The organism is uncultured Mesonia sp. (assembly GCA_947499595.1).
GTDB lineage: Bacteria > Bacteroidota > Bacteroidia > Flavobacteriales > Flavobacteriaceae > Mesonia > Mesonia sediminis.
On sequence record CANMOY010000002.1, the window covers coordinates 115,344 to 346,029 of the forward strand.

General features: G+C 35.6%; 214 protein-coding genes, 4 tRNA genes and 1 pseudogene (2 of these 219 only partly in view). 79 read left to right on the plus strand and 140 right to left on the minus strand.

Annotated features, from left to right (window positions below; genetic code table 11):
* The 3 genes in view from ACH2AZ_RS02715 to ACH2AZ_RS02725 are tightly spaced (each overlapping or abutting the next) and all read right to left on the minus strand, a layout consistent with a single transcriptional unit that may run on beyond the window.
* A protein-coding gene (locus tag ACH2AZ_RS02715; RefSeq protein WP_394906533.1) for a hypothetical protein crosses the window boundary here: on the minus strand, window positions 1-584 show its 5' portion. Its footprint begins 121 nt before the window's first position; the window shows 584 of its 705 coding nt (coding positions 1-584); its start codon is at window positions 582-584; the stop codon falls past the left edge of the window.
* The gene (locus ACH2AZ_RS02720) at window positions 581-1,186 is read right to left on the minus strand and encodes a hypothetical protein (protein ID WP_394906534.1); all 606 of its coding nucleotides are present in this window, start codon (window positions 1,184-1,186) and stop codon (window positions 581-583) included. The genes ACH2AZ_RS02715 and ACH2AZ_RS02720 overlap by 4 nt, the downstream gene beginning before the upstream one ends.
* Window positions 1,186-1,527 (minus strand): PadR family transcriptional regulator, encoded by a 342-nt coding sequence (locus ACH2AZ_RS02725; RefSeq protein WP_147861794.1) that lies wholly within the window; start codon window positions 1,525-1,527, stop codon window positions 1,186-1,188. The genes ACH2AZ_RS02720 and ACH2AZ_RS02725 overlap by 1 nt, the downstream gene beginning before the upstream one ends.
* A 130-nt stretch (window positions 1,528-1,657) precedes the next feature.
* Between ACH2AZ_RS02725 and ACH2AZ_RS02730 the strand changes: the two genes are divergently transcribed.
* Window positions 1,658-2,710: a 2Fe-2S iron-sulfur cluster-binding protein gene (locus ACH2AZ_RS02730; RefSeq protein ID WP_394906535.1), complete on the plus strand. Its 1,053-nt coding sequence runs from the start codon at window positions 1,658-1,660 to the stop codon at window positions 2,708-2,710.
* A gap of 85 nt (window positions 2,711-2,795) precedes the next feature.
* On the opposite strand, the gene ACH2AZ_RS02735 is transcribed toward ACH2AZ_RS02730, so the two are convergent.
* The 7 genes from ACH2AZ_RS02735 to ACH2AZ_RS02765 form a co-directional block, all read right to left on the minus strand.
* Window positions 2,796-3,020 carry a PLDc N-terminal domain-containing protein gene (locus tag ACH2AZ_RS02735; RefSeq protein ID WP_394906536.1) on the minus strand — a complete coding sequence of 75 codons (225 nt, stop codon included), beginning with the start codon at window positions 3,018-3,020 and terminating at the stop codon, window positions 2,796-2,798.
* Between the two features lie 29 nt (window positions 3,021-3,049).
* Complete coding sequence (locus tag ACH2AZ_RS02740) at window positions 3,050-3,226, minus strand: hypothetical protein (RefSeq protein ID WP_394906537.1); 177 nt, start codon at window positions 3,224-3,226, stop codon at window positions 3,050-3,052.
* A complete protein-coding gene (locus tag ACH2AZ_RS02745) occupies window positions 3,226-4,269 on the minus strand; it encodes a glycosyltransferase family 9 protein (protein ID WP_394906538.1) in 1,044 nt (347 codons plus the stop codon). Before ACH2AZ_RS02745 ends, ACH2AZ_RS02740 begins: the two co-directional genes overlap by 1 nt.
* A 48-nt stretch (window positions 4,270-4,317) precedes the next feature.
* Entirely contained in the window at window positions 4,318-4,926 is a 609-nt protein-coding gene (locus ACH2AZ_RS02750; RefSeq protein WP_394906539.1) for a DUF4254 domain-containing protein, read from the minus strand.
* A 100-nt stretch (window positions 4,927-5,026) separates the two neighbouring features.
* Window positions 5,027-6,019: a DNA adenine methylase gene (locus tag ACH2AZ_RS02755; RefSeq protein ID WP_394906540.1), complete on the minus strand. Its 993-nt coding sequence runs from the start codon at window positions 6,017-6,019 to the stop codon at window positions 5,027-5,029.
* Between the two features lie 561 nt (window positions 6,020-6,580).
* Window positions 6,581-7,216, minus strand: a complete 636-nt coding sequence (locus ACH2AZ_RS02760) for a hypothetical protein (protein ID WP_394906541.1) — start codon at window positions 7,214-7,216, stop codon at window positions 6,581-6,583.
* Window positions 7,213-8,133: a DUF6427 family protein gene (locus ACH2AZ_RS02765; RefSeq protein ID WP_394906542.1), complete on the minus strand. Its 921-nt coding sequence runs from the start codon at window positions 8,131-8,133 to the stop codon at window positions 7,213-7,215. The genes ACH2AZ_RS02760 and ACH2AZ_RS02765 overlap by 4 nt, the downstream gene beginning before the upstream one ends.
* Before the next feature lie 46 nt (window positions 8,134-8,179).
* Between ACH2AZ_RS02765 and ACH2AZ_RS02770 the strand changes: the two genes are divergently transcribed.
* Window positions 8,180-8,425 (plus strand): uracil phosphoribosyltransferase, encoded by a 246-nt coding sequence (locus tag ACH2AZ_RS02770; RefSeq protein ID WP_379047329.1) that lies wholly within the window; start codon window positions 8,180-8,182, stop codon window positions 8,423-8,425.
* Here ACH2AZ_RS02770 and purD read toward each other — a convergent pair.
* Entirely contained in the window at window positions 8,422-9,693 is a 1,272-nt protein-coding gene (purD, locus tag ACH2AZ_RS02775) for a phosphoribosylamine--glycine ligase (RefSeq protein ID WP_394906543.1), read from the minus strand. The genes ACH2AZ_RS02770 and purD overlap by 4 nt on opposite strands.
* A 79-nt stretch (window positions 9,694-9,772) precedes the next feature.
* Here purD and ACH2AZ_RS02780 point away from each other — a divergent pair, with 79 nt between their 5' ends.
* The gene (locus ACH2AZ_RS02780; RefSeq protein WP_394906544.1) at window positions 9,773-11,080 is read left to right on the plus strand and encodes a phenylacetate--CoA ligase family protein; all 1,308 of its coding nucleotides are present in this window, start codon (window positions 9,773-9,775) and stop codon (window positions 11,078-11,080) included.
* Window positions 11,077-12,243, plus strand: coding sequence for a glycosyltransferase family 4 protein (locus tag ACH2AZ_RS02785; RefSeq protein WP_394906545.1), 1,167 nt, complete (start codon window positions 11,077-11,079; stop codon window positions 12,241-12,243). Before ACH2AZ_RS02780 ends, ACH2AZ_RS02785 begins: the two co-directional genes overlap by 4 nt.
* Window positions 12,244-12,249: 6 nt before the next feature.
* Here the strand turns inward: ACH2AZ_RS02785 and ACH2AZ_RS02790 are convergent, their stop codons facing one another.
* Genes ACH2AZ_RS02790 through ACH2AZ_RS02825 form a run of 8 tightly spaced genes read right to left on the minus strand, consistent with a single transcriptional unit; the run spans window position 12,250 to window position 20,526 of the window.
* Entirely contained in the window at window positions 12,250-13,602 is a 1,353-nt protein-coding gene (locus ACH2AZ_RS02790) for an undecaprenyl-phosphate glucose phosphotransferase (protein WP_394906546.1), read from the minus strand.
* Window positions 13,603-13,613: 11 nt separating this feature from the next.
* Window positions 13,614-14,606 (minus strand): UDP-glucuronic acid decarboxylase family protein, encoded by a 993-nt coding sequence (locus tag ACH2AZ_RS02795; RefSeq protein WP_379047314.1) that lies wholly within the window; start codon window positions 14,604-14,606, stop codon window positions 13,614-13,616.
* Window positions 14,607-14,629: 23 nt separating this feature from the next.
* Window positions 14,630-16,045, minus strand: coding sequence for a UDP-glucose 6-dehydrogenase (locus ACH2AZ_RS02800; RefSeq protein ID WP_394906547.1), 1,416 nt, complete (start codon window positions 16,043-16,045; stop codon window positions 14,630-14,632).
* Between the two features lie 3 nt (window positions 16,046-16,048).
* Window positions 16,049-16,804, minus strand: a complete 756-nt coding sequence (locus tag ACH2AZ_RS02805; protein WP_394906548.1) for a WecB/TagA/CpsF family glycosyltransferase — start codon at window positions 16,802-16,804, stop codon at window positions 16,049-16,051.
* A 28-nt stretch (window positions 16,805-16,832) separates the two neighbouring features.
* Window positions 16,833-17,993, minus strand: coding sequence for a hypothetical protein (locus tag ACH2AZ_RS02810; RefSeq protein WP_394906549.1), 1,161 nt, complete (start codon window positions 17,991-17,993; stop codon window positions 16,833-16,835).
* Window positions 17,977-19,248 (minus strand): O-antigen ligase family protein, encoded by a 1,272-nt coding sequence (locus ACH2AZ_RS02815; RefSeq protein ID WP_394906550.1) that lies wholly within the window; start codon window positions 19,246-19,248, stop codon window positions 17,977-17,979. Before ACH2AZ_RS02815 ends, ACH2AZ_RS02810 begins: the two co-directional genes overlap by 17 nt.
* Before the next feature lie 7 nt (window positions 19,249-19,255).
* Complete coding sequence (locus ACH2AZ_RS02820; protein WP_394906551.1) at window positions 19,256-20,101, minus strand: sialate O-acetylesterase; 846 nt, start codon at window positions 20,099-20,101, stop codon at window positions 19,256-19,258.
* Window positions 20,102-20,127: 26 nt separating this feature from the next.
* Window positions 20,128-20,526, minus strand: a complete 399-nt coding sequence (locus ACH2AZ_RS02825; RefSeq protein ID WP_394906552.1) for an acyltransferase — start codon at window positions 20,524-20,526, stop codon at window positions 20,128-20,130.
* A gap of 229 nt (window positions 20,527-20,755) precedes the next feature.
* Here ACH2AZ_RS02825 and ACH2AZ_RS02830 point away from each other — a divergent pair, with 229 nt between their 5' ends.
* Entirely contained in the window at window positions 20,756-21,829 is a 1,074-nt protein-coding gene (locus ACH2AZ_RS02830) for a glycosyltransferase family 4 protein (protein WP_394906553.1), read from the plus strand.
* A 1-nt stretch (window position 21,830) separates the two neighbouring features.
* Here ACH2AZ_RS02830 and ACH2AZ_RS02835 read toward each other — a convergent pair whose 3' ends face one another.
* The 12 genes from ACH2AZ_RS02835 to ACH2AZ_RS02890 all read right to left on the minus strand — a co-directional run bounded on the left by ACH2AZ_RS02835 (window position 21,831) and on the right by ACH2AZ_RS02890 (window position 35,454).
* Complete coding sequence (locus ACH2AZ_RS02835) at window positions 21,831-23,051, minus strand: oligosaccharide repeat unit polymerase (RefSeq protein ID WP_394906554.1); 1,221 nt, start codon at window positions 23,049-23,051, stop codon at window positions 21,831-21,833.
* Between the two features lie 6 nt (window positions 23,052-23,057).
* The gene (locus ACH2AZ_RS02840; RefSeq protein WP_394906555.1) at window positions 23,058-24,785 is read right to left on the minus strand and encodes an asparagine synthase-related protein; all 1,728 of its coding nucleotides are present in this window, start codon (window positions 24,783-24,785) and stop codon (window positions 23,058-23,060) included.
* Window positions 24,786-24,794: 9 nt separating this feature from the next.
* Window positions 24,795-26,096, minus strand: a complete 1,302-nt coding sequence (locus tag ACH2AZ_RS02845; protein ID WP_394906556.1) for a flippase — start codon at window positions 26,094-26,096, stop codon at window positions 24,795-24,797.
* A gap of 118 nt (window positions 26,097-26,214) precedes the next feature.
* The gene (cysQ, locus tag ACH2AZ_RS02850) at window positions 26,215-26,973 is read right to left on the minus strand and encodes a 3'(2'),5'-bisphosphate nucleotidase CysQ (protein ID WP_394906557.1); all 759 of its coding nucleotides are present in this window, start codon (window positions 26,971-26,973) and stop codon (window positions 26,215-26,217) included.
* 204 nt (window positions 26,974-27,177) lie between these two features.
* Window positions 27,178-28,023: a dTDP-4-dehydrorhamnose reductase gene (gene rfbD, locus ACH2AZ_RS02855; protein ID WP_394906558.1), complete on the minus strand. Its 846-nt coding sequence runs from the start codon at window positions 28,021-28,023 to the stop codon at window positions 27,178-27,180.
* Window positions 28,020-28,568, minus strand: a complete 549-nt coding sequence (gene rfbC, locus ACH2AZ_RS02860) for a dTDP-4-dehydrorhamnose 3,5-epimerase (RefSeq protein WP_394906559.1) — start codon at window positions 28,566-28,568, stop codon at window positions 28,020-28,022. Before rfbC ends, rfbD begins: the two co-directional genes overlap by 4 nt.
* Window positions 28,569-29,417, minus strand: coding sequence for a glucose-1-phosphate thymidylyltransferase RfbA (rfbA, locus tag ACH2AZ_RS02865; protein ID WP_394906560.1), 849 nt, complete (start codon window positions 29,415-29,417; stop codon window positions 28,569-28,571).
* Entirely contained in the window at window positions 29,414-30,427 is a 1,014-nt protein-coding gene (gene rfbB, locus ACH2AZ_RS02870; RefSeq protein ID WP_394906561.1) for a dTDP-glucose 4,6-dehydratase, read from the minus strand. Before rfbB ends, rfbA begins: the two co-directional genes overlap by 4 nt.
* Entirely contained in the window at window positions 30,424-31,404 is a 981-nt protein-coding gene (locus ACH2AZ_RS02875; protein WP_394906562.1) for a hypothetical protein, read from the minus strand. The genes rfbB and ACH2AZ_RS02875 overlap by 4 nt, the downstream gene beginning before the upstream one ends.
* The gene (locus ACH2AZ_RS02880) at window positions 31,404-33,077 is read right to left on the minus strand and encodes a DUF6909 family protein (protein WP_394906767.1); all 1,674 of its coding nucleotides are present in this window, start codon (window positions 33,075-33,077) and stop codon (window positions 31,404-31,406) included. The genes ACH2AZ_RS02875 and ACH2AZ_RS02880 overlap by 1 nt, the downstream gene beginning before the upstream one ends.
* The gene (locus tag ACH2AZ_RS02885) at window positions 33,070-34,581 is read right to left on the minus strand and encodes a GH3 auxin-responsive promoter family protein (RefSeq protein WP_394906563.1); all 1,512 of its coding nucleotides are present in this window, start codon (window positions 34,579-34,581) and stop codon (window positions 33,070-33,072) included. Before ACH2AZ_RS02885 ends, ACH2AZ_RS02880 begins: the two co-directional genes overlap by 8 nt.
* Before the next feature lie 9 nt (window positions 34,582-34,590).
* Window positions 34,591-35,454, minus strand: coding sequence for a M23 family metallopeptidase (locus tag ACH2AZ_RS02890; RefSeq protein ID WP_394906564.1), 864 nt, complete (start codon window positions 35,452-35,454; stop codon window positions 34,591-34,593).
* Window positions 35,455-35,576: 122 nt separating this feature from the next.
* On the opposite strand from ACH2AZ_RS02890, the gene tatA reads away from it, so the two are divergent.
* Window positions 35,577-35,765, plus strand: coding sequence for a twin-arginine translocase TatA/TatE family subunit (tatA, locus tag ACH2AZ_RS02895; RefSeq protein ID WP_147861823.1), 189 nt, complete (start codon window positions 35,577-35,579; stop codon window positions 35,763-35,765).
* 62 nt (window positions 35,766-35,827) lie between these two features.
* On the opposite strand, the gene ACH2AZ_RS02900 is transcribed toward tatA, so the two are convergent.
* Genes ACH2AZ_RS02900 through ACH2AZ_RS02910 form a run of 3 tightly spaced genes read right to left on the minus strand, consistent with a single transcriptional unit; the run spans window position 35,828 to window position 39,529 of the window.
* Window positions 35,828-36,808, minus strand: a complete 981-nt coding sequence (locus tag ACH2AZ_RS02900; RefSeq protein ID WP_394906565.1) for a DUF4837 family protein — start codon at window positions 36,806-36,808, stop codon at window positions 35,828-35,830.
* A gap of 13 nt (window positions 36,809-36,821) precedes the next feature.
* A complete protein-coding gene (locus ACH2AZ_RS02905; RefSeq protein ID WP_394906566.1) occupies window positions 36,822-38,327 on the minus strand; it encodes a LysM peptidoglycan-binding domain-containing protein in 1,506 nt (501 codons plus the stop codon).
* A gap of 14 nt (window positions 38,328-38,341) precedes the next feature.
* Window positions 38,342-39,529 (minus strand): phosphoglycerate kinase, encoded by a 1,188-nt coding sequence (locus tag ACH2AZ_RS02910; protein WP_394906567.1) that lies wholly within the window; start codon window positions 39,527-39,529, stop codon window positions 38,342-38,344.
* A gap of 86 nt (window positions 39,530-39,615) precedes the next feature.
* Here ACH2AZ_RS02910 and ACH2AZ_RS02915 point away from each other — a divergent pair, with 86 nt between their 5' ends.
* Window positions 39,616-40,809, plus strand: coding sequence for an ATP-binding protein (locus ACH2AZ_RS02915; protein ID WP_394906568.1), 1,194 nt, complete (start codon window positions 39,616-39,618; stop codon window positions 40,807-40,809).
* Window positions 40,810-40,842: 33 nt separating this feature from the next.
* Here ACH2AZ_RS02915 and ACH2AZ_RS02920 read toward each other — a convergent pair whose 3' ends face one another.
* From ACH2AZ_RS02920 to ACH2AZ_RS02945, 6 genes are all read right to left on the minus strand, one after another.
* A complete protein-coding gene (locus tag ACH2AZ_RS02920) occupies window positions 40,843-41,349 on the minus strand; it encodes an OmpH family outer membrane protein (protein WP_394906569.1) in 507 nt (168 codons plus the stop codon).
* Between the two features lie 220 nt (window positions 41,350-41,569).
* On the minus strand, window positions 41,570-42,415 hold the full coding sequence (locus ACH2AZ_RS02925) for a class I SAM-dependent methyltransferase (protein ID WP_394906570.1): 846 nt from the start codon (window positions 42,413-42,415) through the stop codon (window positions 41,570-41,572).
* Window positions 42,416-42,419: 4 nt separating this feature from the next.
* On the minus strand, window positions 42,420-42,962 hold the full coding sequence (locus tag ACH2AZ_RS02930) for a hypothetical protein (protein WP_394906571.1): 543 nt from the start codon (window positions 42,960-42,962) through the stop codon (window positions 42,420-42,422).
* Window positions 42,963-42,999: 37 nt separating this feature from the next.
* Window positions 43,000-44,871 carry a tRNA uridine-5-carboxymethylaminomethyl(34) synthesis enzyme MnmG gene (mnmG, locus tag ACH2AZ_RS02935; protein ID WP_394906572.1) on the minus strand — a complete coding sequence of 624 codons (1,872 nt, stop codon included), beginning with the start codon at window positions 44,869-44,871 and terminating at the stop codon, window positions 43,000-43,002.
* A gap of 11 nt (window positions 44,872-44,882) precedes the next feature.
* A complete protein-coding gene (gene ybeY, locus ACH2AZ_RS02940; protein WP_394906573.1) occupies window positions 44,883-45,302 on the minus strand; it encodes an rRNA maturation RNase YbeY in 420 nt (139 codons plus the stop codon).
* Window positions 45,289-48,717: a hypothetical protein gene (locus ACH2AZ_RS02945; RefSeq protein ID WP_394906574.1), complete on the minus strand. Its 3,429-nt coding sequence runs from the start codon at window positions 48,715-48,717 to the stop codon at window positions 45,289-45,291. Before ACH2AZ_RS02945 ends, ybeY begins: the two co-directional genes overlap by 14 nt.
* Before the next feature lie 129 nt (window positions 48,718-48,846).
* Here ACH2AZ_RS02945 and gltX point away from each other — a divergent pair, with 129 nt between their 5' ends.
* Window positions 48,847-50,370: a glutamate--tRNA ligase gene (gltX, locus tag ACH2AZ_RS02950; RefSeq protein WP_394906575.1), complete on the plus strand. Its 1,524-nt coding sequence runs from the start codon at window positions 48,847-48,849 to the stop codon at window positions 50,368-50,370.
* Between the two features lie 64 nt (window positions 50,371-50,434).
* Here the strand turns inward: gltX and ACH2AZ_RS02955 are convergent, their stop codons facing one another.
* Window positions 50,435-51,106 (minus strand): hypothetical protein, encoded by a 672-nt coding sequence (locus tag ACH2AZ_RS02955; RefSeq protein WP_394906576.1) that lies wholly within the window; start codon window positions 51,104-51,106, stop codon window positions 50,435-50,437.
* Between the two features lie 55 nt (window positions 51,107-51,161).
* Here ACH2AZ_RS02955 and ACH2AZ_RS02960 point away from each other — a divergent pair, with 55 nt between their 5' ends.
* Window positions 51,162-52,127, plus strand: a complete 966-nt coding sequence (locus ACH2AZ_RS02960) for an SPFH domain-containing protein (protein WP_394906577.1) — start codon at window positions 51,162-51,164, stop codon at window positions 52,125-52,127.
* Between the two features lie 63 nt (window positions 52,128-52,190).
* On the opposite strand, the gene ACH2AZ_RS02965 is transcribed toward ACH2AZ_RS02960, so the two are convergent.
* The 4 genes from ACH2AZ_RS02965 to ACH2AZ_RS02980 form a co-directional block, all read right to left on the minus strand.
* Complete coding sequence (locus ACH2AZ_RS02965; RefSeq protein ID WP_147861836.1) at window positions 52,191-52,397, minus strand: DUF6327 family protein; 207 nt, start codon at window positions 52,395-52,397, stop codon at window positions 52,191-52,193.
* Window positions 52,394-52,813 carry a phage holin family protein gene (locus ACH2AZ_RS02970; protein ID WP_394906578.1) on the minus strand — a complete coding sequence of 140 codons (420 nt, stop codon included), beginning with the start codon at window positions 52,811-52,813 and terminating at the stop codon, window positions 52,394-52,396. The genes ACH2AZ_RS02965 and ACH2AZ_RS02970 overlap by 4 nt, the downstream gene beginning before the upstream one ends.
* Window positions 52,814-52,815: 2 nt before the next feature.
* Window positions 52,816-53,169 carry a YtxH domain-containing protein gene (locus ACH2AZ_RS02975; protein WP_394906579.1) on the minus strand — a complete coding sequence of 118 codons (354 nt, stop codon included), beginning with the start codon at window positions 53,167-53,169 and terminating at the stop codon, window positions 52,816-52,818.
* 100 nt (window positions 53,170-53,269) lie between these two features.
* Window positions 53,270-54,949, minus strand: a complete 1,680-nt coding sequence (locus tag ACH2AZ_RS02980; RefSeq protein ID WP_394906580.1) for a glutamine--tRNA ligase/YqeY domain fusion protein — start codon at window positions 54,947-54,949, stop codon at window positions 53,270-53,272.
* A gap of 569 nt (window positions 54,950-55,518) precedes the next feature.
* Here ACH2AZ_RS02980 and folB point away from each other — a divergent pair.
* Window positions 55,519-55,875 (plus strand): dihydroneopterin aldolase, encoded by a 357-nt coding sequence (gene folB / locus ACH2AZ_RS02985; RefSeq protein WP_394906581.1) that lies wholly within the window; start codon window positions 55,519-55,521, stop codon window positions 55,873-55,875.
* Between the two features lie 47 nt (window positions 55,876-55,922).
* Window positions 55,923-55,993 (plus strand) — tRNA-Cys (locus tag ACH2AZ_RS02990).
* 46 nt (window positions 55,994-56,039) lie between these two features.
* On the opposite strand, the gene ACH2AZ_RS02995 is transcribed toward ACH2AZ_RS02990, so the two are convergent.
* From ACH2AZ_RS02995 to rnr, 3 genes are read right to left on the minus strand one after another with little or no spacing between them, the layout of a single operon-like run.
* Window positions 56,040-56,723, minus strand: a complete 684-nt coding sequence (locus ACH2AZ_RS02995) for a LysE family translocator (protein ID WP_394906582.1) — start codon at window positions 56,721-56,723, stop codon at window positions 56,040-56,042.
* Between the two features lie 40 nt (window positions 56,724-56,763).
* Entirely contained in the window at window positions 56,764-57,444 is a 681-nt protein-coding gene (locus tag ACH2AZ_RS03000) for a head GIN domain-containing protein (protein WP_394906583.1), read from the minus strand.
* Between the two features lie 10 nt (window positions 57,445-57,454).
* Window positions 57,455-59,647 (minus strand): ribonuclease R, encoded by a 2,193-nt coding sequence (gene rnr, locus ACH2AZ_RS03005; RefSeq protein ID WP_394906584.1) that lies wholly within the window; start codon window positions 59,645-59,647, stop codon window positions 57,455-57,457.
* Between the two features lie 882 nt (window positions 59,648-60,529).
* Between rnr and rpiB the strand changes: the two genes are divergently transcribed.
* From rpiB to ACH2AZ_RS03025, 4 genes are all read left to right on the plus strand, one after another.
* Window positions 60,530-60,961 (plus strand): ribose 5-phosphate isomerase B, encoded by a 432-nt coding sequence (gene rpiB / locus ACH2AZ_RS03010; protein ID WP_394906585.1) that lies wholly within the window; start codon window positions 60,530-60,532, stop codon window positions 60,959-60,961.
* Between the two features lies 1 nt (window position 60,962).
* Window positions 60,963-61,868 carry a cation diffusion facilitator family transporter gene (locus ACH2AZ_RS03015; RefSeq protein WP_394906586.1) on the plus strand — a complete coding sequence of 302 codons (906 nt, stop codon included), beginning with the start codon at window positions 60,963-60,965 and terminating at the stop codon, window positions 61,866-61,868.
* A gap of 2 nt (window positions 61,869-61,870) precedes the next feature.
* Window positions 61,871-62,320, plus strand: a complete 450-nt coding sequence (locus ACH2AZ_RS03020; protein ID WP_394906587.1) for a GNAT family N-acetyltransferase — start codon at window positions 61,871-61,873, stop codon at window positions 62,318-62,320.
* 106 nt (window positions 62,321-62,426) lie between these two features.
* Window positions 62,427-63,971 (plus strand): SulP family inorganic anion transporter, encoded by a 1,545-nt coding sequence (locus tag ACH2AZ_RS03025; RefSeq protein WP_394906588.1) that lies wholly within the window; start codon window positions 62,427-62,429, stop codon window positions 63,969-63,971.
* Window positions 63,972-63,974: 3 nt separating this feature from the next.
* On the opposite strand, the gene ACH2AZ_RS03030 is transcribed toward ACH2AZ_RS03025, so the two are convergent.
* From ACH2AZ_RS03030 to dinB, 4 genes are all read right to left on the minus strand, one after another.
* Window positions 63,975-64,820, minus strand: coding sequence for a DUF1853 family protein (locus ACH2AZ_RS03030; protein WP_394906589.1), 846 nt, complete (start codon window positions 64,818-64,820; stop codon window positions 63,975-63,977).
* 9 nt (window positions 64,821-64,829) lie between these two features.
* Window positions 64,830-66,440: a S41 family peptidase gene (locus ACH2AZ_RS03035; RefSeq protein ID WP_394906590.1), complete on the minus strand. Its 1,611-nt coding sequence runs from the start codon at window positions 66,438-66,440 to the stop codon at window positions 64,830-64,832.
* 101 nt (window positions 66,441-66,541) lie between these two features.
* The gene (rnpA, locus tag ACH2AZ_RS03040) at window positions 66,542-66,904 is read right to left on the minus strand and encodes a ribonuclease P protein component (protein ID WP_394906591.1); all 363 of its coding nucleotides are present in this window, start codon (window positions 66,902-66,904) and stop codon (window positions 66,542-66,544) included.
* Between the two features lie 34 nt (window positions 66,905-66,938).
* The gene (gene dinB / locus ACH2AZ_RS03045) at window positions 66,939-68,036 is read right to left on the minus strand and encodes a DNA polymerase IV (RefSeq protein ID WP_394906592.1); all 1,098 of its coding nucleotides are present in this window, start codon (window positions 68,034-68,036) and stop codon (window positions 66,939-66,941) included.
* 94 nt (window positions 68,037-68,130) lie between these two features.
* Here dinB and ACH2AZ_RS03050 point away from each other — a divergent pair, with 94 nt between their 5' ends.
* Entirely contained in the window at window positions 68,131-68,598 is a 468-nt protein-coding gene (locus ACH2AZ_RS03050; protein ID WP_394906593.1) for a CYTH domain-containing protein, read from the plus strand.
* A gap of 55 nt (window positions 68,599-68,653) precedes the next feature.
* On the opposite strand, the gene ACH2AZ_RS03055 is transcribed toward ACH2AZ_RS03050, so the two are convergent.
* From ACH2AZ_RS03055 to pdxA, 12 genes are all read right to left on the minus strand, one after another.
* Window positions 68,654-70,054, minus strand: coding sequence for an efflux transporter outer membrane subunit (locus ACH2AZ_RS03055; RefSeq protein WP_394906594.1), 1,401 nt, complete (start codon window positions 70,052-70,054; stop codon window positions 68,654-68,656).
* The gene (locus ACH2AZ_RS03060; protein ID WP_394906595.1) at window positions 70,054-73,212 is read right to left on the minus strand and encodes an efflux RND transporter permease subunit; all 3,159 of its coding nucleotides are present in this window, start codon (window positions 73,210-73,212) and stop codon (window positions 70,054-70,056) included. Before ACH2AZ_RS03060 ends, ACH2AZ_RS03055 begins: the two co-directional genes overlap by 1 nt.
* Window positions 73,213-73,230: 18 nt before the next feature.
* Window positions 73,231-74,349, minus strand: a complete 1,119-nt coding sequence (locus ACH2AZ_RS03065) for an efflux RND transporter periplasmic adaptor subunit (protein ID WP_394906596.1) — start codon at window positions 74,347-74,349, stop codon at window positions 73,231-73,233.
* 18 nt (window positions 74,350-74,367) lie between these two features.
* Window positions 74,368-74,838: a GbsR/MarR family transcriptional regulator gene (locus ACH2AZ_RS03070; RefSeq protein WP_394906597.1), complete on the minus strand. Its 471-nt coding sequence runs from the start codon at window positions 74,836-74,838 to the stop codon at window positions 74,368-74,370.
* 84 nt (window positions 74,839-74,922) lie between these two features.
* On the minus strand, window positions 74,923-77,343 hold the full coding sequence (gene pbpC, locus ACH2AZ_RS03075; protein ID WP_394906598.1) for a penicillin-binding protein 1C: 2,421 nt from the start codon (window positions 77,341-77,343) through the stop codon (window positions 74,923-74,925).
* Window positions 77,288-82,831: an MG2 domain-containing protein gene (locus ACH2AZ_RS03080; RefSeq protein ID WP_394906599.1), complete on the minus strand. Its 5,544-nt coding sequence runs from the start codon at window positions 82,829-82,831 to the stop codon at window positions 77,288-77,290. The genes pbpC and ACH2AZ_RS03080 overlap by 56 nt, the downstream gene beginning before the upstream one ends.
* Before the next feature lie 266 nt (window positions 82,832-83,097).
* A complete protein-coding gene (accC, locus tag ACH2AZ_RS03085; RefSeq protein WP_379047153.1) occupies window positions 83,098-84,453 on the minus strand; it encodes an acetyl-CoA carboxylase biotin carboxylase subunit in 1,356 nt (451 codons plus the stop codon).
* A 47-nt stretch (window positions 84,454-84,500) separates the two neighbouring features.
* Window positions 84,501-85,007 (minus strand): acetyl-CoA carboxylase biotin carboxyl carrier protein, encoded by a 507-nt coding sequence (gene accB, locus ACH2AZ_RS03090; RefSeq protein WP_394906600.1) that lies wholly within the window; start codon window positions 85,005-85,007, stop codon window positions 84,501-84,503.
* Between the two features lie 27 nt (window positions 85,008-85,034).
* Complete coding sequence (locus ACH2AZ_RS03095) at window positions 85,035-86,030, minus strand: beta-ketoacyl-ACP synthase III (protein WP_379047147.1); 996 nt, start codon at window positions 86,028-86,030, stop codon at window positions 85,035-85,037.
* 224 nt (window positions 86,031-86,254) lie between these two features.
* Window positions 86,255-86,452, minus strand: coding sequence for a 50S ribosomal protein L32 (rpmF, locus tag ACH2AZ_RS03100; RefSeq protein WP_147861861.1), 198 nt, complete (start codon window positions 86,450-86,452; stop codon window positions 86,255-86,257).
* Between the two features lie 7 nt (window positions 86,453-86,459).
* On the minus strand, window positions 86,460-86,999 hold the full coding sequence (locus ACH2AZ_RS03105) for a YceD family protein (RefSeq protein WP_379047144.1): 540 nt from the start codon (window positions 86,997-86,999) through the stop codon (window positions 86,460-86,462).
* 71 nt (window positions 87,000-87,070) lie between these two features.
* Window positions 87,071-88,114, minus strand: coding sequence for a 4-hydroxythreonine-4-phosphate dehydrogenase PdxA (gene pdxA / locus ACH2AZ_RS03110; RefSeq protein WP_394906601.1), 1,044 nt, complete (start codon window positions 88,112-88,114; stop codon window positions 87,071-87,073).
* Window positions 88,115-88,213: 99 nt separating this feature from the next.
* Between pdxA and ACH2AZ_RS03115 the strand changes: the two genes are divergently transcribed.
* Window positions 88,214-88,804: a riboflavin synthase gene (locus tag ACH2AZ_RS03115; RefSeq protein ID WP_394906602.1), complete on the plus strand. Its 591-nt coding sequence runs from the start codon at window positions 88,214-88,216 to the stop codon at window positions 88,802-88,804.
* On the opposite strand, the gene ACH2AZ_RS03120 is transcribed toward ACH2AZ_RS03115, so the two are convergent.
* The 3 genes from ACH2AZ_RS03120 to mce all read right to left on the minus strand — a co-directional run bounded on the left by ACH2AZ_RS03120 (window position 88,801) and on the right by mce (window position 89,698).
* Entirely contained in the window at window positions 88,801-89,046 is a 246-nt protein-coding gene (locus tag ACH2AZ_RS03120; RefSeq protein ID WP_379047135.1) for a hypothetical protein, read from the minus strand. The two genes, ACH2AZ_RS03115 and ACH2AZ_RS03120, sit on opposite strands and share 4 nt — an antisense overlap.
* A gap of 120 nt (window positions 89,047-89,166) precedes the next feature.
* Window positions 89,167-89,240: transfer RNA gene (locus tag ACH2AZ_RS03125), tRNA-Ile, on the minus strand.
* A 53-nt stretch (window positions 89,241-89,293) separates the two neighbouring features.
* Window positions 89,294-89,698, minus strand: a complete 405-nt coding sequence (gene mce, locus ACH2AZ_RS03130) for a methylmalonyl-CoA epimerase (RefSeq protein WP_394906768.1) — start codon at window positions 89,696-89,698, stop codon at window positions 89,294-89,296.
* A 62-nt stretch (window positions 89,699-89,760) separates the two neighbouring features.
* Here mce and rbfA point away from each other — a divergent pair, with 62 nt between their 5' ends.
* Window positions 89,761-90,156 carry a 30S ribosome-binding factor RbfA gene (rbfA, locus tag ACH2AZ_RS03135; RefSeq protein WP_147861866.1) on the plus strand — a complete coding sequence of 132 codons (396 nt, stop codon included), beginning with the start codon at window positions 89,761-89,763 and terminating at the stop codon, window positions 90,154-90,156.
* On the plus strand, window positions 90,157-91,356 hold the full coding sequence (locus ACH2AZ_RS03140; RefSeq protein WP_394906603.1) for an ABC transporter permease: 1,200 nt from the start codon (window positions 90,157-90,159) through the stop codon (window positions 91,354-91,356).
* Here the strand turns inward: ACH2AZ_RS03140 and dusB are convergent.
* The 5 genes from dusB to ACH2AZ_RS03165 all read right to left on the minus strand — a co-directional run bounded on the left by dusB (window position 91,346) and on the right by ACH2AZ_RS03165 (window position 99,507).
* A complete protein-coding gene (gene dusB, locus ACH2AZ_RS03145) occupies window positions 91,346-92,341 on the minus strand; it encodes a tRNA dihydrouridine synthase DusB (RefSeq protein ID WP_394906604.1) in 996 nt (331 codons plus the stop codon). The genes ACH2AZ_RS03140 and dusB overlap by 11 nt on opposite strands.
* Window positions 92,342-93,133: 792 nt before the next feature.
* Entirely contained in the window at window positions 93,134-95,788 is a 2,655-nt protein-coding gene (locus ACH2AZ_RS03150) for a TonB-dependent receptor (RefSeq protein ID WP_394906605.1), read from the minus strand.
* Entirely contained in the window at window positions 95,776-96,543 is a 768-nt protein-coding gene (locus ACH2AZ_RS03155) for a GLPGLI family protein (RefSeq protein ID WP_394906606.1), read from the minus strand. Before ACH2AZ_RS03155 ends, ACH2AZ_RS03150 begins: the two co-directional genes overlap by 13 nt.
* 56 nt (window positions 96,544-96,599) lie before the next feature.
* Entirely contained in the window at window positions 96,600-96,854 is a 255-nt protein-coding gene (locus ACH2AZ_RS03160) for a hypothetical protein (RefSeq protein WP_394906607.1), read from the minus strand.
* A gap of 244 nt (window positions 96,855-97,098) precedes the next feature.
* Window positions 97,099-99,507, minus strand: coding sequence for a TonB-dependent receptor domain-containing protein (locus ACH2AZ_RS03165; RefSeq protein WP_394906608.1), 2,409 nt, complete (start codon window positions 99,505-99,507; stop codon window positions 97,099-97,101).
* 143 nt (window positions 99,508-99,650) lie between these two features.
* Between ACH2AZ_RS03165 and lepA the strand changes: the two genes are divergently transcribed.
* On the plus strand, window positions 99,651-101,447 hold the full coding sequence (lepA, locus tag ACH2AZ_RS03170) for a translation elongation factor 4 (protein ID WP_147861873.1): 1,797 nt from the start codon (window positions 99,651-99,653) through the stop codon (window positions 101,445-101,447).
* Between the two features lie 49 nt (window positions 101,448-101,496).
* On the opposite strand, the gene ACH2AZ_RS03175 is transcribed toward lepA, so the two are convergent.
* Entirely contained in the window at window positions 101,497-101,766 is a 270-nt protein-coding gene (locus tag ACH2AZ_RS03175; RefSeq protein ID WP_394906609.1) for a hypothetical protein, read from the minus strand.
* A 288-nt stretch (window positions 101,767-102,054) separates the two neighbouring features.
* On the opposite strand from ACH2AZ_RS03175, the gene ACH2AZ_RS03180 reads away from it, so the two are divergent.
* The gene (locus tag ACH2AZ_RS03180) at window positions 102,055-102,813 is read left to right on the plus strand and encodes a YebC/PmpR family DNA-binding transcriptional regulator (RefSeq protein WP_394906610.1); all 759 of its coding nucleotides are present in this window, start codon (window positions 102,055-102,057) and stop codon (window positions 102,811-102,813) included.
* A 1-nt stretch (window position 102,814) separates the two neighbouring features.
* Here ACH2AZ_RS03180 and ACH2AZ_RS03185 read toward each other — a convergent pair whose 3' ends face one another.
* Window positions 102,815-104,701, minus strand: coding sequence for a cation:proton antiporter (locus ACH2AZ_RS03185; protein ID WP_394906611.1), 1,887 nt, complete (start codon window positions 104,699-104,701; stop codon window positions 102,815-102,817).
* Window positions 104,702-104,844: 143 nt separating this feature from the next.
* On the opposite strand from ACH2AZ_RS03185, the gene ACH2AZ_RS03190 reads away from it, so the two are divergent.
* From ACH2AZ_RS03190 to ACH2AZ_RS03200, 3 genes are all read left to right on the plus strand, one after another.
* Window positions 104,845-105,708: an MBL fold metallo-hydrolase gene (locus tag ACH2AZ_RS03190; protein WP_394906612.1), complete on the plus strand. Its 864-nt coding sequence runs from the start codon at window positions 104,845-104,847 to the stop codon at window positions 105,706-105,708.
* A 7-nt stretch (window positions 105,709-105,715) separates the two neighbouring features.
* The gene (locus ACH2AZ_RS03195) at window positions 105,716-107,395 is read left to right on the plus strand and encodes a S8 family peptidase (RefSeq protein WP_394906613.1); all 1,680 of its coding nucleotides are present in this window, start codon (window positions 105,716-105,718) and stop codon (window positions 107,393-107,395) included.
* 90 nt (window positions 107,396-107,485) lie between these two features.
* Window positions 107,486-109,372: a M1 family metallopeptidase gene (locus ACH2AZ_RS03200; protein WP_394906614.1), complete on the plus strand. Its 1,887-nt coding sequence runs from the start codon at window positions 107,486-107,488 to the stop codon at window positions 109,370-109,372.
* 62 nt (window positions 109,373-109,434) lie between these two features.
* Here the strand turns inward: ACH2AZ_RS03200 and ACH2AZ_RS03205 are convergent, their stop codons facing one another.
* The 6 genes from ACH2AZ_RS03205 to ACH2AZ_RS03230 all read right to left on the minus strand — a co-directional run bounded on the left by ACH2AZ_RS03205 (window position 109,435) and on the right by ACH2AZ_RS03230 (window position 114,333).
* Window positions 109,435-109,923: a hypothetical protein gene (locus tag ACH2AZ_RS03205; RefSeq protein WP_379047087.1), complete on the minus strand. Its 489-nt coding sequence runs from the start codon at window positions 109,921-109,923 to the stop codon at window positions 109,435-109,437.
* A gap of 132 nt (window positions 109,924-110,055) precedes the next feature.
* Window positions 110,056-111,486: a pyruvate kinase gene (pyk, locus tag ACH2AZ_RS03210; protein ID WP_394906615.1), complete on the minus strand. Its 1,431-nt coding sequence runs from the start codon at window positions 111,484-111,486 to the stop codon at window positions 110,056-110,058.
* Entirely contained in the window at window positions 111,486-111,971 is a 486-nt protein-coding gene (locus tag ACH2AZ_RS03215) for an IPExxxVDY family protein (protein WP_394906616.1), read from the minus strand. Before ACH2AZ_RS03215 ends, pyk begins: the two co-directional genes overlap by 1 nt.
* 113 nt (window positions 111,972-112,084) lie before the next feature.
* Complete coding sequence (gene rnc, locus ACH2AZ_RS03220) at window positions 112,085-112,816, minus strand: ribonuclease III (RefSeq protein WP_394906617.1); 732 nt, start codon at window positions 112,814-112,816, stop codon at window positions 112,085-112,087.
* Between the two features lie 14 nt (window positions 112,817-112,830).
* Window positions 112,831-114,084, minus strand: coding sequence for a beta-ketoacyl-ACP synthase II (fabF, locus tag ACH2AZ_RS03225; protein WP_394906618.1), 1,254 nt, complete (start codon window positions 114,082-114,084; stop codon window positions 112,831-112,833).
* A gap of 12 nt (window positions 114,085-114,096) precedes the next feature.
* On the minus strand, window positions 114,097-114,333 hold the full coding sequence (locus ACH2AZ_RS03230) for an acyl carrier protein (protein ID WP_147861885.1): 237 nt from the start codon (window positions 114,331-114,333) through the stop codon (window positions 114,097-114,099).
* 151 nt (window positions 114,334-114,484) lie between these two features.
* Between ACH2AZ_RS03230 and ACH2AZ_RS03235 the strand changes: the two genes are divergently transcribed.
* Together ACH2AZ_RS03235 and ACH2AZ_RS03240 are read left to right on the plus strand one after the other, a co-directional pair.
* Window positions 114,485-115,072, plus strand: coding sequence for a phosphoribosylglycinamide formyltransferase (locus ACH2AZ_RS03235; protein WP_379047072.1), 588 nt, complete (start codon window positions 114,485-114,487; stop codon window positions 115,070-115,072).
* A complete protein-coding gene (locus ACH2AZ_RS03240) occupies window positions 115,072-115,710 on the plus strand; it encodes a viroplasmin family protein (RefSeq protein WP_394906619.1) in 639 nt (212 codons plus the stop codon). The genes ACH2AZ_RS03235 and ACH2AZ_RS03240 overlap by 1 nt, the downstream gene beginning before the upstream one ends.
* A gap of 221 nt (window positions 115,711-115,931) precedes the next feature.
* On the opposite strand, the gene ACH2AZ_RS03245 is transcribed toward ACH2AZ_RS03240, so the two are convergent.
* From ACH2AZ_RS03245 to ACH2AZ_RS03255, 3 genes are all read right to left on the minus strand, one after another.
* Window positions 115,932-116,135: a hypothetical protein gene (locus tag ACH2AZ_RS03245; RefSeq protein WP_394906620.1), complete on the minus strand. Its 204-nt coding sequence runs from the start codon at window positions 116,133-116,135 to the stop codon at window positions 115,932-115,934.
* A gap of 294 nt (window positions 116,136-116,429) precedes the next feature.
* On the minus strand, window positions 116,430-117,263 hold the full coding sequence (locus ACH2AZ_RS03250) for a CPBP family intramembrane glutamic endopeptidase (RefSeq protein ID WP_379047063.1): 834 nt from the start codon (window positions 117,261-117,263) through the stop codon (window positions 116,430-116,432).
* Window positions 117,264-117,410: 147 nt separating this feature from the next.
* Window positions 117,411-118,106, minus strand: a complete 696-nt coding sequence (locus ACH2AZ_RS03255) for a hypothetical protein (protein ID WP_394906621.1) — start codon at window positions 118,104-118,106, stop codon at window positions 117,411-117,413.
* Between the two features lie 1,031 nt (window positions 118,107-119,137).
* Between ACH2AZ_RS03255 and ACH2AZ_RS03260 the strand changes: the two genes are divergently transcribed.
* Complete coding sequence (locus ACH2AZ_RS03260) at window positions 119,138-120,061, plus strand: PfkB family carbohydrate kinase (RefSeq protein WP_379047057.1); 924 nt, start codon at window positions 119,138-119,140, stop codon at window positions 120,059-120,061.
* Between the two features lie 55 nt (window positions 120,062-120,116).
* Entirely contained in the window at window positions 120,117-122,015 is a 1,899-nt protein-coding gene (locus ACH2AZ_RS03265; protein WP_394906622.1) for an amidophosphoribosyltransferase, read from the plus strand.
* 290 nt (window positions 122,016-122,305) lie between these two features.
* Here ACH2AZ_RS03265 and ACH2AZ_RS03270 read toward each other — a convergent pair whose 3' ends face one another.
* A complete protein-coding gene (locus ACH2AZ_RS03270) occupies window positions 122,306-122,914 on the minus strand; it encodes a superoxide dismutase (protein WP_394906623.1) in 609 nt (202 codons plus the stop codon).
* Between the two features lie 165 nt (window positions 122,915-123,079).
* Between ACH2AZ_RS03270 and ACH2AZ_RS03275 the strand changes: the two genes are divergently transcribed.
* The 5 genes from ACH2AZ_RS03275 (at window position 123,080) to ACH2AZ_RS03295 (ending at window position 131,848) form a co-directional block, all read left to right on the plus strand.
* Complete coding sequence (locus tag ACH2AZ_RS03275) at window positions 123,080-126,226, plus strand: UvrD-helicase domain-containing protein (RefSeq protein WP_394906624.1); 3,147 nt, start codon at window positions 123,080-123,082, stop codon at window positions 126,224-126,226.
* Between the two features lie 18 nt (window positions 126,227-126,244).
* Entirely contained in the window at window positions 126,245-127,441 is a 1,197-nt protein-coding gene (kbl, locus tag ACH2AZ_RS03280; RefSeq protein ID WP_394906625.1) for a glycine C-acetyltransferase, read from the plus strand.
* A 115-nt stretch (window positions 127,442-127,556) separates the two neighbouring features.
* Window positions 127,557-128,933, plus strand: coding sequence for an OmpA family protein (locus ACH2AZ_RS03285; RefSeq protein WP_394906626.1), 1,377 nt, complete (start codon window positions 127,557-127,559; stop codon window positions 128,931-128,933).
* 62 nt (window positions 128,934-128,995) lie between these two features.
* Window positions 128,996-131,677 (plus strand): PD-(D/E)XK nuclease family protein, encoded by a 2,682-nt coding sequence (locus tag ACH2AZ_RS03290; RefSeq protein WP_394906627.1) that lies wholly within the window; start codon window positions 128,996-128,998, stop codon window positions 131,675-131,677.
* 97 nt (window positions 131,678-131,774) lie between these two features.
* A tRNA-Ala gene (locus ACH2AZ_RS03295) sits at window positions 131,775-131,848 on the plus strand.
* Window positions 131,849-132,017: 169 nt separating this feature from the next.
* Here the strand turns inward: ACH2AZ_RS03295 and ACH2AZ_RS03300 are convergent.
* The 14 genes from ACH2AZ_RS03300 to ACH2AZ_RS03365 form a co-directional block, all read right to left on the minus strand.
* A complete protein-coding gene (locus tag ACH2AZ_RS03300; protein WP_394906628.1) occupies window positions 132,018-133,244 on the minus strand; it encodes a murein hydrolase activator EnvC family protein in 1,227 nt (408 codons plus the stop codon).
* Window positions 133,241-134,014: a DUF4292 domain-containing protein gene (locus tag ACH2AZ_RS03305; protein ID WP_394906629.1), complete on the minus strand. Its 774-nt coding sequence runs from the start codon at window positions 134,012-134,014 to the stop codon at window positions 133,241-133,243. Before ACH2AZ_RS03305 ends, ACH2AZ_RS03300 begins: the two co-directional genes overlap by 4 nt.
* A 4-nt stretch (window positions 134,015-134,018) precedes the next feature.
* Window positions 134,019-135,374 (minus strand): tetratricopeptide repeat protein, encoded by a 1,356-nt coding sequence (locus tag ACH2AZ_RS03310; protein ID WP_394906630.1) that lies wholly within the window; start codon window positions 135,372-135,374, stop codon window positions 134,019-134,021.
* A 1-nt stretch (window position 135,375) separates the two neighbouring features.
* Entirely contained in the window at window positions 135,376-136,389 is a 1,014-nt protein-coding gene (locus ACH2AZ_RS03315; protein WP_394906631.1) for a sugar phosphate nucleotidyltransferase, read from the minus strand.
* Window positions 136,390-136,414: 25 nt separating this feature from the next.
* Window positions 136,415-136,846, minus strand: a complete 432-nt coding sequence (gene dut / locus ACH2AZ_RS03320) for a dUTP diphosphatase (RefSeq protein WP_394906632.1) — start codon at window positions 136,844-136,846, stop codon at window positions 136,415-136,417.
* Window positions 136,847-136,854: 8 nt separating this feature from the next.
* Entirely contained in the window at window positions 136,855-138,279 is a 1,425-nt protein-coding gene (locus ACH2AZ_RS03325; RefSeq protein WP_394906633.1) for a lipopolysaccharide biosynthesis protein, read from the minus strand.
* A 155-nt stretch (window positions 138,280-138,434) separates the two neighbouring features.
* Window positions 138,435-139,301, minus strand: coding sequence for an ATP synthase F1 subunit gamma (gene atpG / locus ACH2AZ_RS03330; RefSeq protein WP_394906634.1), 867 nt, complete (start codon window positions 139,299-139,301; stop codon window positions 138,435-138,437).
* 61 nt (window positions 139,302-139,362) lie between these two features.
* On the minus strand, window positions 139,363-140,943 hold the full coding sequence (atpA, locus tag ACH2AZ_RS03335) for a F0F1 ATP synthase subunit alpha (protein ID WP_394906635.1): 1,581 nt from the start codon (window positions 140,941-140,943) through the stop codon (window positions 139,363-139,365).
* Between the two features lie 47 nt (window positions 140,944-140,990).
* Window positions 140,991-141,536 carry an ATP synthase F1 subunit delta gene (gene atpH / locus ACH2AZ_RS03340; RefSeq protein ID WP_394906636.1) on the minus strand — a complete coding sequence of 182 codons (546 nt, stop codon included), beginning with the start codon at window positions 141,534-141,536 and terminating at the stop codon, window positions 140,991-140,993.
* An 8-nt stretch (window positions 141,537-141,544) separates the two neighbouring features.
* Window positions 141,545-142,039, minus strand: coding sequence for a F0F1 ATP synthase subunit B (locus tag ACH2AZ_RS03345; protein WP_394906637.1), 495 nt, complete (start codon window positions 142,037-142,039; stop codon window positions 141,545-141,547).
* A 91-nt stretch (window positions 142,040-142,130) separates the two neighbouring features.
* The gene (gene atpE / locus ACH2AZ_RS03350; RefSeq protein WP_147861906.1) at window positions 142,131-142,352 is read right to left on the minus strand and encodes an ATP synthase F0 subunit C; all 222 of its coding nucleotides are present in this window, start codon (window positions 142,350-142,352) and stop codon (window positions 142,131-142,133) included.
* Window positions 142,353-142,393: 41 nt separating this feature from the next.
* Window positions 142,394-143,476: a F0F1 ATP synthase subunit A gene (atpB, locus tag ACH2AZ_RS03355; RefSeq protein ID WP_394906769.1), complete on the minus strand. Its 1,083-nt coding sequence runs from the start codon at window positions 143,474-143,476 to the stop codon at window positions 142,394-142,396.
* 186 nt (window positions 143,477-143,662) lie between these two features.
* Entirely contained in the window at window positions 143,663-145,363 is a 1,701-nt protein-coding gene (gene recJ, locus ACH2AZ_RS03360) for a single-stranded-DNA-specific exonuclease RecJ (RefSeq protein WP_394906638.1), read from the minus strand.
* A gap of 24 nt (window positions 145,364-145,387) precedes the next feature.
* On the minus strand, window positions 145,388-145,954 hold the full coding sequence (locus tag ACH2AZ_RS03365) for a uracil-DNA glycosylase family protein (protein WP_394906639.1): 567 nt from the start codon (window positions 145,952-145,954) through the stop codon (window positions 145,388-145,390).
* A gap of 43 nt (window positions 145,955-145,997) precedes the next feature.
* Here ACH2AZ_RS03365 and ACH2AZ_RS03370 point away from each other — a divergent pair, with 43 nt between their 5' ends.
* Entirely contained in the window at window positions 145,998-146,411 is a 414-nt protein-coding gene (locus tag ACH2AZ_RS03370) for a hypothetical protein (RefSeq protein WP_394906640.1), read from the plus strand.
* Here the strand turns inward: ACH2AZ_RS03370 and rsmI are convergent.
* Window positions 146,408-147,082, minus strand: coding sequence for a 16S rRNA (cytidine(1402)-2'-O)-methyltransferase (rsmI, locus tag ACH2AZ_RS03375; protein ID WP_394906641.1), 675 nt, complete (start codon window positions 147,080-147,082; stop codon window positions 146,408-146,410). The genes ACH2AZ_RS03370 and rsmI overlap by 4 nt on opposite strands.
* Window positions 147,082-147,945 (minus strand): hypothetical protein, encoded by an 864-nt coding sequence (locus tag ACH2AZ_RS03380; protein ID WP_394906642.1) that lies wholly within the window; start codon window positions 147,943-147,945, stop codon window positions 147,082-147,084. Before ACH2AZ_RS03380 ends, rsmI begins: the two co-directional genes overlap by 1 nt.
* Window positions 147,946-148,048: 103 nt before the next feature.
* Between ACH2AZ_RS03380 and ACH2AZ_RS03385 the strand changes: the two genes are divergently transcribed.
* From ACH2AZ_RS03385 to ACH2AZ_RS03420, 8 genes are all read left to right on the plus strand, one after another.
* Window positions 148,049-148,693 carry a thymidine kinase gene (locus tag ACH2AZ_RS03385; RefSeq protein ID WP_394906643.1) on the plus strand — a complete coding sequence of 215 codons (645 nt, stop codon included), beginning with the start codon at window positions 148,049-148,051 and terminating at the stop codon, window positions 148,691-148,693.
* Between the two features lie 7 nt (window positions 148,694-148,700).
* The gene (alr, locus tag ACH2AZ_RS03390) at window positions 148,701-149,801 is read left to right on the plus strand and encodes an alanine racemase (RefSeq protein WP_394906644.1); all 1,101 of its coding nucleotides are present in this window, start codon (window positions 148,701-148,703) and stop codon (window positions 149,799-149,801) included.
* Window positions 149,802-149,847: 46 nt separating this feature from the next.
* Window positions 149,848-150,267, plus strand: a complete 420-nt coding sequence (mscL, locus tag ACH2AZ_RS03395; protein WP_147861914.1) for a large conductance mechanosensitive channel protein MscL — start codon at window positions 149,848-149,850, stop codon at window positions 150,265-150,267.
* Window positions 150,268-150,398: 131 nt separating this feature from the next.
* Window positions 150,399-151,388 carry an aspartate-semialdehyde dehydrogenase gene (locus ACH2AZ_RS03400; protein WP_394906645.1) on the plus strand — a complete coding sequence of 330 codons (990 nt, stop codon included), beginning with the start codon at window positions 150,399-150,401 and terminating at the stop codon, window positions 151,386-151,388.
* Between the two features lie 107 nt (window positions 151,389-151,495).
* Window positions 151,496-151,813: a hypothetical protein gene (locus ACH2AZ_RS03405; protein WP_394906646.1), complete on the plus strand. Its 318-nt coding sequence runs from the start codon at window positions 151,496-151,498 to the stop codon at window positions 151,811-151,813.
* A 135-nt stretch (window positions 151,814-151,948) separates the two neighbouring features.
* Window positions 151,949-154,351 (plus strand): TonB-dependent receptor, encoded by a 2,403-nt coding sequence (locus ACH2AZ_RS03410; protein WP_394906647.1) that lies wholly within the window; start codon window positions 151,949-151,951, stop codon window positions 154,349-154,351.
* Window positions 154,352-154,368: 17 nt separating this feature from the next.
* The gene (locus ACH2AZ_RS03415; protein WP_394906648.1) at window positions 154,369-154,935 is read left to right on the plus strand and encodes a hypothetical protein; all 567 of its coding nucleotides are present in this window, start codon (window positions 154,369-154,371) and stop codon (window positions 154,933-154,935) included.
* 64 nt (window positions 154,936-154,999) lie between these two features.
* Window positions 155,000-157,147: a prolyl oligopeptidase family protein gene (locus ACH2AZ_RS03420; RefSeq protein WP_394906649.1), complete on the plus strand. Its 2,148-nt coding sequence runs from the start codon at window positions 155,000-155,002 to the stop codon at window positions 157,145-157,147.
* 80 nt (window positions 157,148-157,227) lie between these two features.
* On the opposite strand, the gene ACH2AZ_RS03425 is transcribed toward ACH2AZ_RS03420, so the two are convergent.
* Entirely contained in the window at window positions 157,228-157,647 is a 420-nt protein-coding gene (locus ACH2AZ_RS03425) for a CBS domain-containing protein (protein WP_379046971.1), read from the minus strand.
* 104 nt (window positions 157,648-157,751) lie between these two features.
* Here ACH2AZ_RS03425 and ACH2AZ_RS03430 point away from each other — a divergent pair, with 104 nt between their 5' ends.
* Complete coding sequence (locus ACH2AZ_RS03430) at window positions 157,752-158,726, plus strand: ABC transporter ATP-binding protein (RefSeq protein WP_394906650.1); 975 nt, start codon at window positions 157,752-157,754, stop codon at window positions 158,724-158,726.
* Here the strand turns inward: ACH2AZ_RS03430 and ACH2AZ_RS03435 are convergent.
* Together ACH2AZ_RS03435 and ACH2AZ_RS03440 are read right to left on the minus strand one after the other, a co-directional pair.
* Window positions 158,718-159,167 carry a hypothetical protein gene (locus ACH2AZ_RS03435; protein WP_394906651.1) on the minus strand — a complete coding sequence of 150 codons (450 nt, stop codon included), beginning with the start codon at window positions 159,165-159,167 and terminating at the stop codon, window positions 158,718-158,720. The two genes, ACH2AZ_RS03430 and ACH2AZ_RS03435, sit on opposite strands and share 9 nt — an antisense overlap.
* 13 nt (window positions 159,168-159,180) lie before the next feature.
* Complete coding sequence (locus tag ACH2AZ_RS03440) at window positions 159,181-159,633, minus strand: 6-pyruvoyl trahydropterin synthase family protein (RefSeq protein WP_394906652.1); 453 nt, start codon at window positions 159,631-159,633, stop codon at window positions 159,181-159,183.
* A gap of 204 nt (window positions 159,634-159,837) precedes the next feature.
* Here ACH2AZ_RS03440 and ACH2AZ_RS03445 point away from each other — a divergent pair, with 204 nt between their 5' ends.
* A complete protein-coding gene (locus tag ACH2AZ_RS03445; protein WP_394906770.1) occupies window positions 159,838-160,482 on the plus strand; it encodes a 2OG-Fe(II) oxygenase in 645 nt (214 codons plus the stop codon).
* Window positions 160,483-161,029: 547 nt separating this feature from the next.
* Here ACH2AZ_RS03445 and ACH2AZ_RS03450 read toward each other — a convergent pair.
* The 6 genes from ACH2AZ_RS03450 to ACH2AZ_RS03475 all read right to left on the minus strand — a co-directional run bounded on the left by ACH2AZ_RS03450 (window position 161,030) and on the right by ACH2AZ_RS03475 (window position 166,951).
* Window positions 161,030-161,200 (minus strand): hypothetical protein, encoded by a 171-nt coding sequence (locus ACH2AZ_RS03450; protein ID WP_379046962.1) that lies wholly within the window; start codon window positions 161,198-161,200, stop codon window positions 161,030-161,032.
* A 73-nt stretch (window positions 161,201-161,273) separates the two neighbouring features.
* Window positions 161,274-162,737: a magnesium chelatase gene (locus ACH2AZ_RS03455; protein ID WP_394906653.1), complete on the minus strand. Its 1,464-nt coding sequence runs from the start codon at window positions 162,735-162,737 to the stop codon at window positions 161,274-161,276.
* A 179-nt stretch (window positions 162,738-162,916) separates the two neighbouring features.
* On the minus strand, window positions 162,917-164,035 hold the full coding sequence (locus ACH2AZ_RS03460) for a VWA domain-containing protein (RefSeq protein WP_394906654.1): 1,119 nt from the start codon (window positions 164,033-164,035) through the stop codon (window positions 162,917-162,919).
* A 78-nt stretch (window positions 164,036-164,113) separates the two neighbouring features.
* The gene (locus ACH2AZ_RS03465; protein WP_394906655.1) at window positions 164,114-165,442 is read right to left on the minus strand and encodes an MATE family efflux transporter; all 1,329 of its coding nucleotides are present in this window, start codon (window positions 165,440-165,442) and stop codon (window positions 164,114-164,116) included.
* Window positions 165,443-165,461: 19 nt separating this feature from the next.
* Complete coding sequence (locus ACH2AZ_RS03470) at window positions 165,462-165,974, minus strand: acyl-CoA thioesterase (protein ID WP_147861927.1); 513 nt, start codon at window positions 165,972-165,974, stop codon at window positions 165,462-165,464.
* Window positions 165,975-166,018: 44 nt separating this feature from the next.
* Window positions 166,019-166,951, minus strand: a complete 933-nt coding sequence (locus ACH2AZ_RS03475) for an SPOR domain-containing protein (protein WP_379046949.1) — start codon at window positions 166,949-166,951, stop codon at window positions 166,019-166,021.
* Between the two features lie 100 nt (window positions 166,952-167,051).
* Here ACH2AZ_RS03475 and dprA point away from each other — a divergent pair, with 100 nt between their 5' ends.
* Window positions 167,052-168,146 (plus strand): DNA-processing protein DprA, encoded by a 1,095-nt coding sequence (dprA, locus tag ACH2AZ_RS03480; protein WP_394906656.1) that lies wholly within the window; start codon window positions 167,052-167,054, stop codon window positions 168,144-168,146.
* Between the two features lie 30 nt (window positions 168,147-168,176).
* Here dprA and trpS read toward each other — a convergent pair whose 3' ends face one another.
* Window positions 168,177-169,148: a tryptophan--tRNA ligase gene (gene trpS, locus ACH2AZ_RS03485; protein ID WP_394906657.1), complete on the minus strand. Its 972-nt coding sequence runs from the start codon at window positions 169,146-169,148 to the stop codon at window positions 168,177-168,179.
* Window positions 169,149-169,215: 67 nt separating this feature from the next.
* Between trpS and ACH2AZ_RS03490 the strand changes: the two genes are divergently transcribed.
* On the plus strand, window positions 169,216-169,956 hold the full coding sequence (locus ACH2AZ_RS03490; RefSeq protein ID WP_394906658.1) for a lysophospholipid acyltransferase family protein: 741 nt from the start codon (window positions 169,216-169,218) through the stop codon (window positions 169,954-169,956).
* On the opposite strand, the gene ACH2AZ_RS03495 is transcribed toward ACH2AZ_RS03490, so the two are convergent.
* The 4 genes from ACH2AZ_RS03495 to recA form a co-directional block, all read right to left on the minus strand.
* Window positions 169,953-171,416, minus strand: a complete 1,464-nt coding sequence (locus ACH2AZ_RS03495; protein WP_394906659.1) for a hypothetical protein — start codon at window positions 171,414-171,416, stop codon at window positions 169,953-169,955. The genes ACH2AZ_RS03490 and ACH2AZ_RS03495 overlap by 4 nt on opposite strands.
* Window positions 171,416-171,958, minus strand: coding sequence for an RNA polymerase sigma factor (locus tag ACH2AZ_RS03500; RefSeq protein ID WP_394906660.1), 543 nt, complete (start codon window positions 171,956-171,958; stop codon window positions 171,416-171,418). Before ACH2AZ_RS03500 ends, ACH2AZ_RS03495 begins: the two co-directional genes overlap by 1 nt.
* Window positions 171,958-172,383 (minus strand): hypothetical protein, encoded by a 426-nt coding sequence (locus ACH2AZ_RS03505; protein WP_379046932.1) that lies wholly within the window; start codon window positions 172,381-172,383, stop codon window positions 171,958-171,960. Before ACH2AZ_RS03505 ends, ACH2AZ_RS03500 begins: the two co-directional genes overlap by 1 nt.
* Before the next feature lie 154 nt (window positions 172,384-172,537).
* A complete protein-coding gene (recA, locus tag ACH2AZ_RS03510) occupies window positions 172,538-173,551 on the minus strand; it encodes a recombinase RecA (RefSeq protein ID WP_147861935.1) in 1,014 nt (337 codons plus the stop codon).
* A 366-nt stretch (window positions 173,552-173,917) separates the two neighbouring features.
* On the opposite strand from recA, the gene ACH2AZ_RS03515 reads away from it, so the two are divergent.
* The 7 genes from ACH2AZ_RS03515 to ACH2AZ_RS03545 all read left to right on the plus strand — a co-directional run bounded on the left by ACH2AZ_RS03515 (window position 173,918) and on the right by ACH2AZ_RS03545 (window position 181,591).
* Window positions 173,918-174,949: a rhodanese-related sulfurtransferase gene (locus ACH2AZ_RS03515; protein WP_394906661.1), complete on the plus strand. Its 1,032-nt coding sequence runs from the start codon at window positions 173,918-173,920 to the stop codon at window positions 174,947-174,949.
* A gap of 252 nt (window positions 174,950-175,201) precedes the next feature.
* A complete protein-coding gene (locus ACH2AZ_RS03520) occupies window positions 175,202-176,398 on the plus strand; it encodes a stage 0 sporulation family protein (RefSeq protein ID WP_394906662.1) in 1,197 nt (398 codons plus the stop codon).
* On the plus strand, window positions 176,391-176,882 hold the full coding sequence (locus ACH2AZ_RS03525) for a gliding motility lipoprotein GldH (RefSeq protein WP_394906663.1): 492 nt from the start codon (window positions 176,391-176,393) through the stop codon (window positions 176,880-176,882). Before ACH2AZ_RS03520 ends, ACH2AZ_RS03525 begins: the two co-directional genes overlap by 8 nt.
* Before the next feature lie 13 nt (window positions 176,883-176,895).
* Entirely contained in the window at window positions 176,896-179,223 is a 2,328-nt protein-coding gene (locus tag ACH2AZ_RS03530; RefSeq protein ID WP_394906664.1) for a penicillin-binding protein 1A, read from the plus strand.
* A gap of 141 nt (window positions 179,224-179,364) precedes the next feature.
* Window positions 179,365-180,063: a CoA transferase subunit A gene (locus ACH2AZ_RS03535; protein WP_394906665.1), complete on the plus strand. Its 699-nt coding sequence runs from the start codon at window positions 179,365-179,367 to the stop codon at window positions 180,061-180,063.
* Window positions 180,064-180,111: 48 nt separating this feature from the next.
* Complete coding sequence (locus ACH2AZ_RS03540) at window positions 180,112-180,765, plus strand: CoA transferase subunit B (protein WP_394906666.1); 654 nt, start codon at window positions 180,112-180,114, stop codon at window positions 180,763-180,765.
* 328 nt (window positions 180,766-181,093) lie between these two features.
* Complete coding sequence (locus ACH2AZ_RS03545) at window positions 181,094-181,591, plus strand: glutathione peroxidase (RefSeq protein ID WP_394906667.1); 498 nt, start codon at window positions 181,094-181,096, stop codon at window positions 181,589-181,591.
* A 57-nt stretch (window positions 181,592-181,648) separates the two neighbouring features.
* Here the strand turns inward: ACH2AZ_RS03545 and ACH2AZ_RS03550 are convergent, their stop codons facing one another.
* The 15 genes from ACH2AZ_RS03550 to hemA all read right to left on the minus strand — a co-directional run bounded on the left by ACH2AZ_RS03550 (window position 181,649) and on the right by hemA (window position 196,214).
* Window positions 181,649-183,646 carry a TonB-dependent receptor gene (locus ACH2AZ_RS03550; protein WP_394906668.1) on the minus strand — a complete coding sequence of 666 codons (1,998 nt, stop codon included), beginning with the start codon at window positions 183,644-183,646 and terminating at the stop codon, window positions 181,649-181,651.
* A gap of 57 nt (window positions 183,647-183,703) precedes the next feature.
* Window positions 183,704-184,543, minus strand: a complete 840-nt coding sequence (locus ACH2AZ_RS03555) for a FixH family protein (RefSeq protein ID WP_394906669.1) — start codon at window positions 184,541-184,543, stop codon at window positions 183,704-183,706.
* Window positions 184,544-184,625: 82 nt separating this feature from the next.
* Window positions 184,626-184,925 (minus strand): hypothetical protein, encoded by a 300-nt coding sequence (locus ACH2AZ_RS03560; protein ID WP_379046907.1) that lies wholly within the window; start codon window positions 184,923-184,925, stop codon window positions 184,626-184,628.
* Between the two features lie 212 nt (window positions 184,926-185,137).
* Complete coding sequence (locus ACH2AZ_RS03565) at window positions 185,138-186,826, minus strand: ABC transporter ATP-binding protein (protein ID WP_394906670.1); 1,689 nt, start codon at window positions 186,824-186,826, stop codon at window positions 185,138-185,140.
* 60 nt (window positions 186,827-186,886) lie between these two features.
* A complete protein-coding gene (locus tag ACH2AZ_RS03570) occupies window positions 186,887-187,597 on the minus strand; it encodes a 3'-5' exonuclease (protein ID WP_394906671.1) in 711 nt (236 codons plus the stop codon).
* A gap of 77 nt (window positions 187,598-187,674) precedes the next feature.
* On the minus strand, window positions 187,675-188,775 hold the full coding sequence (locus ACH2AZ_RS03575) for a CNNM domain-containing protein (protein WP_394906672.1): 1,101 nt from the start codon (window positions 188,773-188,775) through the stop codon (window positions 187,675-187,677).
* 100 nt (window positions 188,776-188,875) lie between these two features.
* Entirely contained in the window at window positions 188,876-189,319 is a 444-nt protein-coding gene (locus ACH2AZ_RS03580) for a hypothetical protein (RefSeq protein WP_394906673.1), read from the minus strand.
* A gap of 104 nt (window positions 189,320-189,423) precedes the next feature.
* A complete protein-coding gene (locus ACH2AZ_RS03585; protein ID WP_394906674.1) occupies window positions 189,424-189,774 on the minus strand; it encodes a hypothetical protein in 351 nt (116 codons plus the stop codon).
* 31 nt (window positions 189,775-189,805) lie between these two features.
* Window positions 189,806-190,795: a porphobilinogen synthase gene (gene hemB, locus ACH2AZ_RS03590; RefSeq protein WP_394906675.1), complete on the minus strand. Its 990-nt coding sequence runs from the start codon at window positions 190,793-190,795 to the stop codon at window positions 189,806-189,808.
* A 23-nt stretch (window positions 190,796-190,818) separates the two neighbouring features.
* Window positions 190,819-191,721 (minus strand): oxygen-dependent coproporphyrinogen oxidase, encoded by a 903-nt coding sequence (gene hemF, locus ACH2AZ_RS03595; RefSeq protein WP_394906676.1) that lies wholly within the window; start codon window positions 191,719-191,721, stop codon window positions 190,819-190,821.
* A gap of 2 nt (window positions 191,722-191,723) precedes the next feature.
* On the minus strand, window positions 191,724-192,146 hold the full coding sequence (locus ACH2AZ_RS03600) for a DUF6973 domain-containing protein (protein ID WP_394906677.1): 423 nt from the start codon (window positions 192,144-192,146) through the stop codon (window positions 191,724-191,726).
* A gap of 71 nt (window positions 192,147-192,217) precedes the next feature.
* Window positions 192,218-193,243 (minus strand): uroporphyrinogen decarboxylase, encoded by a 1,026-nt coding sequence (gene hemE / locus ACH2AZ_RS03605; protein ID WP_394906678.1) that lies wholly within the window; start codon window positions 193,241-193,243, stop codon window positions 192,218-192,220.
* A 91-nt stretch (window positions 193,244-193,334) separates the two neighbouring features.
* A complete protein-coding gene (locus tag ACH2AZ_RS03610) occupies window positions 193,335-194,024 on the minus strand; it encodes a uroporphyrinogen-III synthase (RefSeq protein ID WP_394906679.1) in 690 nt (229 codons plus the stop codon).
* 6 nt (window positions 194,025-194,030) lie between these two features.
* Window positions 194,031-194,948: a hydroxymethylbilane synthase gene (hemC, locus tag ACH2AZ_RS03615; protein ID WP_394906680.1), complete on the minus strand. Its 918-nt coding sequence runs from the start codon at window positions 194,946-194,948 to the stop codon at window positions 194,031-194,033.
* Between the two features lie 9 nt (window positions 194,949-194,957).
* On the minus strand, window positions 194,958-196,214 hold the full coding sequence (gene hemA, locus ACH2AZ_RS03620; protein WP_379046871.1) for a glutamyl-tRNA reductase: 1,257 nt from the start codon (window positions 196,212-196,214) through the stop codon (window positions 194,958-194,960).
* A gap of 199 nt (window positions 196,215-196,413) precedes the next feature.
* Here hemA and ACH2AZ_RS03625 point away from each other — a divergent pair, with 199 nt between their 5' ends.
* The 6 genes from ACH2AZ_RS03625 (at window position 196,414) to ACH2AZ_RS03650 (ending at window position 202,605) form a co-directional block, all read left to right on the plus strand.
* Entirely contained in the window at window positions 196,414-197,316 is a 903-nt protein-coding gene (locus ACH2AZ_RS03625; protein ID WP_394906681.1) for a helix-turn-helix domain-containing protein, read from the plus strand.
* An 80-nt stretch (window positions 197,317-197,396) separates the two neighbouring features.
* A complete protein-coding gene (gene hemH, locus ACH2AZ_RS03630) occupies window positions 197,397-198,416 on the plus strand; it encodes a ferrochelatase (protein ID WP_394906682.1) in 1,020 nt (339 codons plus the stop codon).
* Window positions 198,417-198,425: 9 nt separating this feature from the next.
* Complete coding sequence (locus ACH2AZ_RS03635; protein WP_394906683.1) at window positions 198,426-199,772, plus strand: MATE family efflux transporter; 1,347 nt, start codon at window positions 198,426-198,428, stop codon at window positions 199,770-199,772.
* A gap of 50 nt (window positions 199,773-199,822) precedes the next feature.
* On the plus strand, window positions 199,823-200,362 hold the full coding sequence (locus ACH2AZ_RS03640; RefSeq protein WP_394906684.1) for a CopD family protein: 540 nt from the start codon (window positions 199,823-199,825) through the stop codon (window positions 200,360-200,362).
* A 3-nt stretch (window positions 200,363-200,365) separates the two neighbouring features.
* Window positions 200,366-201,817 (plus strand): sensor histidine kinase, encoded by a 1,452-nt coding sequence (locus tag ACH2AZ_RS03645; protein WP_394906685.1) that lies wholly within the window; start codon window positions 200,366-200,368, stop codon window positions 201,815-201,817.
* A gap of 5 nt (window positions 201,818-201,822) precedes the next feature.
* Window positions 201,823-202,605 carry an enoyl-CoA hydratase/isomerase family protein gene (locus ACH2AZ_RS03650; RefSeq protein WP_394906686.1) on the plus strand — a complete coding sequence of 261 codons (783 nt, stop codon included), beginning with the start codon at window positions 201,823-201,825 and terminating at the stop codon, window positions 202,603-202,605.
* 72 nt (window positions 202,606-202,677) lie between these two features.
* Here the strand turns inward: ACH2AZ_RS03650 and ACH2AZ_RS03655 are convergent, their stop codons facing one another.
* From ACH2AZ_RS03655 to ACH2AZ_RS03670, 4 genes are all read right to left on the minus strand, one after another.
* Window positions 202,678-203,331 carry an HD domain-containing protein gene (locus ACH2AZ_RS03655; protein WP_394906687.1) on the minus strand — a complete coding sequence of 218 codons (654 nt, stop codon included), beginning with the start codon at window positions 203,329-203,331 and terminating at the stop codon, window positions 202,678-202,680.
* A 7-nt stretch (window positions 203,332-203,338) separates the two neighbouring features.
* Window positions 203,339-204,331, minus strand: a complete 993-nt coding sequence (locus tag ACH2AZ_RS03660; protein ID WP_394906688.1) for an acyl-ACP desaturase — start codon at window positions 204,329-204,331, stop codon at window positions 203,339-203,341.
* Between the two features lie 13 nt (window positions 204,332-204,344).
* The gene (locus ACH2AZ_RS03665; RefSeq protein WP_394906689.1) at window positions 204,345-205,079 is read right to left on the minus strand and encodes a lysophospholipid acyltransferase family protein; all 735 of its coding nucleotides are present in this window, start codon (window positions 205,077-205,079) and stop codon (window positions 204,345-204,347) included.
* 139 nt (window positions 205,080-205,218) lie between these two features.
* Window positions 205,219-205,629 carry a BrxA/BrxB family bacilliredoxin gene (locus ACH2AZ_RS03670; RefSeq protein ID WP_147861964.1) on the minus strand — a complete coding sequence of 137 codons (411 nt, stop codon included), beginning with the start codon at window positions 205,627-205,629 and terminating at the stop codon, window positions 205,219-205,221.
* 118 nt (window positions 205,630-205,747) lie between these two features.
* Here ACH2AZ_RS03670 and ACH2AZ_RS03675 point away from each other — a divergent pair, with 118 nt between their 5' ends.
* The gene (locus ACH2AZ_RS03675) at window positions 205,748-206,509 is read left to right on the plus strand and encodes a TerB family tellurite resistance protein (RefSeq protein ID WP_394906690.1); all 762 of its coding nucleotides are present in this window, start codon (window positions 205,748-205,750) and stop codon (window positions 206,507-206,509) included.
* Between the two features lie 2 nt (window positions 206,510-206,511).
* On the opposite strand, the gene ACH2AZ_RS03680 is transcribed toward ACH2AZ_RS03675, so the two are convergent.
* Complete coding sequence (locus ACH2AZ_RS03680) at window positions 206,512-206,982, minus strand: thioredoxin family protein (RefSeq protein WP_394906691.1); 471 nt, start codon at window positions 206,980-206,982, stop codon at window positions 206,512-206,514.
* Between the two features lie 87 nt (window positions 206,983-207,069).
* On the minus strand, window positions 207,070-209,421 hold the full coding sequence (locus tag ACH2AZ_RS03685; RefSeq protein WP_394906692.1) for a TonB-dependent receptor domain-containing protein: 2,352 nt from the start codon (window positions 209,419-209,421) through the stop codon (window positions 207,070-207,072).
* Window positions 209,422-209,582: 161 nt separating this feature from the next.
* Here ACH2AZ_RS03685 and ACH2AZ_RS03690 point away from each other — a divergent pair, with 161 nt between their 5' ends.
* From ACH2AZ_RS03690 to ACH2AZ_RS03715, 6 genes are read left to right on the plus strand one after another with little or no spacing between them, the layout of a single operon-like run.
* The gene (locus tag ACH2AZ_RS03690) at window positions 209,583-210,266 is read left to right on the plus strand and encodes a metal-dependent transcriptional regulator (RefSeq protein WP_394906693.1); all 684 of its coding nucleotides are present in this window, start codon (window positions 209,583-209,585) and stop codon (window positions 210,264-210,266) included.
* Window positions 210,263-211,183, plus strand: a complete 921-nt coding sequence (locus tag ACH2AZ_RS03695) for a metal ABC transporter solute-binding protein, Zn/Mn family (protein WP_394906694.1) — start codon at window positions 210,263-210,265, stop codon at window positions 211,181-211,183. Before ACH2AZ_RS03690 ends, ACH2AZ_RS03695 begins: the two co-directional genes overlap by 4 nt.
* Before the next feature lie 6 nt (window positions 211,184-211,189).
* Window positions 211,190-211,930, plus strand: coding sequence for a metal ABC transporter ATP-binding protein (locus tag ACH2AZ_RS03700; RefSeq protein ID WP_394906695.1), 741 nt, complete (start codon window positions 211,190-211,192; stop codon window positions 211,928-211,930).
* Between the two features lie 10 nt (window positions 211,931-211,940).
* Window positions 211,941-213,071 carry a metal ABC transporter permease gene (locus ACH2AZ_RS03705; RefSeq protein ID WP_379046823.1) on the plus strand — a complete coding sequence of 377 codons (1,131 nt, stop codon included), beginning with the start codon at window positions 211,941-211,943 and terminating at the stop codon, window positions 213,069-213,071.
* A complete protein-coding gene (locus ACH2AZ_RS03710; RefSeq protein WP_394906696.1) occupies window positions 213,068-214,228 on the plus strand; it encodes a metal ABC transporter permease in 1,161 nt (386 codons plus the stop codon). The genes ACH2AZ_RS03705 and ACH2AZ_RS03710 overlap by 4 nt, the downstream gene beginning before the upstream one ends.
* Before the next feature lie 14 nt (window positions 214,229-214,242).
* Complete coding sequence (locus tag ACH2AZ_RS03715; protein WP_394906697.1) at window positions 214,243-214,677, plus strand: hypothetical protein; 435 nt, start codon at window positions 214,243-214,245, stop codon at window positions 214,675-214,677.
* A 77-nt stretch (window positions 214,678-214,754) separates the two neighbouring features.
* Here ACH2AZ_RS03715 and ACH2AZ_RS03720 read toward each other — a convergent pair whose 3' ends face one another.
* The 4 genes from ACH2AZ_RS03720 to ACH2AZ_RS03735 all read right to left on the minus strand — a co-directional run bounded on the left by ACH2AZ_RS03720 (window position 214,755) and on the right by ACH2AZ_RS03735 (window position 217,994).
* Complete coding sequence (locus ACH2AZ_RS03720) at window positions 214,755-214,898, minus strand: hypothetical protein (protein ID WP_394906698.1); 144 nt, start codon at window positions 214,896-214,898, stop codon at window positions 214,755-214,757.
* Window positions 214,899-214,904: 6 nt separating this feature from the next.
* A complete protein-coding gene (gene feoB / locus ACH2AZ_RS03725; RefSeq protein WP_394906699.1) occupies window positions 214,905-217,004 on the minus strand; it encodes a ferrous iron transport protein B in 2,100 nt (699 codons plus the stop codon).
* A 5-nt stretch (window positions 217,005-217,009) separates the two neighbouring features.
* Complete coding sequence (locus ACH2AZ_RS03730) at window positions 217,010-217,234, minus strand: ferrous iron transport protein A (protein ID WP_370450889.1); 225 nt, start codon at window positions 217,232-217,234, stop codon at window positions 217,010-217,012.
* Window positions 217,235-217,310: 76 nt separating this feature from the next.
* A complete protein-coding gene (locus tag ACH2AZ_RS03735; protein WP_394906700.1) occupies window positions 217,311-217,994 on the minus strand; it encodes an SCO family protein in 684 nt (227 codons plus the stop codon).
* A 334-nt stretch (window positions 217,995-218,328) separates the two neighbouring features.
* Between ACH2AZ_RS03735 and rseP the strand changes: the two genes are divergently transcribed.
* Window positions 218,329-219,648 (plus strand): RIP metalloprotease RseP, encoded by a 1,320-nt coding sequence (gene rseP, locus ACH2AZ_RS03740; protein ID WP_394906701.1) that lies wholly within the window; start codon window positions 218,329-218,331, stop codon window positions 219,646-219,648.
* 84 nt (window positions 219,649-219,732) lie between these two features.
* Window positions 219,733-219,806: transfer RNA gene (locus ACH2AZ_RS03745), tRNA-Asn, on the plus strand.
* 104 nt (window positions 219,807-219,910) lie between these two features.
* On the opposite strand, the pseudogene ACH2AZ_RS03750 reads toward ACH2AZ_RS03745, so the two are convergent.
* Window positions 219,911-220,024 (minus strand): annotated as a pseudogene (locus ACH2AZ_RS03750) (transposase); the annotation flags it as partial.
* A gap of 786 nt (window positions 220,025-220,810) precedes the next feature.
* Here ACH2AZ_RS03750 and ACH2AZ_RS03755 point away from each other — a divergent pair.
* The 11 genes from ACH2AZ_RS03755 to ACH2AZ_RS03805 form a co-directional block, all read left to right on the plus strand.
* Window positions 220,811-221,398, plus strand: a complete 588-nt coding sequence (locus tag ACH2AZ_RS03755) for a restriction endonuclease subunit S (protein WP_394906702.1) — start codon at window positions 220,811-220,813, stop codon at window positions 221,396-221,398.
* A 1-nt stretch (window position 221,399) separates the two neighbouring features.
* Window positions 221,400-222,914 (plus strand): type I restriction-modification system subunit M, encoded by a 1,515-nt coding sequence (locus tag ACH2AZ_RS03760; RefSeq protein ID WP_394906703.1) that lies wholly within the window; start codon window positions 221,400-221,402, stop codon window positions 222,912-222,914.
* A gap of 2 nt (window positions 222,915-222,916) precedes the next feature.
* Window positions 222,917-223,927 (plus strand): virulence RhuM family protein, encoded by a 1,011-nt coding sequence (locus ACH2AZ_RS03765; protein ID WP_394906704.1) that lies wholly within the window; start codon window positions 222,917-222,919, stop codon window positions 223,925-223,927.
* Between the two features lie 148 nt (window positions 223,928-224,075).
* Complete coding sequence (locus ACH2AZ_RS03770; RefSeq protein ID WP_394906705.1) at window positions 224,076-224,402, plus strand: hypothetical protein; 327 nt, start codon at window positions 224,076-224,078, stop codon at window positions 224,400-224,402.
* Window positions 224,403-224,437: 35 nt separating this feature from the next.
* Window positions 224,438-225,712, plus strand: a complete 1,275-nt coding sequence (locus ACH2AZ_RS03775) for a phospholipase D family protein (protein WP_394906706.1) — start codon at window positions 224,438-224,440, stop codon at window positions 225,710-225,712.
* Window positions 225,712-226,908 (plus strand): restriction endonuclease subunit S, encoded by a 1,197-nt coding sequence (locus ACH2AZ_RS03780; protein ID WP_394906707.1) that lies wholly within the window; start codon window positions 225,712-225,714, stop codon window positions 226,906-226,908. Before ACH2AZ_RS03775 ends, ACH2AZ_RS03780 begins: the two co-directional genes overlap by 1 nt.
* Before the next feature lie 4 nt (window positions 226,909-226,912).
* Window positions 226,913-227,449, plus strand: a complete 537-nt coding sequence (locus tag ACH2AZ_RS03785; protein WP_394906708.1) for a TIR domain-containing protein — start codon at window positions 226,913-226,915, stop codon at window positions 227,447-227,449.
* Window positions 227,450-227,451: 2 nt separating this feature from the next.
* Window positions 227,452-228,000 carry a toll/interleukin-1 receptor domain-containing protein gene (locus ACH2AZ_RS03790; protein WP_394906709.1) on the plus strand — a complete coding sequence of 183 codons (549 nt, stop codon included), beginning with the start codon at window positions 227,452-227,454 and terminating at the stop codon, window positions 227,998-228,000.
* 10 nt (window positions 228,001-228,010) lie between these two features.
* Complete coding sequence (locus ACH2AZ_RS03795; RefSeq protein ID WP_394906710.1) at window positions 228,011-228,796, plus strand: TIR domain-containing protein; 786 nt, start codon at window positions 228,011-228,013, stop codon at window positions 228,794-228,796.
* Entirely contained in the window at window positions 228,793-229,968 is a 1,176-nt protein-coding gene (locus tag ACH2AZ_RS03800; RefSeq protein ID WP_394906711.1) for a toll/interleukin-1 receptor domain-containing protein, read from the plus strand. The genes ACH2AZ_RS03795 and ACH2AZ_RS03800 overlap by 4 nt, the downstream gene beginning before the upstream one ends.
* A 2-nt stretch (window positions 229,969-229,970) precedes the next feature.
* Window positions 229,971-230,686: the 5' portion of a hypothetical protein gene (locus ACH2AZ_RS03805; RefSeq protein ID WP_394906712.1), read on the plus strand. 244 nt of this gene lie beyond the right edge of the window; only the first 716 of its 960 coding nucleotides appear in the window; the start codon lies at window positions 229,971-229,973; its stop codon lies off the right edge, out of view.

Genomic DNA, 230,686 nt, shown 5'->3' on the forward strand with positions numbered 1-230,686 from the left:
AATTGGGTCATCCATAGGCCAGAGAAAAAATTATAAGCCCCTATAATTCCAAATAACAAACTATGCAACCAACTGAATGCGCTTACACGATGGGTTAAAAGCACTTGTAAGCAAGCTGATTTATCTTGTTGCTTAACCAGTTTTTTATGTTGAAAGATTTTATTTTGATTGTATAAAAACCCCAAAAAAGTAAACAATAGTACTATAGGCACTAGCATTAATAACAATATATAATCTAACCAGTGTATAAAAATAAAAGCAAAACCACTCAGCATAATGTTAAGCAGTAGTACGACCTTAATTTGCATAAATTTTAAAAAACCTTGTTGCTGTAGTTTATTGAATTTTTGGGTATAATGATTCTGGGTTTCCTGCACAATTTCGGCAAAACCCATCACCCCAAATTTCTTAAACTCTATATCTAAAGCCTGCTCAAAATCTAAGTCAGGGTTTGCTGCCCATTGCGTTTCTATGCCATTGGCCAAATGATCAACGAGCTCGGTTTGCACATCGTAATAATCGACAAAATGTGTTCGGGTAAACGCATAAAGCTGTTCGATATGTGTGGCACTTAGCTTTTTCATGATACGCTTTCTATAAATTTCATACGTTGCGTTTGTTGGTAGTAGAGATATAATCCTGAAACATTAAACCAAATATAAAAACCCAATAAGTAAAGGTTCCAATTGCTGGCATTAGGGTTGAAAAATTGAAGCGAAAAATAATCAAAAGCGAAGATAAGCATCATTAACTTATACTGATACAATGTTTTTTTACCGATGTTTTTTCTACCCCAGACCATCCAAAAAACAGAAAATATAGCCAACAGTAATATCGGGAGAATCAGATACTGTTTAATGGTGTAATGTATCCCAAAATAACTAAATGCATAAACTACTGCGCTCACGAAAATGACCCTTACGTTAAATGCCTTTTTTAATAACTGGCTTAAGATTAACCAAAATGCACGGGTTTCAGATTTTTCGTAACGCTTAAGCAAATCAGTTTTATGTTTGATCATGTAATTTTTAAAGTGGTTATAAAAATCGAATGAATCGCTTTCTTCTTCCGCTTCAAGCGCACTGGAAATATGATCTACAAACTCTGCACGCACATCATCATAAAGCATCCCAGAATTCCTGAGATAGCGGTCTATAAATTGTATTTGCTCTAAATTTAAAGGCATTAAGAACTCAATTTGGTTTTGGGCAATAGTAAAGCCTGCATGGTTGATAAGTATCGTTCTAATTCGGCTAATTTGCCAATACTTTCTTGAGTTCCTTTTTCGGTGAGTTTATAGTATTTTCGCAAACGATTATCCACCTTTTTCACCTCTATATCAAGTAAACCATCTGCTTCCAACTTATGCAAAGCCGGGTAAAGCGCTCCTTCTTTAATTTGCAATTCATCTTGTGTAAGTTGTTTTACTTTTTGAGTAATTTCATACCCATACATCTTGCCTTCATCGGCTAAGAGCTTTAAAATGATGGTTGACAAACTGCCTTTATATAGCTTAGAGTTACTCATAAAACCAATTAACTTGAATTACAAAAATATAAAATTATTACATACCTAAGTTACTTAGGTATAAAATTTTGATTGCTTTAGGTTTATTAAGCCAATGTATATTGTATTTTTACGGAAAAAATAGAATACCGTGAAAAACTTTCATTCGCTACCTGTAAAAGAAATCATTAGAGAAACACCCCGAGCCGTGAGTCTTGTTTTTGAGATTCCTGAAGCCTTAAAAAATGTTTTTTACTTTGAATCGGGGCAATACATCACCATAAAAAAAGAGTTTGATGGACAAGAAATAAGAAGGTCCTACTCTATTGCCTCTGTGCCCGGGAGAGATTATATTAAGGTGAGTGTTAAAGAAGTAGCCGGCGGTTTATTTTCTACCTATGCCAACAGAGAACTTCAAGAAGGTGATGTGTTAGATGTTTTTCCGCCAGAAGGTAAATTTGTATACCACCCTCCTACCGATGATAAACCAAACGAGTATGCTGCTTTTGTCGCTGGAAGCGGAATTACTCCCGTTATTTCTATTTTAAAGAGTGTACTTAAAAAAGAAGCTCACAGTAAGTTTGTGTTGGTTTACGGGAATAAAACCCCGCAAGAAACCATCTATTTTAAAGAGTTATTGGCCATTCAGCAAGAATTCCCCGATCGGGTTTTTATCGAGTTTGTTTACAGTCAAGCCAAAGACAAAGATTCATTTTTTGGCCGAATAGAACGCAGTACCGTAAATTTCGTGCTGAATAACAAATTTAAAAACCACCAGTTTAAAGATATTTATTTGTGCGGTCCCGAGCCCATGATCGATTTGGTCAAAGGCGTATTGCTAGAGCATGAAATTGAAGAAGAAAGCATTCATTTTGAACTCTTTACCTCCAGCCAAACCGGAGAAATTGAAGCCAACTTAGAAGGTAAAACCAAAATAAAGGTTATTGTAGATGATGAGGAGTTTGAGTTTGAAATGGACCAAAAAGAAAGTATTCTCGATGCCGCTTTAGATGAAGATATCGATGCGCCTTATTCTTGCCAAGGTGGAATTTGTAGTAGTTGCATCGCACGAATAAAAGAAGGAAAGGCAGAAATGATGAAAAATCAAATTCTCACCGATGAAGAAATCGAAGAAGGCCTTACCTTAACTTGTCAAGCCCACCCTACCACAGCCAAAATCATTATAGATTTTGATGATGTTTAATAGTGGTAATTAAATCATAAAAAATAGGCTACCTTCTTTTAGGTAGCCTATTTTTTATGATTCAAATTGGTGTTCGGTGTTCATCTTACCGCTTATACGCTTCAAGGGGTTTAGCCTTCTTATTTAAAGCCATATTACCAAAATAAATAAGGCTTCCTAAAACAGGAAACATCAGCGCCACCAAAACCCAAAGTACTTTAGCAATACTATTCTTTTCGTTTTTAAGAATAAAAAATAAACTAACTCCAAGACAGAGTACATAGAAAAGTAAAAAAAGTGAAATTGTTGTTGAAGAAATTATATTCATCATTGTTTATTTTAAAATATCAACATACATTATTAGAGTAAAACACGATAAAATTTCGCAATTACATAGAGAACAAATACTACGCTTATGATGGCCAAGCGTCGTTTTTGATTGGCATCTAATTCTTTATAACGCCAAAGATTAAAGGCGATATAAAGTACAGAAATGCCAAGTATTAGATAGGTTAAAATCGGGTTTGAAAAATCCATTAGTTTAGCTTTACCACTTGTTGCAGTGTTTTAATTAATTGGTTTTGATCAATATCGTGCATGACTTGCTCATAGCCCGGCAATATTTTATTTCCGTAAATAGATGTAGGCAAGAGCGGATACTTTTTTAAGCTAGGGGTAAACTGGAGTTGCTCAGTTTGTCTAAATGGTGCAAATCCTGCGAAAGGATGAGTAGCGCCCCAAAGCGTGATTACTGGCACTTGATAGAGCGCCGCTAAATGACCATTACCACTATCCATCGCAAGCATAGCATCTAAATGCGCTATAATAGCCAACTCCTCGGTAAAAGAATGTTTTCCAGCTAAGTTAATCGTGTTTGGTATTTCTTTTTCCCATTGGTCTAGTTGCTCAATTTCCTTTTTACCTCCTCCAAAAAGCAAAAGGCTAAACCGATTGGTTTTTGCTATTTTAAGCAATAATTCACGCATTAAATGTATAGGGTACATCTTGGCCTCGTGAGCTGCAAAGGGAGCCACACCAATCACCTTTTTATCGCTTTCGCTGAAATATTCTTGTGCAGCAGCAGATAGACTTGGTTTTATTACTTTTAAATCGGTATTTAAGTCGATAGGGAAACCCAAATCAGCAAATACATCGGCATAACGCTGATGCGTTGTTTTTAGGGGCTTAATCTGTTTTTCTTGGTGTTGGGTTAGCTTTTTCTTCTCTGCCCTGCCTTTGTCAATTCTAGCTACTTTTATTCCGTAAGTTTTTAAAAAAAAACCTATAATCTGCGTTCGCAATACTTGGTGTAAATCGGCTACAGCATAAGGCTTAAGCTCTTTTAACTGCTTAGCCAAACGCCTCAAACCTAAAATTCCTTTGTGCTCTTGCTTAACTTTTGCCGCAATAACTTGTGTACGCGGCAACTGATTAAAAATTGGGGCAAAAAAGCTTTTAGTAACCACGCTAAGTCTTACCTCTGGGTACTGCTGCAGCAATCTACCCAAAACCGGCACGCTCATAGCAACATCTCCCATGGCCGACAGCCGCAAAACCAATATGTGCTTTTTATTGCTCAAAATATTTTTTGTGGAACTGATTAAATCCGTGAAAACGGCATTGCAGGCTTACTTTTTACCGCGCAAGACTGGATTTAACTCCTCGTCATTGTACATTTTCATTTGCTTGTATACTTTCATATACTTGTCGCCTTTTTCAATATCAGACAAAAGTTGGTTAATGGCTGTAGACAAATCTACGCGTTGCTCTAAAAGCACATCTAATTTTGCCTTACAAGCCATTTGATGCTCTTGTGAAGCGTCTGTACGATTGGCTTCCTCATTCATATGATAAATTTTTAAGGCTAAAATAGACAAGCGATCTACACCCCAAGCCGGACTCTCGGTATTAATCGTGGCATCTTGTTTAGGGGTTACTTCCTTGTATTTTTCTAAGAAGTAAGAATCGATATACTCTACCATATCGGTACGATCTTGGTTAGAGGCATCTATTTGTCTTTTTAGTTTTAAGGCAGAAACGGGGTCAATTTCCGGATCGCGAATAATGTCTTCATAATGCCACTGTACCGTATCTATCCAACATTTGCGGTATAACAAGTGCGCTAGCAAATCCTCTTTTTCATCATATGGGTTGGCAAATGGTTGATCTACAGTATTTATCTCGTGGTATTTCTCTATAACTTCCTGAAAAATAGCGTTGGCTTTGTCTGAAAACATATTCTAAGTTTTTACTTTAATTAAAAGCGCAAAAATACGCAATATTTAACAAACCTACTGCTATTTTAATGAAAAGCCCCTACCGCCAATTTATCAGGATTTATTTTATCAAAATATGCAGGTATTCTTCTGTTGCGGTAGCTTTATGATTTCTGTTTTGCGTTTTATCGGCTTTAAAGCGTTGGTATTGTTTAGCTACCAAACGATAGGTCCCGTACTTTTGCATAATCTCTTTTACCTGATCGCTGGGCATAAGGCCTTCATTATTATAACTTAAAAAGATGTAGTTGAAGTTGGCTTGTGCTATTAAGGCTTCAAACTCTTCCGCTACCTTTGATTTCTTACAGTAGTTCGATTTGTAGTATTCTCGTAGCCCGGTCTTGCCTTTCGGCTCAAAGCGATCATAGCGAGCAATGGTGTTAAGCAAGTGGTAATTGGCCCCATATTGCCGCGCATTATAAGGCGGATCTAAATACAAAATATCGCCAGAAATTCGCTTAATCAAAACATTGGCATCTTCTTGAAATACCTGATGTTGCCAGGTTGTTTTATCAAAATCTGCTGGTTCTAAAACCAAAGGCTTGGCAGCCGATTTTTTAATTTTTTTGAGAAAAGCACCATACACCGATGCCGTATTGGCTACTTTATCTGCACTTTCTAGCAAACTCGCTAGTAAAAAGAAATAGGTAGAAGCATCTAATTGCGACTCTAATTGCTGAAGTTGCAGCCGCATACCATCTATTTTTTGTGCGTTTGACTGCGTAAAAAACAACCGATTACCCGAACCACTTTCTCCATATTCTTCGGCAATAAATCCATTTACTGGAGTCGCCTGCTGTAAGCTTTCAATTAGTTCACGCTTTCGCGGAATTTCTTGATGGTTGCCAATATAATTTTGCAACAAAACATAGCTGTAATATTCTACATCATTGGCAATAATTTGTTTTACCAAAGGTTTAAAGCTACGTCCTACCCTTCCTGTACCCGCAAACAAATCGCAGAGTATCATATCATCTATTGGACCTTCAACTGTATTTTTGACCTGCTCTACTATCCAAGCAGAGAGTCTATTTTTAGAACCGATGTAATTCACGCATCAAAAATTTAAATGCAAAAATACCCGATCAATTCTAAAACTTGGGTTTAAACCAAAATTTGTTTTGTTTAATCTTAATGCCCAACCTAGTTCAAATTCGGAATCTTATTATATACCTATTGTAGCCGAACTATTTTCTTCAAATAGAATTTTTACCATTTATTGTTTGAGGAAACTGCTTGAATTACCAAATAATGGTATGGTTGCTATTTTGCTGGATATTTAAAGCCAGCAGACAACATATCAACCACTAAGAAAACCCGTACTGAGTCCACAGTGAGTCCACAGTGAGTCTACCATGAGTCCACTAAATAGTGGAGAAAGGTACATTCACCATAGATTCAATATAGAATGAGCCTTGAGCCAGTACGGCTTTAGTATTGGTTTGACTGGGAGTATGTATATTTAAACACTAAAGTAGTAATACAGATGCTTCAGATATTTTTTTGCTAGTAAGAAAACAGCATTACTATGGTAAGGGTTGGCAGGTTACTCGCTGTAAAACTAAATTCGGTAAGCGCTACAATCTACCTATTTGGCTCTACCCTATGGGATAGTTTATTCCGTAACCCAAATAATATCTGACCAAGCTGTATGGTTTTCCAGGTCTACCAATACTAAGTTCTCTTTTGAAAATGTACTTAAGTACTTAAAAACTGCTTTTTTAAGTTTAGGTAAATCAGCTTTGAGTTTCCAGTGTTCACCATCTTGATTATGCACTACTATAAACAATCGGTTGGCAAGATGTTTTCGCTGCTGCTGACTTTGATTTTGGTACAGCCAATAAATTAAATCTGCTTTATGCTTTTGGGCGTAATACAAGGTAGGTTTGTATTTTTTAGGGAAAATACTGGTTTTGTGGTCAAAATCTATTCCGTAAAGGCTAAAATCGACCAATCTGTTTTTGTGATTTAATGCTGGAACTACAAATTCTGATTGGCAAAATAAGCGTTCTACTAGCATTGCACTCCAGAAATTATACCAACGATTAGCGGCGTAGTAAAACAACTCGCGCTTATCCACCTCATAAGCGTCTACACTAAGCTTTATAAGCTCTATAAGCTCCTGCCAAACTGGTGTTTTATAAATAAAATTGGTCATGGCGTCCCACTGGTCATTTTGTTTTCGTAACCACTGGTAGGGGTAATCCCATCGATTTTTTAACTGCTCAGCAACGAAAGCCTCGTCGATCATATAAAGAAATTATAAGCCAAGCCTAATATAGTTAAAAAAAGGAGCACACTTTCACTTTTCCACTTGGTTTTTGTTTGGGTAACCCAAATTGATGCCATTAAAACCAAGGGTAAAAACAAGTAGATAAAATTCTGGATAAGAAATTGCTCTTGGAAAACCGCTATAAATCCACCAAACATCAAAAGCAATAAGACCAATCGATAATATATTTTTTGGCTACTCTGACTCTTCTGTATGGCAGCCAGCAGACCAAAAAATCCTAGCAATAGTAAAAAACCCATCAAACCTAGTGGAAAGATAAAGTTTAAATCATTATTCCAATCAAAATTGATGGTCCATTCCGGCCACAATAGCAATCGGGTATCATCATACCCCAACAAAGAAATGGCCAATACAATTAGCCAGACCGCTAAGCAAGCCAAGATTGGAATAAAATAATGGGTAATTTGATTCGGACTAAAAAACAGAATACTCAAATAAGCAAAAAGTAAATAAACATAAAGCTGTGGATTAAAAGTTGCCGCAATAACTAGAAAAAATGAAAGGTCAAATAGCTTTTTACCAAAATGCTGCACATCTTGCATACCAAATAAAATACGTAAAGCAATCATCCAAAAACCATAAGCTATCAAAGCTTGATGATCGTTAAAGATGGGGTAAAAACAGATTATACCAAGTACAAAAATAAGCACGGCGTAGGTGTTCTTTTGTGCAAATGCTTTGGTTTTCACCACTGCATTCAGGTATAAAAAAGCAACTACCAACCCTAAAAAACCAACTACTGGCAATAAATAGTTCAGCCAGGTTTGGCTACCCTCTACTTCAATTTTTTGAACTGCCAAATATTGCACCAAAAGCAACACCAATAAAACCAGAAAGTTTATAGGTTTAGAATTTTTAAAAAAGCTTGTTAACATGGCTAATTTTAGTACTTTTGTATAAAGTAATACAACAATTTTTACGATGAAAGATTTTTTTCAATTTATAGCTTCTTTATTTGAAGACGTATTGTTTCTTCCTTTTTATGCTTTAGCCGATTTAGAATTAGAAAATTGGTTTTTAGCGAATGGAGTAAACTGGTTATTTATGCTTATAGCCGCCGTGGCCTTTGGTTACTGGATGATGCAATTAAAGAAATTTAACCAAAATGATACCGAAGACCGCAGCGTTAAAGCGCATTCTTTTTTAGGAAAAGACGCTCAATATTAATTGAGGTCTTTCCCTAAATCTTTTCTATAATACATCTTATCAAAGTGTAGTTTTTGTGCACTTTGGTAAGATTTTTTTAGTGCTGCATTAAAGTTCTCTCCAAATGAAGTTAAAGCGATCACGCGGCCACCATTGGTTTGCAGTTCATCTTTGCTCATTTTAGTGCCGGCGTGAAATACAATTGATTCCTTTACCTCATCAATTCCTGTAATTACTTTTCCTTTTTCATAAGCTTCGGGATACCCACCTGAAACCAGCATAACCGTAGCTGCTGTATCTGGGTTCACCTCTAATTCAATATCTTTTAATTCTTGCTTAGCGGCAGCTTGCAGCAACTCAACAAGATCTGTGTTTATTCGGGGGAGTACCACTTCGGTTTCGGGGTCACCCATACGTACATTATATTCAATTACATAAGGCTCATCTCCTACTTTTATTAGTCCTATAAAAATAAAACCTGTATAGGCTATGTTTTCTTTCTTAATACCTTCTACGGTTGGTTTAACAATACGCTCTTCTATTTTTTGCATAAAAGCATCATCGGCAAAAGGAACAGGAGAAATAGCTCCCATGCCCCCGGTATTAAGACCAGTATCTCCTTCTCCAATACGCTTATAATCTTTTGCAGTAGGCAATATTTTATAATCTTTACCATCTGTCAAAACAAACACACTTAACTCTATTCCCGACAGAAATTCTTCGATAACCACGGTTTCACTAGCTTGCCCAAACTTACCACTTAACATATTCTCTAGTTCATCTTGAGCGTCTTGCAAATCGTCTAAAATCAACACTCCCTTACCAGCCGCTAATCCATCTGCTTTTAAAACATAGGGCGCATCTAATTCGGTTAAAAACTGCTTCCCTGCTTCCAGGCTTTCACTTGTAAAGCTTTGGTAAGCTGCGGTGGGTATATTATGCATAGCCATAAACTCTTTGGCTCGTTCTTTACTCCCCTCCAATAGAGCTCCTTTTTTTGACGGCCCCACAAAAAGAATATCGCGCAAAGCCGTATCTTCTTTAAAGAAGTCATAAATACCATTCACCAACGGGTCTTCTGGTCCAACAACGACCAACTGAATGTCTTTACTTAAAACCAAATCTTTAACCGCCTCAAAATCATTTACATTTAAGGCAACATTGGTAGCAATTTCGGCTGTTCCGGCGTTTCCTGGTGCCACGTATAGTTTATCGCATAATTTGCTTTTTGCTATTTGATATGCAAACGCGTGCTCTCTTCCTCCAGAACCAATTATTAAAATATTCATTTTGTTTGTTTTTGTGTGTGGCATCAAAAATAATTGTTTGTAAATTGACGCCCTAATGTTTTTCTAAAAAATAAGTAGTTTGAACTGGTTTGACGCCATATTAAAAGTTAAAGGATTTCCAATTGAGCAGGCTCAAAAACACTTAAATTATATTCAGTCTATACCAGAAGAAAATTACGAATCATTTCTTGAAAAGCAAAAACAAGCTATTTTAAAGTATCATCTACAACATACTCCTTTTTATCAAGAACACACTGCTCAGCACAAAATAAATCAATGGGAAGACATACCTATTTTAACCAAAGCCGATTTACAGCGCCCACTAAAAGAGCGACTTAGTACAGCTTATACCACTAAAAACGTGTATATCAATAAAACCTCAGGATCTAGTGGTCATCCCTTTGTTTTTGCTAAAGATAAATTTTGTCATGCTATGACATGGGCAGTGATTTTTAATCGTTTTGGTTGGTTTGGCCTAGATTTTAATACATCGTTACAAGCCCGTTTTTACGGCATTCCTTTGGAGAAAATGGGATATTATAAAGAACGGATTAAAGACAAGTTCGCCAATCGCTACCGCTTTCCTATTTTCGATTTAAACGATGAAAAGCTTGCTGAATTTCTTGCAAAGTTTTATAGCAAAGCATTTGATTATATTAACGGTTATACCAGCTCTATCGAGCTTTTTGCAAAATACCTAGCAAAAAAAAATATCGTATTAAAAAAGGTTTGTCCCAGTTTAAAAGTGTGCATTGTTACCAGTGAAATGCTTTTTCCCGAAACCAAGCAATTACTGGAGAATCAATTTGGTGTACCCGTAGTGAACGAATATGGTGCTAGCGAACTCGATTTAATAGCTTTTCAAAACCAGGAGACACAATGGGTGTTAAACACCGAAACCCTGTATGTTGAAATTGTAGATGAAAATGGTGCCATTTTACCTCCAGGCCAAGAAGGTCGCATTATCGTAAGTTCATTATTCAATAAGGCCCATCCGTTCATCAGGTACGATTTAGGCGATATTGGTGTGCTTTCACCAAATAGCAATGCTAAAAAAGCTTATTTAGAACGTCTTGTAGGACGAACAAATGATATTGCCCGTTTGCCAAGTGGTAAAGTGGTACCCGGACTCACATTTTATTATGTAACCAAAAGTATAATTGAAGACGATACCAATGTAAAGGAATTTGTTATACAGCAAACCCAGCCCGATACCTTTGAAATTACCTATGCCGCTGTTGCGGATATTTCTATTGAGAAACAAAATCAAATCAAGCAAGCCGTCGAAAAATACTTGGAAAAAGGACTCCGCCTTAATTTAAAACGCGTAAAATTCTTAAAACGAAAAAAAAGCGGCAAATTAAAGCAATTTGAATCTTTGGTATGAAAGCAATAACCCTTATCACCAATTATTTTCCGCCAGAAACTGGTGCGGCTTCCAATCGGATAGCTCAACTGGCTCTCGGGCTTCAGCAAAGGGGCTATTCTGTACGAGTTATTTGTCCGCTTCCTAATTATCCAAAAGGTAGAATCTTTGCAGGTTATAGAGGAAAATTAATGCACACCGAGCATTATGAAGGTATACACGTTACCCGATTGTATATTTTCCCGAGCAATTCCAATCAAAAGTTTAAACGGCTTTTCGCTATGCTTTCTTTTTCATTTAGCTTAGGAGTTTATAGGTTTCTACATTCAGGAAAGTTTGCTCAAAAAATTATTATTCAAAGTCCGCCGCTGATTCTATCGGCATCGGCATTGTTTTTCTTTAACCGGAACAAACGCAAATTGATTTTAAATGTTTCTGATCTCTGGCCTAGTGCAGGTCTAGAATTGGATGCTCTACAAAAAGGCCGAATGTATACATTACTAGAGCGTTTAGAGCGCTATATTTACAAGAAAGCGCACCTGGTTTTAGGGCAATCGAAAGAAATTATTGCGCGAGTGCTTGAGGTAAACCCCAAACAGCAAACCTTTTTATACCGCAATTTACCACAAGCTAGTCGGTTGAATTTTGATAGCGATGAATCAGATGTCGAACAACCCATAAAACTTGTTTACGCAGGATTGCTGGGGATTGCACAAGGGATTGTAAAACTTTGCAAAAATATTGAGCTGGGTAATCACGAATTGCATATTTATGGTGCCGGTGCAGAGCAGCAGGCTTTGCAAGATTATTTAATAAATAGCGACAAACCTATCTTTTATCACGGTGAGGTATCTCGCCAGCTTTTGTTAGAAAAACTTGGCACTTTTGATTTAGCTATTGTACCGCTTACCCGTGCCATTTATGGTTCTACACCTAGCAAAATTTATGAAATGGCCTTAGGCGGTCTACCTATGCTTTATTTTGCAGGTGGCGAAGGAGAGCAAGTAGTGCAGGACTATCAATTGGGATATGTGGTTGAGCCAGGAAACTTTGAAACTTTAAATCGTTTGCTTGTAGATTTAAAAAAAGATGAGCTTAAACAAATGAGTGAAAAAATCCGCGAAAGCGCCGCTCAACATTTTAACCTAGACCTTCAACTGGATGCGCTAGTTCAACTATTATAAGCTTATTTAGTAGGCTTTATCTTCCCCCCGAATAGCGTTATATACCGTTTGAAAAATGATTTTAAGATCTAATAAAAGCGACCAATTTTCTAGATAAAAAATATCATATCGCACACGGTTAATGATATCGTTCTCGGTTTCTACTTCACCTCTAAAACCACTGGTTTGGGCCAAGCCCGTTATTCCTGGCTTTATAAAGTGTCTCACCATAAACTTGTCTATTCGTTCTGCATACATATGCGTATGGCTCACCATGTGAGGACGTGGTCCCACTACAGACATATCGCCTAAAAGCACATTGTAAAACTGAGGCAATTCATCCATACTGGTTTTTCGTAAAAACTTACCCATTTTCGTAATGCGTTTATCACCGCGTTTTACCTGATGTAAATCGGCTTGCGGATTTTCACGCATCGACCTGAATTTATAACAGTTAAACTCTTTATAGTTAAGTCCGTTACGTTTTTGCCTAAAAAACACTGGCCCTTTTGAGCCTAACTTGATAAAAATGGCTAAAATAGGGGTTAACCAAGACAGTAAAAAAACGATTACGAAAAGAGAAAAAACAATATCGAAAATACGTTTTAAAAGCTGGTTAAAGGGTTCTTGTAATGGAATGTCCCGTAATGACAGGATGGGCAAATACCCATAATAATCCATTTTTAATTGACGGGTATAAACGTCTTTATTATCGGGTAAAAATTTTAGCTGTTTTAAATTGTTATCGGCAAAATCTATCAACTCATTGATTTGTTGATTACTTAAAGAGGTTACCGAACAGTAAATCTCATCGATCTTATTGTCGATAATAAATTTTAAACATTCTTCAAACGAGTTGTCTTTTTCTTGAATAGCTAGCAGCCCTTTACAATGGTAGCCATAAGAAGGATTGGATGTAAAGAATTTCTTTAAGGCTTGTGTATGCTTATTTTTACCAAGAATTACAGTGGTTCTATAATTGCCACCTAAAAATTTTCGGTAACGTTTAAGCAAGTAAAAAACCAGTAATTTTACGCTTATGATACTTATATATAAGCAAGCTAGATACTCAAAAATTATCATTCTTGGTCTGGAAAGGTCTTCAAAAAAACCAAAAAAGGAAAAAACAATTAGAGAAAATAAACCAATTTGCACCAATGATTTGGAGAGTATTCGAAAACCCTTTGTAAAACGGTAGACTTCATAAAAACCTGTATTTACAGATAATAGCAGCCACCCCACCGAAACAAAAAGCGTAAAGTTTAAAAAATCAATCGCTTGAAATTTAAAAATCAAGGCAAAGACCAAAATAAGCCCTATATCGATAATATAGGTTAGCGGCCTTAAATAAGGTGAATATCTGCCTTGCTTTTTATGCATTTTCTATGCTTTTATTTACGAATATGTTTAGCAAAATCTTTGTGTTCTTTTTTAGTGAGTTCATCTTGAGACAAGCCTTTAAAGAAATCATAGGTAATCTTCATTCCTTCGGCTCGGTTTACCTGTGGTTCCCAACCTAATATTTTCTTCGCACAGCTTATATCGGGTTGGCGTTGCATGGGATCATCTTGAGGTAATTCTTTATAAATTACCTTTTGTTTAGTGCCTGTGAGTTTTATAATCTCTTCGGCAAAATCTTTAATGCTTATTTCGTGCGGGTTACCAATATTAACCGGATACACATAATCGCTTAGCAACAACCTATAAATTCCTTCTATTTGATCGCTTACATAGCAAAAAGAACGCGTTTGCGAACCATCGCCAAAAACAGTGAGATCTTCTCCTCGTAGGGCTTGACCAATAAAAGCAGGAATTACTCTACCATCGTTGAGTCGCATTCGCGGACCATAGGTATTAAATATTCTTACAATACGCGTTTCTAATCCGTGAAAACGGTGATAAGCCATTGTGATTGACTCTTGAAAACGCTTGGCTTCATCATACACCCCGCGCGGACCAATGGTGCTAACATTACCATAATATGACTCGTTTTGCGGATGTACCAACGGGTCGCCATAAACTTCTGAGGTACTGGCAATTAATATTCTTGCTTTTTTCTCTTTGGCTAAGCCTAATAAATTATGCGTACCCAAAGAACCTACTTTAAGGGTTTGTATGGGAATTTTAAGGTAATCTATGGGGCTAGCCGGACTAGCAAAGTGTAAAATATAATCTAAGTTTCCTGGAACGTGCACAAACTTGGTAACATCGTGATGATAAAACTCAAATTGCTCTAAATGAAACAGGTGTTCTATATTCTTTAGATCGCCAGTAATCAAGTTATCCATTGCTATGACGTGAAAGTCTTCTTGGATAAATTTATCGCATAAATGCGAACCTAAAAATCCAGCTGCACCGGTAATTAATACTCTTTGCTTTGGCATAATTGTTTGCTTAAAAGTCTATTTTATAATTGTTTCGCGCTACTCCCTATCTGGTAGCATACAAAACCAATTTTTTCTAATTCTTCAAGGTTTAAAATTCCTCTACCGTCAAATACAAAAGCAGGTTTTTGCATTTGGTCATAAATTTTTTGCCAATCGTATGTTTTAAATTCGTCCCACTCGGTTAAAATAGCAATAGCATGGGCGTCTTTACAAGCCTCATACGGATTTTGATGAACTGTTAAACCGGCTTGATTAGCGGCACTAGGTCTTGTATTTAAGTAATCTAAATCGGTATACATTTGCTGGGCTTGCACCTTGGGGTCGTACACTGCTATTTGTGCTTGCTCATTAAGAAGCTCATCGGCTACATAGATGGCGGCAGACTCTCTAGTATCGTTGGTATCTTTTTTAAACGCCCAGCCCAAAAAAGCTATCTTTTTACCTGATACCGTATTGAATAATGTACTGATGATATTGTGGGCAAACCTTCTTTTTTGATGATCGTTCATAAGAATTACTTGCTCCCAGTAATCGGCTACTTCGTTTAAGCCGTAGGTTTTTGCAATATAAACCAAGTTTAAAATATCTTTTTGAAAGCAAGACCCGCCAAAACCTACTGAGGCTTTTAAGAATTTTGCACCAATACGAGAATCCATACCAATGGCACGTGCCACTTCATTAACATCGGCTTCGGTCTTTTCGCAAAGCTCAGACATGGCATTGATAGAAGAAACGCGTTGCGCCAAGAATGCATTGGCGGTAAGTTTAGAAAGCTCAGACGACCATACGTTGGTGGTTAAGATGCGCTCTTGAGGCACCCACTGCCCGTAAACGCCAACCAAAGCTTCGATGGCTTCTTTACCCGCATCGGTGGTATTGTCTCCCCCAATGAGCACACGATCTGGGTTTAATAAATCGCTTACAGCGGTACCTTCGGCTAAAAATTCTGGGTTGGATAAAATTTGAAACTTAACCGAGCTACCGTTACCTGTATTATCTAAGATACTTTTTATAGCCGATGCTGTTCTCACCGGTAAGGTTGATTTTTCTACCACAATTTTATCTGATGTAGCTACGCGAGCAATTTGGCGTGCACAAAGCTCGATATACTTTAAATCGGCTGCCATACCTTTACCTTTACCATAAGTTTTGGTAGGGGTATTTACCGAAATAAAAATCATATCCGCGGCAGCGATGGCCTCATCTACCTGAGTAGAAAAAAAGAGGTTTTTGCCTCTAGCTTGGGCTACAATTTCATCTAATCCTGGCTCGTATACCGGCAATTTGCTCAAGTCTTCATCATTCCAAGCGGCTATTCTTTGTTCATTAATATCTACTACGGTAACCTTTATAGCTGGACATTTTTGTGCGATTACGGCCATAGTTGGACCTCCTACATAACCCGCACCTATACAGCAAATATTTTTGATCTTCATATCTTAAGAATTCTTTTTATTAAAGTTAAATTTAGCCTTTACCACCAGGCCAATAAATTTAGAATTGCCAATTAAATAGCGTTTCCACATACGTTTAGGTTCTTGCAAAAACCTGTAAAACCACTCTAAACCGCTTTTTTGCATCCATTTAGGAGCTCTTTTGGTTTTACCGGCCAATACATCAAAACTACCGCCTACCCCCATAATAAAGGGAATTTGTTTTAAAGCCTCACGATGGGTATGCAAAAATATCTCTTTTTTGGGAGAGCTAATGGCAACAAACAGCATTTTTGCTTTAGTGCTAACGATATCTTCTACAATTTGTTTTTCTTGCTCTTGAGAAAAATAGCCATTTCTATATCCCGCAATCACGTTTGCATTGTAGGTTTGTTTAAATTTTTCGCTTAAAGCGGATACCACCTCTTCTTGAGCGCCCAATAAGTAAACACTATAATTCTTTTGGTGTGCCATTTTAACCAAATTATCAAACAAATCTATGCCAGCCACCCGTTCTTTTAACGGCTGGTTTAAAAGTTTTGCTGCCCAGATAACCGCTTGACCATCGGCATTGATGAGATCGGCTTCGTTTACGCTTTTTCGCAGCTGCTCATTCTTTTGCATGGCCACAATTTTCCCTGCATTTACCACCGTGTGATGCAGGGGATTATTATGTGCGATAGCCAACTCTATACGTTGCAAGGTTTCTGCCATGCTTAAGTTGTCTATCTTGGTGTTGAGTATTTGAATGCGTTGGGCCATAGGGTATATGCAAATAAAAGCGTCAAAATTAGGGCTTATCTCCAGTAATCGAAAATTTATCGGGTGTTTTTAAATAAGCTAATTTGATTAACAACAAATATATAGGTACAGAGGCATTATAGAAAAAATTACCTGTTATTAAAGGAACCGCTAAAAGCACCGCAAACCATAATTTATCTTGGTGGGCTAGTTTAAAATTGAAGTAATACCTTAAAAAGAGATACAAATACAAGGGCGCTCCTAGAATACCAAAATACAGCCATAAGTCTATCAATTCTAATTGTGGTCGCAGCAACGGATTAGAAAGTCCGCCAATAAAATAATGAAGGCTTCGCCAGTTTTCTTGAATGTACGGAATGGTTTCTGTAAGTAATAAATCATCTCTATAAGAAAGTACTGCCGTTAACCAGCCCTCTTCTTTGCTGATTTCGGCAAACAGACTATAATTGAATAAAACGTATACTCCAACCAAAAAAAGCAAACTGATAAGACTTAAACTCCCCAAAACCCATTTTTTGCTAATCTTTGCGTTTATCAATAGCACCAAACTGAATAAAAATACGGCCAAGTAAACCGATTTGGTGCCAATTAACAAAGAAGCGATCAAAGTAAACCAAAACAGAGGTTGGTAATAAAAATTCTTTTTATAGTAAAACACAAAGTAAAGCAAAGCGCTTAAATACAGGTAGGTTGAATTTGCCGAAGCCCAAACCAAACCATTGTAGCCCCAGCGCTCGCCTTCATAAGATTTAAACCATTCTAATTGAAAAAGAGCCCCTAGTACTATAAGACTGTTGTTCAGCCATAAAAAGAACTCCCAGAAGCTTGTTATTTTTCGGGTTTTATGTTTATCAAAAGACCTTAAATCTTTAAAATAGAGCAATAAAATCAAGAAAAACAAATAGCGAGCAAAACCAATTATAGCCATTGTAGTGAAAGCTTGAGGTAAAAAATATTGCCCCAAAACAAACCATAGCACCAGTAAAAATATACCCAAAAGTTGTTGGGTACGGGTAAATAATAAACTCGTAAACATAAAAGCAAAAGCCAATAACTTGACCAGCTTCTGAAGATAAAACTCAGCCTCGATAATATGATAATACAATTTGTTTAGTGCCTCAATTCCTAAAAAAAGTAAGAGGAACCAAAAAAAGACTTGGCTTTTATCTGGGTTAAGCCACTTTTTCATGCGTTTCTTTTTTATCGGCTTTAGCCAAAAATTCTGCATAGAAGAGTGTCCCGAAAAGGGCGACAAAATTAATACCCATATTTCTATCTAAAATATTTTCGACCATAAAGCACCAAAATAGTATGGTGAGAAAGCATAAAAATAAAAGGTTTTGGTGTTTAAAAGCAGATACACCGTTTTTAAAGAAATATAAAAGCAATAAAAGCACACTAAAAATTCCAAAACGCAATACATAGCCTATGTATTGATTGTGAGCGTTGTAACCTCGCTCTAAAGAATTACTCATATTGTATTGGGTGTATTGCTCTATTAAAACTTCATTTTCTGTACCCCCACCATATCCCAAAATTGGTTTATCTTGTATAAGCTCTAGGGCGACCTTCCATCTAGAAAAACGAGAATCTACCTTGTAAGTGTTATCCGTATTGTAGGTGCCAATATTATCTTGAAGTTCCCAGAAAGTTCCGTCAACTGTTTTATGATAGATGTAGGTTTTTTGCAGTAAGCTAAAGCTAAAAGCTAACAAAATAACAGCTGCTGTAATAAGCGCAGCAAAGGTTTTAAAAGAAAGATTATGAATAAGATACAAAAGAATTAGCAGGGCATATACACCATAAATAATACGCGAAGCCAAAAAAACTATACACAAACTAAAAACCAAAAAGCCTAAAAATTTGAGTAAGCGCGGTATTTTGATTTTAGAAAAAAGTAAGATACTTAGGGCCATAGCCATATACATACCCATATAAATAGGATGCATATCAGGAAGAGGTTTGGTAAAATTGAAGTTGGTAAATGTATGGTTGAGCAACCAGTGTAAAGGGTAATCTGACTGACTGTAATGATATATATTAATCGCTATTAAAGCTAAAGCTGATATAAATGCACCGGCAAGTAAACCATAAGCCGCAAAATTTCGGAATAATTTTGGGGGTATATCTTTTCTAAACAAAAACAATGGCGTTAGGCCTAAGAATATATATTTGCTTATTTCCTGAAAAGCTTCTTGTTTTAACGGACTATAAGTTACTCCCCATAAAAGCGGTATAAAAAATACCATAGGAGAAAACAAGAAGAAATAGATCAACTTGCCCTTTAACTGAAAGCCATGCAATACAAACGACAATAAGGTGGTGACCACCAAACCAATTAAACCAATATTACTTATAGAGGTTTTAATAGGTAGAAAAAATGTGGCTACGACGATACAGATTAATGTTAAGTCTTTTAATATTTTATTTTTGTCTTGCTTCATTATTATTTTAGTCTTCGAGAGCGGTGTAAAAGTAAGCTAATTTTTTACCGATATCATTTAAAGCTTCTTGGTTGTAATGCACCATATCTTTTAACCAGCCCCTTTCTGGAAAAAATTCGGTTTCATTATAACCAATATAGACGTGTTCCATTTCTAACGCAACTTCTCTCTGTGCTTCTCTTACTTTTTTATATCCTTCATCTTTGGCATTATTCCCATTAAATCTACCCGTTTCTATAAATACAAAGGGTATCTCTCCAAATTGATTGTGGTATCTATTAATTAACTCAATTAAAGCTTTCTTATAATATTTTTTAGTAATGCTATTTTGGTAGACAGCTTGAGCATCATTCTCTCCCTGACACCAAAAAATAGCATGAATATTACTCTGCTTTAACACCTGTAAAGCTTTTTGAGTTTTATAAATGCTAGAAGAAAATAATTTACCACTTTCACTCCAATTGCCCCAATTGTTCACCTCTGCTTCAACGGTTAAAGAAGAACCACCTTTTGCCGCTTGAACAACACATACTTTTTGATTGCTTATTTCATTATACGTATAGGCTAGGGCTGGAATAAAACTTCCTGTTTGAGCCGCTTGAAAATTAAGGTGATATTGGCCTACAGGATCTTTCAGTATTTTGATGGTATCTTTTACCGAATCATATTCATATACCTCTTTATTAGGTTGAAAAATAGAGATATCTTTATCTCCGACACCAGCTGCGTTACTTTGCCCTGCGACAAGAAATATCTTCTGATTTTCATCGTAGAATGGTTTATCATTATTACTAGAACAAGCTGTAAATAAACAAATTGCAAAAAGAAAAATTATACAAAAGTGGCTTTTCATGAAAAATAATTTTCTAGTTTAAAAGTTTATTGTTTTCTCGTTTTAATCAATTTTGCTGGTACACCACCTACCACCGTAAAAGCTTTCACATCTTTGGTTACTACCGCTCCTGCACCTACTATGGCGCCCTCTCCAACCTCAACACCAGGCATAATAACTACATTTCGGCCTAACCAAGCTCCCTTTCTTATAGTTGGTGGTTGAGGCTTGGTATCTCCTTGATTTACAATACTTATATCGATTCTTTGGTGTTGATGTGAAGTACTTAGTATAGCCACATGTGGAGCAATTAAGACCTCATCTTCAATAATCGCTTGCTGTATGAAAACATGTTCGTTAATTCTGCAATTCACCCCTATTCGAGTACCTAAGGTGTTTGAAAGATAAACATTGGGCTCTAATTTAGTTCTGCTATCGTATGGCATAAGCTTTAGTATTTTGGCAACGTAAGCTACCCTAATTTTATTACACAAGCCTATCAACCTAGAATGAGGTAAATGCTGTATAAAAGCGTAATAAAAAAATAGCTTTAATTTATGAAGCATACGTAAATAATAGTAAACTTAATTGTTTAAATAAACTTAGATTGTAAATTAGCATTTTGCACAAAATTACTAATATAGTTTAGTTTAAAATATCAAAATACAGCCTTATATGAAAATCTTTTTAATTTCAAATATGTATCCTTCCTCTAAGGATCCATTATTTGGTGTCTTTGTGAAAAATTTTAAAGATGAATTAGAAAAAAATAGTGTTATATTTCAACCTATTTCTCTTATTCAGGGCTTGACGAGAAACCCTATTAAGAAAGTTCTCAATTATGGTATTCACTATTTTAATATTCTTATCGGGATCTTTAAAAAGTTTGATTTGGTATATGTACACTATGTGAGTCACCATATTCCAATTCTTTTTTTCCTTTTACCTTTTAAAAGAAAACCCTGGGTATTGAACGTTCACGGAACGGATATAATAGATTTACAAAAGAATGAATATCTTAATTTTTTTGCTAAAAAAGTTTTAAAAAAAATCGATTTACTTGTTGTACCTACCAACTATTTTAAAACAAAAGTTCTTCAAGGCTACCCTTTTTTAAAAGAGCAAGATGTTTTTGTATCGCCTTCTGGCGGAATTGATTCTACTAAATTTTTCATTAAAGATAAAGATGAAAAAAAATCCAAATTGCATTTAGGTTTTGTTTCTCGTTTTATTGAAGAAAAAGGCTGGAAAACATTTCTAGATGCTCTTTTAAAACTTAAAGAAAAACGAATTCCTTTTGTAGCTTCCATAGCTGGGAAAGGTCCTGATGAGGGAAAAATTCTAAATACCATAAAGCAGAATGGTTTAGAAGAAGATGTGCAATTTTTGGGACTAATACCACAAGAGAAATTAGTTGACATCTATAATAAAATAGATTTATATATATTCCCGACCTATCGAGAAGCAGAAAGTTTAGGTCTAACAGGTTTAGAGGCTATGGCGTGTGGCACACCTGTCATCGCTTGTAATATTGCTGGACCTGCTACATATGTTGAATCACATAAAAATGGATTTTTATTTGAACCAAAAAATTCAGAAGCTTTAACTGATTATATCCTACAATATCATCTTCTTCAACCCGAACAAAAAAATAAATTTAAGTTGGAAGCATTTAACACTTCAAAAAACTTTAGAAAAGATATTGTAGCTCAAAAGCTTTTAAAGCGCTTAAAAGCTTTATTTGATTAAATTATTCTGGTATTTTATAGTTAATATTATATACTATAAATTTCAAAAAGAAAAGTGAAGCAATAATCAAAAAGAAAGGAACATCTACATAACCTGTATGAATACATTTCAATAAAGCAACTGCTACGATTCCGTAAAGAGTGATTATAAAGGGATTTTTTCGCTTAATAATTAACTTTCTTAAAGTTTCCATTAATAATGCAGCTAATAAAAACCCAATTCCAACAAAAATATAACCTCCATCTACAAATAATGCACCTTGTAATGTAGGTGTTATACTCCAGGGTACTCCATCTGGTCTTTTTCTAGCGCCAGTAATATCTCCTATAATATTTCTCGCTGCCCACTGGGTTCCTGGTAACAGGGTTAATACATTTGCAGCAGCCAAACCTAAGTACATGGGATCTCCTTCTTTTTCCTCAATCAAAATTTTAACAACTTGTTGATCATACCTAAAAAGAGCCATGGTGGGAGCTATTGGGGTTAGATAACTATGTTTATCTAATACATCTTTATTTATATTTTTGTAATATTGACCGACATCATATTTTCTACTCACTCTAAAGGTAGCAATAGATGACATTAATGCTAAAAAAAGGAATACTGCGAGAAAAATTTTAAAAGAAAATATTCTCTTAAAGCTATTTTGATAATCATTTCTAACGGTGTAAAAAACTATAAAAAAACCTCCCAATAAACTTACTAAAGGAGATCTAAATCCTAATGATAAAAATAGAATTGCTTGAAAACCTAAAAAAAGAAAATATCTTTTTTTTAATTTTTTATTTTCTAATAGAATACTAGCATAATAAGCAAGGGTAATTACAATGGATAGATAAACGAATAACCCAGTAATAACAGTCGGATTAAAACGAGCATCTTCAGAAAAAATTATGATTTGACCATTTCGGATATTAGTAATGATGATAGAAAAGACAGTGATAATATTAATGATAATAAATAAAAACTTTATGATTTTATGTTTACCAAAATTTAAGTCTTTTTCTGAAATTTTAAATTTTAGAACTCTAAAAAATATAGCTGATAAAACAAAGGACACTAAACCTATTAAAAATAAATATGTTACCTTAACTTCATCTAAATCATCGTTATAAAGGGGTAAATTAATAATCCCTACTAAATTGATAAATAAAAAAACAGCCAAGAAAACCCGAACAATTGGGAATGGTGATATGGAGATTTTATTGTTTTTGAGAATCATTATCTTTTATTTATGGAAATGTAATTTTATAGCTAGTAAAACAGTAATTACAGCAAACTTATTACGATATTCAAAAATATCATCATTATAAATCTCATTTAAATCTGCTTTAAGCTCCTTGTTATCAATAATTACAATATTCTCTTCAAAGATGCGGTTAAATTGTTTTAGAAGATTAGGGTTAGTTTTAAACCAATTGGTAATAGGGTTCATACTATCGTAATTAAGCCCAAAATATTTTTTCCCTCCATTCACATATTTCTTAATTAACCTACCGTAATTAATGTTAAAATCTGAATTAGGTTTTAATCCTATTTTTTCCCATTTATAATCAAGCGTTTTAGGATGCTTTGCCTTTAACCAATCAAAATAAATCTTTTGATTAAATTTAAATTTGTTGGGAATACTGGAGCAGTAATCTAATAACTGAGTATTGTAGAATGGTGAAGCTTGATCTATAAAGTTATTAAAGACCTTATCCCCCATTAAAGTACCGTGTACCTGTCGTTGCTCAAAGGTATATACTTCGTAGTCAGATTGGTCATAATAGGTCGTTAGATCATCTAAAAAGTCCATTTTCTCAAGCATTGTCTTGTTCTTCACAAAACCTGTTAATCCGATAGAAGCTTTATTTGTTTTAAAATCATAATTAGGCTTTAAAAAAGAGCCGAATAAAACATCTCCTATCTGTCCTGAATGAATCAATCCAAAATTACGTCTTTCTATTTTACTCAACGCATTGTAAATAATTGCGTTCGCGGTAAAGTGGGTTAAACCATCGGTAGCTTTTACGTAATTATCTAGTACGTTTTCAACTAAAAAATCTCCTTTATGAATATTAAATTGTAAATGAGAATAAAAGTTTTTTTCGGCGATATGATTGGCGTATTTAACGTCGCTGGAGTTGGGATTCCCGTAGGTATATGTATTGATTTTATTAAACCCAAGTTCTTGAGCAATCATAGCATTAATCCTAGAGTCCATTCCTCCACTCAATAAACTTAAATGTTGTTGGTAATTATTACTTCTATCTTTTTGCCATTCTTCTTCAATGGCATTTACCATAAACTTCTCTATAGATTCTATTACATCATTTAAAGATTGAGGGGTTTCTTTTTTTGAGATTTTGTAATATTGCTGGGTCTTTATCGAACTTTCAGAAATATTGAAAGTTAAAGTGGAGCCATAATTTAATTTTTTTATCTCTTTAACTAAGGTAAAGTCATTGAACATTTGTCCGTAAAGAGCTAAAGAATATATTCCATCATAATCGTAACTAATTGAAATGTGGTTCTCACGAAGCAATTTAGATAATACGTGCATTTCAGAAGAGAAAGCAAAACCTAATTCTTTATCGTAAAAATAAAATAGGCTCTTTGTAGATAAAGGATCATTGAACATGATTAATTTTTCTTCTTTTTTTGAAAAAATAAATCCAGAAAAAGTTCCTTTTAATAACGAGATAAAATCGCTTCCCTTCTCTACATAGGCTTTAATTATTTTTTGTGGAGTATTAATCGTAGAATAATTGATTCCTTCAAAACAAATGATATAGTTATCATCTTCAAATAGAAAACGATCATCTTTAAATTTATCTAATACAGATCTACCAAAACAAAAATCATTGCTAACAATTTCTTCCTGAATAGAGTTTTCAAATTTACTGTTGTAAAAATTGTTATATATTTTTCTTTGCTGATTTTTCTTTAATAAAACCCCGTAAATCCCTGCCATAGATTAAAATTATAAGTAAGTTCTAATGTTTTCTTTACGCTTAAGGTATACCGTTCCGGCAATATTCCAGAAAGATAGACTTATTGCGGTTGCTGCTGCTGCCCCTTCAATGCCGTATAACGGAATTAAAGCAAAATTTAATATTAGATTTAGGCCTAAGGCAATGAGCGCTATATTTTGGTATTGCTTTTGTCTGCCAATCATTTGCATTATAATGCCTACCGAGCCTGTGGTACTATTTAATAAATGAATACTACATAATATAATTAGTACATATTTTCCTACTAGAAACTCTTCGCCAAATATGCCTAAAAAAAACTGATTAAAGATCAGCAAAACAGCTACTATCCCAGCAGTAGCTACAAAATTGATTCGGGTAGAAAATTTCACTAAACTCTTAAATTTTTCGTGTGCCTGTTCGGCAAAGGCATTCGCTATTTTTGGTGCTAGGCTAGAGTTGATGGCTTCAATAGAAAAATTGGTAACCAGCGCCAATTTTAATGCTGCATTGTAAATACCAATATTTTCATCGGTTTCATAAATACCTAATATAAAAGTATCTAACCAACCCAAAAATACCATAATGGTTGAGGAGAGTAACATAGGGAAAGATTCCCGTAAAAAACGCCATGAGTTGGTTCCCGATTTTAATGTTAATTGCTTTAACTCCTTACTTACTACATAAAATGCAATGAGTGACAATAGCACTAGTGCCCAAAAATGAATTTGAATAAGCATAACGGGAGCTACGGTACTAAAAAGATAAACCACAGCTAAAAGTAGAATAGTAAGTAAAAAACGGCCTGTATTATTGAAAAATGCAAACCAGTTATTTAATCCTTTGGCTCGCAAAGCTCCTGCACAAAGCATGGTGATGGTCCAAAAAGGGATTCCTAAAACACTCCAAAAATAATAGGGTGCTAATTGGTCCTTTTTAAAAATATGCAAAATAAAAAAGTCTTGTGCCCACAGAAGCAACCCCATAAGTACCAAGCTTACTAAAAAAGACTTGCTTACCACGCGGTAAAATAATCCAGGGTCTTCTTTCCAGTTTTCTGGCTTGGCATAAAAGCGCAAAAAATTAACGTCAATACCCAACCTGCCTATAATACTAGCAAACATAAAAACACTAAAGCTCAAGCTTATGAGTCCGTTTATTTTAGCTCCAAAAACATTGGTAATATAGAGCGTAAAAAGATAACCGGCTATGATACCCACGCCTCTAAATATCAAAAAATAGAAACCTTTCTTAAGTACATCTTTTTGATCGGGATTGGTGTTTTTAAGCTTTTTGATGAGTTGCTTTTTCAAAATACTATTGTAGATGTTTTTACCCAGCAAATGTACTTAAAGTTAGCCAAATGTAGGACCAACTAGTTTTTTATATTCGGTATTAACGGTTTTGGAAAATAGTTTTAATGGAGCTTTTTTATCGCTCTACCAAAAAATTAGGGTTGCACAAATTTTCTTTGTTATAGCGTAGGGGTTGTTTATCTTCTAAACTTATCACCTCTAGATCTAAACCTCTTAAAATTGCATGTGCAGCCGCGGTATCCCACTCCATTGTTGGTGAAAACCTCGGATAAATATCAGCTTTACTTTCGGCAATCAACATAAACTTTAAAGAACTTCCCATACTCAGGATTTCGACATCTTTATATTCAGCTATAAAATCTTTAGTCTCTTGGTTGGTATGCGAACGTGAAGCCACAATTTTAATAGTTCCGCTCTCATTGGTAATCAATTCCAATTCGGTTTCGGGGTCTGTGTTTTCAGATTTATAGGCTCCTATATGCTCCCCACCAAAGTACAATTGGTCTGATACTGGTGCATATACCACGCCCAGCACAGGTTTCTGCCGATGTATGAGTGCAATATTGACTGTAAATTCACCGTTTTTTTTGATGAATTCTTTGGTACCGTCTAACGGATCTACCATCCAGAAATATTCCCAATTTTTTCTGGTTTCATAAGGAATTTCGGCACCTTCTTCAGACAAAATAGGAAAATCAGTTGTTTCTAACGCCGTTACAATTGCTTTATGCGCTCTTTGGTCTGCCAAGGTTATCGGACTTAAATCTTCTTTTTCTTGGATCTGAAAATCTTTTCCGTTGTAAACTTCTAATATCTGTATCCCGGCATCTCGCGCCGCATCGATCATTAAGGGGAGGTATTCTTTTAATTCCATTTTAAAATTGTAAGTAAGGGTTAATCCATAAACAAAAGACTTTTGCACACCTTTTTACTTATGTTTTGTCTAAAATAGCAGAAAAAGACCTTCTCTAGCGTTACATTCTTGTTAATACCTAGCCAAGAAAACCTTAAGGTAGAGCGCAAAAATTAGTTTAAGGTAAGAATACACTTTTATTTTTAGTGAATTCTACTTGCAATTTTAATCCTCGTTATTTATTAAATTTGTAAGACTCGCTTCCCATTGAGGTATTGTTAAATCAAAAGTTTTAATGATTTTACCTTTATCTAAACAACTATTTACTGGTCTTTTTGCTTTTGTTTTATAGGCATTTGAAGCTTGCACTATTATCTTTTTATCTTGCCTATCTACAATAGCTTTTGCAAAATCATACCAAGTGGCCTCGCCCAAGTTACTGTAATGATAAATACCATAGTTTTTCTTTTGCGATAGGATTATTTGAAGGACCGCTGCCGCCAAATCATTAGCATTGGTAGGATTTCCTTTTTGCTGAGTGGTAATTTTTAGGCTTTCGCCTGATGCTGCTTTTTGTGAAATGGTTTTAAAAAAATTATGTCCAAATTGTGAGTACAACCAAGAGGTTCTCACAATATAATATTCTTTTAATATTTCTTGAATGTACTGCTCTCCCTTTAATTTAGAAGCGCCATAAACGTTTATTGGATATACCTGATCTTCTTCGGTGTAAGCCGATTTTTTTTCACCGTCAAAAACATAATCTGTAGAAATATGAATCAGTTTAGTTTGGTGCTTTTGGCAGGCTTCGGCCAAGTGCTTTACCCCTTCTGCATTGATTAAAAAGGCTTTATTTTGATCGGTTTCTGCTTGCTCAACATTGGTATAAGCCGCTGCGTTTATGCAGTAATCAAAGTTGTGCTTTTCAAAATAGCTTTGAATCGCTTCCGCGGAAGCGATATTCAATTCATTTGAGTCGGTAAAACAAAAATTTAGAGCCGTATATTTTTTGGCTGCAACCTGAAGACATTGCCCCAATTGCCCAGCTGACCCGGTAACTAAAATTTTCATAACCAGTTGGCTTTTTTAAGTGTAGGTAATATTTGATCTTTAGAAGAAAGTAAAAGCTTTTCTGCAGGTAATTGCCAATTTATATTTAAAGTGGGGTCATTATAAATAATACCGGCTTCTGATGCTTTATGGTAGTAGGCATCACATTTATAGGCAAAAATAGCTTGCTTAGATAAGGTTACAAATCCGTGGCCAAATCCTTTAGGGATGAATAACTGATAATTGTTTTTGTGGTTGAGCTTTACTTGATAGGATTTTCCAAAGCTTGGCGAGTCTTTTCTTAGGTCTACTGCCACATCGAGTACTTCGCCTTGAATAACCCGTACGAGTTTTGCTTGACTATGGTCTCCTGTTTGCAAATGAATTCCGCGTAAAGCGCCATATTTAGAAATAGATTGATTGTCTTGTACAAAATTGACGTTTAAGCCAGTGGTTTGCTCAAAAACCTGTTGATTAAAGGTTTCAAAAAAACTACCACGTTCATCTTCAAAAACACGGGGTTTTAAAAGAAAGCATCCGTCTAAATTGGTTTTTTCTATCTGCATTTATTGTAAATTTTTGCTGTAACCGCTTTTTGTTAAAGGCTGGAGTAACTTTTTATATTGCGATTGGGTGATATATCCCATATTATAGGCCGCTTCTTCTAGTGCTCCCACTTTTAATCCTTGTCGTTCTTCTATTGCCTCTACAAAATTAGAAGCCTGCATGAGTGACTTAAAGGTGCCGGTGTCTAACCAGGCGGTGCCTTTGTCTAAAATACCCACTTGTAATTTACCCTTTTTAAGGTAGGCGTTGTTTACATCGGTAATTTCTAATTCGCCACGTGCGCTGGGTTGAATAGATTTGGCGATTTGCACTACTTCGTTATCGTAAAAATAAATTCCTGGTACGGCATATTTAGACTTGGGTTGACTGGGTTTTTCCTCTATAGAAATCACTTTGCCATTTTCATCAAACTCTACCACTCCATAGCGTTCAGGGTCATGTACATGGTAGGCATATACCACCCCACCATCTGGATTGTTATTTTGTTTGAGTAAATTTTCTAGTCCAGAGCCATAAAAAATATTGTCCCCTAGTATTAAAGCTACTTTATCTTTACCTATAAACTCTTCACCAATGATAAAAGCTTCTGCCAAGCCATTGGGTTGCTCTTGTACTTTGTACTCAAATCGGCAGCCCAACTGTTTGCCATCGCCTAAAAGCTTTTTAAACAAAGGCAAATCGTGTGGTGTACTTATAATCAAGATTTCTCGGATACCCGCTAACATCAAAGTAGAAAGCGGATAATAAATCATGGGTTTATCGTACACCGGCAACAATTGCTTGCTTACGGCAAGGGTTAAGGGGTGCAAACGCGTTCCTGAACCTCCGGCTAGAATAATTCCTTTCATTGTAAATATTTTTTTAAGTACCAGTTTATGGTTTTCTCTATTCCTGTTTCAAAATTTTCTTGGGCTTGCCAACCTAGTTCTTTTTCTATTTTTTGAGCATCTATGGCATATCTAAAATCGTGTCCAGGTCTGTCTTTAACAAAGGTGATAAGTTCTAGATAGGAATCTTTAGCGACCCGTGGGTGCTGCTGATCTAGGATTTTACAGATGTATTGAGCGATATATAAATTTTGTCGTTCATTTTTACCACCAATGTTATAGGTTTCGCCTAATTTTCCGCTTTCTAAGGCTTTCTGAATCCCTTTACAGTGATCTTCTACATATAACCAATCTCTGATATTGGTTCCTTGACCATAAATAGGAATCGGCTCTCCTTTTAAAGCTTTACGAATTATAGTTGGAATTAATTTTTCATCGTGTTGATAAGGGCCATAATTATTGGAGCAATTGGTGGTTACCACAGGCATACCATAGGTATGAAAGTAACTTCTTACCAACATATCTGAAGCTGCTTTTGAAGCGCTGTAAGGGCTGTTGGGTGCGTAAGGCGTCTCTTCTGTAAATAAACCTTCTTCTCCCAAAGTGCCGTAAACCTCATCGGTAGAAACGTGCAAAAATCGGGCTTTTGCAAAAGTAGTTTTATGCTCGAAGGGAGCAGTCATCCATAATTTATAAGCAGCTTGTAAGAGGTTAAAGGTTCCGTTTACATTGGTTTCTACAAATACAGCAGGATTGGCAATTGAATTATCTACGTGAGATTCGGCGGCAAAGTGAACCACTTCTTGAAATTGATATTCCTCAAAAAGATTATTCACCAATTGCGCATCGCAAATATCACCTTTAACGAATTGATAATTGGGATGATTTGGCTGTTCAATATTATCTAAATTGGCCGCATAGGTGAGCTTATCTAAATTTACAACCCGAATTTCTTTCTTGGCTCTAAGAATATAATTGATATAATTAGACCCAATAAACCCAGCTCCTCCTGTTACTAATATTGTTTTCATGATTTAGGTTTCAAAGATTTAGCTTGCGCAATAATTTTGAAGAAAAGATAGCCTAAAAACAAGATTACCAGCAAAATTATAGGGGTAAGCAGCATTTTGTTTTTTTGTAAGATTGACTTCTGCTTTAATGGTTGAGGCAAGCTCAAATCAATAATTCTTAAAAACTCTTCTTGTTGTATTTTCTCTTTAATTAAGTTTTGAGTTTCTAATTGTAGCTCCGTTCGCTGCGAAATAAGTCCGTTAAAGTCAAAATTCGCGCCATTTACTACTATCTTGGCATCGTTAGACGCTTCTTTAGATTTAGCGTAATTGGCTATTAAACGATCTAGAGAAGCGATAAACTCTTTATTGGCTTGCACTTGATCGGCTAAAAAGCTAGACTTTTCTTGGTATAACTTTTTGAAGTAAGCATTATCTTTTAGCTGATTTATTATTTTCTCTAAAAGCAAACTACCTTCTTTATCTGCCGGATGTTTTAAGATTACTTTATGCACACGTATTTTATTCTGCAAAAGTTCTTTTTTCTGTTCCTCTTCTAGTAATTTAGATTCCTCTATATAATCTAAATAATTTTCTTCTTCGTTAGATAGCAATTGGGTAAGGTACACCGGTTTAACTTCAAGAGATAGGCCTTTTAATTCTTCATCTCCTAGAAGCGCTGCCCATTTGGTATTGCCTTTTTGTAATAAAAAATTAACCTCATCAATTTTATTATACAAATAATCGGTTCCTTCTTCATTAACGCTAAGTGTAGCTTGAGTTTGGTGGTATTCTTGACTAGAGGTTTTCCAAAAGTACCCCAAAACGATACCAATAACGACCACTGCCAGTATAAGCAGGGCGTTACTTAGTAAAAAGCGAACCAAAAGCAAAAAACGATGATAAATGTTTTTAAAAGCATTTTTTATTAAGCGAAATAAATCAAAAATATCTATTTCCTCATTTTGCTTTTGGCTGTCTAAATTATCTTTATTCATTATTTAAAAATTTGTTCAATAATTTTCTCGGTGATTAAATAAGTAGGCTTAACTCCAGTAGTGCCTAATCCGCCAGAAGCTAAAGTACTTCCTGTTTCTAAGGGGTTATCGCTGGCATAATAAGCATACCGCACTTTTACCTCTTCACTAATATTACCCCTCAACTTAGAAGCGGCTTGAATGGCTTTTTGGTAATGTGCTCCTTCCATTTCTAGTCCTACCACATTCCAAGTAGAATCATAAAAGAACTTTAAGATATCTTTATTCTGTAAAGAAGTACCTAGAACGGTGATCATAGCTCCATCTACTATAGCAATATCATTTCCTTCTAAATCGGAGCGGGTTAGCTCATTTTGAAATGGATAGTTATCGGCTGTGCCCTCAAATAAATGAGCTTTAGGAATCATTATATCGCCTTTACCCCCTTCAAGTATACCAGCCTTACCCATAATGGATATAGATTTCACAGGCATATATTGCAAAGAATCTTCCTTTTTAAAGGGCTTTAAAAGCTCATCCATAGTTTCATAAGCCTGTTCACCAAAGGCGTAATCCATAACGATAATCACTGGTGCATGGTCTTTATTTGCCGATATTTTACTGTTGATGTCTTGTATTTTTGCCGTATCAAAAATCTGAACATCAATATTGGTTCCGCTTTCATCGGGTAAAAATAGCATGCCATTTTCCAAGGCGGTTTGCTCTACTTTTGCTCGAAGGGCTTTATTTTTGGTATCACTAAGCTCTTCATACACTTTAAACATCCTTTTCTCTTTGCAAGCATCGGCTAAAGCTACAGGAGCATATAAGGTATTCATAACGCTATGCATATTTGCACTTATTATATGCAAGTCTCTGTGGTATAGATTATGTTCAATCAGACAAGTTTTAATGCGATTGGCCCAAATTTCACCGTGGATGTGATGTCCTAAACGCTCGCGTAAAACCGGACTAAAAGTTACTATACGCTTGTTATTGTTTACTGCCTCATCTATGGCTAGTTTACCTAAGAAGTAAATAATTTGAAAAAAGCGGTTAGGGTGAGATGCGGTACTAAATAATGGATGAACCCGGCGAACCTCATCAAAAGTACGTCCTAAAATATTGGCGGTATGACTTAAGGCTACTTCGATTTCTGTTTGGTCTAAATCTGATTTTTTGATGGCGGCTTCTAGCTTTTTCCAATCGCGATTTACACTCCCGTCTTCATTGATAACCACCCGTTTCATAATCTTATGCGACTCGATAAATAAGAAAGTAAGGTGCGTAAGAATATCATAAATTTCAGACCTCCCGCGAGTTACCTCTATATTCATTTGCTCTTCGTCTATGCGGTAACAATTTCTTCTTCGCTTAGGTGGAACAATAGGTTTGAAATGAGAATTGGCATAACCTTCATCGCTGGTAAGGTTTATAAAACGGCACTCCTCTATACCAACTGGCAAACGATCCATCACATACATAAGTCCGTTTAACTCTACCTTTTCTGAAGCTATAGTACCATAAATCTCAGGTCTAAGAGTTAGCAATGCCTCTCGTAGCGTTTCTCCCGAGACCCCCATAGGTTTATAAAAACCTCGGTTAAACAAATGCCGCATGGTAATATATAGCCTTTCAATTGCATTAGAGCTTTCTTGAGCTCTAGACCTTCCTTGCGATTTGATTTTATTCATCATTTGATTCTACTAGTTTTAATTCATATAATTTATCTGCCAATTGACGATCATTGGTAAGTCTGGGGAGTTTATTTTGTCCTCCTAATTTACCTATGGCTTTCATATACCTTTGAAATCCGTTCTCGACTATTGGGCTAATGACCAATGTTTTCAAAATCTTACCTTGAATTAAATCTTGGTAATAGCTGTTTTGATTTTGCAATGCCTCATCAATGCTTTGCGCAAAGGTAGTCAAATTATCAGGTTGTTTGTTAAACTCAATAAACCATTCGTGATAGGGTAAGCCCGTTTCCGGATTTGTTTGCGGCGCCACACTAAACTCGCTTACCTCCACTCTATGCTTTGCTACCGCTTGCTGCAGTGCCTCTTCAACCTCTTTGGCAATTACGTGTTCACCAAAAGCCGAAGTAAAGTGTTTAATTCTTCCTGAAACCAAAACGCGGTAGGGTTTTAAACTGGTAAAAATCACTGTATCGCCCAGATTATATGCCCATAATCCAGCATTGGTCGATATTATCATAACATAATTAACGCCTAAAGCAACATCTGCAATACCAATACGCTCGGGATTTTCTTCAAAAAAAGAATCGGCGTCAATAAACTCATAGTAAATTCCCGCGTCTAAACGCAATAACATCCCTTTTTCTTTTTGACTGTCTTGGTAGGCAAAAAAACCTTCTGATGCAGGGAAAAGTTCTATGCTGTTTATAGGTTTACCAATAAGCGACTCAAATTTGGGTCGGTAGGGTTCAAAATTTACGCCACCATAAATCAGTAAATTAAAATTAGGGAAAATCTCAGTTATGGTTTTACCAGTACGTTCTTGCAAGCGTTCAAAGTACATTTGTAACCAAGACGGTATTCCGCTAAAGACGCGCATATCTGCGCTAATGGTTTCATTGATGATAGCTTCTACTTTGGTTTCCCAATCTTCAATACAATTTACCTCCCAACTGGGCATTCGGTTTTTTTGCAGGTAGCGGGGTACAAAATGAGCAACTATACCCGATAGTCTACCTACTTTTATACCGTTTTCTTCATGGAGCACCGGGCTACCTTGTAGAAAGATCATTTTACCATTTACAAAATCGCTGTTGCCAGTTTCATTGATGTAGCTTAATATAGCATTACGCGCTCCCTTGATGTGACTGGGCATAGATTCTTTAGTAATGGGAATATATTTTGCACCACTGGTGGTACCCGATGTTTTAGCAAAATAAATGGGCCTGCCTGGCCATAGGATATCCTGCTCACCTTGTTTTACGCGTTCTATGTAAGGTTTTAAGGCTTCGTAGTCTTTTACGGGAACCAAATTGGAAAAATCTTGCTGATTTTTAATTTTTGAAAACTGATGATCTTGACCAAATTGAGTATGCTGAGCTTGTTTAATCAATTGATTAAACACTTTTTCTTGAGCTTTCACCGGATTGTTGGCCCAGCTATCAATCTGTGCCTTCACCACTTTAGCAAATATTTTAGCTGCAAATGATTTAATGGACATAGCTTAGGTTTAAAATTCTATAAATTCTTGTGGATTTACCGGGTAACCGTTACTCCAAAGTTCAAAATGCAAGTGGGGTCCTGTGGTTAATTCACCTGTATTACCCACCTTAGCAATGACCTCTCCTGCCACCACCATTTCGCCTTGTGCCTTGGTTAAAGATTTATTGTGTTTATAAACCGATAACAGACCGTGGTTATGTTCTAAAATAATCACATAACCAGTAGCAGCACTCCATTCTGCAAAAATCACCGTACCGTCTGCAATGCTCTTTACAGGCGTATTCTCTTGAGCTACCACATCAACTGCATAATGTTTTGTTTGCGGATTAAAGCTTTCTGAAATTTCACCTTTGAGCGGTGAAAACAATGAAAATTCTACTTTAGAATCCAATTGTTTTTGAATATTAAAGCGTTCCTCTTCGGCCACCTCTTTACGCAATAGCGAGTCGGTTTCTGAGGCATTGAAATTTACTGTATCTGCAACAATTTGATTGACGGTGTCTAAATTTTCTTCTTCAAAATCTAACGGACTCGCCTCTCCCGCCAACACACGCCGAATGCTTTCTAAATACCTGTTTTTTTGATCGAGTGCAATTTGTAATGAATCGGTTTTGTATGCCAGGCTTGTTGCTTGTTTACGCAATTTTGTACTGGCATAACCGGGTATGTATTCCCGCAAGGGTGTAAAAGCGATTAAAACCGTAGTAAAGGCTATGATTAAAATAGTAGAAATACCAACGCCTACAAAGATGTTTAACCTGTTTAATCGCAGAGCAAATTGCTCTTCAAAGGTATCTTCGTTGAGAACAACTAGCCGGTACTTATAAAGTAATTTTTTTTTTATTCTTTTACTCTTCTTGGGTTTACTCATAGGGCGCCAATTTACTATACAAATATAAAATATTATTACAGGTTTATCTTGAATAAATCAAGCTATCGATTTTGAATTCAATTTTAATTCGTATTTTTGTATTATCTTAAAAAATTAAAGTTATGTTGGCAAACCATTTTTTAGCCATAGGTACACCGCAAATCATCTTAATTGTCGTGGTTGTATTATTGATATTCGGCGGTAAGAAAATACCCGAATTAATGAAAGGATTGGGCAGTGGTATAAAAGAATTCAAAGATGCTTCAAAAGAAGAGAATTCAAAAACTGACACTCAGCAAACAGAAAAGTAAAGTTTATTTTACTTAAAACTTATATTAAATGCGCATTCTTTGCTAGAATGCGCATTTTTAGTTTAATTTATTTTTGCCGATCTTAAAATTGCTTCTAGTTCAAAAACATGATCCCGCTTATTGGTTGAGGGCCTAAATACAAAACCTTCTAAAATAACATAGCGTTTGTTTTTTTCATCTCTTACCGCAAAATTGATAAATGGGCCAGCCATAAAAGCATTTTTTACTTCCCAAACCCCTCTACTTTCGTAGGCAAACTTACCGTCTATTTGTGTATCGAATAAATACGGAGCATAGGCATCTTCGGTAACAAGATAACTTCCTTCTCTGGGGCCTGGTATATGTTTCTTACCTATACTATCACGCATTTTAATAATATTGCCTACTATATTGGTATCTTTTTCGATAGTATGAAAAGGAACCTCGTAAAGCAAAATCTCCATAGTGCCTTTTGGAATGTCTTTACGGATCCAGAAAAAATTGTCTTCCTGTTTAGCATAACGATAGGCCGTAGGGAAATTTAAGGAAACCCCTAACTTTTCACGAATCACTTGGTCTGGTTTTAAAGATTTAGCAATTCGGTTTTGCTGTTCCTTTAGCTCGGTTTTTTTAAACGAAGAAACAATAGCATCTTTGTTATTATCTAACAATTCAATTAACTCCTCTTGTGTAGGCGCATAAACAAATACTCCAGTTTGTGGCCTAGCAAAAGTATCTTGCACTATTTCTAAATACGCTTGTGCCGATTTACCTATTTTTAAAAAAGTACGGTTACTACGTACAAAGCCATCAAAAGCGCTTGGCGGTATTTGATTCATGGTAAAAAGAGGCTCTTGGTGGGTTAAGCCATCTACAGTTGCTGCCAAAACAGAGCGTATTTCCTCTCCTATTTTGCCTTCCCATAGCGCGTGATCTATTACTACCGATACATTATTAATGCGACCATTTGAATCGGGTAAATTAGCTTTAGCATCTTTGGGTTGCTCCTCACAACCTAAAACTAAAAAACTAGCTAACAATAGCCCGAAAATCTTATTTATCATAATCTACAAGAGTTTAGCCATTTGAAATTTTTAATTTCATTCCTGGTTTTAAACGACTACCGCTAATATCGTTCCATTTTTGAATTTCTTGTACGCTAACTCCAGGAAACTTACGCGATATACTCCATAAAGAATCTCCTTGTCTTACAATATAATGTTTGGTTGTGTTTGATTTTGAACGACTTGCATAAGAACTTTTAGGGAAAATACTTAAGTATTGCCCTATGCGTAAATTATTGCTGCGTAAATTATTCCATTGTTTAATTTGACTAACACGCACCCCATATCGAGCTGCTATTTTACCCAAAAAATCTCCACTTCTTACTCTATACCGAACGGGTTCAAGAAGTTCTTCTTTTGTGGGCATATTCGCTTCTTTGTGTTTTTGCGCTACATATTTATAAATTAGATCTTCATTTGCCACAAACAAACCAGCCTCTTTTCTAGGTAATCTTAAATGGTATTGCTTACCCTCTATTTGCGGTATAACCCCTAATTTAAAACTTGGATTTAAAAATTCAAGCAAATCTTGATCAACTCCAGTTATATCTTCAATCATCTCAAAGTTAAGCGCTTGTTTAACTTGAATAGTATCGGTTTCAAAATAAGTGATTTGTGGTTTAGCAGAATTAAATCCGTGCTCAGACGCATATTCAAACAAGTACATGGTAGCGATAAAAGAAGGCACATAGCCAGCTGTTTCTCTAGGGAGATAGTTGCGTAATTTCCAATAGTCGGTTTGACCGCCACTTCTTCTTATTGCCTTAGCAACATTTCCTGGGCCCGAATTATAAGCTGCAAGAGCTAAATCCCAATCATTAAACATACCGTATAAGGTAGATAAGTATTGAGCTGCAGCCTCTGTTGAGCGTTCTGGACTCATTCTAGCATCTACGTAACTCGTCACTTCTAAACCGTGCATTTTACCTGTTGGGTACATAAATTGCCATAATCCTGTTGCGCCCACTCGAGATTTTGCACGCGGATTTAATGCCGATTCTACAATAGCCAAGTATTTCATCTCAAGCGGTATATTGTACTGATCTAATTTCTCTTCAAATAAAGGAAAATAGTAATGACTTAAACTCATTAAGCGTTGCACACTTTCTTTACGCCATTTTAAATAGTAATTAATTACTTTTTCTAATGAGGTATTATAACTTATTTTAAATGGAGTTTTGGCATTTAACCGATCAAGACGTGCAATTAAAGTATCCCGATTTATTTGCCTAGGCACATTTTCTAATGATTCGCCTTCTTGAATGGCTTGATTCATTTCTGCATACAAGTCTGAGTTCATTAATTCCTGTTGCCAGATCGAATCGACTTGCTTGAGCTCTTTATAATCTTTTAAATAAGTTAAAACAGCTTTTTCAAGCATGTTGTGCAACTCTTTTGCACTGGCTTCTTTGCTTAAACTATCTGTTACCGGTTGATCGGCTATGTTTGCACTATCTTGAGCTACACCAAAGAAGCTCACACTACAAAAACAGAATAATGCAATAAGTTTAAATTTCATGTGATAGGTTTAAATTAATCTTTGTTTATGGCTGCTATTCCTGGCAATTCTTTGCCTTCTAACATTTCGAGCATTGCACCACCTCCAGTGGAAACATAGCTAACTTGGTCGGCTAAACCAAATTGTTTCACGGCGGCTACGCTATCTCCTCCTCCTACTAACGAGAAAGCTCCTTCTTTTGTTGCTTTTGCAATTGCGTTTCCTAAATTTAAAGTTCCTTTAGCGAAAGAAGACATTTCAAAAACCCCTACAGGTCCATTCCATAAAATAATCTGGCTTTGTTGAATTATTTGCTCAAAAAGCTTGCTGGTCTCTGGCCCTACGTCTAACCCCATCCAATTTTCAGGTATATTATCAATCGCACTCAGTTTAATTTTTGCATCATCTTTAAAAGCATCGGCTATGACCGCATCTACCGGTAAATGTACTTGTACTTTTTTAGCTTTAGCTTCTTCTAAAATCTGTAAGGCTAAAGCTAATTTATCATCTTCTACTAAAGAACTACCTACCTCACCACCTAATGCTTTTATAAAAGTGAAGGTCATTCCCCCACCAATTATTAAATGATCTATTTTATCTAAAATATGACTGATTACAGTTATTTTTGAAGACACTTTTGCTCCGCCTAATATAGCAGTCACCGGTTTTTCTTTGGCTTGAAAAACCTTATTGATACTCTCAATTTCTTTGGCTAGAAGATATCCGAAGCATTTATGCTCAAAAAATTGAGCCACTACCGTTGTTGATGCGTGTGCACGGTGAGCCGTACCAAAAGCATCATTCACATAAATATCTCCCAAACTAGCTAATGCTTTTGCGAACTCAGAATCACCTTGTTTTTCTTCTTTATGATAGCGTAAGTTCTCGAGTAATAATACTTCACCGGCTTTAAGCTGATTTGCAGCTTCTTCGGCTTTACTGCCTACACAATTTTCTACAAACTTAACTTCAACTCCCAAAATTTCAGATAATGTTGGTACAATATGCTTTAAAGAATATTTTTGTTCTTGGTTTTCGGGTCTACCTAGGTGAGACATTAGAATGGCAGCTCCTCCTTGGTTGAGTATTTTATCTATACTTGGTTTTGCTGCTAATATTCGAGTGGTATCGGTAACCTCAAAATCCTCGTTTAAGGGTACATTAAAATCAACTCTAATAAGTGCCTTTTTATCTTTAAAGTTAAACTGATCTATAGTCTTCATCGCATTCTATTTTAGCATTAATTTAAGTTCGTAAAAATATAAAAACAGCCCAAAGTCTTAACACTTGTGGCAATTTTTAAATCGGGATGAAATTACAAAAATTTATGTACTTTCGCTTTATGGATTTTTCTTCTATAATCGGCTTAGATCATATTAAAAATCACTTGCAAAAAACCGCAAGTAAGCATGTTATTCCCCACGCTCAACTCTTTGTGGGTTCAACAGGATTTGGTACCCTACCAATGGCTTTAGCTTATGCACAGTACATTTTAAGCGAATGTGGTCCCGAGAAGAACAAATCACAAGCCAAACAATATGTAAATGATTTATCGCACCCCGATTTACATTTTGTTTTTCCTTCTGTTTTAAGAAAAGCCAATAAAAAGCAATCTAGCAAGGATTACCAAAGCGAATGGAAAAATTTCATACAGGAAAATCTTTATGCAGACGAATATGCGTGGAACCAATACCTTGATGAGGAGAAAAAGCAAGGGATTATCAACGTTAGGGATGCCGAAAATATCTTAAAAGACGCGTCGTTAAAATCTTTTTCTGGCGGATATAAAGTCTTTATTATTTGGGGAGCAGACAAAATGAATAACGATTGTGCGAACAAGCTATTAAAATTGGTAGAAGAGCCGCCTTCAAAAACCGTATTGCTTTTACTTACTGCTCACGAAGACCGAATTATATCAACCATCAAATCTAGGTGTCAAGTTTTGCATTTTCCTCCTTTAGGAGAAGCGGTTTTAAGTGAGGCTTTAATTGAAAAGCAAATCGAGCCCAATTTAGCATTGCAAATTGCACAACAAGCCGAGGGTGATTTTCAAAAGGCATTAAAATTAATCAACCAATCTGAAACCGAAGAACTATTTGAAAAATGGTTTATCACCTGGGTACGTGCTGCCTTTAGAGCTAAAGGTAATAAAACGGCTATAAAAGATCTCATTAATTGGAGTACAGAGGTCGCTCAAACCGGTCGAGAAACCCAAAAGCAATTTTTATTATATTGTTTAAACTTTTTTAGACAAGCCTTATTGCTTAATTATTCGGCAAACGATTTGGTACATCTTCAACCCAAAACTGCTGGTTTTAAATTAAAAAATTTCGCCCCTTTTATTCACGGGGGTAACATAATACCTATTCAAATAGAAATAGAAAAAGCGCTTTACCATATTGAGCGTAATGGAAATGATAAATTAATTTTGACCGATTTATCCATTCAACTTACGCGACTAATTCACAAGAAAGAACAAGAACTAAAAAAGGCTGCCGATTAGGCAACCTTTTTATAAAATTATGCAATAATAGGTTTATTTTACTGACTCATTCAGGGCCTTTAAAACTTCTTGCGTAATATCTTTACCCTCTTTGGCATACATAATATTTGCCGATTCATTAGACCCGAAGATATAGGTATAATTATTTTTCTCTCCGTAGGTAGCTACAAAGTCTTTTACCTTGGTGATGAGAGAATCAATTACTTCATCGCTTTCTTGTCTTAAAGCTTGGCTTTGCATTTGCTGACTCTGTTGCAATTGCTGTTGTTTTTGCATCAAAGCCGCCTCTTGTTCTTGTCTAGCTTGCGCGGATAGTGATTGCATTTTGTTTTGATAAGATTCAACTTCTTGTCTAAAAGCCATCGCGGTAGAATCTAGCGTACGTTTTAGTTTTTCAGATTTTTTATTGAAACGTTTTTCGGTTTCTTTCATCTGTGAAAAATCTTGAATTAGCACAGTGTTATCTACATAAGCTGTTTTTTCTTGATTACAAGATACCAGTGCGAAAACCCCAATGACAGCAAAAACTATTTTCTTCATATTTAATTTTATTTTTAGCAAATGTAATAAGTATTTACTTGTCATAATAAAAAAATTGAACAATAATAAAATCTTATTTATAAACTTTCTCCTATAATATATCTCTATAAAAATAAGCTTAATTTAAAGCGATTTAAGCGGATTAAATTCAAAATATAAGGTAGTAGATGTATTTAACAAAAAGTACTCTTAAATTAGCTTATATAGGTTAATTATAAATTTATATACTTTCGAAGATATATACCAGACTTGAATAGGCGTTAGTTCGTTTTGCCTGATAATTACTTTTAGTAGCTACCCAAAATGCTTTAAAAGGATTCTTGGTCGTTCTATTTTTTTCAGAAAGCCAACTTACATAATAAGCGTCAAATTTCAAAGGATGAGTTTTTACCAACTTTAGATCAAATTGTTTTAGAAGGGAAATTAATCCCTCTGGCGAGAAATGCCACAAGTGTCTTGGTACGTCATAAGCCGCCCAAAAAGATTGGTAGTATTGGGCATCATAACTGGTATAATTAGGTACAGCAATTATCAGTTTTCCATCTTGACGTAACAAATTTTTCATCTGCTCAATTTGAGCGGGTAATTTTGGTAAATGCTCCAATACGTGCCATAAACTTATTACGTCAAATTGCCCTTTTACTGCCGACAAATCTTTCTGTAACTTTATGCCTTTATCTTTTGACAAGACTCTTGCTTTATGATTCGGTTCTACCCCATTGGTATCCCAACCACGAGTACTCATAAATTGTAAAAAAGATCCTGTACCTGCGCCAATATCTAATATCCGGTTTCCCGATAGATTTAGATTTTCAATCCACTTAGCTTTCTTTTTGAGCATATGACGTTTTACCATCTGGTAAATTTTATCAAAAACACTAAAAGATGCATCGGTGTGAGAAATATAGTCTTCGCTACTATAATAGTTGGGTAATTTATCTAAAGCAGGTTGGGGTTGGGTAACTAAGATATTCTCGGTGGAATTAGCATACAATTCAAATGTTTCATTAGAAACGGTAAAATCTTTGGTTTCAAAAATTTTTCTTTGAGGCTCTAACAAGTTCATAATTTTATCGGCTTAATTTTTTCCGCAATCGATCTAAATTTTTGATTGCTATTTCTTTAGTTAGATCCTCTTGACCTAAAACATCATTCCCATTGGCATCCATCAAATAAATGCTCATATAATAATGGGTATTGTTTGCTCGAGCCCGTTTTCTTCTTCTGTCTACTTGCCTTTGATAATCTTGTTCTTTTTCCCATGTATCTCTATTATCATCATACAATAATTTATCTACCACTGGATTTAATAAATTAACCCTGGCATCATAGTCTGTTGTATAATGTAAGTATACGTTTATCGATTGATCTGGAACAATCCTGTTAGTTGTAAAATAATTTAAATTATCGGTTGCACTTTTTCCGAAATGATTGGCAATTTGCTGTCTTTGATTTTGAAGATTGCTATTGGTTTCAAAAACGTATCCGGTTAAATTAAAAACGCTTTTCTCTGGAGATTCTAACTCATAAAATTCTATTTCCCGAGCTTTTTTTAGATTAAAACAAGCACTTAAATTTAGCGATAAAAACAGTAAAATTATTAGTCTTTTCATAACATTGCCTTAATTGTTCCACGTGAAACAATAGAGTTTATCTTCCCATATAAACCAATAAAACCGAAATATCTGCGGGACTAACGCCACTCACCCTAGAAGCTTGAGAAACCGTTGTAGGTTTGATCTCCGATAGTTTCTGCCTTGCCTCCATCGACATGGATTGCAACTTAAAGTAATCAAAATTTTCTGGAATTTTTAAGTTTTCTAGCCGATTCAATTTATCTGCATTGTTTTTTTCTTTCTCGATGTAACCCGAATATTTAACCTGTATCTCTACTTGCTCTAAAATTTCGTCATCAAGTTGGTGCGCCTCTATGTAATCTTCAACTACTTTTACCGAACGCATAGTCTCTAAAGTCATTTTAGGTCTTGCGAAGATTTTAAACATCTTACCGGCTTGCTTCACAGGTGCAGAATTGTGCGCTTCTAAAATAGGATTCATCTCTTTTGGTGCAACGCTAGTATCTTTAAAAAACTGAACCATTTTATCAGCTTCTTCCTGCTTGTAATTCATCCGCTTTAAGCGAGCTTCACTAGCCAATCCTATGTCAAAACTTTTTTGAGTAAGCCTAAAATCGGCATTATCTTGACGTAGAAGCGTTCTATATTCGGCTCTACTGGTGAACATTCTATAAGGCTCTTCTGTACCTTTAGTTATTAAATCATCTATTAAAACACCAATATAAGCTTCATCTCTCTTTAAAATAAACTCTTCTCTTTCTTGGATTTTAAGCGCTGCATTAATTCCTGCCATTAATCCTTGACTCGCAGCTTCTTCATAACCTGTAGTACCATTTATTTGCCCAGCGAAATACAGGTGATCAACCAACTTGGTTTCCAGAGTATGCTTTAGTTGTGTTGGCGGAAAATAATCATATTCAATTGCGTATCCGGGTCTGAAAAATTTTACGTTTTCAAATCCTTTTACTGATTTAAGTGCGTTGTATTGTACCTCTTCTGGCAAGGAAGTAGAGAAGCCATTTACATAATATTCAACAGTTTTCCAGCCCTCTGGTTCTACAAAAAGTTGGTGCCGATCCTTATCTGCAAAACGGTTTATTTTATCCTCGATACTTGGACAATAACGTGGACCGACACTTTCAATACGTCCGTTAAACATAGGCGAACGATCAAAACCTTCGCGTAGCAGATCGTGAACCAAATTAGAAGTATAAGTCATATGACAACTACGCTGGTTTTTTAAAGGTTGTGTTACATCTAAATAAGAGAATTTAGCCGGATTCTCATCACCAGGTTGTTCAACCATTTTAGAAAAATCTAAAGAACGTCCATCCACTCTCGGAGGTGTACCGGTTTTCATTCTACCGGCTTCGAACCCCAATTCAATTAAGTCTGAAGTAATGCCAGTAGCAGCTCTTTCTCCTGCTCTTCCTCCCCCAAAGTTTTTTTCCCCGATATGAATAAGACCGTTTAGGAAAGTTCCGTTGGTTAAGATAACCGATTTGGCTTTTATTTTTAATCCTAATCCTGTTTTAACTCCTTTTAATTTATCTTTTTCTAACCAAATCCCTTCTACCATATCTTGATAAAAATCTAGATTTGGTGTTTGTTCTAGCATAAGCCGCCAATCTTCTGCAAAACGCATTCTATCACTTTGCACTCGGGGACTCCACATCGCTGGACCCTTGCTTTTATTAAGCATTTTAAATTGTATTGCACTGGTATCACTTACAATACCACTATAACCCCCCATTGCATCAATTTCACGTACAATTTGACCTTTAGCTATACCCCCCATTGCCGGATTACACGACATTTGAGCGATATTTTGTAAATTCATGGTAATTAAAAGTGTTTTACATCCCATGTTAGCCGATGCCGCAGCAGCTTCGCTACCTGCATGACCTCCACCTACAACAATAACATCATATTCTTTATCAAACATTCTTAACGCTTTTAATGTTCCACGTGGAACATATCAATTTTTTCATTCTCTTTTTCACGCATTATTCTCTTTTCAGCATCGGTCGCATCACCGTATCCGCATAAATGCAAAATCCCATGTGCCATAACCCGTTTAAGTTCATTTTCAAAACTAACCCCAAATTTTTCGGCATTCTCTTTTACTTGATCGGTAGAAATGTATATATCTGAAAACAACTCCCTACCTACCCTATAATCAAAAGTAATGATATCGGTATAGGTATCATGATTAAGATAGTCCTGATTAATTTTAAGCAAAAAATCATCATCGCAAAAAACATAATTAATTTCGCCTAGACGATGCTTTTCAGATAAGATAATTTGGTTAATCCAGCGTTCATATTTCTGTGGAAAAGGAAGCTGAAAATCGTTTTCGTTATTAAAATGAATCATTGGTATTCTTAAAATAATTACGTACTTTTTCTTCGTATTTTGGTTGCAAAGGTAAGCTTTGTCGATTTAAAATATCATCCATTTGGAAATATTCTTTAGCCTTTAAGGGAAGCCTATCTAGCTCATTCCTAAACTCCTTTTCATTAGTTGTTGCGGTACGTCTATTTTCTTGTTCCTGTTCTAACAAAGCTCCTTTAATTTGTATTAATTGATGTTGAATATCGCGCATTCTCCTTCCCGTCTCTTCGGTATAGCCTTGGGTTAAAATCTTCTTCTCAACTTCTTGCATTTTCCTTAGTAATCGATTCGCCTCTTTATCCATATTAAAGGACTCTAAAACATCTTCTAATTGAAAACGCAGTGCTTGTTGTTGTTTGTAAATTTCGAATATCTCTTTACTCATTTTTTCCGAATCGCCCAATATTCCAGACTTTCCGTCTTTTCCCTGCTCAGAATTAGAGTGTCCAGACTCGCCCTGTGCGCCTGCTCCTTCTTGTTCACCTTTTTGACCCTCTTGTCCTTTCTGCCCCTGCTTACCTTCTTGTTTTGAACCAGGTTTGTTTCCTTCCTTTTTACCCAGTTCTCCCTGTTTTTTAATAATAGTTTCTAATTGAAATTCTCCGTCTTGACCCTTGCCTTGTCCAGGTTTCGGTTTACCTTGACCCGATTTACCCTGACCCATCATTTGCATAGCTGATTGCATTTGATCTAAGCTTTGCGCAAGCATATTAGCCAAATCATTTGCCCCTTTAAAAACATACTGCATATTAGAGCTAGCATAGTTCACCTCATTTTCGGCTAAACGAGATAAAGCTTTATCTACCTTAGAATTTATACTCGTTATAACTTCATCTATTTTAGGTGAAATCATGGGGTTTCTGCTTGCCAATGCAAATAAACTATCGTCTATATGTTTAAAATTTTCCTTTAGCTTTTGTTGAGTTCTAATGCCTTTTAATAAAGCGTTTTGCACTTTAAATTCTTCTGATTGCTGTATTAGATCCTCTTGACTAAAGCTAAACCGTAATAAATTATGCAATAGCCTTTCTAACATTGCCGCATCTTCTTGCATTTGTTCTTGCTCCCCACTCTGCATCATTTGTTGCATTTTCTGGCTCATTTGCTGCATTTTTTGAGCCGCCTGACGTTGCTTCTTTTCGGCTTTACTCTGATTACTATTCTGTTGGGATTGCTCTTGATTTTCTGTATTCTCCTTCTGCTCTTCTAAAATATTCTCTGCCTGTTCTTGATCTTTTTTAATAGATCGTTCTAACACTTCAGAACGTTCTAATTTTAATGGCTTAATCAAGGCATCATTCTCTTTATGCAATTGATCAATGTTTTTCTGCCATTCTTCAAATTCATCATTTAACTCCTTTTGTTCCTCGGCCGTATTCTCCTCTTTTTTATAGCTTAATTCATTTTGTTTATCGGCTAATTCCTTCAAATCGGCAGCTAATTGTTCGGCTTTTTGCTCCACGTAAAACCGCTTGGTTAATTCCAATAACTCCGCTAGCTTTTTTTGTTGAGTCAGGTTGTTTTGACCCAATTTTTCCATCTTTTCATCTAAACGGTCTTTACGGATTTTATCTTGGTATTTTTCTAATTCTTTCAATAAATTATCATCCTTCTCACGGTCTTTATTCACTTCGTTTAAGCGCTCTTTTAAGGCTTCTTTTAGCAAGGAATTTTTTTCATTTTTATTCAATTCTTTTTCAAGTGATTTAGCAAACTTCTCCATCATTTCATTTTGTTGTTTTTCCCTTTCCGCTAAATTCTTTAATCTTTGCTTATCTTGATAGCTTAACTGAGCTTTTTCTCTTTGATCATCTTTTAGATTATTCAAATTAACTTGCTGTTTTTGCATTTCGTCTAAAGACTCACTCATTCCCGATATGGCTTGCTTTTGTTCGGTTAATGACTGTTCTTCCTTCTCTTTCTCAGATTGTACCCTATAGTTATAGACTTCACTCCTTGCTCTTTTAAAACCGTTTACTTCATCGTTATCTTTAACTTCAAAATAAAATTGATAAGCCTTTCCAGGTGCTAAGTCCAGTCCTTTTGGGAAGTCATAATAGAACTCGGCAAAGTTCTCTCCGCTAAAGGCAATAGAAATAGCTTTTTTCTTTTCTCTTTGATTTAAAGGATAAATAACCAACGCCAAATGGGCCAAACCATGATCATCTTGTATACTGCCTTTAAAATACCAATTATCAGTTTCTAAACTGTCTATTTGCCGTTGCATCTTAATCCGCGGAAGCTCATCTTTGACAACCTCAATCTTATAATTCATTCTTTCATATGAATCTATATAGGCATTACTGGTATATACTTCGTAGGATAAGTGCTCTTTAATATTATTCTTGTTAAAATAAAAAAGTCCCGCATCCTTAGTCATTGCTATTAAAGTGTCATTGGTGTTAAGACTAACAGCATCTGTATTCTCAGTGTTTAGCAACCATTTTACATTAGTACCTTCTGGTATTTTAGCATTACCCGTTCCCTTAACCGTTTTGTCCGATCTATTTAAATATGCAGGGTATTGCAATTGCATTTTAAAATCGATTAACTTGGGTACGGGACGTACCAGCAAGTCATAAGTATTTGAATAAAAACCATTGGCACCGAGTTTAAACGATAAATTCTCGGTAAGATTATCAAAATAAAATGTAAAGGTATTTTGATCTATTTTCTTAAGTAATTGTTTACGATCCTTGGTCAATAAGTGAACCGATTCTGGTAAAAGTTTACCATGCACTTTAACCTCTAGAGTAAAACTCTGCTTTTCAAAATGTTGTAACTGATTTTTATCTATGCTAAATTCAAAAGGTGCTGGTGGCGTAAATTCTTGGTTATACTGCACTACCCTGGCATAGCTTTGATTGAATGAATCTAGAGAATCTGTAACATAGATTATTGTAAAAATAAGGGCGGGCAAAATAGCCCACTTAGCGTAACTTAAACTACTTTTAAAACTAATAGCCTGTTGAAAGGGTATTGGCTTGAGTTCAATTGCTTTTTGCTCTATACTAGCAATCAATAACTTAGAGTCCTCTTTGCTTAATTTATTTTGTAACTGCAAAAGATTGAGCAGTTTATCATCTACTTCGGTAAAGTGTTTTCCTATTAATCGAGAAGCCTCTTCGTAGCTAATTCCTTGACGAATCCTAAAGAGTTGAAGTAAAGGAATACCTACTAATTTAAACAATAAAATAGCCTCTACACCTATAAAAATCCAAAATAAAAACTTCCGAACAAAAGGATTTAACCAAAGTGTATATTCTAAAAAAACAACACCCAAAAAATAAAGGATTCCAATACTAAAGAACAATAAAATTCCCTTTATCAATTCATTGGTATAATACCGCCTAATAAATTGAGTAAGTTTCTTTTCAATTACACTGAAGTGCTCCATTGTTACCTATACTTATAACTTATAAAAATATATTTTTTTCATGACATGCACTAGGCTTTTAACGCACAAGTATGCTCGAGCATTTCTTAAAATCAATATAGGTTGTATCTTTGCCAAAAAATAAAAGCTATGTCAAACCACGTAAGAGTAAGATTTGCACCCAGCCCAACAGGCCCTTTACATATTGGCGGCGTGCGAACGGCACTATATAACTATTTATTTGCTAAAAAACACCAAGGTGAATTCATATTACGCATAGAAGATACCGATCAAAATAGATTTGTACCTGGCGCAGAAGACTATATTATTGAGGCATTGAATTGGCTCAACATTCCTTATGACGAAGGGCCTAATAAAGAAAAAAATGTTGGTCCCTACCGACAAAGCGAACGCAAATCGATGTACAAGGAATATGCCGAGATTTTAATACAACAAAATAGGGCGTATTATGCTTTTGATACTGCCGAAGAATTAACAGAAGCGAGAGCTATAGCCGAGTCAAAAAAAGAAACCTTCATTTATAATTGGAGCAATAGACAATCGCTCAAAAATTCGCTTTCTATGCCAGCCGACGAAGTTCAGCAAAAATTAGAAGCGGGCGATCCTTATGTAATTCGATTTAAAACACCAGAGAATGAAACCTTACAGCTAACCGATGAAATTCGCGGAGAGATACAAGTAAATACAAAAGTATTAGACGATAAAGTACTTTTTAAAAGTGATGGCATGCCCACCTACCATCTCGCAAATATTGTAGATGATTATTTAATGCAAATTACCCATGTAATTCGTGGCGAAGAATGGTTACCGTCTTTAGCGCTTCACGTTTTATTATACCGATCTTTTGGTTGGAAAGCTCCTAAATTTGCTCATTTACCTTTAATTTTAAAACCTACAGGTAAGGGGAAATTGAGTAAACGCGATGGAGACAAAATGGGATTCCCCGTATTTCCGTTACGTTGGAAAGACCCTAAAACCGGTGAATATTTTAATGGCTATCGTGAAGATGGGTATTTACCAGAAGCGGTAATCAATATGCTGGCCTTTTTAGGTTGGAATGAAGGTGAAGGTTCTGAAAAAGAATTATACCAATTAGAAGAATTGGTTGAAGCCTTTAGTTTATCTCACGTATCTAAGTCTGGTGCCAAATTTGATCCGGATAAAGCCAAATGGTTTCAGCATCATTACTTACAAACACAAACTACTGAAAAATTAACTGAAGATTTTCAAAGAATACTCTTGCAAAAGGGAATTGAAGCCGATTTATCAGCGATTGAAAATGTAGTCAATGAAATAAAAGAACGCGCTACTTTTGTTCAAGATTTTTGGGACTTAAGTCATTATTATTTTCAGGCTCCAGCCGAATTTAACGCAAAAGCTTCTAAAAAGGCTTGGAAACAAGATACACCAGTTTTGATGCAAGAGCTTATTGAGTTATTAAGAAGTACAGAGGCAGAAAAACAAGAAGAATTGCAGACTGAAATAAAGGCATTTATTACGAATAAAGGTATTGGCTTTGGAAAGATTATGCAACCTTTACGCTTAAGCCTAGTGGGAGATATGATGGGTCCAGATGTATTCCATATTTTGGCTTTTATAGGGAAAAAAGAAGCCATTAATCGCATTCAATTTGCTATTCAACAACTAAAATAAATTCCTCCTACTCTATTCTAATAGCTCTTTTAAAAGACTGAATCAAGTTTTTTAAAGGAGCTATTTAATTAAGGAAAAATACTAAGCCTGCAGTAATAGTACTAGCGTTGGCTTTAAATTCCTTATCGGGGTTTTGTTGGTCTTTGCTTGGAGCCATAAAGTTAGAGAGACCATATTGGTAATTGAGAAACACTTGTATATTTTTTAATCCCATCATAATTCCGCCTTGAGCGATAAAATTAAAACGGTTTACTTCTTTAAATTCTGTAATACTTAAGCTGGGTTGAGCAACCAATTGATGATTTTTGTAACGGTTGTCATAATCTAATTTTGAGTTAAACTGTACTGCTGGACCTGCAAAAATACTTAAGTGGTTGGGTATCAAACTGTAGTTAAAAGAAAAATGTATTTGACCTGCTAAAAATTCATTTTTAACGTTTTCTTTTCTTCCTAAAAGATCAATAGCTTCTACAGAAAAATATTGTTTGAAAATATCAATTCCATAAAGAAATCCTGCATGTTTACTTAGATCAGTTTTAAAAATAAGTCCTACATTAAAGCCGAGCTCGTCTTGGGTTTCAAATTGATTTCCCTGTAAACCAAAGTAATTTAAACCAATTTTAAGTCCTAATTTATCGGTAGATTGGGAGATTGAATCTATTGGTTTTTCTATGTTTTCTTGACTATAAAACACTGCTGAAGAAAACAAGAAAAAGGCAAATAAAAATTTTTTCATAGGTCAAAGTAAAGGAAAATAAACTTATATTTAACTAAATTAAAAAATTATTACAATGGGAACATTTTTACTGGGCTTTTTATTCTTTTTCGGATTAATAATTCTTATTTCCGGAATATTCACCGTAAAACAACAAAGCGCTGCAATTGTTGAGCGTTTTGGTAAATTTTTGAGCGTAAGAAACTCTGGTTTACAAATTAAAATACCTTTAATTGATCGAATTGCAGGAAGAATTAATCTAAAAATACAGCAGCTAGATGTAATTGTAGAAACCAAAACGAAAGATGATGTTTTTGTATTATTAAAAATATCGGTACAATTTCAAGTTATACGCGATAGAGTTTATGATGCCTTCTATAAGTTAGAAAATCCGCAAAATCAAATCACTTCTTATGTTTTTGATGTAGTGCGTGCAGAGGTACCAAAGATGAAGTTAGACGATGTTTTTGAAAGAAAAGATGATATTGCCATTGCTGTAAAAGGTGAATTAAATGATGCTATGGTAGAATATGGTTATGATATCATTAAAACCTTAGTAACCGATATTGATCCTGATGTTAAAGTAAAAGAAGCTATGAACCGTATTAACGCTTCTGAACGCGAAAAGGTAGCAGCTGAGTATGAAGCTGAAGCAGATCGAATTAAAATTGTTGCTAAGGCACGCGCAGAGGCCGAAAGTAAACGTTTACAAGGTCAAGGTATAGCCGATCAAAGAAGAGAGATAGCACGTGGATTAGAGGAGTCTGTAGACGTACTAAATAACGTAGGAATAAATTCGCAAGAAGCTTCGGCTTTGATTGTGGTTACTCAACATTATGACACCTTACAATCAATAGGTGGTGAAACCAATACCAACTTGATTTTATTACCTAATTCACCACAAGCAGGAAGCGATATGCTAAATAATATGATTGCTTCTTTTGTAGCCTCGAACCAAATTGGTGAAAAAATGAAGGAACAGAATAAAGCCAAAGGGATTACCAATAAAAAACGAGATAATAATCAAGCCAACGAAAATTAAATCTCAAAAAAAAAACCGATTGAAAATTTTCAATCGGTTTTTTTTTTACTTTAAAGTCTCAGCCTATCTACCTAAAAGTTTACTAGCCGCCTTTATGATAAAAGCTCTTTTAACTACCGCAGAGAATAAAGAAGTAACCAAGGATACGGGTGAAAGATCTTCTTTAATTTCGTTGACACTGAGCTTAACTTTTTCTTTATCAATTTGTGTCTGTAATTTTAAAATTTTAAGATCTTCGTCTATTTGATTATAATCAGTATAAATTCTCATAGCTCTTTTTCGTTAGTTTGACTCAATTCCTTTTCTAATGCCTGATCAACAGTTTGTTTTAAATTATCGTCATTAAAAAACTCTTTAGATAATTTTTTTAGAATCAATTTATCAAAGAAATTTTTTCCTATGGTTAGAAAATAAAGTACCACTAGGGCATAAAAAGCCGCAACAATAAAATAACCAAGACTAAGAGCACCAATACTTTCTCCAATAAGTATAGCCATAGCCACAGAGAAAAAAGATAAAAAAAGCAGTCCAATACCACCTACCACCAGCAATTTAACCAGCATAGCAGATGTTCTACTCATTTTTTTGAAAATATCTAATTTATAGTAAGCAATCTGGCTCTCTATATAATTCTTAATATTTTCGTTGAGTTCATTAATATGATCAGATAAATGGTTTACCCCCATAATTAGGCGTTAGCTTTTTTACCTCCTGCTTCTTTTTGAAGTTGAGCATTTTTTTTGCGCAATTCTTCTAATTTAGCTTCCATAGCAACCAAAATATCGTCGGCTTTATAACTAGCAGAAGACAATGTTTCTTCTAGGCGGGTTTCAAAATTAGTTTTAGCTTTTTGAGCAGATTCACTTAAATTCTTTGAGGTTTCTTCTAATTGCTTGTCTAGTTTTGCCTTAGCTTTTTTGGCCTCTTTATTAATTTTTTTACGGGTGTTTACACCTTTATCGGGCGCGTAAAGTAAACCTAAGCCTGCTCCTATCGCTGCTCCTGTAATTAATGCTAAAATGGTATTTCCTGTATTTGCCATGATGATTAGATTTAAAATTTATAATTGCTCAAATTTAACAGAAAACCCATCATTTATGTGTTAATGATGGGTTAATAGTTTAAAATTTATTATAAATTATTTATTTATCAATCTTAGCCCAAGAGTCTCGTAAACCTACCGTTTTATTAAAAATCAATTGGTTTTCTGAACTATCTTGATCAACACAAAAATAACCTATACGTTGAAATTGATAATGCTCCAGCTCTTTTGCTTTTTGAAGCGCCGGCTCCACATATCCCGTAATCTTTTCTAAAGATTTAGGATTTATAAATTCTAAAAAGTCTTTTTCTTTATGAGCATCTGGAGTCGCATCGGTAAAAAGTCTATCATACAAACGAATTTCGGCCGGTACTGCATGTTTTATAGAAACCCAGTGCAAGGTACCTTTAACCTTTCGTTTTGATTCTGGAGTACCGCTACCGCTTCTACTTTTTGGATCATACGTACAATGCACCTCTACAATTTCTCCATTCTCGTCTTTAATTGCTTCGTTGGCCTGAATGATGTAAGCACTTTTTAAACGCACTTCTTTACCCAATTTTAACCTAAAGAATTTACGGTTAGCTTCTTCTCTAAAATCTTCTTTTTCGATGTAAATTTCACGAGAAAAAGGTATAGTACGTGTTCCTGCCTGTTCATCTTCTGGGTTATTCTCTGTTTCTAACCATTCTTCTTTCGCTTCATCATAGTTAGTAATAACTAATTTTAAAGGATCTAAAACACCCATTACACGGGTTGCGGTTTTGTTAAGATCTTCTCGAGCGCAAAATTCTAAATGACTCATATCAATTACATTTTCGCGTTTACCTACTCCAATAGTTTCGGAAAATTTTCGAATAGAGTTAGGTGTGTATCCGCGACGACGCAAACCAGAAATAGTAGGCATACGAGGATCATCCCAGGCCGTAACAATACCCTTTTCTACCAATTGGGCTAATTTACGCTTACTTACTACCGTATGACTTAAGTTTCTACGAGCAAATTCTCTTTGCTTTGGAACAAAATCATTGGTTGTACTGATTTGTTGTAAGAACCAATTGTATAATTCTCTGTGCGGAAGAAACTCAAGCGTACAAAAAGAATGCGAAATTTCTTCTATAAAATCGCTTTCACCGTGTGCCCAATCGTACATCGGATAAATCTTCCAAGCATCTCCAGTACGGTGGTGTGGTTTATGTAGTGTTCTATACATAACAGGATCGCGCATAAGCATATTAGGACTAGCCATATCTATTTTGGCGCGTAATACGTGCTCGCCCTCTTTGGTTTCACCATTTTTCATGGCTTCAAAAAGCTCTAAATTCTCTTCTACACTACGCTCTCTGTATGGACTAGAAGTACCCGCTTGGGTTGGGGTTCCTTTTTGTTGCGCCATAGCTTCAGATGTTTGACTATCTACATAAGCTTTACCGGTCTTAATAAGCATTACCGCCCAATCATACAATTGCTGAAAATAGTCTGAGGCATAGCATTCTTTTTCCCATTTAAAACCTAACCACTCTACATCTTTTCTAATGGCATCTACATAAGCGCTTTCTTCTTTAATGGGATTGGTATCATCAAAACGTAGATTTACGGGCGCATTGTAACGTAAACCTAATCCAAAATTTAGATTGATGGATGAGGCATGACCTATGTGAAGATAACCATTTGGCTCAGGTGGAAAACGAAATTTTAACTCCTCCTTTTTATATCCGTTTTGAAGATCTTCTTCTATGATTTGCTCTATGAAATTCAATGATTTTTTTTCTTCTGTCATAATCTTTAAAATGATAAGTAGCAAAGTTATCAAAAATTAAAATGTACTAGATTGTTCTCATGAAAGTATTTTAAAAATTTAGTCTCAAATACTTTCACTTGTTTTAGAGAGATTATATTTTGGAACTAAATTACCTATAGATTACCTATTAGTAGTTAATAGTTTAATTAAACCCTCAAGGATATTGAGGTAAGCTATTCGATTGTTTTAGATCTTTTGTAATAGGCTATTGGATATAGTATTAGTATAAGCATTACAATTGTAAATATTATCCAATCAATGATAAAGAAATTACTTTATTCTTCATCTTTTATAAAAACATATAATCCATTTAAATTAAATGGTGTTATAATTAAATAAAATATAAATGTGAATTTATTAAAAAGTAATTTATCTAACACCTCATTAATTTTCATAAAATGGCTTCTAATTTATTATCCAAAATAATTTAAAATACAAATATTCTAAAAAAAACATCATCCTAGCTGGAAGAACATTCTTTAAAAGAATAAATTCATTTAAAATTAAGTTGAAAAAATAAATGCTTGTATCTTCGTAAAAAAAATATTGTGGGGATTATAAAATTAAATAACATTCGCGTTTACGCACATCACGGGTGTTTAACAGAAGAAGGTAAAATAGGGAGCGATTATAGAGTAGATTTAAAAGTGAAAGCAGATTTAGCTCCATCCGCTTTAAGCGATGAACTTAGCGATACCGTAGATTATGTTCATTTAAACAAAATTGTAAAAGAAGAAATGGCCATTCGTTCTAAATTATTAGAACACGTGGCTCAACGTATTTTAGACCGTATATTTACTGATTTAAAACAAGTTACTAAAGCAGAAGTAAGTGTAGCTAAAGTAAATCCGCCACTCGATGGTGATGTAGCATCGGTAAGTATCACTTTAAAGGCTAAACGATAATTTGTTTTTATAGATTTTTTTTCATTACATTTGCACTGCAATGATAAGGTGCCGTGGCCGAGTGGCTAGGCAGTGGTCTGCAACACCATCTACAGCGGTTCGAATCCGCTCGGCACCTCAAATAAAGCAACAATTTAAATTGTTGCTTTTTTATTTTCATTTAATTATTCTTGCGGTAAAGTATATTCAACATCCTTTTCTAAGCTATTGAGCTCTTCGGGGAAAATACCTCTGCCCACCAGAACCAGCCCAAAAACGATAATGAGTAAACTTATTATTTTTTTAATAGAAATAATTCTTTTTGGGGTTAATTTATGATTCAGTCTTTTGGCTAATAGAATCTTTAACAAATCCACCACAAAATAACTCAATAATACACTGGCAAAGAAAACCAATAATTTATCGGGTTGCATATCTAATTGGGGACCAAAAATTATGATTAATCCCAGCCAAAATCCCAACACGCCAATATTCACAAAGTTGAGTAGAAATCCTTTTGCAAAAAGCCCAGCAATATCACTTTTTTTTAATTGGCGTACCTCATTATCATTATGTGTATTTACTGCTTTTTTGCCTTTTATATAAGTAATTAATCCATAGGTAATAAGAATACCTCCGCCAAAAATAAAAAGAGCAGGATCATCTTTAATACTGTTTAAAAGCTTACTGGTACTAAAGTAGGCAATGCATAAAAAGACAATATCGGCTACAATTACGCCTATATCAAAAGATATAGCCGCTTTAAATCCTTTTAGGGCTGCTGTTTCGAGTAAAACAAAAAAAACGGGACCCAATAAAAAAGCTAAAAAAAAGCCTAAGGGTATCGCTTTTAAAATAATATCTATCATACTTGCAAGCATCTATCTTATACAAAGGTAAGCAACTGATTTATTTTAAGGAGATGCTTCCGCCAAAGCTTGCCTTTTTATTCAGGCTTTTGGGTTTACCATAAATTAAGATATTACCCCCAGTACTGGCTTTTGCATCACAAGCTTCTGTGGCATGCACGTGCGCCAATCCCCCGGCATTAATTTCTACAGTAGTTTTTTTGCTTATTAAACCCTGGCCATCATACTCTCCACCTGTTCTTACTTTAACCATCTGGTCTTCTGCTAAACCCTTGGCAGTTAAAATTCCGCCGGTTACCGCTTTCAACCTTAAGGTTTTTACATCAACATCTACTACTTTGATTTCACTACCTTCTTGTACTTTTAGATGCAGTTCTGACTGATTTATTTTCTCTGTATAGATATAAGCACCTTCATTAGCATCTAAAGTAACAGGATTTTTAGCATAAACCTCTATTTGAATATCTTCATCTTCCCAAAGATTTTTTAAGGTCGATCTAATTTTTAGAACTCCTTCTTCTACAAATATTGAAATATCATCTGGACTTCCAGTTTTTATTTCAACTCGATTGGTTTCTGCTATTTTTACTTGTACGTGAATTTTACTAAAGACCTTTATCTCCTTGAATTCATCTACTTCAAAATTTCTTTGTGCATTTAAAATTTGTGGTTGCAAAATTGCCAACCATAAAATACTAAATATTCCTATTACATTTTTCATACTTATAAAATTAAGATTCGGCATGACCTAATAAGTGAAAATCAAGATGCCTTTTAATTACATCGGCTTCTTTAACTTTTACCAACACATCATCTCCTAATTGATACACCTTTTTAGAATTTCTTCCGACTACAGCAAAATTTTCTGGGTCATAATCGTAGTGGTCATCATTTAAATCGCGTAAACGTACCATACCCTCACATTTATTTTCTTGTACTTCAATATAAATTCCCCACTCGGTTACACCAGAAATAACGCCTAAAAAGGTTTCGTCTTGATGATTCTTCATAAATTTTACTTGCATATACTTGATCGAGTCGCGTTCTGCTTGTGTGGCAAAATTCTCCATGTCGCTACAATGATTGCATCGATCTTCATAAACTTCATCGTCTGGACTTGATTTCTGATCTAAATAATGCTGCAATAAACGATGCGCCATAATATCTGGGTAACGTCTAATAGGGGAGGTAAAGTGACTATATGCGTCAAAAGCTAAGCCGTAGTGACCGATGTTTTTTGTACTATAATAAGCCTTACTCATACTTCGAATGGTAAGCGTATCAACCAGATTTTGTTCTTTTTTACCTTGTACTTCTTCTAGCAATCCGTTTAAGGAATTTGAAATAGCTTTAGGACTACTCAAATTAAGTTTGTAACCAAATTTAGCGACTAAAGTCTCTAAAGAAGTTAATTTTTCATCGTTAGGTTCATCGTGACAGCGGTATATAAAAGTTTTCTTTGGTTCTTGTTTAGCGATAAATTCGGCTACTTTTTTATTTGCCAACAACATGAATTCTTCGATTAATTTATTGGCGTCTTTGGCAGTTTTGAAAAATACACCTAAAGGTTCATTATCTTCATCTAAATTGAATTTAACTTCAACTTTATCAAATGAAATCGCCCCCGATTGCATACGTTTTTTACGTAAAATTTTAGCTAATTTGTCTAGACTCAATATCGCTTCAACGACCTTGGAATCGGCTTCATAGCTTTCGCCTTCAATTGCAATCTCTGCCGGTATCTTACCCTGCTTGGTTTCAATAATATGCTGCGCCTCTTCATAAGCAAAACGGGCGTCGCTATAGGTGACGGTTCTCCCAAACCATTGATTTATAACTTTGGATTGTGCATTGAGTTCAAAAATAGCCGAAAAAGTAAATTTTTCTTCGTGAGGTCGCAAAGAACAAGCTTTATTTGATAAAATTTCTGGTAACATAGGAATTACACGGTCAACTAAATAAATAGAAGTAGCCCTTTCGTATGCTTCATCATCTAAAGGGGTATTGGGTTGTACATAATGCGAAACATCGGCAATATGAATCCCTATTTCTACATTTCCATTATCAAGAGTTCTAAAACTCAAAGCATCATCAAAGTCTTTGGCATCTTTAGGATCTATAGTAAAGGTTAGCACCTCACGTAAATCTCTTCTTTTATTAATTTCTTGCTGGGTGATACTTGTATCTAGCTGTTGCGCAAATGTTTCTACTTCTTCTGGAAATTCGGCCGCAATATCATTGGTTGCCAGAATTCCTTTCATTTCTGTTTCGTGTTCTCCTGGTTTACCCAAAACTTCTATGATTTTCCCTAGTGGTGAATCTCCTTTCTTCTTCCATTCTTGAAGTTCAACCAAAACCAACATTCCATTTTCTGCTTTATCCAGTTGATCTTTCCCTATAAAAATATCGGTATACATTTTCGTATCATTCACCACAACAAAACCAAAATTCTCTTGTTTGGCCAAGGTTCCTACAAATTTTGTTTTATTGCGTTTAACAATTTCAACCACTTCACCTTCGCTTCTTCTATTTCTTCTTTTGTTATAGATATAAATTTTTACCAAATCTCCATCTAAAGCTTTGTTAAGCTGATTATTGGGCACAAAAACATCATTGTCTTCATTTTCGAGCACAATATAAGCATCACCCTTTGAAGTCATGTCAACTACGCCTTGGTAATAATTATGCTGTAAATTGATTTGAAATTTTCCTCGATCAACAGCTAAAATATCTTTTTTACCAGCCAATTGATTGAGTTTCTTTATTATTTGATTTCGGCCTGAAGCATCGTTAACCTTTAATTTGGCAGCTATTTGTTTGTAGTTAAAGCTTTTTTCTTGATGCTCACGCAATATGCTTAAAATCTTTTGAGATAGATTATTTATTTTATTTTGAGAGGATTTTTTCTTTTTTCTTTTTGTCATAGTATCTATTTACTTGGATAAAAGTAAAGTATATAAACGAATGCTAAGAGTATTTTATATAAACTTTTGTATTTAAAATATAAAAAATAGCACAACTTTACTACTTTACATAAAGCTAACCATTAAATAACATTACAATAATGTTAAATAAATGCAAAAATATTGTATTTTTGAGGTATACATTACTAACAATCCATTTTTGATGTCTAAAAGTAAAAAATATCTTTTCTTATTTATTCTCATTTTTATTTTGGGATATCTAAGTATTTTCTTTTCGATTAATGCCATTTTCTAAATAGGTAGTTTTAGTCTATCTATTTTTTTAAGTTTAATTCGGGTTCTTTTTCGCTTTAGCCAACTTATCAACATTCTATAGTATTATTATTTTCTTCTTATTTAAATTAAAAAAAAAATGATGATTATTATTGTTTGTGAATAGCGGTATAATTTTACATATCATTTTTTTGATTTATCATTAAACACAAAACTTAAACTAAATTTCTTGCATTTGTTAATAGTAAAATATTGATTTATATAGTTTTCGATTCACTTATTAACAACTGTTAATAAGTGAATTCACAATAGAATGTTTATTAAAGATTTTGAAAAAACATGTTGATAAGTGTGAGATTACAGCATAAAACTTTTTTTAAAAAATAAATAACTTTACTTGACTTTGATAATTAAACGTTCATATTGAAATAAAAATGGAATAACCAAAAATAAGTTTTAAGAAAATATTAGCACTTATCAACAAAATGAGTGAATTATTAATTGCTTTAAGCTGAAGTGTTTATCATTTTTAATTAACACACCTGTAAATAGTCATTCTGGCTGAAAAACTTCATACCTTTGTCTCTATCAACAACACAAAATTTTATTATGACCATCGCAATTGGAAACGATCATGCCGGTACGGCATACAAAAAAGCCATTATTAATCATCTAGAGAATAAAGGAGTAAAAGTAATTAATCATGGTACAGACCACGAAGAGAGTGTAGATTACCCAGATTTTATTCACCCTGTTGCTCAATCGGTAAGTGAGCAAAAGGTAGATTTAGGAATAATTATTTGCGGAAGCGGTAATGGTGCTGCTATGACCGCTAATAAACATGCAGACGTGAGATGCGCTTTATGTTGGACCAAAGAGATAGTAGCACTAGCACGAGCACATAACGATGCAAATATATTAAGTATTCCTGCTCGTTTTACCAGTCTACCGCAAGCAATTGAAATGGTAGACACTTATTTAAGTACTCAATTTGAAGGGGGAAGACATCAAAACCGGGTAAATAAAATCGCTTGCCAATAATATGAGTCACCACCACGATCATAAACATCCTGTACTTTCAGGTAAGAATTTAAAAATATCTATTTTTTTAAATATACTCATAACCATTTCACAGGTTATAGGAGGCCTTATTAGCGGTAGCCTCGCTTTATTATCTGATGCTTTACATAATTTTACAGACGTGGTGAGTCTTATTATAAGTTTTTGGGCCAACAAAATGGCTTCAAAAAGTGCCTCTTTTAGTAAAACATTCGGGTATAAAAGGGCAGAAATTATTGCAGCATTTGTTAATGCCGCAAGCCTTATGGTTATTTCTGTCCTTTTAATAAAAGAATCCATAGATCGATTTATAAATCCACAAAGCATAGATTCTACTATAGTAATCGTGTTGGCCGCAGTGGCCATTTTAGGTAATGGGTTTAGTGTTTTACTGATGAAAAAAGACAGTAAAGCAAATATGAATATGAAATCGGCATATCTTCATTTATTAACCGATATGTTAGCTTCCGTAGCGGTATTATTAGGAGGTTTATTAATGCGTTTTTACGGATTTTATTGGATAGATAGTTTGCTTACTGCCGGTATTGCTGTTTACTTAATTGTAATGGGTTATGATTTATTAAAATCCTCTTTTAATATTTTGATGCTCTTTACTCCAGAATCTATTCGAACAGAAGAATTAGTAAAAACAGCTTGTAGTTTTCCCGAAATAAAAAATATGCATCACGTGCATATTTGGTCACTCAATGAAACCGAAATTCATCTCGAAGCTCATCTTGATTTTCATCACGATATTTCGCTTTCAAGTTTTAATGAAATATTAGAAGAACTAAAAGTATTACTGAACCAAAAATACGGTATTAATCATTTTAATCTTCAACCAGAATTTAATAAGAAGGATACCAAAGAAATAATTGTACAAGACTAAATATGCCTATTACTTTTTATCAAAAAACTTTCAGTCAACTTTCTTTAAATCAGCTGTATGCGCTTGCAAAACTTCGAGCTGATGTTTTTGTTCTCGAACAAAATTGTTTGTATCCAGATCTAGATAATAAAGATCAACGGGCTTTGCATATACTAGGTTATAAAGATAATGAATTGGTAGCTTACGCTCGTTGTTTTAAACCCGGACTTTATTTTACTGAAGCTAGTATTGGCAGGGTTTTGGTTGCAAAAAATCAACGTAAAAAAGCTTTTGGCCAACAACTTATGCACCAAGCCATAAAGGCAATAGCATCACACTACTCTACCTCTTCAATTCGAATCTCAGCACAGCTTTATTTGTTAGAATTTTATACCTCCTTAGGATTTGTAAAAACAGGAGACTCTTACTTAGAAGATGGGATACCGCATATCAATATGCTTTACTATAAATAGCTTAAGCTATATAGACCCATAAAGTCATCTATTTTTTTTACTTTTGCAAACTATTTTAAAAAACGAGCTTTCAGGTTGATTTTCAAGTGATAAAGCCCATTACCTTATGAAAAAAGTACTCAATTTATTTGACTTTAAGCAAAAAGTAAATTATAGAACAGAAATATTAGCCGGTTTAACCGTAGCTATGACAATGATTCCAGAATCGCTGTCTTTCGCCATTTTAGCAGATTTCCCTCCGCTAGTGGGTTTATATGCGGCTTTTATAATGGGATTAATTACCGCCATTTTTGGAGGTAGACCAGGTATGGTTTCTGGCGGTGCTGGGGCTACCGTAGTGGTATTAATCGCATTAATGCAATCGCATGGTTTAGAATATGTTTTTGGAGCGGTAGCTATTGCAGGAATTATACAAATTTTGGTAGGGCTTTTTAAACTAGGTAAATTCATTCGATTGGTTCCACAACCCGTTATGTTTGGATTTGTAAATGGTTTAGCGGTAATTATTTTTATGTCGCAGCTAGAGCAATTCAAAATTAAAATGAATGGAGAATATACTTGGCTCACAGGAACACCATTTTTAATTATGGCGGGTCTTACCGCACTAACCATAGGTATTATCCTAATTTTACCAAAAATAACAAAAGCTGTTCCTGCTTCTTTAGTAGCTATTTTGGTTGTTTTTATCTTGGTACTAGTCTTCAATATAGATACTAAACAGGTTGTAGATATTGCCTCAGTAAGCGGTAGTTTGCCTCCATTTCATATTCCTGACATTCCATTTACCTTAGAAACGCTTAAGATAATTTTGCCCTATGGTTTAATAATGGCGGCAGTAGGTTTAACCGAAGGACTTCTTACTTTAAACCTTGTAGATGAAATTACCAATACCAAAGGAAATAGCAATAGGGAGTGCTTAGCGCAGGGTGCTGCCAATATTACCAACGGTTTTTTCTTTGGAATGGGAGGTTGCCCTATGATTGCGCAAACTCTAGTAAATCTATCTTCTGGTTCTAGAGCAAGATTATCGGGTATTGTGGCGGCCTTAACCATATTAGTAATAATATTAGTTGGAGCTCCTGTAATAGAATTAATTCCAATGGCGGCTTTAACTGGCGTTATGATTATGGTAGCTTTTGGTACTTTTGAATGGGCAAGTTTTAAGGCACTTTCAAAAATGCCTAAACACGATATATTTGTTATGCTCGTGGTAACTTTTATAACCATTATTTTGCATAATTTAGCCTTAGCTGTACTTATTGGTGTTATTATATCAGCCTTAGTGTTTGCCTGGGAAAGCGCTAAACGAATACGTGCTCGAAAATATGTAGATGAAAAGGGAGTGAAACATTATGAATTGTACGGACCTTTATTTTTTGGTTCGACCACGGCTTTTACGAGTAAATTTGATGTAGAAAATGATCCCGATGAAGTGATTATTGATTTCGCCGAAAGTAGAATTGCAGATATGAGTGCGATCGATGCCGTAAACAAACTAACCGAACGCTATTTAAAACAAGGTAAAAAAATACACCTCAAGCATTTAAGTCCAGACTGTAGAAGACTTTTACATAATGCAGAGAAAATTATACAGGTGAATATTATTGAAGACCCCTCTTATACCGTAATGGGGAGTAGCGAAGTAAGCTAATTTCTAGCCGATAGGCCACCAAACTACAAAAATAAGCTCGATTTGATCGAGCTTATTTTTTACCCATAAGTAAGATGATTTCTTATTTTGAGCAAGAAATTCAACTTCTTCTAATTGTTTGTTGTAATCTACCCAATTCACATCTAAATGAGGAGATATACTCCAGTCTTTTTTAAAGGGAGAATAATACAATTTATCTCTAAAATACGTATCACTTTTGAAGCTATTTAAATCTACGTAAGTACCCGAAATACAGTTAGGATTTAAATATGGTAAAATGGACTTATTATATCCTTTTGGTAAGAAAAGATGCGCTTTAAAGTGAGCATATTGATTCTTAATTTGATTGGGGTTAATCCCCAATTTTTTTAAAAAATACTGAACGCTATGATTTTGTAAAAGCGGAAGCTGATGGTTTTTTAAGTGATCTAATTTCCGTAATAAGGAATCTTTTCGGTTAGCTCCCACCCAAGCTTCAAGCGGATTTTGAATACGGGTATCAAGTAAATAAAATTTATAAACTAGCTCCACGTGCAAAAAATCACCAGTACTTAAATCTTTCAGTAAAAAATCAATCTCGCCTAAGGTTATTTTATCCTCTATTATTTGTAGGTTGCTACCCAACATATCATAGCGGTTAGATAGATTTATTTCAGCCTCAAAAAAGGCTTCAGCGCGCTTACCTAAAACTAATTTATCGGGAAGTGCTGCTAATTCTTCAGCTTGTATAAGGTTTTCTTTAGTGGGAAGTTTAAAAAAATCTATTCCGTAAAAGGAATCTGGTAAAATTAAATGATGAGCTTTTTGATAACCCAAGAATTGTAATTGATTTTTATACCTCTCGCGCATATTTATAAATTAAGCTTTATTTAAAATATCGGCGTAAGCTTTAGTATCATTTAAAATGCGTTTGGCTTCTAAAATTTCGGAATTGTGTTTTGAAAAATATTCATAGGCTCCTTTTTCATAAAAATAATTCGATAATAACTGCTTATTTATCCAGTATAGTATCTCTTCTTTTTGTCTTTCAATAGCTTCGGCTTTTGTGTTTTTAAGCTGAAGTTCTAAATTGCTTAGTGCTTCATTCAGTTTTGTAGCCATTCCTTCTTTTTCGGCTTGTTCTTTAAGCTTTTTTAAATCTTTTTCAGTGTTGGTCTCATAATTAAATTCGACCTTTTTAAGATATTGGTTAAATGCTTTAAAAATAGTAGAGTTTTTAGGATAAGAATTCATATTTACCCCTTTGTTATTAAGGTAATATTGAGTGCTAAAATCAAATATCAAATCTTGGTCTAGTAGCGCCTGGGTGATAGGACTTACTAAAGAAGAAGCTAAACTTACGTCTGGTGTTATACCTCCTGCATCATAAACTATTCTTCCTGCTTTGGTTTTAAATGCCTTGTGCTTCTTATTTTCTTTAGCCTGGCCGTTTTTGCTATAATCTAAGGCTTGAATACATCTTCCGCTAGGGGTGTAATACCGTGAAATGGTTATTTTAACCTGAGAACCATAGCTTAAATTTTTAGGGCGTTGTACCAATCCTTTACCAAAACTTTTGCCTCCAATAATCACTGCCCGATCTAAATCTTGTAAACTACCTGCAACAATTTCGCTCGCAGAGGCACTTTTTGCATTGATAAGTATGGCTAAGGGTATTTGTGTATCTAAAGCTTCATTTTTAGTTTTATAACTCTGATTGTATTTATCAATATTAGACTGGGTATAGGTAATCAAAGTGTTTTTTGGTACAAATAAATTAGCAACATTTACCGCTTCACTTAACAATCCGCCTGGGTTGTTTCGTAAATCTAAAATCAATCTTTTTGCGCCTTGATCTATTAAATCTTTTGCCGCCATTCCTACTTCAAAAGAAGCAGTTCTCGTAAATTCTTTAAGTACAATATACCCGTTCGCTTCTTTATCTAAAATATAAAAAGGTACCGCCTTTTCTTTTCGAGCAGACCTTTTTATTTGAGCCTCATAAATTTTGCCTTGGCGTTTATACGCAATATTCACACTGGTATTAGCCGCCCCATTGAGTAAGTTGATAGCATTATCTGCATACTCACTTATTGCAATATCATTTATTCGTACTAATTCATCGCCGGGTTGTAATCCAGCTTGATCTGCTGGGGCATCTTGGGTTAAGGCTACAACAATTAATTTGTTCTTGTTACTTTTTATACGTGCCCCAATACTGGCCACCTCACCCGATTGATTGATACGTGCTTGTTCAACCTCTTGTTGATTATAATACTGGGTGTAAGGATCTAATTCACGCAACATAGCTGTTAAAGCTGTATCCATTAATTCTGCAGGATTGGTTTCATCTACATAATTCATGGTTATTTCTTTAAAAACAGAAGTAAAAAGTTCTATTTGCTTGGCTATAGCAAAAAAATCATTTTTAAATCCCGATGTAAGTATAAAAATACCTACCAGCGTTATTCCTATTATTCCTTTTTTCATGAATATTTTGCTTTAAAAAGTTGATTGCAGGAGCAAACCTGTCGGGTAAATATAAGCAAATAAAATTCAAGTATAGATTAGATTTTTAGTAGCGCTTAAAGCTAAACTTTTTTATTAAATTCGATTAGAAGCTGCTGCATTGCTTTTGAAATAGTGGTAGAAGTCTGCTTTCTATTACCTAAAAAAATAAACAAGATATGATAGTTTTTATGCAGCTTAATCTGATCTTTTTGTAACCGGTAAGCTTCGCGTATTTGCCTTTTGATACGATTTCTGTCTACAGCAAGTTTAAAGTTGCGCTTAGGAACGCTAACCATTATTTTTGGAGCATCTTGATCTTTTTTTAAAGCAGGCTTATATACCATTCTGAGCGGAAATTTTTTCTGCGTTTCTCCATTTTCAAACAGAGCTTTTATAGCTGTCTTACTTTTTAAACGTTGATCTTTTCCTAAGGTTTTTTTCATACTGTAAATATAACAAGTAAATAAGCTGCCTCGATTAAAATTCAAATTTAAGTTGTTTACCCATAATTGTTGTTGGTTCTTGCTTTACGGATGCATGTCCGGGCTTTTTTAAATTAGTTATTGATATTCCTACTAAACGCACCGAATTTTGCAATTTTTCTTGATACAAAAGTGTCTTTGCATTTTCGAGAATAAGTGCTTTATCTCGAATGTAAAAAGCTAGGGTTTTACTTCTAGTTTGTACACTAAAATCGCCATATTTTATTTTAAGAGTAATGGTTTTGCCTGAGAATTTATTTTTGTCTAGGCGCTGAGCTACTTCTGTAGCAATTTGGCTTAAGCGTTCTTCAAGAAAAATTTCAGAACTAATATTATTTGAAAAAGTGCGCTCGGCACCAACAGATTTACGTATTCGCTCTGGCTTCACTTCACTTAGGTGCACCCCTCTTACAACTTGGTAATATAATTTACCGCTTTTCCCAAAATGATTTTCTAAAAATTCTAGTGATTTTAATTTTAAATCTGAACCCTTAAAAATTCCAAGCTGATACATTTTTTGTGCGGTAACTTTACCAACACCAAAAAACTTTTTTATTTCTAAATCTTCTAAAAATTGTTCAACTTCCTCGGGAGGTACAGTTTTTTGCCCGTTAGGCTTGTTTATATCACTAGCAATTTTAGCTACAAATTTATTAATTGAAATGCCTGCAGAAGCATTAAGCCCAGTTTTCTCTTTTATTTCTGTTCGTATTAACCGGGCAATTTGTGTTGCGCTACCTAAGTCTTTTAAGTTTTCAGTGACGTCTAAATAAGCTTCGTCAAGCGATAAAGGCTCGACTAAAGGCGTATAATTTAAAAAGATGCTGCGTATTTGCGCAGATATTTCTTTATAACGTTCAAATCGTGGTTTTACAAAAATTAAATCCGCGCAAAGCTTACTAGCTAATCTACCACTCATCGCGCTTCGAACCCCAAATTTACGGGCCTCATAGCTGGCGGCGGCCACCACACCTCTTTTACCGCCACCGCCTACTGCAATGGGTTTATCTTGTAAATCTGGATGATCCAGTTGCTCAACAGAGGCGTAAAATGCATCCATATCTATATGTATTATTTTGCGCTCTTTTGTCATGCTACAAAGTTAGAATAAGAAATAATGATTTGCTAACAAAGCATTTAGCAATACCTTTGCTACTATACAATATTTTTTAAACCCGTTCAAACAAATGCGCGAAATAGAACGTAAATTTTTAGTAAAAAACAACCGGTATAAAGCCTTGGCTTTTGAGAAGAAATATACCATTCAAGCCTATTTGAATACAAATCCCGAACGCAGTGTCCGTATTAGAATTCAAGAACAAAAAGCTTGGATAACCGTTAAAGGAAAATCTGATGAAAAAGGTTTGAGTCGGTTTGAATGGGAACAAACTATAGCTGTAGCTGATGCAGAAAAACTTTTGAAAATTTGTGAGCCAGGTGGTATTGAAAAATATCGCTATTACGTGAAATTTGAAAATCAGTTATTTGAGGTAGATGAATTTCTAGGAGAAAATAGCGGATTAGTGGTAGCTGAAGCTGAATTAGAAAATATAAATCAGCCACTTGCTTTACCCGATTGGATAGGAGAAGAAGTGACGGGTAATAAGGCTTATTATAACGCCTCCTTAATGAAATTACCCTATACAAACTGGTAAAAAAAAAGCAAATCGATTTTTTCGATTTGCTTTTTTGCTTGTAATACAATTCTCTCTATTGCCATCCGCCTCCCAAGGCACGGTATAAATCTACAATTGCTTTTAAACGATTGTATTTTGCATCGATCATACCTAATTGAGAATTTAAGGCATTTTCTCTAGCGGTAAGCACTTCTAAATAGTTAGCAAACCCATTATTTAAGAGTTCTTCAGAATAATCTGTAGCCTTTTGGTTAGCGTTAAATTCTTTTTGTTTTAGAATTTGCTTTTTTTCAGCAGCCTGGTAGGCATACATGGCATCTGAAACTTCTTTACTCGCTTGCAAAATAGCTTCCTTAAAACGCAATCTTGCTTGTTCTTGTTGGGCTTGAGCTACTTCATATTGCGTTTTTATTTGGCGTTTATTGAATATAGGTTGGGCCAAGCCAGAAACTACATTTGCGAATAATGAGTTGGCATCAAGCAACTCACTTAAATCTAAACTCTGAAAACCTGTATTGGCGGTTAAAGTTAAAGATGGGTAAAAGTTACTACGAGCAACATTACTAAGCTCAAAAGCATTTCTAAATGCCATCTCGGCAGCAATTACATCGGGTCTATTGCTTAAAAGTTGTGCTGGCACTCCAGTTTTTAATTCGGTTATAATTTGTTGCTCGCTCAAAGCCGATCGAGGAATAAATTGAGGTGCCTCTCCTAAAAGAATAGACATACTGTTTTCTAATAAGCGTACTTGTTTTTGCAAATCTACCAATATGGCCTGAGCGGTATATAATTGCGCTTCGGTTTGTTGAACCCCAACTTCAGTTAAATTCCCAGCTTCTTTTAAGGCGTTGGTAGTTGATAAACTATTTTGCCTGTTTTCTATGGTTTGTTCGGTAATCTTAATCTGTTCATCTAAGGCAAGTAATTGGTAGTAAATATTCGCTACAGAGGCAATTAATCGGGTTTTTACAGCCTTATGTGCGGCCACGCTTTGCAAATAAGAAGCTTCAAATGCTCTTTTTTGGCTCCTAATTTTTCCCCAGATATCGGCTTCCCAAGACAAGCCAGCACTCAGTTCATATTGATCTAAAGCTCCATTAAAAAAACTACCAAATTGACTGTTTCTAGCCAATTCTTGATGGGTCCATTGTGCATTGGCGTTCAAACTAGGTAAATAACCTGCTTTACCCTGTTTTAAATAAGCTTCTGCAGCGATAATTTGCTGCAAGGCCACCCTAATATCGATATTGTTTTTAAGTGCCGTATTGATATGGTCTTGCAAAATACTATCAGTAAATAAATCTTGATAGGATAGCTGAGCCAAAGATGTAGAGTCTTTAGCTATTTGATCTGTTCTATAATGAGTTTCCTCAAGCACTTCTGGCTTTTGATAATCTTTTGCTGCAAAACAGGAAACCAACAAAAAGGGCATACTGGCAATTAGCAAAAGATTGTATATTCTATTTTTTTTCATTATGCATTTTTTTCGTTTAATTCTTGTGCTTCTTTTTCTTTTTCAAGCATGGTTTTACCCACAACTTTTTCTTGTAACCACTGAAAGAAAATATAAAGTATAGGAATAATAAACACCCCTAAAATAGTACCTATTAATAACCCGCCTACTGCACCTGTACCAATAGAACGGTTACCTTCTGCACCTGTACCAGAGGCAAAAACCAAAGGCAATAAACCTATGATAAAAGCCAAGGAGGTCATTAAAATTGGTCTTAATCTTACTTTTGCACCTTCTAAAGCCGCTTCCACAATGGGCATACCATGTTGCCTACGTTGCATAGCAAATTCTACAATCAAAATGGCATTCTTTGCTAATAAACCAACCAGCATAATCAATGCAATTTGAAAATAAATATTGGCTTGCAATCCTGCAAAATAGGTAACCATATAGGCTCCTAATACCCCCACTGGCAATGATAATAGAACCGCAAATGGTATAAAATAACTTTCGTATTGCGCTGCTAAAATAAAATACACAAAAACAATACTTAATAAGAAAATGAAGAAAGCCTGTGATCCTGCATTTACTTCTTCTCTGGTTAAACCAGAATATCCAATTCCATATTTTGTTGAAAGTTGACTAGCTTCTTCTTGCAGGGCTGCAATAGCATCACCAGAAGAGAATCCTGGAGCCGAAGCTCCACTTACGCCCACAGAATTAAATAGGTTAAATCGAGTTACTTGTTGCGGACCATAAACACGTTTTAAATCGATATAAGTAGTAATTGGTGACATTTCACCTGTATTATTTCGTACGTATATAGAGTTTAAATCTTCAATACTGGCTCGATCTTCGGGAAGGCCCTGTAAGAAAACACGATATTGTTTACCGTAGCGCGAAAAATCGGCGGTATAAATACTACCAATATAACCTTGTAGTGTATTAAATATGCTAGCAATTGAAACCCCTGCTTCTTTTGCCTTAGGTACATTTATATTGAGCTCATACTGCGGATAATTAGTGTTAAACGAACTCTGAACATACTGTATTTCTGGACGTTGATTTAGTTTGCTTAAGAAATTTTGAGCAGCTAAGTCTAAATCATTGAAGCTTCCCCCACTTTTATCAAGTAATTTAAACTCAAAACCAGAGGAAACGCCAAATCCAGGTATACTAGGAGGTGCAAAGAATATCATTTTTGCCCCTGGAATTTGAGCACCTATACCAAATAGTTGTCCGGTAATTGCGTCAGATGATAAAGCATCATCTGTTCGCTCATCCCAGGGAGCTAGGCGTACAAAGGCAATTGCGAAGTTACTCCCTTGTCCGCTAATTAAACTAAAACCATTTACAACAGTTACTCCCGTTACTCCAGGAATTTGATTGGCCTTATCTTTTAATTGATTGGTAATCGCTACAGTACGGTCTAAAGAAGCACCTGCTGGCAACTCTATATTAGCAAAAAGCACCCCTCTATCTTCATTAGGAACAAATCCTGTTGGTGTTTTTTCTACTGCAAAGTAAATTCCGGCTACAGCCAAAACCAATATAAATGGGGTAATCCATTTGTGTTTGTAGAGAAAAGATAAACTTTTAACGTAGCGCTGGGTAGTAGCTTCAAAAGCCGTATTGAATTTATGGTAAAAACGCTGTAACCAAGATTTATTTTGGTGCTCTTCGTGGTTGGTCTTTAAAAATAAAGCACACAGCGCCGGACTCAATGTCAAGGCATTTACTGCCGAAATGGCGATAGCTACAATCAAGGTAATACCAAATTGCTCATAAAAAACACCTGTAGGACCCGTTATAAAGGTTACCGGAATAAATACCGCGGCCATTACTAGGGTAATTGAAATAATTGCTCCTGTAATTTCATCCATTGCGGTACGTGTAGCCGATAAAGCTGACTTTGCCCCTTCTTCTAATTTGGCGTGTACAGCCTCAACTACCACAATCGCATCATCTACCACAATACCAATAGCTAAAACCAAAGCAAATAAGGTAAGTAGGTTAATAGAATAACCAAATAAATTTAAAAAGAAGAAGGTACCAATAATAGAAACAGGAACTGCTATGGCAGGAATTAACGTTGATCTAAAGTCTTGTAAAAAGATAAAAACAACGATAAAAACAAGAATAAAAGCTTCAATTAGCGTACTGATAACCTTACTTATGGAAGCTTCTAAAAATTCGTTTGAATCTAAGTTGATGTAAACCTCTAAACCTTCTGGGAAACTTTTCTCAAATTCATCTAATTTTTCGTGTACTTGCTTTATAATCTCTTGTGCATTTGAACCTGGCGTTTGGTAAACTGCCATATTAACTGCTGGGTAACCATTGGTGGTAGCTTGAACATTAAACCCTTCGGCATCTAGCTCAATTTCGGCTACATCGCCAAGTCTGAGATACTCTCCGTTGTCTAAGGCTTTTATTATGATTTCTTTGTATTGCTCTTCAGTTTTATATCTTCCGCTATATTTGATAACGTATTCAAAAGACTCGGCATTGTTTTGACCCAAACTACCTGCAGCTGCTTCGGTGCTTTGCTCGTTAATTGCTGCACGTATGTCTGAAGGCATCAGGTTATAAGCAGCTAATTTTTCAGGTTTTAACCATACTCGCATGGCATAGTTACGTGTTCCAAAAACGGTTACATCTCCTACCCCATCAATTCTTTTTAAAGCGGGTAGAACATTGATATTTAAGTAATTTTGAATGTAAGTAGCATCATAATCTTTATTTTTAGATAAAACAGCCAAGAACATCAATGCACTGGTTTGTTGTTTTTGCGTGATTACACCAGCTTGCACAACTTCTACCGGCAATAAAGGGTTGGCTCTCGCTACCCGGTTTTGTACGTTAACCGCAGCAATGTCTGGATCGTAACCTTGTTTAAAAAATACCTGAATTTCTGCCCTACCTGAATTACTTGCGGTAGAGGTAATATAGTCCATACCTTCTACCCCGTTTACTTGCTCTTCAATAGGAATAATAACACTTTCAAGAACGGTCTCTGCATTGGCTCCTGGATAATTAGCGGTAATCTGTACGGTTGGAGGTGCAATATCTGGATATTGTGAGACAGGAAGGCTTATAATCCCTAAAATTCCTAAAATCACAATTACAATGGAGACTACTGTACTTAATACAGGTCTCTCTATAAATTTCTTTAACATAATGAGCTGAGCTATTAATTATTTAAATATAGTTTCAATAGGCTTGGCAATACTGTCGAATGGCACAAGCATAGGTTTGATAGGCATATTGTTTCTAAGCTGCCCGGTACCTTTTGCTACAAATGAATCACCTTCCTTAATTCCTTTTTTTACCACAATCAAGTTAGATACGCGATCAAGTACTTCAATAGGTTTTTCTACCGCTGAAGTGTCTCCTTGAACGCCAAATACGTAAACCTTCCCTTGTCTTTCAAAACTTGACAATTCAGGTATTACAACCTTGTTTTCATATTTTTGTGGAATTAATATTTTCCCACTGTTACCATTGCTTAAAATTCTATTAGGATTAGGAAACTGGGCTCTAAAACTTACCGTACCTGTTTGTTTATTGATTTGACCCGAAACCGTCTCAATTTTTCCCGATTCGCTATAGATTTCGTCATTGGCTAAACGCAGTTTTACAGGTAAAAAATTATCTATTTTGTCTTGTAAATCTTTTCCTTCCGCATTAGCGATAAAATCTAAATATTGCTTTTCATTCATACTAAAAAAAGCATAAACATTATCGGTTTGTGAAACCGTAGTCAAGACATCGTTTGGTGAAACTAAAGCGCCGTTTCTATAATTGATAGAACCCACATACCCGTTAACCGGACTTTTTATAGTCGCATAACCTATGCTAGCCGATACACTGTTGTAATTGGCTTTTGCTTGTGCTAATTTTGCTTTTGCGGTTTCAAGTTGTACGGCACTAATAATATTTTTTTCAACTAGTGGTTTTAATTTATTTACCTCCACTTGTGCAGCATTTACATTAGCTTTAGCTGCTTGGGCATCTTGTGATAAACTTTCGGTTTCTAACCTAAAAAGTACCTCTCCTGCTTTTACTTGCTGGCCTTCATCAACTTTTACTTGGGTAATATATCCTGTTACTTTTGGTCTAACTTGGCTATTTATTGTGCCTTCTATGCTAACAGGATAAGTTTGATAGCCTGTGAGCGTTTTAGTGATTGCTTTTGTAACTGGAACTTGCTTAGGGCCCATCGTTCCGGGTCCAGCCGATGTATTTTCTTTACAAGAGCCCAGTATAATGGCCATTAATATTGCAAAACCGAAAGGTATTTTATTGTTTTTCATAGTATTATTTTTCTTGACTTAGATTTTAGATATTTTCTTTATAGCTTCTTTCAAATTTTCTTGTTGAGATCTGAGATATTCCTGGTATAACTGCCGTATTTTTCGCTTTTCTGACTGGTCATCTTCATATTTTCTATTGAATTGATCTATACTATCGATTATCTCTAATTCACGATTTACCTTTAAGAGATTCTCATTTAAGTTAATCTCTAAATGATTCTTTGATACTTTAAAATAACGCTTACGATCTCCTGGCTTGGTGGAATAGTCTATATTCTTTAATTGAAGCAGTAAATTTACATTGGTTGAAATAGAACTCTTGCTGGCTCCTGTAATTTGAGTAATTTCATCGAAGGTAAGACCCTCTGATGGAGTTAAAATTAGCAAAGCTAAAATGCGCGCAGCTAAAGGAGTGATGTTTGACTTACGCTCAAAATGAATTCCTAAATGCTCTACTAATTTTTTCTTTTCTTCACTACAGCTAATCATAATAAATAAAATTTAGAGCGCAAAAGTATAATTAGTTCAGTTGATACTGAACTAATTTAATGTTAAATTTTATTTAAATGCTATTTAATTGTATTGAATGACGATTTTCTGCGATAATTGATTGCTCAATTCATCTAAAACTAGTAGTTGGTAATCACCTACTTGAGCAGGAATTTGCATTTCGTGAAAATGCTTCGTTTTACCCATATACTTCTTATTTAAATACCAATACACTTCTTTTTCTGGAAAACGATGGGCTAATTTTAAAACAAGAGGGCTAGGTTTTTCGTTAAATCCTTTGGGAAGTAAGATACTTTCTTGATTTACCGGAAAGATAAAATGCATTATATCTGGCAAGCTTTGAGAACATTCAGGCGAAAATGCTGGTATGTTCTTATAATGCGGATTAAATTGTTTGTAGTAATATGCCCAAAGTGTGGGCAAAACCAACCAGGATTGTTGTCTAATTTTCTGGTTGTCATAGCAATTTAAATTTACTTGGTATTTTAAATTCGAATCTAAATTGATGATTTGATGAAATTTACACGAGCTTGTTTTTTCTCCTTTTTTAGGAATATATGATTCTTCTGTTTCAGGGCATTGCAAACCAGCTAACATACCGCTATGCTTGCAAATATTCTTTTTTATTAGATCATCATAAGGAATGTCAAAATCTTTTGAAACAGGTAATTTTGAAAAAACCTCAAACATAATGGGGGCAGCGGCTTTAACTCCTGTTAAACCGGGTCTTCCTTCTCCATCTGTATTGCCTACCCAAATGCCTACTGCATACTTTGGGGTAACTCCTACAGCCCAAGCATCTTTAAAACCATGGCTAGTTCCTGTTTTCCAGGCAATGGGTTGTGCACTGGAATAAAATTGCCAATTCAATTCAGATTGGGGGCGATTTACTTTTTTAAGCGCCTTAAAGGTATGATAAATTGCACCAGCTCCGAAAACAGGTGATTCCTGCGTTAGTGCTCCAAAATGTTCAGCCTTTTCAGGCAGAATTGTATTTATTTTAAACTCATTAGTTCTATAAGTACTAGAATTTTTTGAATAGAAGTTTAACGTACTGGCCATATTGGCATAGGCATGGGTTACCTCCCATAAACTGCACTCGGCACCACCTAAAGTTAAAGAAAGACCATAGCTCGCAGCAGGCCGATTGACCTTGTGCTGATTCAGCCGTTTTAGTTTCTTATAGAATTTTTCTACTCCATAATCTTGCAAAAGTCGAACGGCAGGAACATTTAAAGACATCGCCAAGGCATCGTTTGCCGGTACGGCACCACGGTATAATTTATCAAAGTTTAAAGGGGAATACCCATTAATATTGGTAGGTATATCGGCCAATAAGGTATTCGGTAAAATATTGCCTTCATCTAATGCCGCGGTAAACAAAAAGGGCTTAAAAATACTCCCCGCACTTCTAGGTTGTTGTATAACATCAACATAAGGATCTTGAGGTGAATCGGGTTGGTTCCCTAAATAAGCGATAACTTTTCGCGTGGGCACATCTAAAACTAAAATGGCTAAATTTTCAATTTGATTATGCGATAAATGTTTAGCGTGTTGTTTAGCAATTTGATTGATTTGTTGCTGTAAAAAGTAATCGATATCGCTGGTTACTGGATTCTTGGGTTGATGCTGTTTTATTCTTTCTACAAAATGAGGAGCCAGATCTGGAAGCGCTAAAGGTTCTTGCGGTAAATCTTCGGCTAAAGCTAGTTGGTAAGTCGCTTGGTCTATAATTTCGTTTTGTAGTAATTTTTTGAGTAAGCGATTTCTTTTCTGCCTTAAAAGCTTTTCATTTTTACCAGGAAAAATAAGTGAGGGCGCATTAGGTAAAACAGCCAAACCAGCTGCTTGTCCCCAACTTAAATCTCTAGCTGATACACCAAAATAACGCCAAGATGCGGTTTCTAGCCCTACTACATTTCCCCCGAAAGGGGCATAACTAGCATAAAAATTTAAAATTTCCTTTTTTGAGTATCTCAATTCTAAGCGCAGTGCCTTTGCAAATTCAATGAGTTTTTCGGTATAGGTTCGTTTAGTCGAGCCTCTAGAAAGCCTTATCACCTGCTGGGTTATGGTACTGGCTCCTCGCCTTTTACCATATGCTAAATTATGATAGGCGGCCTTCGCTATAGCAACTGGATTAAACCCAGGATGCTTATAAAAATAAGCATCTTCAAACTGTAAAATTGCTTTTTCAAATTTGAAAGGAATTTTTTTGCTTGAAGGAAACCTCCATTGGCCATCATTAGCAATACGAGCACCGAGCAAATATCCGTTTTGACTATAAACAACTGTAGAAACAGGTTTATCAAATAATTTCTGCGGTAAGCAAAACCACCAGATTGCTCCTACGCCCAAAAACAGAAGCAAAAGAAAGACTTTATTCTTTAGCGAGTATAAACGTTTATTTTTGAGCAAACCGAAATTTTTAACGTATAACTTCAACCCACTTTCCTTTATTTCTGGCAAAATAATTTCTGTCATACATGGCAGAAACTTGAGTTCCCGGCAAATAGTACTTACCCAAATAAGAAGCGTTTAATTCAATTTCAAAAGTCTGGGTTTCCCCTGGTTTTAAATCAAAATAAATATACACCCTGTCGTCTCGAATATCACGGTAATTAGCAGCAGAACGATCAGTGCCAAAGTTGGTAAAACTGGTATTTATAATTTCCCATCCGCTAGGTAAAAACTGACTAAGGGCAATATGTTCAACCCTATCTATTCCTTGGTTTTGTATGCTTATTTTAGCTTTAAAGCTGGTACCTTGTTTTATTTTAGTTACCGCTATACTTTCATCATTGGTATTTAAAAACTGCAAATTTAATTGTAGATTTCGCTTTTCCTCTAGCTCTTCGCCTATAGGCAAAATGCCTTGTTGATTTAAATTTACAAATACAAGATTTTTTGCCCTATTGGTTATATTAATTTTCGTGCGGTCTTTAGCTTCGGGTAAAGGAACAGCCACCATAGTTTTATTTGTGCTCACCTCTTTAGACTCGCCTTGTATTTCATAAACTATAGAAAAAGGCTCTGTTGCATTGGTAGCGGCCATTTTTGCAAGAGATAATAATGCATAGGCAGTTTCTTGTGTACTAAACCATCGGTCTGACGATAAGTCTTTGGCTATAGACTGTGCAAATTCCATTTGAAGCTCTGTTTTTTCTAGTAACACCAAAGTTTCTAAGGCCATTGCTTTATCTCTAAATTTTGATTGAAAGCTGGAGCTGATTTGGTTTTTACTAGTAAAATTGTCTTGAACTGGTTTTAATAAATCTTCGGCTACCGACTTTTTTCCAAGCACGGCATATGCCGCCGCCAATCGCCAAATTGCAGTATTGCTCATTTCTTCAGACTCTCTAAGTCTATTCATCGCCGCCAGCTCTGCATTACCAGATAAAGCCAAAGCATAAAGTCGGTAAGCTTGCTCTAAACTTGTATTATAAGAGGTTAAACGGTTTTGCCATCTTCTGGCTTCCCGTCTTTGGTAATTCATCCAGTTATCTAGCAAACCTACTGGTATAGCATAACCTTGTCTTTTGGCTTCAATCATAAAATGCCCTACATAGGTAGTTGCCCAATCGTGAGCCTCACTTTGTCCTGGCCAATAGGAGAAACCGCCATTACTTAACTGGTAGTCTTTTAAACGGTTTAAAACACCTTGAACATTACTTTTTAATTCTCCATTACGATGGGCAGGTAAGTCCACCAAATCACTTAAAAATAATTGCGGAAATGCACCCGAAGTAATTTGTTCTAAACATCCGTGAGGATAGTCAATTAAATAATCTAACCTGTTTTCTAAATTGATAGTAGGTAGGCTCGAAAACACCAACTGACTCGAGTTGCTTCCTGATTTGCCAAATGACTTATAGTCTAAACTTAATTCTCCCTTAGGTTGTAAGGTACTACTAGTTGATTTATAACTTACAGGATTGGGGTTAAAAATATCTATTTCGGTTTGGCTATACGCCTTTTCGCCATGTCCTTGAGCAAAAACCTTTATTGCTTGAGGTTTTGAGGTGGAATTACTTTTAAAAGTAAAATATACTATTTGCTCACCTGGTTTTTCGAAAGTTACTTTTTTACGGGTGGTTCCTATAGCTTGCAATGCTTCGTCAAGCTTTAGACTTACTTCAACTTGTTTTATTTTGTTTTCCATTGCAAAAACAGTTACCGGTAAATTTATTTCTTCACCAGGGCTTAGCTTTCGCGGAAGCGAACTGAGTACCATTAATGGCTGAGCCACTCGAACCGATTTTTCGTTCTTACCATAGGCTTCGGTTTTTGGATTACCAGCTACCACCATAACCCGAACTGCCCCTACATAATTAGGCATATATAGCCGATGCTTTGCTTTTTGACCAGCTTTTAATTTAAATGGACCCAAATAAGAAACAACTGGTTTAAAACGATCTGCTTTTCGGTTTTTGGCACCCGCAGCCAATTCGCCACCACCAATTTCATATACGTTATTAACGCTTCCACCATAAGCTCCAATTACTTGGTCATATACATCGTAGGTTTTTACTCCAAGAGCTTCACGAGCGTAAAATGCCTGATGAATATTTGGTGTTTTAAAACCTGTTAAATCGAGCAAACCTTCGTCTATTACTGCCAATGTATAGGTCATTTCTTTTTTGTTTTTTTCGCTTATGCGGATATCATATTGTTGCTCTGGCTTTAATTCTTTCGGCATTTCAATTACAGGATTTAATTGCGTCTTAGAATCTGTTATTTTTAAAGGTATTACCCCATACAATCGAATCGGGAGGTCATTTTTGCTTTGTGCATGGGGTTGTAGCAAAGTGATGTGCGCATAAATATTTGGTGCCATTGCAGAAGTAATTGGTACTTCTAGCTGTGTTTTGCCTTTTTTTGTAGTCACCCAGTGTTGCGAAAGCACTCGGCTACCATTCTCAAGACTTACCAATGCTCTACCTACCTTGCTTGACGGGAAACTAATACGTGCTTTTTCTCCCACTTCATAGCTATCTTGATCTGATTTTAATAGAAGCATTTTCGCGGCATCTGCTGCGGCATTTGATCCTAGAGAGTAATAATCTTTAAAAAAGTAGCTTGTCACTCCTGTAGCATGACCAGAGATAGAATCAACTACCCTAATTAAATAACGACCAGCTTGGTTTTCGGGTACATTTATAAAAAGGCTGCCTTTTCCAGCAGAATCTGTAGTTATGGTTTTTTCTAAAAAAGGGGAGTGTACCTGTGTATTTTCGTAACGTGAAAGGTTTGATCTACCTCTACTCCACCACCAACGCCACTCTATTTTATATACGTATACCTTAAGTTTACGTGATGGGGCAACTTGTCCTTTGGCATTTAAACTAATTATATCAAAAGGAATTTGGGCATCGGTTTTGTGCGCACCAAAAGCCTTTGGTTCAGGAGATTTTATTCCGATGAAGTGTGTATACGGGGCCAATTTTTTAGTTTTCACATCTATAGAAAAATCTCCACCACCCTCATAAACTTTGGTTAAAAAATTCGCCTCCAGCATTCCAGGCGCATTTTTATTTAAGTTAATTTGTTCTTTAAAATTAAGACGTCCATTATGGTCTATTTTATCTTTTATCCAAGGTTTAGTGATGCTTTCAAATTTTCGAACAGGATCCTGAAACGTATAGAATTTATAGTTAGGGAAAGGTATAGCCGCAGGACTAAGTTCTACTTCTATCTCTGCTTCTAAATTTTTGGCTACGGCACCGTGTAGCCATTTAGATTGCAATGAACCTATTAAGGGTTTATTGGTGTTTAAAATCTCAGCTTCAAAATCTAAGTTTATCTTTAATCGATTCGGCTTTACCGTAGCCACTTTTAAAGTTTTTGAAAAACTTGCACCACCTACTTTTATCTGAGCTTGCCAATTACCTGTTACATCTTGTTCTTTGGTGGGTATAGGAAAATAATAAAAATTATTAATGGCTTGTGTGGGATGCGAAAACTCACTCTTATTTTCTTGCAAAACCAATTGGCCTCTTGCATCAAAAACCGATAATTGAACAGGATGTTTTTTAGGTAATGGATTTTCAATATCGTTTAAAACGAAGTTTAAATGTATAGTGTCTCCAGGGCGATGTACGCCTCGCTCTGTATAGATGAAGCCTTTTAATCCGTCTTGAACTTCTTGACCACTTATATCAAATTTACTAAGAGAAAGTGCATTGCCACCGCTTAGCTTGGCGTAAGCATATTGTTTTCCTTTTTGTGCCACTACAAAAGCAGCTTGTTGTTTGGATTTAAGCTTAACTTGCCCGTTTTTATTGGTGTAGGCTTGGCTAAGTAATTGTTTTTGATAGTTGTATAAACTCACCTTGGTTTTACTTTCGGGTTGCGTATTAAGCAAATTATTTGCCGATATGTGGTATGTATTATCTGTACCTTCTTTAACTATTAAACCCAAGTCTGAACCTAAAATATTAATTGTAGCAAAACGATCATCTTCATAATAAGAAAGGCTGCAAGGGTTATTTCTTTCTCTCCAGTTATAGGGTGTTTTTCGCCAATTGTAAAGTTCATTGTTCCAATATTGTTCTTCTCTGTAATTTTCTTCGGGATAACTAACTTCTGCTTGCAAGATGGGCTGTTGGTTTTCTTGTTCACCACAATCATAATTGCTGTATTCTTGTCTAAAACTTATCTCTACGCTATAAAGTGCACCCGGATCTGATTTAAAAAAATCAGATAAATTTAGCGCATGGGCTTTCCAGTTTTTTAAGGCAAATGCAGTCTTGTTTTCAAAAACTATAGTTTTTTGCGCTATTTTTCGCCCCACACGCTTTAAATTGTAGTTAGACCCTAGAGAAGCATCTTGTAAATGATCGAGGATGTTGTTTTTATAAATTTTGATTACCCGAACATCGACCGCGCGTAAATTTACCGTTTCAAAATAAATAGGTGTTTTGGCTGAAGCGGGTAAAATGTTCCCTTTGGAAATTAGGCGTATAGCTGGTTTGAGCTCTTCAAACGAAATATTATTGGTATAGGTGTTTTTTAGTTTGAAACCGGCTGAATTTTTTATACCGGCAAACACTTCTAATAAAACCTCGCCAGCAGGTCGTATATTTGGATAGACGTACAAAACATTACCTTCTACTTCAAATTTTAGGTTATTGCTTTCTGCCAATTTTACCAATCCTTGAAAATTTTGGTTAGGATCAAGTTGGTCAGAAAAATTTAGACTTAATGCAGCTTCGGCTCCAGAATGGGTTTGTATATCTACAATTTTAAAATTATCTTTTCCAGGAATTAAGTATTCATCTTTTCCGCTATAGTCTGCTTGTATCGGAGTACCATCATAAGTAATTTTTAGTTGAGAGTCTTCTATATATCGGGTGATATTATCAATTTTAAAACGGAAATACTGACTGCTTTCTAAATTCTCTTCCCAAATTATGGGGAGCTCTTGATCTTTTTGTTTTACTTTGAGAATTTGCTTGACTTGGTCAAGCTGAGCAACATCAGCAGTTTCTATTTGACCCGTTAAATATTGCTGAGAGTCGTTATAAGATTGTAGGTTACCTAAGTTAAGTTTGTAATTCTGCTCCAGAGTTTTAAAACTAAAAGTATAGCTTTTAAGCTCATTCGAAATATCCTTATAAATAAGATCTAAGGGTATAGTTACAAAATAGGTAGTATTCGCTTTTAATTTTTCTTGAGGTTTAAAAATTAGTTTTTTTCCATTTTCAAGATATAGTTTTCCTTTTACGGCAGGAGAAATTTCTAGATATTTTTCTGCTACTTCTTGGTTAAGCTCAACTTCGGGCCAAGGCTTATTAAAGCTAATTAGAATGGGTTCGTTTATAGAGGTTTTTCCGTAAGTATGCGTACTGATGTAAGCCTTATAATTAAATAAGCTATCTACTTCCTGATCTTCTTTTTTGCTGTTACAGCTTACTAATATTAGGGTAAAAAAGAAAAAAAAATTAAAACCGAAGCGCTTACTAAATCTCATAATAGAATAGGTTTATGTTTTAGCCAGATTTAAAAAATTGGCCCTTTTTAAAATTAAGAAAAGATGAATTAGGTTAAAGATAAACAAAGCTTAATTGAAAACAATTTAATTTTTTTAATTTTCGAATATATCGGGCAAAAGTATTTAATTTCAAAACATAAAATGGTATGTTATTGAATGAAGTGTACTGTAATTAAAATGGGTTTAAAAATAAAAGCCTTTACACGCAGGTAAAGGCTTTTATTTCAAGTACTATTATAATTTACTTATTGATCTTGGTATTTCTCATCCATTACAAAATCTTCCATAAATTTGGTGGTGTAATTTCCATCAAGGTAATCAGGATGATCCATTAATTGTCTATGAAAAGGAATCGTTGTTTTAACACCTTCAATAACAAATTCATCCAAAGCGCGTTTCATCTTATGGATGGCTTCTTCTCTTGTTTGAGCCGTAGTAATTAACTTTGCGATCATGGAGTCATAGTTTGGAGGTATAGAATATCCACTATAAACATGTGTGTCTATGCGCACACCGTGTCCTCCAGGAGCGTGTAAATTGGTTATTTTACCAGGTGAAGGTCTAAAGCCATTGTAAGGATCTTCGGCATTGATACGGCATTCTATTGAATGTAGTTTAGGGAAATAATTTTTTCCTGATATTTCTACACCAGCGGCAACCAAAATTTGCTCTCGTATCAAGTCGTAATCAATAACTTGCTCTGTAATTGGATGTTCTACTTGAATACGCGTATTCATTTCCATAAAGTAGAAATTTCTATGCTTATCAACTAAAAATTCTACTGTTCCAGCCCCTTCATATTTAATATATTCGGCGGCTTTAACTGCTGCTTCTCCCATTTTTTCGCGCAATTCATCGGTCATAAAAGGAGAAGGAGTTTCTTCGGTAAGTTTTTGATGTCTTCTTTGCACAGAACAATCTCTTTCAGAGAGATGGCAAGCTTTACCTTTGCTATCACCAACTACTTGTATTTCGATATGTCTAGGCTCTTCGATAAGCTTTTCCATATACATGCCGTTGTTACCAAAAGCGGCACCAGCTTCTTGTCTGGCCGAATCCCAGGCGGCTTCAAGGTCCTCTTCTTTCCATACGGCGCGCATTCCTTTTCCGCCACCTCCAGCAGTTGCCTTAAGCATAACAGGGAATCCCATTTTTTTTGCTGTTTTGAGGCAATCTTTATAATCTTTTAATAAACCATCAGAACCTGGGATACAAGGCACTCCTGCGGCCATCATAGTAGCTCTAGCCGAAGCCTTATCGCCCATTCGCTCAATCATTTCTGGCGATGCACCAATAAATTTAATACCGTGCTCATCACAGATTTTGGAAAATTTTGCATTTTCTGCTAAAAAACCATATCCTGGATGAATGGCATCTGCATTGGTAATCTCTGCCGCCGAAATAATATTGGGTATTTTTAAATAAGACTCGTTGCTTGGAGCTGGACCAATACATACGGCTTCGTCTGCAAATCGCACATGAAGGCTTTCTGCGTCAGCTTTTGAATATACCGCAACAGTTTTGATTCCCATTTCACGGCAGGTTCTAATTACACGTAGTGCAATTTCACCTCTATTGGCAATTAATATTTTTTTAAACATACTGTTTATATTTTTTTGGACACGAAAGACTTTTTATTCTAAATAGATTAAGATGGGTCTACTAAGAATAATGGCTGGTCAAATTCTACTGGAGACGAATCGTCTACCAATACTTTTACAATTTTACCAGATACTTCGCTTTCAATCTCATTAAATAGCTTCATTGCTTCAATAATACAAAGTACATCTCCTTCTTTTATACTATCTCCTACTTCTACAAAAGTAGGTTTGTCTGGTGAAGGCTTGCGGTAGAAAGTTCCTATAATAGGAGATTTTACCGTAATGTATTTTGAGTCATCTTCATTTGAAGCAGTTTCTTGTTTTGCCGGTGTAGCTGTAGTTTCGGCTGGTGTGGCAGGTGCTTGAGCGTGCATTTGCGGCATTTGCATCTGTGGCATTCCTTGCATAGGTACTTGCTGAACGATGGTAGTCTCTTTATCATCTCCAGATGATGTTTTAATGGTAATTTTCACATCATCAGTTTCTAATTTTACCTCGCTAGCACCAGATTTGGCTACAAATTTTATTAGGTTTTGAATTTCTTTTAATTCCATAATATTGTGGTATTAATCGTTATGATTTTAAGAATTATAGGCCCATTTTAAATAAATGGAACCCCAGGTAAAGCCCCCGCCAAAAGAGGCGAAAACTAGGTTATCTCCTTTTTTAAGTTGTTTTTCGTAATCACTTAGCAACAACGGTAGGGTAGCCGAAGTGGTATTACCGTAGCGCTGTATATTCATAAGTACTTTATCTTCACTTAGCCCCATGCGTTTTGCAGTGGCATCGATAATTCGCTTATTGGCTTGATGCGCTACTAACCAGTCAACATCTTTCTCTTCAAGGTGATTGCGTTTCATTATTTTCTCGCTAACATCAGCCATATTGGAAACCGCAAACTTAAATACGGTTTTACCGTCTTGATGAACGTAATGTAATTTATTTTTTACCGTTTCTTCAGAGGCAGGTAATATAGATCCTCCTGCTTCAATCTTTAGAAAATTTCTTCCTATGCCGTCACTACGTAAATATTCATCTTGCAGTCCTAAGCCTTCTTCATTGGGCTCAAAGAGAACAGCGCCTCCACCGTCACCAAAAATAATACAAGTCGCTCGATCTTCATAGTTGATGATAGAAGACATTTTGTCTGCACCAATAAGCAATACTTTTTTGTATCTGCCAGACTCTATATAACTTGCAGCGGTAGACATACCGTAGAGAAAGCTAGAACAGGCCGCCTGTAAATCAAAAGAAAATGCGTTTGTGGCGCCAATTTCACTCGCGGTAAAAGCCGCTGTTGAAGCCACAGGCATATCGGGTGTAGCCGTTGCAAAGAGAACCAAATCAATTTCTTTTGGGTCAAGATTGGCTTTTTTTAATAAATTTTGGGCTGCTTTTATACCTAAATAAGAGGTGCCTTTGTGGGCATCTTTTAATATTCTGCGCTCCTTTATTCCTGTTCTTGTGGTAATCCATTCATCATTGGTATCTACCATTTCTTCTAACATTTTGTTAGACAACACATGCTCAGGAACAAAAGATCCTACAGCGGTTATAGCTGCTTTGATTGTATTCATACAATTGAAATTATTTCAGCAAAATTACCGCTAAATTATATTAAAACTTGATATTGAGTAAATTAATAAAATTTAGCAGATGCAAATTAAGGTGTTTTTGTCAATTTATCAACTTATATAGAAAAACTATTATGCGCTCATAGCATTCTAGAAATAAGATAAAACAAAAAAACTCTCGCACAGCTTCACTGCGGAGAGTCTTATAAAAAAAATTTTAGTGCTTATTAAGCTTCAACTTCTTCTGTATTGTCAATAAGTACTTGCCCTCTGTAATAGAGTTTTCCTTCGTGCCAATGTGCTCTGTGATAAAGATGAGCTTCTCCCGTAGTAGGGTCTGTAGCAATTTGTGGAGCTTTTGCTTTATAATGCGTTCTCCTTTTATCTCTTCTGGTCTTAGATATTTTTCTCTTAGGATGTGCCATAACTAAGTTATTTATTGTCGTTTAACAGGTTTTTTAATTTATTCCAGCGAGGGTCTACCTCATTATTTTCATTTACTTCCTTTTGTACAGGTTGCAATTCTTCTAACTTATCTAATATTTCTGAATTTAATGTACCGTCTTCAATGCCCGGGTGCAATCTTTTGTAGGGTAAAGCCAAAACTATAGCTTCATAGATGTATTGGTGCACCTCAATTTCATAGGCACCATGCGGAAGAATTAATAATTCTTCGTTTTCATCATTGTACTCTTCACCAAATTTTACCACCAAATGCAATTGATGTTCAACAGGTTGATCGTAGGCTTCATTGCTAACATCGCAATTAAGATTTACAGTACCTTCAATACTAAAGTGTAGCTCTAGCATATTGGATTTTTTTTCTAAAAGTAAATCTACCGAAACCTTTACGGAATTAAAATCATCATATTCAAAGAACTCAAAGAATTGATTATCTATTTGATAATCAAAATGATGTTTGCCAACCTTCAATCCTACAAAAGGAATGATATATTCTTTTAGCTTTTTCATTACATCATTGATTTCAAGCGTGCAAATATAAAAAAATAAATTCGATACAAGTATTTATTAACAAGAAATGTTTATAATTTTTTACCTTGCTTTTTTAGCGGATTTTTGGTGAGCTTTTGATATTCTTTTCGGTTTTTAAAAATAGTGATTGCAGCGTGCACCGCTTCTTGAAAAGATTGGTGGTTAGCTTCATTTTTACCCGCAATTTCAAAAGCAGTGCCGTGATCTGGCGAAGTTCTTACACGCGATAAGCCCGCGGTATAGTTTACGCCTGAACCAAAAGACAATGTTTTAAACGGGATTAAACCTTGGTCGTGATAAGCCGCAATAACGGCGTCGAAATTTTCATAATTTTTGGTACCAAAAAAGCTGTCGGCAGCGTAGGGACCAAAGACCAAATGTCCTTGCTCACGTAATTTTTCTAAGGTTGGCTTGAGTATTTTATCATCTTCATCTCCAATTACTCCATTGTCTCCGCTGTGAGGATTGATACCTAGAAAGGCAATTTTTGGTCGCTGTACTTTAAAATCCGCTTTAAGCGAATGGGTAATGAGTTGAAGTTTTTTAGTGATGAGCTTTTCGGTTATAACTTGTGGTACGTTTTTTACAGGAACATGATCGGTTAAAAGGCCTACTTTTAAATTTTCTGAAATCATAAACATAAGACTTTCACCTTCTAAAGCTTGAGCTAAATAGTCGGTATGGCCAGGAAATTTAAACTTTTCAGATTGAATCACTTTTTTATGAATTGGTGCAGTAACCAAAGCATCTATTGTATTTGCTTTTAAAGCTGCTGTAGCGGCTTCAAGCGATTGGAAAGCAAAATCACCTAAGAAGATATCTTCTTTACCAAAATTTATTTTTAAGTGATTTTTCCAGACATTTACCACATTAAATTTTCCTTCAATAGCTTCACTGGCGTCATTAATGCCTTGAATATTTGTGTTTACATCAAAATGCTTTTTGTAAAAAGACATCAGCTTGGTGTTGGCAAATACAATTGGGGTGCAAAACTCAAGCATTCGATTGTCGGCAAATGTTTTTAGGATAATTTCGCTTCCAATTCCGTTTAAATCGCCAATGCTTATGCCTATTTTTATATTCTGTTTTTTCACTTGTGTCGCAGGTTTAATTCATAAAGAAAGACAGGTTAATTTTAGTGACTACTTAAAATTATACCTATTTTTGCACTACAAAGGTAAGTATTTATAACTATGTTTACAGGAATCATCGAAGAAATAGGCGTTGTAAAACGAATTGAAAAGGAAGAAGGTAATTTGCATTTCTTTATTGAGGCAGCGATGACCCCCGAGCTAAAAATAGATCAGAGTGTTGCGCACAATGGTGTTTGTCTTACGGTAGTGGGGATATTTGATGATAACTATCAAGTTACTGCCATTCAAGAAACCATAGCCAAAACTAGTTTAGGTTCTTGGGCAGTAGGAGACGCTGTTAATTTAGAGCGTGGCATGTTGATGTCTCAACGCTTAGATGGTCATATTGTGCAGGGCCACGTTGACCAAACAGCAGTGTGTACGCATATTGAGCCGCAGGAGGGGAGTACATTGTTTACATTTGCCTATGACTCTAAACTGAATAATGTGACTATAGAAAAAGGCTCTATTACTGTTAATGGAATTAGCCTAACGGTTGTAAACAGTCAGTATAACAGTTTTAGCGTGGCTATAATACCTTATACACTAGCGCATACCAATTTAAATCAACTTAAGGTTAACGATACCGTTAATTTGGAGTTTGACGTGATAGGAAAATACGTCAAACGTCTATTAGATTTAAAAAATTAAGCCTTTTGATTTCTTTTACGGAAGTAAATAATTCCTATTCCTCCGGCTGTTAAAAGTAACAACCAAGTCTGGTTGTCTATGTTTAGACCAGGTGGTGGAGGTATTCCTTGAGGATTAGCTCTTGTGGCAGCATCATTTGGTGGTGGCGGTGATTTTGTTGCTGCAGAGTATTGAAAAGCAGAACTATCTATTGCCCATAGTAAAATGGCTACAATGGCGATAAGTTTAAATATTCTTTTCATTCTACACTAGATCTATAGGCGGTAAAATTAAACATTATTTGAACAAAATTCAGCAAAGAATGTTAAAATAAATCAAAAAAATCGATGAGAGGGAAATATTTTCGAGCTTATAGAGAAAAGTGGACCCAGATGGGCTCGAACCATCGACCCCCTGATTATGAGTCAGGTGCTCTAACCAGCTGAGCTATGGGTCCTGATTTTCGGTAGGCAAAACTAAATAATACTTATTTACTGTGCAACAAAAAATCTATTTTTTTATTTCTTGGCATAATTCTACCAATACCCCGTTGGCTGATTTAGGATGCAGAAAAACCACCATTTTATTATCGGCACCTCGTTTTGGGGTTTCGTTAAGCACCACAAATCCTTCTTTTTTTAGACGCTTTAATTCTTCATTTATATCCTCGACAGCGAAGGCAATATGGTGAATTCCCTCGCCTTTTTTGGCGATGAATTTAGCTATTGGGCTGTTTTCATTGGTTGCTGCCAACAGTTCTATTTTGCTTTCTCCTGTTTTAAAGAATGACGTAACCACACCTTCGCTAGCTACGCCCTCTTCTTTGTAGGGTTCTACTCCCAATAAAGCTTGATAGATTTTATTGGCTTCTTTTAAATCTTTGACGGCAATACCCAAATGTTCTATTTTTTGCATCATATCTTTATTATTTTTGTACACAAAAATACAATTCCTTTTAAATAAACTACTTTTGCAGTATGGAAGAAACAAATAGACAGAAGAAAATTGCGGGCGTATTGCAAGAAGACTTGGCTCGTATTTTACAGCAAGAATTAAAAAATGCTGGAATTACACATATTATTATATCGGTATCTAAAGTGCGGGTAACTACAGACTTATCTTTAGCTAAGGCTTATTTGAGTATATTCCCAACTAAAGATGCTGCCGGTTTGTTAGCCGAACTGAATCAGATTAAGCCAAAGATCAAACATCAAATGGCTCAGCTCACTAAAAATCAGTTGCGCAAGATGCCCGATTTGGCTTTTTATTTAGATGACTCGCTTGATTATATTGAAAATATAGATAAAGCAGTGAACGAAAAAGAAAACCCTATTGAAAATAGAGATTTATTAGATCGTCGTAAAAAGTCATAAATGGGGTTTTCCTTATACATCGCAAAGCGCTATTTAGGAACAAGAAGTAAGACCAATGCTATAAATATTATAACCGGTATTGCAGCATTGGGCGTTTTTGCTGGTGCAGCGGCTTTGTTTATTGTATTATCTGGTTTTGCGGGACTCAAAGCCTTTAGTTTATCTTTTACCAATGAGTTTGACCCGGATCTCAAGGTGATTCCGTATGAGGGAAAAACAATAAGGCTTCAGTCATCTCAAATTAATAAACTTCAAAATATACAGGGTATTAGCAAGTACACCCAGGTAGTTGAAGAAAAGGTGTTGCTGCAGTTTAACAACAAACATTTACCGGCTTTTATTAAAGGGGTAGATAAGAATTACTTAAACGTAAATGCCGTAGACAGCAGTTTGATAGGAGGAACTTGGTTGCACCCTAATGAAAATCAAGTGGTAATTGGTAGTGGCATATCCCGTAAATTGGCTTTGGGTTTTGCGGGTTATGGCGATGTATTAAAGCTGATGGTTCCCAAGCCTGGAGTGGGGCAACTTAGTAGTGCGCAAGAAGCTTTTGAAAGTGTTAGTACCTTGGTAATTGGGATATATAGTATAAATGAAGATTTAAACCATAAATATGTTTTTGCGCCAAAAGCTTTGGCTCAAGAATTATTGGGCTATGAGCCGAATGAAATTAGCGGTATCGAATTAAATTTGCAACCCGGCACCGATGAAGAAGGGGTAAAAGAACAGCTTTATGAATTATTCGATTACCCCGTAAAAATTAAAAACCGAATTGAGCTTAATGATAAGTTGTATAAAATGCTGAACACAGAAAATTTGGCGGTTTATATGATTTTTACCTTGGTGCTCATCATCGCTCTATTTAACGTTGGTGGTGCCATTGTCATGTCTATTCTAGATAAACGCCAAAACATCAATACGCTCTATGCTTTGGGCGCCTCATCTAATAAAATTAAGCGCATTTTTTTGTTACAAGGTAGTTTACTTACCTTTTTTGGAGGAATATTGGGTTTATTTTTAGGCTACCTCATTATTGTTTTACAGCAGCAATTTCATTTGATTATGATTACGCCTACCTTAGCTTATCCAGTTGAGATTGAGTGGCAAAACTTGGTCTTGGTTTTGGTAACCATTATGGTTTTAGGAGTTACCGCTTCTTATATTGGCGCCACCCGAATAGGTAAAATTATCAACGGCTAAATTGAAAATCTCCAAATTCGGCTTCGGCTAAATCAAATGCTTTAAAAACATCTACCGCCTCATCACTGGTGACCATACGCGTACGGTGTTCTTTAAAATGAGGAATGCCTTTAAAATAATTGGTGTAATGCCTACGGGTTTCAAAAACACCTAAACGATCTCCTTTCCAATCTATAGCCATTTGCAAATGCCTGCGGGCAGCATTAAGACGCTCTTGCATGGTGGGTGGAGCTAGATGCTCTCCTGTTTTAAAAAAATGCTTTACTTCTCTAAAAAACCAAGGATACCCAATGCTAGCTCTTCCAATCATAGCTCCGTCTAAGCCAAATTCATCTCGCATTTTCACCGCTTTCTCTGGGGTGTCTACATCGCCGTTTCCAAATACAGGAATGTGCATACGCGGATTGTTTTTTACTTCGGCAATGGGGCGCCAGTCGGCTTCTCCTTTGTACATTTGAGCGCGTGTTCTGCCATGAATAGAGATGGCTTTGCAACCCACGTCTTGTAAACGCTCGGCTACTTCTACAATTTTAATTGAGTCATGATCCCAGCCCAATCGGGTTTTTACTGTTATGGGTAAATTGGTATGCTTTACCATTGCCTCGGTTAAGGAAACCATAAGGTCGATATCTTTTAAAATGCCGGCGCCGGCTCCTTTTGAGACTACTTTCTTTACCGGGCAACCAAAATTAATATCGATAATATCTGGACCAGATTTTTCTACAATCTCTACAGATTCTAGCATCGATTCTAAATTGGCGCCAAAAATTTGAATACCTACAGGGCGCTCCTTTTCATAAATATCTAATTTCATGACGCTTTTGGCGGCGTCACGTATCAAACCTTCAGACGAGATAAACTCGGTGTACACTACATCTGCTCCTTGCTCTTTGCACAGGGCTCTAAAGGGTGGGTCGCTCACATCTTCCATTGGTGCTAACAACAACGGAAATTCTCCTACATCTATATCGCCTATTTTTGCCAAAATTGAATTTTAATACGTTTGTGCTGCAAAATTAAGAAATAAGTAGCAATTGTAGGATGCTGTGCTGGTGTAGAATTTTTTAATGCAAAAGGGATAGCAATGAAAATACTTTTTTTGCTTTGATAAATGGCAAAAAAAGATTGTAATGTATAGCCCGGGCCGTAGGCTTTGCCCAAAATATTAAAGTTTATAAGTTAGTTTAAATAATGCTGTTCTGGGCTGCACATAAATATTTCTGTCAGTTACCAGAAACTGGTTAAAAGTGTTTTCTCTTTTATACTGGACATCAAAGATATTGTCTACCGCTAGCTCAAAACCCCACGGGTTGTCTTCTTTGTTGTAGTAAAGGGATAGATTTCCTAGGTTAAACCGATTGATTTGACGGGAATTTTTATTCTCGTAATAACTATAGGTATAATTAGCTTTAAAAATAAAATCGTTTAAAAAATCCCATTCTAAATAGGCAAACGGATTGATTTGGGTAAAGCTATTTTTAAAAGTATTGGATGCAAAATTACTAAAACGCTGTTCCCACCCTAGAGTTAAATTGGGCCATTTTTTATAACGAGTAGAAGCTTCAAAAGTGTATTGGTAATTTTGAGACTGGTAATCGTTTGTATTATCGTTTATAATTCTTGAATAGTTTGATAGGCTAATGTTGGCACGTAGTCTAAAGCTGTATTTAGGTATTTTTTTGTTTATTGCCCCGTTAAGCGTATAGGTATTTTCTGGTAAACTGGTGTAAATAGTAGTGCTTACTTGATCTATACTTTCTAATTATGTGCTGTTTTTTTAAAACCTATAATTCACTTTTAAAAGTAAAAACCTAGGCAAGAGTCTATATTCTGTAGTAGAAGAGCCAATATCGCTTACCGAGTAACTTCTAAACGTTTTTGTATTAAATAAGTTATTTCCTGATATTCCTAGGCTTAGCTTATTCTTAATTAATTTATAGCGTGCATTAAAATCTAAAAAATAATAGGTGTTATTGGTTGTTAGGTTGCCAAAATAATAACGTTCTGATTGAAGTTGAATGTTGAATTTGGTACTGAAAACAAATGATAAGTTTAAAAAACTCATATTGTCTGTGAAAGAGTTGGCAATGGTTGTTCTTATAGCTGTGGTAGTCCATTTTGTTCCTATATGATAGTTGAAAATTCCGTCATATCCAGAGCGTAACGCGATACCATAGTTGTAATTTTTTGAGACTACTTCTCGAAGATTTGAATTGTTTACTACATTTTTAAAATCGCTTTTAGAATAGCTTATATCTAATTTTATATTGGAAGAGATTAAATTTAAATAATAATCTAAAGATGAGTTTACATTAAAATATTCGCGACCTTTTATTAATATTTTTTCGGATTGAGTAAAATTTTGATTGATTAAAGTGTTTGAGGATAAAAAATTATGATTTTTGATGTACACCAAATGAGAATGAGCAAAAAACTTGTCGGTCCAATTGCCTAATTGATAATTTAAATTAAATCGAGATGCATCAAGTTGATTAAAATTACTGCTGCCACTTTCAAACGAACGAAATCCTGTTAAAACGAAATTGCTGTATACGTCTAGAATTTTTGCATTGGTAGTATTATAACTGTAGGCAGTAGCAACCTTATTTTTATCGTTTATTTTCCAATCTAACCCAATGCTCGGGTTTATAAAGAAGGGGTTTTGTGTTGAGGAAAATTGTTTGTTTTCTAATTTATTAAAGAGTTGATGTGTTGCAAATTTTCCGGTTACACCAATATCATTATACTCTAGACGATATTTACCTTTAAAATATAAATCATTAACCAAATAGGTTAAATCATTTTGATAAGCTTTAGGTTGCGCTACTACATCATTATCTTTTAATAGAGAGAAGGTACTTCTTAACACATCTTTTCTGTACTCGTTACCTAATTGAATAACTAACAAGTCATTGCTTTTTTTGCGGTTTAAAAAATTAAGATTTATTCCTGCAAATTGCATTTGATTTTCGCTGCTTTGCGCAACACTACTAGCATCTCTATTTTCGGGAAATAGATCTTGATAAAAGAAACGGTTTATACTATAATTTTGAGGTGCTTTTTCGTCTATAAAACGGCCTGTAAGTACTATTGCTTTTTTATTCTTAAGTTGTTGGGTGTAGCTTATTTTTTGATCAAAAAGCGTTTTAGAATGCTTTAAATCTTGAATAGTTGAAGTAGCGTTGAATTGCAAATTAGAACCATCGTTAAAACGGGCATTATTATATTTGGTAGTAGCTTCTAATAAAGAGGTTTTTGAGCTATTATAAATTAGTTCTAACTTAGCAAAGGCTATTGATTTTTGATTTTTTAATTTATAATTCTCTATATTAGTAAAGCTTGTTCCTTCAGTTTCAATAACATTTACATTGTTTTTAAAAAAATCTAATTCGTCCCAATTAAAAAAGCCTAAGGTTTTAACTTTTAGCTTTTTAGTAGGATTAAAGATTGCATTTAAAGAAGCTAATTCTGCATTATTGATATTGGTTCGATTTTGATTAAAATTCGCAGTGCTTGGCGATAAATTTAAGAGCTGCTTAGCCTCTTGGTTGTTACCGATTTTGGTAGCGTCACTATTCCCAGTTGGGCTTATTAATTGTTGTAAATCTCCTGTGCTATCGTAACCGATATTATTCAAATTGGTTAAAAAATAAAATTTATTCTTTTTACCAAAGTTCATCAGGTTACCTCTAAATTCATAAAAATTATTATTTCCTAAACCGGCTTCAAGGTTGCCAAACCAAACGCGTTTATATTTATCGGCTACCTTTAAATTTAAAGCAACTTTTTTACTCTCTTCAATACCCTTTAAGAGGCTATTATTCGAAAAATTTTTTAAGATTTCAATCTCCTCGATGGTGTAAGCGGGCATATTTTTAGACAATACTTTATAGCCTTTCTTAAAAAAATCATCCCCATCAATCATTAACTTTTCAATTTCTTGATTACCTACCTTTATTGTTCCTTCATTATCAATTTGTAGGCCTGGAATATTTTTAAGTAAATCTTCGACCGTTTCTTCTGTTCCTACTTTAAAAAACTTTGATTTAAACACGATAGTATCATTATTTACTTTTATAGCTTTTTCGGCTTGAATAACCACTTCATCTAATCGCATAGACTTTTCTACAAGTAAGACGTTGGTATTCAATTCCGTTTGCTCCTTTGTAATTGTAATTGGTATAATTTTTTTCTCAAAACCTAATGCAGTAAAAACTAAATTGAACTTACCAATTTTGTCTATTGTAAGCTTGTACTTATTATTATGATCTGTAAAGGTATACGCGATGATCGACTCATTTAGGCTGTCTTTTACTTTTACGGTTACAGGAGTTTCTAAAGTTGATTTACTCGATATTGTACCAACTAATTTTATCTGCGCAGATGATATTGTAGAAATTAAAAGGAGTAAAGTAAACGCTATTTTTCCCATTCATAAACCAATTCAATTCCTAGTCGTCTAATTTTTGTAGATTCAACAGCCGTGTCTTTTGGGGCTCTAGCGTCTAGAACCTTCACTTCGCTCAAATGTTTTTCATCAATAATTCCTACGTATTCTTTTAAAGAGATAGCTTTATCATTAAAATTATTAGGCAATTGCAAATCTATTTTTGCGTTAAACGGCAATACTATTTTTTTTACCTGCCAAGAATAAGTGAGTGTTCCAGAAGTACTTTGAATAAACAATATAAGGCCAGGTAAAGCTTTAAATTTCCAAGGTCCCGCTGGTATGGGTATTTCTTCTGTAAAATAAGCTATATAGTCTCTTCCTCTAAAATTGAGTGTTGCCTTGGTGCAAAGATAGTCACCAATTTTTAGGGTGTCTTTAGGGTGAATCTTCCAATCTAAATCACCTAAAGAATCTTTAACAAAATAGGTTTTTTTCTTAGAAGGCATGATAATGCTATAGGTATTGTTCTTTAAATTTCCGTAAATGGATTTTTTCTTTAAACTGATTTTTTTTTGACCTATTAAATAATTGCCGTCTTCATCTTGGGCAACATTATCTTCGTTTGTTAAATTCAATTCATCATTTGTATAAAGAGTCGTGTTGTTTTTTACAACTAAAGTTTCATCATTATTATAATAGTCGTTTTTAAAATGATATTCAACCAGTAGTTGATTAGCATTTTGGGCATAAGTATTAACGAATAGAAAAATGCTAATAATTTGTAAGATTTGCTTCATAATTTTTAAATGCAAGCTACGCATTCAAAAATGCGTAGCATTTAATAAAACTTATTTTAGGGCGCTTCATTTAAAAAAGCGGCATGTACTTTGGCTATTTCTCTGCAATGCGACTCACTAAAAGCAAAAGTAGTGTACTTTGTTGTGGTTTCTGTAATTCTACCATCTTCATGAATAGTTATTTGCGTAATATAATAAGTGCAAGTGCCATAGCTTTCTTGCAAATTATGGTTTTTTGAATTATTAGCACTATCTGCAAAGGCAAAATTTGCTGCAAAAATCAAGCAAAAAAAGAATAATAATTTTTTCATAATAAAAAATTTAAGTTAATATTAATCAAACCTAAAAAAAAAAACGATTTAACCAAATTTTTAGCATATTAATCGGTTATTTTTAAAAGTAGGTTGTTAAAAGCCGAATTGCGGTTATAAGGCTGCCTCAAAAAAAGAGGTATTATTCACGAGCCAGTAGGCTTATGATATAGCTAAAAGGTAATTTTATTTTTACAACCACTCTTGTTTTTATTAGGAGTAATTCTATCCGCTTTAAGCGAAATTAATCCAGGCGTTCGCGTTCGCTTTGGTCTATGGTTCTTTGGTTGTCTTTAAGTAAAGTATTCCCGAAATTATAAGTAAAGCCAAGTTGTACATATCTATTTTCTGGTAAGGCATAGTAACCGTTATTTTGGTTGAGATAAACCGATTTTAATCGGGACGCATATTGATTAAAGATATCGGCAATTTGAAGCGATAATTCACCTTTATTGTTCCACAAAGACTTGTTCACTCCTAAAGTAAGATTATTTAAATTATCAACTACAAAAGAACCACTTAGGTAATTAGAAATATATAAGAACGACGCATCTGCGCTCCAGGTTTGATCTTTTGATAGGGTAAAACTACTATACAAAGAACTGTAAAAACCGTTCACCTCATTAGTGTATGCGTTTTCTGGGCTCAAAAGTGCAGGAAAACGTTCTTCTTCGTGAAAAACAGATAGTATGGCTTGTGCATACCACCAACCGAAGAGATAACGACCGTGAAAAACATCTAATCCCCATGATTTACTGTCAATTGCATTTAGAGGTATGTTTTGTAACAGACGCAAGCTGTTGTCTTGAAAAGTCAACTGAGTGGTGTTTCTGCCGTTATCACGATAATATAAATCTAGGCTATAATTATTTCCAAAAAGATATTTAAAAGAAAAATTATTGCTTATTGCTGCCAACAGCCTTTCATTACCGGTGCGTAAACTATTTTCATTGATAAAATAAGAAAACGGATTTAATAATTCATAATTGGGCCGATCTATATTACGGGAATAATCAAAGACTAGTTGCTGCTTTTCGTCGATGGCGTAGCTAAGGTTTATTTTAGGAAAAAGACTGGTGTACTCGCGTTTAAAATTGTGAGTGTTGGCAATATTTTCTCCTTTTCTATAGGTGTGTTCTACACGCAGTCCGCCTTGAGCGGTCCATTTTTTAACATTTGTTTTTACGCTGGTATAAGCTGCCCAGATATTTTCTCTATAGTCAAAGGCGTTGAAATTGGGTACATTCTGTACTGCCTGAGCATCACTTTTAATATTGGTATAAGCTAAACTATTTTCAGAATTGATATGCGATAGTTTTATGCCGGCAACAAAGTCTATATTTTTAAAAGAGTTTTCAAAGTCTAACCCCGTAGCATAAATATCAATTTTTTGATTGGCATCTGTGGTAAAGCTATTTTCATTGAGCACACTTAAATCATCTGCTTTATAAATAGTTTGAATGTCTTGATTTATGTTTCGGTCAAAAAAAGTTTGGTGGTAATGAGCTTTAATTAAGCTTTGCTCATTTATTTGGTAATGATACGCCAGATTTAGACCTAAATTTAAGCGCTCTGTATCTAAAAGACTACGGGTGTTAAATAAAGAGTCTCTGGTTTTCTGGCTATTAAATATTTGAGTTTTTCCTCGTATATTGTCTTCTTGAAAAGGGGTGAAATTGGTATTTAAGCTCAACAAAAGCTTTTCTTTGTTACTCAAAATATAATCAATAGCTGTATTTAATTGGTAACTTCTTGCTTGCGTTGTTTTTTCAAAGTCGGTTTGCCAGTTTTCAAAAATCAAGTCTCGATTATCCAAAAAATTGATATAACTTTCATCTTGCTTGAGCCTTTTTTCTGGCGAAAACGATAGGTTGGCAAAAAGATTAAGCTTTTTGGTTTTATAAAAATGGTTGCTATTTAATTGATATTTGGCATATACCCCTTGTTTATATTGCGCGGCAACACTGCCTTTGTAACCAGGCAACCATAAAGAATTGGTTACAATATTTAAAATTACACGTTCGTTAGCATCATAAGCCGCAGAAGGGTTTGTAATTAATTCAATTTTGTCTATAGCCTCACCGCTATAATTTTCGAGCATGTTTTGCACTTCTTCTGTACTTAAATAAACCTTTCTATTGTTTATATACACGCTGGCCTTGGCTCCTTTAACCATTAATTTATCACCTAAATTTACAACTCCAGGAGTATGTTTAGCAATATCCCAAGCACTACTAGATGAGAGGCTTGTGTTGGCTACTTCAAAAATAAGTCGGTCTGCTAGTTGTATTAATTTAGGTTTTCTTAAGGTAATAGCCACCTGCTCTAAAAGCGATTCTTCTTCTTTTAATATAAATGTTTCTAGGTTTACATTTTTATCTAAAATAACTGTTTTGGTTAAAGGTTTGTAACCTATGTAACTAACCTCTATTTTATATTTACCGCTGCTTAAATTATCAAAATGAAAAGCACCAAGGTTGTCGCTACTGGTGCCTTTAACAAAACTAGAATCTTTGGCTTGATACAAAATAATATTGGTAAAAGCTATGGGGTTTTGCTGGTTATTAAAAACCTTCCCTTTTATATGCAGTTGTGCGTTAAGGTTGCTGCTAAACGCCAATAAAAAACAAGTATAAATTAAAAATCTAATCAACTACAAACCAATTACATCGTGCTAGTACGAAATTACTTAATTCTATTTAACTTTTGCAACTTATTTTTGAAAATCAAAATAGTATATTTGCAATTACAAGTAAAAAGTGACTTACAAGTCACCCATTTTTTAGAATATTATTTATGAAGCACATAAGAAACTTTTGTATCATCGCTCATATAGACCACGGTAAGAGTACTTTGGCCGATAGGCTTTTAGATTTCACTGGTTCGGTTACCGAAAGAGAGAAGCAAGCACAACTTCTAGACAGTATGGATCTAGAGCGAGAACGCGGCATTACCATTAAAAGTCATGCCATACAAATGCGTTTTCCTTATCAAGGAGAAGAATATGTGCTTAATTTGATCGATACACCTGGACACGTAGATTTCTCATATGAGGTTTCTCGATCTATTGCTGCCTGCGAAGGAGCTCTGTTGGTGGTAGATGCGGCACAAAGCATACAAGCCCAAACCATATCAAATCTATATTTAGCGCTTGAAAATGACCTAGAAATTATTCCTGTTTTAAACAAGGTAGATTTACCTAGTGCCAACCCCGAGGAGGTGACCGATGATATTGTTGATCTATTGGGTTGCGATGCATCTGAAGTAATTCCTGCAAGTGCAAAAACCGGTATAGGAATAGAAGAGATTTTAACTGCTATTATTGAGCGTATTCCTGCACCTACAGGAAAAGTTGACGCTCCTCTTAGGGCGCTTATTTTTGACTCGGTTTATAATCCTTTTCGTGGTGTAGAAACTTATTTTAGAGTAATTAATGGAAGCATTAAAAAAGGCCAACACATTAAATTTGTGGCGACGGGTAAAGATTATTATGCCGATGAGGTAGGTACTTTGCTGCTAAAACAGAGTCCGCAAAAAGAAATAAAAACGGGAGATGTAGGTTATTTAATCACGGGAATAAAAGATGCGCGTGATGTTAAGGTGGGAGACACAATCACCGATGCTAAAAATCCTACCACCGAGGCCGTTGCCGGATTTGAGGATGTGAAACCAATGGTATTTGCGGGTATTTATCCAGTAGATACAGAAGATTATGAAGAGCTGCGTAACTCTATGGAAAAACTACAGCTAAATGACGCTTCGCTGGTTTTTACTCCCGAAAGTTCTGCCGCTTTAGGTTTTGGTTTTCGATGCGGTTTCTTAGGAATGTTACACCTAGAAATCATACAGGAAAGATTAGAGCGGGAGTTTGATATGACTGTAATCACCACGGTACCTAACGTATCTTATCACGCGTTTACCAATAAAGAACCCGATGAGGTGATTTTGGTTAATAACCCGTCAGATTTGCCCGAACCATCCAAGTTGAATAGGGTAGAAGAGCCATACATCAAGGCAACTATTATCACCAAAGCCGATTTTGTTGGCCCAGTGATGTCTTTATGTATAGAAAAACGAGGCGAAATCGTAAACCAAACTTATTTAACTCCAGAGCGTGTGGAGCTTACTTTTAATATGCCTTTGGCTGAGATTGTATTTGACTTTTATGATCGTCTTAAAACGGTATCTAAAGGTTATGCCTCGTTTGATTATGCCCCAATTGGCCTTAAACCTTCAAAATTGGTAAAGGTAGATGTCTTGCTTAATGGGAATACTGTAGATGCGCTATCGGCTTTACTTCACGTAGATAACGCCTACGATATTGGGAAAAAAATGTGTGAAAAATTGAAAGAATTAATTCCGCGACAGCAATTTGATATTCCTATACAAGCGGCTATAGGAGCAAAAATTATTGCAAGAGAAACGGTTAAAGCGCTGCGTAAAGATGTAACGGCAAAATGTTATGGAGGAGATATTTCTCGTAAGCGTAAACTTTTAGAAAAACAGAAAAAAGGTAAAAAACGAATGCGACAAGTGGGTAATGTAGAGATACCACAAGAAGCATTTATGGCAGTACTTAAATTAAATGACTAACTTTTATGTATAAAACCCCTTTCATAAGGGGTTTTATTTTGAAACTATATTACTTACAGTTCATTCCTGTTTGCTCCATAGTGGAGATATATTCTTGAAAGCTCATTCCCTCCAAATCTACAATAGTCTCGTCACCATCTTCATCTATTTGGGTAATTGTGCCATCTCCATTGTCACAAAATTCACTACTAATAGACATATCACCAAAATCTAAAGAGCAAGTCTGGCAATCGCTTGATGAGCCCCCATCGTCATCACTTGAACAAGAGGTAAATGCAAAAACCCCAGCCGTTAAGGCCATAAAAATAATTTTTTTCATTTTAATATGTTTTGTTAATAAAATGTGAAATTAAAAGTTTTTATTTAAAATGCAAATTATTGTGTCATTTTTATTAAAAAAATACTAAAATTTAATGTAAGCTGCCTCTATTCCGTTAATTACGATATTAAGTAGTCTTACAATTATACCATTTAGAAAAGTAAATAGATAGAATAGTAAACAAGTTAGAGCCTAATATTTCCTTTTAGTTATAATTAGCTTTTTATGGGTTGCTTTTTAAGTTTAAAATAGCTATAATCTATTGTTTTAATTTTTAAATTCACAATTATGGCAGGTCATAGTAAATGGGCCAATATAAAGCATAGAAAAGGAGCGCAGGATAAAAAAAGAGCCAAACAATTTACCCGGGCAATTAAAGAAATAAGTGTGGCAGTTAAAGAAGGTGGAGGGCCAGACCCGGATGCCAACCCAGCCCTGCGCAATGCAATTGCCAATGCCAAAGGGGTTAATATGCCTAAAGACACGATCAACAGGGCCATCAAAAAAGCAAGTGGCGCAGATGCCGATAATTATGAGCTGGTGAGTTTTGAAGGTTATGGACCACACGGCATTGCAATTTTTGTAGAGTGCACTACAGATAATACCAACCGTACCGTTGCCTCTATTCGATCTATATTTTCAAAAAATGGAGGTAATCTAGGCACCAATGGCTCATTAGAATTTTTATTTGATCGCAAAGGGGTTTTTGCGATAGAAAAAGATAAGTTAAGTGTAAATTTTGAAGATATTGAGTTGGCGCTTATTGAGGCTGGGGCCGAAGAATTTGAGCATACCGATAATTTTATTTACATCTATACCAATTTTACCGATTTTGGGAAGATGAATGAAGCCCTTGAGAGATTAAATGTAGAAGTTAAAAACTCAGAATTACAACGCATACCCTTAAACACGACAAGTCTGCCAGTTGCGCAAGCACAAGAAATTCTTGATTTAATCGAAAAATTTGAGGAAGATGATGATGTACAAAACGTGTATCATACCCTCGAAATTACCGAAGAACTTTTAGCCAGCATAACAACCGATTAGCCTACTCGGTTTTTGCCTTTTCTTTGGGTTCTACAGTCTCTTTTAAGTCGGTTTTTTCTTGCTTGGCTTCGGTTTCAAGGGTTTTTCCTAGATACACCAAGATATAATCTTGCTCAATTTCTACCTCTTGACTGTGCGATGGAATAATGTTCAATTCGCCTTGCTTATCTTTTACAAATAGCGGAATGATATCCGGATCTGTTTTTGTGATCTCTATCAAGCCGCTATAATGCTCTTGAGAATTAAGCTTTATTTCTTTTATTTGAGGGTATTTCCTCGCCGTTTCTGTGAGTTTTATAAAATCATCGGTAGGAGAAAACAAGCCTTCTTTTGGATTGTTTTCGGGGTCTGTCATCTCATCTGATGATACCAATCTAAATGAACCATGCTCACCAAAATGGTTTTGAAACTTTTCAATAGCAGTCTGGTTAATTTCAGTATTTCCGGTGAGTGCCATTAGATAACCCACGTCGTTAAGTTCTATATTGTTGGTTAATTCATCTGAATATACACTCACTTCCATCGCTTCTAATCCCAGGTTTTTTGCTTTACGGATGTTGTTTCGGTTGTTGTCTACCAATACAACGTGGCGGTTGTTCTGTTTTAAATAGCTACCAATAAGTCGGGACACCGAAGAGGCACCAACTATTAAAATGCCGCTGCTATGGGTAAGAAATACACCCACCAATTTAGCAAAACTTCTTGCTGTAGTTGCATTGAGTAAAACGGTGCCCAACACAATCATAAACACTAATGGGGTGATGTATTCTGCACCAGCTACCCCTTGACTGGCTAGCTTTAAGCCAAATAAAGAAGCAATACCCGCTGCAACAATACCACGCGGACCCACCCAACTGATAAAGATTTTTTCATTGGTTTTTAAACTTGATTTGATGCTGCTTAGAAATACTCCTAAAGGTCTTACCACAAAAACTACGATAGCAAATAAGATTAAGGCATTCCAGTTATAAACCAAGAGTAAATCTTCCATATTTATATTGGCTGCCAACAAAATAAAGAGGATAGATATAAGCAACACGCTTAGCGACTCTTTAAAATAGAGTATTTCTTTAATATTAGGCAAATTAATATTACCCATTACCAACCCCATAATTACAACCGCCAAAAGTCCGCTTTCGTGGGCAAAAGCATCAGATAATACGAAAACTCCCAAAACGGTAGCTAAGGTAAATACGTTTAGTAAATAGTGCGGTATTATGTTTCTTTTAATTGCAAAAGCAAGGGTATGGGCAAAAGTGAACCCGAAAGTAAATCCGAAAAGAACTATTTTACCAAATTCAATCAATGCGGTTTGCGTAAACTCCTTTCCTTCACCAGCACTTATAAATTCGAAAACCAATACAGCGACAAGAGCACCAATTGGATCTATTAAGATACCTTCCCATTTTAAAATAGCCGAAACATCTTTCTTAAGCGGAATGTTACGTAATATAGGGGTGATAACTGTAGGCCCTGTAACAATAATTAAAGCTGCAAAAAGAAATGATATTTGCCATGAGAGCCCAAAGATTAAGTGGGCCGCTATTCCGGCACCAATAAAAGTGACGACCACGGCCACGGTAATTAATTTTACGATAACCGGTCCTACGTTTAAAATTTCATTCCGCCGCAAGGTTAAACCACCTTCAAAAAGGATAATGCTTATAGCTAGTGAAACAAAATAAAATAAACTCTCACCAGGAAAAAGACCAGAGGTTCCATTCCATATAGGTTCGATTAGTTTACTCCCATCTTCTGTAAATAAAGTAGCAATTGGCCCTACAAATAAACCAATAAGAATGAGTGGTAAGATGGCCGGTATTTTAAATTTCCAAGCTACCCATTGGGCTAATATTCCTAAAATTATAATTCCGGCTAATTCTACCATAGGTTTTATTTTTGAAACGAAAATACTACTTTTTTAAAAAAAGCCTTTGACAATGTTAAAAAAGCTGTGTTAAATATACTTTTAAACCCAATAAAACCTAATGATTTTATTATTTTGCAGCAAAAATAAATTTTATATTTTTTATGAAACTTTATCCTATTGAAGCAGGAAACTTTAAGTTAGATGGTGGAGCCATGTTTGGTGTGGTACCTAAAAGTTTATGGTCTAGAACCAATCCTGCCGATTCTAACAATATGATAGATATCGCAGCGCGCTGTCTTTTGATTGAGGAAGGAGATAAATTGATTTTGATTGATAATGGTTTAGGCGATAAGCAATCTGATAAATTTTTCAGTTACTACTATCGCTGGGGCGATGACTCTTTAGAAAAATCATTAAAAAAAGCAGGTTTTCATCCAGATGATATCACCGATGTTTTTATGACTCACCTACACTTTGATCACTGTGGGGGTTCAATTGCTTGGAATAAAGACCGTACAGGATATGAACCCGCCTTTAAAAATGCAAAATTTTGGACCAATGAGGAGCATTGGAAATGGGCAACCAATCCTAATGATAGAGAAAAAGCATCGTTTTTAAAAGAGAATTTATTACCCATGCAAGAAAGCGGGCAATTAAGTTTTTTACCTCGTAACGGTCAAGATTTCCAACACAACCAAGAATTAAATTTTGGAATAAGATTTGTGAATGGACATACCGAAAAGCAAATGATTCCACATATCAATTATCAAGGTAAAAAACTGGTTTTTATGGCCGATTTGTTGCCTACAGCAGGGCACGTGCCTTTACCTTATGTAATGGGGTACGATACAAGACCTTTGCTAACTTTACAAGAAAAGAAAGCTTTTTTAGAAGAAGCGGCAGCTCAACAATATTATTTGTTCTTAGAGCATGATGCCCATAATGAAATCATCACGCTTAAGCATACAGAAAAAGGAGTGAGAGTAGATAAAATATACACCTTTAACGAAGTTTTTAATAATTAAATAAACCATGAGAAAACCATTTTTGAAATCGGCATTTGCAGCGACAACCGTTGCCCTTATTGCCGCAAGTTGTGGGACAACCAGCCCCGTGATAACTTCTACGCCCATAGAAAACATCGATCAACAACCATTAAAAAATATTGCGCTTACAGATGTTGAGCTTAAAGGTTGGGGAGGAGCAGATTTGGTACAAGATACCATACCGGGTATGAGTGTGCAAAAAGCTTATGATGAAATCATTAAAGACTACCAAGGAAAAACTGTAATAGTAGGGGTAATAGATAGTGGTATCGATATAGAGCACGAAGATCTAAAAAATGTTATCTGGGTAAATGAAGATGAAATTCCAGGCAACGGAATTGACGATGACAAAAACGGTTACATAGACGATATACACGGATGGAATTTCTTAGGTGATGCCATTGCTGAGAATTTAGAGTATGTACGAATAATCAAAAGACTGCAGCCAAAATACGAGGGTAAAACCAAAAATGATGTGGCAGCATCAGATTTAGCTGAGTTTGAAATGTACCAAGCGGCGCAGCAGGAGTTTGAAAAGGAATATAACGAAACCACACAAAACCAAAACTACTACCAACAATTGTTGGCCAGCGTAAACAACTCGTCAAAATTGGTTAGTGAAAAGTTAGGGAAAGAAGATTTTAGCCGTGAAGAATTAATGGCTATGGAAGCTGATACCCCAGAGTTGCAGCAAGCCCAAGCTTTTCTTAATAATATCATGATGAATATTGGTGATTTAGAAGAAGCTAAAGAACAACTGCAGGAGGGTATAGATTATTTTAATACTCGACTAGAGTCTCACTTTAACTTAGAGTTTGACGGTAGAGCTATAGTTGGCGATGACCCTTATGATATTACCGATGTTAACTATGGTAATAATGATGTAGATGGTCCAGATGAGAAAAAGGAAGATGCGAAGCACGGTACCCACGTTGCTGGGATCATCGCTGCCGAGAGAAACAATAACATAGGAATGAATGGAGTTGCTAAAAACGTAAAGATAATGGCTTTACGTGCAGTTCCAGACGGTGATGAGTATGATAAAGATATCGCCTTAGCTATACGTTATGCTGTTGATAACGGAGCTAAAGTAATCAACACCAGTTTTGGTAAATACTTTTCACCAAATCCAGAGTGGGTAACCGATGCTATCAAATATGCGGCTAAGCATGACGTACTTATTGTAAACGCTGCAGGAAATGATGCGACAGATTTAGATACCAAAATGGTTTATCCAAACGACCAAAAGCCAGGAGAAAGCCTGGAGATAAGCGATAATTTCCTTACTGTGGGTGCTTCAAGCTATGCCTATGGAGACAAGCTAGTAGCAAGTTTTTCTAACTACGGTAAACAAAATGTAGATGTTTTTGCACCGGGTACAAAAATTTGGGCCACCACACCTTTAGATCAGTATGAGTACTTACAAGGTACATCTATGGCGGCTCCAGCAGTAGCAGGTGTAGCGGCGTTAATACGTTCTTACTATCCTAAACTTACTGCAGCGCAAGTTAAACAAGTAATTATGCAAAGTGGTTTATCTTCAAGTGCAGATGTAATTGTTGGTGGTAACCCAGAAGACGTTAGACCGTTTAGTGAACTTTCTGTTTCAGGAAAAATGGTTAACTTGTACAATGCCTTTATTTTAGCCGATAAAATGAGCAAATAATATTAATATTAATTTTAATTAAGTGTTCTCTAAAGAGTCGATAATTTTATTTGCTGCTCCTAGAGAACACTTTTTTTTAACCCAATTATAATGATAGCCAAAAAAACTTTTTTAACTTTTTGTATTGCTTGCTTAAGTTACTTTTCTGTTTTCGCTCAAGGCGGAAACGGTTCTTACTGGCAACAACATGTAGATTATAAAATGGAAATCGATGTAGATGTAAAAAATTACACCTACACCGGTAAACAAGAGTTGGTATATACCAATAATTCTCCAGATACCTTAAAACAAGTCTTTTATCATCTTTTCTTCAATGCTTTTCAACCGGGAAGTGAGATGGATGCACGTTTACAAGATATACCAGATCCAGATGGTAGAATGGTAGAAAATCAAGGCACTAAAGAAAACCCTAAACCAGTAAGTCGCATTGCTTTGCTAAATGATAAAGAAATGGGGTATATCAAAGTAAACACCTTATCTCAAGACGGAGTTGCGGTGAAGCATAAAACAATAGGGAGTATTCTGCAAGTTAAGCTGAATCAAGCTTTATTGCCTGGCGCGCAAACCACTTTACAAATGACCTGGAAGGCGCAAATACCAGAACAAATAAGAAGATCGGGACGCAATAGTAAAGAGGGTGTAGCTTTATCTATGGCGCAATGGTACCCTAAATTAGCCGAGTATGATTTTGAAGGCTGGCACGCTAACCCTTATATCGCAAGAGAGTTTCACGGGGTATGGGGTGATTTTGATGTGAAAATCACTATCGATAAAGAATATACATTAGGTGGAACTGGATATTTACAAAATCCACAAGAAATAGGTCATGGCTACGAAGCCGAAGGTACTAGCGTAAAGCACAAAGGAAAAAAGTTAACTTGGCATTTTGTAGCGCCGCAAGTACACGATTTTACCTGGGGAGCAGATCCCGATTTTGTACACGATAAACGCGTTACCAAAGAGGGGGTAACCTTGCACTTTTTATATAAAGATAATCCGGCATATGAGCAAGAAAACAATTTCACCGCCAACTGGAAAAGATTACAACCCGATACAGAAAAGCTATTAGATTTTTTTAATGAGCACATTGGTCCATATCCTTACAAGCAATATTCTGTAATTCAAGGTGGCGATGGCGGAATGGAGTATGGTATGAGCACTTTAATTACTGGAAACCGTACCTATGAAAGCCTATTAGGAGTTACGGCACATGAATTGGCTCATTCTTGGTTTCAATTTGTGTTGGCGACCAATGAGTCTAAACACGAATGGATGGATGAGGGCTTTACCACCTATATTTCTACGCTAGCCGAAGATCATGTATTAGATAAAAACAATGAATTTCCTTTAAAGAACGCTTACCGCGGATATATCTACTTGGCCAATTCGGGTGCAGAACAACCGCAAACTACACACGCCGATAGATATGTCTTAAACCAAGCTTATGGTCTTGCGGCTTATTCGAAAGGTGCCGTTTTCTTATCGCAGTTGGGTTATTTAATAGGGGAAGAAAATTTAGATAAAACTTTAAAGCGTTATTACCAAGACTGGAAATTTAAACACCCTACTCCTAATGATTTTATTCGTGTAGCAGAAAAGGTTAGTGGTGCACAGTTAGGCTGGTATTTAAATGACTGGACAAGAACTACTAATACCATTGATTACGGAATTGAAGCAGTGAATGCTTTACCTACAGAGCGTACTAAAATTACGCTAAAACGCCATGGTTTAATGCCTATGCCCATTGAGCTAAAGGTAACTTTTACCGATGGCAGCAGCAGGATGTTCTACATTCCGTTAGAAATGATGTATTGGCAAAAGCCTTTAGAAGCAGAAAAATTAACTGCCTGGGCTTGGGGCCACCCTACTTATGAAATCATTTTATTTAACGATAAAAACCAGATAGAGAAGATAGAGATTGACCCTTCACAAAAAATGGCCGATGTAAATAGAGAAAACAATATTTACAAGCCATAATAGTATAGAAATAGAAGTCAGCTAAAAAAAAAAGCGGCCTTCAAGGGCCGCTTTTTTTTGTATTATAGCTTGTTTTTTAAAATCTTTAAAATAGCTTCTTTATCCTCGGTAAAAAACAACTGGGCTTTTCTTCTATTTAATTTTAGGTGTATGTTATAGGCGCTATCACCAAAGGGTGTTTGTAGTTCAAGTAAACTTATTTGTTGATAGGGTATGGCCAATTCTTGATTGCCTTGCCAATAAATAAAGTTCCTGTCTGTAAGCCTGATATTGGTTTTTTGTACAGACATATAGGCGGGAATAAAAGCGGTTGTTTCATGTAAAACCTGCTCGTCTGCAGCCAAATTATAAGGTTTAACTTTACGAATTTTACGGATAAGAGCAAAAATAAGCGGTGTAATTACCGCGATAAAAATCACAAAAAATACAGTAGTAAGCAAACTACCTGATAAATCTTCTTGTTTATTGAAGATAAAGTAGTGAATTATAAAGTAAATAACCGCGCCGATAAGCGCCTGCATAGCAATGAATTTAAATATACTCTTTTTCATAGGTTACTTTTGTTTGCGTTAGGGATTAAGCGGTTTGTTTAAGCTCTTTTGCATTTTTTTTGCAAAAAGCGAGTAGCGAAAGCCCGACCCAGTAAGCCTTTGAAAGGGTTACTGGGAAACGCCCAGCATAATTTATTTAATTTCTGATACCCTTAAAGTATTTACCATTCCTTTATTTTCTATAGGCATGGAGGCCAAGTTGATTACAAAATCGCTTGAGGCTACCAGTTTTTTATTTTTTGCAATAAGATTTACATCCTCAACGGTTTTATCGGTACTTTCGAATTTATCATAATAAAAGGCATTAACGCCCCATAATAAACTCAATTGGGTAAGTATGCGCTTATTGCTTGTAAAAGCTAAAATATGAGCGCTAGGACGCCAAGCAGAGATTTGAAAGGCGGTATACCCTGAGTTGGTTAAAGTACAAATGGCTTTGGCGCTAATTTCATTGGCCATAATAGCGGCGTGGTAACAAACAGCTTTGGTAATATACCTGTTGGTGCGAATATGCGGCGGGTCATGGGGTACGCTAATGAGTTTTGAGTTTTCAACACTTTTAACAATCTGGCACATTTTTTCGATAACTTGTACCGGATATTTTCCTACCGAGGTTTCTCCGCTAAGCATAACCGCATCGGCACCATCCATAACAGAGTTGGCCACATCATTAACCTCTGCTCGGGTAGGGGTGAGGCTAGAGATCATGGTTTCCATCATTTGTGTGGCGATAATTACAGGAATACGTGCTTTTTTGGCTTTTAAAACCAATTGTTTTTGAATTAGGGGTACTTCGTGGGCAGGAACCTCAACACCTAAATCGCCACGTGCAACCATTAAACCGTCACAAGCACTAATAATCTTATCGATATTTTTTACTCCTTCTGGTTTTTCAATTTTTGCAATTACCGGTATTTTGTGTTCGCTGTGTTTTTTAATGAGATCGTTGAGTACTTGCAGGTCTTTTTCATTACGAACAAATGAAAGGGCAATCCAATCTACTTCTTGCTCAATGGCAAATTGTGCATCTTTAAAGTCTTTTTCGGTTAAAGCCGGTAACGATATATTAGTATTGGGAAGATTTACCCCTTTTTTTGATCGTAGCGGCCCACCTTGAATAACCTTGGTAATTACTTCATTTTTTAGGTTAGTGTTTACCACTTCAAAAATTAACTTTCCATCGTCGAGCAGAATGCGTTCTTTTGGCTTCACATCTTTAGGAAATTCGCTATAATTCATGAAAACCCGGTCTTTTGTACCTTGAAACTCTTCGCCCGTAGCAAAGGTGATTTGGTCTCCCTTACTCACAACAATTTCTTCTTTCATGATACCCACGCGCAATTTAGGACCTTGTAAATCGGCTAGAATGCCCGCGTTAAACCCATATTTTTCATTGAGTTCGCGAATACTCGCAATTCTTTTTTTTACGTCGTCATAATTGGCGTGTGAAAAGTTTATTCTAAAAATATTCACTCCTTTTTCAAGCATGCTTTTTAAAACGCTTTTATTGCTAGTTGCTGGCCCTAGAGTGGCTACTATTTTTGTTTTTTTTATGTTATTCATTAATTAAAAATTAAATGATGTTTTGATTTTAGTTTTGTCGCATCTATTGTATATGCTGTCAGTACTTGGTTTATTTCTTTAAGCTTGCTCACGAAACCTAAAATTTCATTTTCGTCAGATTCATTTTCTATTTTCAACCAGAAGTCAACTTTAGGATATTCGGGTATCAAGTTGAGGTTTCTAGTATTTGTTGGTAAATCCTGAAACAAAGATCCTGCGGTTGGTTTTTTTTGCGGTAGATAACTGATTTTGTTCTCGACTAAATAGTAATCTACCTCGCGATAGATATCTTGGTGATGAAATAAGGCAAAATAAGCCAATTGTTCATCTGTTTTAAAATCTAAATCGCTTGCACATCGTTTGAATTGTAGTTGCAGGTATTTATTGGCAAAATAAGCTAATCGAATATGCTCTAAAGAAGTGTGAATGCCTATAAGGTAAAAATCATCTTCTAACAATTCATCGACAAGCAATTTATAGGCCATAATTCCTTTTGATTTTTGGTGTGCCAACCAAAATCAAAGATAACAAAATCCCAGCACAAAAACACGTTAACTAATTGTGAAGAATAGTAGATAAATAGTAGCTTATAAAAGTACTAACCAATCTTATTTTGTAAGGCAAAATAGGCTCTTTTCGCTGCTTTTTCTTCTGCTTTTTTCTTGCTGGTGGCTCGTGCTTTAGCACGTACGTTATCATTTAGCCATAATTTGACTGCGAAATGTTTTTGTTCGGCTACTCCAGTATCTTCATAAGACTCAAAATTAAAAGCGATTTTTTGCTTTTGGCACCATTCTATAAGTAAACTTTTGTAACTAATAACGAAGCCTTCTAGCTCCTCAATATCTACATATGGGTCAATTACGCGGCGCTTTACAAACGCTTTACAGCTTTTATACCCTTTATCTAAATAAATAGCACCTACAAGGGATTCAAAAAGATTGCCGTGAATGTTATCGCCAAAATTTTGTTTTGGTAAACTGGTTTTAACTAAACCGATGAGGTTAAGGTCTTTACCTAATTCATTAAGATGTTTACGGCTTACTATTTTTGATCGCATTTTGGTTAGATAGCCTTCATTTCCTTGAGGGGCTTCTTCAAACAAATGGGCGGCTATTATTGCGCTTAACATAGCATCACCCAGAAACTCCAAGCGTTCGTAATTTATATCGTTACCCTGCGGATCTTTTTTATTCATAGATCTATGGGTAAACGCACGTTGGTAAATTTCAATGTTTTTGGGTTTGAACCCGATAATTTTCTGAATAGCCATAAAAAAATTCCCGTTCTTTTTTGAACGGGAATTCCATATGTTTTGAATAATGCTCATATAATTACAAAGGCTTATTCAGTTAATTTCTTAAATAAAATACAAGCATTGTGACCGCCAAAACCAAAAGTGTTGCTCATGGCTACATTTACTTCTCGTTTTTGCGCCTTATTTAACGTAAGGTTTAAACTAGGGTCAATGTTTTCATCGGCTACCTCGTGGTTAATAGTGGGTGGCACTATACTATGCTGCATAGCTAAGATAGAGGCAATGGCTTCTACCGCACCAGCTGCACCCAGCAAATGCCCGGTCATCGATTTGGTGGAGTTGATATTGATATTCTTTGCATGCTCTCCAAATACATTAGAAATAGCTTTGAGTTCGGCTACATCACCAAGTGGCGTAGAGGTACCATGTGTATTAATAGCATCTACATCTTCTGGTTTTAAATTAGCGTTTTTTAAGCAATTTTCCATCACGGCCATTACGCCAATCCCATCAGGATGTGGAGCCGTCATATGATAAGCATCAGAAGACATTCCTCCTCCAACTACTTCGGCATAAATCTTAGCTCCGCGCGCTTTAGCGTGTTCGTATTCTTCGAGAATTAATGCTCCTGCACCTTCACCTAGAACAAATCCGTCTCGTGTTGCATCAAAGGGTTTTGATGCTTTGGTTGGATTGTCGTTGTTGGTTGAGAGTGCGTGCATCGCATTAAAACCACCCATACCTGCTTGGGTAACAGCGGCCTCGCTACCTCCGGTAACAATTACATCGCTATGGCCTAATCTTATGTAATTAAGCGCATCGATCAATGCGTTGGCCGAAGAAGCACAAGCTGAAACTGTCGTGTAATTTGGCCCCATAAATCCATATTTAATTGAGATATGCCCTGGAGCTATATCAGCAATCATTTTAGGGATAAAGAATGGGTTAAACCTTGGAGTACCGTCGCCATTAGCAAAGTTTTTAACTTCTTCTTGAAAAGTTTCTAAACCGCCAATACCTGCACCCCATATTACCCCAACACGGTGTTTATTAATGGTATCAAGATTTAGTTTTGAATCGGCTATTGCTTCATCTGAAGCTACCAAAGCATACTGTGCAAATTTATCAAGACGTCTTAACTCTTTGCGATCAAAATACTCATTAAAAGGGAAGTTTTTAATCTCACAAGCGAACTTCGTCTTAAATTTATCAGTATCAAAATAAGTGATGGGTGCTCCACCACTTCTCCCGCTTACCAAACCATCCCAGTATTCTTGTATATTGTTACCAATGGGGGTAAGGGCACCTAAACCTGTAACTACTACTCGCTTTAACTCCATACTTGAGATGTATTATTTTTTTGCTTCCTCGATATAAGAAATAGCTTGACCTACAGTTGAAATGTTTTCTGCTTGGTCATCTGGAATTTGAATATCGAACTCTTTTTCGAATTCCATAATTAATTCAACGGTGTCCAATGAATCAGCACCTAAATCGTTGGTGAAACTAGCGTCGTTTACTACTTCATTCTCGTCAACTCCTAATTTATCAACGATAATTGCTTTTACTCTTGATGCAATGTCTGACATAATCTTCTAATTTTAAAATTTGATTAAGTGGCAAAAATAAAAAACTTTAGGTTAAAACAAGTTTTCTTGCCAAAAATGTGTGCCCAATTTACATAAATTTATACAAAGTAACTATTTTTACTACCTAATAATTCACCAAAAAAGCTATGTTTTGAAAGATAAATCCCTTCCGCAGACTAAGAAAATAGTGGTATTTGCCTCAGGTAAAGGCTCTAATGCCAAAAAGATTATACAGCACTTTGATAGCCACGCTGAGGTAGAAGTAAGTCACGTTTTCTCTAATAAAAAGACAGCTCCTGTCTTAAAAATGGCCCATGAGCATGGGGTACAAGCCGTACATTTTGACAAAGCAGCTTTGTATGAAAGTAATGAACTTTTGCAAATGTTGCAGCAAATAAAGCCCGACCTTATTGTTCTGGCCGGTTTTTTATGGTTAATGCCTAAAGCGATTATTGAGGCCTTTCCTAATAAAATAATCAACGTTCATCCTGCTTTGTTACCTAAATATGGAGGTAAAGGTATGTACGGTAGTTTTGTACACCGAGCGGTTTTACAAAATAATGACACCGAAACAGGTATAACTTTTCATTATGTGAATGAGAATTATGATGAAGGCGAGCATATAGCGCAATTTAAAGTACCCATTAAACCCGATGAAACCTTAGATTCCTTACAAGAGAAAATTCACGGTTTAGAGCATGAGCATTTTGTTCAAATAATAGAAAACTTATTGCAATAATGGCTAAAAGGCAAAAGTATTATGTTGTTTGGCAAGGAAGAAAAACCGGCATTTTCACCTCCTGGGAAGATTGTAAAGCACAAATCACAGGTTACCAAGGAGCGCAATACAAGAGTTTTTCTAGTTTTACTGAAGCACAAAAAGCTTTTAATAAAGCCTACGATGAGGTAAAGGCAAAGGCGCATAATAAAAATGAGCCCAGTTTAGAACAACTTGAACGCAGAGTTAAAGAAGTAGATTTTAATGCGCTGGCGGTTGATGCCGCTTCAAGCGGAAACCCGGGAAAGGTGGAATACCGGGGTGTTTGGATGAAAAACAACAAGCAAATTTTTCATAAAGGTCCTTTTGAAGAAGGAACCAATAATATTGGTGAATTTCTAGCACTTGTACACGCACTGGCTTTACTTAAAAAAAACCAATATACTCACGCCGTTTATTCCGATTCAAAAATTGCGATTGGCTGGGTGTATAAAAAGAAATGTAATACTAAATTAAAACGAAACCCTAAGAATGCCGCGATTTTTGAATTGATAGATCGTGCCGAAAAATGGCTGGCAACGAATTACTTCACCACCAAAATCATAAAATGGGATACTAAAAACTGGGGAGAAATCCCTGCGGATTTTGGGAGGAAGTAGTATAGCACATCTTTTAATATTAAAAGATGAGCTATATTAGAAGGTATTACTTTTTATAGAATTTTATATAGTATATTATCATAAAAAAACCTGCAAATAGTATTGGTAGAAAATATTTCAAACCAAAAAATAGATATGTGCACATTGCAGCTATTATATATATAGCTATAATTATCGAAATACCTTTATATTTCAATTTCATAGTTACAGATTCTAGCAAATTACCACATATCGAAGATAGCATCCATTATATGTCCAGCTGCTGTCAAACCAGATGTAGTTATCGCTCCTCCAATTATTGCACCTGTATATCCTAATTGTCCAATAGGAGGTGGAGCAAATACATTAACTGCCCATGTAGCTCCCGCAGCAATTACACCACCAGCAACATCCATCGCTCCAATTTCTGCTAGCGCTCTTCCCACGCTTTTAGAACTTGTTGGTTCAACCAAACCTTTATCTATAAACGCTTGTTTCCAATGACTTAAATTTTCAGACCAATAATTTAATGAATACTTTTGTATATTAGAAGCCACATAAATAAAAGATAAATCTTTATTGTTTATTTCTTCATCTTCATATGCATTAATTTCAATTTCTTCAATCCTAGTAATTATCTCATTTAAAGAAGAATCTTCATTTAAAGCTATAAATAATTGATCTAAATAATACCTAGCGTCTTCACTAATTTGGTTTGCATTTGTTATAATTATAAAATTTTAATTTAACTTAAAAAAAATCACATCTTTAAAATCTACTTTTCTTAAAATGATAACACCTAAAAAAATAAAAAATACAGATATGCAACAAACCAAGCTTGTCTCTATAATCAATTGCAAAAACGTAAGATTGTTATTTACAGAAATAGTTATTTTTTCATACTTAACAATAAGGTCATCAATATTAGATACAACATTATTAATAAAATGAAAAAAAATAAGGACAATCAAAGATTTTGTCTTTAAATATACAGCAGAGTATAGAAAACCTAAAGAAATAGCAAATATTACCTGATATAAAATAGAATATATATCTTGAGTTTTATTAAAAAAATTTATAAAGTGGGGCAACCCAAAAAGTAAGGCACTTTTAATGATGATAATTGATACATTTTTATAATTATGATTAAGTAAAAAACTCAATGTAAAACCTCGAAAAAACAATTCTTCTAGAAATGCTGAAAAAAAAATATTCAAGCTATAAATCAAAATTATACAAAGAGGCAGCTCATAAGAATCTAAATATTTAATATTCGAGAATATATTTGTAAAAATTAGAAGAGCTAAAACTAAAGGCAAAAAATAAATAACATTAGTCTCTTTTATGTTATAAAATGAAATTTTATACTTATATCGCTTCAGTATATAAAAAACGAAACCTAAGCATATAAAGTTTAAAACTAAAAGCTCTAAATAATTAAAAAATATATTTTCTAGATCAAAAGCAATAAAGTTTACAAATAGTAGCCTTAAAGGCAAAGCCTTTATGAGGAGAATGACTATTAAAAAAAATAAAATGTTTAATTCACTGTATTTTTTTAGCAAATTTTTCATATATAAATTTCTTTGGGGCAAGCCTAAGGAGCATTTTAGCGAAACGCATTAATAAACTTTTAAAATTTATTAACGAGACAATTTTTGGGAGCATTTACTCTTTTAGGTAAAACGACCTAGAAAACTAGGCCGTTTCAAATCAGTTAATTACCAACTTAAATTGAAATCAAATGAGAAATCAATATCACCGCAGTTTTCAAAACAGATACAACCAAGTTCATCCCAAATCCAATCAGCGATACAGCCTTCTGAACAAAAATAAACACTTTCACAATGACCGCTAACATGAGCTTTTAGTTCTACTTCAGGTTTCTTTGGCTTGCTCCCCGATGCTGCTTGCAAATCAGCTACGTATTCATAATATAAATCTATTAACTCTTCATTATGCTGAAATTCTTGTGATTTAAAAACATAATCGAGATACGAAACAATTGGATGTTCATCATCATACTCCACATTATCTTCTTCTTTATAAGAGTACTCTTCCAAACTAGTGTATATGCCGTCATTTGCAATTAGATCATTGCCTTCTCCATCATCACTAAATGGATAACCTCCAAGACCAATCTTATTCTTACTCCAACTTTCTTCAGAAAAATTCGCTAAGTAAATCTCTCTAACAAATTTCTCAGAACTTAAAGACCTTACTCTTGCATCAACAACTGCCATATGTTTTCTAAAAAACTTTAAACTTTCTTCTTCAGGAGTCATATCAACACTTAAAGTGCTATTAAAGGTATTACTACTATTCACAGTCTCTTCTTGAACTCCCTCTTTACTACAACCCACAAAAATTAAACTTGCAATGAACATCGCAAAGGGTACTCTAAATAAATTTTCCATTTTTTAAATAAATAGTTAAATTAAATATTAATTTTTGTTGATCAACGGCTGCAAATCAAAAAAAAAAAACGATTAAAACAAATATAACTAGATAAAAATGTTAAATAATATTAACAAGGATACAATTTATTAAGGATTTTTACAGAGAGTAATCTACAAATTAAGCTAATTTTTAATGGTATTTATATTTTAAACCATGGCTTAACCATGCTGGTAGTAGCTCAAAGTTTGATTTTTTAGCATAGCTGGTTGTTTCTAGAAATAAAAATTTTTAAACTCCCATGATTTTTAACAAGTCAATAAAAAAACTTATTATGACGGGAATAATAAAACCTTAATGGCTATCAATACCATGGTATAAACACTTAGAGTATAAATAATTTTGGTGGTAGAAGGTTTTAATTTGTACAGCCGGTAGTTTAAGTAGAAACTAAGTATTAAGGAGGGGATAAACAGCAAAAAAATCTTTACGCTCATTAGTTTTAAACTTATGAGACCTATGAATACTATAGAGGCTATAAATTGTAAAAAAAATAAAATTTTACCGTGTTTAACTGTAACCAATGCTTCATTTTGGTGCTTATATTCTTTCAAAAAATACAATATTGCCAAAAGAAGTAATAATCCGTTTAAGTAAATATCGTTCATAAGTAAAAAAAATAACCCATTAGTCTTATTGCGGTACCGCGAGCTTGTCTTCTATTGTTAGTGTAATACGAAGTTAAGGTTTCAGCATAATCTATACAACATAAATCTGTTAGCCTTAATTTCCCTGTAAAGGCAAATATACAAACATAAAGCATTCAAAATCATAAGCATTATAAATCACTTGGTAGCACTTTTCATTTGTTCTTTAAAATCAAGATCTTTCACATTTTTTACGTGGCTGTAAATCGCTGCTTTTGTTCAAAAATATAATTTTTTTTAATCAGCTTAATTGGGCTTAAATAATTAGAAATTTAAATAGACATCTGTTTCTTACTGCTAAAAATTGTATTAAACACCTTATATTTGCCGAAAATTTAAAAAGCATGAGTAAACTTTTAATTGTGGGAACGGTAGCTTTTGATGCCATTGAGACTCCCTTTGGGAAAACAGATAAGATTTTAGGTGGTGCGGGAACCTACATTGGTTTAGCAGCACAAAAGTTTGGTGTAAATAGCGCTATTGTTTCTGTAGTGGGAGGTGATTTTCCTCAAAAATACATAGATATCTTTCATGAAAAGTCTATCAATATAGATGGGCTAGAGGTAATTCAAGATGGTAAAACTTTTTTTTGGAGCGGTAGATACCATAATGATATGAATACTCGCGACACCCTAGACACGCAATTAAATGTTTTAGAAAATTTTGATCCAGTAGTACCCGATGCTTTTCAAGATGCAGAGGTGGTAATGTTGGGTAATTTACATCCTGCTGTACAAATGGGGGTGATCAATCAGGTTAAGCAACCTAAACTGATAATTCTAGATACCATGAACTTTTGGATGGATCATACGCTATCAGAGCTTAAAGAGGTGATTGCAAAAGTAGATGTTATTACTATAAATGATGAAGAAGCAAGACAACTTTCTGGCGAATATTCACTGGTAAAAGCTGCACGGGCAATCGAAGAAATGGGACCAAAATATGTGGTGATTAAAAAAGGAGAGCACGGAGCTTTATTATTTGATAAAAATGAAATGTTTTTTGCGCCTGCCTTACCCTTAGAAGAGGTTTTTGATCCAACTGGGGCGGGAGATACTTTTGCGGGTGGTTTTGCCGGCTACCTAGCTAAAACACAAGATTATTCGTTTGCCAATATGAAGAAAGCTATAATTTACGGCTCTAACCTAGCATCTTTCTGTGTAGAAAAATTTGGTACCGAGCGCATGCTAAATCTTGAGGATCAAGAAATTGAGGAGCGACTGAAAGTTTTTAAATCCTTAACTCAATTTGAAATAGATTTAAATTAATTTTGTACCCTGCCCGCTTGGCAGGGTTTTTTAATACAACAACACAACACACATTATGAGCGACGCGATTAAACATGAATGCGGAATAGCGCTACTTAGGCTAAGAAAACCTTTAGAATTTTATAAAGAGAAATACGGCACGGCATTTTATGGTGTAAATAAAATGTACCTGATGCTCGAAAAACAACACAATAGAGGTCAAGATGGTGCTGGTTTGGCGAGTATAAAATTAAACACTCAACCTGGCGAGCGCTATATCAGTCGGGTGCGTTCTAACCAGGCCCAACCCATTCAAGATATTTTTGCTCAAATTAACGATCGTATCAATACCAGTTTAAAAGACAACCCAGCTTACGCGGATGATGTTGCAGCACAAAAAAAGAACATACCTTATATAGGAGAGTTGTTTTTGGGGCATGTGCGCTATGGTACTTTTGGTAATAACAGTATAGAGGCGGTACACCCGTTTTTGCGTCAAAACAATTGGATGCATAGAAATCTAATTGTGGCAGGAAACTTTAATATGACTAATGTAAGTACCATGTTTGAAAACTTGGTAGAGCTGGGGCAACACCCCAAAGAAAAAGCCGATACCGTTACGGTAATGGAAAAAATTGGTCATTTTTTAGATTCTGAAGTAGAAAAATTATACAAAAAAGCAAAAAAAGAAGGCTACTCTAAAAAAGAGGCCTCTCCTTATATTGCAAAAAAATTGAACGTCGCTAAAATCTTAAAACGCTCTTCAAAAGATTGGGATGGCGGTTATGCTATGGCTGGTTTAATAGGTCACGGTGATTCTTTTGTACTTAGAGATCCTGCCGGGATAAGACCCGTTTACTATTATATTGATGATGAGGTGGTGGTTACCGCTTCAGAAAGGCCAGTAATACAAACCGCTTTTAATGTTCCTTTTGAATCGGTTAAAGAATTAGAACCAGGTCACGCTTTGATCACTAAAAAAGACGGTAAAACACAGATCAAAAAAATTATTGAGCCTTTAACGCGAAAGGCTTGCTCGTTTGAACGGATTTATTTTTCGAGAGGTAGCGATGCAGAGATTTATCAAGAGCGTAAAAACTTAGGAAAATACATTATGCCCGATGTGCTTAAAGCGATAGATCACGATACGATTAATGCTGTTTTCTCTTTTATACCCAATACAGCCGAAACTTCATTTTACGGAATGGTCGAAGCTGCGCAAGATGAACTCAACCGCCAAAAGAATGAGGCTATCTTAAAGGAAAAAGAAAATCTAACCGATGAACGACTTACCGAAATTCTCTCGCATAGATTACGAACAGAAAAAATAGCCATTAAAGATGCTAAATTACGTACCTTCATTACCGAAGATAGCAGCCGAGACGATTTGGTGGCGCATGTTTATGATGTTACTTATGGGGTAGTAAAGCCTACAGATAACCTAGTCATTATAGATGACTCGATTGTACGGGGAACAACTTTAAAGAAGAGTATTTTAACCATGCTCGATCGTTTAAATCCCAAGAAAATAGTAGTAGTATCGTCGGCTCCCCAAATAAGATACCCCGACTGCTATGGTATAGACATGGCTAGATTAGAAGATTTTGTGGCTTTTCGAGCTGCCTTGGAGCTTTTAAAAGAAAACAATCAATACGCTATTGTAGAACAGGTGTATGAAAAATGCAAAGCCCAAACCGAGCTAGAAGACCATGAGGTGAAAAATTTTGTAAAAGAGATTTATGCGCCATTTAGTGATGAAGAGATTTCAGACAAAATAGGAGAATTATTAAAAAATGATGCAATTACTACAGAGGTAAAGGTAATTTATCAAAAGATTGAGCAATTGCATAAAGCTTGTCCTAAAAATTTAGGCGACTGGTATTTTACTGGAGATTATCCTACCCATGGAGGTAACCGTGTGGTCAATAGAGCATTTATTAACTTTTATGAAGGCAATAAAAGCCGAGCGTATTAAATAAAAGTGCTAATTATTTAATTTTTTAGCTTTTTTATTGATTTTATTTAGGTTTATTGTTTCAAAAAATATATATTTGAGTATCCATAATCTAAGTAGGTTAAGTTTATGGTAAAATTTGGGGCAAAAAGGTGGTGTTTACCACCTTTTTTTTGCATTTTTAAAACGCTAATTCTTTTAGTTTGTTATAAAAAAACTGCCTACATTATTATTTTTTCAAATGCCGAAATGATCGGGATGAAAAAAAAGTTAAAACGTAGGCAGTTAACCAAAGACTTAATGAGGGTTATTTATTTCCCGTCACTGTATCTTTTTGCTACTTCTTCCCAGTTAATTACATTGAAAAAAGCATTCACGTAATCTGGTCTTTTATTTTGGTATTTTAAGTAGTAAGCGTGTTCCCATACATCTAAACCTAAAACGGGGTGTCCTCCGCAACCTACACCTGGCATAAGCGGGTTGTCTTGGTTAGGGGTTGAACAAATCTCTAATCTACCTCCTGGATGTACGCATAACCAAGCCCATCCTGATCCGAATTGACCACCGGCTGCATTAGAAAACTTCTCTTTAAAATCGTCGAAAGAACCAAATGCTTCATCAATAGCTTTGGCTAAATCACCTGTGGGTTTACCACCTCCCTCAGGAGACATAACATCCCAAAATAAGTTGTGATTATAAAAGCCACCTCCATTATTTCGCACAGCCTTATTGTCCATATCTAGATTCTTTAAAATATCTTCTATAGATTTATCGGCTAGATTGGTACCTTCAACTGCATTGTTTAATTTGCTCGTGTAGCCTGCATGGTGTTTCTCATAATGAACCTCCATGGTTGCTTTATCGATATGTGGTTCTAGTGCATCTTTTGCATATGCTAAGTCATTTTGTTTAAAAGCCATATATTTAAGTTTTTTTAATTTATTTCCATCAAAAATAATTATAACAAATCAGTAAAGCAATAATAATATGTTATAAATTACTTAAATGCTTAACACTTTTTTGAATGCTTAAACGCAGTTCAATTTTTACTGTTAATAATTGTATTTTCGCTTAAATTCTTTTCTATGTCTACACAGCAAAAGCAGCCTTCTTTTATCATTTATAATGCTTCGGCCGGATCGGGGAAAACCTTTACCATGGTCAAAGAGTATTTGCAACTGGTTTTACAGGCGCCAAAACCAGATTATTATAAGCATATTTTAGCTATAACCTTTACCAATAAGGCGGTTAGTGAGTTAAAATCTCGAGTGCTTCACGCTTTAATCGATTTTAGTCAAGAGGTGACCCCAGAAAATAGTCGGGCTCTTTTTGATGTTGTAGCTGAATCGGTACACCTAGAACCTCAAGTAATACGTTATAAAAGTAAGGCCGTAGTAAATCATATTTTGCATAATTATGCGGCTTTTGAAATATCAACTATAGATGGATTTACGCATAGATTACTACGCACGTTTGCAAAGGACCTTGACATCAACGTAAATTTTGAAGTAGAGCTAGATAGCGACTTAGTGATTGAAGAAGCGGTAGATCGTGTGATAAACAAAGCGGGTAGCCAGCCTCAAATTACCCAGGCATTAATCAATTTTGTACTTAAAAAAGCAGACGATGATAAGTCTTGGGACATCCGTAGGGATTTAACCAAAATGGCTAAGCTGTTACTGGCAGAAGACAATTTTGCTTATTTAGATTTATTGACAGAATATGAATTGAAGGATTTTGATGTCTTTTATAATCAGTTGAAATCCGCCGAAAGCGAGCTAATCAAGCAAAATAAAAAGCATGCAGAGGTCTTTTTTGAGTTGCTTGAACAAAATCAAATTCCAGAAAAATGTTTTAACAGAGGTTCTGTACCTGGTTTTTTTAGGAAAAATTTAAACGGCGATTTGCCTAAGGTTTCGGGTGCGGTTTGGCAAGAAAAAATAGCCGATAATCCGCTTTATACTAAGGGTAAAACCTCCAGCGAAGAGCAAGCGCAAATAGATGCATTACAGCCCCAAATAGCCGAACTTTTTTATGCGATTAGAGACAATTATTATCAAGTGAAATTTTATGCGGCCTTGGCCAAAAATGTCGATGCACAATCGTTGCTTTTTGCCATTCAAAGTGAAATAGATTTGATTAAGGAAGAACGGGATATGTTGCTGATGGTAGACTTTAACAAAAAAATAAGCGAAGAAGTTAAAAACCAGCCGGCTCCTTTTATTTATGAACGCCTAGGTGAACGTTATCACAATTTTTTTATAGATGAATTTCAAGATACATCGGCTTTACAATGGGAAAATTTGCAGCCCCTAATCAATAACAGCTTAAGCGGATTTAATACCGAAAATAAAACGGGAAATTTATTTTTGGTTGGTGATGCAAAACAATCTATTTATAGGTGGCGCGGCGGTAAAGCCGAGCAATTTATTAATTTATACGAAGGGCACTCCCCATTTTCTATCACGGGGAAAACCCTCAATTTACCGGCAAATTACCGCAGCTACCAAGAAATCATCGATTTTAACAATCAATTTTTTACTTTCTTAAGTGATTATTTTTCATTTGATACTTATCAAAACTTATATGCTCAAGCCGAACAGCAAAAAGTGAAAAGTGCGCAAGGTTATGTTCAGCTTGACTTTATAGAAGGTAAAAACAGCGAAGAACAAAATTTGGCCTATGCAGCAAAAACCGTTAAAATAATACAAGAATTAAAAGAAGAAGGTACTCCCTTAAGCGATATTTGTTTGCTTACGCGGAAAAACAAACATGGCATCTTGTTGGCCAATCATTTGGTTGAAGCGGGCATACCGGTAATCTCATCAGAAGCCTTATTGCTTAGTAAAAGTAAAACGGTAAATTTTGTGCAGCAAATATTTGAATTAAGCCTACAGCCAGAAAACAAAGAAATCAGATATGAATTGCTGTATTTTTTAAGTCAACAAATTACATTTCAAAAAGAAGAACTCGCATTTTATAAGACAAGGTTATCGCTTTCTATAGAATTATTTTTTGATTCTTTACAAGTATACGGATTTCACTTTTCTTTACAGCAGTTCCAAAAATTGCCTTTATATGAAGCTGCCGAGTATGTGATAAGATCATTTAAAATTGTAAAAAAAGCCGATGCTTATCTGCAGTACTATTTAGATTTTGTTTACGAGTTTACCCAAAAAAGCCATGCGGGTTTAATGCAATTGGTTGAGGTGTGGAACAAGAAAAAAGATAAATTGAGTATTGTGGCCGCTCAAGGAATAGAAGCGGTGCAAATTTTAAGCGTTCACAAGTCTAAAGGACTGGAGTTTCCTATAGTAATTTATCCGTTTGCGCAACAAAAGTTAGACGATTTTAGTCGGGATAGTCTCTGGGCATTAATAGATGATTTTGAGCTTCCCTTAGGCTATTTAAGTGTAAACAAAGAAACACCTCATTACAGTAAAAAATTAAAAGAAGATTTTGACGTGTTAGCCCAACATAAGTTACTTGATGAAATAAATGTGTTGTATGTCGCATTAACGCGAGCAAAAGAGCAGTTGTATATCATCAGTAAAATAGAAACTTCTAAAACAGCTCAGCGTGAAGAAAATACTTTTGGTGTGCTATTTCAACGATTTTTAGAAAAACAAAACAAGTGGGAGGCAGATGCTTGGCATTACCATTGGGGACATAAGCCTAAGCCCAATGCAATTGAAGACAAGAAGGTGGTTATGCAGGATTTTAGCTTTATTTCAACGCCGCCAGAAAATCACCAAGCCGCTTTGATGACCAAAAATGCGAGTATGTGGCTTACGTCTCAAGAAGAAGCTATAGCTTATGGAGATATGGTACACGAGATTTTAAGTCAAATCATTACTGTAGAAGATATTCAGCCTGCTTTGGCCAATGCTGTAGAACAAGGTGATTTGAACCAAAAAGAAGCTCTCGAATACGAGCAAAGTTTCACGAAAATGGTAAATCATCCAGAATTAAACAGCTATTTTACTAAAGCTTATACCGTTTATACAGAAAAAGAACTCTTGGTAGATCATGCTTATAAACGTTTAGATCGTCTCTGTCTCAAAAACAAAGAAGCGGTAATAATTGACTATAAAACTGGGTCTTATAGTCCCGATCATAAAATACAACTCAATGAATATGCCGAAGCAATTAAGAAATTAGGATATACTGTGAAGAAAGGTGTATTAATATATTTAGAAAACAGGCAGAACATAAAGATTGTTTATCTTTGATATTTAAAACAAAACACTATGTATAGCAAAGAAATTAAAGCACATTTGCAAGCTCAGTTAGACGAAATTAAAGAAAATGGGCTGTATAAGAAAGAACGCGTAATTACTTCACCACAAGATGCAGTAATTAAGATTGAAACTGGTGAAGAGGTTATTAACTTTTGTGCCAACAACTACTTAGGTTTGTCATCACACCCAGAGGTGATTCAAGCGGCTAAAGACACTTTAGATGAACGCGGATTTGGTATGAGCAGTGTACGTTTTATCTGCGGAACACAAGATATCCACAAAAAACTTGAGCAAAATATAGCAGACTTTTATCAAACCGAAGATACCATTCTTTATGCGGCAGCTTTTGATGCCAATGGAGGGGTTTTTGAGCCTATCTTAACTAAAGAGGATGCCATTATTTCTGACTCGTTAAATCACGCTTCAATTATAGATGGTGTGCGCCTATGTAAGGCGGCTAGATACCGTTATCAAAATAACAATATGGCCGATTTAGAAAAACAACTAAAGCAAGCCAATGAAGACGGGGCACGTTTTAAAATTATAGTTACCGATGGCGTGTTTTCAATGGATGGTCTAGTGGCTCCACTTGATCAAATTTGTGATTTAGCCGACAAATACGATGCTTTGGTTATGATAGACGAGTGCCATGCCACTGGTTTTATTGGAGCCAACGGTATAGGTACACTAGAAGAGAAAGATGTAATGGGTAGAATAGATATCATTACCGGTACTCTAGGTAAGGCTTTGGGTGGCGCTATGGGCGGATATACCACTGGTAAAAAAGAAATTATTGAGTTGTTAAGACAACGATCTCGACCTTATTTGTTTTCAAACTCCTTGGCTCCTGCCATTGTAGGCGCCTCAAACAAAGTATTTGAGATGCTTAATTCAAGCACGCATTTAAGAGATCAAGTGATGGAAAATACTGCTTATTTCAAAAAAGAAATGAAGGCTGCGGGCTTTGATATTATAGACGGCGATTCGGCAATTGTACCAGTTATGTTATACGATGCAAAACTTTCTCAAAAAATGGCCGATAGGTTACTGGAAGAGGGAATTTACGTAATAGGTTTCTTTTATCCTGTAGTGCCTAAAGAGCAAGCAAGAATACGTGTTCAACTCTCTGCAGCACATACAAAAGCTCATTTGGAAAAAGCTGTTGAAGCATTCATAAAAGTGGGTAAAGAATTAGGAGTTATTTAGTCTAATTATTGATGAATAGGCGGTTTTCATTAAGAAAACTTTATTATTTTAATTTTTGTAAATGTTAAAGAACCCTCTATTTTTGCTTCAATAACACTAAAAAAAATATTTGAATATGAAACATCTTGGCAAATTATTATTGGCATCTTTATGCTTGTTAGGAATAACTAGCCTACAAGCACAAGATAAAAACAACCCTTGGGCGGTTGGTATTGGAATCAACGCTGTTGACGCTTATCCTGTAGGTGAAGATGCACCACGTGGGGGTATGTTCAGCGAGTTTTTTAATGTAAAAGATCACTACAACATTTTACCTTCAGTTTCTAAACTAACTATAGGAAGATACATCGGTTCTGGCTTTTCTGCAGAAGTAGCAGGTTCGCTTAACCGTATCGACAAGTTTGGTGACCAAAGCGTAGATGATTTAACTTACTATGCTGTTGATGGTGCTGTACAATACAGCTTTAGAGAGATGATTAACGAAACTGGTTGGTTTGATCCTTATTTAGGAGTGGGAGCAGGGTACAACTGGTTAGATGATGAAGGTTTTGGAACCGCAAATGGATCTTTAGGATTTAATTTTTGGTTTACAGAAAACGTTGCTTTCAACATCCAAAGTACCTATAAAAAAGCTTTTGATGATATGGAAGGACCAGACCATTTCCAACATTCTATGGGAATTAAAATTGCGTTTGGAGGAACCGATACAGATGGTGACGGTGTTTATGATGATAAAGACGAATGTCCGAATGAGCCAGGTTTAGCCGAATTTAACGGATGTCCTGATTCTGACGGAGACGGAATTCCAGATAAAGATGATAAATGTCCTAACGAAGCAGGAAGTGCAGAGTTTATGGGTTGTCCAGATACAGATGGTGATGGCATTGCCGATCCAGAAGATGATTGTCCAAATGAGGCAGGTGTTGCATCATTAAATGGATGTCCTGATGCCGATGGTGACGGAGTTAAAGATGCAGATGACAATTGCCCTAACGAAGCAGGTCCTGCAGAAAACAACGGATGCCCATGGCAAGATAGAGACAATGATGGTGTTTTAGATAAAGACGATCAGTGTCCAGATGTAGCTGGTACTACAGCCAATAATGGTTGCCCAGAGGTTACTGTTGAAATTATCAACGAATTGAATGAATATTCTAAAACGATTCTATTCGATCTTGGTAAATCTTCAATCCGTAAAGAATCATATGAAGCTTTAGAGTCTATCGCTGATATTATGGAAGAGTACCCAAATACTGTTTTCCATATTGAAGGGCATACAGATAGTCAAGGTAGTAATAAACTAAACCTAAGACTTTCAAAAGAACGTGCAGCTTCAGTGAAAGATTACTTAGTAAACCAAGCAAATATTGATAGCAGCAGAATTACTTCTGAAGGTTACGGTGAAGAAAGACCAATAGCTACCAATAAAACTGCTGCAGGTAGACAGCAAAATAGACGTGTTGAGGTTTCTTTAGAGAAAAATAGAGACTAATTAAACCAAAATAATTATATTGAAAACGCCTCTGAAAAGAGGCGTTTTTTTATTTTTAGGCTATGCAAACATTTATAGAAGAGACGGTATCTAAAATTTTGAAACAGGAACCCAGGCTAGAGCATTGTAAATTTATTTTACCCAGCAAGCGAGCAGGGGCATTCCTAAAAGAAATCTTACGCAAAGAAGTAGAGGATACAATTTTTGCTCCAGAAGTATTAAGTATAGAAGAATTTATACAAGAAGTAAGTGGGTTAAGCCAGTTGCCTGCTAACAAGACCTTATTTAAATTCTATGAATCGTATGAGGCCGTAATGCCAAAAGAGAAAAAGGAAGATTTTGAAACATTTTACGGATGGGCACATACGCTTTTGCACGATTTTAATGAAATTGACCGTTACTTAATCGATACCGATAGTTTCTTTAATTACTTGGGCGATATTCAAGATATCAACCATTGGTCAAAGCAAGAAAGAAAAACCAGCCTAATCCAAAATTATTTGGCATTTTGGAATGCTTTGCCAGGCCTTTACCAACATTTTGTAGCCAACTTGCTTAAACAGAAAAAAGCCTATCAAGGATTGATTTATCGCGTTGCAGCCGACCAAATTAAAGACTATATAGAAAATAATAAACAGACCAAGCATTATTTAATTGGTTTTAACGCCTTAAATAATGCAGAGCAAACCTTGTTTCAAGAATTACTAACGGGAGCACAAGCCGAAATATTCTGGGACATCGATCAGTACTTTTTAGATAAAAATTATCATGCCGCAGGGTTATTTATAAGGCGCTATAAAAGCGAATGGTCTTATTACCAAGACAAAAAGTTTCCTGAAATGCCCGAGAATTATTATAATTTTGGCGAAATTCATTGTACTGGTATACCTAAGAATGTAGGACAAGCTAAATACATAGGGAACCTACTTCGTAGTTTCTCAGAAGAGAAAATTCAAAATACCGCTCTGGTATTAAACGATGAAGGCCTATTGCCAGTACTTTTAAATTCTTTGCCAGATAATGTGCACGCTGTAAATATTACCATGGGTTTAAAATTAAGTCAAACCCCATTGGCAAGCTTTTTTGAAACGCTTTTTGCAATTCAACTTTCGGGAGACAAGAAGATTTATTACAAGCAATTTTTAGAAATAGTTAAGCATCCTTTTATGCAACAACTATTAGCTAAAGACGTGGCTAAATTACAGCATTATGTAACCGAAGAAAATAGGGTATATTTTGTATTAGAAGAATTACGCGAGTTATGTAAAGCAGAATCATTTGAGCTGCTTAATCTTTGCTTTACGCAAAAGAAAAAGCCAATAGAGATTTTAGAAAACTTTTTACAGATCATTAAAATTTTTGAAAAATTTTTTACCACCCAAAAAGCTCTGGAGCGGGAGTACATTTATCACTTTCAAAAATTATTCAATCAACTGCAAAACCTACTCGATGAGGTAGATCAAATCAAAAGCATTTCGGCACTTCATCGCTTTTATAGGGATAGTATTAATCAACATCAACTTGATTTTACGGGTGCTCCATTTAAGGGCTTGCAAATTATGGGAATGCTAGAAACACGTGTATTAGATTTTGATACCGTAATTATGGCTGGTGTGAATGAGGGTATCCTACCGGCAGGAAAGAGTAATAATTCTTTTATTCCATATGATTTAAAACACCAGTATGGCTTGCCTACCTTCAAAGAAAAAGACGCTATATATACCTATCACTTTTATAGATTATTACAAAGAGCCGAAGATGTACACTTGTTATTTAACTCTAATTTTGAAGGCTTGAATGCCGGAGAAAAAAGCAGATTTATCGCTCAATTAGAATACGAGCGGCAGCTCAAGGTTACTCATTGGATGCCAGAGGCACGAATCAATAAAGAAACACCTAAATCGAGTAAAAAAACCGCTTTAATGCTTAAGGAGTTGACCAGTATGGCCAAAAAGTTTTCCCCATCGGCACTTTCAAGCTATGTGCGGAATCCTCAAGATTTTTATAAACAATATTTATTAAAAATTAACGATCAAGAAGAAGTCGAAGAAACAGTAGCCTACAATACCCTTGGGAGCATCATTCACGACACACTCGAAAATTTATATGATCCATTTAAGGGGCAATTTTTGAACACAAATAATATTGATCAACTCGATAAAATTTACGAAAAAGAACTGCAAAAACAGTTTGCCAATACTTATGCTAATTCCAAAAACCTATTTGGTCAAAACTTGTTGATATATGCTGTGGCCAAACGATATATAAAACGTTTTTTAGCCCTAGAAAGAAAAGAGTTGAAAGACAATAAAATTGAATTGATCGGACTTGAAGTACCTCTCAAAATCAAATTAAATACCAAAAACGATTATGGAATAGGAGGGAAGATTGATAGAATAGACCGTAAAAATGGGGTTTTGCGTATCATCGACTATAAAACCGGTTTAGTAACTCCTAGCCAGTTGAAAATTAAAGATTTTGATACCATTATCAACGATTACCAATATAGCAAAATTTTACAGGTTTTATGTTATGCTTTAATGGTGCAGCGCACTCAAGGTTTCGATCAAGCTCAAGGCGGAATAATTTCATTTAAAAATTTAAAAAATGGATTTATGCAGGTTAAGCAGGATAAAGAAACTTTTATTGATGCAAAATTATTAGCCGATTTTGAAGCGACTTTACTAAGTTTAATTGAAGAAATACTCAATCCTAAAATAGATTTTGTAGAAAAAGAGGTGTAAAAAGCATTGATTTTTAAGATCTAGTAAAAGGCGAAGAATTCAATAAAAAATGATGTACATTTAAATAAAAAAATTATATTTGTACCCAACAAAGTCAGGGGAATTAGCTCAGCTGGCTAGAGCGCTACGCTGGCAGCGTAGAGGTCATCGGTTCGACTCCGATATTCTCCACTTTTTTTCTTCTTTTATCTACCCCTCAAAAAATAACTTTATTCATCTAAGTATTTCTTAGAAATTGCCACGACGGCTCTTTCTTTAATTTTTAGTGTCCTGTTCAGGCAAGATTGCTAATTCTAGTTAAAATAGAAGATTCTCGTGAGATCACAATATTACAATTTACTTACATCTTATAAATCCATAAAGAAGGATCTAAATAGGTGGTATTTTTAAAAATATAAAAATTTAATGTAGGTCTTTGGGTTGCCGTTGCTTTTCCTACCTGACCTATCATTTGTCCACGCGAAATTTTTTCGCCTACCTCAACCCGAATATCGTTAAGGTTATTATAAACCGATATAAAGTCACCGTGTCTAATCATAACGGCTTTATTAGCGCCTTTTATAGCCTGGATTTTAAATACCTCACCTTTAAAAATGGCATTCACGGGTTCATTCTCATTAGTTTCTATACGAACACCATTATTCATTATCTTAACGGTATGAATGGTTTTTGATGGGTGTTCGCCAAATTTCATAGTAACCACTCCAGATTTTACAGGCCAAGGTAATTTACCCTTATTGGAGGCAAAGTTGGCTGCAAGTTCCTTAGCTTCGGGTGTTAAAGCAAATTTGTTTTTACTAACTTTAGCACCTTTTTTCTTGTTTTCTGCAGCGATGGCTTCACGAATTAGCTTCTGAATTTGCGCATCTATTTCGCTAATTTCTTTTTGTCTCTCTGCAAGTTGGGCTTTAAAGCTGCCTGTTTTTTCTCGTACTTCAGCAATGAGTATTTCTTGCCTTCGTTTATCTTCTTTGAGTTTTTGTTGGGTTTTTCGATTATCGGCTAACAAAGACTCCTTGGCTTTACGCTGTTCGATTAATTCATTGTTTAGCTCTTTTAATTCTTGGGTTTGTTCTTTTATTTCCTCCCCTTGCTGGTGTCTGTAGTCAGCATATTGTTTCATATACTGCAACCGCTTATAGGCCTGCAAAAAGCTTTCTGATGAAAGTAAAAACATCACCCTGCTTTTTTGCGATTTGCTTCGATAAGATTTGCTAATCATTTTTGCATAATCAGCTTTTAGCTGCTCTAGATCTTTACGTAATTTGGTGATTTTACTCAAATTTTCATTTATCTCACGAGTAAGCAAATTAGCTTGTTGGTTGGTCACTTTTATCAGTTGTTGAGTTGAGCTTATTTTACGCTCAATATCTTCAACTTGAACCAGTAGCGACCTACTTTTTTCCTGGTTGTTTTCTAGTAAATTATTGATTTGCGCAATTTCTTTTTTTAATGCGATACGTTTTGCTTCAAGCCGTTCACGAGCCGTGCTTTGTGCTAACACCGGTGTGGTTAGCAGCAGGCATAAGAAAAACATAAAAAAGGTAAAGTGCGTTTTATAAATCATGGTAATTCTATGGCTTTATATCCTTTTGGGATTTCAAATGGGAAGCTTACAGGCTTATTCACTTCTATACTTCTGTAATCGATTTCAATTTGTGTGTTTTCGTTTACTTTGTTTGCTTGTATATTAATTTTCTTGGGAAACCAAAAATCGTTAATTTTTTGATATTCGGGATAATTTATGCGAATACTTTCGGCCTGATCTAATTTATGATAATGTTGAGCATTTAATCGGAAATGAGAAGGATTTATAAGTAAAGTCTGACTCAAAAAAGCACTGAGTTGAGCGGTAAGTTTATATTCTTTTTCTTGATATAATAAGTCATATTTACCTTTTGTAGCGGTAAACATAGCTTGTCCCAACAAAAGATTTTGTACTTGTTCGAAATCAACCGGTAGATTGAGCCATTTACTTAGCAATTCAAAATCACCATCAAAATAGGTTTGGTCTATTTTCTCATAGTATTGTACTCTATTCGGAGTGATATAAACTTTGGCTAAAGGAATAATCCCAGCTAGTTTTGCACTCAACCAAATGGCTTTATCTTTTTCTATGCGAGCGCTAATGGCAATAGATTGTGATTCTTCTTTGCTGGTGTAGCTTCCGCGCAAGCGTACTTGTAAAGTTTTAATATCGGGAAAAGACTTCTCGTGAATCTTGGTAAGTTGCCTAATCGAAACATCTTTTGAAACCTTTCCACTCAGTGGTTTACTGGTTTTACAGCCCAAAAGAATAAGGCTAACCGCAAACAAATAAATTATATTTTTAAGCATGCCACTAGCGATTTTTTAAATTTTGAAGTTGATTTTTGAATGATTGAACTTTTTCTGAATTATTCATTTCTTGATAATAATTGATTAAAGCCCTATAAATATCTGCCTGTAAAGTTTGGTTATTTACTACCAGATTCAAACTCATTAAAAGGTTTTTCTCTGCTGCGTCAAGTTTAAGCGTGTTGAACTGGCCCCAACCTAGGGTATAATAAAAAAGTGCTTGAGACGGGTATACATCAATTGCTTGTTGGCTAACTTCTAAGAGCACCTCATATTTTTTGAGCTTTTGGGCTAAAATAAGCACGTTTTTAAGGGTTTCAAAATGGTAAGGATCTTCTTGTAGTTTAGAGATATAATGATTAAATGCAGCAAGCTGGTTTTCATCGACCATATATTCAGCTACTAGTTCGCTATTTGCTTCACGCTCGATTTCGGTTTCAACCAAAGCCAAAAATTCATCTTTATATTGCGGTTGTTCCTGGACAAATTGTGCAAAATCCTGTAATACCCTCTTCTTTATAGTTAGATTGTCAACATTTTTGATGACTTTATTTATAGATACGATGGCTTGATCAAACTTTTTGTCTTTGAGATATTGCTTATATAGGGCATAATGAGCTGCAGGAGCGTTGGCATTTACTCGTAGTAATTTTTGGGCAACTTGCATCATTTTATCCAACTTATTCTGTTCTTGATAAAACTGCATTAAAACCAGGTAAGCATCTTCTTCTCCCGTATGCCTGTCGATATAATTACGCAGGTAAGTTTCTTTAAGGCTAGCGGGAGCCTTTTTAAATATCTTTTTTTTAAAATTTTCTCTATATTCAGAATAGCCCTCTTGCAAATTTAAATAGTCTAAACTCTCTAATGCGGCTTCATAACTTTGCGTAAGGAAGTATAAATTGGCTAAATCTTCATAAAATAAATTATTTTTTTTGGCAAAATCTATTGCTAGCGGTATGGCCTTTTTGTACTGATTTGTTTCTAAGTAAACTTGAAAAAGTAAGCTTTTAGCTTCGCGCTTTTGCGGATATTTTTCAGTCAAGGGTTTAAGCAAATTTTCGGCTTCTTGATATTTTTTTAAGGCCAAATAATTTTTACCAAGTTCTAAATCTACCGCTTGGCTACGGTCAAATTTTTTGGCTTTTAATAATAAATTTATAGCCTGCTCATGGTTTAAAATAGCTTTTTGCGCCAAGGCGTCAAAAAAAAGTTCTTGAAATTCGTCGTTTACTTGACCCAAGTTAGCTTGAGAAACCGAATCGGAAACAATAGGACTTTTTTGCGCATAAAACTTTTGCTGTACTCCAATAATGGTGAACAGAGAACACATAAAAAGTCCTATTGCATACTGCTTCATCTTAATCTAAACTTGAATAATCGCCAATGCTAATTTTTGTGAATTTACCATCAAATGTAGCGTGATTCCCGATCATAGCCTCATCGAGTTGTGCATTTCTAATGTTGCTATGGGTTTGTATTAAACTGTTTTTTATCTGGCTGTTTTCTATGCTACACCCCTCTCCTATAGAAACATTTGGACCAACCGTAGTGTTCACCAATTTAACGCCTTTACCAATATAACAAGGAGGAATAATGGTTGATTGTTCTAAAATAATATCATCAGAGACAAGTTGCTCCTTTTCTTCTTGATGCAAAAAGTTAAGCATGCGCTTATTGGTTGCTACCGTTACAGTTTTATTGCCGCAGTCCATCCATTCATCTACTTTCCCAGGCTTAAAGACTAAACCTTTTTGCTTCATTTTTTCTATACCATCATTGATTTGATATTCTCCGCCACGCATTAATTTCTCGTCAAGAACCAATTGCAATTGATTTTTAAGTACGCTTACATCTTTAAAGTAATAGATACCGATAACGGCAAGGTCTGATACTTTATCTTTTGGTTTTTCAACCAAATCTGTTATTTCATTTTTATCGTTTAATTTTACCACTCCATAAGCTTCGGGGTTCTCAACTTGTTTTACCCAAATTACACTATCTGCTTCTTTATCTAACGTGAAATCTGCTTTGAATAGTGTATCCGCGTAAGCGATAACTGCGGGACCACTTAAAGAGTCTTGTGCGCACATAATGGCATGACCAGTGCCCAATGGTTGATCTTGAATATAAATACTCGCCTTGGCACCTAAATTCTGGGCAATCTGCTTAAGCTTTTCTTCTATTTCCAGACCAAAATCTTTTCCTATTACAAAGGCTATTTCATCTATTGGCGCATCGAGTACTTGTGCGATATCTTCTACAAGGCGTTGCACAATGGGTTTACCCGCAATAGGTATTAGTGGTTTTGGTACAGTGAGGGTGTGCGGTCTTAAACGCGAGCCTCTGCCCGCCATAGGTACAATAATTCTCATAAGATATTTTTAATGTCGTTTTAACTTATTTTCCGGTGCTACCAAATCCTCCGGCGCCACGTTGGCTTTCCTCGAGAACGCTAACTTCTTTTAGATTGGCTTGCTCGTGTTGGGCAATGACCATTTGTGCGATACGCTCACCATCTTCTATAACAAAAGATTCTTGCGAGAGGTTCACCAAAATAATGCCTATTTCTCCTCGGTAGTCGGCATCGATTGTGCCTGGAGAATTAAGTACAGTAATGCCTTTTTTTAAGGCTAAACCGCTACGAGGTCTTACTTGAGCTTCGTAGCCTATTGGAAGTTCAATATATAAGCCTGTTTTAATTAGGGTGCGCTCTAGCGGACCTAAAATAACTTTATCTTCTAGATTGGCGCGTAAATCCATTCCTGCTGCTCCTTGGGTAGCGTACTGCGGTAATGGATGTTTAGATTTATTAATGATTTTAACGGTCATAGGACTAGTTATAAGAATTGAGCGATAAATTTTCTCTCTTTTATGTAAATGATTCCCAAAAATAAGAAAAGTAACAGGCTTCCTATATATAAATCGCTGTTAAATATGTAGAATGAAGCAAATGAAAAACCAATTCCTAATCCCAAATAAATTAAAATATTGGTCAAATCATAGGGTATGTGGTAGTATTTTCTTCCGTAAAGATAAGATATCACCACCATGATGACATAGGCAGCAAGAGTAGCATAAGCTCCGCCCATAAAACCGATTATAGGAATAAGGCTGTAATTGAGTAAAATGGTAATGCCTGCTCCTAAAACCGAAAAATACATGCCAAAACGGGTTTTATCGGTTAGTTTATACCAGTAGGCTAGATTAAAATAAATACCTAAGAATAAATTAGCCAGTAAGACGACGGGTACAATGTTTATGGCTATCCAATAAGAATCATCTCTTACTATTAATCGTTTAAAAAGATGCAAATAAACGCATACAAACACTAGCATTAAACTACCTAATATCACAAAGTACTTCATAATAACAGCATATGTATGTTTTGCGTTTTTTTGTGCAGCGTGGTTAAAGAAAAATGGCTCGGCGCCGAGACGAAAACCTTGAATAAAAATGGTCATGAAAACCGCAATTTTGTAGCAAGCAGCATAGGCTCCATTTATATCCTTATTTAGCAATTGAGGTATAAGCCATTTATCAAAATTTTCATTGATTACATAGGCTAATCCAGCCACCATTATAGGCCAACCGTATTGTATTAACTGCTTAAAAATTCTCGTATCGAATTGCCATTTTGTTTTAAAAAAATAAGGCGACAACAAAAGTAGAGTGAACAAACTGGCCACTAGATTAGCTATGAAAACATAGGTAACTAGATCGTGAGAATAATCTAGAAAACCCAGAGACCAAGTAGTTTTGGGGATAAACCACAAAAAAAAGTAGTTAAGACCTACATACAACGCGATATTTAAAATTTTAATTACAGAAAATTTTATGGGTTTCCCAGTGGCGCGCAAATAGGCGAAGGGAATTACCACAAGGGTGTCTAAACCAATTACCGCAATGAGTAGATTAAAGTAATCTTGTTTTAAATTAACCCATTGTGCTAAAAACGCACTGTTAAGATAAACGCAGCCTATAAAAGCTAAAGTAGTAAAAGTAAGACTGATAAATGCTGTAGAAAACACCTTTTCTTTTTCTTGATGTTTACTAAAAAACCTAAAAAAGGCAGTTTCCATTCCATAGGTGAGTAAAACATTAAAAAAGGCCGCATAAACATAAAACACGGTGTTGTCTGAGTAATCTTCGTTTTCTAGTGTAACTGTAAGTAAAGGAACCAATAAAAAATTCATTAATCGTGGTAAGACGGTGGCCATACCATAAATTAATGTGTCTTTAAAGAAATTATTTAATGTGTTCAAGGCTCTTTAATTGAGGTTTTAAAAGTAGGTATTTATTAGCAATCTAGCAATGCGGTAAGTTATATACAAGCGGTTTGTATTAAGCTTAAAGCGGATAAAAATAGGGTATAAAAAAAGCCTCGGGAACCGAGGCTTCAATATTTTATTTATATAGACTAACCGTTAAGTGCTTCTGCACCTCCTACAATTTCTAAAATCTCGTTAGTAATCGAAGCTTGTCTAGCTTTGTTATAAGATAATTTTAGAGCGTCTCTTAACTCTGTAGCATTATCTGTTGCTTTGTGCATAGCGGTCATACGAGCACCATGTTCAGAAGCAAATGAATCGCGCAATGCTTTAAACAATTGCATCTTTAACGATTTAGGAATTAGCTCTTCTATAATTTCGGTTTTATTAGGCTCAAACTTATAGTCGGCTAACGTATTTTCCTCTTGCTCTTGATTTAGCGGCTCAATAGGTAAAAACTGCTCTGTTTTTACAATTTGGGTTGCAGCATTTTTAAAAGAATTGTATACTAAAATAACGCGATCGTATTTCTTATCAATGAAATCTTGCATGATTTCTTCAGTAAGAAGAACAACCTGGTCAAATTCTAAATGATCAAAGATAGCGGTATCGTTTTTAGCGATAGTAAAATCTTTTTTCAAGATATCATTGGCTTTTTTACCCAGAGTAAGTAAGCTAACTTTTTTATCTTTTAAATCGTTTTGAATTAGATTTTTGGTTCCTTTTACGATGTTTGAGTTAAAAGCACCAGCCAAACCTCTATTTGACGAGATAGCCACGACCAATACATTCTCTACTTCACGTTGTTCAGCAAATTTACTATTTGCACCCTCGTCTAAAGACGCGCTTAAGTTTTGAAGCAATTCTGTCAACTTATCTGCATAGGGACGCATAGCGGTAATGGCATCTTGCGCTTTGCTCAATTTTGCTGCCGATACCATTTTCATGGCACTGGTAATCTGCATTGTTGAAGATACCGAACTAATTCTGCTGCGTAACTCTTTTAAATTTGCCATTATAAAATGATGAATTTAAACTTCAGCAGGACTATTAAGCTAGTACTGCTGAAGTTCATTTTTATTTTTTATATTTTCCAGATAACTCTTTCGCTACTTTTGTCATCACATCTAAAGTCTCATCGGTTAACTTACCGGCTTTTAATGTGTCTAAAACATCTCTATGTTTAGCATCTAAGAATTCCAGGTATTCTTTTTCAAATTCTTTTACGCGATCAACAGGAACTTCTTTTAGCAAGTTTTTAGAACCTGCGTAAACAATTGCAATTTGATTCTCTACTGGGTAAGGGTCGTTTTGAGCTTGTTTTAAGATCTCAACGTTACGCTTACCTTTTTCGATAGTGCTTAAAGTTGAGGCATCAAGATCAGATCCGAATTTAGCAAAAGCTTCTAGCTCTCTAAACTGGGCTTGATCTAATTTTAAAGTACCAGCAACTTTTTTCATCGATTTAATCTGAGCCGAACCTCCTACACGAGAAACCGAGATTCCCACATCAATTGCAGGACGTACACCTGAGTTAAATAAATCTGAAGTTAAGAATATCTGACCGTCAGTAATCGAAATTACGTTTGTTGGAATATAAGCCGAAACGTCACCTGCTTGAGTTTCAATAACAGGCAAAGCAGTTAAAGAACCACCACCTTTTACACGATCTTTTAAAGAATCGGGTAGGTCATTCATGTTTTTTGCGATATCATCATCATTGATAACCTTTGCAGCACGTTCTAATAATCTTGAGTGTAAGTAAAATACATCTCCAGGATAAGCTTCACGTCCCGGTGGTCTTCTTAATAATAATGATACCTCACGGTAAGCAACGGCTTGTTTTGATAAATCATCATAAATAATTAAGGCTGGTCTACCAGTATCTCTAAAATACTCACCAATAGCAGCACCGGCAAATGGAGCATATACCTGCATAGGAGCTGGGTCTGATGCATTTGCAGCTACGATAGTAGTGTAGGCTAGTGCGCCTTTATCTTCTAAAGTTTTAGCAATTCCGGCAACGGTAGAAGCCTTTTGACCTACAGCTACATAAATACAGTAAACAGGTTCTCCTCTATCGTAAAATTCTTTTTGGTTAAGAATAGTATCAATACAAACGGTGGTTTTACCAGTTTGTCTATCTCCAATCACTAATTCACGCTGGCCTCTTCCTACTGGTACCAAAGCATCAATAGACTTGATTCCGGTTTGTAAAGGTTCTGTAACGGGCTCTCTGTAAATTACCCCAGGAGCTTTACGCTCTAACGGCATTTGAACGGTTTCGCCTGAAATAGCCCCTTTACCATCAATAGGTTTTCCAAGTGTATCTACTACTCTACCAACGATACCTTCTCCTACTTGAATAGAAGCAATTTTCTGAGTTCTCTTTACGGTATCCCCTTCTTTAATTGCTTTTGAAGCACCTAAAAGTACTACTCCAACATTATCTTCCTCTAGGTTAAGTACCATTCCTTCTAAACCTCCTTCAAACTCAACGAGTTCTCCGTATTCTGCATTGGTAAGGCCGTAAACATTGGCAATACCATCACCTACGGTAAGTACGGTTCCTACTTCATTTAAGGAAGCTTTTCCCTCAAATCCGGATAATTGTTTTTTTAAAATTGCTGAAACTTCAGCAGGATTTACTTCTGCCATAATTATTTAGTATAAATGAATACGTGCGCGTATCGTTTTTATTTCTGTTAAATATATGCGTTTTGATTAAACTTCTTTTTAAGCGAATTCAATTTTCCTGCTACACTAGCATCATATTGTAAGTCGCCCACACGTAAAATAAAACCTCCTAAAATGCTTTCGTCAATAGCATTGGTTAAGGTAGCTTCACTACCGGTAAGTTGTTTTACTTTATCCAGTAATTTAGTATGCATAGCCGGTGTTAATGCGGTTGCGGTAGTTACGTGAGCTACCTTAATGTTTTGATCTTCATCATACAAACGAATAAATTGCTTTACTACATCTTGTATAAGAGCTATGCGACCATTTTCTATAAGCACAGCAAAGGTGTTTTGGGTGATGGCATCAACGTTTGTAAAAATCTGATTTAAAATTGCTTGTTTATCACTTGCCTTTACCACAGGGCTCTTAAGGATATTAGCTAAATTTTTATTTTCTTTTAGAGTGTTCTCTAGTAAACGAAAATCTGAATTCACCTCTTTTAATACCGCCTTTTCTTTAGCTAATTCTAAAATTGCTTTGGCATAGCGTTGTGCTGCTCTAGTATTGGCCATAGTTTTTGTTAATTTAGCTTCACATCGGCTAGCATATTATCAACTAACTGCATGTGATTTTCTTGGCTGTTTAATTCTTTTTTTACTACTTTTTCTGCGATTTCGATTGACAATTCGGCTACTTGCTGTTTGATTTCGTTCAGTGCAGCTTGTTTTTCTTGTGCAATCGCCTCTTGTGCAGCACTAATCATTTTGCTTGCCTTTAGCTCTGCTTCTGTGCTAGCTTCGTTGATCATTCGTTCTTTAATCGAATGCGCCTCTTTAAGCATTTTATCACGCTCTTCACGTGCTTCCTTTAATAGTTTCTCGTTGTTTGCCTTTAAGTTTTGCATTTCTAAACGTGCTTTTTCTGCAGCGTCTAGGGCATCATTAATAGAGTCTTCTCTTTTCTTTATGGAATCAAGGATAGGTCTCCAAGCAAATTTAGCTAAAAGAAATATTAAAATTAAGGTGACAACCGTTTGCCACACAAATAATCCAAAATCTGGTTTAATTAAATCCATAGGTTTCTATACTATCTAAAATTAATTTAATTTTTTTTTAGAAACACTTCTTTTTAACCAACCGTTAAAAAGAAGTGTTTTTTCAATAGGCTTATTTTAACACCCCTAATAAGGCTGCTACTACACCAAATAACGCCACCCCTTCTACAAGAGCTGCCGCAATAATCATTGCTGTTTGGATTTTGTTTGCTGCTTCTGGTTGACGAGCGATAGCCTCCATTGCGGCTGCACCAATCTTACCAACACCAAATGCTGCTCCAAAAACTGCTAATCCAGCTCCTAAAGCTGCCAATCCTACATATAATAATTCCATAGTAAAAAAAATTAAAAAATTAAAAAATTAAAAAATTAAAATTAATGATGTTCATGTTCTTCAACGGCCACTCCAATAAAAAGGGCCGATAGCATGGTAAAGATAAAAGCTTGTAAAAATGCTACTAATAGCTCTAATACCATTATAAATAAGGCGAATGGAACCGAAATTCCGGCTACACCTACATTTTCTAAAATAAAAATTAAGCCTAATAAACTTAAAATAATAATATGCCCCGCAGTGATATTCGCAAATAGACGTATCATTAAGGCAATTGGTTTAATGAATAATCCAATCAACTCAATTGGTGCTAATAATATTTTAACAGGCACGGGTACACCGGGCATCCAGAAAATATGCGCCCAGTAATCTTTATTACCGTTTATTAAAATCAAAATTAGGGTAAATAATCCTAAAGCAACCGTAACCGAAATATTTCCAGTAACGTTTGCTGCTCCAGGCAAAAGCCCTAATAAATTGGTAATCCAAATAAAGAAAAATACAGTTAGTAAGAATGGCATAAACTTCATATACTTTTTCTTACCTATATTTGGTATGGCAATGTCATCACGTACAAAAAGAACTAAGGCTTCCAAGGCATTATTAAGACCCTTTGGCGCTTTGTCACTTTTTTTATGATGACGCGCTAGGCTAAAAAAGAAAATAAGCATTACTATTACCGTTAAAAACATAGCCGCTACGTTTTTAGTTATCGATAAATCAGTTGGAGCTGTAGCATTATTGGGGTAATGGTCTTCACCAAAACTAAGTTTTTCTTCACCCGCATTAAGTTGATAAATCGTCTCGTGATAATTTACAAAGCGCTTACCGTCTTTCTCTACCACAACTTCACCTTCAATATCGTGATGAAATTCACTAGACATAAAAGAAACCACTCCGTCTTCAGTATAAAGAATTACGGGTAATGGCAAGGTGTATGAATTATCACCACTTCCTAAAAAGTGCCATCCATGCGCATCACCAATATGATGCATTATCATGTCTGTAGGGTTAAACTGCTCTTCAGCTTCAGAATTTGATTCTTTAGCCAATGAGTTAAAAGGGATCGCAGTTAAGGTTATTGCTAGTGCAATTAGAAACTTAAACGATTTAAATGTTGTCATCATAGCTGATCAACTTAATGGATTGCGCTTAAAAAATTTTGTGCAAAGATAGTCTTTTATAACTTATTTAAAAGACTTGTAATTAAATTTTTTATATAGGCTGCCAGACAATGCTAGATGGAGCGTTTTTGCGGTTTAAGCACTTCGTTTTCAGTTAACAAGAATTAAGTGGTGCTACAGGTTGGGCTAATTCTTGAAATCGAAATCTCTTAGCTTAAGTTGCAGGGTGGTTTGGCCGTTCCATTCGTTTTCTTCTAGACTATAAACAGCCGAGCAACTTTTAGCGCGGAGTAGATCTTGTAGATGCTTACCCAAGTTAAATCCTATCCCAGAAAAAATATGCTTACTGCCCCTCTGTTTAAGACTGCATTTAAGGTGATTTTTATCTGCTCCTACTTGTTTAGAAAAGCCGTTTTCTTTCAAATTATCAGTCATAAAGATGGGGGCTGGATTTCCTGGACCGAAAGGCGCAAATTGGCTCAGGATTCTATAAAATTTTGGAGTTATTGATTTGAAGTCTAGTTTTAAATCGATGTTTATTTCGGGTTCTAGTAGTTTGGGGTTGATTTGTTGTTGTACGACTTGTTCAAATTTTTGTTTAAAAAGGCTGTAATTCTCTTCAGTCAAGGTTAGGCCAGCAGCATACTTATGACCTCCAAACTGCTCAATTAATTCTTGACAGGCTTCTAAAGCCGCATATAAATCAAATCCTTTTACAGATCTTGCCGAAGCAGCTAACTTTTCTCCACTTTTTGTAAACACTAAGGTGGGTCTGTAGTAGGTCTCGGTTAAACGCGATGCCACTATTCCTATTACTCCTTTGTGCCAATCTTTTTGATAAACTACTGTGGTGGTTCTTTTTTCTTCTTTTAAACTTTTTATTTGGCTTAATGCCTCTTGAGTTATATTTTTATCTGTTTCTCGACGGTCTTGGTTAAATCTATCAATGGCATGAGCCATTTCTTGTGCTTCCTTGGGGTCGGTGGTAAGCATTAGATCCACCGCGTGTAAAGCGTGTTCCATTCGACCAGCAGCATTTATTCGGGGTGCAATGATAAAAACTACATCGGTTATGCTTAGTTTTTTTTTATTGATTTCTTTTATAATGGCTTGAAAACCAACACGAGGCAAGCTGTTGATTACCTGCAATCCGTAAAAAGCTAAAATTCTATTTTCTCCTGTTATAGGTACAATATCTGCGCCAATGGCTGTGGCTACTAGATCTAAATAAGGGGTCAAAAACTCAATACCTCTACCTTGATTTTTTTCTAAAGCTTGTATTAATTTGAAACCAACTCCACATCCGCAAAGTTCTTTGTAAGGGTAGTTACAATCGGGTCGCTTAGGATTTAAAACGGCAACTGCCTTTGGTATTTCGGGTCCTGGTCTGTGGTGATCGCAAATAATGAAGTCTAATCCCTTCTTTTGTGCATAATCTACCTTATCTACCGCTTTGATGCCACAATCTAACGCAATAATTAAATCGAATTCATTATCGTGTGCAAAATCAATACCTTGATAAGAAATACCATAACCTTCTTTGTATCTATCAGGTATGTAGCAAATTACATTTTCTGTATAATTGCGTAAATAAGAACTCATCAATGCAACACTTGTTGTGCCATCTACATCATAATCTCCATATACAAGAATTCTTTGATTAAGCTGTATGGCTTGTTCAATTCTGTTTACAGCGATATCCATGTCTTGCATTAAAAATGGGTCGTGCAGGTCGGCTAGGCTTGGTCTAAAAAAAGCTTTTGCTTGCTCAAAATTTTCAATTCCGCGCTGAACCAATAAAGTGGCAATATTCTGGTCTACTTGAAGTACCTCTTGTAGGTGTTTGACCTTATCAATATCGGGTATTGGTTTTAATGTCCAGCGCATTTTTATGGATTTGAACAGATAAAGTTACAAAACTTTATGCTGTATATATTGTCTTATATAAGGAATTGCATCTTTTTCGAACCAAGGGTTTTTGCTTCGCCAAAATCGGTTTACGGGAGAAGGATGTGGTAAAGGTAAATATTGAGGAAGGTAATCTTTATAATTTTCAACCTGTTGGGTTAATTTTTTTTTTGTGCCAAGGTAATATTTACATGCGTGCGCCCCAATGAGTATTTTTAAAGGTTGTTGTTTAAAAGCGTCTAATATGCTTTTGTGCCATAAAGGCGCACATTCTTTTCTAGGAGGTAAGTCACCAGTTTTGGCTTTGCCAGGATAACAAAATCCCATGGGCATTACGCCAAAGTAATCGGTATTATAAAATTGTTCATCTGTAACGCCGAGCCATTCTCTTAATTTTCTTCCGCTTGGATCATTCCAGTCAATACCGGTGTTGTGAACAGCTCTTCCTGGGGCCTGACTTATCAATAGTATTTTTGTATTTTGATTAAAACGCACTATGGGTTTAGCACCAAGGGGTAAATTCTTTTCGCAGAGGGTACAAGAACGAATATCTTTTAATAAGTCTTTCATAAAGCAAAGCTATTTAATTACTTTTGAACAACCATAAATAATTATGCAGCAGGATACCTTAAAATTTAAGCAAAATAACCTTTTGATTATAGGATTAGTGATAGTAGTAGGCGCCTTGCTTTTACTCATTGGTTTGTCAGGTTATATTCTTAGTGAAAGCACTATTTATTTTTACCTTATAATATTAGGTAATCTATTATTAATTACTAGTTTCTTCGTCATGAGATTGCGGAAAAATCAAGTTCTTTATGACCCTGTTTTTATCCGCTTTAAGCTGAAAAATTATGAAAAACAAAAAATTAAAATAACCGATATCAAATCAGCATATCTTCAGGGAGATGAGCTAGTTTTGCGGTTGAATCAGGAGAAGAAACATTTTCATTTAACATCTTATTCAAAGCAAGATCGGCTGGCGCTTTTAAATTTAATAGAAGCACTTATTGAGCAAGCAGATTAAGCGGTTTTTCCTGCAACTATGAGAACTATTTCGCCTTTGGGTGGTTTCTCGGTATAATGTTTAGTTAATTCTGTTAAACTGCCTCTTTGAGTTTCTTCATGCATTTTTGAGATTTCTCTCGAAATACTGGCTAATCGCCCTTCTCCTAGGTATTCAGCAAGATGGTTTAGGGTTTTAAGCAACTTATGAGGTGATTCATAAAATACCATGGTTCTAGTTTCTTCGCTTAAAAACTTTAAGCGGGTTTGTCTTCCTTTTTTGACGGGTAAAAAACCTTCGAATACAAACTTGTCATTTGGTAATCCACTATTGACTAATGCGGGTACAAAAGCCGTAGCTCCTGGTAGACAGTCTACTTCTATGCCGGCCTCAATACAAGCTCGGGCGAGTAGGAAACCAGGGTCAGAAATGGCAGGTGTGCCCGCGTCGCTAATGAGTGCGGCGGTTTCACCATTTAAAATACGATCAACTATTTTGGCTATAGTTTTATGTTCATTATGCATATGATGGCTATGCATAGGAGTATTTATTTCGAAATGTTTTAGAAGTTTACCGCTTGTTCTTGTGTCTTCGGCTAAAATAAAATCGACCGTTTTTAAGATCCGTAAAGCTCTTAAGGTAATGTCTTCTAAATTTCCGATGGGTGTAGGAACTAGAAATAATTTACTCATTATATAAATTTATTTTCAATTGCATTCATAAAGCGGGTTTCAATTTCTTCTTTGTTTTCCCAATGGTTATAGTCGGGTTTTACTTGTTCTTGAAGAAAACTATGCGCTTCTTGCCAATGCTCTAAGGTGTTAAGTTGGGAAATCACGCGATTATAATCGTTTGCATCGCCATCAAACAAATGTTTGATGTAGGCCAAACGGTCATTTAAACCAATCTGTATACCTTGTTTCAAACGTTGATTGAGTGATTTTTTCTGTGCAACCTGGTCGTTGTGTGTTTTTTTAGGTTCAAATTCGGCTAACTCGCTTCCAAAAAGCATCTCTTGTTTTGGTAAAGACTGCTCTTTTTTTGTAGTGGCTGGTTGGCTTGGTTTTTCTTGTTCTTTTGTGGTGCCTATTGGTTCAAATTGAGGTAATTCATCAAAATGAACTCCAAAATCTGTGGTGTTTTCTTCTTTTTTTACGCTAGCCTCTGTTTCAGTTTTCTCTTGGTTAATTGATTTTGAAGTTTCAGAGGTTTTTAAATCTGATGTGTTTTCTTCTTTTGGGGTGTCTTTTTTTGACTCAGTAATATCTTTATGATCAGATCCTGAAGTTTTCTCAATAGGCTTTTCTTGGCTGGTTGCGGTGGTTTTAGTTTGGGTGTGGGTAGATTCATCAAATCTTGTCAAGCGTTCTTCAATCTGGGATTTACCAATTGTAGGTTGGTGACCTTCAAAATGTTTTTCGGTAAAAGAAAGCACGCTTAGTTTTTCATGCAATTCTGCGCTAATTGCTTTTAACTCGTGCACATCTGCTCTGTTTCGTAATTGTAAAATACGGTGTGCAAGACTCATTAACTCGGCTTCTAGTTGCTTTTTCATAACTTTCTTTATAAGTTTATTTACGCGGTGGTATTTTTATTAATTTTACTCTAAGAAAAAAGACAAAAATATATCCCATTAATTAAAGGCTGAAAAATACAAAATGTTTCTTGAAAATACAGTAAATCACGAAGAGCAATTTGGTTGGATTGAGGTTATTTGCGGTAGTATGTTTTCTGGTAAGACCGAAGAGTTGATAAGAAGACTAAAGCGCGCCCAATTTGCCAAACAAAAAGTTGAAATTTTTAAACCTGCCGTCGATACGCGGTATGATGATCATTTTGTGGTATCTCACGATGAAAACGAAATACGGTCTACGCCGGTGCCTGCAGCTGCGAATATTCGCCTACTAGCCGATGGTTGTCAAGTAGTAGGCATTGATGAAGCTCAATTTTTTGATGATGAAATTGTAAGTGTTTGCAATGATTTGGCCAATAAAGGTATAAGAGTGGTAGTTGCTGGGCTAGATATGGATTTTAAAGGTAATCCTTTTGGTCCTATGCCTAATTTAATGGCCACTGCAGAATATGTGACTAAAGTACATGCGGTTTGTACGCGTACGGGAAATTTAGCGCAGTATAGCTACCGGAAAGCTGCTAGTAAAGATTTAGTATTATTGGGAGAAACGCTAGAATATGAACCCCTAAGTCGTGCGGCTTACGTCAAAGCGATGCGAGAACAAAAGAAAAGAGAAGATTCGTCTATAATTGATAATGAAATAAGTACAGATCAAGCGCCTTTAAAATAATTTAGGAATGATAGGAGAAACAGTTTTAGAAATAAATTTAAAGTCTTTAGCACATAATTTTGAATACTTAAAAAGCAAAATTAAATCTAGTACTAAAGTAATGGGCGTTGTAAAGGCCTTTGCTTATGGGAGCGAAGCAGGTGAAGTAGCGCTTAAATTACAAGAATTGGGTATAGATTTTTTTGCGGTAGCCTATACAAATGAAGGGGTTAAATTAAGAGAGGTGGGAGTTACCCAACCTATTTTGGTGCTTCATCCCCAATCCATGCATTTTGAGACCCTAATACAAAACTGTCTTACTCCTAGCATTTATAGTAAATTTGTACTTGATCACTTTATCGCTTCCGCGGAAGCGCATAAACAAAAAAATTACCCTATACACCTAAAATTGAATACCGGCTTTAATCGTTTGGGTTTTGCCAATCAAGAGTTGGATGGAGTGATTGAAAAATTAAAAACCACTAAGGCTGTTCAGGTTGAGGGCATTTATTCTCATCTAGCGGCCAGTGAAGATTTAGAAGAGAAAGATTTCTCCTGTTCACAAATCAACAACTATAAGGCTATGAGTGAGCAATTAATCAATCAATTAGGATATAGGCCTTTAAAGCATTTGTGTAATACTAGTGGCATATTAAATTACCCAGAAGCGCACCATGATATGGTTCGCACAGGAATTGGTTTGCATGGTTATAGTAATGATTTTGCGGTTGATGTAGCACTAAAGCCTATAGCTACTTTAAAAACAATAATTTCACAGATTCATGAAGTGCAACCAGGTGAATCTGTAGGATATAACCGCAAATTTATAGCCGAAAAATTTACTAAGACAGCAACCCTCCCTCTCGGTCACGCCGATGGGATTAACCGTATATATGGAAAGGGTAAAAATTATGTTTCTATAAAAGGGGAGAAAGCACCTATCATAGGAAACGTATGTATGGATATGATTATGGTAGATGTTACCCATATTAATTGCAAAGAGGGCGATGAGGTAATTGTTTTTGGCCCCGAATTAAGTGCTGAAGTATTTGCTAATTTGGCAGGAAGTATATCTTATGAACTGATTACTTCGGTATCTCAACGCATTAAGCGAAAAATTATAAATTAAATTCAAATATTTTATTAAATTGCTGAAATAACCTTAACTAAATAATATGAGTTTTTTTAGCGATTTTAAGAAGTTCCTTATGAAAGGAGACATTGTAGCACTGGCCACAGCGGTGGTTATTGGTGCTGCCTTTAAAACCATTGTTGATTCTGTGGTTAAAGACGTGATAACGCCAATAATTGGTGTAATAACTGGGGGTACAGATTTTACCCAAAAATTCATTGCCTTAGACGGCGCAACATATGCGAGTCTAGAGGCTGCTAATGAAGCCAACGCAGCAGTAATTACCTATGGTAATTTAATACAAGCAATTATTAATTTTATAATTGTAGGTTTGTTTATTTTCTTGTTTTTAAGAGCTTATGAGAAAACAAAGAAGAAAGAAGAGGCAAAACCAGCAGCACCTAAAGGCCCTAGCCAAGAAGAGTTGCTTATCGAGATAAGAGACGAGCTGCGTAAAAAATAAGGTTTATCTTTAATTAAATAGTAGATAATTTGAAACCCTAAAAACCAGATTTTTAGGGTTTTTTGTTTTTTAAAAGTACACGAAAATTTGTAAAATAGTATATTTGCTCGCATAACCCCAAATAAAAAACAATGAGAATAGCTATTGTTGGTGCCACTGGTATGGTAGGCCAAGTAATTTTAGAAGTTTTACAAGAACGCAATTTTCCCCTTACCGAATTGATTCCGGTAGCCTCAGAAAGATCAGTTGGAAAATCTATTGTTTTTAAGAAAAAAGAATATCCTATTGTAAGCTTGCAGGCTGCTTTAAAGAAAAAACCGGATATTGCCCTTTTTTCTGCCGGTGGTGATACTTCGTTACTTTGGGCGCCAAGGTTTGCCGAGATAGGAACTCGAGTTATCGATAATTCTTCGGCTTGGCGAATGGATGCTACAAAAAAACTTATTGTTCCCGAGATTAACGCCAATCAGCTTACCAAAGAAGATTATATTATAGCCAACCCTAATTGTTCTACGGTACAATTGGTAATGGTTTTAAGTCCGTTACATCAAAGGTTTAAAGTAAGGAGAGTAATCGTTTCAACCTATCAATCCATTACAGGAACTGGTGTAAAAGCTGTTCGGCAGTTGGAGAACGAGATGCAATCTAAAAAAGGCGAGATGGCATATCCATATCCTATACACCAAAATGCTATTCCGCATTGCGATGTGTTTCTAGAAAACGATTACACTAAAGAGGAGATGAAACTCACTCAAGAAACCAAAAAAATATTACATGATGAAAATGTATTAGTATCGGCTACTGCTGTGCGAATTCCCGTTGTAGGCGGTCATAGTGAATCGGTTAATGTGGAGTTTGAGAATGCGGTTAGTGTGGGCGATATTAAAGCTGTTTTGCAAGAAACACCAGGCGTTCAACTTAAAGATAACCCTGATGTCAACGCATATCCTATGCCGGTTTTTGCCCGAGGTAAAGACGAGGTTTTTGTAGGTAGAATACGTGCCGATCATTCTCATTCTCATGCTATTAATATGTGGATCGTTGCCGATAATTTAAGGAAAGGGGCTGCAACCAACGCAGTGCAAATAGCCGAATATTTAATTGCGCAAAATTTAGTCTAAAAAGTAGATACAAAATAAGGGTTGCTGCCTAATAAATGTTTTCAGTTCTATTGAATTTAAGATAATTTTATAAGAATTGATTTTTTATTGATTATTTTTGCATCAAGATGAGTAATCGTGTCAAAAATATAGTAACTACATTTTTGCTGGGAATTTTTGTAATGCTCCAGGTGGGAGTTTTGCATAATGTTTCTCACGATGATGACTTAAGTAATGCTCACGACTGTGTTTGGTGTCAGCTTTCTCACGCCCAAAAAACACCAGTTGCTAGTCAAGATACATTTTTCGAATATCATCTTGAATCTCCCGTCTTCCGCCTTGAGCGAGAAAAAATAGAGGGGCACGCAAAGTTGCTTTATCAAAAACTGCCGGTTTGTGAATTAAAAAACAAACCCCCCTCCTTATTTAATTTAATTTTCGTTTAGAACTTTTTTATCAATACACCGGACTTCGATTCGGTTGTGTTGCAGTACAATTTACGCTAACTTATTGTATGAATGGTGCTCTTGTATTACCACCAATTATATACCGTAAATTAAATCAAACAAAATTAATTAAATATGAAGTTATTTGTACAACTGCTTCTGTTTTCTGTAAGCTATTTTGCTTATAGTCAGTCTTGCTCATTCATTTTAGAAGGGAAAGTTATAGATTTCCATGACGGGCAAGCCTTAGCTAATGCAAAAGTAGAATTGTTAAATACCAATCAAATAATATACACTAACGCTAAGGGCGAATTTAAATTTAAAGAGGTATGTGAGGGGGCTCAAAATCTACGCGTCAACCATCCTGATTGTCAAGAACTAATCTACCCTATCTTGATAGAACGAAACACTAAGACCACCATTTACTTAGAACATCATTTAGAGGAGTTAGAAGTGGTAAGCCTGGTAGGGAAAATTAATAGAGATCAAACAAAATCTAATCCTAGTGTTGTGGTAGATCGAGCCGTTTTAGACAAACACAGAGGTGGAAGTTTGGGGGATGCTTTGCAAGAAATAGCTGGAGTTTCCTCTTTGACTACCGGAAATAGTATTGTAAAACCCGTTATTCAAGGATTACATAGTAGCAGAGTTTTATTGATGCAAAACAACGTACGTTTAGAGAACCAAGATTGGGGGGTAGAACACGCGCCTAGTATTGCTATGCAGGCCGCTCAAGAAGTAGAGGTTGTTAAAGGTGCGTCGGCTTTGGCACTAGGAGGGGATGCTTTAGGAGGAGCCATAATTACTTCACCAGCAAAGATACCTGTAAAAGATACCCTTTACGGTTATACTGGTCTTGTAGCTGCCAGTAATGGTAGAGGAGGAGGTTTACATACCCAGCTTACCAGGTCTTTCGAGAAAGGATGGTATGCTCAGGCAGATGCGTCGTTTAAACGCTTTGGCGATGCAAAGGCGCCAGATAATTTTTTAGCGAATACCGGCCATTTAGAGAAGGCTCTAACTTTAAGAGGTGGTTTAAATAAGTTTGTACAAGGCTTTGAGGTTTACTATAGCTACTATCAAAGTGAAAACGGTATTTTAAGAGATGCGCATATTGGTAATGTGTCTGATTTAATCAGAGCTATTAATCGGGAGAAGCCTATAAGATCTAGGGATTTTTCTTATAAGATAAATGAACCCAAGCAATCGGTAACGCATCATCTGGCAAAGTTGTCTTATTACCGAAGGTTGGAGAATATAGGTAAAATAAAAATGCATTATGCCTATCAGGAAAACAATAGATTAGAGTATGACATCCGTCGAGGTGATGATGCAGGAAAAGCCTCTCTAGACCTAAACTTAAAAACCCATGAATTTCAAACCAATTTACAGATTGATTACGACACTAACTATGATTTAAATGCCGGAATGGTTTTAACCTATCAGGATAATTTTGCCAACCCACTTACTGGTGTAAAGCGTCTAATTCCAGATTACAAGCAGTACAAGGTAGGGGGTTATATCACAGGAAATTATAAATGGGATGAATACTGGACTACAGAAGCAGGCCTTCGTTTTGATTATACACATCTCGATGCTCAAAAATTTTACCTGAAAACGAGTTGGGATAAAAAGGGTTACCAGCAAGATTTTTCTAATATTATAATAGAAGATTTTGGAACGCAATACTTAACCAATCCTAAATTTGATTTTCAAAATTTTTCGTGGATTGGAGGTTTGAAATATGAACAAAATGATTTTGAAGCTACTCTAAATTATACAAGAGGGCAGCGTGCGCCTAATGTAGCCGAATTATTTTCGGATGGATTACACCATTCAGCAGCCATTATTGAATTGGGCGATTTGCGATTTAAACCCGAAACCTCACATAAAATAAGCCTTAACTTAGCGCAAGATCTAAATGCGTTTAGCTTCGTAGCTAATCCTTATTTAAATAGGTTTACAGATTTTATCACTTTAGTTCCAAAGGGCCTAGAAACCACTGTTAGAGGGGCTTTTCCTGTCTGGGAATACGAACAGGTAGATGCCTTGTTGTGGGGAATAGATGCCCAGGCCAATTACAGAATAGCCAAAAATTTTGAAAGCCAAGTTAGTTTTGCTTATTTGGTAGGACGCGATTTAGATGCAGATAATTATCTAAACGAGATGCCCGCGCCCAATTTCTTGTATCAGCTAACCTATAAACGAGAAAATTGGAAAGATTTACGAATGAGCGTCCAGGCTAAACATAGCCTAAGGCAACATAATTATCCTAATAATAATTTTTACTATGAAGTGCTTAACGAAGGTAACTATGAGGAGGTACTGGTCGATATAAGTACGCCGCCAGAAGCCTATATCCTTCTTGGTTTTGAATCGTCTGCGCGCTTTACACCTTTTAAAACAGGCAGCTTAGAAGTAAATTTCCAAGTTCAAAACATATTGAATACTCAATACAACGATTATTTAAACAGATTGCGTTATTATGCCTATCAACCGGGACGCAATTTTATTCTTAACCTTACCTATAATTATTAATTTTAAATTTAAATACCATGAAAACAATTCAGTTTACCCTATTCAGTCTATTATTCCTAACTTTATTTACCAGCTGCTCAGATGATGATGCCCCAGAAATCATTAATGAGGAAGAAGTAATTACCGATGTGACGCTAACATTTGTAAATGAAGCTAATGAAACTCAAACCTACACCTATACCGATCCTAGCTACCGAGATGAAAATTACCAAGAACCGGTAATTATGCTAAAACCAGGATCCACTTATCAAGTGGAGTTACAATTTTTTAACAAGTCAAATCCGCAAGACATCGAAGATATTACCAATGAAGTTCGTGAGGAACGCAATGATCATTTTGTTACTTATGCATTTGGTCAAGTAGCGGTAGATTTAACACGTAATGATAGCGCTTCAGGAATAGATGCAGCAGGTATCCCTATTGGGCTAAATACCATTTGGAAAACCCAAACCGCAGGTAACGGCACATTGGTTGTGAAATTAATTCATGAACCAACCCTTAAAGATGTAACTAACCCAATGGGTTCATTTACGGGAGGAGAAACAGATGTTGAGGTGGCTTTTCAAATTCAAATAGGCCTTTAAATTTTAAACCTTACTTTCTCAGATATAATTTGTTATTTTTGAGGGGCAATTAAACAGCAGTAGCATGAAAAAAATAATATTACCACTTTTGGCTGTAAGCGTAATGGCTTGCAAAGAAACGCCAAAAGAAGACAATCAAAACCAACAAAAAGATATTGCTTTGACATATCCTAAAACCAAAAAGGTAGATAGCGTTGACACTTACTTCGGTCAAGAAGTAAAAGATCCTTACCGATGGCTAGAAGATGACAGAAGTGCTGAAACCGAAGAATGGGTTAAGCAGCAAAATGAAGTTACATTTAATTACTTAGATCAAATTCCGTACAGAGATTCATTAAAAAATCGCTTGGCAGAATTATGGAATTTCGAAAAAGTAGGTGCGCCATATACAGAGGGTGATTACACTTATTTTAGTAAAAATGATGGTTTGCAAAATCAATATGTGATCTATCGTCATAAGAAAAATGAGGATGCGTCTACAGCAGAAGTTTTTCTTGACCCTAATAAATTCAGCGAAGACGGAACAACTTCTTTAGATGCATTTAGTTTCTCTGAGAATGGTAAAATTTTAGCATATTCTATTTCTGAAGGAGGTAGCGACTGGCGAAAGATTATTGTGATGAATGCAGAAACTAAGGAAATTGTAGAAGATACGTTAGTTGATGTTAAGTTCAGTGGAATTTCTTGGAAAGGTGATGAAGGATTCTTTTACTCCAGCTATGATAAACCAGAAGGTAGCGAGTTGTCGGCAAAAACAGATCAGCATAAGCTTTACTATCATCAATTGGGTACTGCCCAGAAAAGTGATCGTTTGATTTTTGGAGGAAGCCCAGAAGAAAAACATCGTTATGTGCGATCTGCCGTTACCCAAGACAATAAGTATTTACTTATTGCAGCCAGTGTAAGTACATCGGGAAATAAGCTTTTTCTTAAAAATTTAGAAAAACCGAATAGTGCATTAGTAACTATTTTAGATCACACCAAATCAGATACATATTTGTTAGATAATCAAGGAGATCAGTTGTTTTTAACAACCAACTTAAATGCGCCCAATAAAAAAGTGGTGCAGGTAGATGCTAAAAATCCACAACCAGAAAATTGGAAAGACCTTATTCCCGAAACAGAATTTGTGTTAACACCTACCAAAGGGGGCGGATATATCTTCGCTAATTATATGAAAGACGCCGTTTCAATGGTAAAACAATATGATTACAAGGGTAAATTAATTCGTGAAGTCGAACTTCCTGGTGTGGGAACCGTAAATGGATTTGGAGCTAAAAAGGAAGATAAAGAATTGTATTATTCTTTTACTAACTATGTTACCCCAGGTAGCATTTACAAATATGATATAGAAAAAGGGAATTCAGAAGTTTTTAATACACCAAAAATCGATTTTAATCCAGAAGATTATGAAAGTAAACAGGTGTTTTATACCTCTAAAGACGGGACTAAGGTTCCTATGATTATTACTCATAAAAAAGGTCTTGCTTTAGATGGCAAAAACCCTACAATTCTTTATGGTTATGGCGGTTTCAACATAAGTTTAACGCCTTCTTTTAGTATTGCCAATGCGGTATGGATGGAGCAAGGCGGGATTTACGCCGTGGCCAACCTACGTGGAGGTGGTGAGTACGGAAAAAAATGGCATAACGCTGGTACTCAATTAAAGAAACAAAACGTGTTTGATGATTTTATCGCTGCCGCGGAATTTTTAATCGATAAAAATTATACTTCTAGTGATTATTTGGCTATTCGAGGAGGTTCAAACGGAGGCTTATTGGTTGGAGCAACCATGACGCAAAGACCAGAGCTTATACAAGTAGCATTACCAGCCGTAGGCGTGCTAGATATGTTACGCTACCATACCTTTACCGCCGGGGCGGGATGGGCATATGATTATGGAACAGCAGAAGATAGCAAAGAAATGTTTACTTATTTAAAGGGATATTCACCTGTACACAATGTAAAAGAAGGGGTTTCCTATCCAGCTACAATGATTACTACTGGTGATCATGACGATCGTGTGGTGCCTGCACATAGCTTTAAATTTGCAGCAGAATTGCAGGAAAAGCAAACAGGAGACAACCCAGTTTTGATTCGTGTTGAGGTAAACGCAGGTCATGGAGCAGGAACGCCGGTAAGTAAAATTATAGACCAATATGCTGATATTTACGGCTTTACGCTGTGGAATATGGGGGTGAAAAACTTATAAACACTGCACAAAATTGAAATAGGGCTGTTTAAAAACCAAACATAATGTTATTAAAACTGGTTTTTAAACAGCCCTATTTTTTAATATTGATCTATTAAATATTTAATTAAATCTGTGGTGGTTACAATTCCCACTAGTTTTTCGTTTTCAATAACCGGTAACGCATGAAATTCTTTTTCAGCTAAAATTTCTGCAACCTCTTTGATGCTGTGATTGGGTGTTACAGAGGTCAATGCTTTTGCCATTACCTGTTCAATGGTAAACATTTCGTAGACAACAGTATCTACACTTTTATCTTCATCGTCTACTGCATCAGCAAAACTAATGCGCAGCAAATCGGTATAGCTTAGCATACCTTTAATTTTATCCCCGCTAATAACTGGGATGTGCCTAATTTTATGTTTTTTAAATAAACGTTCTGCATCGGCAAGACCTTGTTGGGTGTTTAGGGTAATAACGTCTTGGCTCATAATTTTTGAAATGGGTTCTCTTTTTTTCATAACGTTTGGTTTGATTTAAATTCTACCTTAAATTTCATAAAAATTTGATAAATAAAAACTGATTTAAATCAGCTTATTTCAGCTTCAATTAAATTTGCATTATTATGCTTCAGATACATCAAATCAGTTATTTACATCAAAGTAATTTAGGAATACAAAATATTAGTTTTAACCTACAATCCAGTCGGCATTTAGCCATAATTGGTTCTAGTGGTTGTGGGAAGAGCACACTATTAAAATGTATATATGGCTTATTCGATTTACAGCAAGGGAGCATTTATTTTAAAGCTGAACGCGTTTTAGGGCCAGCTTATAATTTGGTGCCTGGTCACCCGCAGATGAAGTATTTGGCTCATTATGATAATGTTATGCCCTATACGAGCGTTTCAGAAAATATAAAAGAGCATTTGAGCAGACAGCATCCAGAAGAAAACGAGCGGCGTTGTCTTGAATTGTTAAAGGTAATAGGTTTAGAAGAATTTGCTAATACTCAAGTGAAAAATCTAAGTGGTGGCCAGCGTCAACGAGTAGCTCTTGCCCAAGTTTTAGCCAAAGCACCTCAATTATTATTGCTCGATGAGCCATTTAACTTTATAGACAATTTTAAGAAGAATACTTTAAGAAGGAATATATTTAAATACCTTAAAAAAGAGAATATTGCCTGTATTTTTGCCACCCATGATCGGGATGATATGTTAGCTTTCGCTGATGAGGTCTTGGTATTAGAGAATGGTAAAACAATCGCTCAAGGAAATCCTAAGATATTATTCGAAAATCCGGGAAGCAAAGCTGTGGCGGCCTTATTTTATGAGGTAAATGAATTACCAGCCTCGTGGTTTAATGACGCTTTTAAGGGTACTTTTTTAGTGTATCCTTTTGAATTGAAGTGGCACCGTCAAAAGCAAAAGAATGGAGTTGCAGTACAAATAGAGCAGTCTTTTTATCAAGGGACGCATTTTTTAAACCAAGCTAGACATCAAGATGAAATTATATTCTTTGAAACACCAAAACAATTGCAAAGAGGAGAAAAAGGCTGGTTAGAACTTAAAGACGATTTACTAGAATCAAGACTAATCTAATTCTATAATGCAGTAAGTAACCTTAGCATATTGTATTTTGTCATTCTGTTTTTTGCCCAGAAAGGCTTGAGCAAGAGGTGACTGCAATCCGATGGAATAAATGCCTTTCTTTTCGAGTTTTGGAATAGATAAAGGTATGCCAATTAAAAAGCTAGCTTTTTCTGTTTTTATATAACTACCCCAAGCGACTACCGTTGAAGTTTGCTGTGTTTTTAAGCGCTTTAGCTGTGTACGTTGCTGCAAAAAATGGTTACGACTGATTTCTAATTGATTTAGCCGAGCCGAAAACATTTCTCTGCTAGTCTCAAACTTGTCGCCTGCAGAAGATTTTGATTCTCCCGCCATATCGCTTTGTAGACTTTCTATTTCATTTTGGAGCAGATTGATATGCTGCTCTAGCTGATTTTCACAAAGTTCAATAAATTCGATTTTACTTAACATTTAATAAATAGCCTTAATCTTGGTCACTAGCAAACCATTCAGCAAAACTGGTTTCTGTTTCTTGCAATCTCAAACTAAAAAGCTCAATATTTTTAGGAAGTCTAGCTTTAATTTTATCGGCAAAATCGGTGATCATTTTTTCGCTAGTAGGCTGGTAATTTACTAAAATAACGTTATGATCCCGTTTCATTAATTCTTCGGCCAGCTCAATATGTGGAGTGTTTTTATTGAGTACAGTAGCATGATCAAATTGATCTACAATCTCTTCTTTTACTATTTTTTTTAGGTCCCCAAAGTCAATCACCATACCGTTTTTCACGTGATTGCTATCGTGAATAGGGGTGCCAATTACAGTCACATTCAGTTTATAGCTATGACCGTGCACATTTTTGCACTTTCCATCATATCCGTAAAGCGCGTGCCCAGTCTCAAAATTAAATTGCTTGGTAATTCTTATTTTACTCATTACTTTTTAAATTTATTATACAAAACCACACCAATAAGAACCAATCCTAAAATGACAAAAAGGCCATTACCGCTCAAAAATTGTAAAATATCCATTTGTTTGATTTTCGGACAAAGTTACAATTTAAAAGCGAAAAAAATGTTTTAGTAGGATGCAACTAAGGAAAGAATAATCTATTTTTGTTAGGCTTTTTTTAGAATTGAAATATTGAATACAACCGAATTATTTGAGCAGCTGGATTTTCAAGAGAACCCCCTATTTGAAGAAGTTATTGCCAATCTTGTAGCGCAGCAATATAGTATTGTAGATGGGTTTTTTAACCAAAGTGAAGTAAATACCTTACGCAAAAGATTACTGGAGCTTTATGATCAAGAACAGTTTAAAAAATCTGCCATTGGTAATAAAACCAATGAATTGATTGAAAGAGAAATACGTGGCGATTTTATTTTATGGATAGATGAAGCCCAAACTTCTCATCAAGCCGAGCAGGTATTTTTTAATAAAATTAATAATCTGGTGCACTACTTAAATAAAACGTGCTTTTTAGGCATACTGCATAAAGAGTTTCATTTTGCAGTTTACCCTAAAGGAACTTATTACCAAAGGCATTTAGATACTTTCATGAATGACCAACGCCGTAAACTATCTGTAGTATCCTATTTAAATGATAGCACTTGGAAATCCGAAAACGGTGGCGAATTGATTATTTATACGCCAAATGGAGAGGTAAGTGTGGTACCAAAACCAGGTAGAATAGTTGTTTTTGAAAGTCAAGTTTTAGAACATGAAGTGAAAGAAGTAACTCATGATAAACGACTGAGTATTACCGGATGGCTAAAGACAAGATAAAAAAATAGGCTGTCTAAAAATGACAACCATTGAGATTTAAGATTCGAGGCAAATTTTAATACCTCTAGCAGAAATATTGTGTTTAATGATGTTTCTATTATTACTACCAAAATCATCGGCAATCTCTTCTAGGGTATCTTATATAAACGATTTACTGTAACTCGTGTTTACCGAATTAGAGCCAGAAAGATAAGGGTATATAACAGGTGGTGCGCCCTCTACAGTATTAAACACCTACTCCCTTAATAGGTTTTATAAGGTCTTGGTTGTTTTTGAACTGAAGAAAAAAGCGTATTTGATTCGATTTTTCTAAAATAATGGTGACTAATTCTGCTTTAGAAACATATTGTCTTTTGTGGGGTTCTATAAAGCTAAAACCATTTAGCGATTCTCTAAAATTAATGCGCTACAAGTTTTTTAGTTCTGATGAATTTATGAATCTACTAGGGTGTCTTGAGAACAAGCCAAAGCTTCCCAATGCTAATACAAGGCTCAAGGCCAAAAGATATAAATGCGTTGTAATTAAAACAAAAGTGGCTTTACTTAATTACTTTTTATTTTTCTTATTCACATAAATAAACAAACCTACAATAAATACAAGAGCAATGATATACAACCAATTTGCCGTTATAAAGTCGGTTAAGCTATACCAGCCAAATTGCTGTTGAGTGCCTGTGTTTTCTTGGTTTGGGGTAAAAGTTTGTTGCAGTAAAAACATAATTTTTTAAAAAAAGATACTTTAATTTATTCAACTAGCCAAAAGCCAAGACTGCTTTTGATTTATTTTAGCATTACAATCCGCTAAGGTAACTGCTATATAAATCTTGAAACTGAGTGCCGTTGTTATATTGATGCTTGCTCAGCATATTAAAAGCGGTAAGACCCCATAAAGCTAACTCAAGTGTAAAAGCTAGATCTTTCTCTTTAAGTTCTGGCAAGCACTTTTGCACCAGATTTACCAATGGTTTTATTTGAGTTAAGGTCTGCAGATATTCTTGCTCCCCAAAATCTTCATCTAAGTGAATCCCATCATTCGTTGCAAACCAAGCAATCACCTCATCATAGGGGCTAGCTTCCTCTTGTTTTTTAAGTTTTTTAATCTCAGGCAATAGTTTAGGATAAATACTTTTAACTGCATTTTCAATAAGGTGTTTAGCGACAAAATTTGGCCCTTCTTGTTCACCCTCATATTGCAACTCTACTTTACCGGTAAGAGCAGGAATAATACCCATAAAATCGGCAAAACGCAAACTGGTTTTATTTTCATCATTCAACAACATACGCCGCTCTGCTGTACTTATTAAATTTTGAAATGCCGTAATACTCATACGGGCACTTACACCACTCTTTGCATCAACATACTCACTTTTGCGTGCTTCAAAACCAATTTGTTCAATAAGATCGCGAGCCAATTCTGGTATATAAATGGCAGCGTCTAGGCCCTCTTCGATACCGCTCTCTTGCTTTGTAATTTGTTTTGCTATAGTTATGTTTTGCGGATAATGTGTTAGAATTTGTGAGCCTATGCGATCTTTAAGCGGAGTAACAATACTTCCCCTATTAGTATAATCTTCTGGATTGGCCGTAAAAATAAACTGTAAATCTAGTGGTAATCTGAGTTTGAAACCGCGTATTTGTATATCGCCTTCTTGTAAAATATTAAAAAGAGCCACTTGAATTCGGGCTTGTAAATCGGGTAGCTCATTTATTACAAAAATACAACGATGCGCGCGGGGTATCATACCAAAATGAATCACTCGGTCATCTGCATAACTTAATTTTAGATTTGCTGCCTTTATTGGGTCTATATCACCAATCAAATCGGCCACACTAACATCTGGAGTGGCTAATTTTTCTGCAAAACGATTTTCTCTATGCAACCAAGAAATCGGAGTTTGATCACCATGTTCGGCTATCTTTTCTTTTCCGTATCTAGATATAGGGTTTAAAGGGTCGTCATTGATTTCAGAACCTTCAATTACGGGAATATATTCATCTAAAAGTTTTACCATCATTCGCGCCAAACGTGTTTTAGCTTGACCACGTAAACCAAGTAAATTGATATTATGTTTAGATAAAATTGCTCTTTCTAGTTCAGGTATCACCGTATGTTCATAACCAAAAATTCCTGTGAATACCTGCTCTCCCGCCTTTATTTTACGAATTAAATTATCGCGAAGTTCGGTCTTAATCGATTTAGATTTATAGTTAGCCGCTTTTAAGTCTCCTAGGGTTTTTATTGAGTGTGGGTTCATAAGTTACTATTTTCTAATTTATTTATCTTGTTTGGGCGCCCCCAAAAGGGCCGGGCTTTCGCAAGTCGCTTTTTTGCTGTCGCCACCAAAAAGAGCTCCAACAGTTGCTCAATTCCTGGCGCAATTTTATAGTAAAAAGATGGTTAGTTTTAACTTTAAAATCCGTCTAGAACGCAATATCAACGCAATCTTCTTTTCCTGTTGGTTTCATAATCTTCAAAAATCATTTCGCCTAAGTTATCTAATCCTGTATAAAATGCTTTGCCTTGGTTTGAAGCAGTAAATTGTTTTATAAATTCTATTAAATAAGGGTCGCTAGCAATCATAAACGTGGTAATGGGTATATTTAATTTACGGGCTTGAGCGGCCATATTGTAGCATTTCTGAGTAATGCGCTCATCAAGACCCATCGAATTTTTGTAATAGTTACCATCGGGTAACCGCAAACAACTTGGTTTACCGTCTGTAATCATAAAAATTTGTTTGTTGGCATTTTTCTTTCGGCGTAAAATATCCATAGCCAATTGTACGCCGGCTACGGTGTTGGTATGAAATGGCCCTACTTGTAAATAGGGAAGATCTTTGATTTTTATAGGCCAAGCATCGTTACCAAATACAATCACATCTAGGCTGTCTTTGGGGTAGCGCGTAATAATCAATTCAGCCAAGGCCATGGCTACCTTTTTTGCAGGCGTAATACGGTCTTCACCATACAAAATCATGCTATGGCTAATGTCTATCATCAATACAGTACTCATTTGAGATTTGAATTGACTGTCTTCAACCACCAAATCATTTTCGGTTAAATTAAAATTGTTTAAACCATGATTTATCTGCGCATTTTTTAAACTTTCGGTTATTGATATTTTATCTAGCGCATCGCCATATTGGTAAGCCCTGAATTCTCCTGTTTTTTCATTTGAATTTCCTTTAAATTTAGTTTTGTGATTCCCGCTTGCGCTTTTACGCATTTTACCGAAGATTTGATTCAAAGCGCGTTGTCTTAAAGCTTGTTCTGTTTTTGAAGTAATATTTATTTGTTTACCTGTCCCATCTGGCGTTAATCGTTCTTGTATATATCCTTTTTTCAGTAAATCGGCAATAAAATCATCCAGAGTGTAATCTGCCGTGGTGAGTAGGTATTCTTTATCCAGTTCTCGCATCCAATCAATGGCCTCATCAAAATCTCCAGAAGTATGAGTTATCACTTCTTTAAAAATTTCAAAAAGACGCTCAAATGGGGTAGTATGTTTTGGCTCGTAAGTTTTAAAAATAAAGCCTTTTTTATGTAACTGCATACGTATTCTTCTGTTGCTTAAAAATACGAGAAATTGCGGAGAATTTTCTTAAGACAGCTGTTAAAGCCTTGTGAAGTTTTAGAGGCTTTGTTTAAGGTATTTTTGCCTAAAACGAATGATGAGAGCGCTACTACGAATGAGCATCCAGACAAAAAAGCCAATCCATACCGCATAGAGTTTTAAACCGAAATAATCTGCCAGTAATAGGGCAGGGGTGAAACCTAAAAAAGTAGCAATTAAAAGAACATTGCGTAAATACTTTGCTTCGCCCAGGCCTTTAAAAATACCGTCAAACATAAAAGCCAAAGCGTTTACAGGTTGCATTAGTAAAACCATCCAAAAAACACTGGCAAACAACGCCAGCACTTTAGTATCTTTATTGAAAAGCAATCCGATTTCATTATAGAAAATGGCACAAACCCCCATTAATAATAAGGCGATTATTAGGGCATATTTGCTAATATCTTTACTTAGATGCCATAATTTTTGGTAATCTCTTGCGCCTAGCAATCTACCACTTATTGCGTTTCCTGCATTGGCATAGCCGTCTATAAAAAACGAGAAGAACAACCAGATATTCATAAGAATACTTTGCGCTGCAATATAGTTTTTACCGTAGCCTGTGGCATACGCATTGGCTAAATAAATAGCAAAATTAAGAGCTGCAGTGCGCACAAATAAATTGGCAGCCATGCTTAAAAGTGGTTTTAATCTTGGGTTGAGTCTAAAACTTAATTTAAGATGAAAAGGAGTTTTTTTAAAAAAATAATAAAGTGCTAGCGCTAACATGCAAGCTTGAGCAATTACACTGGCATAGGCGGCTCCGGCTAAATGCATAGGGTTAATAAGGCCCTCAACTCCATATACTAATGCGAAATCTAAACCTACATTTACCACAGCACCTAGCAAACTACATTTCATTGCCCATAGCGTGTTTTGTAAACCACGAAAAACACCAAAAATAGCAAATGTAACAAGCGTAAGCGGATAGCCTAGTGCCCTTATAGTATAATACTCCTGCGCATAATTTAAGATAAGTCCTTCGGCATTGTATGCGCTAAAAATAGCTCTGGCAAAGTAGGCAGTGAGAGCGTATATAAATAAACTTAAAATGAAATTTAAAAAAATAGCCTGTGGCACTAAAGTTTTTACTGCGTGTAGCCTATTGGCACCTAAGTGTTGTGAAACTATGGCCGAAATAGCGGTTTTGGTTTGTGCTACAATCCAAATGATAGCCGATAAGAAACTACCTACAATTCCAGCGGCTGCCAAGGCTTCAACCGAATTATTTTGTACATTCCCAATTACGGCAATATCGGTTAAGGAAATAAGGGGTTCGGCTATTCCTGCGATAATCGCAGGAATAGCAATTTGGTTAATTTCTTTGAAAGAAATTTTATGACCCAAAACCTATTTATTTTAGCTGTTAACTGGTGAAAAGTGCTTTAAGTTCGGTTGCCTCTTCCGGCTTCATTTTTTTGGCCAAAACTAAACTCAATTGACGTCTTCTTAAAGCAGCATCGTAATGCATTTTTTCTTCGTCTGTCTCAGGTTTTATGGGTGGTACACTTACGGGAATTCCCATATCATCTACCGCTACAAACGTATATATTGCATCATTGGCCTTAGTGCGGTTTCCGCTTTCGCGATCTTCAATCCATACGTCAATTACAATTTCCATAGAACTTTTAAAAGCACGTGATACTTTAGCTTCTATGGTTACCACACTACCCAAGGGTACAGCTTTTTTAAACGCCACGTGATTAACAGAAACGGTTACCACAATTCTTCGGCTATGTCTACGAGCGGCTATACTGGCAGCACGATCCATACGAGCCAGTAGTTCTCCTCCAAACAGATTGTTCAACGGGTTGGTCTCTCCTGGTAAAACTAAATCAGATAAAATAGTGTGTGATTCACTTGGGGTCTTCGCCTTCATTCAAATTTTTTCAGCAAAGATAAGCTATTCTTATAAAATGAAGATTAAAGTGCTTTTACCAATAACCAAGCACCCTCTTCCTTAGTGGTTTGTATAGTTTTTAAAGCCTTAAGTGCTTCGGAACGATTTTGATAACTGGCATATATAACCTGGTGAAGACCGTATTGGTTTTTACCTATCTCTCTAGCAGGAAAACCTAAAGTGCGAAGTTGTTGGGTTTTTTTACTTGCATTCTCTTTTTCTCTAAATGCTCCTGCAACAATATGGTAGTTACCTCTAGGAGCTTGCTTCACCTTATAAACAATCTCAGGTAATGGATTGCTTAACGCAAAAGTAGCTTCTTGAATTTTCTGCTCTACTTTTTGGTTAGCCGCTTCTTGCGCTGCTAAATTATGATTGTTAACTTCTTGCTTGAGTTGTTGATAGCCTAAAAATCCCGCAATACCTAAAAAAATGATACTCGCCGAGGCAACACGCAGAAAGGGAAATTTCGACTCTTTTGGTTGGAGCGTTTTTTCTTTCTCTTGCTTGGATTCTTCGGGTAAGTTTATAACGGCTGGTTTTCGACTTCCGGGTAACTGGGTTGTAGTTAAACCAAAAGCTTCTGTAAGCAGGTTGATGGTAGGATTAGCTTCAAATAATACTTTATTTTGATCTAATTTAAAATTCCCTAAACTACCAAAGCAAACTTCATCGTACTTTTCTAAGCTATTTATTAAGTCGTTGACTTCACGATTAACCTTTGCTTTTGCTTCTTCGTAGGAAAGATTTGAAACTTTAGCTATATAATTAACCAGCAAACCATCGTCTTGCTTGAGCTGAGCATTAAACGATATCTTTTTATATGGGGGGGCTATATTTTGGGTGCTTTCATGAATTTTAGCCGATTGGCGTTGAGCCAATATACCGCCAAAACCAGGAATAATCACGCAATCGTGCCGGTATAATAAATCTTTTATTTGTTGGTCTAAACTCATATTAACAAATTTAATAGATTTTATTAGTTTTAAAAAAAGATGAAGCTAATTTTATTAACAATTCTTTTTGCTTATTTTTAAGGTATTAATTTTCAGTAGAATGACAGAAAACGAATTACTTTATACGCTGGCTTTGCAAAGAGTAAATGGGATTGGAGATATCTTAGCTAAAAAACTTTTAAAAATCTTCGGTAAACCAGAAGCTATTTTTAAGGCTAGTCGAAAAGATTTCGAAAGCTTAGATGGTTTTGGCGATTTTCGGGTAGAAGCCATTCTCGAAGGGGAAACTTTAAGTCGAGCCGAAGAAGAACTCCAATTTATCCGTAAAAATAATATCAAGCCTATTTATTTTGAAGATGATGATTATCCTAGTTTGCTTAAACATTGTGTAGATTCTCCCATTTTATTGTTTACTCAAGGAGATTTTAATATAAATAACAAACGCATGTTAAGTATTGTAGGTACACGGCAGGTGACCAATCACGGAATTGCATTTTGTGAATCTTTATTAGAAGCCTTAAAGCCGCTTAACCCCGTAATTGTATCAGGGTTTGCTTATGGTGTAGATATTGCTGCCCACAAAGCGGCAGTAAAAAATAATTTGCAGACTATTGCCTGCTTGGCACATGGTTTAGACACTATTTACCCCAAAACACACTCTTGTTATATGCCTGATATCCTAAAGCATGGAGGTTTTTTTACTGATTTTTGGAGCAATGCTAATTTTGATCGTAAAAATTTTATCCGGCGTAACCGTATTATTGCGGGACTTAGCGAAGCTACAATTGTTATTGAAAGCGCAGAAAAAGGGGGGTCATTAATTACGGCAGAAATTGCTAATTCGTATAACCGAGAGGTATTCGCTGTGCCTGGTCGTACTACCGATAGTATGAGTATTGGATGCAATAAACTTATAAAAACTCATCAAGCTAGGCTTCTCACAGGCGTAGAAGATTTAATTTATCAATTAAACTGGGATGTCAAAGAAAAACCTATCCAAACCCAATTGTTTGTAGATTTAGAAGGCGAGGAGAAGCTGGTTTATGAAACACTCAAAAGCATGGGGAAAGCAGAGGTTGACAATCTTGCCTTAAATTGTGAATTACCTACTTTTAAACTCAATCCTATTTTACTAAATCTAGAGCTTAAAGGCGTTTTACGGCCCTTACCAGGTAAATTATTCGAGGTGATATAAAAAAATCCGCTCGAGGGCGGATTATTTTTTCTAAAGGTAACCTAATTTTTTGCGTACCCTATTTAAAACCTCGTTGGCAACTTTCTCGGCCTTTTTGGCTCCTTCCTCTAATATAGTGTCAAGCTCGTCGGTATTATTCATATAATAAGCAAATTTGGCGCGTTGGTCGGCATATTTATCAAGGAGTAATTGATAAAGTTCTTTTTTAGCGTGGCCGTATCCATATCCTCCAGCCAAGTAATTTTCTCGCATTGTGGCAATTTCATCATCATTAGCTAAGAGCTTATACAAGTTAAAAACATTGCAAGAATCTGGGTCTTTAGGGCTCTCCAGTGGAGTGCTATCGGTAGCAATACCCATAACTTGCTTTTTTAGAACCTTATCTGTTTCAAATAAATTGATGTAATTGTTGCGAGATTTGCTCATCTTTTCACCATCTGTACCAGGAATATACTTGGTCTGCTCTTCAATTTTTGCCTCAGGAAGTACAAAAGTATCTCCCATTTGAGCGTGAAAGCGAGAGGCAACGTCTCGCGTCATCTCTATATGTTGCAATTGATCCTTGCCTACTGGTACTAGTTCGGCATCGTAGAGTAGAATATCTGCAGCCATTAGCATTGGATAGGTGAATAAACCCGAATTAACATCGGCTAATCGGTCGGCTTTATCTTTAAAAGAATGAGCCAAGGTAAGCCGCTGATAAGGAAAAAAGCAACTCAAATACCAGGTTAATTCTGTAGTTTGTGGAATGTCGCTTTGTCTGTAAAAAACTGTTTTTGAAGTGTCTAGGCCAAAAGCTAGCCAAGCGGCTGCCACAGCATAGGTGTTTTCTTTTAAAATACTAGGGTCTTTAATTTGCGTAAGTGTATGCAGGTTTGCTATAAATAAAAAAGACTCATTTTTGTCATCATTAGCCATTTCAATCGCAGGAATAATAGCTCCTAATAAATTTCCTAAATGCGGCGTTCCTGTACTTTGAACCCCGGTAAGTATTCTAGACATAATAAAAATTTTTGTAAAGGTACTTTTTTTATAGAATTTGGTCTTGGCTTTTTTATATTTTTGAGCTATGAGAATTTTTAGCAAGCTAGCCATTTTATTATGGCGTATTTGGTTTTATTTATTGGTGCTAATACCCATTGTAGTTTTATTACCATTTCTACTTCTGTTTACGGCATCAGAACATTATTATAAACAATTTTTTATGCTTGCCCGTTGGTGGGCTTTATTCATTTTATATGGTATGGGGTTTTACCCAGAAATAAAGTGCCTACAAGTGCCTCAAAAAGATACGAGTTATATGTTTGTGGCTAACCACACTTCTATGCTTGACATCATGTTAATGCTTGCAGTGATTAAAAATCCATTTGTATTTGTGGGCAAGAAAGAATTGGCTAAATTCCCCCTTTTCGGATTTTTTTACAAACGCACGTGCATATTGGTTGATCGAAGTAATATAAAAAGTAGAAAGCAAGTGTATGATTCGGCGCAACGCAGATTGAAACAAGGAAATAGTATATGTATTTTTCCCGAAGGCGGCGTACCAGATGATTTAAACTTGGTGCTAGATAGCTTTAAAGATGGCGCTTTTCGGCTGGCGATAGAACACCAGATCGCTGTGGTGCCTCTGGTTTTTTATGATAACAAAAAACGATTTCCTTATAGTTTTTTCAAGGGTAAACCCGGAAAACTACGTGCAGAGATATTACCATTCTTTTCTACGCAAGGTTTAAAAACTGAAGAAAAGACAATCTTAAAGCAACAGGTGAGGAAGGCCATCTTAAACAAGTTGACTGCAGATAAGGCTTAAAATTTCCAATTGATACCGGTATACAATCCAAATAGAAAGGGAGAGTAACCGGCGGTGTTACCAGTATAGGTGTTGAGTTGGTATTTAAAGGTAGGTTCTAATTGAAAACGCATTTTTTCACTAAAATTATACCCCAATCCAACCCCTACGTTGGTGGTAAAGCTTACATTGTTTAAGTTGTTTGCTTCTCCAAGGTTAACATTGCCTAACTCACTATTAATAGCCACCTCATTTTTATTTAATAAAAGTGTACTTGCCCCACCAATTAAATGAATATTTATTTTACGTTGTAACAAGGTATACTCTAATTCTAACGGTATTTCAATAAAGCCCATTTGCTGTTGAATATTTCCGGCTATATAATCGCTAAAACCTTGCGCCCCCTTCATCTGTTCCGGATTGGGTACTACTTTTAGATTCATTGCAGTAGAAGTGGTGTTTACATTACGTAAAGTTGTTACATTTTCGGCGCTTGCCGTAAAACCAATTTCCTTAGTCTTGTTTCCAACAACTATACGATTTACACCGCTTCTGATTTTAAAGTTAGTACTAATTTGATAACCAACTTGAATACCATAATTCATACTGATGGCTCCATCATTCTCATTGCTCGCAAATCGAGCGTCAATAGGATTTCCTTTGGCGTTTAAATTACCAAAGTAAATCGGACTCATTTGAGGGGTGACAGACCAACGGTTTTGAGCTACAAAATCTTCAGTTTTGTTAGGTGTATCCTTCTGTTCTTTTGCTTTTTCCGTTAAGGCATTTGCCTTTTCTATACCTTTTTCAAGAGGATTGAAGGCGCTACTTTCTACTAGGTTTAAAATCTCTTTAGGTTCTTGCTTTTTAGATGTGTTATTATTTTTAGAAATGAAATCATTGATTGTTGAATTGGTGGTAGCAATAGCATTGTTTTTCACCTGCATTTTAGGCGAAACTTTTAATTGTTTTTGATTATCATCTTGGTTACCGATTTGTTTATTGCTCTTTGGTTGAGCAGCTGAGAAGGCTGATTGGGTTAGGTACTCCTTTTGCTTAAACTTCACGAATTTTTGCTCGTGCCGGTTACTTCGTTTTTCCTTTTTAACTGTTTTTTCTTCTCTTGTGTTTTTTTGGCTATCGAAAGGGGTCGTCGTATTGTTGAATTCTAACTCTTTCTCCTCTGATGTTAATAGATTTTCTTCTGGTTTATCCGTTAGCTTGGGTTCGCTTATTTCAACTTGAGAAGGAGGGTTATTATATAGTTGATTTTGAGTGTTAAAAAACCAATTTCCTGCTAGGAATGCAATTATTAGTACAGCTGCTAATCCGCCTAAGCGCCACCAAAATAAAGCTGCTCTTTTTTTCTTTTTAGGTTTTAACTCCATTTCGATGTTTTCCCAAACCTGACTTGAGGGAGCAGCTTCAAAGTCTTTAAACTTCTCTTGAAACAATCTATCTATATGTTTTTTATCTTTCATTATACAGATTTTTGGTTATTTAAGGTTTGATAAGCTTCTACCTTTTGTTTTAAAATTTGTCGGGCTCGAGCCAGATTAGATTTTGAAGTGCCATCACTTATGTGAAGTAATTCTGCAATTTCTTTATGTGAATAGCCGTCGAGGGCATACAAGTTAAACACTAACCGGTAGCGATTGGGGAGTTCTTGTACAATTTTAAGTAAGAAATCAAGCGGAAGATCCTGGTCTTCTATCTCTTCTTCGGTTTGCTTTATTTGATTTTCATTAATAATTTCGAAAAAAGGCTCCTTGCGATAGGCTTGTAAGCAAGTGTTAATTACAATTCTTTTCATCCAGCCCTCAAAAGAACCTTTAAATTTAAATTGGTGGATCTTTTTAAAAATGGTTATAAAAGAATCCTGTAAATGGTCTTCGGCCTCCTTGTAATTTCTGGCGTATTTTAAAGCTACACTAAATAATTTTTGGTTATAGATATGATATAATTGTTCCTGAGACGCTAAGTCTTGCTTCTGGCATTGACGTATCAGGTTTTGAATTTTCATTATTCTAATTTTACAAAAACTTTTTTCTCTAAAAATAAGGCCTTGCCTTCTTCAGACTCACCACTATAAATTTCAAAATTATAGAAATCTGTTCTACGCGGGGTAAATTCAAAAGTGGCTATTTTTAAATCTTCTGTTTGACAGTCCTGCTCGTTGGAAGAGTAGGATGTAATTACAGCCAGTTGTTGCTGCTGGTTGCCGTCATAATAGTTAAAGCCAGCAAACATATGGCAGGTGGTTTTAGGTTGGTATTCTACCTCAATATTGAAAGACTTTCCAAATACCAGTGTATCGGGTAAGTTTGTACTAATGGCTGGCGCTAGCTCAATATTAAAATCGTTTTCGTCTAAATCATCATTTAAACAGGCGGTACAAACAAGTAGTGCCAAAATTATAAAGCTTAAATAGCGTAATTTGCCTTTCATAGAAATAGGTATTTTTTAATTAGATGCAGTAAAAGTCTTTAGGTTGCGTAAACAAAAAAGACTGTTTGTGTTAATTTATTTTTTTCAAGCTTTAGGATAAAACAAGAGATAAATTTAACACAAACAGTCTAAGTAAAAAACAATAAATTTTGTTTTAACCTTTCGCTATTTTAATGGCATCGGTAATTTTTGTTTCAAGCTCTTCCATTAATTCAGGATTGTCTTTCAATAAGTTTTTTACAGCGTCTCTACCTTGACCTAATTTGGTGTCTTCATAACTGAACCAGGAACCACTCTTTTTAACAATCTCGTAGTCTACACCCACGTCAATAATTTCACCTACTTTAGAAATACCTTCGCCGTACATAATATCAAATTCGGCTGTTTTAAAAGGAGGGGCAACTTTATTCTTAACTACTTTTACTCTTGTCTTGTTACCCTTTACTTCGCTATTACTATCTTTAATTTGGGTAGATCTTCTTATATCTAAACGAACAGAGGCGTAAAACTTAAGTGCATTACCACCAGTTGTGGTTTCGGGGTTTCCGAACATTACACCAATTTTCTCACGTAATTGGTTAATAAAAATTACGGTACAATTGGTTTTGCTAATGGTTGAGGTTAACTTTCGTAGCGCCTGAGACATCAATCGGGCATGAAGCCCCATTTTAGAATCTCCCATTTCTCCTTCAATCTCACTTTTAGGTGTTAGGGCTGCTACAGAATCAACAACAATAATATCAATTGCGCCTGAGCGTATTAAATTATCGGCAATCTCTAAAGCTTGCTCTCCGTGATCTGGTTGCGATATGATTAGGTTTTCGATATCTACACCTAATTTTTCTGCATAAAACCTATCAAAAGCATGTTCTGCATCGATAAAAGCGGCAATACCTCCCACTTTTTGAGCTTCTGCAATGGCATGTAAGGTTAGTGTGGTTTTACCAGAAGATTCTGGACCGTAAATTTCAATTACTCGACCTCTAGGGTATCCGCCAACACCCAAAGCTAAGTCTAATCCTAAAGACCCCGAAGAAATAGCATCTACATCTTGCACAGCCTGGTCGCTCATCTTCATTACGGTGCCCTTGCCGTAGGTTTTATCAAGTTTGTCTAAGGTAAGTTTAAGGGCTTTTAATTTTGCTTCTTTTTCGTTGTCTTTACTCATAATCTTGATTACTCTATTATTTCTTTTTTGAATTGATGCTAAAATACTACAAGTTTTGTATCATTACAATCTAAAACGCAACCTTTTTTAAAAGTTTACATCTTAATCCAAAGACCATTTACTGTGAAAACAAATAAAAAAACCGTTTTTTTACGTGGCTCTGAAAATAGCTTTACAATTGTAGGAGGAGCCAAGATAGATGGTGGTTGACCGATTCGTTATGATACATAATTTTTTAAAATTAAATTATTAATAACGAATTAGCCATTCAAAAAAATACCCCAAACAGAAGTTTCGGGTATTTTTTTTATTTAAATGTTTACCTTTGCGGCTTTAACTTTTGTTCAACTTAAAAATTAGTATAGCATGCAACTGTACAATAAACTAAGTGCGAAAGAAAGAGAAGCCATGCTTGAAGAAGCGGGAGAAGACCGATTAACCATCTCTTTCTATCAATACGCCAAAATCGGTAATCCAGAACTTTTTAGAAACCACTTGTTTGTCGCTTGGGATGAACAAGAAGTCTTGGGCAGAATTTATGTAGCCCACGAAGGAATTAACGCGCAACTTTCTGTTCCTGCTAAGCGCTTTGATGAATTTAAAGCGTTTTTAGATGGTATCTATTTCCTTAAAGATATTCGATTAAATATCGCGATAGAACAAGATATGAAGTCTTTTTTAAAGCTAAAAGTTAAGGTACGTGATAAAATCTTAGCAGATGGTCTTGATGATAAAACTTTTGATGTTACCAAAAAAGGTGAGCATGTTAATGCAATTAAATTTAATGAGTTGATAAGCAATCCCGATACCGTGCTGGTAGATATGCGAAATCATTATGAAACAGAAATAGGGCATTTTCAAGGAGCTATAACCCCAGATGTCGATACCTTTAGAGAATCATTACCTATAATTGAGGATGATTTAAAGGATTTTAAGGAAGAGAAAAATCTAGTGATGTATTGTACCGGTGGTATTCGCTGTGAGAAAGCTAGTGCATATTACAAGCACCGAGGTTTTAAAAACGTATATCAATTAGAAGGAGGAATCATCGAATATGCCAGACAAGTAAAAGAGCAAAACCTAGAAAATAAATTCATCGGTAAAAATTTTGTTTTCGATCATAGACGAGCCGAAAAAATCTCAGACGAAGTTATTGCCAAATGTCACCAATGTGGAGCAGCCTGCGACACACACGTAAATTGTGCTAATGAAGCTTGCCATTTACTTTTTATTCAATGCTCATCTTGTGCAGAAAAAATGAACGATTGCTGTTCAGATAAATGTAAAGAAATTCATGCCTTGCCTTATGAAGAGCAAAAAGCATTGAGAAAAGGAAAGCATAATAGCAACAAGATTTTTAAAAAGGGCAGATCTGAAGTCTTGAAATTTAAAGCATAATATTAAAGCCGACAAACCTAATTTGTCGGTTTTTTTTGTTTTTAAGGGTAGCTTTTGAGCTGAAGTAAGTCAAGTGTATCCAAATTAGAGCAATTCTGTTTTGACTAATAAGCTATTGCCTCAGCTTATTTTAGTATATTTATCCCCTAAAATAATTTAATATTAATTTACAACGCGCTTGCTTGGTTTGCGAGATTTTATCCGTAAAGAATAAAGGCAAGAGATTAGCGTTTCAATATATAAAAATCGTTTATGGGGTGTGAAAGTTGTTCTACAGGAAAAAACGGACAGCCAAAAGGGTGTAAAAATAACGGTACTTGCGGTACCGATGGTTGCAATAAATTAAGTGTATTTGATTGGTTGGCAAACATGGATTTACCCAACGGTCAAGAAAAATTTCCTTATGTCGAGGTCCGGTTTAAAAACGGACGTAAAGAATTTTTTAAAAATCAAGAGCGTATTAGCCTAAGTATGGGCGATATAGTTGCTGTAGAGGCATCGCCGGGTCACGATGTGGGTATGGTAACCCTTACAGGTGAATTGGTTAGGGTGCAAATGAAAAAGAAGAAGGTTAAACCTGATGATGATTCGGTTTTAAAAATTTACAGAAAAGCAACGCAAAAAGACATTGATATTTGGCAAGAAGCTCGAGAAAGAGAAGAGGGCATCAAGGTACGTGCGCGTGAAATAGCGATACGCTTAAATTTAAAAATGAAAATTAGCGATGTCGAATTTCAAGGTGATGCCTCTAAGGCTACTTTTTATTATACCGCAGAAGAAAGGGTTGATTTTAGACAATTGATTAAAGAATTTGCTCATGAGTTTAGAACCCGCATAGAAATGCGCCAAATAGGGTTTAGACAAGAGGCCGCGAGGTTAGGTGGTATTGGCTCTTGTGGTAGAGAACTTTGTTGTTCAACTTGGTTAACAGACTTTAGAAGTGTTACCACCTCTGCGGCCAGGTATCAGCAACTGTCTTTAAATCCACTAAAACTCGCAGGACAATGTGGTAAGTTAAAATGTTGTTTAAATTATGAATTAGACGCTTACCTCGATGCGCTTAAGGAATTTCCTAGACAGGACACTAAGCTACAAACCCAAAAAGGAACGGCAGTTTGTCAAAAAATAGATATTTTTAAGGGGTCTTTATGGTATGCTTACGAAGTAGAATGGATGAATTGGTTTGAGCTAAAAACAGATCAAGTGAAAGAAATTATTCATGCAGCAAAAAACAATAAACCTGTTGCCAGCTTAGAAGAATTTGTTAGCGAAGAGCCTCAGGCTACATCAGATAGGTTTGAAGATGCTGTGGGGCAAGATAGTTTAACCCGCTTTGATAAACCTAAAAAACAGCAGAAAAGAAAACCGCGTAAAAACAGAAAGAGAAAACCACAAGCCAAGAAAAATAACCGTAATTTTAAAAAGAAAAAACCAGCTAAAAATGACTAATCTTTTGCGATTGTTCTTTATCGCTATTGGTATAAGCCTTTTTTCTTGTGATAAAAATAGAGTTTACGATACCTACCAAACCTTACCACAAGTTGGTTGGCATAAAGATTCTGTTATGTCATTTCACCTGAAGAATGTTGACACTATAACCAACTACAATTTGTTTATCAATTTGAGAGCAGACCAAAATTACCCTTACAATAATTTATTTTTAGAAACTAGTATTTCTTTTCCGTATGGCAAAGAAATTGTAGATACTTTAGAATATAAGATGGCCCATCCCGACGGTCGACTATTAGGGCAGGGAACTGGCAGTCTAAAAGAAAGTAAGCTTTGGCTGAGAGAAGAAGTTAGATTCCCCGAACAGGGTCAATATACACTAAAAATTAAACAACTTATGCGCGCTCAAGGCGAAATAGAACCCTTGGAATACTTGCCGGGAATAACCGAAATTGGCGTGCGCATTGAGCAGGTTACACCTTAAATATCTATAGAAAGTGGCTAAGAAAACAAAAAAAGAACACAAACAATCAGGATTTATTAAATACATTATAGGCTTTTGGTTACTTTTTTTAACCGGATTGTTAGCTGTGGTTATGTTTTTTTTACTGGCCAGCTGGGACGTATTTGGAGAAATGCCCAGTTTTGAGCAGCTAGAAAATCCCGAAACCAATTTAGCTACCGAGGTGTTCTCTTCAGATGGTAAAACACTAGGAAAATATTACAATGAAAATCGAACCCCTATCAAGTTTGAAGATTTGTCAGAAAATCTGGTTCAAGCCTTAATCGCGACAGAAGATGAGAGGTATTATAATCATTCCGGTATTGATGCGCGTGGTACAGCGAGAGCTTTGATCTACATGGGTTCAAAAGGAGGAGCTAGCACGCTTTCTCAGCAGCTGGCAAAACAGCTGTTTCATGGTGAGGGGGCTAAAGACTTGCTTGGCCGGGTTACCCAAAAAATAAAAGAATGGATTATCGCGGTTCGCTTAGAGCGAAGTTATACCAAAGAGGAAATTTTAGCGATGTACTTTAATATTTATGATTTTAACAATAATGCTGTTGGCGTGCGATCGGCTTCAAGGATATATTTTGGGGGAAAAGAACCACACGAGTTAAAAATAGAAGAAGCTGCCGTATTGGCGGGAATGTTTAAAAATTCAAGTTTATACAACCCTCGAAGAAACCCAGAAGGTGTAACCAATAGGAGAAACGTAGTGCTTAAACAAATGGCAAAAGTGGGTTACATTACAGAAAAAGAAAAAGATAGCCTACAAAATTTACCATTAAAAATTAATTATCAACCAGAAAGTCATCAATCAGGATTGGCAACCTATTTTAGAATGTTCTTGCGTGAATTCTTGAAAGATTGGGCAAAAGAAAATCCAAAAGAAGATGGCTCTACCTACAATATATACAGAGATGGTCTTAAGGTATACACGAGTATAGACGCTAAGATGCAAGCTTATGCCGAAGAAGCCGTACAAGAACATATGAAGAACTTACAGACTGAGTTTGATAGGCAAAATCAAAAAAATAAAACCAAACCTTTTCGAGGTATTTCTCAAGAGAGTATCGATAATATAATCAATCGAGCTATAAAAAACAGCAGTCGTTATAAACATATGCTTAAAAACGGTGCTAGCGAAAAAGAAATTATGGCTTCTTTTAATGAGAAGACAGAAATGAGCGTTTTTACTTGGAATAATCCGCGCCAAGAGAAAGACACCATTATGACCCCATTAGACTCTATTTATTATTATAAATCTTTTCTAAATACAGGAATGATGTCTATGGAGCCGCAAACCGGAGAAGTAAAAGCTTGGGTTGGGGGTATTAATTTTAGACATTTTAAATATGAGCACGTAAAGCAAGCAAGAAGACAAGTGGGCTCTACTTTTAAACCTTTTGTATATGCTACAGCGATTGATCAGTTGCAGCTATCACCTTGCTACGAATTACCCAATACGCTACACACCATACCTGCAGGATCACACGGGGTTACCGATAGCTGGACACCCAAAAATTCTTCTGGAAAGTATGGTGGTATGGTAAATCTTAAGCAGGCTTTAGCCAATTCGTTAAATACCATTACAGCACGCCTAATTGATAAAATAGGCCCTGAACCGGTAATTGATCTACTTGATAAGCTAGGCGTAGATACAAGTAATATAGATCCGGTTGCAGCTATTGCGCTGGGAAGTGTTGATTTAAGTGTATTCGAGATGGTTTCGGCTTACAGTACTTTTGCCAATAAAGGAGTGTATGTTAAACCTGTAATTGTCACCCGTATTGAAGATAAAAATGGAACTATTCTTTATCAACACGTTCCAGAAACGCGTGATGTAATGAGTGAAGAAGCGGCTTATGTAACCATTAATTTAATGGAGGGTGTAACCCGAGGAGGTTCTGGTACGCGTTTAAGAACAAGTGGTTGGACCCCCGAGTATTATAAAAAGGTAGTTACTGGCCATCCCTATAAACTCACTAATCCAATTGCAGGAAAAACCGGTACTACGCAAAATCAAAGTGATGGTTGGTTTATGGGAGTAGTTCCTAATTTGACTACTGGCGTTTGGGTAGGTGGAGAAGACCGTTCGGTGCATTTTTCTTCGATTACCTACGGTCAAGGGGCTACTATGGCATTACCAATATGGGGTTCTTATATGAAAAAAATATATAACGACCCCGAGCTGGATGTCTCAAAAGGAGACTTTGAAAAACCCGAAAATCTAAGTATTGAGGTAGATTGCGATAACTATAAAAATGGCGAAAAAGACCAAAACGACAATACAGGGCCAGATATAGGCGAATTAGAATTATAACAAGAAAAATTAAGGCGATGTTTACAAGCATCGCCTTAATTTTTGATTGTTTATAGGGTAATTGTAAATCCATTTATTAGGTTATCGGCTTCTTGTAACAATGCATATAATTTCGTACTTTTCGATTAAAATTGAAACGCCATGATAAATAAAACGGTAGCTAATGTGCAAGAAGCTTTAGCGGGAGTAAAAGACGGTATGACTTTTATGTTAGGAGGCTTTGGGCTCTCTGGTATTCCTGAAAATGCAATTGCAGAATTAGTAGCAAAAAACATAAAAGAAATTACTTGTATATCCAATAATGCCGGTGTAGATGATTTCGGACTTGGTCTTTTACTTAAGAAAAATCAAATTAAAAAAATGATTTCTTCTTATGTAGGAGAAAATGCCGAATTTGAACGACAAATGCTTAGTGGTGAATTAGAAGTAGAACTCACCCCACAGGGTACTTTAGCCGCCAAATGTCAAGCAGCTCAACAAGGTTTTCCGGCCATTTATACCCCCGCTGGTTATGGTACAGAAGTGGCACTAAATAAAGAAACGCGTATGTTTGACGGGAAAATGTATGTGTTAGAGGAAGCCTATAAGGCAGATTTTGCCTTTGTAAAAGCCTGGAAAGGTGATGAAGCAGGAAATTTAATCTTTAAAGGTACTGCCAGAAATTTTAACCCTAATATGTGTGGAGCCGCCAAAATAACCGTTGTTGAGGTAGAAGAACTTGTTCCTGCAGGTGAATTAGATCCCAATCAAATACATATTCCTGGCATATTTGTTCAAAGAATTTTTCAAGGAGAACGTTATGAAAAACGTATCGAGCAAAGAACCGTTAGACAAAAATAACCGGCAAAAGGCCAGCAAAGCCATTGTATAATTTTCAAAACCAAACAAATGTTAGATAAGAACGGAATTGCAAAACGAATAGCACAGGAAGTAAAAAATGGCTACTACGTAAATTTAGGGATTGGTATACCTACATTGGTTGCCAATTTTGTTCGTGACGATATAGCCGTAGAATTTCAAAGTGAAAACGGTATTCTAGGTATGGGGCCCTTCCCCTACGAGGGAGAAGAAGATGCCGATTTGATTAATGCAGGAAAACAAACCATTACCGCTCTACCTGGAGCGAGCTTTTTTGACTCTGCTACAAGTTTTGGTATGATACGTGGACAACACGTAGACCTTACTATATTAGGGGCAATGGAAGTCGCAGAAAACGGTGATATCGCCAACTGGAAAATACCAGGTAAAATGGTAAAAGGTATGGGCGGCGCTATGGATCTCGTGGCTTCTGCACAAAATATTATTGTTGCTATGATGCATACCAATAAAGCAGGCCAATCAAAATTATTAAAAAAATGTTCACTTCCATTAACAGGAGTGGGGTGCGTGACCAAAATAGTAACAAATTTGGCGGTAATTGAGGTTACTCCCGCTGGCTTTAAATTACTCGAAAGAGCACCAGGAGTAAGCGTAGAAGAAATTCAAAAAGCAACCGAAGGCAAGTTAATCATCGAAGGCGATATTCCCGAAATGAAAATTTAGTTTTTGGGCGCCTCTCAATGTTCATTGAGACCGCGCTATTCGCTGTATCTTTTTTGTCCATTTTTCACAATAAAAATGGACAAAAAAGTATGCCGCTACTATCGCTGGCGCAGTATATCTACCACAATTAAACTTGAGAGCTAGAATTTTTAATTTACGTCTCAGGCAATCCAGTTCTAGTATAGAAATATGACTCACACATCTCCTTATCTTAATTTTGCCCCACCTTATTAGTGCAGATAATTAACAATAATACCTTATTAAAACTATAACAAGTTTTCAAGCAATTTTACACTAAAAAAGCTATAACTTTCACGCAAAAGAGCATATGGAAACCAGTATATATGATTTTACCGTAAAAACCATACAGGGTAAAGAAATATCTTTATCAAAGTATAAAGGTAAATGGTTAATTATCGTAAACACCGCAAGTCAATGCGGATTGACACCGCAGCTAAAAGGGCTTGAAGAATTGTATCAAAAATATAAAGATCAAGAATTGGTTATTTTAGGTTTTCCTTGCAATCAATTTGGAAAACAAGAACCCGGCGACGCTAAAAGTATACAAGAAGGCTGCATGCTAAATTATGGTGTGAGTTTTCCTATGTTTGATAAAGTGAAAGTTAACGGCTCTAACGCACATCCAGTTTTTAAATTCTTGAGGAAAGAACAAGGTGGTTTCCTAACAAATGCTATAAAATGGAATTTTACTAAGTTTATTGTAAACCCACACGGTAAACCCATTAAGCGTTTTGCGCCTACTTCAAAACCAGAGAAGCTCAACGCTTATTTGGAGCGTAAAATAAGTCCGATTTTGAAAAAATAAAAGTTGATTATGCAATTTCTCACAATCAACCTTTATTTTTTTCGCTTTATATCCAGTTTAAAAACTATAAATTACGTTGGCATAAATATTCCTTCCTGGTCGAGCAATATTATTCCAGTCTGAAAAGGTGGAGTAATTAGTGTCAAATATATTCTCGCTTCCAGCTTTAAGAATAAGTTTTTGCTGCTCGAAATATACAATTTTAGATAGGGCTAGATTCACTATACCATATTCTGGAGTTTTGTTTTCTCCAAATTCTGGACTGTAAGCAGACTGTTCAGTTGCGGCTTGAAACCCTAATTCGGCATAAAATGTATCATATTTATATCTTAAACTAGCTTCAAACGTTAGGGGTTGAATTAAGGGCAAATTATTTTGTCCATCGTCTTGCCCCAATCTATAAATTAGTTTTGCATGCGAACTAAATGCTTTAGATATATTATAATTTGCACTTAAGTCTGTGCTCCATAACAAGGCATAATCAATCTGTTCATAAACTTTTACACCATTAATACCAATATTCATGGGAGATAAACTTGGGTCTGGTCTACCAATAATATAATCGTTTATGTGATATAGAGCGGTATTAAAATTAACTTTAAACTGTTTATTTTTGTATTGAGATGCCCAGCTTATCTCCTTAGATTTTTCATTTTTCATTTTAGGATTGCCAATGTAATCAAAGCCATCAAAACTATTGAAGAGGTAATTCCCATAAGCCTCAGAAACGCTAGGAGCACGTTCACCATAACCAAACCCTAAGCTATGTTTCCAGTTATTCTGCCTAAAATCTACAGCTAGTGCTGTATTTATTAAAAATCGGGTTTTGCTGGAATCCATTTCGGGATAAAAAATACGCAAACTGGCTAGACCAAACTCATCTTGAATTGAATTGTGATGTACTCCAGCCCCTAGACTAAAGTCAGCTGAAAAGTGCTCATTAAAATAATACTTGTCTTGGGCAAAGATTCCCGCATAAATGGTATTTACATCAGGCCAAGTGAGCATAAACATTTCTTTCTCGTTGGGGTTATCGGGATACATAGTCATTTCGGCTAAAGAGTTGTTAAAATGACTATTGAAAGATAAATTCCAATTGTGATTTTCTTTTTTACCCACTAACTTTGAGTACATACCCCAGGTTTTACTCCACCCCGGCATATCCATTCTTATGGGGACTACAGGACGTTTTGAATCATCCATTATATGGGTAACATCGTTATAATATATCTTACTTCTCCAGGATGAATAAAAGGTGTTTTCAGAAGTGTGAATGTATTCTAGCGAGCCAATATAAGCCCGAGCCAGAGAAACATCCATCGGTAAGGCGGGATAGCCCACATCTCTAGCTTCATCATAAATAAGAGAAGCTTCAAGCTTATTGTTTTGATCTAATTTAATTCCAGAAGCAAAGGAGAAATTATACTTAGTAAATTGAGAATATAATATTTCTTCACCTTCACCAGCATCGTAATTTTCTGCATCTCGATACATGATATCAATATCTGTAAAAAATTTATCAGTGCCGTACTGTACGGCTGCACCAAGTACTTTTTGCTGATTTACACTTTCAAAACCAGATTGCAAATTGGCTTTTAGACCAGATTCGCCATAACCGGTTTTTTTGCGTTTTAAATCGATTGACCCGCCAATGGTTACACCATTCTCTGCTCCAGCTTGCCCTCTTTTAATATTGGCTTTTGAAAGATTAGATATTTCTACATAAGAAGTTATAGGGTCCATTTTATCGGTGCAAGCACCATAAATACGCATTCCTTCAATGGTAATGAGGTTACGTTCTGAACTCATTCCTTGTATCATAGGTTCCCAGGCATAAGCCCCTCGTTTAATAAAGTTAACAGCATTAGATTCTTGCAGGTAACTTTCTAAACTGGCTAAGGACTTATTTTCGGTGTGATTTTTATGCTGGTTGCTACTTAAAAGAATTACCTCTTCTAATATCTCTGTTGAAGCTAAACTATCAAGCTGCTGGCTTTGTGATATGGCATTGAAGCCAATCAAAGCACAGACAAGCGTAAAACTGAATTTAAACATAGCTTTTGAATTTGTTTCGAGGTTAAATCCAATTGAAATTAACCTCGAAAAATTAATTTAAAACTCTACCTCAAAGTATAAGCTAGAGGCTTCATCACTACCAGCAACGGCTTCGCCTTTTATAGTTTCGCCACTTTCATTGGCTACTTGCAAATTGATTTTCCAGTAGCCTGTCATAGTAAAACTTACTTTACCTTCGTAAAAACCTTGTCCGTTTTCTTGGTACAAATCTTGGTTGTTAGGAGAGTCGTGATTGCCCATACTAGGCATGCGGGGATCAATTTTAATATGATAGTTGTTTACGCTTGTAAAATTCATCATATCTTCCATTTTAAATAATCCTGCCCGCATATCATTTACCGCTACCTGAGGATTTCTTGGGTCAACCATGGCTAAAACATATTTTTGGTTGTCGCTACCCATAAATACAGCAACACGTTTTTTTGGTGCTGGCTTAACATATACTTTATCTGAGGCTGTGAAAGTTGCACCGTCAATACTATAGTCAAAGTTTAACTCCCAATATTCGTCATCGTTACTGGCCATTTGAAATACTAAATACCCTTGGTATAAAGTCTCTTTTGCAGATGATTTTACAACATTAGAATTTGGGCAGCTATGCATCATACTAGTCATATGCATAATAGGCATCCACGAGATATCGGCATTAGTAATTAATTCGTCTCCAGATTTAATTTGAAGGTAAACTTCATTATATCCTTGCTCTATTTCACCGGTTGTGGTGTAAAGTAAAATTTCGTGATTGTTGGCGTTAATGGTTTGTACCAATGTTAAGTTTTCGGTTTCATTTATGGGTGTCGCAATACCATCATCATCAGATGAACAGGCGCTAAGTAGAATCATCGCCAAAAGGCTGAAATATTTTAATAGTTTCATTGTATAAATTTTTTGATTTGATAATAGGATTCCTCGCAAAAGAAATGTTTCTCTTGTTAAAAGGTATTTTTCAAAAGCTTAATTATACAATGGGAGGGGGCTTAATATCGGTAATTTGCAAGAAGCGATAGAGGTTATTATAGCTTTTGCAAACTGGTTTTTTGATTTCTAAAAATAATATAGGAGAAGTAGAATCATCAGACCAAAAGAATACTAGTTCTTTATCTAAAAAATCTAAATAAGCAGGCTTTTCTTTAGACGAATTAGATTCTATCAATTTAGATAACTCACATTTACCATTACAAGCCAATTTTGGCCTGTCTTTATTGATACAAAATAGCTCAACAAAACTGTTGGTATCAACAAAATAAAAACTGAGCATAAAAGCACTTTTTACACCATTGAAAGTAACCAAAAGGGTAAAAATTAAGACTAATATGGAATGCTTCTTTTTCACAGGGTAAAGATAATGATGAAAAAAAAATGGGGCACTGACAAAAGTCACTTTTAATAATGTAGTTATTTTATTTGTCTCTCGAACTGGTGGTGCAGTAATCAACCCAAAAATAAAGTCGGTTTACAAAAAGCTTTTGCCTAAATTGGCATAGCTTTAATTAATTCTTGAGTATACTGCTTTCGCGGATTTTTGTAAACGGAATCAGGATCGCCGCGTTCAACAATCTTACCTCGATTCATAACCAGAAGTTGATCGGCCATATATTTAACGACACTTAAATCGTGCGAAATGAATAAATAGGTAAAACCAAAATCTTCTTTTAATTCATTTAATAAATTGAGCACTTGAGCTTGCACCGATATATCTAATGCCGAGACCGATTCATCACAAATTATCAACTCTGGGTTTACGGCAATCGTTCTAGCTATACCAATACGCTGACGTTGCCCACCACTAAACTCGTGAGGGAATCTATTAAAATATTTTTGGTCTAATCCCACCCGATTAAGCAAATAAAGCGCTCTGTCTTTACGTTCCGTTTTATTCTTATAAAGACCGTGTACCAACATAGGCTCCATTATAGCCTGACCTATAGTAAGACGCGGATTCAAAGAAGAAAAAGGATCTTGAAATATCAATTGAATTTTTTGCCTTAGTTTCTTTTGCTCTTTCTTAGGTGAAGAAAATATCTCTTTTCCTTTATAATACACTTGTCCGCTGGTCGCTGGAGTCAATCGCAAAATCAGATCGGCTAGAGTAGATTTGCCACAGCCAGATTCACCTACCAAGCCTAAAGTTTCGCCAGCATAAATTTTAAAGTTCACCGAATCTACAGCGGTAAATTCCCGTTTGCTTCCCCATAGACCCGTTTTAGTGATAAAAACCTTTTTTAAATTTTTAGCTTCAAGTAAAGGAGCTTGGGCATAAATAGTTTTATGCTTCTCTTGTCTATCTTCTCGAGTTTCAACGGCAAGATTTAATTGGTCTTGTAAAATATCTTCTACCGTTGGGAGCCTTTTTAAGCGAACATCTGTTCTTGGTTTTGAGAGTAATAGAGCACGAGTATATTGGTTTTGTGGGTTTTTGAATAGCGTCTGGGTTTCATTGACTTCTAATATTTTGCCTCTATACATCACAGCTACCCGGTCGGCAATTTTAGAAACCACTGCCAAATCGTGAGAAATAAATAAAATACTCATTTGAGTCTCTTGTTGAATCTCTTTTAAAAGAAGTAGAATTTCATTCTGCACCGTTACATCTAAAGCGGTGGTTGGCTCATCGGCAATAAGTAGTCTGGGTTTACAGGCAATGGCCATAGCAATCATAACGCGTTGTTTTTGTCCGCCACTAATTTGGTGCGGATATGCCCTATAAACACGTTCTACATCGGGAAGCTTTACTTGTTTAAAAAGTTCTAAAGTTTTTTGCTGAGCTTGTTTAAAGCTTAGGGAGGTGTGTTGAGCAAGTATTTCTACCACTTGTCTGCCGCATCGCATAGCTGGATTTAGACTGCTCATAGGTTCTTGGAATATCATTGCGATTTGTGCTCCGCGTAAGTTTTGAAACTCCTTCTTTGGCAGGTCTAATAGTTCCCTATTATTAAATTGTATACTGCCCTTTTTAATTTTCGCCTGCTTGCTTAATAGTTGCAAAATGCACAAACTAAGTATAGATTTTCCAGATCCAGATTCTCCTACCAGTCCAAGAATCTCATTTTTTCCTATTTCTAAATCAATGTTTTTTAAAATAGGGGTATAAGAGGTTTTCTTAGTGGTAAAACCGAGACTAAGCTGTTTAATTTTTAATAAAGATTTGCTGGCTTCCATGGGTTAAATCCGTAAAGTCTACACGCAATAAAAATAACAAAATAAAGGTAGCTATCGGTTTTAGACACTTTTTATTTCTTCAGGGTCTAAAAGACTTTCTCCTTTAAACTTTAAAATAATTTGGGCAATGGCCACTACATCTCTTTCACAATAATTTTTTATTCGTGCTATATTTCGTTCTTCGTAAAATACGCGAGCTACTTCATCGCCAGAGATATCTGATTTTGGCGAGGGAATGCCTAAGACGTGGGTGAGTAAGTTAAGTGAGGTATAATGCTTGTAGTCTCCAAATTTCCAAAGTTCTAGGGTGTCTAAATGGGGCACTTCCCAAGGTTTTTTACCAAAAAGATTGAGTTTGTCGGGTAGCGCGATACCATGAATTAGCATTCTTCGCGCTAAGAAAGGAAAATCAAATTCTTTGCCGTTATGGGCGCACAATAACTGGTCTTTTTTATCGAAATGCTGAGTGATTAGGTTGTTGAAAGCCGTTAATAATTCAGGTTCGCTGCCAGTAAAGCTAGTGACTCTGAACTCCCTTTGCGGATGAATTAAAAAATACCCTACAGACAGACAAACTACTTTCCCGAATTCTGCCCAGATTCCTGCCCTTTCATAAAAGTCTTCTGCCGAAATATCTTCTTGGCGTTGATAACGTGATTTTTTTTCCCAAAGCGATTGTACTTTAGGAGGTAAATGTTCAAATTTTTCAACTTCAGGGACGGTCTCTATATCTAAAAATAAAATTTTAGAAAGGGGTATATGGTGTATCATCAGCTTAGTAATTAAGTGATTAAGTTACAATATTACCCGATGCAAACAAAAATTTTTTATTTAGTGATATAAAAGATTTATTGTTCGTCTTCTAGATTATCGTGAATAATACCCAAGCGCTTGGCTCTTTTTTCCCAGTTTTTTCTAGCCAGATGCTGCATATCTTCTGTACTATCGCTTTCATCCATAATCTCTAAACCGAGTAAGGTTTCAATAATATCTTCCATCGTGATAATTCCTACAGTGTTTCCGTATTGATCGGCTACTACGGCTAAATGAGCTCTCTTTTGTATGAAAAATTCAAATAATTTAGGAATTGGGGTGTGGCTATAGGTTAGCAATACATCTCGTTTTAGACTTTCAAGATGTAATGCGCCTTTATCTTGAATCATATGTTCTAAAATCTCATCCTTGAGTACAAAACCGGTTATATTGTTGGGTTGGTTATGGTAGACTGGAATTCTAGAAAATTTAAGTGTAGGATGTTCTGAAATAAAGTCTGCTACGCTTTGTTCTTCATTGGCAATCATAGCTACCGAGAAAGGAGTCATCACGTCTTGCGCCATAACCGATTTAAAAACTAGTAAATTCTTAATAAAGGTGGTTTCATTCTCTTTAAAAACGCCTTCTTTTTCGGCTTCATCTGTAATGGCTATAAATTCTTCCCGACTCATGGTATTAGCATGAGCAGAATTTCCTATAAGCTTTGTGGTGAGTAAAAGTAACCATAAGATACCGGTATATTTTAATGGAAAAATAAGAACTTGTAAGGTAGTGGCCGTGAACTGGCCCAAATGTTTCCAATAACTAGCTCCTATGGTTTTAGGAATAATTTCTGAAAGAATTAGAATTAAAACAGTCATTATTGCCGATACTAGACCAACAAAATTTATTCCCAATACTTGGTAATCTATACCTTGTTCTAGTGCAAGAATAGCCGCTTGATTACCCACTAAAATGGCACCCACAGTATGAGCTATAGTGTTTACGGTAAGTATAGCTGTTAAAGGAACATCAATATCTTTTTTAAAACTGGCCAGTGTTGTAGCATACTGTTTTCCTTCATTTTTTTTAAGGCGTATATGAGTGGGGGTAAAACTCAAAAGAGCGGCTTCTAAAATAGAGCATAAAAAAGAAGCCAAAATAGAAACTAGGGCATAAATTATTAATAAGGTCATTAAAAATGAATTTTCTGAAAAATAAGACAAATATAGAATTTACTCAACCTATTTTTCACAAATTTAGCAAAACCCAATCTCTATTTTGGCTATTGATCTATCAGCTTAGAGCTTTTTGCCATTTTTGAGCCAATTCTAATTGCGCTAAAGCTTCTACATTATAATCGTCTTCTTCGTTATAAAAAACTATTTGGCTCTGCTGTAATTGATTTTTAAGCAGCATCACGATTTGCTCGATGCCTTTTTCTTTACTCCTATTTTGTTTTATTTCGCAAGTAAGTCCGGTTAAACCAAAGCTTTTAACTTTCAAATTTTCTTCATCTAAATTTCCGTAAATAAGTATTTGTTTTACACGGTTTATACCCAAAAACAATTTGGTGTTTATTTCTAGTTCGTCTAGTTCATGGTGCATTTGAGCTGCTTTTTTTCTAATTTTTTGTTCCCAAATAGCAGTATTTTTCCTTTTAATGATTATGGTATAAAATAATGGGGCAATGAAGGCAAATAGCAAAAGTAATCCTAATAAAATAGAAGATCGTTCCATGGTTTTTATGCTCTAAAAAAGAGGCTTTTATTTATAGTTTATTTAATTCCGTTAAAAAATGGTTAGTTTTATTGGTATGACATAAATACCTGGTAGCAATAGAACTATAAAAAACTATGGAAAGGGAATAGAAAAACTCCAAATAAGAGTCTTTTAGCTAATGATAAAAAAATGGAGGGTTTTAGTGGATGAAAAGTCAAAAACTGCTTTGACTCCAATTCTGTTATGGCATCTGATAAATTAGAACCAAAAAGTGGTTCATTTTCGTCTTCTAGTGGGGTTCGAACTTCATCTGTAGGTAAGCCCTGAAAGGAGTGTTGATAATCTTGTGAAAAGTAGTGTTCTTTTTCTGGAGTATCTTGAGGTAGAACATTGCTTAAACTGGGTGTAGCCGCTATTCCCACTTGATGGGATACCGAAACTAAAAAAAGCCAGTATAAAAACAATTTTTTCATACTGGCCTTTAGGCTAAAATCGTGCCAAGTTTTACTGTATTAATTGAACCGCTTGTTTAGCGAAATAACTTGCTATAAAATCGGCACCTGCACGTTTTATGGCGGTGATTTGTTCTAGGATAACAGCTTCTTCGTCTAACCAACCTTTTTCGGCGGCAGCTTTAATCATCGCGTATTCTCCGCTAACTTGGTAAACAGATATGGGTGTAGTTAATTCATTTCTTAGATCTCTAACAATATCTAGATAGCAAAGTCCGGGTTTCACCATTACGATATCGGCACCTTCCTCGACGTCCATTTGAGCCTCTCGGATAGCTTCAAGCCGATTGGCAGGATTCATTTGATAGGTCTTTTTGTCTTTAGGAATGTTTTGTACGTCTACGGGCGCCGAGTCTAAAGCATCTCTAAAAGGGCCATAAAATGCAGAGGCATACTTGGCGCTATAACTCATAATTCCCGTATGGGAATAGCCTGCTTCTTCAAGGCGCTGACGCATTACCAAAATACGACCGTCCATCATATCGCTTGGCGCAACAAAATCAGCTCCAGCTTGGGCATGAGATAGAGCCATAGCGGCTAAAAATTCTACAGAAGCATCATTTTGTATTTGTCCATTTTCAACGATACCGTCGTGACCGTAAATAGAATAAGGGTCTAGTGCCACATCGGTCATAACCAACATTTCAGGTACCGTATCTTTTACTGTCTTTATGGCACGTTGCATTAATCCGTTTTGGTTTAAAGCCTCCTTGCCCGCATTGTCTTTTAAAGATTCTTCAACTTTTACAAATAAAAGTACAGATTGAATTCCTAATGACCAAAGAGTTTTTATCTCTTGCGGTAATTGATCTAAGCTGTAGCGAAAGTAACCTGGCATAGAAGCAATTTCTTCTTTTTTGTTCTTACCTTCTACCACAAAAATAGGGGCTTGAAAATCGTTTGGTGATAGGTTAGTTTCCTGAATTAGGTTACGTACTGCTTGATTTGTTCGGGTACGTCTATTTCTTATTAATGGGAACATAATGATTTATTTTTGTTTTACGTTTACACCCAATTTCTTGGATTTTTTAAAACGTGAATTAATTTTTCTTCATCACTACCATTAGTTGGTTGGTGATTATATTGCCATTGCACGTGAGGCGGTAGGCTCATTAATATACTCTCTATACGACCATTTGTTTTTAAGCCAAAAAGAGTTCCTTTATCATGAATGAGATTAAACTCAACATACCTGCCACGCCTTATTTCTTGCCACTCTCTTTGGGCATCTTTGTAAGGTAGTTCCTTTCTTTTATTGACTATAGGGAGATAGGCATCTAAGAAACTATCTCCAACTTGAGTAACAAATTGATACCAGTCTTCTATGTTTTTTTTAGGTGTAGATTTTAAATAATCAAAAAACAATCCACCTATACCTCTAGCTTCATGACGGTGGGTGTTCCAGAAATATTCATCACATTTCTTTTTGTATTCGGTATACAAATTTGATCCGTGAGAATCACAAGCTTTTTTACAAATTTTGTGAAAGTGATTGGCGTCTTCTTCAAAGAGGTAGTAAGGGGTTAAGTCTTGGCCTCCACCAAACCATTGATCTATAACTTGACCTGATTTGTCATACATTTCAAAATAGCGCCAATTGGCATGAACGGTAGGAACCATAGGATTTTTAGGATGAATAACTAAACTTAAGCCACAAGCAAAAAAATCTACGTCTCCTACTTTGAAATACTTTTGCATTGCTGGAGCTAGAGGGCCGTGCACCGCCGAAATATTTACACCGCCTTTTTCAAAGACTTTTCCGTTTTCAATTACACGTGTTCTGCCACCGCCACCTTCTTTTCTTTCCCACTTGTCTTCCTTAAACTTTGCCTTGGTGTCAATCTCTTCTAAAGCTTGAGTAATCTGGTCTTGCAATTCTTGTATGTAAGCTAAAAACTTTTCTCGCATATTTAATTTTCTAAAAAAACAAGCCGATTTTTGTTTAATTCAATATCAGCAGCTTTGGTTATTTTTACGGCTTGGTCTGTTTCTCTGTTTAATAATTTTAATAGCTGATCAGTAGTGTTTGTGGTATAATTGGCTTCAAATAAACGAAGACCAATGCTATTGTTATGTAAATCCATGGCCTTTTCAAGTGGTTTATTGGGGGCTATTTGTTCGTGTAAATCGGTTATGGTTTTAGCCCAATTTACAGCTTTTGACACATTTTTATTTTTTTTATAAACTTTTTGAGCAATTAAAAAACTCCATAAAGCGTGTCTAAACGCATTGGCAGGGGTGTTTAAATGATGTTCGTTACCAAACCGGGCTTGTGCCAAACGAATAGCCCTTTGTGTAGCCCGGTAGGTAGGAATAATATAAAATGGGTGCATTAAAAAAACCTTTACAAGTTGCAAAATTTGACTTGGTTTTAGTTTTATAAGTTTACCCGGTAAGGCCATGCTTAGGCTTTGTATTCTTTTACGGCATCGACAAATGCTTGAGCATTTTCAACTGGTATGTTTGGCAAAATGCCGTGTCCTAGGTTAACAATGTATTTGTCTTTTCCGAAATCATTAATCATTTGATGAACCATCTTCTTAATTTCTGCTGGTGGTGAAAATAGACGCGACGGGTCAAAATTACCTTGAAGCGTAATACTTCCATTTGTAAAAGCTCTTGCATTTTGAGCAGAGCAGGTCCAGTCTACGCCTAAAGCTGAGGCTCCAGATTTGCTCATTTGATCTAAAGCATACCAACAGCCTTTACCAAAAGCAATTACCGGAGTTATATCTTTTAAAGCATCGATAATTTGCTGGATATATTGCCAAGAAAACTCATTGTAATCTACGGGTGATAGCATACCTCCCCAAGAATCAAAAATTTGAACTGCATCTACCCCAACCTTTACTTTTTGTTTTAAATAAGCTATAGTTGTGTCGGTTATTTTTTGCAATAGTGCATGGGCAGCCAAGGGTTGTGTAAAACAAAATTGTTTTGCTTTGTCAAAATTCTTAGAGCCCTGCCCTTGAACAGCATAACATAAAATGGTCCAAGGTGAACCAGCAAATCCAATTAAAGGTACTTCTTGGTTCAATGCTAATTTGGTCATTTTTATAGCATCGAAAACGTAACCTAATTCTTCCTCTACGTTGGGTACAATCACTTGTTCTACATCTTGAGCACTGCGAATAGGATTAGGTAACCAAGGGCCAACACCAGGTTTCATTTCTACCTCAATATTCATAGCTTGTGGTATAACTAAGATGTCACTAAACAAAATAGCAGCATCTGTACCCACTTGATGTATAGGCATTACGGTTATTTCTGTAGCGAGTTCAGGAGTTCTACAACGGGTAAAGAAATCATACTTTTCCTTAAGCTTCATAAAGTCGGGTAGGTATCTTCCTGCCTGGCGCATCATCCATACTGGTGGACGCTCTACCGTTTCTCCTTTTAGTGCACGTAAAAATAAATCGTTTTTTATCATAGTAAATACTTCCGTAAAGGAAATTTTAAGGGTTTAAAATGTAGTAGCAAAGATACATATTATAAGGGTTTTAAGTGATTTTAACCCAGCTTTAATATGGTGATTGCTTATTGTTTTTTGTAATCTTATGCTTAAAATATTTTATGACCGTTGCGATGAGTTCTTCGACCGTAGGTTTTTCGGCTATAATGATATTTTGAGTGTGTGTTTTGAGTGCCTGGGCCGTGGTGGTTCCAATGCAAAAAGCCAAAACATCTGACTTTATTTGATTTTTTTCAAGGTAGCTATTGACCCCACTCGGACTAAAAAATAAAATTGCGTCAAAATCTGTTTCAAAAGATTTAGGATTTAAACTTGTATGGTAGGCTGTAACTTCGGTAAATTTAATGTTGTTCTGTTTCAGCCCCTCTGGTAGGGTGTCACGCCTTATGCTGCTGCAAGGAAAATAAAAGTGTGCATCTTGGTGTTTTGCTATAATTTCCTCTAAAAGGTCTAAAGCGTAATGTTTCCAACATATAACCGAAACTCCTGCCTGCTTTAACAGCGTTGCTGTTTTTTCACCTACCACGTAGGCTTTTTTAATTTTGGTTTTATCTTTTATTGCTTTAAATGAGTTCTGGCTGGTAATTATAGCATGCTCAATGTTCGCAGGAAACTTTGCAGCTTGATTGGGTACGATTTTAATACTAGAATAATGCGTTAAAAGAATTTTATTTGTCTTAAACGTAAGATATTGCTGAGGTAAAAGCAATTTGGTACTTAAAACGTGGTAATTAGCCATGGCAAATTACTTATTAAGCTCCTGTTTTATTTTTCGCATCAATTTTTCGCCTCCCTTTTTGAGTATTTCGGTTGCTAAGTACTTTCCGGCAAAGCTAACTTCGTGAGATTTGATAATTGCCCTTTCCTCTAGCTTTTTCTTTCCGTCTAGACTAAACAAAGCACCGACAAATTCGATTTCATGCTCGTTTTTAAATTTAGCATAAGCTCCTATAGGGGCAGTACAACCTCCTTCTAGGGTGCGTAAAAAATCTCTTTCAATATGCACACAGGTAGCAGTTTTTTTATCGTTTAATTGCTGGGTAGCTTCGATAGCAAAATCTTTATCTTCACGAGCCACTACAAGCATAGCTCCTTGTGCTGGAGCTGGAATCATCCAGTCGAGATTAACAAACTCATCAGGCTTTAAATCGATACGCTCTAAGCCCGCTGCGGCAAAAATAGCACCATGCCAATCATTATTAGCTAATTTTTCTAGGCGAGTATTTACATTGCCACGTAAATTAACAATTTGGTGGTACGGGTATTGGTGTAACCATTGGGCTTTTCTTCTAAGACTACCCGTAGCGATTACTCCTTTTTTAGAATCAAAATCTAAACCTTTGTGTACCAATATATCTTGGGCATTTGCTCTTGGTAAAACGGCGGTTTGAATGATGCTTTGCGGTAAAGCGGTAGGTACATCTTTCATGGAGTGTACCGCTATATCAATCTCATCTTTTATCATCGCAATATCTAGGGTCTTGGTAAAAATACCTGTGATCCCCATCTCGTAAAGCGGCTGATCTAAATTTAAATCGCCAGTAGATTTAACGGGTTTTAATTCGGTTTTATACCCTAAATTCTCCAATTTACTTTTAACCAAATTAGCTTGCCATAGCGCCAAAGAACTATCTCTGGTACCAATGCGAATACACTCTTTCATAGTTATTGATTAGGAGTTGATTTTCTCTAATTGAAAAACCTTTTGTATGAGATCTAAACTAGCATCTGATGTGTCTTGCTCACCTTTTAGATGACTGGCAAATTGATTCATTATTTTCTGAATAATTCGATTGCTTACAAGTTCTGCATGTTCGTTATTGAAATTGTTTATCTTTCTACTTTGAAAATCAATTTCTTCGTCTTTAATGGTTTTTAATTTTTGCTTTAAAGCTTTGATGGTTGGGGCAAATTTTCGGCTTTCTAACCAAGCATTAAAGTCGGCTTTTACTTCATCAATAATAGCTTCTGCTTGCGGAATAAACTCCTTTCTTTTTGCCAAGGTGTCGTCTGTCATTTGGGAAAGGTAATCTAAATGAACCAAACGTACATTTTTTAAATCGGTTACATCATCCGATACATTTTTAGGAATAGATAAATCCAAAATTAAAAGATCTTGCTCTGCATGAATAAGTTCTTTAGATATGGTAGGTCTTTGAGCCCCAGTAGCCACAATAAGAATATCTGTTTTTCTGATTTCAGATTGTAAATCGGCATGATCTTTCACGATTAAATCAAACTTGCCAGCAACACGCTCAGCTTTATCTTTGGTGCGATTTATTAGAGTAATGCTTTTATTTTTGGTGTGCTTAACCAGATTTTCACAAGTATTTCTACCAATTTTACCCGTACCAAAAAGCAATATGTTTTTTTCTGATACGTGCTTTACATGTTGTAAAATGTAGTGAACAGAAGCGAAAGATACCGAAGTGGCTCCAGATGATAAGTTGGTCTCGCTCTTTATACGTTTGCTCGCTTGAATAACTGCATTGGCTAAACGTTCTAAAAACGGATTGTCTAAACCGTATTTTTTACTAACTCGAAAAGCTTCTTTTAACTGACTAATAATCTCAAAATCACCAACAATTTGACTGTCTAAGCCAGTACCCATTCTAAACAAATGACTAATGGCCTCTTGGTTTTTATAGACATAGGCCACCTCTTCAAATTCTTCAACGGTGCCCTGTGTGTGTTTACACAGCAATTTGATGAGTTGAAACGGATGTTCAGCAAAACCGTAAACCTCTGTACGATTACAGGTTGAAGTAACCAATAGTCCTTCTAAGCCATCTTGTTTGGCTTCTTCTAATATTTTGATACGCTGCTCATTGGTTATACTAAAATGACCGCGGGTTACCGCATCTGCCTTTTGATAACTCAAGCCAATGGCGTAAAAAGAATGATGTCTACTAACGTGATAATTTCTCATAAAAGGAAAAAACCTAAAATGTGTATGCAAATGTAAAGTTAAGATTTTTTTAAAAATAACGCTAGAAGTACTTTTTGTATCGTTCAAAGTAATTTAACTCGTTTTTTATGTGGATATTTGTCATTAGGGGGTTTTTAAGGGGTTTTGAGCTGTTTTGCTGCTTGCTTTTTAGAATGATTCTAAATAAAAAACATTAAATATGATAAATGTCATAAAAAAAAATAACGCTACAGGGTCTTATGAGCTTTTTAAGATTGAAGAGGGTCTCTTTATTCTTAAGAGTTTAAATAATCAAAAAGACAATCACATTATTGAGAAGAAAATCAACAAAGATTTTATTCAATTTCATTTTTGCACTAAGGGTAATCTAGATTTTTTATTTAATCAAGGTAAATACCAAATTGGTTTAAAAGAAGAAAGGAATTTGTTACTGTATAATCCTAAACAAGATTTACCTCTGCATCTGGTTATTAAACCTAACTCTTGGTGGGTGAGTTTGATAGTTTCAATTAAAAAATTACATGAGTTGTTTTCTGATGAAGCTAATTATATTGATTTTCTTACCGATGAGAAGCGTAATACTAAATATTATAAAGAGCACGATGTGAGTCCGTCTATGGCGGTAGTATTAAGTCAGGTGTTGAATTTTAACCTACATCCATCCGTAAAGAAGTTATATTTAAAAGCCAAAGCTTTTGAGCTGTTAAGCTTGTATTTTAATATGCCCGCCGAAACCAATATAGAACAATGTCCTTTCTTAGCCGATGAAGAAAATGTTCGTAAAATAAGTCAGGCTAAAGAAATTATCATCAATCAAATGGCAGAACCACCTAGTTTACAGGAGTTAGCCGATGAAATTGATTTGAGTTTAAAAAAACTTAAAGAAGGTTTTAAAGAAGTTTATGGAGATACGGTTTACGGATTTTTACTGGATTACAAAATGGAATATGCCCGAAAATTGCTAGAAAGTGGTGACTATAACGTTAATGAAGTAGGTTTACAAGTAGGATATAGCACCTCAAGCCATTTTATTGCAGCTTTTAAAAAGAAATTTAATACCACGCCCAAGAAATATATTCAATCTATAAATTTGTTTTCTTGATAAATTATAATTCTTTTAAATGGCGTTTAGAGTCCGTATGTGTAATAAAGAATTATTTTTGACTAAAATATAAAATGTTTATGAAAGGAGTTTTACTGGTAAATCTGGGTTCACCCGATAGTACAAATCCAAAAGATGTTAAGCGATATTTAGATGAGTTTTTAATGGATGAAAGGGTAATCGATTTGCCCTGGCTGCTAAGAGCTTTAATTGTTAAGGGTATTGTGTTGAATACCCGACCTAAAAAATCGGCTGAAGCCTATCAAAAAATATGGTGGGATGAAGGCAGCCCCTTGATTGTTTTGTCAAAAAGGCTTCAAGATAAAATAGATGATCATACCGATATTCCTATAGCATTGGCCATGCGTTATGGGAGTCCTAGCATAGCCGATGGACTTAAAGAATTGCACGAAAAGGGCGTCACCCAAGTATTGCTTATGCCTTTATATCCGCAATACGCCATGGCTACTACAGAGACTATTGTTGTGTTGGCCAAAGAGTTGCAAGCAAAACATTATCCCAAAATGCAGATAGACACATTGCCTCCTTTTTATAACAACCCTGCTTATATTAAAGTGCTTTCTAATAGTATACAAGAAGCTTTAAAAGATAAAGAGTACGATCATTTATTGTTTAGTTATCACGGTGTGCCCGAAAGACATATAAGAAAAAGCGATATAACCAACTCGCATTGTAAATTAGATAAAAGTTGTTGTGTTACTCCCTCGCCTGCACACGAATTTTGCTATAGACACCAGTGTTATGAAAGTACGCGATTGGTGGCTGAACGTTTAAACTTACCAGAAAATAAATACAGTACTTCTTTTCAATCTCGATTAGGTTTTGACCCATGGTTACAACCTTATACCGATAGAACAATTGAGCGATTTGGGCAAGAAGGTGTAAAAAATATGGCAGTAGTAACTCCAGCATTTGTTTCTGATTGCCTAGAAACCCTTGAAGAAATAGCTATGGAGGGAGAAGAAATCTTTCATGAAAATGGAGGAAAAGATTTTACTACAATTCCTTGTCTTAACGACAGAGAGGATTGGGTGCAAACCTTAAGCACATGGATTAACCAATGGGTAAACAAACCCTAAGGTGCTATTATGGCTAAAAAGAATGCAAAAGAGCTGGGACAAAAACCTATTGGTAAACTATTATTAGAACAATCTGTTCCTGCTTCTATAGGTGTTCTTATTATGTCTTTAAACATAATGGTAGATACCATATTTGTGGGTAACTGGATTGGCCCAACCGCCATTGCAGCTATAAATGTGGTGTTGCCCGTTTCGTTTTTTATTGCAGCTTTAGGAATGGCCATTGGTGTGGGTGGAGCTTCTATAATCTCACGTGCTTTAGGAGCTAATAATCACGAGAAAGCTCTAAAAACATTTGGTAATCAAATTGGACTTACTCTTATACTCTGTGTTAGTTTAGCCGGGTTTGGCTTAATTTATACCGATAGCTTGATACCTGCTTTTGGAGGTAAGGGTGAAATATTTGATTTTGCAAAAACCTACTACCAAATTGTGCTATACGGAGTGCCTATTCTTGGGTTAGTTATGATGGGCAACAGCAGTATCCGGGCAGAAGGGAAACCTAAATTTGCTATGATTGCCATGGTAATACCCTCGGTGGGAAATCTACTAGCCGATTATATTTTGATTTATGTTTTAGATTGGGGTATGGCTGGTGCAGCTTGGGCTACTACTGGCTCTTATATAGTAAGTTTCTTATTTATACTTTGGTTTTTTTCTTCAAAAAATAGTGAACTCAAGTTAACTTGGAAGCATTTGGGCTTAGAGAAACAAATTGTTAAAGAAATAGCTTCTTTAGGATTTGTTACTCTGTCGCGCCAAGCGGTTGTTAGTATCACCTATTTATTGCTCAACAATATATTATTTGAATTGGGCGGTGCGCCATCGGTTACCGTTTATGCTATTGTGGCACGGATGCTAATGTTTGTGTTGTTTCCCATTTTGGGTATAACACAAGGGTTTTTGCCAATCGCCGGATATAATTACGGTGCCAATCAACCACAGCGTGTTAGAAAGAGTATAAACCTAGCTATAGGTAGCGCTAGCCTTTTAGCATTAGGAATATTTAGTATCATTATGATATTTCCAGAGCAAATCGCGAGTGTTTTTACCCAAGATCCTATTATCTTACAAGAAACCCCAGCAGCCATGCGCTGGGTATTTGCAGCTCTACCCATAATATCTTTGCAGTTAATAGGCTCTGCCTATTTTCAGGCAATAGGAAAAGCTATACCCGCACTTTTGCTTACCCTTAGCAGACAAGGCTTCTTTTTTATACCTTTGGTATTGATATTGCCAAAATATTATGGCTTATGGGGAGTGTGGATTTCTTTTCCGTTGGCGGATTTGATTTCGACTATAGTAACGGGTTGGGTATTAAAAAGAGAAGTACAACTAAATTTAAAACAAGCTTAGCGATTATTTATAGCACGATATTTGCTGCCCTTTATTGATTATTTATTTTCATGGAATACTACAATTATATCAAGGCTTTACATTTAATATTTGTGATCACCTGGTTTGCTGGCCTGTTTTATATCCCAAGATTGTTTATCTATCAAATCGAAGCCCAAGAAAAACTCTCACCAGAAAAAGAAATTCTCAATAACCAGTTTAAAATTATGACTAAGCGACTCTGGTATATCATTACTTGGCCATCGGCAATTTTGGCTACTTTGTTTGCGGTATGGTTGCTTGTTCTAAATCCAGCTTGGTTATCGCAATCTTGGATGCACGTAAAATTAGGTTTTGTTTTATTGTTGTTTGTATACCACGGGAAATGCCATCATTTTTTTAAGCTTCAGCAACGAGACGTATTTAAACTTAGCTCTAATCAAATGCGAATTTTTAATGAGGGCTCTACCTTAATTCTCTTTGCTGTTGTCTTTTTGGTAATTCTAAAGAGTGCCGTAAATTGGATATACGGTGTGGTGGGCATTTTCGTTTTAGCCATTTTATTAATGCTTGGAATAAAACTTTATAAGCGCATACGAACAAAAGAATAAATTATGAAATGGATAACCCGTTCTTTGCGAACCCGTATATTTCTTAGCATGATATTTCTGGTGCTAGGAGCTTCGGTACTTATCGCAGGGGTTACCGTGTATCAATACAAAAAAGAGGCCGAAGCCTACCAAAGAGACAAACTCAAACAAAAGGAAGCTTCGATACGGGCAAGTATTAATTACGAGATTCAAACCACTACTTACCCAGTAGTACCGGAGAATATGGAACTTATCTTTAGGAAAAAAATCTATGAGTTGCGCAACATCCACAATACAGAAATCAATATCTATAATCTTTCAGGGCAGTTGGTGAAATCTTCTAAACCTACTTTTTTTAAAGATTCAAGCAGCACCCGTATACCAAAAGAAATATTAAATAATATAAGGAATTCGCCTTCAAAACGATATGTCAACTTTTACACAGAAGATGGGGAGAAACTGCAGTCATCGTTTACCTACATTACCGATAAATACTTTAAGCCTTTGGGGATTCTAAATCTCCCCCATATAAAAGACGATGGTTTTATAGAAATGCAACTGCAAGATTTCTTAAGGCTTTTAGCTCAAGTCTATTTAGTACTTATTTTAGCGGCCATTTTACTTTCTTATTTTTTGTCTAAATACATTACAAGCTCATTAAAAACGGTAAGTGAAAAAATTCATGCCACTCGATTAGACAAAGAAAATACAAAGATAAGCGTTAATAAAGCATCAGATGAGGTAAAACTACTTATTACCGCTTATAACTCTATGATAGATGAGTTAGAAGAAAGTGCTATAAAATTGGCTAAAAGTGAGCGCGAACAGGCCTGGCGTGAGATGGCCAAACAAGTGGCACACGAGATTAAAAATCCGCTGACTCCCATGCGATTAACGGTACAGAGTTTTGAGCGTAATTTCAACCCACAAGATCCTAATATAAAGCAGAAGCTTAAAGAATATAGCCAAACTTTAATCCAGCAAATAGATACTATGAGTTCAATTGCTTCGGCTTTTTCTAATTTTGCTAAAATGCCGGCTCAACAGAGCGAGCAGTTAAATGTACCCGAAATAGTTAGTCTGGCATTAGATATTTTTAAAGAGCATAATATTGAATTTTCTACCGAGCAAGGTGAAATCAAAGCCATATTCGACAGATCTCAACTTATAAGAGTGGTTACCAATTTGGTTAAAAATGCCTTACAAGCCAGTGATGGCACTTCACCCGAACCTGTTAAAGTGGCGGTTTACACCGAAAATCAAAACGTTTTGATAACAGTTAGCGATAAGGGAAGTGGCATTCCTGAAGAATATAAAAATTGTATATTTGAACCTAAATTTACAACAAAAAGTAGTGGTATGGGACTTGGTTTGGGCATCATTAAAAATATAGTCGAAGCCTATAATGGAAGTATCACTTTTACGACAGAATTAAATAAAGGAACTACCTTTTATGTAAAATTTCCAAAATTATAATAACTATGAATTACGAAAATATCACGTGCGATAAAGAGCAAGGTGTTGCTCAATTAACTATAAACAGACCCAAAAAGTTAAATGCTTTAAACCGCGAAACCTTAAAAGAAATTAATAATGCCATTAAGATCTTGGAATCTGATGATGAGGTAAAAGTTATTATTCTTACCGGAAGTGGAGAAAAAGCTTTTGTAGCAGGAGCCGATATTGCTGAATTTGCTGATTTTAGTGTTGAAAAAGGTACTGAATTAGCGAAGAAGGGTCATCAAGAGGTTTTTGATAAAATAGCGCTGCTTAAAAAGCCTGTTATAGCTGCTATCAATGGTTTTGCGCTAGGTGGAGGACTAGAATTGGCAATGGCTGCTCATTTTAGAATTGCATCTGATAACGCAAAAATGGGGTTGCCCGAAACTTCTTTAGGGGTAATACCAGGTTATGGTGGCACTCAAAGGCTTACCCAGTTGGTAGGGCGAGGAAGAGCACTTGAAATGATTATGACTGCAGGGATGATTAATGCAAATCAGGCTTTACAATATGGTTTGGTAAACCATGTAGTGCCGCAAGACGAATTACTAGTGTTTGCTAATGATTTAGCTCAAAAAATAACCAAAAATTCTTTGGTTGCCATTGCTTACGCAATTGAGGCGGTGAACGCTTTTGATGATAAAAAAGAGAACGGTTATAAAAAGGAGATTGAGAACTTTGGAAAGAGCTTTGGAACAAATGATTTTAAAGAAGGTACGCAAGCTTTCTTGAACAAGAGAAAGCCATCATTTCCTAACTCTTAATTAATTGAATTACCCATAACAAAAAACCTTGGCGATAAACGTCAAGGTTTTTGTTTTAAGAGCAATATTTCTTTACACCTTACCTTCCCACTCAAGAAAGAATTGGCTAAGATACAGCTGCATAAACTCGTGTCTTTTTTGTGCCATTTTTTTACCGGTAGAGGTTTGGATTTTATCCTTTAATCTCAGTAATTTTTCGTAAAAATGATTAATAGTAGTTCCTCCACCTTTTTTATATACATCTTTACTCATATTTAAATTGGGAGAAATATTAGGGTCATAAATAAGATTGTTTTTAAATCCGCCATAATTAAAAGTACGAGCAATACCTATAGCTCCCATTGCGTCTAAAAAATCGGCATCTTGTACTACCTGTAATTCTAAACTAGGCAGAGTAACCTGTTGGTGCCCCCCTTTAAAGCCAATTTGCTCCAAAATACTTATTACGGCTTCGTGGGTATGCCGGGGAGTATTTATACTGGCTAAAAACTCGCTAGCTTTTTTTACACCTAAGCTCTCGTCGCCTTCATGAAACTTGTAATCGGCAATATCGTGTAGTAAAGCGGCTAAAGCAACTACTTCTTGATTGGCTCCCTCTTTTTGAGCAATCTGTAAAGCAATTTTATAAACACGCTCTACATGAAAATAATCGTGACTTGCTTCGGCACCAGCCAATTCATCCTTAACAAAGGCAATGCTTTGTGCTACGAATTTATTTTTCTGCATACTATAATTACTTGGCCATAGCTGGATTAACCCAAGAGAAGTGGGTTATTTTTTCGCTGATGCGGATACGCTGATTAATACGCTCCATACGTGCAGGTAATTTCATCACAAAATCGCGTGCTTTTTCGGCCTCTTCACTTAAACCAGTTATTTTTTCAATATCCCAACGATTGATTAATCGACGCATAATATCCACATAATCTTGTCCTGTATAAACACCAATACGTTGTGCAGCCATAGAGAACTCATCAAAAGCACTGCCCAAAGAATCTCCTGCCTCACGTAAAAACATGGCCGGCATCACTATCTTATGCTTCATCATGTCTTTAAAAGCAATCATCATATTGCTTGGGTCTATTTTAAAAATTTCATTTACAAAAGAGCTATACGCGTTATAGTGTCTCATCTCGTCGCCACTAATTATTTTACACATCTTTGCCAGGGGTTTGTTTCCATAAGATTTGGCTAATTTTGCCACACGGTTATGCGAAACATAAGTAGCATATTCTTGAAAACTCGTATAAACAAAATTTTTGTAAGGATCTTGATCGGTGCCTATATCAAAGCCATCGTTTATAAGGTGTTGGGTGGTTTGTTCAACCGCCTTCATATTTACTCGTCCAGATAGGTATAAATATTTATTTAAAACGTCACCGTGTCTATTCTCTTCTCCTGTCCAGTATCTCACCCACTTTGACCAAGGTGTTCCACCTTCTTGCTGATTTATGCCTTCTACATCCATAAGCCAAGATTCATAGGTAGGTAGAGCTTCCTCTGTAATAGTATCGCCTACCAATACTACCCAAAAATCGTAGGGCAGTTCTTTGGCTAACTCTCTAATTTCGGTAATCTCATCATAAAAATCGTCTGATTGTGAATTGGGTAAGAAATCGGTTGGTTGCCATATTTTTTCAACAGGAATTAGAAATTGATCGATAAAGCCGTCCACCTTATCTTCTAATTGCTGCATTACTTCTAATCGTATATTTTTTGTAGCCATGGCTTATTATTTTTTAGGTTATAATGTTTGAGGTGATGCTTGTTTCAGTTTTGGCCAGTAGAGTTTCAGCATCAAAGTCTTTAACGGCCAAAGGTTGGTGCACAGTACATTTTAAGTGTACCCCTAATCCTAACGGGAAAGAACCATTTTTCACCAGTTTCCAAGAGTTGTTTATACTAACTGGCACCACTGTTGCTTCAGGGCAAAACTTAAACAACATTTTTAATCCGTTAGGGGAGAATTTCTTGGGTATGCCCGTTTTACTTCTTGTGCCCTCTGGAAAAATCACAGCAGACCTATTGGTTTGATTTAGGTAAGTGGCAAATTTTTTAATCTCAGGTAAGGCTTGCCTTGGGTTTTTTCGATCTATAAGAATTGAACCACCGTGCCTTAAGTTGTAAGATATACTGGGTATTCCTTTTCCTAGTTCTTTTTTACTGATGAACTTAGGATGTATTTTTTTCAAAAACCATACCAAGGGCGGTATATCGTAAGGACTTTGGTGATTGGCAACAATAATATAAGGTTTACCGCTAGGAAGTTCAAACTTGTTTTCAAAACTGATTCGGGTTCCTAAAATATGCAAACATTTAAGCAAACAGAAATTCAGATAGTCTACACTTTTTTTATGCGCCTGATAACCGAATACATTAAAACAAATCCATTGAATGGGATGAAAAACAACCAAGCATAAACCAAAGAAAAAATAATAAATAACCGATAGAGGATAGGATAAAATTTGTTTCATAATTATTACATGCGAAAACGCAAAAGTAACCTTATAATTACAAAGAAACCCATCAAATACTTAAAAGAATAATGCAAGCATAATAAAACAGCCGCCTCAAATAATGAAGCGGCTGCAATTAAGTCTTGCTTATAAGCGACTAGCAATAATCGTTATAGGCATCTTTTAAATTATCGGCAATCATTTCGGCGGGGCGCCCCTCAATATGATGTCTTTCTAACATGTGAACCAATTCTCCATCTTTAAATAAGGCAATAGCTGGAGAACTAGGAGGAAAAGGCACCATATGTGCTCTAGCTTTATCTGTAGCTTCTTTGTCAACCCCAGCAAATACAGTGGCCAAATGATCTGGCTTTTTACTGTTGTTTAAAGACATTTTAGCACCTGGTCTAGCATTGGCCGCAGCACAACCACAAACCGAGTTTACTACCAATAAAGTGGTTCCTTCTTTTTTTAATATAGCGTCTACATCTTGGGCACTTTGTAATTCTTCAAAACCTTGGCTGGTTAACTCTTCGCGCATAGGTTTTATTAATTCTGCTGGATACATAGCTTTTATTTTTATTTGAACAGCAAATATACCAAATTCTAAATTACTATATCTCCTATTTGCTTTTCCTTGTTTTCTTTCTAATAGTTTATATTTGTTTCTTTTTTAAAGTAAAATTATGATAAAATGGGTGTTGGCGGTGTTAGGTTTCCTTTACGGAAGATTTGGAGGAGCAATAGCCGGATTCTTTTTGGGTTCTATTTTAGATCGCATTTTTGGATCGGTTAATGCGGGGCGATCTTCCTCTAAAGGTGATTTTGGCCGGTATTTTGAAAGCCGAAAAACTCAAGTTTCCCCTAAAGATTTTGAACTCAATTTATTAAGCCTTTGCTCTGTAATTATCAAGGCAGATGGTCGTGTAAATCAGCGTGAACTAGATTATGTAAGATCTTACTTTGTGCAAGCCTATGGTAAAGAACGCGCCAATGCAACATTTAAAACCTTTAATGAGGTAATTAAACACCGAAGCATAGATTTAGTGCGTATCTGTGCCTACATTAGAGCCCGAACGCGATATGAGGTACGCTTGCAAATTCTTCATTTTTTATTTGGTATTACGCAAGCCGATGGGCATATCTCAGCCGCAGAAATTTATCAGCTTAAGCGTATTGCAAGTCATTTTCAACTTACCCAAAATGATTTTGAGAGCATCAAGGCTATGTTTGTTAATACTCACGATAGCAGTAGCGCCTATAAAATTCTTGAAATCGATAAATCGGCTAGCGATGCAGAAGTGAAAAAGGCGTTTAGGACCATGGCAAAAAAGTACCACCCAGATAAATTGGTGGGAATGGATGAAGCTTATAAAAAAGGCGCTCAAGAAAAATTTATGCGCGTGCAACAAGCTTATGAACAAATTCAAAAAGAAAGAGGACTTTAACCCTATAGAATGTTAAGAAGTTGTTTGGGGGTATAATAACTAAAGAGGCGTTGCTTTAGCCTGAAACTTTGGTCTAAAATAAGCGTAGCGGGAAGGGTTATTCCTTTTTCAGGTTGGTTGATGAATAGCTTTGCTAATTCATGTACAGCATTTTGCTTGGAATTGACTTCGGTATTATAAAACCATTGTTGATCAAAAAATATAGGCTGGGTGTTATTTAAATCCATTCGCACAGCATAATAGTTTTTATTTAGTTGTTTAATGACCTCAGGGTTTTGAAAGGCTACCCGATCAATTTTTTTACAATAAACGCACCACTCGGCTTCAAAAAACACAAAAACAGGTTTAGGTTTTTTGGCTAAAGTTTGGTCGAGTTCTTCCCAAGTCTTCCAGTTTATTTGTTCTTTTTCTTGCGCAAAATTGGCGGTGGTACTTAGAAAAAATCCGTAAAGAAAAACAATAATATATCGCATAGTTAATCGAATTTAAAAAGAACCCGTGGTATAGGTATAAATATATGGCTAAAAAAAATACCTCGAAAAACGGGTTCTCGGTGTTGATTAAAAATCACCAAAACGCAAGCCTATGAAATAGGTTCGTGGCAGGGCCGGACCGTAAATATAATCGGAGTCACGGGTTGGTCCTTGATCAAAATCGTCTTGGTAGGCATTAAAAACATTTTTTATCCCACCACTAAGTTCTACGTGAAATCTTGGGTTTATATCAAAGTGATAGGTGATTTTACTGCCCAAATCAAAGAAAGATTCAGATTGGTTTAAGTGTATGAACCCTGTATTACTTACAACTCGAGGTACCAGCATGCTTCCGGTGTAGGTTCCCGTTACATCTAATCGTGTTGATGGCAATAACTGCCAATTGGCATTTAAAAAGCCATAAACGTCTGGTGCGCGCACAAACTGCTTGGTGAATACTGTATTTTCTTGGGGAGTATTGGGGTCGGCTTCAAATAATACTTGTGCATTTTTGTATCGCGATTCTTGAACGGTAGCGCCTAATTGAAGATAAAAGTCTTTACTGGGCGAAATACTAAATTCTGTATTGATACCTTTTACCTGCGCCCCTTCACCGTTTCTGGTTTCCTCTAAAATTGATCCGTTTGGTAAAGAGCTTCCGGTGCTTACTATGGTAAACGGATTATTGATTTGTGTATAAAAGCCTTCAATAAGGAAATTGGTTTGCACCTTTTTAAAATTTTTGGTGTAATTAAACGATGCAGTATAAGCATTAGAGTATTCGCTTTCTAGCGCATCAGATAGTATTACAAATTGAGGCTCTCCTCCTACAGAAGAAACATGTAAATCTTCATTAAAGGCTTGTGGGGCTCTAAAACCTCGCGCGTAGCCACCCCTAAATTGAAGATTGGCATTAAAATCGTACAATAGGGTTAAGCGTGGGTTGATTTCGGTTTGAGTAAAATCGGCTTCTCGACGAATATTGGCTAGCGTGTATAGTCCTGTTAAAGCAACGTGATCTAATCGAGCCCCAATTAACGTAGTGATTTTTTGTGTCGGTTTCCATTCCAGTTGACTATAGATACTGTAATTATTTACCTGTTGGTCGATAAGTCGGTTGTAGCCATTAATTGCATCTTGAGTATCATTACGCTGATACTCAATACCTGTAGTTAATTTGTTTTCATCGTTAAAAGCATATACGTGTTTGGTTCCTGCCACCAAGGCTATATCTTTTGTGTTACCAAAAGCATTGTTGGCCGCAATAGAATCTGCATAAGTTCTGCCTCCACCCAGTCCGCCATAAAAGCTTTCTCTATCGGTATGTTGCATAGAGATATAGCCTGTAAATTCATGTTTGTAATCTTTAGAAAATTGTTGGTAATCTGCACCTGCAAATAGGGTGTTGTGGTCTAACTCTTCGGTTATGTCGGTGAATTGTGGAGCTAGATTTAGTCGGTCTCCGCCTCGACGGTATTCACGAATGGCAGTAAAGTCTATACCAATGCGGTTGTATTCGTTTGTTTTTAAAAATGCCTTAGTACCAAAACTGGTATTGGTTAAGGCTGTAATTTCAGTAAAACCATCTTGATCGGCATCATAAGACTGTCTATCTCGCGAAGTACCAAAAATACTTAAACCGCTGTTGAGGTCGTCGCTAACGATAGAGGCACTTGCATTGATAACTCGGTCTGTGCTTTTGGCGTCTATAGAAGCAAAATCGGTTTGCACCTCCCATTGATTCAATACCGGATCTTTAGTAATAACATTCACTGTTCCTGCAATAGCATTGGCTCCAAATAGAGCCGAACCTCCGCTGCGTACTACCTCTACTCGATCTATAATACTTACGGGAATTTGTTCAAGACCATAAACACCGTTTAAGGCACTAAAAACAGGGCGGCTGTTGACCAATATTTGTGTGTATTCGCCACCCAAACCATTCAATCGAACTTGCGTGAAGCCACAATTTTGGCAGTTGGTCTCTACGCGAACGCCGGGTTGAAAATTTAGACCATCGGCCAATGATATTGACTGGGTGGCTCTAAAAATTTTATTGCTTATAACATTAACTATAACAGGCGTTTCTTTTTTACTAATACGATTACGAGTAGCACTAACCACAACTTGGTCTAAGCCTAACAAATCCGCTTCAAGCGAAATATGTAGCTTTTTTGCATTCTTATTATCTATATCTATAGCAATCTCTTGGGTTTTAAAACCAATTGCTTGCACCTTTAATTTGTGTTGACCAGGGGTTAAATGGAGTTCAAAGTTACCTTGCAAGTCGGTTGCGGTTCCAATTGATTGATTCAATACGCTTACGTTTGCAAAGGCTACTCCTTCCTCTTGATGAAGTATCTCACCTTGAAGCTTGACTTTTTCTTGACACCAAACATTAAAGCTAAGCAGGCAAAACAATAAGCTAATCTTTTTCATTTTAATCCCGTTTAATAAAATTTTTAGGCAAAGCTAAATAATTTTTATAAAACCCTTAAATTTAATCTTATTTTTTATTTGTATTGTAGAATAAAATTAGGGTAAGCTAAATTATTATTTGGGTAAATAAAATGTAACTTTGTAGATTATAAATATTTTGTATGTATTCTCAATCTGAAGAAAATTATCTCAAGGCGATATATCATCTTGAGGAATCCAGTGAAAAGGGGGTTTCTACCAGTAAATTGTCTGAAGAATTACAGACCAAAGCGGCTTCGGTTACCGAGATGTTAAAACGTCTCGCCGAAAAAAAATTGGTAAATTATCAAAAGTATTATGGCGTGTCATTAACCCCTGAGGGTAAATCATGGGCATTGGCTATCATCAGAAAACATAGGTTGTGGGAGTATTTCTTGGTAGAGTGTTTAAACTTTAACTGGGATGAGGTACACGAGGTAGCCGAACAATTAGAACATATACAATCTAAAAAATTAGTAGAAGAACTCGATTGTTTTTTAGGTAGACCTAGTTTTGATCCGCACGGCGACCCTATTCCTAATGCTGCTGGAGTATTGCCCGAATTTAAAAAGCGTCGCTTAAGCGAATTCAAAGTAGGAGATACCTTAATATGCAAAGGTTTTAGCGATGCCTCTTCTTCCTTTTTACAATTTTTAGATCAGCATAAAATAGGATTAGACACACTTGTAAGCATTAAAAGTATTCAGGAGTTTGATGAAAGTATGTTGGTAAAGGTGCGCAAGAGTGAAATAATGTTATCTAAAACCGCCACTCAAAACATTTTCGTGGAGAAAAATAAAGAAAGCAAAATAAAAGAAAAAGTATGAAGGTGATACAAAAAATAGGAGTTGCGCTAGTGGTACTGATTTGTTTTGGGAGTTGTAAAAATCAAAATCAAAATCAAAACTGGAAATTACAAGTGGTAACCACCACCACAATGATCACCGATTTAGCCAAGCAAATTGGTGGCGAAGCTATAGAGGTTAAAGGTTTAATGGGGGCAGGGGTCGATCCGCATCTTTATAAAGCTAGTGCGGGAGACGTAACCAAACTTACCCAAGCCGATGTTGTCTTTTATAATGGGCTTCACTTAGAAGGGAAATTAGTGGATGTATTTGAAAAAATGCAACAGCAGACCAATACTGTAGCTCTTTCAAAAGCTATAGACAAAAAGAAACTTATCGGTTCTGAGTATTTTGCCTCTAATTTTGATCCGCATATTTGGTTTAATATAGGTTACTGGAAGTTGATAACCCAACAACTCACAAAAGAACTTTGTCGCTTAGATCCAGACAATCAAAAATTATTTAAAAAAAATGAGGAGCTTTATTTGGCGCAATTAGATGAGCTAGAGCAACAGATCAAAGCCAAAATTGCAACTTTACCCAAAGACAAACGTATTTTAGTTACGGCCCACGATGCTTTTAATTATTTTGGTGAAGCCTATGGTTTTCAAGTGGTAGGATTGCAAGGTCTTTCAACCGCCACAGAAGCTGGAGTGCAAGACGTACAAAATCTAGCACAATTTATAATCGATAAAAGAGTGAAAGCCATATTTATAGAAAGTAGTGTGCCCAAACGAACGATTGAAGCTTTGCAAAAGGCGGTTCAAGCCGAAGGTTTTGAGGTCGCTATAGGCGGAACTCTTTATTCTGATGCACTGGGTAATCCAGGTACACCAGAAGGTAACTATTTAGGTATGTTTACTTATAATGTAAATACTATTGTAGACGCTCTAAAGTAAATGAATGTGAAAAACGAGAAACTAGCCATAAAAATAGACGACCTTACGGTGGCCTATGACTACAAACCCGTACTTTGGGATATCGATTTAAAAATTCCCGAAGGGGTGCTAATGGCTATCGTAGGTCCGAATGGTGCGGGTAAATCTACACTTATTAAAGCTATTTTGGGTATTATAAAACCCATCGCGGGCAGTGTCAAGATATTTGGTAAACCCTATAAAACCCAACGCGCAAAGGTAGCCTATGTGCCGCAAAAAGGAACGGTAGATTGGGATTTTCCTACAACTGCTCTTGATGTGGTCATGATGGGAACTTACGGTAGCTTAGGCTGGATAAAACGCCCTGGGCAAGCGCAAAGAAAATCGGCTTTAGAGGCTTTGGAAAAAGTAGGAATGCTTGCTTTTAAAAACCGACAAATAAGTCAACTATCTGGCGGACAACAACAGCGTATTTTTCTAGCGAGAGCATTGGTGCAAAACGCGAGTATATATTTTATGGATGAGCCCTTTCAAGGTGTAGATGCGACAACCGAAAGAGCTATAATTAAAATTCTTAAAGAATTGCGCGATGCGGGAAAAACATTAATTGTAGTGCACCACGATTTACAAACCGTACCCGAGTATTTCAATTGGGTTACCTTTTTAAATGTTAAAGGAATAGCATCGGGTCCTGTAAAAGATATCTTTAACGATGATAACTTAACCAAAACCTACGGAATTAACTATAAAGTAGCCATCAATCCGTAAAGGCAAAAAAATGAATATAACAGAGTATTTTTCGATGTTGTTTACAGATTATACCTTAGGTGTAATTACTTTAGGTACGGCTGTTTTAGGTGCGGTTTGTGGTATGTTAGGTAGTTTTGCTGTACTGAGAAGACAGAGTTTATTAGGAGATGCTATCTCTCACGCAGCCTTGCCTGGGATTGCACTGGCTTTTTTGTTGACCGGTACCAAGCAAACTCACTTTTTGCTTTTAGGAGCTTTGATTAGCGGATTGTTAGGTACATTTTGGATTAAAAGTATTGTCAAAAAAACCCGCTTAAAAAACGATACGGCTTTAGGTCTAATTTTATCTCTATTTTTTGGATTTGGAATGCTACTACTCACCTTTATTCAAAAGTTACCCAATGCCAATCAGGCAGGTTTAGATAAATATTTATTCGGCCAAGCCGCTACCTTAATGGTGCAAGACGTATATGTAATGATTGGTGTAACAGGTGTTAGCTTATTCTTTTTGCTCCTGTTTTGGAAAGAGCTAAAGTTGCTGCTTTTTGATCCAGATTATACCTTAACCTTAGGCTTTAATACTAGATTTTTAGATATTTTAATTACCAGTTTTATTGTATTGGCAATTGTTTTAGGGCTTCAAACGGTGGGAGTGGTATTAATGAGTGCAATGCTTTTAGCTCCGGCTGCTGCAGCTCGTCAATGGACCAATAGGTTAAGTGTAATGATTTTTTTAGCTGCTATTTTTGGAGCTTTTTCGGGTGTATTGGGTACTGCTATTAGTGCAAGCCAGAACAACCTATCTACCGGACCAGTAATCGTTTTGGTTGCAGCTGTTTTTGTGCTATTATCATTTGTATTTGCTCCGCAACGTGGGTTGCTTGCTAGAAGAATTAGGTTTTACCGCAACCGAAAGGAACTTAATCTGCGTAAAACACTTTCGGTAATGTATCATATTGCTCAAAATCATAAAGATATTTCCCATCCACATGCTATAAAAATCCTGAATAATTTTCACGGCTATACGCGTAAAACACTTAATAAGCTAGAAGAAAAAAATTGGGTAGAGATTCGAGGCAACCAATGGTCGCTAACTGCCAAGGGCTACCAAGAAGCAGAAAATTTTTATAAACCTAACGAAGCTATTCAAGATATATGAGTACCGCCCAAATAGAAATACAATTAATTGCAGCTCTGGCGGCAATGGCTTGCGCAATACCGGGAGTTTTCTTGGTGCTTAGAAAGATGGCTATGATAAGCGATGCCATTAGCCATTCCATTTTACCAGGACTAGTAGTTGGTTTTTTTATCACGCAAGATTTAAACTCTCCTTGGCTGATTCTATTGGCAGCTGTCACTGGCGTACTCACAGTAGTGCTGGTAGAATTTATTCAAAAAACCAGGTTGGTGAAAGAAGATACAGCAATAGGACTGGTTTTTCCGGCCTTATTTAGTGTTGGGGTGATCTTAATCGCTCAAAATGCTAATGATGTTCATCTCGATATAGATGCTGTATTGCTTGGCGAATTAGCTTTCGCTCCGTTTGATCGATTACTAGTAGGGAATTTAGATCTTGGTCCGAAATCTTTATGGGTTATTGGAAGTATTTTATTACTGAGTCTTAGTTTACTGATTTTGTTTTTCAAAGAATTAAAAATGAGTACATTCGATAAGGGCTTGGCTACCAGTCTAGGTTTTTCACCTTTACTGATTCATTACGGTCTTATGAGTGTTTCTTCTGTAACTATTGTGGGAGCTTTTGATGCTGTGGGCGCGGTTTTGGTGGTTGCCCTCATTATTGCACCTGCAGCCACGGCTTATCTTCTTACCAACAGTTTAAAAAAGATGCTGGTTTTAAGTCTGCTTTTTGGAGTCTTCTCGGCTCTGGTAGGCTATTGGTTAGCGCACTGGTTAGATGCATCAATCGCCGGATCCATGACCAGCGTTTTGGGTGTGCTTTTTTTATTGGTGTTTTTATTTGCTCCAAAACAAGGAGTAATTTCGGCGATTTTTAAAGAAAAGCAACAGCGCAAAGAAGTTTCTTTATTGGTATTTTTATTGCACTTACAAAATCATGAAGATCCGCGTGAGCGACATGTCAATCATCTACAAGAGCACATCAATTGGCACCGCATACAAGCAAAAACAGTGGTAGATTTGGCTCAAAAAAATAATCTGATTGAAATCGAAAATCAAGTCATTAATTTATCTGAAAAAGGGCTTCAATTTACCGAAGAGGCTCTAAAATATATTACAACCAACAAACCAACGGCTATAGAAGATTTGAAAAACAAATTCTTTTTATTTCGGGGGTAAATATAAAAGTAAACATGAGTAATTCGTATAAAACATTTGGCTTTCTACTATTTTTAATCTTCGGTTTTTCAACCTATGCCCAACAAAAACCAGCTATACAAATTGTGGGTAAATTGGTTTTAGGTCAATCGGTTCAAGTATTTCAAGAATATAATTTAGTCTTTGATGATGTGGCACAAGATTCTCGATGTCCAGAATCGGTTACCTGTGTATGGGCGGGCGAGGCTAAGGTAAAATTAAAACTTTATAAAAATACTGAATTAGTGGCTGAGCAGATCTTAAGTGTTTCAGGAAAAGGGAATGCCCAAGCCTTACCGATTTTCGAAAAATATTGGACATCTGAGCAGCAATTGCGTTTGGTCAACTTAATGCCCTATCCAAAAGCTCAACAGCCTATTGATAAAAGCGCCTATTATCTACAAATCGATACCCAGGTAAAAGTAAACTAAAAAGAATGAAGACTCAATAGTTTAGTCTTTAAAAAAAAAGGCTACTCTTTTAGGTAGCCTTTTAACTTTTTTATATCTTAATCACAGCATCCTTTACCCTTTGTACCACAGGCTTTTGCACTGGTTTTTTTCTTTAAGAACCGCGGAGTCCAAATCAATTTTGTAAACAAATAGAATAATGCTCCTGCGAAAGTGATAAGTACCAATATTTCCTGTAACATAATATTTTATTTTAAGAATTGAAAAGCAATTAAAGCCGCTACGTATGCAATAATAGTCATGGCTACAAACTGTATGCTTGGCCATTTCCAAGAGTTAGTCTCACGTTTTACAATAGCTAAGGTGCTCATACATTGCATAGCAAAAGCATAAAAGAGTAGTAGGCTTATTCCACTGGCAAAGGTAAATAAGGGCCCACCTAAGATAGGATTCTGTTCGGCTGCCATTCTACTTTTTATGGTTTGCTCATTATCGCTTCCTACACTATATATAGTGGCTAAAGTACCTACGAAAACCTCTCTAGCGGCAAACGAACTAATGATCGCAATACCAATCTTCCAATCGTAACCTAAGGGAGCCACAGCTGGTTCAATGGCTTTCCCCATATATCCTATATAAGAATTTTCTAATTTCAAAGAAGCTACCTCGGTATTAAACTCTTCTTCGCTTAGGCTATCGCCGTAATTTTCGATTACAATTTCTTCGGCGTTATTAAATTCATCGGTTGGGCCATAACTAGCGAGCACCCAGAGTACAATCGAAATGGCTAAAATAATTTTACCTGCGCCAAAAACAAAAGATTTTGTTTTTTCAACCACGTTGATAGCAACGTTTTTAAAAAGCGGTAGTTTATAATCGGGCATTTCTATGACAAAATAGCTTTTACTTCGCATTTTGAGTAACTTGTTAAGCACCCAGGCTGAAAATACCGACATACCAAAGCCTAGCAAATACAATAACATTAGCGTAAGCCCCTGTAAATTGAATAGGCCCAATACGCGTTCATCTGGAATGACTAAAGAAATGATGATTAAATATACGGGTAATCGAGCCGAGCAGGTTGTAAAAGGAACTACCAAAATGGTGATGAGTCGTTCTTTCCAATCTTCGATATTTCGAGTGGCCATTACAGCGGGAATGGCACAGGCTGTACCCGAAACTAATGGGACCACACTTTTTCCGCTTAAGCCAAATTTCTTCATGATTTTATCCATCAAAAAAACGACCCGGCTCATATAGCCGCTCTCTTCAAGAATCGAGATAAACAGAAATAAAAATGCAATTTGGGGTATAAAAATTACCACGCCGCCAATACCAGGAATTATACCTTCGGCAATAAGATCGGTAAACATGCCGGGAGGCAGACTGTCTTTGGCCCATTCGCTAAAAGATACGAAAGTAGAATCGATAAAATCCATAGGGTAGCTCGACCAATCATAAATCGCTTGGAAAATCAAAAGCATAATACCAAAAAAAATGGCGTATCCCCATACTTTATGCGTCAATATACGGTCTAGACGGCCACGTAAATCTTTGGCCGCATTTACATCTTTGCTAAAACCTTGTTTTAAAACCCCATTGATGAATTGATAGCGAGCAATGGTTTCCTTTTGCTGCAACCGTTTAAGTTCGGCGTGGGCTTTTGGTGTAAAATCACTATCGGGTAAAATCGATTTACGATTCAAGTTACCAAAGTTAACATCTTGGGTAATCACCAACCATAGTTTGTATAAGGATTGATTGGGAAAGGCCTGGCGCAAGCGATCAAAATAAGTCGGATCTATGCTCGAGGCGTTGACACAGGGTTCTGTAGACAAATTTTGGTATTGAATAATAAGTTCTTTCAAATAATCAATACCCGTATTTTTGCGAGAACTTACTAGTGCAATCTTGGTTTTTAACTCTTTTTCAAGTACAGGTATATCAAGACTAATTCCCTTTCGGTCCATTCGGTCTGCCATATTGACCACCAATATGGTAGGAAGTCCCAAATCTTTTATTTGCGTAAAAAGCAATAAATTACGCTTTAGATTTTCTACGTCGCTAATTACTACGGCAACATCTGGGTAATCTTTATCGTTTTTGTTTAACAATAATTCGATAACCAGGTTTTCGTCTAATGAAGAGGCATTTAAACTATAAGTACCTGGTAGGTCTAAAATATGGGCTTTGTGAGTGCGAGATAATTTGGCTACCCCTTCTTTTTTCTCCACCGTAATTCCGGGGTAGTTACCCACTTGTTGGTTTAGCCCGGTAAGCTGATTAAATACAGAGGTTTTACCGGTATTGGGATTACCTATTAGCGCTACATTTATTTGTTTGGCCATAATTATTATGCTAATTCAACTTCAATCTTTTCGGCGATATCTTTACGGATGGCTACATAACTCCCATTGATGTTTAAGTATAAAGGGTCTTTAAAAGGAGCGATTTGCAACAACTCGATTGCATTGCCCGGTAGGCAACCCATTTCAAGTAACTTGAGAGGTATACTGTCATCGCAGAATTTTTTAACTACTGCACGCTGTCCTCGTTTTAATTGAGCTACGGTTGGCATGATTTTATTTAGATTGAATTTAAACAAGGCAAAAATAACAAAAAATGCCCAATATACTGGGCATTTTTAAAAATCATTATTTTTTCTCTTTGGCTTGAATTTTTTTCAAGGTTTTTACATCCTCTATGAGCTCCTCAATAGCTTCTGGGTCTGTGCCATCATAAAATTTTCTAATGCGACGTTTATTGTCGATTAGAGTGAAGTTCTCGGTATGAATCATATCATAGGGTCCGCCATCTCCTTGAGTTTTGGCTACGCAGTACGATTTTCTAGCCAAATCATAAATTTGTTTTTTGTCACCAGTAACCAGGTTCCATTTACTATCGATAACGCCCTTCTTTTGGGCATAACGCTTAAGTTGAGCCACGGTATCTATATCGGGAGTAACAGTATGCGACAGCAGCATAACTTCATCATCATTTTTATAAACCTCTTGAAGCTTGGCCATATGGTCTGTCATTATTGGGCAAATGGTCTGGCAGGTGGTAAAGAAAAAATCGGCGATATAAATTTTACCGGCATAATCTTCTTGCGTAATGGTGTCTCCGTTTTGATTAATCAATTTAAAATCGGCAATTTTATGGTATTTACGAATGTATTGAACTGTGGTATCAACCAATTCTTTGTTTACCATACTGGGTTGATAAATGGGTAGATTGGGTTCTGGTACTTTAAGTTGGTATATCGCAGTAACTATAATGGCCGAAAGCACAAACATGACTACGGCAAAAAATTTATATTTGGCAAAAAATTGTAGCATCTTTTTTTGTGCAAAATTAAGCAATTTAGGGAGCAAGTGCGCGCTTTATTGTTAAAAATTAATAGCCTTTGCGTTAGGGATAGAGCGGCCTGTTTGAGCTCTTTTGAGGGTGGTTGAACCCGAAAAAAGCGAGTAGCGAAAGCCCGACTTGGAATTTGTTATTGGGCATTCCGTTTCTCATTGAAATAAAAATCGTAAACGAAATTAATAAAGCGTCTTTTTAAGCCAAGAAACGCCCAAAATTTATGAATTTTTAAGGCATAGCTTTACAGGCTATATTTTTTTAAGCCACAAGAAAACAGTACTTTTGTGCGATTTTTATAATGTAGAAAATATGAGTCCATTTGCGATAAAAGCGATACAGTTACTATTAAGCCTTTCATTTTTAATTGTTTTACACGAATTAGGTCATTTTATACCGGCTAAAATTTTTAAAACGCGTGTTGAAAAATTCTTTTTATTTTTTGATGTAAAATTCGCGCTTTTTAAGAAAAAAATTGGCGATACGGTATATGGGATTGGCTGGTTGCCTTTAGGCGGATACGTGAAAATATCTGGAATGATAGATGAGAGTATGGATAAAGAACAGATGGCCGAAGAACCTAAAGAATGGGAGTTTAGGAGTAAACCAGCTTGGCAGAGATTAATTATTATGATTGGTGGGGTTACGGTTAATATCATCTTGGGTTTTCTTATTTATATGATGATACTCTTTGTTTGGGGGAGTAATTATGTTACGCAAGATGGGATACCTAACGGTTTTAGTGTGGCTGAGCCTTTACAAGAATACGGTTTTAAAGATGGTGACCGTATTGTGAGTGTAAATGGCGAAGCCTTAGAGAACCAATTGAGTATTAATAGTTATTTGATGGTTCGCGATGCTAGTGAGGTTGAGGTATTACACCAAGACGGAACTAAGGAAATGCTGCAATTGCCAGAAGATATCGGCGTGCAACTTTTTAAGGCAGGTTTTACCCAGCCTTTTTCGCCTATGGTAAGTAATACAATAGATTCTGTAACCACCGATAGCCCTGCTGATAAAGCCGGACTAAAGGCAGGAGATCGAGTAATTGCATTTAACAATCAGGCAGTAAATAATTTTGCAGAATTCAACCGATATAAAAATGAGACCGAGGCAAAACGAGTTGAGCTTAGTGTATTAAGAGGAGCAGATACTTTGAATTTACCGGTGAACTTAGGAGAAGAGAATATTTTTGGATTGAGAGCGAAACCTTTACCAGTTACTTTTGAAGAACGTACCTACGGTTTGGGCGAAAGTATTTCGCAAGGTTTTTCTTATACTTATTGGACTCTTCACGATTATGTAGCACAGTTTAAGTATGTGTTTACTAAAAAAGGAGCCACTCAAGTGGGAGGTTTTGGTGCAATTGGTAATCTATTTCCAGATGCTTGGGATTGGAGAGCCTTTTGGGGAACCACAGCATTGATTTCAATTATCTTAGCCTTTATGAACATTCTACCAATTCCGGCCTTAGACGGTGGGCACGTGATGTTCTTATTGTACGAAATGATTACAGGACGTAAACCTAACGATAAATTTATGGAGTATGCCCAAATGGTTGGTTTCTTTATTTTAATCGCTTTGGTGCTATATGCCAACGGAAATGATGTGTACCGATGGTTGTTTGAGTAAAAAAAATTAAAAAAAGTTTTGTTCAATTGAAAAAAGCTTTTATATTTGCATCCGCTAAGCAATCATAGCGAAGCAAAATAACCTTCCTCTTTAGCTCAGTTGGTTAGAGCATCTGACTGTTAATCAGAGGGTCCTTGGTTCGAGCCCAAGAAGAGGAGCGAAAAGCCTTACAGCAATGTAAGGCTTTTTTGTTTTTATCCTAATTTGATGTCTTATTACGTATATATTTTGGATCAATCCCATTTTCTGGGTTTTTGAGTATTTAAGCAAATAATTTTTCGAGTCTATACAGGAAGAATTCAGTTCTTCTTACTCCTCGTAATTGAGCTCTAAATGCTTTAATTTTTGCATTAAAAGATTCTGCTGATGCATTTGTACGGATCAATCCCATTTTCTGGGTTTTTGAGGGATCAATCCCATTTTCTGGGTTTTTGATTTTTTAAGCAAATAATTTTTCAAGTCTATACAGGAAGAATTCAGTTCTTCTTACTCCTCTTAATTTTGCTTAAAATACTTTTCAATTCCGGGTAGATGACTCCTTCATAAAGCACTGTATTTTAAACCCTGGACCGTATTTAAATTTTGTTACTCTTTAAACCTTACTTGCTTAAAACTGACTTAGTCTTTAAGTATACTAACTTTACATCAAAGCAAGGTTTAAACCAAATTGTTTCAATTCTGAATCCATATTGAATCTATTATGAGTATACCTAAGTCCACAAAATAGTGGACTCACCGTGGACTCACTGTGGACTCAGTGTGGACTCAGTACGCTTTTGATAGGTATTTGAATTGGAGTAGATTGACTTCATCTGGACTTGAAAGAGAAGGGTGAAAGAGATCTAGCAATGCTCAAATGCCTTCATTGCACGGTTCATTTAAAAAAAAGTTAAAGCCTATGAAAATCGTAATTATTATACTTTATAGATGTGTTAGAAAAGGCTTTTTCGAAAATCAAATTTATTTTTTAAGTTGAATAGAGCTTTTATGTATAACCACGAGTAAATAAGATTTTCATAGCAATAGCTTACATATCAAAACCAAACATTCTACCATAAAACAACATAATTAAAAATGCATCATAGTAATTATGCAAAAATAAATTTGCACAACTCCTAAATACTAAATATATTTGCATCCTAATAATTATGTAATATAAATTATGCAATGTGAGATTGTATCATTAAAATCTATTTTAAGCTATAAAGGCTTGTCTTCTGGATATTCCTTTAGAGGTAAAATTCAGCATACTCACAATGGAGGTGTTCGTGTGATACAGCTTAAAGATTTTGAAAATGACTATACCGCAATTGGGCAAGACTGCACTCTTGTGGAGCGCGAAAAAATAAAAGACAAATACTTCCTTGAAACTGGTGATGTGTTATTCATAGCTAAAGGGACTAACAATTTTTCGCTAGTTTTTGAAGAAATTGATGACACTGCTACTATAGCTTCATCTGCGCTGTTTGTTCTCAAAGTTGACACCAGGTTAGCTAATCCTTTTTACGTAGCCTGGTACCTCAATCAAACTGAGGTCCAAAATTATTTTAAATCTAACGAGACAGGAACCTACACTAAAAGCATTAGTAAGCCTATTTTAGAAGAAGCGCCTATTGCTTTACCGTCATTAGAAACACAACATAAAATAGCCCAAGTAGCCAGTTTACATAATAAGGAACTAGCATTAAGCCATAAAATCATTGCATTAAAAAATCAATTAACAACAACTCAATTATTAAACGCACTATAAAATGTCAAACCAAACAAAACCCACTCAAGAGGAAATAAATGCAGCATTATGGAATGCCTGCGACACATTTAGAGGTGCTTTTGATTCGTCAGAATACAAAAACTACATCCTCGTTTTTATGTTTATTAAATACCTAAGTGATGTCTGGAAAGATCACTATAACGAACTAAAAGAACGCTATGGTGATGATGACGAACTTATACAACGTAAACTAAGAAGAGAGCGTTTTGTATTACCAGACAACTGCACCTTTGATTATATCTATGAGCATAGAAACGATACAGATATAGGTGAGAAAATTGACACCATCTTTGCAAAAATTGAAGAGGCAAATATTGAAAAACTCGATGGTGTTTTTAGAAACATCAGTTTCAACTCAGAAAAGCTGGGTCAAACTAAAGACCGTAACCGTCGTTTAAAAAATCTAATTAACGATTTTGCAAAGCCCGAACTCGATTTCCGTCCATCACAATGGGAAGGTAAACAAGATATTTTAGGTGAAGCCTATATGTACCTGCTAGAAAAATTTGCTTCTGGAGCTGGTAAAAAAGGCGGTGAATTTTTTACACCAAAAGAGGTTTCTAGCCTATTGGCAAAATTAGTAGCTCCGCAAGAAGGAAATCGAATATTTGACCCTACTTGTGGTTCTGGTTCACTACTTATTAAAGTAGCTGAAGAAACAAAAGATAAAGACGGCAATCCGTCTAACGATTTTGCTGTGTATGGTCAGGAGAGTAATGGTGATACCTGGGCACTAAGTAAGATGAACTGTTTCTTGCATAGTATGGATGCTGCACAAATTGAGTGGTGCGATACCATAAACAACCCTAAACTGCTAGAAGGCGATGTTTTAATGAAGTTTGATATTGTAGTAGCAAACCCACCATTTAGTTTAGATAAATGGGGACACGAAAACGCAGAGGCAGATCGCTACAAGCGTTTTATGCGTGGTGTACCACCTAAATCTAAAGGAGACTATGCCTTTATCCTGCATATGATAGAAACTACCTTGCCTACGGGTAAAGTAGGTGTTATTGTACCGCACGGCGTCCTCTTTCGCGGAAGCGCAGAACAAAAGATACGCAAGAAGCTTATAGAAGAAAATCTATTAGAAGCGGTTATAGGCTTACCTACTAATCTATTTTATGGTACGGGTATACCGGCTGCCATTCTCATCTTTAACAAAGCCAAAACAACTAAGGACATCTTATTTATAGATGCCAGTAAAGAATTTGATGATGGTAAAAAGCAGAACGTATTACGTAAGCAGGATATTGAGAAAATTGTAAATACTCATAAAGAGTTTGCTACCGTAGATAAATACAGTGCTGTGGTATCTCCTGCCGAAGTCGCAGAGAATGATTACAACTTAAACATACCGCGCTATGTAGACACTTTTGAAGAGGAAGAACCTGTAGATATTGCAGAGGTTCAAAAAAACATTGAACAACTGGAAGCCCAGCTCGTAGAAGTACGCGCAGAAATGAACAGGCATTTAAAAGAACTAGGGTATTAAAAATGGAAAATAACGAACAAAATAACATCATCATTTACACCAGTTCAGATGGTAAAGCATCGGTAGCTTTATTTGAACGTGATGATAACGTATGGCTCAATCAAAAACAGCTCGCTGAAATTTTTGACACCTCTGTTCCTAATATCAGTATGCATATTAAAAGCATACTGAAAGACAAGGAGTTAAGCCCTAATTCAGTTATTAAGGATTACTTAACAACTGCATCAGATGGTAAAGAATATGAGGTGTCATTCTATGCACTAGAAATGATTCTGGCCATAGGCTATCGTGTACGCAGTAAACGCGGTGTACAGTTTAGACAATGGGCTACACGTAACCTTGCTGAATATATGCGTAAAGGTTTTATTATGGACGACGAGCGTCTTAAAAATCCTGATGGTCGCCCAGATTATTTTGATGAGTTACTAGAGCGTATACGTGATATACGTGCAAGTGAAAAACGCTTTTACCAGAAAGTACGTGACCTTTTTAGTTTAAGTAGCGATTACGACCCTACAGACAAGGCGACACAAATGTTCTTTGCAGAGGCACAAAACAAACTACTTTTTGCAGTAACACGACAGACAGCTGCAGAGCTTATTGTTGCTAGAGCAGATGCACGTAAGCCCAATATGGGATTGACTAACTGGAAAGGTAATGTGGTGCGCAAACAAGATATCACTACTGCAAAAAATTACCTAGTTGCAGATGAGCTAGACAGCCTTAACAGACTCGTAGTTATCTTTTTAGAACAGGCAGAATTACGTGTAAAAAACCAGCAAGACCTTACAATGTCTTACTGGCAAAACAATCTAGACAAGCTCATTGCTTTCAATGAATTTCCTGTACTTAAAACACCAGGAAAAATATCACACAAAGCAATGGAGAAAAAAGTTCGTATGCACTATGTAACTTATGATAAGCTGCGCAAAAAAGAAGCTGCTGAAGAAGCAGACCGTAAGGAACTTGAGGAATTAAAAGCTCTAGCTGAGAAAATTAAAAAGAAAAAATAATATGAAAGCAGTTACAGATAACACCGCTTTCACGAAAGCTTAAATTATAAAGAATATGAATGAAGTTTGGAATTATACATTAGAAATGGCAGGATTGATTGCACAACTATACGCAAACAACCCTAAGTATAATAATGTAAGAGTCTTTATGCCTAACTACGCAAAAAACATTGCTGAAGATTACAAAGAGAGATTGTTAACAGATATAGCGAACATCAATCCTAAATCCGTTGTAGCAATCTTCATTGATGCTTCTCATATACAACTAGAGGAAATCGCAATGCAACCACGTATTGTTTTACACTTTGATCCAAAACGCAAAATTACAGATGTTCATCTTGTAACTGTAGACGACGCTAATTATAAAATAGACACTGTTAGAATGCAGGAGTTATCTCCATCAGATGCTGCAGCTTATTATTATAAACTTTCAAATGATACACAAGAGTATTATGAGCAATACCTATCTAACTAAATAAATGCTTTAAAAACATTTAAACTTAAAACAGAATGACCAAAGTACTAAAACTAGAAACCGAGTTTAAAAAATTCATCCGTAAAGCAGATGAAATTTGCATCGCTGTAGCGATGATAACAGACTATGGCCTATCCTTATTTGATGATAGAGATGAAGACTGTACTTTGGAAATACTGGTAGGATACGATTTACCTACACAACCTAGCGCATTGCAAAAACTAATAGATAATAAAGTTGCAACTAAAATTTATGATGTAAAAAATCATTTCTTTCATCCTAAAGTGTACTTATTTAGAATTAATGAAGAGTGGACGGCGTTTGTAGGTTCTGGTAACTGCACTAAAGGCGGTTTAAATGCTAATATAGAAATGAGTTTAAAAATTGAAGATGAAGATACAGTAGATGATTTATTAAATTGGTACGAGACTTATTACAACTTAGGCACCATACTTACTCAAGAATGGCTCAATGACTATAAACTGTTTTATACAGAACTTAGGGATAAAGAAAAGCAATTACAATCACTTACAAAGCAATTTAAAAAGGCTACTGGTGTAACTAAAGGAGCGGTAGCATTAAAAGATTACGATTTTACAGGCCAGTTTTTTACATTTAAGCATTATGACGCTTTTACAGCACCCAAACCAATCTTAGACGAGCCTGGCCCTATTAAAGAACGACTAGAAGTACGTAATAAATTAGAAGAATTACACAATCGCATCTACCCATTAATAAATAAAAAGGGTTGGGAAATATATGCGCACCACCAGTCACAACACCTTACATCTTCTTTTAGACATAACGAGCGTGCATCGAGCAGCCTTAATGCTATATGGCTACATTACGGTCGCAGTGAGGAAGAACTTGAAGATTATAAAAACCAGTATGGAGATAATATGACATCATTATACCATATGCGTTTAGAGATTTTAATTCTTAAAGACTATTTATGGGTAGAACTGCGTGTGGGAAAAAACGATGGTAGTTATCCAGATAGAGACTACATTAAAAAACAACTTAAAAGCAATCCTGATTTCACAAAACAATATTATCAACTAATTAAAGAGCTTGATAAATCATTTACAATAACCATTGCAGATGAAGAAGTACCTGTAACCGATTTTACAGATGCGACAGATCTTAAAGAATTCACGTTGCAAGACAACCCTAAAATTTATTATTTCAGGATTGGACGTATATATAGACCTGATGACAGAGCAATTTCAGACAACAATATTGTTACCACGATAATGAATGACTTTGAAAAACTATATCCTCTATACCAACTTTTTAAGCACACATTTTAATGAACAATACAGCTATAAACAATACCGCTTTCGCGAAAGAACAAACAAAACCAGGCTACAAAAAAACCAAATTAGGATGGATTCCTGAGGAGTGGAAAATCTTAAAGCTTGAAGATGTTGCTAGATTTAAAAACGGTAAAGGACACGAAAAACTTATTGATGAGGATGGTGATTTTTATCTAGTAAATTCAAAGTTTGTCTCTACAGAAGGACTTGTATTTAAAAAAACTAATTCCCAATTAGTTCCATTAGAAAAAGACAATATTGCTATAGTTATGAGTGATATTCCAAATGGTAGAGCGATAGCTAAGTGTTTTTATGTTAATGAAAGTAATAAATACACTCTAAACCAACGTATTGGTGGGTTAACAACGAAGGGAATAGATAGTAAGTATTTATTTTATAGTTTGAATAGAAATAGATATTATTTAAAATTTGATGATGGGGTTAAACAGACTAATCTAAGAAAACAACAAGTTCTTGATTGCCCTTTACGTATCCCACCACTCCCAGAACAACAAAAAATAGCCAACATCCTCAACACCTGGGACAAAGCTATCGCTGCACAAGAACAGCTCATTGCACAAAAACAAGCACTTAAAAAAGGGCTTATGCAAGCTCTACTTACTGGTAAGAAGCGTTTTGATGGGTTTACTGAGGAGTGGGAAGAGGTGAAATTAAAAGAAGTGTTTACACTAAGTAGTGGTAAAACAAAACCAAAAAACACTTATGAAAAACCTTCAACTAAACACTCAATCCCTGTTTATGGAGGTAACGGTATTAGTGGTTATACTGATTCTATTTTTAGCAAAGGTAAAGTTATTTTGATTGGACGAGTTGGCGAATATTGTGGTGTTGTGCACTATGTTGACAACGATATTTGGATTACAGATAATTGCCTGTATACCAAATCTTTTAGTAAAAAAGATAACATTTTATTTTTCGCTTTTCTGCTTGAATATTATAAACTAGACAGACTTAGAAATAAAGGTGGTCAACCATTAGTTTCTCAAAAGCCCATCCTAAATTTCAAATTGAAAAAACCAAAACTAGAAGAACAAAAGAAAATAGCAGATGTGCTTTCTTCCAAAAACAAAGAAATTGACATCTTAAAGGAAAAAGTTGAGCATTTAAAAACACAAAAACAAGGTTTAATGCAGCAGTTGTTAACTGGTGAGAAAAGGGTGAAAATTTAGGACTATGGCTAAACAAACAAGAAATTTCTTTGTGAGCTATCATCACGATTATGATCAGCAATATGTTGAAGAACTGCGTCAAATAAAACGTGGGATGAAAGTAGCAGATTATTCATTAAAAAATGATATCTCTCACTATTCTGAAGAACAAATTTATAAGGTTATAAGAGATAAAATGCGCTCTTGTTCAGTTACAATTGTCCTTATAGGAGAAAGAACAGGTCATAGAAAATGGATAGACTGGGAATTATGGGCATCTCTTAGAGGCTATAATAACAGTAAAAACCCTAAACGTTCATTCAGACCCAAAGGATTGCTAGCAGTGTACTTACCAGTAGCGAATCATTCTGTTCCAGACCGTTTACAAGCTAATATTGATTCAGGTTACGCAGTCTCAATGAGATGGAAAAATGTTCAACGTGATTTAGAAAGTAAAATCAACTATGCAATTTGGAAACGAGACAATGCTAATCACGAGATAGTCAATAATCTAGAAAGATTAGATAGAAATGCGTTCAACTTTTTAGGATTTAAAATATAATTATGTCAGGTATTAACAGAGCGCACAGCCTCAATGAGAGTAAAGCTAAAATAAACCTATCTATAGGTAAGAAATGTATTTTCATAAGTCATCACAAAAGTGACCTTGAATATTGCAAAAAAATAGCAACTTATATTATGAAAGCTGGTATAGACGTTTATTTAGATGAATATGATTATGATTTAAAACATCAAGTTCAAACTAATAATCCAGCTGGTGTGGTACGTTGTATTAGAAATGGGATTAATAATAGTTCTCATATGTTATGTGTTATTTCACCAAGTACTATAAATTCAAAATGGGTTCCTTGGGAAATAGGTTATGGTTATGATAAAACAACTATTGGAGCACTTACTCTTAAAGGTATTTCTAACAAATCTCTACCTGATTATATAAAAACCGTACCTGTCGTAAGAGGAACAAAATCATTAAACACTTATTTAGCGAGTATTATAGGTAGACCTCAACCAGTCCTAGAGTCTTATGGGTATATAAAAGCACATTCCAATACTATGCATTCGTTGGATAATGTTTTAGACTGGGAATTATAAAAGAGAAATTATGAGTAAAGAATATTTAATATCAAAGCTATCTTTTAGAGATACTGTACAATTAATAGACACTGTCAAAGTTGGTTTAGTAAATGGAAATTCTGTAGGGATATTTGAAACTAAAGACAGGAATTGGCTTGTCAATCAATTTAACTCAGGGCACACCATTGGAGGTGTATATAAGAATGTAAAAGGCTTATGGTATCGCAAAGATGTTTTTAGAGTTGAAAATGATTGTTTTAAATGGGGTTACTCTTTTCCAAAAAACATTTCCAAACGTAATGTATTTGTAAGCTATTATCACAATGATGATCAATTAAAAAGGCAAGAATTTGATAATCTTTTTAGTGATTTAATAATTAATCAATCTGTTATGCTAGACGAGATCAACGGCGAAAATAGTGACGATTATATACATAGATTGATTAATCAAGGTTATATGAAAGACACAACAGTAATTGCTGTTTTGTTAGGTCCCAAGACTAAATGTAGAAAGCACGTTGATTGGGAAATAGGTGGTGCATTAAATAAAAAGGTTGGAGATAGATATGCAGGGTTATTAGGAATTAGACTTCCTTCTCATCCAGATTATGGTTTAGGTGCAACATACAGCGAGCATTATTATTCAGAAAGATTTTATGCAAATATAGAGTCAGGATATGCAGTAGTAATAGATTGGACAGAAGATAGGAAAGAACTTCAGGATGCTATTGAGTTGGCATTCTCGCGAAGAAGTGAGTTAGATAAAATTAAAAACCTAGCAATACCAAGATTAACCAAAAATTTATGCGAATGAAAAAGTTTAAAAGCCCTTTATCAATTTATGTTTTATGGCACCCAGATTTTAAAGAAGGTATAGATTATGCAGAAAGTATATATAAAACTTACAGTGGGGAAAACGGTAACGTAACACACGCCAAATATGACATACCTGTTAATTATAGGTCATTGCCTCATAACAAGGAAACCTTTGCTGAAATACCATTTAATGAGTCTAAAAAAAATGTTCTTATCATTTTGGTGGATGATTATATGTTTAATGACACGAATTGGACAACTGCTATAGATGATTTAATAAAATCAAAACCTAAAAACACAAGAATACTTCCTGTACCATTTAGTAAATACGCATTTGATTTCAACCCAGAGCACTTAAATAATTTTCAATTTATTAAGACAGATGAAAGCCATTTTTATCCAGATAAGAATTCTTTTGATGTTAATAATAGAGTTATTAAATACAGACTACTTGAAAGCATTGCAAAATTTTTATTTAACGTTAAGGAAAAATATGATACTGAAATACACAGTGATCCGCCAATTAAATTATTTATTTCGCACGCCAAGGATGACGGTAAAGATTTAGCGATACAATTTAGAAATCATATTTACAGTAATACTAAACTGAAAGCATTTTTTGACGCTAATGATATAGCAGATGGACATCAATTTGAACAGGAAATAAAAAAACATATAGACCACTCTGCATTTGTAATATTCAATACAGATATATATTCCGATAGAGAATGGTGTAGAAAAGAAATCATTATTGCTAAAAGATATAGATGTCCAATTATAGGTGTAATGGATATTAAAAAAGGAGAAAGAAGAAGTTTCCCTTATAGTGGAAATTTTCCTACTATCACTTGGAACAACAATTTTGAAGAAATTATAAATCTAATTTTATCGCAAATTATCAGCGATAAATACAACGAACTTTATTTGAAATCAATCGTTGAGATGTATGAATTGGAAAAAAAACATAGTTGTTTAGTGCTTCCCAAAGCACCAGAATTATTTAACTATATTGATATAGAGAATCTCAAATCAGACAACAAGAAAGTTAAATCTCTTATTGTTTTATATCCAGATCCACCAATTGGTATAGAGGAACTCAGCTTGCTAAATGATGTAGACAAGAAAATTAAATTTATAACACCTCTTTTATTACCAACATATATTTTATAGATATGAAAAAAGAAAATAAAGTAACTAACAAGGATTTAGATAAGTATGTTGCTGACGAACTAAAAGAAACGTTAAAAGAAAGAGAAGTTCATCTTTTTGACGGTAAAAATGTTGCTATTTCAATTAGCAATAGTCCTGAAATAGAAAATTTAGGTTTCTCATTAAAACATCAAAAAAATCTAATAACTGAGATAACCAGGTTTTTAATAATACACGGTAGTAATTTGATATATGGCGGAGATTTACGTCAAAATGGATACACTAGATTATTCTCAAACTTAATATATCAGTATAGGCCTAGTAAAGAAGCAGGTAAGACTTTTTTTAAAAATTACTTCAGTTTTCCTATTCATCTTAATCTTAAGACTACTGATGTTTTAGAATTTAGAAAAAATGGTGTTTTACCTATAAAAGTTCAGCCACCAGCAAATTTAGATATTGATGAGTCAAAATTCTATCCTCCTGAAGGAAATGATAATCTTTTCATATGGTCAGAAAGTTTAACGAAGATGAGAGAAGAGATGCAAAGTAACACTGATGCTAGAATTTTTACTGGTGGTAGTATGTCCAATTTTAAAGGCAAATATCCTGGTCTTTTAGAAGAATCCACTCTTGCATTAAAAAATGATACACCTGTATATTTTATGGGCGTATATGGCGGCCTAACATCTAGAATCATTGAAGCTCTTAAAGGCAATAAACCACAAGAACTGACAAT

Coding starts and splice junctions, on each gene's coding strand:
- ACH2AZ_RS02720 (WP_394906534.1), bottom strand. CDS start 1,186: ATGCCTTTAAATTTAGAGCAAATACAATTTATAGACCGCTATCTCAGG.
- ACH2AZ_RS02725 (WP_147861794.1), bottom strand. CDS start 1,527: ATGAGTAACTCTAAGCTATATAAAGGCAGTTTGTCAACCATCATTTTA.
- ACH2AZ_RS02735 (WP_394906536.1), bottom strand. CDS start 3,020: ATGATGAATATAATTTCTTCAACAACAATTTCACTTTTTTTACTTTTC.
- ACH2AZ_RS02740 (WP_394906537.1), bottom strand. CDS start 3,226: ATGGATTTTTCAAACCCGATTTTAACCTATCTAATACTTGGCATTTCT.
- ACH2AZ_RS02750 (WP_394906539.1), bottom strand. CDS start 4,926: ATGTTTTCAGACAAAGCCAACGCTATTTTTCAGGAAGTTATAGAGAAA.
- ACH2AZ_RS02760 (WP_394906541.1), bottom strand. CDS start 7,216: ATGATCGACGAGGCTTTCGTTGCTGAGCAGTTAAAAAATCGATGGGAT.
- ACH2AZ_RS02765 (WP_394906542.1), bottom strand. CDS start 8,133: ATGTTAACAAGCTTTTTTAAAAATTCTAAACCTATAAACTTTCTGGTT.
- ACH2AZ_RS02770 (WP_379047329.1), top strand. CDS start 8,180: ATGAAAGATTTTTTTCAATTTATAGCTTCTTTATTTGAAGACGTATTG.
- purD (WP_394906543.1), bottom strand. CDS start 9,693: ATGAATATTTTAATAATTGGTTCTGGAGGAAGAGAGCACGCGTTTGCA.
- ACH2AZ_RS02785 (WP_394906545.1), top strand. CDS start 11,077: ATGAAAGCAATAACCCTTATCACCAATTATTTTCCGCCAGAAACTGGT.
- ACH2AZ_RS02790 (WP_394906546.1), bottom strand. CDS start 13,602: ATGCATAAAAAGCAAGGCAGATATTCACCTTATTTAAGGCCGCTAACC.
- ACH2AZ_RS02795 (WP_379047314.1), bottom strand. CDS start 14,606: ATGCCAAAGCAAAGAGTATTAATTACCGGTGCAGCTGGATTTTTAGGT.
- ACH2AZ_RS02800 (WP_394906547.1), bottom strand. CDS start 16,045: ATGAAGATCAAAAATATTTGCTGTATAGGTGCGGGTTATGTAGGAGGT.
- ACH2AZ_RS02805 (WP_394906548.1), bottom strand. CDS start 16,804: ATGGCCCAACGCATTCAAATACTCAACACCAAGATAGACAACTTAAGC.
- ACH2AZ_RS02810 (WP_394906549.1), bottom strand. CDS start 17,993: ATGAAAAAGTGGCTTAACCCAGATAAAAGCCAAGTCTTTTTTTGGTTC.
- ACH2AZ_RS02815 (WP_394906550.1), bottom strand. CDS start 19,248: ATGAAGCAAGACAAAAATAAAATATTAAAAGACTTAACATTAATCTGT.
- ACH2AZ_RS02820 (WP_394906551.1), bottom strand. CDS start 20,101: ATGAAAAGCCACTTTTGTATAATTTTTCTTTTTGCAATTTGTTTATTT.
- ACH2AZ_RS02825 (WP_394906552.1), bottom strand. CDS start 20,526: ATGCCATACGATAGCAGAACTAAATTAGAGCCCAATGTTTATCTTTCA.
- ACH2AZ_RS02830 (WP_394906553.1), top strand. CDS start 20,756: ATGAAAATCTTTTTAATTTCAAATATGTATCCTTCCTCTAAGGATCCA.
- ACH2AZ_RS02835 (WP_394906554.1), bottom strand. CDS start 23,051: ATGATTCTCAAAAACAATAAAATCTCCATATCACCATTCCCAATTGTT.
- ACH2AZ_RS02840 (WP_394906555.1), bottom strand. CDS start 24,785: ATGGCAGGGATTTACGGGGTTTTATTAAAGAAAAATCAGCAAAGAAAA.
- cysQ (WP_394906557.1), bottom strand. CDS start 26,973: ATGGAATTAAAAGAATACCTCCCCTTAATGATCGATGCGGCGCGAGAT.
- rfbD (WP_394906558.1), bottom strand. CDS start 28,023: ATGAAAATTTTAGTTACCGGGTCAGCTGGGCAATTGGGGCAATGTCTT.
- rfbC (WP_394906559.1), bottom strand. CDS start 28,568: ATGCAGATAGAAAAAACCAATTTAGACGGATGCTTTCTTTTAAAACCC.
- rfbA (WP_394906560.1), bottom strand. CDS start 29,417: ATGAAAGGAATTATTCTAGCCGGAGGTTCAGGAACGCGTTTGCACCCC.
- rfbB (WP_394906561.1), bottom strand. CDS start 30,427: ATGAAAACAATATTAGTAACAGGAGGAGCTGGGTTTATTGGGTCTAAT.
- ACH2AZ_RS02875 (WP_394906562.1), bottom strand. CDS start 31,404: ATGAATAAAGATAATTTAGACAGCCAAAAGCAAAATGAGGAAATAGAT.
- ACH2AZ_RS02880 (WP_394906767.1), bottom strand. CDS start 33,077: ATGAATAAAATCAAATCGCAAGGAAGGTCTAGAGCTCAAGAAAGCTCT.
- ACH2AZ_RS02885 (WP_394906563.1), bottom strand. CDS start 34,581: ATGTCCATTAAATCATTTGCAGCTAAAATATTTGCTAAAGTGGTGAAG.
- ACH2AZ_RS02890 (WP_394906564.1), bottom strand. CDS start 35,454: ATGAGTAAACCCAAGAAGAGTAAAAGAATAAAAAAAAAATTACTTTAT.
- tatA (WP_147861823.1), top strand. CDS start 35,577: ATGTTGGCAAACCATTTTTTAGCCATAGGTACACCGCAAATCATCTTA.
- ACH2AZ_RS02900 (WP_394906565.1), bottom strand. CDS start 36,808: ATGATAAATAAGATTTTCGGGCTATTGTTAGCTAGTTTTTTAGTTTTA.
- ACH2AZ_RS02905 (WP_394906566.1), bottom strand. CDS start 38,327: ATGAAATTTAAACTTATTGCATTATTCTGTTTTTGTAGTGTGAGCTTC.
- ACH2AZ_RS02910 (WP_394906567.1), bottom strand. CDS start 39,529: ATGAAGACTATAGATCAGTTTAACTTTAAAGATAAAAAGGCACTTATT.
- ACH2AZ_RS02915 (WP_394906568.1), top strand. CDS start 39,616: ATGAAATTACAAAAATTTATGTACTTTCGCTTTATGGATTTTTCTTCT.
- ACH2AZ_RS02920 (WP_394906569.1), bottom strand. CDS start 41,349: ATGAAGAAAATAGTTTTTGCTGTCATTGGGGTTTTCGCACTGGTATCT.
- ACH2AZ_RS02925 (WP_394906570.1), bottom strand. CDS start 42,415: ATGAACTTGTTAGAGCCTCAAAGAAAAATTTTTGAAACCAAAGATTTT.
- ACH2AZ_RS02930 (WP_394906571.1), bottom strand. CDS start 42,962: ATGAAAAGACTAATAATTTTACTGTTTTTATCGCTAAATTTAAGTGCT.
- mnmG (WP_394906572.1), bottom strand. CDS start 44,871: ATGTTTGATAAAGAATATGATGTTATTGTTGTAGGTGGAGGTCATGCA.
- ybeY (WP_394906573.1), bottom strand. CDS start 45,302: ATGATTCATTTTAATAACGAAAACGATTTTCAGCTTCCTTTTCCACAG.
- ACH2AZ_RS02945 (WP_394906574.1), bottom strand. CDS start 48,717: ATGGAGCACTTCAGTGTAATTGAAAAGAAACTTACTCAATTTATTAGG.
- gltX (WP_394906575.1), top strand. CDS start 48,847: ATGTCAAACCACGTAAGAGTAAGATTTGCACCCAGCCCAACAGGCCCT.
- ACH2AZ_RS02955 (WP_394906576.1), bottom strand. CDS start 51,106: ATGAAAAAATTTTTATTTGCCTTTTTCTTGTTTTCTTCAGCAGTGTTT.
- ACH2AZ_RS02960 (WP_394906577.1), top strand. CDS start 51,162: ATGGGAACATTTTTACTGGGCTTTTTATTCTTTTTCGGATTAATAATT.
- ACH2AZ_RS02965 (WP_147861836.1), bottom strand. CDS start 52,397: ATGAGAATTTATACTGATTATAATCAAATAGACGAAGATCTTAAAATT.
- ACH2AZ_RS02970 (WP_394906578.1), bottom strand. CDS start 52,813: ATGGGGGTAAACCATTTATCTGATCATATTAATGAACTCAACGAAAAT.
- ACH2AZ_RS02975 (WP_394906579.1), bottom strand. CDS start 53,169: ATGGCAAATACAGGAAATACCATTTTAGCATTAATTACAGGAGCAGCG.
- ACH2AZ_RS02980 (WP_394906580.1), bottom strand. CDS start 54,949: ATGACAGAAGAAAAAAAATCATTGAATTTCATAGAGCAAATCATAGAA.
- ACH2AZ_RS02995 (WP_394906582.1), bottom strand. CDS start 56,723: ATGATAGATATTATTTTAAAAGCGATACCCTTAGGCTTTTTTTTAGCT.
- ACH2AZ_RS03000 (WP_394906583.1), bottom strand. CDS start 57,444: ATGAAAAATGTAATAGGAATATTTAGTATTTTATGGTTGGCAATTTTG.
- rnr (WP_394906584.1), bottom strand. CDS start 59,647: ATGACAAAAAGAAAAAAGAAAAAATCCTCTCAAAATAAAATAAATAAT.
- rpiB (WP_394906585.1), top strand. CDS start 60,530: ATGACCATCGCAATTGGAAACGATCATGCCGGTACGGCATACAAAAAA.
- ACH2AZ_RS03015 (WP_394906586.1), top strand. CDS start 60,963: ATGAGTCACCACCACGATCATAAACATCCTGTACTTTCAGGTAAGAAT.
- ACH2AZ_RS03020 (WP_394906587.1), top strand. CDS start 61,871: ATGCCTATTACTTTTTATCAAAAAACTTTCAGTCAACTTTCTTTAAAT.
- ACH2AZ_RS03025 (WP_394906588.1), top strand. CDS start 62,427: ATGAAAAAAGTACTCAATTTATTTGACTTTAAGCAAAAAGTAAATTAT.
- ACH2AZ_RS03030 (WP_394906589.1), bottom strand. CDS start 64,820: ATGCGCGAGAGGTATAAAAATCAATTACAATTCTTGGGTTATCAAAAA.
- ACH2AZ_RS03035 (WP_394906590.1), bottom strand. CDS start 66,440: ATGAAAAAAGGAATAATAGGAATAACGCTGGTAGGTATTTTTATACTT.
- rnpA (WP_394906591.1), bottom strand. CDS start 66,904: ATGAAAAAAACCTTAGGAAAAGATCAACGTTTAAAAAGTAAGACAGCT.
- dinB (WP_394906592.1), bottom strand. CDS start 68,036: ATGACAAAAGAGCGCAAAATAATACATATAGATATGGATGCATTTTAC.
- ACH2AZ_RS03050 (WP_394906593.1), top strand. CDS start 68,131: ATGCGCGAAATAGAACGTAAATTTTTAGTAAAAAACAACCGGTATAAA.
- ACH2AZ_RS03055 (WP_394906594.1), bottom strand. CDS start 70,054: ATGAAAAAAAATAGAATATACAATCTTTTGCTAATTGCCAGTATGCCC.
- ACH2AZ_RS03060 (WP_394906595.1), bottom strand. CDS start 73,212: ATGTTAAAGAAATTTATAGAGAGACCTGTATTAAGTACAGTAGTCTCC.
- ACH2AZ_RS03065 (WP_394906596.1), bottom strand. CDS start 74,349: ATGAAAAACAATAAAATACCTTTCGGTTTTGCAATATTAATGGCCATT.
- ACH2AZ_RS03070 (WP_394906597.1), bottom strand. CDS start 74,838: ATGATTAGCTGTAGTGAAGAAAAGAAAAAATTAGTAGAGCATTTAGGA.
- pbpC (WP_394906598.1), bottom strand. CDS start 77,343: ATGACAGAAATTATTTTGCCAGAAATAAAGGAAAGTGGGTTGAAGTTA.
- ACH2AZ_RS03080 (WP_394906599.1), bottom strand. CDS start 82,831: ATGAGATTTAGTAAGCGCTTCGGTTTTAATTTTTTTTTCTTTTTTACC.
- accC (WP_379047153.1), bottom strand. CDS start 84,453: ATGTTTAAAAAAATATTAATTGCCAATAGAGGTGAAATTGCACTACGT.
- accB (WP_394906600.1), bottom strand. CDS start 85,007: ATGGAATTAAAAGAAATTCAAAACCTAATAAAATTTGTAGCCAAATCT.
- ACH2AZ_RS03095 (WP_379047147.1), bottom strand. CDS start 86,030: ATGAATACAATCAAAGCAGCTATAACCGCTGTAGGATCTTTTGTTCCT.
- rpmF (WP_147861861.1), bottom strand. CDS start 86,452: ATGGCACATCCTAAGAGAAAAATATCTAAGACCAGAAGAGATAAAAGG.
- ACH2AZ_RS03105 (WP_379047144.1), bottom strand. CDS start 86,999: ATGAAAAAGCTAAAAGAATATATCATTCCTTTTGTAGGATTGAAGGTT.
- ACH2AZ_RS03115 (WP_394906602.1), top strand. CDS start 88,214: ATGTTTACAGGAATCATCGAAGAAATAGGCGTTGTAAAACGAATTGAA.
- ACH2AZ_RS03120 (WP_379047135.1), bottom strand. CDS start 89,046: ATGAAAAGAATATTTAAACTTATCGCCATTGTAGCCATTTTACTATGG.
- mce (WP_394906768.1), bottom strand. CDS start 89,698: ATGCAAAAAATAGAACATTTGGGTATTGCCGTCAAAGATTTAAAAGAA.
- rbfA (WP_147861866.1), top strand. CDS start 89,761: ATGGAAGAAACAAATAGACAGAAGAAAATTGCGGGCGTATTGCAAGAA.
- ACH2AZ_RS03140 (WP_394906603.1), top strand. CDS start 90,157: ATGGGGTTTTCCTTATACATCGCAAAGCGCTATTTAGGAACAAGAAGT.
- ACH2AZ_RS03150 (WP_394906605.1), bottom strand. CDS start 95,788: ATGGGAAAAATAGCGTTTACTTTACTCCTTTTAATTTCTACAATATCA.
- ACH2AZ_RS03155 (WP_394906606.1), bottom strand. CDS start 96,543: ATGAAGCAAATCTTACAAATTATTAGCATTTTTCTATTCGTTAATACT.
- ACH2AZ_RS03160 (WP_394906607.1), bottom strand. CDS start 96,854: ATGAAAAAATTATTATTCTTTTTTTGCTTGATTTTTGCAGCAAATTTT.
- lepA (WP_147861873.1), top strand. CDS start 99,651: ATGAAGCACATAAGAAACTTTTGTATCATCGCTCATATAGACCACGGT.
- ACH2AZ_RS03175 (WP_394906609.1), bottom strand. CDS start 101,766: ATGAAAAAAATTATTTTTATGGCCTTAACGGCTGGGGTTTTTGCATTT.
- ACH2AZ_RS03180 (WP_394906610.1), top strand. CDS start 102,055: ATGGCAGGTCATAGTAAATGGGCCAATATAAAGCATAGAAAAGGAGCG.
- ACH2AZ_RS03185 (WP_394906611.1), bottom strand. CDS start 104,701: ATGGTAGAATTAGCCGGAATTATAATTTTAGGAATATTAGCCCAATGG.
- ACH2AZ_RS03190 (WP_394906612.1), top strand. CDS start 104,845: ATGAAACTTTATCCTATTGAAGCAGGAAACTTTAAGTTAGATGGTGGA.
- ACH2AZ_RS03195 (WP_394906613.1), top strand. CDS start 105,716: ATGAGAAAACCATTTTTGAAATCGGCATTTGCAGCGACAACCGTTGCC.
- ACH2AZ_RS03200 (WP_394906614.1), top strand. CDS start 107,486: ATGATAGCCAAAAAAACTTTTTTAACTTTTTGTATTGCTTGCTTAAGT.
- ACH2AZ_RS03205 (WP_379047087.1), bottom strand. CDS start 109,923: ATGAAAAAGAGTATATTTAAATTCATTGCTATGCAGGCGCTTATCGGC.
- pyk (WP_394906615.1), bottom strand. CDS start 111,486: ATGAATAACATAAAAAAAACAAAAATAGTAGCCACTCTAGGGCCAGCA.
- ACH2AZ_RS03215 (WP_394906616.1), bottom strand. CDS start 111,971: ATGGCCTATAAATTGCTTGTCGATGAATTGTTAGAAGATGATTTTTAC.
- rnc (WP_394906617.1), bottom strand. CDS start 112,816: ATGAGCATTATTCAAAACATATGGAATTCCCGTTCAAAAAAGAACGGG.
- fabF (WP_394906618.1), bottom strand. CDS start 114,084: ATGGAGTTAAAGCGAGTAGTAGTTACAGGTTTAGGTGCCCTTACCCCC.
- ACH2AZ_RS03230 (WP_147861885.1), bottom strand. CDS start 114,333: ATGTCAGACATTGCATCAAGAGTAAAAGCAATTATCGTTGATAAATTA.
- ACH2AZ_RS03240 (WP_394906619.1), top strand. CDS start 115,072: ATGGCTAAAAGGCAAAAGTATTATGTTGTTTGGCAAGGAAGAAAAACC.
- ACH2AZ_RS03250 (WP_379047063.1), bottom strand. CDS start 117,263: ATGAAAAATTTGCTAAAAAAATACAGTGAATTAAACATTTTATTTTTT.
- ACH2AZ_RS03255 (WP_394906621.1), bottom strand. CDS start 118,106: ATGGAAAATTTATTTAGAGTACCCTTTGCGATGTTCATTGCAAGTTTA.
- ACH2AZ_RS03260 (WP_379047057.1), top strand. CDS start 119,138: ATGAGTAAACTTTTAATTGTGGGAACGGTAGCTTTTGATGCCATTGAG.
- ACH2AZ_RS03265 (WP_394906622.1), top strand. CDS start 120,117: ATGAGCGACGCGATTAAACATGAATGCGGAATAGCGCTACTTAGGCTA.
- ACH2AZ_RS03270 (WP_394906623.1), bottom strand. CDS start 122,914: ATGGCTTTTAAACAAAATGACTTAGCATATGCAAAAGATGCACTAGAA.
- ACH2AZ_RS03275 (WP_394906624.1), top strand. CDS start 123,080: ATGTCTACACAGCAAAAGCAGCCTTCTTTTATCATTTATAATGCTTCG.
- kbl (WP_394906625.1), top strand. CDS start 126,245: ATGTATAGCAAAGAAATTAAAGCACATTTGCAAGCTCAGTTAGACGAA.
- ACH2AZ_RS03285 (WP_394906626.1), top strand. CDS start 127,557: ATGAAACATCTTGGCAAATTATTATTGGCATCTTTATGCTTGTTAGGA.
- ACH2AZ_RS03290 (WP_394906627.1), top strand. CDS start 128,996: ATGCAAACATTTATAGAAGAGACGGTATCTAAAATTTTGAAACAGGAA.
- ACH2AZ_RS03300 (WP_394906628.1), bottom strand. CDS start 133,244: ATGATTTATAAAACGCACTTTACCTTTTTTATGTTTTTCTTATGCCTG.
- ACH2AZ_RS03305 (WP_394906629.1), bottom strand. CDS start 134,014: ATGCTTAAAAATATAATTTATTTGTTTGCGGTTAGCCTTATTCTTTTG.
- ACH2AZ_RS03310 (WP_394906630.1), bottom strand. CDS start 135,374: ATGAAGCAGTATGCAATAGGACTTTTTATGTGTTCTCTGTTCACCATT.
- ACH2AZ_RS03315 (WP_394906631.1), bottom strand. CDS start 136,389: ATGAGAATTATTGTACCTATGGCGGGCAGAGGCTCGCGTTTAAGACCG.
- dut (WP_394906632.1), bottom strand. CDS start 136,846: ATGACCGTTAAAATCATTAATAAATCTAAACATCCATTACCGCAGTAC.
- atpG (WP_394906634.1), bottom strand. CDS start 139,301: ATGGCAAATTTAAAAGAGTTACGCAGCAGAATTAGTTCGGTATCTTCA.
- atpA (WP_394906635.1), bottom strand. CDS start 140,943: ATGGCAGAAGTAAATCCTGCTGAAGTTTCAGCAATTTTAAAAAAACAA.
- atpH (WP_394906636.1), bottom strand. CDS start 141,536: ATGGCCAATACTAGAGCAGCACAACGCTATGCCAAAGCAATTTTAGAA.
- ACH2AZ_RS03345 (WP_394906637.1), bottom strand. CDS start 142,039: ATGGATTTAATTAAACCAGATTTTGGATTATTTGTGTGGCAAACGGTT.
- atpE (WP_147861906.1), bottom strand. CDS start 142,352: ATGGAATTATTATATGTAGGATTGGCAGCTTTAGGAGCTGGATTAGCA.
- atpB (WP_394906769.1), bottom strand. CDS start 143,476: ATGACAACATTTAAATCGTTTAAGTTTCTAATTGCACTAGCAATAACC.
- recJ (WP_394906638.1), bottom strand. CDS start 145,363: ATGCGCTGGACATTAAAACCAATACCCGATATTGATAAGGTCAAACAC.
- ACH2AZ_RS03365 (WP_394906639.1), bottom strand. CDS start 145,954: ATGAAAGACTTATTAAAAGATATTCGTTCTTGTACCCTCTGCGAAAAG.
- ACH2AZ_RS03370 (WP_394906640.1), top strand. CDS start 145,998: ATGCAGCAGGATACCTTAAAATTTAAGCAAAATAACCTTTTGATTATA.
- rsmI (WP_394906641.1), bottom strand. CDS start 147,082: ATGAGTAAATTATTTCTAGTTCCTACACCCATCGGAAATTTAGAAGAC.
- ACH2AZ_RS03380 (WP_394906642.1), bottom strand. CDS start 147,945: ATGAAAAAGCAACTAGAAGCCGAGTTAATGAGTCTTGCACACCGTATT.
- ACH2AZ_RS03385 (WP_394906643.1), top strand. CDS start 148,049: ATGTTTCTTGAAAATACAGTAAATCACGAAGAGCAATTTGGTTGGATT.
- alr (WP_394906644.1), top strand. CDS start 148,701: ATGATAGGAGAAACAGTTTTAGAAATAAATTTAAAGTCTTTAGCACAT.
- mscL (WP_147861914.1), top strand. CDS start 149,848: ATGAGTTTTTTTAGCGATTTTAAGAAGTTCCTTATGAAAGGAGACATT.
- ACH2AZ_RS03400 (WP_394906645.1), top strand. CDS start 150,399: ATGAGAATAGCTATTGTTGGTGCCACTGGTATGGTAGGCCAAGTAATT.
- ACH2AZ_RS03405 (WP_394906646.1), top strand. CDS start 151,496: ATGAGTAATCGTGTCAAAAATATAGTAACTACATTTTTGCTGGGAATT.
- ACH2AZ_RS03410 (WP_394906647.1), top strand. CDS start 151,949: ATGAAGTTATTTGTACAACTGCTTCTGTTTTCTGTAAGCTATTTTGCT.
- ACH2AZ_RS03415 (WP_394906648.1), top strand. CDS start 154,369: ATGAAAACAATTCAGTTTACCCTATTCAGTCTATTATTCCTAACTTTA.
- ACH2AZ_RS03420 (WP_394906649.1), top strand. CDS start 155,000: ATGAAAAAAATAATATTACCACTTTTGGCTGTAAGCGTAATGGCTTGC.
- ACH2AZ_RS03425 (WP_379046971.1), bottom strand. CDS start 157,647: ATGAAAAAAAGAGAACCCATTTCAAAAATTATGAGCCAAGACGTTATT.
- ACH2AZ_RS03430 (WP_394906650.1), top strand. CDS start 157,752: ATGCTTCAGATACATCAAATCAGTTATTTACATCAAAGTAATTTAGGA.
- ACH2AZ_RS03435 (WP_394906651.1), bottom strand. CDS start 159,167: ATGTTAAGTAAAATCGAATTTATTGAACTTTGTGAAAATCAGCTAGAG.
- ACH2AZ_RS03440 (WP_394906652.1), bottom strand. CDS start 159,633: ATGAGTAAAATAAGAATTACCAAGCAATTTAATTTTGAGACTGGGCAC.
- ACH2AZ_RS03450 (WP_379046962.1), bottom strand. CDS start 161,200: ATGTTTTTACTGCAACAAACTTTTACCCCAAACCAAGAAAACACAGGC.
- ACH2AZ_RS03455 (WP_394906653.1), bottom strand. CDS start 162,737: ATGAACCCACACTCAATAAAAACCCTAGGAGACTTAAAAGCGGCTAAC.
- ACH2AZ_RS03460 (WP_394906654.1), bottom strand. CDS start 164,035: ATGCAGTTACATAAAAAAGGCTTTATTTTTAAAACTTACGAGCCAAAA.
- ACH2AZ_RS03470 (WP_147861927.1), bottom strand. CDS start 165,974: ATGAAGGCGAAGACCCCAAGTGAATCACACACTATTTTATCTGATTTA.
- ACH2AZ_RS03475 (WP_379046949.1), bottom strand. CDS start 166,951: ATGAGTTTAGACCAACAAATAAAAGATTTATTATACCGGCACGATTGC.
- dprA (WP_394906656.1), top strand. CDS start 167,052: ATGACAGAAAACGAATTACTTTATACGCTGGCTTTGCAAAGAGTAAAT.
- trpS (WP_394906657.1), bottom strand. CDS start 169,148: ATGTCTAGAATACTTACCGGGGTTCAAAGTACAGGAACGCCGCATTTA.
- ACH2AZ_RS03490 (WP_394906658.1), top strand. CDS start 169,216: ATGAGAATTTTTAGCAAGCTAGCCATTTTATTATGGCGTATTTGGTTT.
- ACH2AZ_RS03495 (WP_394906659.1), bottom strand. CDS start 171,416: ATGAAAGATAAAAAACATATAGATAGATTGTTTCAAGAGAAGTTTAAA.
- ACH2AZ_RS03500 (WP_394906660.1), bottom strand. CDS start 171,958: ATGAAAATTCAAAACCTGATACGTCAATGCCAGAAGCAAGACTTAGCG.
- ACH2AZ_RS03505 (WP_379046932.1), bottom strand. CDS start 172,383: ATGAAAGGCAAATTACGCTATTTAAGCTTTATAATTTTGGCACTACTT.
- recA (WP_147861935.1), bottom strand. CDS start 173,551: ATGAGTAAAGACAACGAAAAAGAAGCAAAATTAAAAGCCCTTAAACTT.
- ACH2AZ_RS03515 (WP_394906661.1), top strand. CDS start 173,918: ATGCAACTGTACAATAAACTAAGTGCGAAAGAAAGAGAAGCCATGCTT.
- ACH2AZ_RS03520 (WP_394906662.1), top strand. CDS start 175,202: ATGGGGTGTGAAAGTTGTTCTACAGGAAAAAACGGACAGCCAAAAGGG.
- ACH2AZ_RS03525 (WP_394906663.1), top strand. CDS start 176,391: ATGACTAATCTTTTGCGATTGTTCTTTATCGCTATTGGTATAAGCCTT.
- ACH2AZ_RS03535 (WP_394906665.1), top strand. CDS start 179,365: ATGATAAATAAAACGGTAGCTAATGTGCAAGAAGCTTTAGCGGGAGTA.
- ACH2AZ_RS03540 (WP_394906666.1), top strand. CDS start 180,112: ATGTTAGATAAGAACGGAATTGCAAAACGAATAGCACAGGAAGTAAAA.
- ACH2AZ_RS03545 (WP_394906667.1), top strand. CDS start 181,094: ATGGAAACCAGTATATATGATTTTACCGTAAAAACCATACAGGGTAAA.
- ACH2AZ_RS03550 (WP_394906668.1), bottom strand. CDS start 183,646: ATGTTTAAATTCAGTTTTACGCTTGTCTGTGCTTTGATTGGCTTCAAT.
- ACH2AZ_RS03555 (WP_394906669.1), bottom strand. CDS start 184,543: ATGAAACTATTAAAATATTTCAGCCTTTTGGCGATGATTCTACTTAGC.
- ACH2AZ_RS03560 (WP_379046907.1), bottom strand. CDS start 184,925: ATGCTCAGTTTTTATTTTGTTGATACCAACAGTTTTGTTGAGCTATTT.
- ACH2AZ_RS03565 (WP_394906670.1), bottom strand. CDS start 186,826: ATGGAAGCCAGCAAATCTTTATTAAAAATTAAACAGCTTAGTCTCGGT.
- ACH2AZ_RS03570 (WP_394906671.1), bottom strand. CDS start 187,597: ATGATACACCATATACCCCTTTCTAAAATTTTATTTTTAGATATAGAG.
- ACH2AZ_RS03575 (WP_394906672.1), bottom strand. CDS start 188,775: ATGACCTTATTAATAATTTATGCCCTAGTTTCTATTTTGGCTTCTTTT.
- ACH2AZ_RS03580 (WP_394906673.1), bottom strand. CDS start 189,319: ATGGAACGATCTTCTATTTTATTAGGATTACTTTTGCTATTTGCCTTC.
- ACH2AZ_RS03585 (WP_394906674.1), bottom strand. CDS start 189,774: ATGAAAAAATTGTTTTTATACTGGCTTTTTTTAGTTTCGGTATCCCAT.
- hemB (WP_394906675.1), bottom strand. CDS start 190,795: ATGTTCCCATTAATAAGAAATAGACGTACCCGAACAAATCAAGCAGTA.
- hemF (WP_394906676.1), bottom strand. CDS start 191,721: ATGCGAGAAAAGTTTTTAGCTTACATACAAGAATTGCAAGACCAGATT.
- ACH2AZ_RS03600 (WP_394906677.1), bottom strand. CDS start 192,146: ATGCACCCATTTTATATTATTCCTACCTACCGGGCTACACAAAGGGCT.
- hemE (WP_394906678.1), bottom strand. CDS start 193,243: ATGATAAAAAACGATTTATTTTTACGTGCACTAAAAGGAGAAACGGTA.
- ACH2AZ_RS03610 (WP_394906679.1), bottom strand. CDS start 194,024: ATGGCTAATTACCACGTTTTAAGTACCAAATTGCTTTTACCTCAGCAA.
- hemC (WP_394906680.1), bottom strand. CDS start 194,948: ATGAAAGAGTGTATTCGCATTGGTACCAGAGATAGTTCTTTGGCGCTA.
- hemA (WP_379046871.1), bottom strand. CDS start 196,214: ATGAGAAATTATCACGTTAGTAGACATCATTCTTTTTACGCCATTGGC.
- ACH2AZ_RS03625 (WP_394906681.1), top strand. CDS start 196,414: ATGATAAATGTCATAAAAAAAAATAACGCTACAGGGTCTTATGAGCTT.
- hemH (WP_394906682.1), top strand. CDS start 197,397: ATGAAAGGAGTTTTACTGGTAAATCTGGGTTCACCCGATAGTACAAAT.
- ACH2AZ_RS03635 (WP_394906683.1), top strand. CDS start 198,426: ATGGCTAAAAAGAATGCAAAAGAGCTGGGACAAAAACCTATTGGTAAA.
- ACH2AZ_RS03640 (WP_394906684.1), top strand. CDS start 199,823: ATGGAATACTACAATTATATCAAGGCTTTACATTTAATATTTGTGATC.
- ACH2AZ_RS03645 (WP_394906685.1), top strand. CDS start 200,366: ATGAAATGGATAACCCGTTCTTTGCGAACCCGTATATTTCTTAGCATG.
- ACH2AZ_RS03650 (WP_394906686.1), top strand. CDS start 201,823: ATGAATTACGAAAATATCACGTGCGATAAAGAGCAAGGTGTTGCTCAA.
- ACH2AZ_RS03655 (WP_394906687.1), bottom strand. CDS start 203,331: ATGCAGAAAAATAAATTCGTAGCACAAAGCATTGCCTTTGTTAAGGAT.
- ACH2AZ_RS03660 (WP_394906688.1), bottom strand. CDS start 204,331: ATGGCTACAAAAAATATACGATTAGAAGTAATGCAGCAATTAGAAGAT.
- ACH2AZ_RS03665 (WP_394906689.1), bottom strand. CDS start 205,079: ATGAAACAAATTTTATCCTATCCTCTATCGGTTATTTATTATTTTTTC.
- ACH2AZ_RS03670 (WP_147861964.1), bottom strand. CDS start 205,629: ATGTATCCAGCAGAATTAATAAAACCTATGCGCGAAGAGTTAACCAGC.
- ACH2AZ_RS03675 (WP_394906690.1), top strand. CDS start 205,748: ATGATAAAATGGGTGTTGGCGGTGTTAGGTTTCCTTTACGGAAGATTT.
- ACH2AZ_RS03680 (WP_394906691.1), bottom strand. CDS start 206,982: ATGCGATATATTATTGTTTTTCTTTACGGATTTTTTCTAAGTACCACC.
- ACH2AZ_RS03685 (WP_394906692.1), bottom strand. CDS start 209,421: ATGAAAAAGATTAGCTTATTGTTTTGCCTGCTTAGCTTTAATGTTTGG.
- ACH2AZ_RS03690 (WP_394906693.1), top strand. CDS start 209,583: ATGTATTCTCAATCTGAAGAAAATTATCTCAAGGCGATATATCATCTT.
- ACH2AZ_RS03695 (WP_394906694.1), top strand. CDS start 210,263: ATGAAGGTGATACAAAAAATAGGAGTTGCGCTAGTGGTACTGATTTGT.
- ACH2AZ_RS03705 (WP_379046823.1), top strand. CDS start 211,941: ATGAATATAACAGAGTATTTTTCGATGTTGTTTACAGATTATACCTTA.
- ACH2AZ_RS03710 (WP_394906696.1), top strand. CDS start 213,068: ATGAGTACCGCCCAAATAGAAATACAATTAATTGCAGCTCTGGCGGCA.
- ACH2AZ_RS03715 (WP_394906697.1), top strand. CDS start 214,243: ATGAGTAATTCGTATAAAACATTTGGCTTTCTACTATTTTTAATCTTC.
- ACH2AZ_RS03720 (WP_394906698.1), bottom strand. CDS start 214,898: ATGTTACAGGAAATATTGGTACTTATCACTTTCGCAGGAGCATTATTC.
- feoB (WP_394906699.1), bottom strand. CDS start 217,004: ATGGCCAAACAAATAAATGTAGCGCTAATAGGTAATCCCAATACCGGT.
- ACH2AZ_RS03730 (WP_370450889.1), bottom strand. CDS start 217,234: ATGCCAACCGTAGCTCAATTAAAACGAGGACAGCGTGCAGTAGTTAAA.
- ACH2AZ_RS03735 (WP_394906700.1), bottom strand. CDS start 217,994: ATGCTACAATTTTTTGCCAAATATAAATTTTTTGCCGTAGTCATGTTT.
- rseP (WP_394906701.1), top strand. CDS start 218,329: ATGAGTCCATTTGCGATAAAAGCGATACAGTTACTATTAAGCCTTTCA.
- ACH2AZ_RS03755 (WP_394906702.1), top strand. CDS start 220,811: ATGCAATGTGAGATTGTATCATTAAAATCTATTTTAAGCTATAAAGGC.
- ACH2AZ_RS03760 (WP_394906703.1), top strand. CDS start 221,400: ATGTCAAACCAAACAAAACCCACTCAAGAGGAAATAAATGCAGCATTA.
- ACH2AZ_RS03765 (WP_394906704.1), top strand. CDS start 222,917: ATGGAAAATAACGAACAAAATAACATCATCATTTACACCAGTTCAGAT.
- ACH2AZ_RS03770 (WP_394906705.1), top strand. CDS start 224,076: ATGCCTAACTACGCAAAAAACATTGCTGAAGATTACAAAGAGAGATTG.
- ACH2AZ_RS03775 (WP_394906706.1), top strand. CDS start 224,438: ATGACCAAAGTACTAAAACTAGAAACCGAGTTTAAAAAATTCATCCGT.
- ACH2AZ_RS03780 (WP_394906707.1), top strand. CDS start 225,712: ATGAACAATACAGCTATAAACAATACCGCTTTCGCGAAAGAACAAACA.
- ACH2AZ_RS03785 (WP_394906708.1), top strand. CDS start 226,913: ATGGCTAAACAAACAAGAAATTTCTTTGTGAGCTATCATCACGATTAT.
- ACH2AZ_RS03790 (WP_394906709.1), top strand. CDS start 227,452: ATGTCAGGTATTAACAGAGCGCACAGCCTCAATGAGAGTAAAGCTAAA.
- ACH2AZ_RS03795 (WP_394906710.1), top strand. CDS start 228,011: ATGAGTAAAGAATATTTAATATCAAAGCTATCTTTTAGAGATACTGTA.
- ACH2AZ_RS03800 (WP_394906711.1), top strand. CDS start 228,793: ATGAAAAAGTTTAAAAGCCCTTTATCAATTTATGTTTTATGGCACCCA.